This window comes from Streptomyces fuscichromogenes (assembly GCF_014645815.1).
Lineage (GTDB): Bacteria > Actinomycetota > Actinomycetes > Streptomycetales > Streptomycetaceae > Streptomyces > Streptomyces fuscichromogenes.
The window spans coordinates 366,118-594,094 of the sequence record NZ_BMML01000001.1; the positions used below are offsets into that span (position 1 = coordinate 366,118).

Consider the following 227,977-nt stretch of genomic DNA (forward strand, 5'->3'; position numbering starts at 1 on the left):
CGCAACGGCTGCGGCGAGACACCAAGGGGCGCGGGGAACTGCGCGACAAGCCCCCACCCACCCGCACCCGCAACTCAAGCCCGAACGGTTCCGGTACCGCGCAACTGCCCCACCAGCTTCCGCACCACTTCGGCCCCGTTCAGCGTGAGCACAGACTCGGGGTGGAACTGCACCCCGGCGAACCCGGGCCCCCGCAGCGCGTGCACCTCCCCGTTCCCCGCCCGGCTCACCTGCACCCCGTGCGCCGCCAGCTCCCGCGCCGCCTCCTCGTCGCAGCGGGCCACGAAGCTGTTGTAGAAGCCGACCGTCTCCGCGCGCCCGAACAGGTCCACGGTCGTCTGCGCCCCCTGGTAGGGAACCTCCTTGCGGACGATGTCCAGCCCCAGCTCCGCCGCGATCAGCTCGTGCCCGAGGCAGACGCCCAGCACCCCGTGCCGGTGCTCCCGGAGCACGGTCGCCGTCAGCTCCCGCAGGAACCGCATCTTCGGATCCTCCAGGTCGCAGGGGTCACCCGGACCCGGGCCGAGCACCACCGGCCCCTCGTGCGCGAGCACGGCCGCCCGCAGCCCCGGCTCGTCGTAGCGCCGCACGGTGACGTCGAGCCCGCCGGCCCGCAGCACATGCGCGAGCATCGCCGTGAACGTGTCCTCGCCGTCCACCACGAGCGCGTGCCCGGCCAGTTCGCCGGTCCGCTCCTGCATCCGCAGCCAGAACGGCGCCAGCGACGCCCGCCGCCCGTCCAGCGCGGTCCGCACCCGCGGGTCGTCGGCCAGCCGGACGCGCGCCGCCCCGGACCGCGGGCGGGACGGCCGTACCCCCAGCGCCGCCAGTACCCCCGCCGCCTTCGCGTGCGTCTCCGCGACCTCGCTCGCCGGGTCCGAACCGCGCACCAGCGTGGCGCCGACGGGGACCCGCAGCCGGCCGTCCGCGTCGATGTCGGCGGTACGGATCAGGATGGGGGAGTCGAGGGTCTGGGCACCGCCGGAATCCCGCCCCAGCAGCGCCAGCGCCCCCGCGTAGTAGCCCCGCCCGCCCACCTCGTGCCGTTCGATCACCCGGCAGGCGTTCTGCACCGGCGAGCCCGTGACGGTCGCCGCGAACATGGTCTCCCTCAGGACCTCCCGCACGTCCAGCGAGGACCGGCCGCGCAGCTCGTACTCGGTGTGCGCGAGGTGCGCCATCTCCTTCAGCCGCGGCCCGACGACCACCCCGCCCATGTCCCCGACCGTGCACATCATCTTGAGCTCCTCGTCGACGACCATCGACAGCTCCTCGATCTCCTTGCCGTCGGCGAGGAAACCGAGCAGGTGCTCGGGGGTGGGGCCCTCGGCGGGATAGCGGTAGGTGCCGCTGATCGGGTTCATGACCACCGTGCCGCCGGACATCCGGACGTGCACCTCGGGGCTCGCACCGACCAGCGTCCGGTCCCCGGTGTGCACGACGAACGTCCAGTACGCGCCGCGCTCGCCCTCCAGGAGCCGCCGGAACAGGGCCAGCGCGTCGGCCCGCCCGAAGCCCGGGATCTCGCCCTGGTAGGTCCGCCGGATCACGAAGTTCGCGCCCTCGCCGCGGCCGATCTCCTCGTCCAGCACCCGGCCGACGATCCGTGCGTACGCGTCGTCGTCGACGTCGAAGGCGCCGCTCTCGACGCGGACGTCATGGGAGGGAAGGGCGGCGAGGGCCTCGTCGAGTGGAATGTGACATACCACCGTCGGGTTCAGCATCAGCAGCGGTGTGCCGTCGTCCCGGACGTCGAACCCCCGCTCCCGGATCTGCCGGTACGGGACGAGGGCGAGCCCCTCCTCGGGCAGGTCGGCGAGCCGGTCGTGGGCGGTGACCGGTCCGACCAGGACCTCCACCGTGTTCTCGTCGTGGCCGGGGGCGCGGCGGCGGAGCAGGGCGAAGGGACGGTCGTCGTGGAGCAGCTGGGACAGGTCCATGGGTTCCTCTGCCTGATGAGGCTGGTGAGGGAGGAACGACCCCGGGAACGCCGAAGGCCGCCCCTCCGGGCGGCCTTCGCGAAGTCTTGCGTACGCGCAGTCAGTGGGCCGCCGGAGAAGCGGTCCACCACCAGTTCTGGGTCGAATGCGCGAACATGCGGAAAACCCTACCCCACTCCGCGCCCTGTCCACAGGACAATCGCTCTGTCTCACCAGTCGAGCGGGAGGAAAACATGGCGACACGACCCCGTAATGTTTACGAGGTGACCGTGAACGCTAAGACCAGCCTCGGTGCTGGCAACACCTGGCGAAACCTGCCCGCGGCGCAGCAGCCCGAGTACCCCGACCCCGAGGCTCTGCGCACTGTCGTTGCGGAGCTGGAGTCGTATCCGCCGCTCGTCTTCGCGGGCGAGTGCGACCAGCTGCGCGCCCGGATGGCGTCCGTCGCCAAGGGAGAGGCGTTCCTGCTCCAGGGCGGCGACTGCGCCGAGGCCTTCGACGCGGTGTCCGCCGACCACATCCGCAACAAGCTCAAGACCCTCCTCCAGATGGGTGCCGTGCTGACGTACGCCGCGTCGGTGCCCGTGGTGAAGGTGGGGCGGATCGCCGGCCAGTACAGCAAGCCGCGCTCCAAGGGCACCGAGACCCGCGACGGCGTGACCCTGCCGACGTACCGCGGCGACTCGGTCAACGGCTTCGACTTCGATGAGAAGGCCCGGATCCCGGACCCCGAGCGGCTGAAGCGGATGTACAACGCGTCCGCCTCGACGCTGAACCTGGTGCGTGCCTTCACCACCGGCGGCTACGCGGACCTGCGCCAGGTGCACGCCTGGAACCAGGACTTCGTGAAGTCCTCCCCGTCGGGCCAGCGCTACGAGCAGCTCGCCCGTGAGATCGACGACGCGCTGAACTTCATGCGGGCCTGCGGCGCGGAGCCGGAGGAGTTCAAGACGGTCGAGTTCTTCTCCTCCCACGAGGCGCTGCTGCTCGACTACGAGACCGCCCTGACCAGGGTCGACTCGCGCACCGGCAAGCTGTACGACGTCTCGGCGCACATGGTGTGGATCGGTGAGCGCACCCGGCAGCTGGACGGCGCGCACATCGAGTTCGCCTCGAAGATCCGCAACCCGATCGGTCTCAAGCTCGGCCCGACGACCACGGCCGAGGAGGCGCTCAGGTACATCGACCGCCTCGACCCCGACCGCGAGCCCGGCCGGCTGACCTTCGTCGTCCGGATGGGCGCGGACAAGGTCCGTGACAAGCTCCCCGAGCTGGTCGAGAAGGTCACCGCCTCGGGCGCCACCGTCGCCTGGGTGACCGACCCGATGCACGGCAACACCTTCGAGGCGGCCTCGGGCCACAAGACCCGCCGCTTCGACGACGTGCTCGACGAGGTCAAGGGCTTCTTCGAGGTCCACAAGACGCTGGGCACCCACCCGGGCGGCATCCACGTCGAGCTCACCGGTGACGACGTCACCGAGTGCGTGGGCGGCGGCGACGAGATCTTCGTCGACGACCTGCACCAGCGCTACGAGACGGCCTGCGACCCGCGGCTGAACCGCAGCCAGTCCCTGGACCTGGCGTTCCTCGTCGCGGAGATGTACCGGGACCAGTAGCCGGTCCCGGTGTGAAGTGGGGCGCGGATCACAAATGATCCGCGCCCCTTCCACTTTTGCGGCCCGCGGCTGATGGGTAAGGTTAGGTTTGCCTCACCGATCAATCGGGACGGCACCACTGATCGATCCCGGCGGGAGGTGAATCCGCGTGTACGTGTGCAGCTGCTTCGGGGTGACCGAGGCGCAGGTCAGGAAGCACGCGGAGGACGGTGCCTGCACCCCGCGCCAGATAGCGTCCGCGTGCAAGGCGGGCACGGACTGCGGTTCGTGCGTCCGTCGCATCCAGGCGATCCTCGGCCGGGACCGGCCCGCCCTGACAGCGCTGCCCGGTGAGCGCCTCGCAGGGGCGCGGGGGACTGCGCGACCGGCCGCGACGGGCCCGCAGACGATCGACGAGCTGCCCCGGCCCTTCCCGCGGAGCGCCTAGCTGCTCTCGGGCTGCTCGATGAGCTGCGCGAGGTAGAGCGCCTCGCCCAGCTTCTCCAGCAGCTCCAGCTGCGTGTCGAGGTAGTCGATGTGGTGCTCCTCGTCCTTCAGGATGTCCTCGAAGATGTTCGCGGACGTGATGTCGCCCTTCTCGCGCATCACCTTGACCCCGCGCTTGAGGCGGTCGATCGCCTCCACCTCGATCTGCCGGTCGGCCTCGAACATCTCCTTCACGGTCTGCCCCACGCGGACGTGGAACAGCCGCTGGTAGTTGGGCAGCCCCTCCAGGAACAGGATCCGGTCGGTGAGCACCTCGGCGTGCTTCATCTCGTCGAACGACTCGTGCCGGGTGTACTTCGCGAGCTTGTACCAGCCGAAGTTCTCCTGCATCTTCGCGTGCAGGAAGTACTGGTTGATCGCGGTGAGCTCGCCGGTGAGCTGCTCGTTGAGGAATTCGATGACCTCGGGGTCGCCCTGCATCGCAGAGGCTCCTTCCACGTACTGGGGTGTGTGCGGCGCATGATTGCACCGGCGCAGAAGATCGTCCAGTAAGTGCGCACTTAGTAAGTAAGTGCATGCTTGATGCCAGTTGACCGATTTGCTGATCTCTGAGGTGTTCGCCTGGTCCGGCGTACTGCTCGCGGTCTGTCAGGATGGAAGGCATGGGTCATCCGGTGCGGCGCGCGTCTCGGGAAACCGCGGGAGCGGAGCTCCCGCCGGGGCAGCGGCTGCAGCGCGGCTGGCCGGTCACGCACTACGGCCCGGTGCCCAGGTTCCGGCCCGAGCGCTGGGAGTTCAGGGTCTTCGGTGCCACCGCCGACGGGGGCGCCCGCATCTGGAACCACGAGCAGTTCACGGCTCTGCCGTACGCCACCGTGGTCGCCGATCTGCACTGCGTGACGAAGTTCAGCATGCTCGGCGCCGAGTGGGGCGGGGTTCCGGCGCGGACCGTCCTGGAGCTCGCGCCGCCCGCCCCCGACGTCACCCATGTGATGGTCTGGGCGGAGTACGGCTTCAGCTCCAACCTGCGCCTCGCGGACTTCGCCGCCGAGCACACCGTCTTCGCCACCCACAAGGACGGCGAACTCCTCACCGCCGAGCACGGTTTCCCGGTCCGCCTGGTCGTCCCGCAGCTGTATGCCTGGAAGGGCCCCAAGTGGGTCCGCGGCATCGAGTACATGACCGCCGACCGCCGCGGCTTCTGGGAGGAGCGCGGCTACCACAACATCGGCGACCCCTGGAAGGAGCAGCGCTTCTCCTATCAGGAGGGGCCGGGGGACGGCCCGGAGCTCTGAGGTCCGGCCGCTCAGTGGTGGTACCGGTGCACCACCGCGTGCCCCTTGCCCCGCCCGATCGTCCACCTGTTGACCGGCGTGGTCACCACGAACGCGAGCGCCAGCGAGACGGCCAGTGAGATCCAGAACAGCGCGTCGGCCAACTGGGCGTCCATCGCCGCCGGCCAGACCAGGATCGTGCCGTTGTCGATCAGCTCCATCACGGCGATCGAGACGGTGTCCGCGGCCAGCGCGACCCGCAGCGCGGTGCGCAGGCCGATGCCCGCCCTCAGGACCCCGCGCATGGTGAGCGCGTAGCCGAAGAAGAACGCCAGCACGATCGCCAGCAGCGTGGTCGGCAGGTTCCCCCAGCCGAACGCCGTGCCGACGACCATGCCGAGCACCTCGCCGATGGCGCAGCCGGTCAGGCAGTGCAGGGTGGCCTGGGCGGCCATGGCCCAGGAGACGCCGGTGCCGCCGTGTGCCTCGTGTGCCTCATGCGGTGTGTGCGTGTGGCCGGTGTGCTCGTGGAGGACGTGCTCGTGGTCCATGACTGACCCCCGGTGTCGGATGCCGATCCTTCTGTGACGCCAACATTTATACCCCCCGGGGGTATTCCGGAAGGCTTCGGGCTCGTTCCGGTAACGACGGGCACATCCCGTACCCGGGCCGCTACGCTGAGATTCCCGCCTGGTGGGAGTCGTGCCGGGCGGAGCCGGATCCGAGGGGCCGCCGGGGTTCCCCCTGCGGTCCGGTCCCGGGGCGAGCGGTCGGGGGACGACGGTGGGGCTGTTCGGCGAGCGGCATACCTTCCTGGGCGGTCTCGGCCCGGGGGACCGCGAGGCTCTGACAGGTCTCGGCACCCGGCACGCGTACCCGCCGTACGGCAGCGTCGTCGCGGAAGGCGACCGCAGCACGTTCGCGGTGGTCCTGCTCAGCGGCTGGTGCACGGTGTGGACGCCGACCGAGCGCGGCGGCCGGCTGATCCTGGCGCTGCGCCGGGCCGGCGAGGTGATCGGCGACATGGCGGCGCTCGACGGCCGCCCGCGCAGCGCCTCGGTGAGCACCCTCGGCCAGGTGACCGGACTGGTCGTCCCCGGGGAGCGGTTCCGGCGGTTCCTCGCCTCCCGGCCGCACGCCAACGCACTGATGATGAACCAGTTCGCCGAGCGGCTGCGCAGCGCGGACCACGAGCGCCGGGCGCTGGCCTCCATGACCGTGCTGCAACGGCTCGCCGAGCGCCTGGTCGAACTCGCCGACCGCACCGGCAGCCCGGAGAACGCGGCCGTGACCATCCGGCTGCCCCTCGCGCAGCACGAACTGGCCGCGTCCGTGGGCTCCACCCGCGAGGCCGTCGCCAAGGCCCTGCGACTCCTACGCGAACAGGGCCTGGTCCGCACCGGCCCCGGCACCCTGGCCGTGGCCGACCTGGACCCGCTCCGCCTGCTCGCCGCCGGACGACCACACCGCACGGAGACCTGACGGCCATCCGTCCCGCGCTGTGTAAACGGCTACAGCGGCGACCGTGCGGCTCCGCGACCATCGCAGCCGAGGGGCCGGACGGCCCGGCGGGACGGCAGGGAGGAGAGAACGATGGAGGGGGAAGCCGCGTACGGCTTCATCGTCAACGTGGACGCACAGGGCTCGGGCCTGCTGTCCGACACCGAGAAGCCCGGCATGCGGCGCAGACTCTACGACGTCACGGGCGCCGCCTTCGAACAGGTCGGCATCCACCCGCCGCGCCTCTACCAGGAGGACCGGGGCGACGGCATCCTCAGCGTGCTGGCGCCCGAGGTGCCGCCCGCCCGGGTCGTGGGGGAGTGGGTGGAGCAGCTCCACCAGAACCTCCGGGAGAGCAACCGGGAGGTCAGGAAGCCGCTCCGGCTGCGCGTGGGCCTGCACATCGGCCGGGTCACGCCCGACGCCCACGGCCGCTCCGGGCGCGCCGTCGACCTGGCCTGCCGGCTGTGCGACTGCGCCCCCGCGAAGGCGATCCTCGCCGCCGCGACCGGCGCGCCCCTGGTGGTGGCCGTCTCCGACCGGGTGCACGAGGACTTCGTCCTGCCCGGCGGGCGCTGGGTGGACCCCGGGCACTACCGCCGGCTCGACGTGGAGCTCAAGGAGGGCCGCATCACCGCCTGGTTCACGGTCCCCGGCCGCTCCGCGCCGCCCGAGCCTCCGGAGCCGTCCGAGCCGTCCGAGCCCGAAGTGCCCGAGGCGATCGCGCCGGCCGGTACCCGGGACACCAGGGCGAGCACCCCGCCGCGGTCGCCGGCCGCCACCGACACCGGGGGCCGCTTCGTCCAGAACATCCACCAGCACGCCGACGGAGAGGTCATCGCCGTCGAACGGATCGACACCCTCAACATCGACCGCCGCGGCGGTGGCCGGTGAGCGCCCAGAGCCCCCCGCCGCGACCGCCGCTGCGGCAGACGGCCGAACCGGAGAGGGACGACGTCGTCGGCGGCTCCGCCGCCGACCCGCTCGGCGAGGAGGCGCTGCCCGGAGCGGCGGCCGCCGCCTCCCGGGTCTACCGCTCGACCGTGAGCCAGCACGGCACCGGCACCCTCGTCAGTTCCGGATCCGTCGCCACCATGAACCTCTACGGCCGGCAGGCGGCCGAACGCGTCCTGGCCGGCCCGCTCCCGGAGGACCAACTGCGCAGACTGCGCCAGGTCTTCCGGGAACCGGCGGACTACGGCGAACACCGCGAGCAACTGCGCGCCGGACGCCTCCTGGTGCTCCACGGCCCGCCCGGCACCGGCCGCGCCTGCACCGCCCTGTCCCTGCTGGACGGCCTGACCGGGGGCCGGGTCTCCCGGCTCGACCCGCGCACCGACCTGGACGGGCTCGACGACGACCAGATCAGCGACGGCCACGGCTACACCCTGGAACCGAGCGCCACCGGGCTGCCGGACGAGACCGGCCTCGACCGGCTCCGCGAACTGCTCGGCCGCAAGGAGGCCTACGCGGTGCTGCTCGCCGCCCCCGAACCCGGTGACCTGCTCTCCCACGGCGGCCGCTACCACCGCGCCCACACCCCGGCCGCCCAGACCGCCGTCCTCGACGGCCATCTCCGCCTCGAACTGCGGGACTTCGGCCCCGAACTGTACGAGCGGGCCCGGACGACCGCCCTCGACCCCGACGTGCTGGAGGCACGCGGACTCGACGAACTGCGGCCCGCGGAGGCCGCCCAGTACGCGCGGCTCCTCGCCCGGCACACCCGGGACGAGCTCACGCACGACGAACTCCTCGCCGGATGCCGGAGGTTCGCCGAGAACCAGGCCGCCGAATGGTTCGCCGGCGGGGTCCGCTCCGAGACCCCGGAGCGGCTGCGGGACGCGGCCTACCGGATCGCCGTCGCCGTCCTCGACGGAGCCTCCCTCAGCGCCGTCGTCGAGGCCGCCGAGGTGCTCGCCTGGGAACTGACCGTCACCGTCGACCCCGAGGCCACCCCGGGCCGTCCGCTGTTCAGCGACGGCGTCGACGCCCGGCTGGTCTCCGCCCGCGCGGTCGCCGAACTCGGCACCGAGGAGGTCGGCACCGAGGAAGTCCCGGTACGCACCGTCCGGTTCGGCGGCGAGGCGCTCGCCCCGGCCGTCCTCGGCCACCTCTGGCAGCACCGGCACAACGCGCGCGGACCCGTGCTGCGCTGGCTGGCCGGACTCTGTGAGGACGACCGGCCCCAGGTCTGGGTGCGGGCCGCCGTCGCCGCCGGACAGCTGTGCCGACTGGACCTCTCGCACACCGTGCACGAACTGGTGCAGCCCATGGCCCAGGCCGAACAGGTGCGCCGCCGGGTGTTCGCCGCGACCGTCCTCGACGTGGCCGTCCGCTCCCCGGAGGCCGGCGGCGCGGTCCGGGCACTGGTGGCCTTCTGGTCCCGCCACCCCGACCGGCACCTGCGCTGGACGGCGGGGGCCGTGCTCGGCCGGGGCCGGGCGGCGGACACCGTCCGCGAGACGCTGGACCTGCTCGGCGGGATCGGCGTCCGCGAGGACGGCAGGCTGCGGGCCGACGCGGCCGTCCAGGTCGCCCACTTCGCCGGGGCCCGGCCCGAGTCCCGGACCCTGCGCCGGATCCGCGCCTGGCTGTCCGACGGACGCCGGCCCCAGCAGGACCTCGGTCTGCAGAGCACGGTCTTCCTCGCCGCCGTCCCGGTGAGCGAGCTCTGGAACCAGCACGAGGACCTGGAAGGCCACGGCGACTGGCCGCTGATGCTCGCCCTGGCCGCGGTCCGGCCCGCGCTCGCCCCGGAACTCGCCGGGCTGCTGTGGACCGCGCTGCGGACCCCACGGTCGTACGAGGCCGCGATCGAGACCCTGTCCGGCTGGCTGCGCGGCTCCGCCGGCCGGCCCTGGGCCGACCGGCTGGAGCGGTTCCTGCCGCTCCTCGTGCACAGCCACGACGACCGCGACCGGCTGCTGGCCGTCATCGGGGAACTCGCCGAGGACCCCGACCGACCACTGAACGAACAGCAGGTCCGCCGCCTGCGGGGGGCGGTCCGGGGAGCGGGCGCACCATGATGCGCCACCAGCGGCAGCCGTGGCCGCCCCAGGACGGCGAGTCCGTCCGGCCGCACCGGCTCAGCGGCCCCTTCGCCCCCGGCCGGTGCCGGGGCGCCCTCGACCGGCCGGCCGACCCGATGCCGCCCGCACCCCCGCCGCTCCCGGCGGACGGCTCCGGCCCCGGCCCCGGAGCACGCCGATGACCCCGGGCGGACCCGAAGCCACCGCGCACTACGTCGCCGAACGGCTGCTGCTGACCGTCCGCGAGGACCTGGGCAGAGCGGACGTGAAGGCGTCCGTCCTGCTCTCCGGAGCCGTCGCGGTACCGGCACTGGTGCTCGGCCGGGGGGCACCGGCCGGTGCGTCGGGCGTCGCCCTGGCCTTCCTCGCGGCGGGCGGGGCGCTCTGGACGGCCGGCACCCTGCTGCTGCTCGCGGTGATCGTGCCCCGCACCCGCACGGTCCGCTCCGCACCCGGCCCGACCTTCTACGCCGACGCCCTCCACGGCATCGACCCGGAGGCACTGCGCCGTGCCGCCGCCGACGCCGGGGCGGACCAGGTGGGCTGGCTGCTCACCCAGCTCCAGGACGTCAGCGTGATCCTGTCGGCGAAGTACCGCTGGCTGCGCCGGTCGATGGCGCTGCTCGGCGCGGGGCTGCTGCTGGCGGCGGTACCGCTGGCGGTGGGGTGAGCCGGGTCAGTCGCCGCGAAGCCGCTTGAGGCGCTCGACGTCGGCCGCGTGCCCCTCCTTGCCGCCGGGCGTCTCGATGACCAGCGGTACGCCCGCGGTCGCCGGGTGGGTCATCAGCGCCCGGAACGGGTCCTCGCCGATGTGCCCGGAGCCGATGTTCTCGTGCCGGTCCTTGTGCGCGCCCACCACGTCCTTGGAGTCGTTGGCGTGGATCAGCTTCAGCCGCCCCTCGCCGACCGTGTCCACCAGCAGGTCCAGCGTCCGGTGCATCCCGCTCGGCCCGGTCAGGTCGTGTCCGGCGGCGAAGACGTGACAGGTGTCCAGGCAGACGCCCAGCTTCGGATGGGCGTCCAGCGCCTCGAAGTACGGGCCGAAGTCCCAGGTCCGCGAGCAGAGCGAGGCGCCCTGTCCGGCGGTGGACTCAAGCAGCAGGAACGGGTCGTCGTCGTGGGTCAGCTCGTCGAGCAGCGGCAGCAGACGGGTCCGTACCTGCTTCAGCGCGACCTCCCGGGCCCGCCCGCCGGTCGCGCTCCCGGTGTGCACGACCACGCCCAGCGCCCCGATCTCCCGCCCGCGCCGCAGCGAGTGCCGCAGCGACTCCACCGACTTCTCGACGGTCGCCTCGGTGTGCGAGCCGAAGTTGATCAGGTAGGGGGCGTGCACGTACGCCGGGACCGACCCCTCCGCGCAGGCCGCGCGGAACGCCTCGTCCTGCGCGGGGTTGCCCGCCGGGGTGGCCCAGCCGCGCGGGTTGGCGACGAAGACCTGCACGGTCTCGGCCTTCAGTTCACGGGCGTACGACAGCCCCACGGAGTGCAGGCCGCCGGCCACCGGGACATGGCCGCCGACGGGGTTGCGGGCGGCACCTGACTGCTGACTCTTCACCCGTCCAGGGTGTCACGGCACGGCCCGCCGCCGGTCACCGGATGGTGATGGTGATCGTCGACCCCTTGGGGGCCTGTTCGCCGGCGTCCACCGACTGCTTCTTCACGGTGTCGCCGAACAGCCCGAGCAGCCCGCGGTTCTCCTTGACCTGGAAACCGGACTGCTCCAGCAGCTTGGTCGCGTCGTCCACGGTGGCCCCGACCACGTCCGGCACCTCCACCAGCTCGGGGCCCTTGGACAGCGTCAGCGTCACCGTGTCGCCCTCGGCGGCCTGCGCGTCGCCCGCCGGTGTCTGCTGCGCGACCTGCCCCTGGTCGTACTCGGAGTTGATCTCGGTGGCGGACACCGTCACCTTGAGCCCGGCCTCCTGCAGGTCCTGCCGGGCCTCGTCCAGGTCCTCGCCGGTGACGTCCGGGACGTCCACCGGGGCTCCCTTGCTGACGACGAGCGCGATCGCGGTGCCCGCGTGCCGTTGGGTGCCGGACCCCGGATCGGAGGAGATGACCGACCCCTTGGGCACGTCCTCGCTGAACTCCCGGGTCACCATGCCCGGTGCGAGCCCGTCGGCCGTCAGCAGCGCCTTGGCCCGGGCCAGCGTCCGCCCCTGCACGTCCGGCACGCTCACCGTCTCCGGCCCGTCCGAGACGGTGAGCGCCACCGAGTCGTTGCTCCGGATCCGCTTGCCGGCCGCCGGGTCGGTGCTGATCACCGTGCCCCGCTTCACCGTGTCGCTGTAGGCGTGCTCGACCGACCCGACGTCGAGCCCGGCCGCCTTCAGCCGGGCGGTGGCCTGGGCCTCGGTCTTCGAGAGCAGCGGCGGGACCTTGGTGAACTGCCCGGAGTTGATGTACCAGACGCCGGCGCCGCCGCCGAGGACGATCAGCACGGCGACGACGAGCGTCACCAGCCCGCGCCGGGACCGGCGGCCCCCGCGCCGCCGGTCCGGGACCGGCGGCGCCTCGAACCGGCTGGTCCGCAGCACCCCCTCGTCCTCCTCGTTGACGGGCAGGAGGCGGGGCACGGTCAGCGACCTCGGTATGACACTGGTCCGGTCCTCGGCGATGTCACGCGCCGCCGTCAGCGCCTGCGGCGGCACGGCGTCCAGCTGCGCGGCACCGAGGGCGCCGCGCGTCCGCCGCACCAGGGCGAGCAGCGCGACGGCGTCGTACGGCCGGACCCCGGGATCGCGGGCGGTGCCGAGGGCGACCAGCTCGTCCAGCTCGTGGGCGAGCCCCGGTACGACGGCGGACGGCGCCGGCACGTCCTCGTGCAGATGCTTGTACAGGATGACCGCGGGTGAGTCCCCGTCGTGCGGCTTCTGCCCGGTGAGCATCTCGTACAGCACGACCCCGCACGCGTACACGTCGACGCGTGGATCGGCGGCCCCGTTCTCGACCTGCTCGGGCGCGAGATAGGCCACGGTCCCGAGCACCGCCCCCGTCGTGCTGGTGACGCTGTCCACGGACCGCACCAGACCGAAGTCCGCGACCTTGACCCGTCCGTCGTCCCCTATCAGGACGTTCTCGGGCTTCATGTCCCGGTGCACGAACCCGGCGCGGTGCGCGGCGCCCAGCGCGGCCAGCACCGGCTCCAGGATGTCCAGCGCGGCCCGCGGCTGCAGCGCGCCGCGCTCGCGCAGCACGTCACGCAGGGTGCAGCCGGCGACGTACTCCATGGCGAGATACACGTACGACCGGTCGGCCCCCTGGTCGTAGACCTGCACGACGTTCGGGTGGGCCAGCCGGGCGACCGACTTGGCCTCCCGGATGAACCGCTCGACGAAGGAGCCGTCGGCGGCGAGCGCCGGGTGCATCACCTTCAGCGCGAGCACGCGGTCCAGCCGGATGTCCAGGGCCCGGTAGACCGTGGCCATCCCGCCGACGGCGATCCGCGCGTCGACGCGGTACCGGCCGTCGAGCACCTGCCCGACAAGGGGGTCCTGAAGGGTCGTATCCACCCGCCGAGTGTACGAGCACCGGCCGACACCCCCACGGATGAGACCGCTTTCCCCCGTCTACTGCAGCGCACCTGTGACGCTTCACACCCGACCGGAATATCCCCCCTGCCCCACCCCGCACCCGCCGCCGACCGGCCCCGGCGAGGTCTTCCCCACCCACCCCACCCGCGGCCGCCGGCGGTGGCTCGCCCCCGCGGGAGAGTCCGGCCTCTCGGCGGACGGTTTCGGGTGGTGCGTGGGTGGGAGAAGTGGGCGGGAGTGGAGCTGCGGTCAGAACGCGGGGCGCTCGGGGTCCAGCACGGCCAGGCCCTCCGCAGGAGAGGACGCCTCCGCGAGGTACCGGCGGGGAATCCGCCCCGCCAGCCGGGCCAGCCGCCCCGCCTCCACCCCGGCCCGCATGGCGTGAGCCATCCGCTCGGGATCCCGCGCCCGCGTCACCGCCGACGCCAGCATCACCCCCGCACATCCCAGCTCCATCGCCAGCGCCACGTCCGACGCCGTACCGGCTCCCGCGTCCAGAATCACCGGCACGCGCGCCCGCTCGACGATCAGCTGGAAGTTGTGCGGGTTGCGGATCCCGAGCCCGGACCCGATCGGCGAGCCGAGCGGCATCACCGCGGCGCACCCCACGTCCTCCAGCCTCCGGGCCAGCACGGGATCGTCGTTCGTGTACGGCAGCACCGTGAACCCGTCGTCCACCAGCGTCTCCGCCGCGTCGAGCAGTTCGACCGGATCCGGCAGCAGCGTCCGCTCGTCGGCGATGACCTCCAGCTTGACCAGCGAGGTCCCCAGCGCCTCCCGCGCCAGCCGGGCCGTCAGGACCGCCTCGCCCGCGGTGAAGCACCCGGCCGTGTTGGGCAGCACCCGGATCCCGAGCCGATCGAGGACCGACAGCACGGACCCCCGTACCCCCGGATCCACCCGCCGCATCGCGACCGTCGTCAGCTCGGTCCCGGACGCGACGAGCGCCCGCTCCAGCACCTCCAGGCTCGGCGCACCCCCGGTACCCATGATCAACCGGGAGGAGAAGGCCGTACCCCCGAGAACGAAAGGATCGTCGGCCACGGCGCTCAGCCTCCCTGCACGGCGGTCAGGACTTCCACCCGGTCGCCCTCGGTGAGCCCGGTCGTCGCCCACTGCCCGCGCGGTACGACGGTCTCGTTGACGGCCGCGGCCACTCCGGAGGGCGCGGCGGTGAGGGACTTCACGAGCGTGTCGAGAGCGGTGCCCGGCGCGATCTCCCGGCGCTCCCCGTTGACGGAGACGGTGACGGAGACGTTCATGCGGTCTGCTCCACGAGTACGGTGCCGAATCGCCTCGGCGTGAACGGACGGGCCTCCTCCGGCAGCTCGCCGCCGGTCAGCAGCTGCGCCATCACGTCCCCCGTGACCGGCGTGAGCAGCACCCCGTTGCGGTAGTGCCCGGTGGCCAGCAGCAGTCCGTCCAGACGGGTCGGCCCGAGCAGAGGCGCGTTGTCGGGGGAGCCGGGGCGCAGTCCGGCCCGGGTCTCGGTCAGGGGCAGCTCGGTGATCCCGGGCACCAGCTCGTGCGCGTCGCGCAGCAGCTCGTACACCCCGCCCGCGGTGACCGTCGTGTCCCAGCCGAGCTCCTCGCTCGTCGCGCCGACGACCAGTTCGCCGTTCTCCCGGGGCACCAGGTAGACGTTCCCGCCGCGCACCACGGCCCGTACCGTCCGGCTGAGGAACGGCGCGTACCGCGCGGGCACGGTCAGCCGCAGCACCTGCCCCTTCACCGGCCGCACCGGCGGCAGCACGTCGTCCGGCACACCTGCCAGCCGACCGCTGAGGCTCCCGCCCGCCAGCACCACCTGTCCGGCGCCCAGCGCCGCACCCGCGCGGGTGACGACACCGGCGGCCCGCCCCCGTACCACCTCCAGGCGCTCCGCCCAGTCGCGGTGGAACACCACCCCGGTCCGCTCGCACGCGGTCACCAGCGCGGCCGCCAGCCGGCGGGGGTCGATCTGGTGGTCGCCGTCGACCCGCAGCCCGCCGCGCACACCCGGCGCGAGCATCGGCTCCAGGCGCCGGCACTCCCGCCCCGACAGCCACTCGGACTCCAGGCCCGACTGCTGCTGGAGCGCGTGCAGCTCACGCAGATGGGCGCGGTCGTCGGCGTCCAGCGCGACCGCGAGCGTGCCGCAGCGCCGGTAGCCGAGGTCCTGGCCGGTGAGCCCGGTCAGCTCGGCGGCGAAGTCGGGGTAGCGGCGGGCGGAGGCCAGGTTGAGCCCCAGCAGGGTCTGCTCGCCGTAGTGCAGTTCGGTGACCGCGGCCAGCATCCCGGCCGCGACCCGCGCGGCCCCGCCGCCGGGCGCGGGGTCCACCACGGCGGTGGCCAGCCCGCGCTGCGCGGCGCGCCACGCCGTGACCAGGCCGATGATTCCGCCCCCGATGACGAGGACGTCGGACGTACGTGAGGACATGGGCGTCCAGCCCCTCCCTTCGCCGGCATGACCCGGATCAGGTTCGTACGGTCGGAGGCCGCCAGCCTCCCTCTCAGCCCGGTGCGTCCGGGCTCCCGCGTGTGCTTCCCCGCCACCCTAGCCCGCGGAGCTCCGCCCTCGTAAGACGGCCTCCGACGGCGTTGTGGAACAGGTCACCCGGCACGCCCCCTGACTGACTCTCCGTCAGTTGACTATCGTTCCTGTCCATGGTGATCAGGTGAGCGAGCAGACACAGGGACGGGGCACGTCCCAGACGCGGCGCGTGGTCGTCGTGGGTGCGGGCATGGCCGGGGTGCAGACCGCCGTCGCCCTGCGCGAGCGGGGGTTCACGGGCACCGTCACGCTGATCGGCGCCGAGCCGCACCAGCCGTACGACCGGCCGCCGCTCTCCAAGGCCGTGCTGCTCGGCAAGTCCGAGGGCTCCGCCTTCGAGGTCGACTTCGAGGCACTCGGCATCGAGCTGGCCCTCGGCCGCGACGCGCTGGGCGTGCGCCCCGCCGACCACGAGCTGGACACCGAGGCCGGACCGGTTCCGTACGACGTCCTGGTCCTCGCCACCGGCGCCGGACCGATCACGCTGCCCGGCACTGAGGGTGTGCCCGGGGTCCATCTGCTGCGCACCCTGGACGACGCCGAGCGGCTGCGGCCCGTGCTCGCCCGGCAGCACGACATCGTGGTCGTCGGCGCTGGCTGGATCGGCGCCGAGTTCGCCACCGCGGCCCGCGAGGCCGGCTGTGCGGTGACGGTGGTGGAGGCCGCCGACCGCCCGCTCGCGGGGGCGCTCCCGGCCGAGGTCACGGCCCCGATGACCGCCTGGTACGCGGACAGCGGCACCGAACTGCGCACGCACGCGCGCGTGGCGGGCGTCGAGCCCGGCGCGGTGCTGCTGGACGACGGCTCGCGGCTGCCCGCGGGCGCCGTCGTGGTCGGCATCGGCGCCCGTCCCGCCACCGCCTGGCTGGCCGGCTCCGGCATCGAGCTGGGCAGCCAGGGCGACGTGCTGGCCGACGACCGGCTGCGCACCGGCGTCCCGGACGTCTACGCGGTCGGCGACTGCGCCTCCTTCCCGTCCGGCCGCTACGGCGAACGCCTGCTGGTCCACCACTGGGACAACGCCCTCCAGGGCCCGCGCACGGTCGCCGCCAACATCCTCGGCGAGTCCGACGCGGTGTACGACCCGGTGCCGTACTTCTGGTCGGAGCAGTTCGGCCGCTTCGTCCAGTACGCCGGCCACCACGCCGCCGCCGACCGGCTGGTCTGGCGTGGCGACCCGGCGGGCCCGTCCTGGAGCGTCTGCTGGCTCCGCGAGGACCGCCTGGTAGCTCTGCTGGCGGTGGGCCGCCCCCGGGACCTGGCCCAGGGGCGACGACTGATCGAGGCGAATACCCGAATGGACGCCGAGGCCCTGTCCGACCCGGCCCGCCCTTTGAAGAACGCGACTGAAGCGCCCCTTTAGGGGCGCGGGGCTGCGACAAGTGCGGCTCCGCCGCGTGGGCGCGACAAGCCCCCGCGGCGCCGCACCCGAACGACGACACATCCCGCCCCCACCCATCGCGGCCCCCCTGGCGGAACGCCTACCCTTGTTCCGTGACCGAGATTGACGCAAACACCGATGCTCTCGTCCCCGCCTGGCTCACCCTCCCCGACATCGCAGAGATGATGGACGTCGAGGTGACGCGCGTGCGGCAGCTGGTCAAGGAGGGCCAGCTCATCGCCGTCCGCCGTGGTGAGAACAAGGCACTGCACGTCCCCGCCGCCTTCATCGACGGGGACAAGGTCGTCAAGGGCCTGACCGGCACCCTGACGCTCCTGCGGGACGACGGCTTCACCGACGAAGAGATGCTGGAGTGGCTCTTCACTCCCGACGAGACCCTGCCCGGCACCCCCGCGCAGGCGCTCAGCGAGAATCGCGGCACGGAGGTGAAGCGCCGCGCCCAGGCGCTCGCCGTCTGAGGCATCCAGGACCGGACCGACGGGGGAGACAGCACCGATGACCGACACCGCCCGCGCCCAGCTGGCCGACGCCCGGCTCTACCTGTGCACGGACGCCCGGAAGGAGCAGGGCGACCTCGCCGGGTTCCTGGACGCGGTCCTGGCGGGCGGTGTCGACATCGTGCAGCTGCGCGACAAGGGTCTGGAGGCCGCCGAGGAGCTGGAGCACCTCGCCGTGTTCGCCGACGCCTGCGCCCGGCACGGCAAGCTGCTCGCGGTCAACGACCGCGCGGACGTCGCCCACGCGGCCGGGGCGGACGTGCTGCACCTCGGCCAGGGCGACCTGCCGGTCCCGGCGGCTCGGGCGATCCTCGGCCCGGACGTCCTGATCGGCCGGTCCACGCACGCCGGGTCCGAGGCCGCGGCGGCCGCCGTGCAGGACGGCGTGGACTACTTCTGCACCGGACCCTGCTGGCCCACCCCGACCAAGCCCGGCCGCCCCGCCCCGGGCCTGGACCTGGTGCGGCACACCGCGGCCCTGGGCACCGACCGCCCCTGGTTCGCCATCGGCGGCATCGACCTGGGCAACCTCGACCAGGTACTGGACGCGGGTGCCCGCCGGGTGGTCGTCGTGCGCGCGCTCACCGCTGCCGGCGACCCGGGCGCGGCGGCGGCCGAGTTCGCGAAGCGCCTGCGGGCGGCGTGACCGCCTGCCCGCCCGCTCGCGTGCGCGTCCGGCTGTCCGGAAACTTGTCCAGTATCCGGACGGGATGTCGACAATTCGGGCAAATGCCCCGAGTGCGGTTGGGTGACCGGCCGCCCCTGACTAACCTGCGGGTATGGCCCTAGGAACTGCATCCACCAGGACTGATCGCGCACGCACCGTGCGTGACATGCTCGCCACCGGCAAGACCACGTACTCGTTCGAGTTCTCGGCGCCGAAGACCCCCAAGGGTGAGCGGAACCTGTGGAGCGCGCTCCGGCGGGTCGAGGCGGTCGCACCCGACTTCGTCTCCGTGACCTACGGCGCCGGCGGCTCCACCCGTGCGGGCACCGTCAAGGAGACCGAGCAGATCGTCGCCGACACCACGCTCACCCCGGTCGCCCACCTCACCGCGGTCGACCACTCGCTGGCCGAACTGCGCAACATCATCGGCCAGTACGCGGACGCCGGGATCCGCAACATGCTCGCGGTGCGCGGCGACCCGCCCGGCGACCCGATGGGCGACTGGACGGCGCACCCGGCGGGCCTGACCTACGCGGCCGAACTCGTCCGGCTCATCAAGGAGTCGGGAGACTTCTGCGTGGGCGTCGCCGCCTTCCCGGAGATGCACCCGCGCTCCGGCGACTGGGACACCGACATCCGGCACTTCGTGGACAAGTGCCGGGCGGGCGCCGACTACGCCATCACGCAGATGTTCTTCCGGCCCGAGTCCTATCTTCGCCTTCGTGACTCGGTCGGCGCGGCCGGCTGCGAGACGCCGGTCATCCCGGAAATCATGCCTGTCACCAGTGTGAAGATGCTGGAACGGCTGCCCAAACTCAGCAATGCCGTCGTCCCGGACGTCCTGAAAGAGCGGATCCTCACAGCGAAAGACGATCCGGCGGCGGTACGCTCCATTGGCATCGAGTACGCCACGGAGTTCTGCGCCCGGCTGTTGGCCGAGGGAGTGCCAGGACTGCACTTCATCACGCTCAACAACTCCACGGCGACGCTGGAAATCTACGAGAACCTGGGCCTGCACCATCCCCCGCGGGCCTAGACCAGCCGCACCGGAGTACGACACACTGCGTAGCGGTCACAGGAGGAGGGGCGTACATGGGCTGGACGGTCCTCTACGTAGCGTTCGGAATCGTCGCGCTGTGGTTGCTCGGCGAGGTGCTGCTGCAGTACAAGGCGCGGCTGCGCTGGCGGCTGCTCGCCTTCGTCGGCTTTGTCGGGGTCGTCTTCGGTGTCCTGATCCCGTCCGTGGTCGTCATCGGCCTGGGCGCGATCGCCTTCGCGGTCGGTCAGACCTACGTCACGCTCTCGTTCCGCCGCGGCTTCGAGGCCGGCTGGGCGGTCAAGCGCCCCGGTGCGGACGGTGACGGCGGCGGCCTGACCAAGCGCCGCCGCGGCGAGCCGGACGAGGACCCGGGCCTTGAGGGCACCGGCCCGGACGCGGCCGACGCCGCCTTCGCCGAGCAGCAGGGCGCCTACGCCACCGGCAGCATGCCGTCCTACGGCTCCGACGACTACGAGCGTGACGACGTCTTCACCCCGGCGGCCCGCACCATGGAGCCCGGCGCGGCCGAGTCCACCGCGGTGTACGAGCCGCAGCCGATGCCCGAGGACACCGGCTCCTACGGCGTCTACCGCGACTCCGGCTACGCCGCCGCCGGCGACCAGCAGGCCGCCTACGCGACCGCCGGCCAGGACCAGGCGTACGCCGCCCAGGGCACCGACCAGAACTACGCCTACGACTACTCGGGTTACGGCCAGCAGCAGTACGGCTACGACACGGGCGGCGCCCAGCAGCAGTACGCCAACTACTCCGACCCGTACGTCGGCAACCAGACCTACGGCGGCGCCGGATACGACCAGTCGTCGTACGGCACCCAGCAGTACGACCAGCAGGGGTACGCCCAGGGCCAGTACGACACCGGCGCCGGCGGTTACAACGAGACCCCGGCGGGCGGTGTCTGGGTCCCGCAGCAGCGCGCCGACGAGACCTACGGCGGCGAACTCCCGCAGGAGCAGCAGTACCCCTACCAGGGCGAGGGGCAGCAGCAGGGCCGGCAGGGCAACGGGTACGACGAGCAGCAGTACCGTTTCTGAAGCGCTCCCGAGGAGCCCGGCTCACTGCGAGCCGCGGAACTCCGGCCCCTCCACGATCAGCCCCGCCACCAGCGCCCCCGACATGCCCGCGTGCGGAAGTCCGCCGCCGGGGTGCGACCAGCTGCCCACCCGGTAAAGGCCGGGCAGCCGGGTGGTGTTGGCCGGGTGCAGGAAGCGGCCCCGGCCGGCGGCCAGGGCGGGAGCGGAGATCCCCCCGGACCCGGTGGTGTCCGTGCCCGGTTCCGGCAGCCGTGTCTCGTGCCAGAGCAGGCGCTCCCGCAGCCCCGGGACGGCGGCCTCGGCGGCTTCGAGGAGGAGGTCCGTAAAGGCCCCGGCGGTGCTCTCCCGCTCCCAGCCGGCCTCGGCCGACAGCGCCGCCGACAGCACCACCGACTCGTGGCCGTCGTCCGGTCTGAGGGCAGGGTCGTCGGGGCGCAGCACCGTCACGGTGGGGCGCACCGGCCGGTCGCCGCCGGGCGAGGCCAGCAGGTCCAGCTCGGTCTCCCCGTCCGGAGCGTGCACGACCGTGCGGTGCGCGGCGCCGGCCTCGGGCCCGCCCCGCAGCGCGAGCAGCACGGTGAAGCGGACCGGCCGCGCCGCCTTCCGGTCGGCCCGCACGTCACCGTCGGCGTCCAGCGGGCACCCCGCGCTCCGGGTCAGGGCGTCGAGCCGTACCGGATCCACCCCGGCCACCACGTGGTCCACGTCGATCACGTTGCCTCCCCCGGAGCCGAAAGCCCGGGAGGTGCCCCCGGCCAGCTCCACCCCCGCCGCGCGGCCGTCCTTGGCCAGCACCGCCGTGACCTCGGCGCCGAACACGAACTCGACCCTCCGGCGCACACACCGCTCGTACACCGCGCGCGCCAACTCCCTTGTGCCACCGCGCACATACCAGGTGCCGAAGGCATGCTCCAGGTACGGCAGCACAGCCGCGCCGGCCGGAGTGTCACGGGGGTTGAGGCCGTGGGCGAGCGCGTGGCTGTTCAGGAGGGCGGCGAGGCGCTCGTCGCGCAGCTCCCAGGCGCCGAGCTCGGTGAGCGTGGCCGCCCGGCGGGTGCGCAGCAGCTTCTTGTGCGGCACCGACGGGTACGGCTCGCGCTCGGCCAGCACCTGCCAGTTCGGCCACAGCGGCTCTTCCAGGAGCGGGCGCCGGGTGCGGTCCCAGGCCTCCCGGGCCCGTACCAGGAAGTCGCCCCAGCGCTGCCCGGCGCCGGTCCCGAGCGCCTCGTCCAGGGCGGCCACGACGCCCGCGCGGGACGCGTTCGGCAGGGACACCTGGGTGCCGTCGGCGAAGACATGCCGGGCCGACGGGTCCACCTGGACCAGTTCGACGCAGTCCTCCAGCGGCTCCTTGCCGGTCTTGACGAACAGATCGCGGTACACGGCGGGCAGCGACAGCAGCCCCGGGCCGGTGTCGAAGGCGAACCCGTCCCGCTCGAACCGGCCCACCTCGCCGCCGTACGTCTCCGTGCGCTCGTACACCGTCACCCGGTGGCCCGCGACGGCCAGCCGGGCGGCCGCCGCCATGGCGCCCATCCCGGCGCCGATCACCGCAATCCGTCCCATGCCCGCGACTTTATCGACCGCCACTGACAGTCCGGTCCGCCGGGCCGTCAGCCGGGTGGCCCGCCCACCTGCGCCGCGAGCCGCCGTTCCTCCCGGCGCTGGGCGCGGCGGCGCCAGAAGCGCCGGATCCGGGAGACCAGGAACACCAGCACGATCAGGCCGGTGGCCAGCAGCACCGCGGCGATGATCGCCGCCGGCAGCGGATGGAACACCGCGAAGGTCACGATCCCGGCGACCCCGAGATCCTCGGCCAGGCTCACCACGATGTTGCTGAACGGCTCCGGCGAGGTGTTGATCGCCATCCGGGTGCCGGCCTTCACGGTGTGGCTGGCCAGGGCCGTGGAGCCGCCGATCAGCCCGGCCGCCACGTCCGAGAGCGAGCCGCTGTGCCCGGCGAGCAGCGCCCCGACCCAGGCGCCCGCCACCGGCCGGATCACCGTGTGCACGGAGTCCCACACCGAGTCGACGTACGGGATCTTGTCGGCGACCGCCTCGCACAGGAACAGCACGCCCGCGACGATCAGCACCTCGGGGCGCTGGAGCGTCCCGGGGACGTCGTCGCTCAGGCCCGTCGCGCCGAAGAGGCCGAGCAGCAGCACCACCGCGTAGGCGTTGATGCCGCTGGCCCAGCCGCTGGTGAAGACCAAGGGGAGTACCGACACGGACGCGATCGTAACCAGTCGTCGGCCGCACGTCCTGGGCTCGCGTGCGCAGACCTGAGTACGCGTACCCAGGGAGCGACTTGAGTACCCGCGCGGATGGGCCGCGACCTGCGTGAACGAGAGAGTGGAGACACGGGAAGGGGCGCGAGGTCCGGTACCGCCGACACGGGGCGGCGGAACGGCACCGGCGCCCTCGACCGCTCCTTCCGCCGATTCGCGTCGGCGGAAGCGGGACACGGGGGAGCGGGGACCCGGGGGAACGACAGGAAACCGGGGGAACGACAGGAAACCGGGGGAGCACGGGGGAGTACGGAAGGCGCCGGTCCGACGGCGGCCCGCGGGGGACGCGGCCGCCCAGGGGCCGGCGCCTTCGTGCACCCGGTTCAGCCCTTGCCGCTCACCCGTCCCTGGAGCAGCCGCGACAGGGCCGCGTGGACGTCGTCCAGGGAGCGCTCCGGCTGGAAGGACTTCCAGTCCAGCGCGGCCACCAGCACCATCCCGACCAGCGCGGCCGCGGTCAGCTGGACGTCGATTTCGTCGCTGAACTCGCCTCCCGCCACGCCCTCGCGCAGCACGCCCTCGACGACCGCGACGGCCTGCTGCCGGACCACCATCAGCGTCGACTGCCAGGCCCGGTTGGTGCGCCACAGCTCCGCCACGTAGAGCTGCGTGAAGGCCGGGTAGCGGTCGATGAAGACGAGACCCGCGCGGACCATCGCGTCCAGGGCGTCGACCCGGCTGCCGCCCTCCCGCGCGGTCTGCTCGGCGGCGTCCCGCAGCGACGCGGTGAGCAGGCCCACGCCGTGCCGCAGCAGCTCCTCGAAGAGGACCGACTTGCTCGCGAAGTTGTAGTAGACGGTGCCCTTCGCGACGCCGGCCCGTTCGGCGATCTCGTCCACCGTGGTGGCCGAGAAGCCCTGCTCGGCGATGAGCGTGACGGCGGCCTCGTAGAGCTTCTGCCGGGTGGCCTCACGCCGAGTGCTGCCGCCCGTGGTGCTGCTGCTTTCCATGGTCCCGATTCTCACAGCAACGGAGGCTCCCGCGGGCCCGGAGGACGAGGTCATGGAGGTCCTCACAGACTCAGCTCGGGATGCAGGCGGTCCAGCGTCCACACCTGGCGGCGCCGGGCCGACACCGCGGTGAGCGCCAGGGCCCCCGCCGTGAACGCCACCAGCACCGCGCAGGCCTGCCACACCGGCCCCAGCCCGCCGCCGGTGATCAGCCGCCGCAGCGCCGCCACGACATGGCTCATCGGCAGGAACGGGTGGATCGCGCCGAAGAAGCCCGGACTGGTCTGCACGGGATACGTGCCGCCCGCCGACGTCAGCTGGAGCATCAGCAGGGCGAGGACCAGGATCCGGCCGGCCGCCCCGAAGCGCGCGTTCAGCCACTGCACGATCGCCGCGAAGCACGCCGTCACCAGGAACAGGAAGCCGACGGTCCCGGCCGCCCGGACCATCTGGAGCCCGATCGCCCAGTGCAGTACGGCCATCAGGGCGGCCGTCTGCAGCACCCCGACCGCGACCACCGGCAGCCAGCCCGCGAGCGCGATCCGCCAGGCCGCCGAACCGGCCGCCAGCGCACGCCGGTTGAGCGGCTGGATCAGCATGTAGGCCACCATCGCGCCGACCCACAGGGAGAGCGGGATGAAGTAAGGGGCGAACCCGGTGCCGTAGTTGGGCGCCTTGTGCAGGTCCTGCGAGGCGAGCCGGACCGGGTCGGACATGACCCCGGTGCGCCGGTCACGGTCCTGCCTGTCGTAGTCGGGGATCTTCGCCGCGCCGTCGTGCAGGCCGCCCGCGAGGGTGCTGGAGCCGTCGGCCAGCTTGTACATCCCGCCGTTGAGGTCGTAGGCGCCGGTCTTCAGCCTGCCGATGCCGCTGTCGAGGCCGGTGGCGCCGGTGGTGGCCGTGCCGAGTCCGGTGTGCAGCCTCGCGGCGCCCGCGGCGACCCGGGCCGCGCCGTCGTTCAGCCTGTCGATCTTCTTGACCGCGGCCGCGACGTCCTCGGAGAGGTGCGGGGCGCGGTCGGCGAGGGCCTGTGCCCGGCTCTGGAGCGTGCCGAGGTTCGCGTCGAGCGTCTTCAGGTCACCGTCCTGGTCGGCGATCAGCGTGTTCAGGTCGTCGGCGACGGCGGCCACGTCGTCGGCCGCGTCCCTGGCCTTCTTCAGGTCCGGGCAGACCGGGTCCACCGCCGAACCGGCCGGGCAGCGCGCCGCGTAGACCTCGTCCAGGGTGGCGGCGGCCGCGTGGGCGGTCTTCGCGGCCGCCGGAGCGGTCTTCACCAGGACGTCCAGGTTGCCGCGGACGGTCCGTGCCGAGTCGGCGACCAACTGCGCCGTGTCACCGATGGTCTTCTCGTTCCTCGCCAGGTAGGGGCCGACCCTGCCGTAGACCCCGTCGACCTGTTCCGCCAGCGCCTGGGTGCCGTCCGCGACCTGCCGCGAGCCGTCCGCCAGCGTCCCCGCGCCCGTGTTCAGCTTCCTGATCCCCTGGGCCAGCTTCCCGCTGCCGGTCTTGGCGTCCTTCAGGCCGTCCGCGAGGTCCTTCGACCCCTTCTCGGCCTTCCCGATGCCACCGGTCAGCGTGTCCGCGCCCTCGGCGGCCTTCACGGTCTGCCCGTGGATGTCGGCGAACGAGACGAAGATCCGGTCCAGGAAGGACCGGGACGCCTTGGCGGACGCGGCCGACCGCACCTCGTTGAAGACCGTGCGGGAGATCTGCCCGACGATGTAGTTGTTCGCGTCGTTCGTGCGCACCTGGAGCGCGCCGGTCTCGGGCGAGTCGCCCGCGCTGGAGGCGATCCGCGCGCTGAAGTCCGCGGGCATGGTCAGCGACAGGTAGTAGGTGCCGTTCTCCACGCCCCGGCGCGCCTCGGCGGCGCTCACCTCGTGCCAGTCGAAGGTCCTGCTGTCCTTCAGCCCGGCCACGATGTCGTCGCCCGCGGTGAGCCTCCGGCCGCTCGCCGTCGCTCCCTCGTCGTCGTTCACGAGCGCCACGGGGACGCGGTCGAGGCGGCCGTACGGATCCCAGAACGACCACAGGTACAGCGCGCCGTACAGCAGCGGCAGCACCAGCAGGGCCACCAGGGCCGCGCGCGGCAGCCTGCCCCGTCCAAAGCGCCTGAGCTCAAGCGCGGCCAGTCGCGGCGAACGCATCGCCGGCCCCCTTCTTCTCCGTAGCCGCCGTAGCCGCCGTAGCCGCCGTAGCCGCTGTGGTCGTCGTGGTCGTCGTCGCCCCGTCGGGCTCCGTGGCCTGTGTGGTCTCCGTGGTCCCGGTGCGCACGACGACGGCCCCCGCCATCGCCTGTCCGCACACCGCCACCACCGTCGTCCCGGCCTCGGCGATCGACGCCAACAGCGCCCGCACCTCGGCCCGTTCGGACTCCGACAGCTTCAGGTCGGCGTCGTCCACGGCCAGCAGCCGCGGCTTGCCGACCAGCGCCAGCGCCACGGACAGCCGCAGCGCCTCGATCCGCTCCAGATCCCGTACGGCGGTCCGGGCGCCCTTCGGCAGCGACTCCAGGTCGAGCCCGGCGGCGGCCAGGGCGTCCTCGACGCGCTCCTGCGCCCGTGCCGTCCGCTCCGCCCGGGGCCGCAGCAGCGCACGCAGGGAGTCGCCGAACCGGCGTTGCAGCAGGGCTCGTTCACGCAGGTGCTCGCCGACGGTCAGAGCGGGTTCGAGGTCGGTGACCCCGGCCACGTTGGCCACCGCGCTGATCCTCCGTACGGCCGCGAGCTGCCCCGGCAGCTTGGCCCCGCCGACGGTCGCGGTGCCCTCGGTGGTCCTCATCCGGCCGGTGAGCGCGAGCAGCAGGCAGGTGCGGCCGGAGCCGGACGGCCCCTCCACCGTGATCAGCGCGCCGGGCCCGGCGTCCAGGGAGATCCCCCGGAACGCCCAGCCGCGCGGGCCCTTGAGCCCGAGGCGCTCGGCCGTGACAGGTACGCCGTGCACAGGTTCCCCCCTGTGGCTCGTTTTTGAACTGACTGGTCAGTGCAAAAACTATCCCGAACTCTCGATCGAAGCAAAACCCCAGGTCAGAACGGATTGTCAGTGCCATACCCCACGATGGGCACATACGGCACCCCGTGTGAGGGCGCCGTCACTCAGACGACAGGAGGTTCGTCATGGCCAACTCGTCAGCGTCCGCCGCCCACCGGCGCCGCGCCACCGGCCCTGCCCCCTCACTGACCGGGCCGGCGGGCGACGTGCACCCCGTGCTCCGCCGGGCCACGGCCCCGCCCGCCGCCCTCGACCTGCTCACCCAGGCCCGTGCCGCCCTCGACGAGGCCGAACTGCTCGACACCCCCAACGAGCGCTATGCGACCGCCCACCTCGCCGCCCTGCGCACCGCGGCCGCCGTGCTCGCCGCCCGCGCCCGCCCCGAGACCTCGCCCCGGCGCCGGGCCCGGATCCGCAGCGCCTGGGAGGTGCTCCCCGAGGTCGCGCCCGAGCTCACCGAATGGAGCGCCCTGTTCGCCTCCGGCGCCCGTCGCCGGGCCCGCGCCGAGGCCGGAATCCAGGGCGCGGCGAGCCGCCGGGACGCCGACGACCTGATACGCGACGTGGCGGTGTTCCTCCGTATCGTCGAGCGGATGCTCGTCCTCCAGCCGGTGCTGCCACAGGCGCGCCGACAGGACGGGGAGCGGCCGCCCCGCGCTCCGGGGAGGGAGCTGCCCGACGCGGGATGACCGGGCCGGGAGCCGCCCGACGCGGGATGACCGGCCAAGGCGGCGGAGGCAATAGGGTGGAGAGCGCCTGAAGCCTTCCTTTCTCCCGCACCTCGGGCCGGGGAGGCACCGAGTTCGCGCCGCCGGGCAAGAGGCGGTGCCGCGCCGAGGAGTCAACTGCCGTGCCGGACCCCACTCGACCCCGCGCCTCTCTCCGCACCGCCGTGGTCTGGGAGGTTCTCCAGGACGCCCTCGACCGCCGGGTCAAGGCCACCGGCCGGGACGCGCTGGACGTCCTGGACACCGGAGGCGGCAGCGGCAACTTCGCCGTCCCCCTGGCCCGCCTCGGCCACCGCGTCACCGTCGTCGACCCCAGCCCGAACGCGCTGTTCGCGCTGGAGCGCCGGGTCGCCGAGGCCGGTGTGGCGGACCGGGTCAAGGGCGTCCAGGGCGATGTCCTCGGCCTGTTCGACGTCGTCGAGCGCGGCGGCCACGACGTGGTGCTGTGCCACGGCGTCCTGGAGCACGTCGACGACCCGGCCGAGGGTGTGCGCAACACGGTGGCCGCGCTGCGCTCCGAGGGCGTCCTCAGCCTGCTCGCCGCCGGGCTCGGCGGGGCCGTGGTCGCCCGCGCCCTCGCCGGCCACTTCAAGGAGGCCAAGCAGGCCCTGGAGAGCTCCGACGGCCGCTGGGGCAGCGGTGACCCGATGCCCCGCCGCTTCACCGCCGACCAGCTCGTCGGCCTGGTCGAGGACGCCGGCCTGGCCGTCGCCGCCGTGCACGGCGTGCGGGTCTTCGCCGACCTGGTCCCCGGCGTCCTGGTGGACACCGAGCCCGGTGCCCTGGACGCGTTGCTCAAGCTGGAGGCCGCCGCGGCCGAGCTCCCCGCCTTCCAGGCCCTCGCCACCCAGTTGCATGTGCTCGGCGAGACACCGGGTGCCACCGGGGTCTGAGGTGCTCCTGGGACGTGCCCGCTGATCAGGGGCTCGGCAGCGGATGGAGTACGCCACAGGCCCCCCGATCGAGGGGTTTGCGCCGTATGATCGAGGGAGATCGCCCGGCATGACGGGTCGGCTCCTGGGGAATGGAAGCCTCAGCGAGCCGGGACGGCCATGTCGGATTCCGGTTGGCCAATTGGCCTAGAGGGGCGGGTTTCACGGGGGCGATTCCCTGCCTATCCTGAAGGGACCCCCCGGGTCGCCCCGGCGACTGCACGATGAGGAGGACGCCGTGCCGCTCTCGGAGCACGAGCAGCGAATGCTTGAGCAGATGGAGCGAGCGCTGTACGCCGAAGACCCCAAGTTCGCGACAGCGCTTGAGGGAAACGGGCTGCGGACGTTCACCCGGCGACGGGTCTACCTGGCGGTCGTCGGCTTCCTCGTGGGTATCGCGCTCCTCATGGCCGGAATGGTCGCACAGCAGATCATCTGGGTCAGCGTGGTGGGCTTCCTGGTCATGCTGGGCTGCGCGGTCCTCGCCGTCACCGGCTGGCGCAAGGCCCCCAAGCCCGGCGAGCAGCCCGCGGGAGGCGCACAGGCCCGCCGTCAGGTCCGGCCGAAGCGCTCCATGATGGACCGCATCGAGGAGCGCTGGCAGCGCCGCCGCGACGAGCAGGGCCAGTGAGGCTTCGCCTGGCAGGCCCAAACAGAGCGTGACCGAGGGGTGACCGTCACTGGGCGGTCACCCCTCAGGCGTTGTTCAGTCGGCCGGAGCCAAGGACCTCGCTGCGGGCTGTGAGTCGCTGCGGGCCGGTGGGGGTTGCTCGCGCAGTTCCCCGCGCCCCTTACGGGGCGCTGTAGTCACGCCAGTTACATAGCTGCGGGCAGGCGTGCCGCAGGGCGGCACGGGTGGGCGCGGCGGCACCCGGCAAGCGCCGGTGAGCGACTCCGCCCCGCCCGCCCCCGTCAGCCCCGCTGCTCCGACGGCTTGCGCAGGCTCGGCCTGGCCGCGGCCACCCGCTCCCGCAGCCGCGTCCACCCCGCCGACGCCGCCCACACCACGCGCACCGCCGACCGCGGAGCGAACAGCGCCCGCAGCCGCGCGGGGAGCCCGACCGTGCCGTTGAACGCGGCCGTCACCCTGCGGACGTCGTCCGCGAGGCCCGCCGTCGGCCGCGGCCGTGGCGCGTACAGCACCTGTTCGACCGCGTCCGCCACCCGGTGCACCGAGGCCCCGGCGGCCGGATCGAGACTGCCGAGCACGACGATCCGGGCCGCCGCCTTGCGCGGGGTCTGCGACTCGTCCGGTGCGATCCCGAAGTCCCAGGCGGTGTCGGTCAGTTCCAGCCAGACCGCCAGCGTGTGCGCCGCCACGCCCGCGGGCGAACGGTCGTGGGCCCCGAGCCGGCTCGCCCGCGCCCGCTGCCGGTACAGCATCGGCGACAGCGGCGCCGCCACCACGGCGAGACCGCCGAGCGCCCACAGGGCCAGCTGCCACCACGGTGTCCCGCCGTCGCCGCTGCGCACCGCGGCCGCCGCGGACTCGCTGGCGCAGGCCTCCTGCCTGCGCAGCTGCGCCGGGCAGCTCTCGCTCTGCGAGGCCGACGCCGACGGCGCCGTCGAGGCGCCCTTGGAGGGCAGGGTCTCGTTCGGCACCGAGGAGCCGGGCGTGTCCGACACCGTGTACGACGGCGTCGTGCCCCGGGTCGGGGTCGGCTCGAAGCGGGTCCAGCCCACCCCCTCGAAGTACAGCTCCGGCCACGCGTGCGCGTCCTTCAGGCCCACCGACACCGTGCCGTCGGCCTGCGGGGTGCCCGGCGCGAAGCCCACCGAGACCCGGGCCGGGATGCCCAGCGTCCGGGCCATCGCGGCCATCGCGAAGGAGAAGTGCACGCAGAAACCGCGCTTCTGCTTCAGGAAGTTCGCGATCGCGCCCTCGCCCCGGCCGACCTGCACCTGCGTGTCGTACTGGAATCCGCCCGTCACCGCGAAGTAGTCCTGGAGCTTGACCGCCTCCTCGTAGTGGTTCGCCGAGCCCGCGGTGACCTCCTTCGCCGTCCGCGCCACCACCGACGGCAGCGAGGAGGGCACCTGGGTGTACTCCTTCTTCATGGCCGCCGACGCCTCCGGCGCCGCCGCGAGCTGCTCCGCCGTCGGCTGCACGTCCAGGCTGGTGACCTGGTAGGTCTCACCGCGCGTGTTCTGCCCGTGGTCGCCGACCAGGGTCATCCCGACGGGCTCGTAGCGCCAGGTGCCGGCCACCTTCACCCCGCTCGGCGGGTACGGCATCGGCAGCCAGTCCTGGGCGTACCAGCCGGCGGCGGAGATCGTCGACTTCACCGTCGTCCGCCGGACGTCGCCGCCCAGCCCGGCCGGGGTCGGGAACGTGCTCGGCACGCCGGTGATGTGCCGCTGGGCCGGCTTCCAGGTGGTGCCGTCGAAGTCGTCCAGGGAGACGATCCGCAGATACAGGTCGGAGACGTCGGCGTTGCCGCTGGTCCGCACGGAGAGCACCTGGCGGTCCTCGTCCACGTTGAGGCTGTCCCGCAGCGACACCAGCGGGTTGACCGCGGAGATCGTGCCGCCGTTCCCGTCACCCACGCCGACACCCGCCCCGGCGTCCTCCAGCAGGCCGCCCTGGATCGAGGGCATCGCGAACGGCACGAACAGGGCGACGCTCAGCACGGCGAAGCCGATCCGGCGCCCGGTGCGCACCGGGGCCACCGCACCGCCCTCCTGGCCGCCCGGGGTGCGCGCGGCCCCGCCGAACACCCGGCCCCACTGCGAGAGCCGGTCCCGGCCCTCGGCGAGCAGCAGCATCAGGTAACCGGCCGCCGCCACCACGAACCACAGCCAGTCGCTCGGCCCGTCGGACAGGCCCGCCGCCACCGAGTACAGCGCCAGCAGCGGCAGCCCGGCCGGGGCCGCGCTGCGGAAGGTCACCGCGAGGGTGTCCACCACCAGCCCGACCACCAGCACCCCGCCGATGACCATCAGCCGGATGCCCGGCGTCAGCGGCGCGGGTATCGCGTACCGGCTGACGTCGTCCGAACCCTGCTGGAGCAGGTCGCCGAAGTACCGGAAGGTGTCCGGGCCGGGGATCACGTCGGCGATCGCGTGGCTCCGGGCGAAGACCACGGTCAGCATCAGCAGCGTGACCAGGGCCTGTGCCGCCACGGTCAGCGGCCGGGCCAGCGGCACCCGCCGGGCGGCCGCGCCCACGCCGGTCTGGACCGCCACCAGGAAGGCCGCCTGGAACAGCCAGGTCATCGGGGAGACCAGCGGCAGCAGGGCGCAGGACGCCATCAGTGTCGCCGCCGCCGCGCTGAGGGCGAGCCGGGCCCGTCCGCTCATCACCGTGCCTCACCGCCCAGCGCGGCCAGCCCGGCACGCTCCCGGTCGGCCTGCCGCCACAGCCCGGCCAGGGCGGCGCCGCGCTCCACGCCGAGGACCGTCCAGCCCGCCTCGCGCAGCATCCGCAGCCGCTCCTCGTGTCCGTCACCGGGCGCGGGCACGTCGCTCGGCTCCCTGACCCAGGTGTCCGGGTCCAGCACGAAGGCGACGGCGCCGCCGCTGCGCTGGCGCATCTTCGCGACCACCGTCGCCTGCTCCTCGTCGAGGTCGCCCAGGAAGGCCACCAGCAGTCCCTCGTTCCCGCCGCGCAGCACGTCGTAGGCCCGGGACAGGCCCGTGCCGTCCGAGTGGTCGATCACGGCCAGGGTGTCCATCATCAGCCCCGCCGCCTCAGCCGACTCCTGGCCGGAGCCCGCGAAACCGTCGGCGCCCTCACCGGGCACCGAGCTGCCGCTGTCCGTCAACAGCCGGACCGAGAAGCCGCGTTCCAGCATGTGGACCAGGACGGAGGCGGCGCCGGACACCGCCCACTCGAACGCCGAGTCCGGGCCCGCTCCTTCGTAGGCGAGGCCCCGGGTGTCAAGGAGGACCGTGCAGCGGGCGCGCTGCGGCTGTTCCTCGCGGCGCACCATCAGCTCGCCGTAGCGGGCGGTGGAGCGCCAGTGCACGCGGCGCAGGTCGTCGCCGTAGCGGTAGCCGCGCGGGATCACGTCGTCGTCGCCGGCCAGGGCCAGGGAGCGCTGCCGCCCGTCGCCGTACCCCTTGGCCTCGCCGCTGAGCCGGATCGGCGGCAGCGGCTCCACCTTCGGGATGACGGTCAGGGTGTCGAACGTCGAGAAGGAGCGGGTCAGTTCGCACATGCCGAACGGGTCGGTCAGGCGCAGCTGGAGCGGGCCCAGCGGATAGCGGCCGCGCAGGTCCGAGCGGACCCGGTAGGACACCTCGCGGCGGCCGCCCGGCTCCACCCGGTCCAGGACGAAGCGGGGGCGCGGACCGAGGACGTAGGGCACCCGGTCCTGGAGCATCAGCAGGCCGGTGGGCAGCCGTGAGACGTTGTCCATCCGCAGATGGACCCGGGCCTCGCTGCCGGCCGGCACCCGCGCGGGCGAGAGCCGGCGGCTGCCGGCCACCCGGTAGCGGGTGCGGTAGAGCACGGCGGCGCAGATCAGCGGCAGCACGGCGAGCAGCAGCCCGACCCGGCGCAGGTCGGCCTGGCCGAGTATGTACGCGCAGATCACCGCCGCGATGCCGGCCGCCAGGAAGGAACGGCCGCGGGTGGTCAGCCCGGCCAGGGCCGTGCGGATCCCGCCCGTCTCCTCGCGGCCGGCCTCCGCCGGGGCGCTCATCACAGACTCCGCGGGGGCTGCTGGGGATAGGCCGGTACACCCCGGCCCAGTCCGCCGAAGCCGGACTGCTGCTGGGGGGCCGCGGGCACCGGGGTGGACTGGAGGATCTCCTGGACGACCTGCTCCGCGGTGCGCCGGGCGAGCTGGGCCTGGGCGGTGGGCAGCAGCCGGTGGGCCAGCACCGCGACGGCGAGCGCCTGCACGTCGTCCGGCAGCGCGTACTCCCGGCCGCTCAGGGCGGCGGAGGCCTTCGCCGCGCGCAGCAGATGCAGCGTGGCGCGCGGGGAGGCGCCGAGTCTGAGGTCGGGGTGGCTGCGGGTGGCGGCGACCAGGTCCACCGCGTACCGCCGGACCGGTTCGGCGACGTGGACGCTCCGCACGGCCTCGACCAGCTTCACGATGTCGTGCGCGTGCGCCACCGGCTGCAGGTCGTCCAGGGGGTTCGCCCCGCCGTGGATGTCGAGCATCTGCAACTCGGCCTCCACACTGGGGTAGCCGACCGAGACGCGGGCCATGAAGCGGTCGCGCTGGGCCTCCGGCAGCGGGTAGGTGCCCTCCATCTCGACCGGGTTCTGGGTGGCCACCACCATGAAAGGGCTGGGCAGTTCGTAGGTCTGCCCGTCGATGGTGACCTGCCGCTCCTCCATCGACTCCAGCAGCGCGGACTGGGTCTTCGGCGAGGCGCGGTTGATCTCGTCGCCGATCACGATCTGGGCGAAGATGGCGCCCGGTTTGAACTCGAAGTCCCGGCGCTGCTGGTCCCAGATGGACACGCCGGTGATGTCCGACGGCAGCAGGTCGGGCGTGAACTGGATACGTCGCACAGTGCAGTCGATGGACTTTGCCAGCGCCTTCGCCAGCATCGTCTTGCCCACGCCCGGGACGTCCTCGATCAGGAGATGTCCCTCGGCGAGCAGTACGGTCAGCGAAAGCCGTACGACCTCGGGCTTGCCCTCGATCACACCCTCCACCGAACTGCGGACCCGCTCCACAGTGGCGGTCAGATCAGTGAGGCTCGCTCGATCGTCATAGGTCGTCACCCGGCCCTCCTCGGCCCGTTTTTGCCCGGGCCGGCGCGTCGTCTCGCATAACCGGCCCACCCCGAATCACGGACACCACGCGTGAATGGTTCCGCGCGACGTCCCACACCGCATTCTTGCTGCCGTTACCGATTCGTGTCACTCGCCTGTGGACAACTGCCCGCACTATGTCGGCCTTACGGGCTTTCGACCGTCTATTCGACAGCGGGCCGACAGCTTACGGCGGGTGTGTTCCGGGGTGCGCGGCCCGCTCGGCGGGCCGGGGTGACCGGAGCGGCGGGGGTGACGTGGTCCGCCGACGGTATGGCGAGGCGGTCGGGGCGGCCGGGCCGGGAGATGACGGGCCCGGCTGCCGGCGCGGGTGTCGGGACCGGGGCGGGCAGCCGGGCGGCGGGGCCGATCAGGTCGGGTCGACCTCGCGCAGGAGGCCGGTGCGGACGTCGAAGACGAAGCCGCGTACGTCGTCGGTGTGCACCAGGAACGGCGAGGTGCGCACCCGCTGCATGGACTGCCGGACGTCCTGGTCGACGTCCCGGAAGGACTCCACCGCCCAGGCCGGGCGCTGGCCCACCTCCATCTCCAGCTCGGTGCGGAAGTCCTCGGTGAGGGCCTCCAGACCGCAGCCGGTGTGGTGGATGAGCACGATGCTGCGGGTGCCGAGCTTGCGCTGGCTGATGGTGAGCGAGCGGATCACGTCGTCGGTGACCACGCCGCCCGCGTTGCGGATGGTGTGGCAGTCGCCGAGCTGCAGACCGAGCGCCTTGTGCAGGTCGAGGCGGGCGTCCATGCAGGCCACCACGGCCACGTGCAGCACGGGCCGGGCGTCCATGCCGGGGTCGGTGAAGGCGCCCGCGTAGGTGCGGTTGGCGTCGACCAGGCGATCCGTCACGGTGCCGTCCGTGGTTATGGCGCCTTCGGATCCAGTGGGAGCTGCTGCGGAAGTCGTCATAGTCACGACGGTACTGGTCACGGGGGGTCACGGCCTGCTGTGAGAGGGGACAAAGAACGTCATCGTGGCTTGTTGTGAGCTAACCCACAGGGAGGGCAAACCAGGGCCGCACGGGTGATTCCCGGTGAATCCCGCCCCCGCCGGGACGCCGTACGCGCCGCGCAGGCCGGTTGATTGACCGCGCGACACGGTGGACTAAAGTGACGCGAAGCGGGAGGCGAGGCTCTCCCCGCTGGTGAAATCCCCTGGAGACCCCGGCACGGCGTCCGGGCCGTCTCCCCACGTGCGCGGCGCGCGTACCGAGCGGGCGGGGACCCGGCGGTGCGTCCCCCGTGCCGGACCTGAGAGGCCCCCGAAAATGAAAGGGCGCGAAGCGCTTCCGAATAAGGGTGGTGGCGGGCGACGGGAGGGCCAGAGTCGACACGTCCCGGTGATGCTCCAGCGGTGCCTGGACCTGCTGGCACCCGCCCTGGAGCGGCCCGGCAGCGTGGTCGTCGACTGCACCCTCGGCCTCGGCGGTCACAGCGAGGCGCTGCTGACCCGCTTCCCCGAGGCCCGGCTGGTCGCCCTGGACCGCGACAAGGAGGCCCTGCGGCTGTCCGGCGAACGCCTCGCCCCCTTCGGCGAGCGCGCCACCCTGGTGCACGCCGTCTACGACGAACTGCCCGACGTGCTCGAACGCCTCGGCATCGCGCGCGTGCAGGGCGTGCTGTTCGACCTCGGCGTCTCCTCCATGCAACTCGACGAGGCCGGCCGCGGCTTCGCCTACGCCCAGGACGCGCCCCTGGACATGCGCATGGACCAGACGACCGGCATCAGTGCCGCCGAGGTCCTCAACACCTACCCGGCCGGTGACCTCGTCCGCATCCTGTTCGCCTACGGCGAGGAGAAGCAGGCCAAGCGGATCGTGTCGGCGATCGTCCGGGAGCGCGAGAAGGAGCCGTTCAGCAACAGCGCCCGGCTCGTCGAGCTGATCCGTGACTCGCTGCCGCAGGCCGCCAAGCGCACCGGCGGCAACCCGGCCAAGCGCACCTTCCAGGCGCTGCGCATCGAGGTCAACGGCGAACTGGCCGTCCTGGAGAGGGCGGTCCCGGCCGCCGTGAAGACCCTCGCGGTCGGCGGCCGGATCGCCGTCCTGTCGTACCACTCGCTCGAAGACCGCCTGGTCAAGCAGGTGTTCGCGGCCGGCGCCGCCACCACCGCGCCGCCCGGACTGCCGGTCGTGCCCGAGCGGTACCAGCCCCGGCTCAAGCTGCTCACGCGCGGTGCCGAACTTCCCACCGAGGAAGAGGTCGCCGAGAACCGCCGGGCCGCACCGGCGCGTCTTCGGGGAGCCCAGCGCATCAGGGAGGAAGCCGAGTGAGCGAGCGGGGTTTCCGGACCCACCGGAGGACACGTGAGTAGGAAACCGGAACTGCGGGGGCGGGCGGCCCGGCTCGCCCGGCTCTTTCCGGCCGGCCGGGCCAACCAGGCCGCCCGCACCCCGTTCGTCCTGCTCGTCGTCCTGCTCCTCGGCGGCGGCCTGATCAGCCTGCTGGTGCTGAACTCGGCGCTCAGCGAGGGCTCGTTCAAACTCGACGACCTGCAGAAGCAGACCAAGAACCTCACCGACGAGGAACAGGCCCTGCAACGGGACATCGACGCCTACTCCGCCCCCGACGCCCTCCAGCGCCGGGCCCGCGAGCTCGGCATGGTCCCCGGCGGCGACCCGGCCTTCCTCGGCCCGGACGGCACCGTCAAGGGCATCCCCGGTCCCGCCGCCCTCCGGCAGACCACCGTGCCCCTCGCCCCCGAGGCCATCGGCACGCAGTCCGCCGCCGCGGTCCCGCCGGCCGGGTCCGCGCCGGTGACCCCGCCGGTGGCCGCACCGGCACCCACGCCGGTCACCACGCCGGCGCCGGGAGCCACCCCGACGACGAGCCCGGCGCCGGCGGCCACGCCGGTGACGACCCCGACCCCGACCCCCGGCAGGTGACGGAAGTGCCCGACACTTCTGGAGAGAGGCGACCGCCGCGCCGCCGCGTGCCCGGCCCCGCCAAGCCGCCCCGCCCCCGGGACCCCCGGGGCAGCGTCCGGCGGCAGCCCGGCCCCGGCGCCCGTCCGGTCCGCCGGCCGGGGGCCCCGCGCCCCGCGGCCGGGGCCGCGCCCGCGCTGCGGCTCGGCAGTCCCCGGCCCCGGCTGCGCATGGTCGGCCTCGCCCTGACCCTGGTGCTGACCGTCTTCGTCGTACGCCTGCTCCAGGTCCAGGCCGTCGACGCCGGCGCGTACGCGGCGAAGGCCGAGCAGAACCGGTATGTCGTGCACACCCTGGCCGCCGAGCGCGGCGGGATCACCGACCGCAACGGCGTGGCGCTGGCGATCAGCGAGGACGCGTACGACATCACCGCCGACCCCACGATGTTCACCAGCAAGCAGCTCAAGATCGGCGACGGACCCGAGCAGGCCGCCGCGCTGCTCGCCCCGATCCTCGGCAAGAGCCAGGCGGACCTTCTGAAACTGCTGCGGCCCGAGAACAAGGAGCTGCGCTACGTCCGGCTCGCCACCCGGCAGACCCCCCAGGTCTGGAAGCAGATCAAGGACCTGAAGGCCGCGCTCACCGCCAAGGCCGGGACCGACGGCAGGACCGTCAACGTGCTGGCCGGCGTCTTCGCCGACCCCAGCAGCCAGCGCGTGTACCCGAACGGCGACCTGGCCGCCGGGATACTGGGCTGGGTCAACGCCGACGGCAAGGGCGGCGGCGGTATCGAGTCGCAGCTCGACAAGGAGCTGACCGGCAAGGACGGCAAGATCCGCTACGCCCAGTCGGGCGGTCGCGAGGTGCCCACCGCGGGCTCCACCGAGACCCCGGCGGTGGCCGGCTCCGACGTCGAGCTCACCATCGACCGCGACATCCAGTGGGCCGCGCAGAACGCCATCACCGAGCAGGTCAAGAAGTCCAAGGCGGACCGCGGCTACGTGGTCGTCCAGGACACCAGGACCGGCCAGATCCTGGCGATGGCCAACTCGCCCGGCTTCGACCCGAACGACCTGTCGACGGCCGACGCCGCCGACCTGGGCAACGCGGCCCTCCAGGACGCCTACGAGCCCGGCTCCACCGCCAAGGTGATGTCGATGGCGGCCGTCCTGGAGGAGCACGCCGCCACCCCGCTCACCCATGTGGAGGTGCCCAACCGGCTGCACCGCGGCGACCGGCTCTTCAAGGACGACGCCGACCACGCCACCTGGTACCTCACGCTCAACGGCGTGCTCGCCAAGTCCAGCAACATCGGCACCATCCTCGCCACCGGCCAGCTCGGCAAGACCCAGGCACAGGCGAACCAGGTCCTCTACTCGTACCTGCGCAAGTTCGGCATCGGCAGCTACTCCGGGCTCGGCTTCCCCGGCGAGACCAAGGGCATCCTGGCCGCTCCGGACAAGTGGTCGACATCGCAGCAGTACACGATCCCTTTCGGCCAGGGCTTCTCCATCAACGCCATGCAGGCGGCCTCCGTCTACTCGACGATCGCCAACGGCGGGGTCCGCGTCGAACCCACCCTGGTGCGGGGCACCAAGGGCGCCGACGGTCGCTTCACCCCGGCAGCGCAGCCCAAGAAGAGCCGTGTGGTCAGTGAGAAGACGGCCAAGACCCTCGCGGAGATGCTGGAGTCCGTCGTGGACGACCAGCAGGGCACCGGTACCAAGGCGGCCATCCCCGGCTACAACGTGGCCGGCAAGACCGGCACCGCCAACCGCGTGGATCCGGCCACCGGCAGGTACAGCGGCTACACCTCGTCGTTCGCCGGCTTCGCGCCCGCGGACAAGCCCCGCATCACCGTCTACTGCGCCATCCAGAACTCCACGCAGGGCAGCTACTTCGGCGGCCAGATCTGCGGCCCGATCTACAAGCAGGTGATGGAGTTCGCCCTCAAGACCCTCCAGATCCCGCCGACCGGCGCCAAGGCGGCGGACCTGCCCGTCGACTACAAGCCCTGACAGCAGCCCTGACACCAGCCCTGATCGGCGCCGCAGCGCATCGCACAGACCACCAGGAACGAGCTCGTGACAACGATCACCCCCGATCCCGGGAACCACGGGGCCCGGCAGCCCTCACTTCGCTCCGGAGCGGGTGCGCCCGGTACGCTCACCGCCGTGCCACACGCTGATCAGTCCCAAACCACCCAGAAGGGCGTTTCCGTGACATATCCCGGGCCGCCCAGGCCGGTTCGGATCTCCGCCACACCCCTCGCGGAACTCGCCGGCCAACTGGGTGCCGCCGTACCGGACACCACACAGAACACACCGGACACAGTGGAGGTCACGGGCATCACCCATGACTCGCGCGCCGTCCGCCCCGGTGACCTGTACGCCGCCCTGCCGGGGGCCCGGCTGCACGGCGCCGACTTCGCCGTCCAGGCCGCCGGCCTCGGCGCGGTCGCCGTCCTGACCGACCCGGCGGGCGCCGGACGCGCCGCCGGGACCGGCTTGCCGGTCCTGGTCGTCGACGATCCGCGCGCGCGGATGGGCGAACTCGCGGCCACCATCTACGGCCGCCCCGGCGGCGACCTGCTCCAGATCGGCATCACCGGCACATCCGGGAAGACCACCACCGCGTACCTGGTCGAGGGCGGTCTGCGGACCACCCGCAACACCGGTCTCATCGGCACGGTCGAGACGCGCATCGGCGACGAGCGCATCAAGTCCGAGCGCACCACCCCCGAGGCCACCGACCTCCAGGCCCTGTTCGCGGTGATGCGCGAGCGCGGCGTCGAGGCGGTCGCCATGGAGGTCTCCAGCCATGCCCTGGTCCTCGGCCGGGTCGACGGCTGCGTCTTCGACATCGCGGTCTTCACCAACCTCAGCCCGGAACACATGGAGTTCCACTCCGACATGGAGGACTACTACCGGGCCAAGGCACAGCTGTTCACCCCGGAACGCAGCAGACGCGGCGTGGTCAACGTCGACGACGAGTACGGCCGCCGGCTCGCCCGGGAGGCCGGTGTCCCGGTCGTCACCTACTCCGCCGAGGACCACCCGGACGCCGACTGGCGGGCCACCGACGTCCACATCGGCCCGATGGACTCGACGTTCACCGCCGTCGGGCCCGAAGGCGTCCGGATCGCCGCCAAGTCGCCGCTGCCGGGCCCCTTCAACGTGGCGAACACCCTCGCCGCGATCGTCGCCCTCGCCGCCGCCGGCCTCGACCCGCAGGCCGCCGCCGACGGCATCGCCGCCGTGCCGGGCGTCCCGGGCCGTCTGGAGCGCGTGGACGCCGGGCAGCCCTACCTCGCGGTCGTCGACTACGCCCACAAGACGGACGCCGTCGAGTCGGTCCTCAGGGCCCTGCGCAAGGTCACCAAGGGCCGGCTGCACATCGTCCTCGGCTGTGGCGGCGACCGCGACCGCACCAAGCGCGCCCCGATGGGGGCCGCCGCCGCCCGGCTCGCCGACATCGCCGTGCTGACCTCCGACAACCCCCGCTCCGAAGACCCCCTCGCCATCCTCGCCACCATGCTCGAAGGCGCCGCCTCGGTGCCCGCCCACGAGCGCGGCGAGGTGCTCCTCTTCGAGGACCGGGCCGCGGCGATCGAAGCCGCCGTGGCCCGCGCGCACCCCGGTGACACCGTGCTGGTCGCCGGCAAGGGCCACGAGCAGGGCCAGGACATCGCCGGCGTGATCCGTCCCTTCGACGACCGTCAGGTCCTCCGCGAAGCCATCCAGAAAACCCAGGGATGAAAATCCAGAAGACCCAGGGGATGAACTTGTGATCGCCCTCTCTCTCGCCGAGATCGCAGCAGTCGTCGGCGGGCAGACGCACGACATACCGGATCCGTCCGTCCAGGTCACCGGCGAGGTCGTCCGGGACTCCCGCGAGGCGGGGCCGGGCAGTCTCTTCGCCGCCTTCGTGGGCGAGCGCGTGGACGGCCACGACTTCGCCGCCCAGGTCGTCGGACAGGGCGCGGTCGCCGTACTGGCGTCGCGCCCCGTCGGCGTGCCCGCGATCGTCGTGGACGACGTCCAGACCGCCCTCGGTGCCCTCGCCCGCCATGTCGTACGACAACTCGGCGCGACCCTCGTGGCGCTGACCGGCTCGGCCGGCAAGACCAGTACCAAGGACCTCATCGCCCAGGTGCTGCGCACCAAGGCGCCGACCGTGTTCACACCGGGCTCGCTCAACAACGAGATCGGGCTGCCGCTGACCGCCCTGTCCGCCACCGAGGAGACGAAGTTCCTGGTGCTGGAGATGGGCGCCCGCGGCATCGGCCACATCCGCTACCTGACCGATCTGACGCCCCCGAAGGTCGGCCTGGTCCTCAACGTCGGCACCGCCCACATCGGCGAGTTCGGCGGCCGGGAGCAGATCGCCCAGGCGAAGGGCGAGTTGGTGGAGGCCCTGCCGGCGGCCGAGGACGGCGGCGCCGCGATCCTCAACGCGGACGACCCGTTGGTCCGGGCCATGGCCTCCCGTACCAAGGCGAAGGTGATTCTTTTCGGAGAGTCGGCCGAAGCGGACGTACGGGCCGAGAACGTACGACTCACGGACACGGGACAGCCCGCGTTCAGCCTTCACACACCCTCCGGTGCAAGCGATGTGACCATGCGCCTGTACGGTGAGCACCACGTGTCGAACGCGCTCGCCGCGGCCGCCGTCGCCCATGAGCTGGGCATGTCCGCGGAAGAGATCGCCCTCGCGCTCTCCGAGGCGGGCTCCCTCTCCCGCTGGCGTATGGAGGTCACCGAGCGCCCGGACGGCGTGACCATCGTCAACGACGCCTACAACGCCAACCCCGAGTCCATGCGAGCCGCGCTGCGCGCGCTCGCGGCCATGGGCACAGCCGCACAGGCAAGGGGGGGACGCACGTGGGCGGTGCTCGGCAAGATGGCCGAGCTCGGGGACGAGGCGCTCGCCGAGCACGACGCGGTCGGACGGCTCGCCGTCCGGCTCAATGTCGGCAAGCTCGTCGCCGTCGGGGGAGTGGAAGCCTCCTGGCTGCAACTGGGCGCATATAACGAGGGTTCGTGGGGTGAGGAGTCGGTGCACGTGTCCGACGCACAGGCGGCGGTCGACCTGTTGCGCAGCGAGTTGCGCCCGGGGGACGTCGTACTCGTGAAGGCGTCACGCTCGGTGGGCCTGGAGAGCGTTGCCCAGGCGCTCCTGGAGTCCGGTGCAGAGGGTGTTGATGCCCGATGATGAAGCAGATCCTCTTCTCGGGTGTCATCGGTCTCTTCCTGACCCTGGTCGGCACCCCGCTGCTGATCAAGCTCCTCGCCCGCAAGGGCTACGGCCAGTACATCCGTGACGACGGCCCGCGCGAGCACGCCAGCAAGCGCGGTACGCCGACGATGGGCGGTATCGCCTTCATCCTGTCGACGGTCGCCGCCTACTTCCTGTCCAAGGTGATCACCGGCTACACCCCGACCTACTCGGGCCTGCTGGTGCTCGGCCTGATGTGCGGCATGGGCCTGGTCGGCTTCCTGGACGACTACATCAAGATCGTCAAGCGGCGTTCGCTGGGTCTGCGGGCCAAGGCGAAGATGGCCGGCCAGCTGATCGTCGGCATCTCCTTCGCGGTGCTGTCGCTGATGTTCGCCGACGCCCGCGGCAACACCCCGGCCTCCACCAAGCTGTCCTTCATCACGGACTTCGGCTGGACCATCGGCCCGGTGCTGTTCGTGATCTGGGCGCTGTTCATGATCCTCGCGATGTCGAACGGCGTGAACCTGACGGACGGTCTGGACGGCCTCGCCACCGGCGCCTCCGTGCTGGTCTTCGGCGCCTACACGTTCATCGGCGTCTGGCAGTTCCAGGAGTCCTGCGCCAACGCGACGACCCTGACCAACCCGGCCGCCTGCTACGAGGTGCGCGACCCGCTGGACCTCGCGGTCATCGCCTCCGCGCTGATGGGTTCCTGCCTGGGCTTCCTGTGGTGGAACACCTCGCCGGCCAAGATCTTCATGGGCGACACCGGTTCGCTCGCGCTCGGCGGTGTCCTCACGGGCCTGGCGATCCTCTCCCGCACCGAGCTCCTCGTCGCCATCATGGGCGGTCTGTTCGTCCTCATCACCATGTCGGTCGTCATCCAGGTCGGCTCCTTCCGGCTCACCGGCAGGCGCGTCTTCCGAATGGCACCGCTCCAGCACCACTTCGAACTCAAGGGCTGGTCCGAAGTCCTTGTGGTGGTCCGCTTCTGGATCATCCAGGGCATCTGTGTCATCGTCGGACTGGGCCTCTTCTACGCAGGATGGGCAGCGGACAAGTGACCGACTGGCAGGGCAAGCACGTCACCGTCGCCGGGCTCGGCGTCTCCGGTGTCCCGGCGGCCGAGGTGCTGCACGCGCGGGGCGCGATCGTCACGGTCGTCAACGACGGCGACGACGCACGCGCGCGTGAGCAGGCCGCCGGACTGGAGGCGCTGGGCGTCACGGTACGGCTCGGTGACGGCGCCACCCTGCCCGAGGGCACCGAACTGATCGTCACCGCGCCCGGCTGGAAGCCGGACAAGCCGCTGTTCCAGGCGGCCCGCGCGGCCGGCATCGAGATCTGGGGCGACGTCGAGCTGGCCTGGCGGCTGCGGGGCCCCGAATCGGCCCCCTGGCTGGCCGTCACCGGCACCAACGGCAAGACCACCACCGTCCAGATGCTGACGTCCATCCTGAAGGCCGCGGGCCTGCGCACGGCCGCCGTCGGCAACATCGGTGTCTCGCTGCTCGACGCGGTCCTCGGGGACGAGGAGTACGACGTCCTGGCCGTGGAGCTGTCGAGCTATCAGCTGCACTGGGCGCCCTCCCTGCGGGCCCACTCGGCCGCCGTGCTGAACCTCGCCCCCGACCACCTCGACTGGCACGGCTCCATGGAGGCGTACGCCAAGGACAAGGGCCGCATCTACGAGGGCAACCGGGTCGCCTGCGTCTACAACGTCGCCGACAAGCTCACCGAGGAGCTGGTGCGCGAGGCCGACGTCGAGGAGGGCTGCCGGGCCGTCGGCTTCACCCTCGGCACCCCGGGTCCCTCCCAACTCGGCGTCGTGGACGGCATCCTCGTCGACCGGGCCTTCGTCGAGAACCGGCACAAGAACGCCCAGGAGCTGGCCGAGGTCTCCGACGTCCACCCGCCGGCCCCGCACAACATCGCCAACGCCCTGGCCGCCGCGGCCCTCGCGCGTGCCTTCGGGGTGCCGCCCACGGCCGTACGGGACGGGCTGCGGAACTTCCGCCCGGACGCTCACCGCATCGCGCACGTGGCCGACGTGGACGGGGTCGCGTACATCGACGACTCCAAGGCCACCAACACGCACGCGGCGGAAGCCTCGTTGGCCTCGTACGAGTCGATCGTGTGGATCGCGGGCGGTCTGGCGAAGGGCGCGACCTTCGACGAACTGGTGGCCAAGTCGGCGGAGCGCCTGCGCGGTGTGGTGCTCATCGGCGCCGATCGCGCCCTCATCCGGGAGGCCCTCGCGCGACACGCGCCGGAAGTCCCGGTCGTCGACCTCGACCGGACCGACACTGGGGCGATGCTCGCGGCGGTCCAGGAGGCGCGGCGACTGGCGGTCGAGGGTGACACGGTGCTCCTCGCCCCCGCCTGTGCCTCCATGGACATGTTCGCCAACTACAACAAGCGCGGGGACGCGTTCGCCCAGGCTGTTCGCGGACTCGGCGCCTGACCCGGCCGCCTGCCGGGCGACCTTGGGAGGGACGCGTGCGACGGTCGACGTTGAACGGAGGCGTTGATGCCCGGTAGCCGCACCGGCCGGCCGCCCGTACAGCGAGCGGCCCGCCGGCCCGCCGCGCCCCGCGCGGCGCGCGAGAACCCGGTGCGGCGGCTCCGGCTGCGCGCCCAGCGGGCCTGGGACCGGCCGCTGACCGCGTACTACCTGATCCTCGGCGGCAGCCTGCTCATCATCGTGCTGGGCCTGGTGATGGTCTACTCGGCCTCCCAGATCACCGCGCTGCAGATGTCGCTGCCGGGCTCGTTCTTCTTCCGCAAACAGTTCCTGGCCGCCTCCATCGGCGGCGTACTGCTGCTCGTCGCGTCCCGCATGCCGGTGAAACTGCACCGGGCGCTCGCCTACCCGATCCTCGCCGGAGCCGTCTTCATGATGGTGCTCGTACAGGTGCCGGGGATAGGGATGTCCGTCAACGGCAACCAGAACTGGATCTCCCTCGGCGGCTCCTTCCAGATCCAGCCCAGCGAGTTCGGCAAGCTCGCCCTGGTGCTGTGGAGCGCCGACCTGCTCGCCCGCAAGCAGGAGAAACGGCTGCTGACCCAGTGGAAGCACATGCTGGTGCCGCTCGTTCCGGTGAGCTTCCTGCTGCTCGGGCTGATCATGCTCGGCGGCGACATGGGCACGGCGATCATCCTGACCGCGATCCTCTTCGGCCTGCTCTGGCTCGCGGGGGCGCCGACTCGGCTGTTCGCCGGGGTGCTGTCGATCGCGGGCGTGCTCGGGGTGATCCTCATCAAGACCAGCCCCAACCGGATGGCCCGGCTCGCCTGCATCGGCGCCACCGAGCCGAAGACCGGCGTCGCCGACTGCTGGCAGGCGGTGCACGGCATCTACGCCCTGGCCAGCGGCGGGCTCTTCGGCTCCGGACTCGGTGCGAGTGTGGAGAAATGGGGCCAACTGCCCGAAGCCCACACCGACTTCATCTTCGCCGTCACCGGTGAGGAACTGGGCCTGGCGGGGACGCTGTCGGTACTGGCCCTCTTCGCGGCCCTAGGCTATGCGGGTATCCGCGTGGCCGGACGCACGGAGGACCCCTTCGTGAGGTACGCCGCGGGAGGCGTGACCACCTGGATCACCGCCCAGGCGGTGATCAACATCGGTGCGGTGCTCGGCCTGCTGCCGATCGCCGGCGTCCCCCTCCCGCTGTTCTCCTACGGAGGCTCCGCCCTGCTGCCGACCATGTTCGCCATCGGTCTGCTGATCGCCTTCGCGCGCGACGAGCCCGGCGCGCGGGCGGCGCTTGCGCTGCGGCAACCTCGCTTTGGTAGAAAGCGGGGAACCCGGAGCCCTCAGGGGCCCCGGAGATGGAACACGATGCGACGGCGTGCCTCGGCGGCGCGCTCGTCCGGAGAGCGGTGAATTTCGGTGCATGTCGTACTCGCTGGTGGGGGGACCGCCGGCCACATCGAGCCCGCGCTCGCCCTCGCGGACGCCCTGCGCAGGCAGGACCCCACCGTGGGGATCACGGCCCTGGGCACGGAACGCGGTCTGGAGACCAGGCTGGTCCCGGAACGCGGCTATGAGCTCGCGCTGATCCCGGCGGTGCCGCTGCCCCGCAAGCCCACCCCCGAGCTGATCACCGTTCCGGGCCGGCTGCGCGGCACCATCAAGGCCGCCGAGCAGATCCTGGAGCGCACCAAGGCGGACTGCGTGGTCGGCTTCGGCGGCTATGTCGCCCTGCCCGGCTATCTCGCGGCCAAGCGCCTCGGGGTGCCGATCGTGATCCACGAGGCCAACGCCCGCCCCGGCCTGGCCAACAAGATCGGCTCCCGGTACGCGGCCGCCGTCGCCGTCTCCACCCCGGACAGCAAGCTGCGCGACGCCCGTTACATCGGCATCCCGCTGCGCCGCTCCATCTCCCTCCTGGACCGCGCCGCGGCCCGCCCCGAGGCCCGGCACCGCTTCGGCCTGGACCCCAACCTGCCCACGCTGCTGGTCTCCGGCGGCTCCCAGGGCGCCCGCCGGCTCAACGAGGTCGTCCAGCAGGTCGCGCCCTGGATGCAGCAGGCCGGAATCCAGATCCTGCACGCGGTCGGCCCGAAGAACGAACTGCCGCAGGTGCACCAGATGCCGGGGATGCCGCCCTACATCCCGGTAAGTTACCTGGACCGGATGGACCTCGCGTACGCCGCGGCCGACATGATGCTCTGCCGCGCGGGCGCGATGACCGTCGCCGAGCTCTCCGCCGTCGGGCTCCCGGCCGCCTACGTCCCGCTGCCCATCGGCAACGGCGAACAGCGGCTGAACGCCCAGCCGGTGGTCAAGGCCGGCGGCGGCCTGCTGGTCGACGACGCGGAACTCACCCCGGAGTGGGTGCAGCAGAACGTCCTGCCCGTGCTCGCCGACCCGCACCGGCTGTACGAGATGTCCCGCGCGGCAAGCGAGTTCGGCCGCCGGGATGCCGACGACCTGCTCGTCGGCATGGTGTACGAGGCGATCGCCTCACGTCGGTAGGACCGTATGACGAAAGGCAAGTGAGCAGCGTGGCCGGACCGACCACCGCCGAACGCGGTGAACGCCAGCAGGAGTCGTCCGGCCCGCCGCTCGTCCGTCGGCTGCGCAACCGCCGCTTTCGCCGGACCGTCCTGCTGACCCTGTCCGTGGTCCTCCTCGGCTCCGGCTCCGGCTGGCTGCTGTACGGCTCCCCGTGGCTGCGCGTACGCCATGTCTCCGTGTCCGGTACGGCCGTTCTGACGCCCGAGCAGGTCCTGGAGGCCGCCGACGTCCCGGTCGGGGCGCCGATGGTCTCCGTCGACACCGACGGGATCGAGGCCCGGCTGCGCCGGAAACTGCCCCGGATCGACGTGGTGGACGTCGTCCGGTCCTGGCCCCGCGGAATCGGGCTGAAAGTAACCGAGCGCACTCCGGTGCTGCTTATCGAAAAGGGCGGAAACTTCACCGAAGTGGACAAGGAAGGTGTCCGGTTCGCCACGGTTCCGCAGGCGCCGAAAGGCGTTCCGGCGCTGGAATTGAGCCTTTCCCGGTCGGGCTCGGCCACCGCGAGCCTGCGCCGCTTCGGCACCGACCGGCTGGTGCGGGAAGCGGTCGATGTCGCACGTGCCATTCCGGCCGCCGTCCGCCGGGACACCCGGACCCTCAAGGTCCGTTCCTACGACGACATCTCGCTGGAGCTGGGCGGCGGCCGCGTCGTCGAGTGGGGCAGCTCGGAGAACGGCGCGGCCAAGGCGCGTACGCTCACCGCGCTCATGAAAGCCGCCTCCGGAGCCCGGCACTTCGACGTGAGCGTCCCCACCGCCCCTGCGTCATCGGTGAGTTGACGCACATCTGCGCAGGCCAGCACCCTGGTTGGGCACTGCTATGCCTGATCACATAGGGTGAAAAGAAAAACGGGAGGTTCGGCGTGTTCGTTGAACGCGCGCCACTTGTCGACTTAGTGTCCTGTTCAGAAGACTCCAGGGAACAGACACACTGGTAACCCTAAACTTCAACGTTAGGGTTCGGGTCGGCGCTACGGACCGTCCCAATCGGCATCTGCCGTCCCGCGCGGGCACCGCGCGAGGACGGCGACGTAATTCGAGGCGAGAGGCCTTCGACGTGGCAGCACCGCAGAACTACCTCGCAGTCATCAAGGTCATCGGTGTCGGCGGCGGTGGTGTCAATGCCATCAACCGGATGATCGAGGTCGGTCTCAAGGGCGTCGAGTTCATCGCCATCAACACCGACGCACAGGCGCTGTTGATGAGCGACGCCGACGTCAAGCTCGACGTCGGTCGTGAACTCACCCGTGGACTCGGCGCCGGCGCCAACCCGGCCGTCGGCCGCAAGGCCGCCGAGGACCACCGTGAGGAGATCGAGGAGGTCCTCAAGGGGGCCGACATGGTCTTCGTGACGGCCGGCGAGGGCGGCGGCACCGGCACCGGCGGCGCGCCCGTCGTGGCCAACATCGCGCGCTCGCTGGGCGCCCTCACCATCGGCGTGGTCACCCGCCCCTTCACCTTCGAGGGCCGGCGCCGCGCCAACCAGGCCGAGGACGGCATCGCCGAACTCCGCGAAGAGGTCGACACCCTCATCGTCATCCCGAACGACCGGCTGCTGTCCATCTCGGACCGCCAGGTCTCGGTGCTCGACGCGTTCAAGTCGGCCGACCAGGTCCTGCTCTCGGGTGTCCAGGGCATCACCGACCTCATCACCACCCCGGGCCTGATCAACCTCGACTTCGCGGACGTCAAGTCGGTCATGTCCGAGGCCGGTTCGGCCCTCATGGGCATCGGCTCGGCCCGCGGCGACGACCGCGCGGTGGCCGCCGCCGAGATGGCGATCTCCTCGCCGCTCCTGGAGGCCTCCATCGACGGCGCCCGGGGCGTGCTGCTCTCCATCTCCGGCGGCTCCGACCTCGGCCTGTTCGAGATCAACGAGGCCGCCCAGCTGGTCAGCGAGGCCGCCCACCCCGAGGCCAACATCATCTTCGGCGCGGTCATCGACGACGCGCTCGGCGACGAGGTCCGCGTCACGGTCATCGCGGCCGGCTTCGACGGCGGCCAGCCCCCGGCCCGCCGGGACAACGTCCTCGGCTCGTCCTCGACCGCCGCCCGCCGCGAGGAGCCCGCTCCGGCCCGGCGGGAGCCCGAGCGCCCCTCCTTCGGCTCGCTCGGCAGCGTGACGCCGAAGGAGGAGCCGGAGCCGATGCCGGAGCCGGTGGCCGACCTCCCGGTCGCCCCGCCGGTCCCGCCGTCCCGTTCCTACACGGACAGCGCGGCCGAGGAACTGGACGTACCGGACTTCCTCAAGTGATCCTTACGACGTGACAGGACAGCGCGAGACCGTGAGCGGCGCGCACTTCGTCTTCACCGACAGGTGGGGCGGGGTGAGCGCCGCTCCGTACGAGGAGCTCAACCTGGGCGGGGCGGTCGGCGACGACCCCGGCACGGTACGGACCAACCGGGAGATCGCCGCCAAGTCGCTCGGCCTGGACCCCGGCCGGGTGGTCTGGATGAACCAGGTGCACGGCAACGAGGTCGCCGTCGTGGACGAGCCCTGGGGAGAGCGGCCGGTGCCGCAGGTCGACGCCGTGGTCACCGGGCGCCGGGGGCTCGCCCTCGCCGTCCTGACCGCGGACTGCACGCCGGTCCTGCTCGCCGACCCGGTCGCCGGGATCGTGGCCGCCGCCCACGCGGGCCGGCCCGGCATGATCGCCGGGGTCGTTCCGGCCGCCGTGCGCGCCATGACGGAACTCGGCGCCGACCCCGCCCGGATCGTCGCCCGCACCGGACCTGCCGTCTGCGGCCGGTGCTACGAGGTGCCGGAGGCGATGCGCGCCGAGGTGGCCGCCGTCGAACCGGCGGCGCACGCCGAGACCAGCTGGGGCACTCCGGCGGTCGACGTCAGCGCCGGAGTGCACGCACAGCTCGCGCGCGCCGGGGTGCACGACCGGGTGCAGTCGCCGGTGTGCACGCTGGAGTCGGGTGATCACTTCTCGTACCGCCGGGACCGCACCACCGGACGGCTCGCCGGCTATGTGTGGTTGGACTGATCGGGCATGACGGACCGTAAGTACGAACTCACCGCAAACCTCGCGAAAGTCGAGGAGCGCATCGCCGCCGCCTGTGCGGCGGCCGGGCGCAAGCGGGAGGAGGTGACCCTGATCGTGGTCACCAAGACCTATCCGGCGAGCGACGTGCGGATCCTGTCGGGGCTCGGGGTGCGGCATGTCGCCGAGAACCGGGACCAGGACGCGGCGCCGAAGGCCGCCGAATGTGCGGATCTGCCCCTCAACTGGCACTTTGTTGGTCAACTGCAGACCAACAAGGTGCGATCCGTGGTGGGTTATGCGGATGTCGTGCAGTCGGTCGACCGTTCCAGGCTCGTGGACGCGCTGTCCAGGGAGGCGGTGCGGGCCGGGCGCGAGGTCGGCTGTCTCCTCCAGGTCGCGCTCGACGCGGGTGCGAGCGGAAGAGGGGAGCGCGGCGGCGTGGCGCCGGGCGGAATCGAAGAGTTGGCCGCCCTTGTCGCCGGGGCGCCCGGACTCCGGCTCGACGGCCTCATGACCGTCGCTCCGCTGACCGGGGAGTACGCGGGGCGTCAACGTATGGCGTTCGAGCGGTTGATGGATTTGTCGACTGACCTGCGCCGGACTCATCCGGCTGCGAACATGGTCTCCGCAGGGATGAGTGCGGACCTTGAGGAAGCCGTGGCCGCCGGGGCGACACATGTACGCGTCGGCACTGCGGTACTCGGAGTCCGCCCCAGGCTCGGGTAACGTCGCCAGGAAGTCGGACCACAGCAGAAAATATGGTCAATGCCGCCCAGGGTGGGCACAACGACCGTGTGGATCGCGAGACTTGGCAGTCGTCACCGATCCACCACAGAGCGGAGGACTCAGAGCATGGCCGGCGCGATGCGCAAGATGGCGGTCTACCTCGGCCTCGTGGAGGACGATGGGTACGACGGCCGCGGATTCGACCCCGATGACGACTTCGAGCCCGAACTGGACCCGGAGCCCGAGCGTGATCATCGACGGCACGAGCCGCCACACCAGTCCCATGGTGCACACCAGTCCCAAAGGGACGATTCGGTACGAGTAGTACAACCGTCGCCCCCGCGCGAGCCGATGTCGCATTCCGCTTCGCTCCCCGCGGAATCGGGACGCCCCGCGCGCATCGCCCCCGTGGCGTCCATCACACAAGAACGCGCGAGCCTGGAGAAGAACGCACCGGTGATCATGCCCAAGGTCGTGTCGGAACGAGAGCCTTACCGGATCACCACGCTCCACCCCCGGACCTACAACGAGGCCCGTACCATCGGGGAACACTTCCGTGAGGGCACCCCGGTGATCATGAATCTGACTGAGATGGATGACACAGACGCGAAGCGACTTGTCGACTTTGCGGCTGGTTTGGTGTTTGGTCTTCACGGCAGCATCGAGCGGGTGACGCAGAAGGTGTTCCTGTTGTCGCCTGCTAACGTCGATGTCACGGCGGAGGACAAGGCCCGCATCGCAGAGGGCGGGTTCTTCAACCAGAGCTGAGACGCAAGACCGGAACAAGGCACGTAACAGGGGAGAGGGAAAGCACGGATCATGAGCGTGTTTCTGGATGTGATCTACATCGCGCTGATGTGCTTCCTCATCGTGCTGATCTTCCGGTTGGTCATGGACTACGTGTTCCAGTTCGCCCGCTCATGGCAACCCGGCAAGGCGATGGTGGTCGTACTTGAGGCCACTTACACTGTCACCGATCCACCGCTCAAGCTTCTGCGGCGGGTCATCCCGCCGCTGCGTCTCGGGGGCGTGGCGCTCGACCTGTCCTTCTTCGTACTGATGATCATCGTCTACATCCTGATCGCGATCGTTGGTCGGCTGTGATGAGGAGCGATGTGACCTACCGTCTTGCCGAACGCCGACGACTACGTTGAGGTGAAGAGATGCCGTTGACCCCCGAGGACGTGCGGAACAAGCAGTTCACGACCGTCCGCCTCCGAGAAGGCTATGACGAGGACGAGGTCGATGCCTTCCTCGACGAGGTCGAAGCCGAACTGACGCGCCTGCTCCGCGAGAACGAGGACCTGCGCGCCAAACTGGCCGCGGCCACGCGCGCTGCTGCCCAGAACCAGCAGAACATGCGCAAGCCGCCGGAGCCGCAGGACCAGCAGCAGGGCGGCATGCCTCAGGGTGGAATGCCTCAGCAGGGTATGCCCCCGCAGGGCATGCCGCAGCAGGGGATGCCCCAGCAGGGAATGCCTCAGCAGGGGATGCCTCAGGGCGGTATGCCCCAGCAGGGCATGCGAGGCCCCGGCGCTCCGGTGCCCGCCGGCATATCGGGCCCGCCGCAGCAGCAGATGGGTGGCCCCATGGGCGGTCCCCCGCAGCTGCCGAGCGGCGCCCCGCAGCTGCCGGCCGGTCCCAGTGGCCAGGGCGGTCCGCAGGGTCCCGGTCCGATGGGTCAGGGCCCGATGGGCCAGGGTCCGATGGGCCAGGGCATGGGCCAGGGTCCCGGTCCGATGGGCCAGGGCATGGGTCAGGGTCCCGGTCCGATGGGCCAGGGGATGGGTCAGGGTCCCGGTCCGATGGGCCAGGGCATGGGCCCGATGGGCGGCCAGCCCCCCATGCAGCAGATGGGTGGTCCGATGGGCGGCCCCATGGGCGGTCCGATGGGCGGCCCCGGTCAGGGCCCCGGTGGCGACAGCGCCGCGCGTGTCCTCTCGCTGGCCCAGCAGACCGCCGACCAGGCGATCGCCGAGGCCCGCTCCGAGGCCAACAAGATCGTCGGCGAGGCCCGCAGCCGCGCCGAGGGTCTGGAGCGTGACGCCCGTGCCAAGGCCGACGCGCTGGAGCGGGACGCGCAGGAGAAGCACCGCGTCGCCATGGGCTCCCTGGAGTCCGCGCGCGCCACGCTGGAGCGCAAGGTCGAGGACCTGCGCGGCTTCGAGCGCGAGTACCGCACGCGTCTGAAGTCGTACCTGGAGTCGCAGCTGCGTCAGCTGGAGACCCAGGCCGACGACTCCCTGGCGCCGCCGCGCACCCCGGCCACCGCCTCCCTCCCGCCGTCCCCGGCGCCCTCCATGGCCCCGGCCGGCGCGAGCGCCCCGTCCTACGGCGGCAACCCGCCCATGGGTGGTCCGTCCCCCGCTGCCCCGTCCTACGGCGGCCAGCAGCAGATGACGCCGGCGATGACCCAGCCGATGGCACCGGTACGCCCGCAGGGCCCGTCCCCGATGGGCCAGGCGCCGTCCCCGATGCGCGGCTTCCTGATCGACGAGGACGACAACTGACGGCCGCCGTGTAGTACGGCGTAGTCGTAGGCAGGCGTTCAAAGGGCGGGCCCCGGATTCCGATCCGGGGCCCGCCCTTTTGACGCGGGTCGCGTCCGCCCGCTTGTTCGGGGGCGCGGGGAACCGCGCACGGCGGCTGCTCCGACCTGCGCCTATGAGAAGGGCCCGGTCTCCACCCTGGAGACCGGGCCCTTCTCGAACAGGCCGGCGGCTACGCCTTGCGCAGGCGGAACGTCAGCGAGAGCCCTTCGTCGGTGAAGGGATCGCCGTAACCGCCATCCCCCTCGCCCTGGGAGAAGTCGGTCGCCAGCACCTCGTCGGCGATCAGCGCGGCGTGCTCCGCCAGCGCCGCGATCACCGCCGGGTCGGTCGACACCCACCTGAGCGCGATCCGGTCGGCCACGTCCAGCCCGCTGTTCTTGCGCGCCTCCTGGATCAGCCGGATCGCGTCCCGGGCCAGACCGGCCTGCCGCAGCTCCTCGGTGATCTCCAGGTCGAGCGCGACGGTCGCACCGGAGTCCGACGCCACCGACCAGCCCTCACGCGGCGTCTCCGTGATGATCACCTCGTCCGGAGCCAGCGTCACCCTCTCGCCCTCGACCTCCACCGACGCCGTGCCCTCGCGCAGCGCCAGCGACAGCGCGGCCGCGTCCGCCGCGGCGACCGCCCTGGCGACCTCCTGCACCCGCTTGCCGAACCGCTTGCCCAGCGCCCGGAAGTTGGCCTTGGCCGTGGTGTCCACCAGCGAGCCGCCCACGTCGGACAGCGAGGCCAGCGACGAGACGTTCAGCTCGTCGGTGATCTGCGCGTGCAACTCCTTGTCGAGCGCGTCGAAGCCGACCGCCGCGACCAGCGCCCGGGACAGCGGCTGCCGGGTCTTGACGCCCGACTCCGCGCGCGTGGCCCGGCCCAGCTCCACGAGCCGTCGTACCAGGACCATCTGCTTCGACAGCTCCGGGTCGATGGCGGTGAGGTCCGCCTCCGGCCAGGTCGTCAGGTGGACGGACTCGGGGGCGCCCGGGGTGACCGGCACGACCAGGTCCTGCCACACCCGCTCGGTGATGAACGGGGTCAGCGGGGCCATCAGCCTGGTGACGGTCTCCACGACCTCGTGCAGCGTGCGCAGCGCGGCCTTGTCGCCCTGCCAGAAGCGACGGCGCGAGCGGCGGACGTACCAGTTGGACAGGTCGTCGACGAACGCCGACAGCAGCTTGCCGGCGCGCTGGGTGTCGTACGCCTCCAGAGCCTGCGTCACCTGGTCGGTGAGCGCGTGCAGTTCGGAGAGCAGCCAGCGGTCCAGGACCGGCCGGTCGGCCGGGGCCGGGTCGGCCGCGGACGGCGCCCAGTTCGACGTACGGGCGTACAGCGCCTGGAAGGCGACCGTGTTCCAGTACGTCAGCAGCGTCTTGCGGACGACCTCCTGGATGGTGCCGTGGCCCACCCGGCGGGCCGCCCACGGTGAACCGCCGGCCGCCATGAACCAGCGCACCGCGTCCGCCCCGTGCCGGTCCATCAGCGGGATCGGCTCCAGGGTGTTGCCCAGGTGCTTGGACATCTTGCGGCCGTCCTCGGCGAGGATGTGGCCGAGGCAGACCACGTTCTCGTACGAGGAGCTGTCGAAGACCAGCGTGCCGACGGCCATGAGGGTGTAGAACCACCCGCGTGTCTGGTCGATCGCCTCACTGATGAACTGGGCCGGGTAGCGGCTCTCGAACAGATCCTTGTTCTTGTGCGGGTAGCCCCACTGCGCGAACGGCATCGAACCCGAGTCGTACCAGGCGTCGATGACCTCCGGCACGCGCGTGGCCGTCTTCGCGCACTGGGGGCACGCGAAGGTGACGGCGTCGATGAACGGGCGGTGCGGGTCGAGCTCCGACTGGTCGGTGCCGGTCAGCTCCGTCAGCTCCGCGCGGGAGCCGACGCAGGTGAGGTGGTCGTCCTCGCACCGCCAGATCGGCAGCGGGGTGCCCCAGTAGCGGTTGCGGGACAGCGCCCAGTCGATGTTGTTGTTCAGCCAGTCGCCGTACCGGCCGTGCTTGACCGTGTCGGGGAACCAGTTGGTGTTCTCGTTCTCCGCGAGCAGGCGGTCCTTGACGGCCGTCGTGCGGATGTACCAGGACGGCTGCGCGTAGTAGAGCAGCGCGGTGTGGCAGCGCCAGCAGTGCGGGTAGCTGTGTTCGTACGGAAGGTGCTTGAACAGGAGGCCGCGCTGCGCCAGGTCCTCGGTGAGCCGTTCGTCGGCCTTCTTGAAGAAGACGCCGCCGACCAGCGGGACGTCCTCCTCGAAGGTGCCGTCCGGGCGGACCGGGTTCACCACCGGCAGGCCGTAGGCGCGGCACACCTTGAGGTCGTCCTCGCCGAAGGCGGGGGACTGGTGGACCAGACCGGTGCCGTCCTCGGTCGTGACGTACTCGGCGTTGACGACGTAATGCGCCGGTTCCGGGAACTCCACGAGCTCGAACGGACGTTGATAGGTCCAGCGCTCCATTTCGGCGCCGGTGAAGGTCCGGCCCGTGGTCTCCCAGCCCTCGCCGAGCGCCTTGGCGAGCAGCGGCTCGGCGACGACGAGCTGCTCCTGGCCGTCGGTGGCGACGACGTAGGTGACCTCGGGGTGCGCGGCGACCGCCGTGTTGGACACCAGGGTCCAGGGGGTCGTCGTCCACACCAGGAGCGCGGCCTGGCCGGCGAGCGGACCGGAGGTGAGCGGGAAACGGACGTACACGGAGGGGTCGACGACCGTCTCGTAGCCCTGCGCCAGCTCGTGGTCGGACAGGCCGGTGCCGCAGCGCGGACACCAGGGCGCGACACGGTGGTCCTGGACCAGCAGATCCTTGTCGAAGATCGTCTTCAGCGACCACCAGACCGACTCGATGTACTCGGGGTCCATCGTGCGGTAGGCGTCGTCCAGGTCGGTCCAGTACCCCATGCGGGTCGTGAGCGCCTCGAAGGCGTCGGTGTGGCGGGTCACCGACTCCCGGCACTTGGCGTTGAACTCGGCGATGCCGTACTTCTCGATGTCCGGCTTGCCGCTGAAGCCCAGCTCCTTCTCGACCGCGAGCTCCACGGGCAGGCCGTGGCAGTCCCAGCCGGCCTTGCGGGCCACGTGGTAGCCGCGCATGGTGCGGAAGCGGGGGAAGACGTCCTTGAAGACGCGCGCCTCGATGTGGTGGGCGCCGGGCATGCCGTTGGCGGTGGGCGGGCCCTCGTAGAACACCCACTCGGGGCGGCCCTCGGACTGCTCCAGGGTCTTGGCGAAGATCTTCTGCTCGCGCCAGAAGTCGAGCACGGCGTGCTCAAGGGCGGGCAGGTCGACCTGTGCGGGCACCTGGCGGTACGTCGGCGCTGTCATCTGCGAGCTTCCTCCAACGGACTTGCTGCCTTCCGTCGGAGGGACGAGAGCTTTGCCTTCCGTACGCCGTGTGCGGCGCGCTCCCGCGGTACCACCCTCCTTGGCCCGCCGTGCGCCCTACGCGCCGGTGAGCCCCCTCATTGGGGTCGCGAAGCCGGTTCTACTGACCCCTGCGGGGCGTTCCTCCGGCGGCTCCGGGGTGATCTTCACGTCGCGCCGGCCCCCGGGCTTCCACCGTCCCCGGGTCGCTCTGGGCTGCGTACGCCGCTACTCGTCCCCATCCACGCTTCTCGCTCCGCCCAGTGTACGGCGCCGCACGGACAGCGGCCGACCGGTTTTACGGGTGTCCGGCCCGGCCCGGTCGGCGCCCGGTGGCGGTCCGGCCGAGATGACCCGAATGGCGCGGTACGCGTGTTCGCATCCTGGGATGTCCGGCTCGGCGGATTACCTCGCGGGGAGCTGGGCACAACGCATGCATACCTGCTGCGTGGGGGGTGCGGGGCAGGCGGATCGGGCGGCGTGCCCCGTTGCCGTGGGACTCGAGTCGATTTATCGTCCCAGCACGATTCGCGTGCAAGATCACAATATGTGAAGGGGCCGCGGCCATGGTGGCGAAGAAGACCGCTGGGGGCGGCGGAAGACAGGGCGCGCGTGCGACAGCGGCGGCTCCTTCCAGGAGAGCGCCGGCTGAGAAGGGTTCCGCCGAGGACTCCGCCGTGACGAAGACACCGGTGGGCAGGACGGCCGGGAAGAAGGCCGTCGCGAAGAAGGCCGACGGGGTGAAGGCGGCCGGGAAGGCGGCGGCGGTGGTGAAGGACACCGCGGAACAGCCGGAGAAGAGCGCGTCCAGGGCCGCGGCGACGAAGACCGCGGCGGAGCAGGGCACGGCCAAGAAGAGCACGGCCAAGAAAGCGGGCGCGGCGCGGGCCGCGAAGCAGACGGGAGCCACGACGGTGGTTGCGAAGAAGACTCCTGGCACGGCCAGGGCGGCGGAGAGCGCCGTCCCCAAGGCGCGGGTCGCCACGGTGGTGCCGGGCGAGCTCGCGGTGCGTCCCGGCGAGGACCCGTGGACCCCGGAGGAGGTCGAGGAGGCGCGCACCGAGCTGATGACCGAGGCACTGCGGCTGCGCACCGAGCTGGACGCCTCCGACAGCGCCCTGGCCGGCCTGATGCGGGACTCCGGCGACGGCGCCGGCGACGACCAGGCCGACACCGGCACCAAGAACATCACGCGCGAGCACGAGCTGGCACTGGCCGCCAACGCGCGCGAGATGCTGGAACAGACCGAGCGTGCCCTCGCGAAGCTGGACGCGGGCACCTACGGCCTCTGCGAGAACTGCGGGAACGCCATCGGCAAGGCCCGGATGCAGGCCTTCCCGAGGGCCACCCTGTGCGTGGAGTGCAAGCAGAAGCAGGAACGCCGCTACTGAGCACCGGGGTCGCCTGGGGTGTGCCGTAGTCTCGTCCCGAGGCAGGCACCTAGGTTGAGGGACTCACGTGGCAGAGGCGGAACGCATCATCGGTACGCCGGGCACCCCGGACGACGGCGACGAGCGGACGGCGGTACCCGACGCGTCCGGTGCGGATCAGCAGTCCACCGCGGGCCGGCGGCCCGGTCGCGGGCGCCGGATCGCCGTGCTGTTCGCGGTGGCCGCCTTCGCCTTCACCCTCGACCTGGTCAGCAAGATGATCGTGGTCGCGAAGCTGGAGCACCACGCGCCGATCGAGGTCGTCGGCGACTGGCTGGAGTTCCACGCGATCCGCAACCCGGGCGCGGCCTTCGGCTTCGGCGGTGCCTTCACGATCATCTTCACGGTGATCGCGGCGGCCGTGATCGTGGTGATCTTCCGGCTGGCGCGCAAGCTGTACAGCTTCCCCTGGGCGGTCGCGCTCGGCCTGCTGCTCGGCGGCGCGCTCGGCAACCTCACCGACCGGATCTTCCGCTCGCCGGGGATCTTCGAGGGTCAGGTCGTCGACTTCATCGCGCCCAAGGGGTTCGCGGTGTTCAACCTGGCCGACTCCGCGATCGTCTGCGGCGGCATCCTGATCGTGCTGCTCTCCTTCCGCGGCCTGGACCCGGACGGGACCGTCCACAAGGACTGATCCGGACCGCCGGGCCCACCGGCCCGGCGGGGCGCCCGCGGGGGCTTGCGTACGGGGCTGTCGGCGCGGTCCGGCATACTCGACGGGTGAGCACGATTCCCGAGATCCGAACCCTGCCCGTGCCCGACGGCCTGGAGGGCGAGCGCGTCGACGCCGCCATCTCCCGCATGTTCGGCTTCTCCCGCACCAAGGCGGCCGAGCTGGCCGCGGCGGGCAAGGTCCAGGTCGACGGCTCGGTGGTCGGCAAGTCCGAGCGGGTGCGCGGCGGAGCCTGGCTGGAGGTCGAGATGCCCGGGGCGCCCGCGCCCGTGCAGATCGTCGCGGAGCCCGTCGAGGGCATGGAGATCGTGCACGACGACGATGACGTGGTCGTGATCGTCAAGCCGGTCGGCGTGGCCGCGCACCCCTCCCCGGGCTGGACCGGCCCGACCGTCATCGGCGGTCTCGCGGCCGCCGGCTACCGCATCTCCACCTCCGGCGCCGCCGAGCGCCAGGGCATCGTGCACCGCCTGGACGTCGGCACCTCGGGCCTGATGGTGGTCGCCAAGTCGGAGCGTGCGTACACGTCGCTCAAGCGCCAGTTCAAGGAGCGCACGGTCGACAAGCGCTACCACACGCTCGTGCAGGGCCACCCCGACCCGACCAGCGGCACCATCGACGCCCCCATCGGCCGCCACCCCCAGCACGACTACAAGTGGGCGGTCACGGCCGACGGCAAGCCCTCGGTGACCCACTACGACCTCGTCGAGGCGTTCCGCGCGGCCTCCCTGCTCGACGTGAAGCTGGAGACCGGCCGCACCCACCAGATCCGCGTCCACATGGCCGCCCACCGCCACCCCTGCGTCGGTGACCTGACCTACGGCGCCGACCCGACGCTCGCCAAGCGGCTGCGCCTGACCCGGCAGTGGCTGCACGCCGTCCGGCTCGGCTTCGAGCACCCCGGGGACGGCGAGTGGGCCGAGTTCGAGAGCGGCTACCCGGCCGACCTCCAGGAGGCGCTCGACCAGGTCCGCGAGGAGACGTACGGGTGAGCACGCGCGCGTACGCGGTGCGGGTCGCCGAGGACCCCGCCGACCTGGAGGCGTGCTTCGCGGTGCGCAAGCAGGTCTTCGTGGCCGAGCAGGGCGTCCCGGAGGACCTGGAGTACGACGAGTACGACCCGGTCGCCCTGCATGTCCTGGCGGTCCGCGAGGACGGGGTGCCGCTCGGCACCGGCCGGCTGCTGTACGGCGAGGCGGCCGCGGCCAAGACCGGCGGTGACCTGTCCCTGGGCTCCCTGGGCCGGCTCGCGGTCACCCGGGAGGCCCGCGGCCTCGGTGTCGGCGTCGCCCTCGTCCGGGCCATCGAGGAGGCCGCACGCGCGCGTGGCCTGACCACCGTGGACCTGCACGCGCAGACCCGGGCACTGGGCTTCTACGAGCGGCTGGGCTACGAGCCGTACGGCCCGGAGTACGAGGAGGCGGGCATCGCGCACCGGGGGATGCGACGCGCGCTCTGACCGGGGCCGCATGGCAGGCTTGAGGCCTGCTGTGTGATCGTCGACTCCCGGAGCGCTGACCGTGGATCAGATGGCCCTGTTGTTCGTGCTGCTGCTCGGGGCCCTGGTGAGCGTTCCGGTGGGGGACCGGCTCGGACTGCCGGCGCCCGTGCTGATGACGCTGTTCGGGATCGTTCTCGCGGTGGCCGACTTCGTGCCGAACGTCGACATCCCGCCCGAGCTGATCCTGCCGGGCCTGCTGCCGCCGCTGCTCTACGCCGCCGTACGGCGGACCTCGTGGCGGCAGTTCGCGGCCAACATCCGCCCGATCTTCCTGTTGGCGGTGGCCCTGGTGTTCGTCACCACGGTGTGCGTCGCCGTCGTCGCCAACGCGATCGTGCCCGGCCTGCCGATCGCCGCCGCGGTCGCGCTCGGCGCACTGGTCGCCCCGCCCGACCCGGTCGCCGCGACGGCGGTCGCCGGACAGCTGGGGCTGCCCCGCCGGCTGGTGTCGATCCTGGAGGGCGAGGGCCTCTTCAACGACGTGACGGCCATCGTCCTCTACCACGTGGCGATCGCCGCCGTGGTCAGCGGCACCTTCTCGCCCTGGCGGGCCGGGCTGGACTTCCTGCTGTCCGCCGTGGTCGCGGTCGTGGTGGGCCTGGTGCTCGGCTGGGGCGCCAACAAGCTGATGGACATCCTCGGCGACGCCACCCTCCAGATCGGCCTGACCCTGCTGGTCCCGTACGTCTCGTACGTCGTCGCCGAGGAACTGCACGGCTCCGGTGTGCTCGCGGTGCTCACCACCGCGCTGTTCATCGCCGAGTACGCCACCGATGCCGACGACGTGATGACCCGGCTCGCCGGATACACCTTCTGGGACATCGTCGACACGCTCGTCACCGGAGTCGCGTTCGGGCTGATCGGCCTGGAGCTGCACAACGCGATCCGTACGGCGTCCGGCCGCTGGGGCGAGCTGCTCGGCTGGGCGGCCGCGATCGTCGGCGTGGTCGTCGTGGTGCGGCTGGTGTGGCTGCTGCCGGCGACCTGGCTGACCAAGCGGCTGCACGCGAAGCGGGACTACGACGAGGAGATCCCGACCAGCTGGCGGGAGACCGTCGTGATGTGGTGGTCCGGGATGCGGGGGGTGGCGTCGGTGGCGCTGGCCCTGGCCATCCCGTTGAGGACCGACGGCGGGGCGGCGTTCCCGGACCGGGACGAGATCGTCTTCATCGCCTTCGGCGTGATCATGGCGACGCTGGTGCTCCAGGGGCTGACCCTGCCGTGGCTGGTGAAGCGGCTGGGGGTGCGGGCCGACACCGACCGGGAGAAGGAGATCGAGCGGGAGCTGGCGGTACGGGCGGCGAAGGCGGCGCGGCGGCGCCTGAAGGAGATCGAGCAGGTCGAGGAGTTGCCGGAGGACGTGACGGAGCAGATGCTGCGGCGGGCCTTCGAGATCGGGTTCCGGATCAGTCCCGACGTGGTGGAGGACGAGCGGCGGGAGGGCCATGAGAAGCGGATGCGGCGGCTGAGGCGGTTGCGGCGGATCCAGCAGGAGATGCTCAGCGCGGCACGGCACGAGGTGCTGGCGGCGCGGAGCGAGCCGGGGGCGGATCCGGAGATCGTGGACCGGGTGCTGCGGCATCTGGACGTCCGCAGCCTGCGGTAGCGCTCCGCTGGGAGAGCCGCGATGGGTCGTCTGTCGTCTGCGGCACCGTCGTGGCTGGTCGCGCAGTTCCCCGCGCCCCTTCGGGGGCGCTGTACAGCGACGGTAATACAAGCGCATGGCGGCTGTGGACAGTCGCAGGCGCCGTCGGCTTTCCGCTCGTAGTCTCGGATCATGGCTCGGAACATTGTGATCAGTGGTGGAGGAACCGGGATCGGGCTCGCTGCGGCGCGGGTGTTCGCCGCGGACGGGGACCGTGTGCTGCTGCTCGGGCGGCGCAGAGAGGTGCTGGAGAAGGCCGGGGTGCCGGGGGCGGAGGTGTACGCGGCCGATCTGGCCGAGCCGGCGCAGGTGCGCGGAGTCGCACGGTTCGTCGCCGAGGAGTTCGGGGCCGTCGACGTGCTCGTCCACAGCGCCGGAGGGAACGCGGCACGCACGGCCGACGCCGACGCCGGCGATCCGCTCGACGCCGCCGCGCGCGTCTGGACCGGCGACTTCCGGCAGAACACGCTGACCTCCGTCCTGCTCACGGAGGCGCTGAAGGAACGGCTCGCCGATCCCGGCGGGCGGGTGCTGTTCATCAGCTCCGTCGCCGCGTTCCGGGGCTCGGGAAGCGGCTCCTACGCCGCCTCCAAGGCCGCCCTGCACCCGTACGCCCACGACCTGGCCAGGGAGCTCGGCCCGCGCGGGGTCACCGTGAACGTGGTCGCGCCCGGGTACGTCGAGGACACCGACTTCTTCGGCGGGCCGGTGGCGCAGGCGCGGCGGGAGCGGCTCGTCGCCGAGACGTCGACCGGGCGGGCCGGCACACCCGGTGACGTCGCGGCCACCCTGCACTGGCTGGCCTCCCCGGCCGCCGGGCACATCACCTCGCAGATCATCCAGGTCAACGGCGGCGCCGAACGCGGCCATTGAGGTGGGACTCAGTCACGGCCGGTGCGGGGCGGGTCGTGCAGACGGCGGCCCGCCGACCCGTCCTGGGAGGGAATGATCCCGCCCGGCGGCAGGACCGCGTCGGCCGTGTTGACCCGCGGCAGGGCATACGGGTGCTCCGCGCCCAGCCAGGTGATCATCTGCTCCCGGACGGTCACCCGGACCTTCCAGACGTCGTCCGCGTCCTTGGCGGTCACCAGCGCGCGTACCTGGATGGTGTTCGGGGTGCTGTCGGTGACCACCAGGCCGTAGTCCCGGCCGTCCCAGGCCGGGCACTCCCGCAGGATGTCCCGGAGCTTCTCGCGCATCGGCTCCAGCGGTGCCGAGTGGTCGAGGTGCCAGTAGACGATCCCGGTCATCTGCGGGGTGCCCCGCGACCAGTTCTCGAAGGGTTTGGAGGTGAAGTACGACACCGGCATGGTGATCCGGCGCTCGTCCCAGGTCCGTACCGTCAGAAAGGTCAGGGTGATCTCCTCGACCGTGCCCCACTCGCCGTCGACCACGACCGTGTCCCCGAGGCGCACCATGTCGCCGAAGGCGATCTGCAGACCGGCGAACATGTTCGCCAGCGTGGACTGGGCGGCCACACCGGCGACGATGCCGAGGACGCCCGCGGAGGCCAGCAGCGAGGCGCCGGCCGCGCGCATCGCCGGGAAGGTCAGCAGCATCGCCGCCACGGCCACCACGCCGACGATCGCCGTCACCACCCGCATGATCAGCGACACCTGGGTGCGCACCCGGCGGACCCGGGCCGCGTCGTGGTGGACGCGGGCGTAGCGGTCGTAGGTCGAGTCCACGACGGCCGCCGCGATCCGCACCACCAGCCAGGCGGCCGACCCGATCAGCACCAGGGTCAGGACCTGGCCGACCGCGATCCGGTGCTCCCGGATCAGTTCGGCCTGGTCGTAGGAGCCTCTGAGCAGGGCCGTGCACAGCACCAGCTGGTAGGGGACGCGGCCGCGGCGCAGCAGGCCCCACAGGGGCGTCTCGCTGTGCCGTGAGTCGGCCTTGCGCAGCAGCAGGTCGGTCACCCAGCCGATCAGCAGGGTGAGGACGACGGCGCCGCCGACCACGATCAGCGGGCGGAGTACGTTCTCCATCTCCATGGATGCGAACGTAACCGGATCTGCGGGGTCCTGAACATGCCGCCCGGTGAGAAGGACGTCACGGTCGGGTCCGCAGCGCGGGCGGCACACAGGGCCCGGCGGGCGTTGTCGGTGTCGGCTGGCACCATGGGCGCATGAACATCATGCTCTTTCACTCGACCTACGGCCCCAGGCCCGCGGTGCGCGAGGCCGCGGACCGGCTGCGTGCCGCCGGTCACGAGGTGTGGACGCCGGACCTGTTCGAGGGGCGCACGTTCGACACGGTCGAGGAGGGCATGGAGTTCAACGAGTCGATCGGCAAGGACGAGCTGCTGAAGCGAGCCGTGCTGGCTGCGGCGCCGTACTCCGAGCGCGGCCTGGTGTACGCGGGGTTCTCGCTGGGCGCCTCGGTCGCGCAGACGCTGGCACTGGGCGACGAGCGGGCGCGGGGGCTGCTGCTCCTGCACGGCACGTCGGACATCGCGCCCAGCGCCTCGGTGGCCGACCTGCCGGTGCAGCTGCACGTGGCCGAGCCGGACGCCTTCGAGACGGACGACTGGCTGAGCGCCTGGTACCTGCAGATGGGCCGGGCCGGCGCCGATGTGGAGATCTACCGGTACCCGGGGGCCGGCCACCTCTACACCGACCCCGGCCTGCCGGACTACGACGAGGAGGCCGCCGAGGCCACCTGGCGGGTGGCGCTCGGCTTCCTCGACACGCTGTAGGCGTCGGCCGCGGCGGTCACACCGGGTCGTAGGTGCGTTCGACCTTCTGGGTGCCGCTGCGGGTGCGGTACGACCGCTCCCAGGACGAGGTGGCGTCGGCCTTCGTCTTGTCGGAGAGGACGTAGTAGTCCATCTGCGCCCGCGCGGCCGTGATGTCCAGGATGCCGTAGCCGTGCCGGTCGGTGTCGACCCAGTGGACGTGCCGGTTGGCGAGCTGGATGAGCGGTGCGGCGAGGGTGGAGACGACACCCGGGGAGACCTTCAGGAGGTCGTCCAGGTTGTCGGAGGTCACCGAGGTGATCACGAACTCGGTGGCGGCGGAGGCGGACAGCGGGTAGGTCCCGGCGTCCACGGGCACGTCGTTGGCCCAGGACATGTGGATGTCGCCGGTGAGGAACACCGTGTTGCCGATCGCGTTGGAGCGCAGGTGGGCCAGCAGCTCGCGGCGGTCGTCGGTGTAGCCGTCCCACTGGTCGGTGTTGAGGGCGAGGCCGTCCTGGGGCAGGCCGAGCAGCTTGGCCAGCGGCTTGAGGAGGTCGGCGGAGAGCGAGCCGATGGCGAACGGCGAGATCATCACCGAGTTGCCGACCAGCCGCCAGGTGGTGTCGGAGGCCTTCAGTCCGGCCTTGAGCCAGTCGAGCTGGGCGCGGCCGGTGATGGTGCGGTCCGGGTCGTCGACCGAGCCGCTGCCCGTGGACACCTGCTGGGAGCGGAAGGAGCGCAGGTCGAGCAGGGAGAGGTCGGCGAGCTTGCCGAAGCGCAGCCGGCGGTAGGTGGTGCCGGCGATGGCCGGGCGGACCGGCATCCACTCGAAGTAGGCCTGCTTGGCGGCCGCCTGACGGGCCGTCCAGGTGCCCTCGGCGCCCTCGGTGTGGTTCTCGGCGCCGCCGGACCAGGAGTCGTTGGCGAACTCGTGGTCGTCCCAGATCGCGATGACCGGCGCCTTGGCGTGCAGGGCCTGGAGGTCGGTGTCCGTCTTGTACTTGCCGTGCCGGGTGCGGTAGTCGGCGAGCGTGATGATCTCGTGGGTGGGCGCGTGCTCGCGGACCACGGTGTCGCGGGTGCCGTACTCGCCGGTGCCGTACTCGTAGATGTAGTCGCCCAGGTGCAGCCACGCGTCGAGGTCGTTGCGGAGCGCCAGGTGACGGTAGGAGGCGAAGTAGCCGGCCTCCCAGTTGGCGCAGGTGACGACGCCGAAGCGGAGGCCGGTGACGGCGGCGTCGGTGGCCGGCGCGGTGCGGGTGCGCGCCACCGGGGAGTCGGTGCCGCCGGCCGAGAAGCGGAACCAGTAGTCGGTGGCGGGGGCCAGGCCGCGGATGTCGGCCTTGACGGTGTGGTCGGAGGCGGCGGTCGCGGTGGTGGTGCCCTTCGAGACCACGTTCGTCAGCGCCTTGTCGGTGGCGACGACCCAGCTGACCTCGGTGTCCGGGCCGACCCCGGAGCCCGGTGTCGCGTCGGCGGCCGGCGTCACCCGGGTCCACAGCAGGACGCCGTCGGGCAGCGGGTCGCCGGAGGCGACGCCGTGCAGGAAGGCGGGCGCGTCCGAGGCGGCCCGGGCCGGTATCGCGGCGGCCAGCGGGGCGGCCAGGACAGCGGTCGCCGCCGCGGCCTTGACGACCGTACGGCGGCGCGGAGCGAGGGAGTGCGCACTCCCGGAGGACTGAGTTGATCTGTTTCGACTGGTCACGACCGCTGAGGTTACTGACCAGTATGAACAAGAGCAGGCGAACCGGGGAAAGTTCGCCTGCTCTTCACGTGGAGCCGGATATTCCGCTCGGCGTCAGGCCTTGAGGGCCGCGTCCACCACGGTGTTGAAGGCGTCGATCGTCATCGGCGGGTTGCCGCTGGAGTCGGCCGTCAGCATCTTGCCGTTCATGACGAAGCTCGGGGTGCCCGTCACGCCGTCCTTGTTGGTGTCGAAGGTCTTCGACATGGCCAGCGCCCAGGCGTCGTACTTGCCGGACTTCACGTCGGCCTGGAAGGACTTGTTGTTCTTCAGGGCCGGGACGGTGTTGGCGACCTCGATGAGGTAGCTGTCGTTCTTGAACTTGTCGGTCGTCTCGTCCGGGTGCCACTTCTTCGAGTACAGCGCGGTCTTGTACTCGAGGAAGGCCTCGTCGCTGACGTTCAGCGCGGCGCCCATCGCGCTCAGCGCGCTCTTGGAGCCCTCGCCGCGCGAGCCGATCTGGCCCTTGCCGAGCGAGTCGCCGTCGAGGAACGTGCCGCCGATGTACTGGATCTTGAACTTGCCGTCGTCGATGTCCTTCTTCACCGTCGCGCCGACGGTCTGCTCGAACTGGGCGCAGATCGGGCAGCGCGGGTCCTCGTAGACCTTCAGGGTCTTCGTGGCGGTGGACTTGCCGATGACGACCGTGGTGCCGTTCGTGCCCGTCGTGTTGGCCGGGGCGACGACCTTGGCGTCCTTCTCGGCCTCCCAGTAGCCCGGCTTGTTGGCCTGGACGACGGCGTAGCCTATGCCGCCCGCCGCGGCCAGCACGGCCACCACCGAGGCGGCCACGATGACCTGCCGCTTGACCTTGGCGCGCTTGGCCTGCTTCTCGCGCTCGATGCGCAGCCGCTCCCGGGCCGCGTTCTTGGCAGCCGCGCTGTTCCGCTTGCTCATGTTGGTGATCTCCATAGGGGACGCGCACATGTCGTACGCGGGATACGTGTGGGGGACTCGTCGTGCTCGGACGAGCTCGCACGAGGGCCGTGCTTGGAGGAGGTGCTCGGACTCAGACGAGGGCGAGCGCGTGGGAGCACGGCGGTCCGCGCCGTCCCAGGGAGTGCACGAGGAGCAGGCCGCGGGCGGCGGCCGGGCGCGGCGCAGGGCGCGGCAGCCGTCGTACCGGGGCCGGCCGGACCGCGCCCGCGGCGACCGCGAGGAGCAGCGGGCGGAAGGTGGTGGCGGCGACGGCCCGCAGCAGCTGGGTCAGGGCGCGCTCGCCGCGGCGCAGCCAGGCGGCGGCGAGCAGACCCACGCCGACGTGCGCGGCGAGCAGCAGCCAGGCGGCGGCCGGATCGGCGTGCGCGAGGGCCGCGGCGGTGCGGGAGCCGCCGGTCATCTGGGCCAGCGGGGTGCCGACCGTGCCGCCGTGGCAGAGCACGTCGAGACCGACCGCGCGCAGCGGGCCGGCGATGGGGCCGCCCGCCCGGCCGTAACAGGCGTGCTGACCGGTGGTGAAGACCGTGTCGGCGGCCAGCTCCAGCGGGATCAGCAGGGCCGCGATCCGGCCGAAGCCGCGCTCGCGGCCCGCCAGCGCGTACGCCGTGCCGAACACCCCGGCGGCGACCGCGGCCACCGTCGTGAACGGCAGCGGGGCCCGGGACAGCAGCACGTGCGACGCGGTGCTGAGCGTCACGACGAAGGCCGTGAACAGCGCCGCGCGCACGGCTCTGAGCTGGGTCCCGGATATGTCCATAGCGGTGGAGAGTCTGTCACGTACTCATGTAGGGGACCCCTAAAAAGGCCCTGAGAATCGGCGAAGGTTACAGCCCTGGAATGCGGCCGTTGCGGAACAGGTCGACGAAGATCTGGTGGTCGCCGCGCGCACGTGAGCCGTAGCTGTGCGCGAAGTCGGTCAGCAGGCCCGCGAAGCCGTCCTCGTCGGCGGCGATCGCCGCGTCGATGGCCCGCTCGGTGGAGAACGGCACCAGGGACTCGCCGGAGGTGTCGTCGGCCGCCGAGTGCATGGACGCGGTGGCCCGGCCGAGGTCGGCGACGACCGCCGCGACCTCCTCCGGATCGTCGATGTCGCTCCAGTCCAGGTCCACCGCGTACGGCGACACCTCGGCGACCAGCTGCCCCGCGCCGTCCAGCTCGGTCCAGCCCAGCCACGGGTCGGCGTGCGCCTGGAGCGCGCGCTGCGAGATCACCGTGCGGTGGCCCTCGTGCTGGAAGTAGTCCCGGATCGCCGGGTCGGTGACGTGCCGGGAGACGGCCGGGGTCTGGGCCTGCTTGATGTAGATCACCACATCGTTCTCCAGGGCGTCCGTGGCGCCCTCCAGGAGGATGTTGTACGAGGGCAGGCCGGCCGAGCCGATGCCGATGCCGCGGCGGCCCACGACGTCCTTCACCCGGTAGGAGTCCGGGTGGGACAGGGAGGACTCGGGGAGCGTCTCCAGGTAGCCGTCGAAGGCCGCGAGCACCTTGTAGCGGGTCGCCGCGTCCAGTTCGATGGAGCCGCCGCCGGCGGCGAACCGGCGCTCGAAGTCGCGGATCTCCGTCATCGAGTCCAGCAGCTCGAAACGGGTCAGCGAGCGGGCCGTGCGCAGCGCGCCGAGCAGCGGACCCTCGGCGGTGTCCAGGGTGAAAGGCGGCACCTCGTCGCTCTTGGCGCCCGTCGCCAGCGCGTGGATGCGCTCGCGGTAGGCGCGCGCGTACTCCTCGACCAGGTCGGTGATCTGCTCGTCGCTGAACGCCTTCGCGTACCCGACCAGCGCGATGGAGGCGGCGAAGCGCTTCAGGTCCCAGGTGAAGGGGCCGACGTAGGCCTCGTCGAAGTCGTTGACGTTGAAGACCAGGCGGCCGTTGGAGTCCATGTACGTGCCGAAGTTCTCCGCGTGCAGGTCGCCGTGGATCCACACCCGCGAGGTGCGCTCGTCCAGGTACGGGCCGGTGTATATCCGCCCGGCGCCCAGACCGGCGTGCTCCGCGTCCAGGTCGTGGTAGAAGAGCGCGGCGGTGCCCCGGTAGAAGGCGAAGGCCGAGGCCGCCATCTTCCGGAACTTCACGCGGAACGCGGCCGGGTCGGCGGCCAGGAGCTCGCCGAAGGCGGTGTCGAAGACAGCGAGGATCTCCTCGCCGCGCTGCTCGCCGTTGAGCTGGGGGACCGGCATCGCTGGGTGCCTCCTGGTACGGGTGGTGCCTGACATGTGGCGCGGATCTCTCGCCCGGACCAACGTGCGAAGGTCCCCGGGAGTGCCCGCTCTCTTCGCACGAAGGTACGCGGGGGAGCGGGCCGGGTGTCAGTGCCGAGGCATAGGATTCCGGAGTCCCACCAGACCGTCCGCAGCCGGTCGGAAGATCGTCGACGCCTGATTTCCCTCGGAGGCCGAAACCGTGTCAAAGCCGCCCTTCACGCACCTGCACGTCCACACCCAGTACTCGCTGCTGGACGGTGCCGCGCGGCTCAAGGACATGTTCAACGCCTGCAACGAGATGGGCATGACGCACATCGCCATGTCCGACCACGGCAACCTGCACGGGGCGTACGACTTCTTCCACACGGCCAAGAAGTCCGGGGTCACCCCGATCATCGGCATCGAGGCCTACGTCGCCCCCGAGTCGCGGCGCAACAAGCGCAAGATCCAGTGGGGCCAGCCGCACCAGAAGCGGGACGACGTGTCCGGTTCGGGTGGTTACACCCACAAGACGATCTGGGCGGCGAACGCGACGGGCCTGCACAACCTCTTCCGCCTCTCCTCGGACGCCTACGCCGAGGGCTGGCTCCAGAAGTGGCCCCGGATGGACAAGGAGACCATCTCCCAGTGGTCCGAGGGGCTCATCGCCTCCACCGGCTGCCCCTCCGGCGAGCTCCAGACCCGGCTCCGCCTCGGCCAGTACGACGAGGCGCTGAAGGCGGCCGCCGACTACCAGGACATCTTCGGCAAGGACCGCTACTTCCTGGAGCTGATGGACCACGGCATCGACATCGAGCACCGGGTCCGCGACGGCCTCCTGGAGATCGGCAAGAAGCTCGGCATCCCCCCGCTGGTCACCAACGACTCGCACTACACGTACGCGCACGAGGCGACCGCCCACGACGCCCTGCTCTGCATCCAGACCGGCAAGAACCTCTCCGACCCGGACCGCTTCAAGTTCGACGGCACCGGCTACTACCTGAAGTCCACGGACGAGATGTACGCCATCGACTCCTCGGACGCCTGGCAGGAGGGCTGCGCCAACACCCTCCTGGTCGCCGAGCAGATCGACACCAGCGGCATGTTCGAGGCCAAGAACCTCATGCCGAAGTTCGACATCCCCGACGGCTTCACCGAGGTCACCTGGTTCAAGGAGGAGGTCCGCCGGGGCATGGAGCGCCGCTTCCCCGGCGGCATCCCGGACGACCGCCAGAAGCAGGTCGAGTACGAGCTGGACGTCATCATCCAGATGGGGTTCCCGGGCTACTTCCTCGTCGTCGCCGACTTCATCATGTGGGCCAAGAACAACGGCATCGCGGTCGGCCCCGGCCGAGGCTCCGCGGCCGGTTCGATCGTCGCCTACGCCATGGGCATCACCGACCTCGACCCGATCCCGCACGGCCTGATCTTCGAGCGGTTCCTCAACCCCGAGCGCGTCTCCATGCCCGACGTCGACATCGACTTCGACGAGCGTCGGCGCGTCGAGGTGATCAGGTACGTGACCGAGAAGTACGGCGCCGACAAGGTCGCCATGATCGGCACCTACGGCAAGATCAAGGCCAAGAACGCGATCAAGGACTCGGCGCGCGTCCTGGGCTACCCGTACGCGATGGGCGACCGGCTCACCAAGGCGATGCCCGCCGACGTCCTCGGCAAGGGCATCGACCTCGACGGCATCACCAACCCCTCGCACCCGCGCTACAACGAGGCCGGCGAGATCCGCGGGATGTACGAGAACGAGCCGGACGTGAAGAAGGTCATCGACACCGCCAAGGGCGTCGAGGGCCTGGTCCGGCAGATGGGCGTGCACGCCGCCGGCGTGATCATGTCCAGCGAGCCCATCGTCGACCACGCCCCGATCTGGGTGCGGCACACCGACGGCGTGACCATCACGCAGTGGGACTACCCGCAGTGCGAGTCGCTCGGCCTGCTGAAGATGGACTTCCTCGGCCTGCGCAACCTGACGATCATGGACGACGCCGTCAAGATGGTGAAGTCCAACAAGGGCATCGACCTCGACCTGCTGGCCCTGCCGCTCGACGATCCGAAGACCTTCGAACTGCTCCAGCGCGGTGACACCCTGGGCGTCTTCCAGTTCGACGGCGGGCCCATGCGCTCCCTGCTGCGCCTGATGAAGCCCGACAACTTCGAGGACATCTCCGCCGTCTCGGCGCTCTACCGTCCGGGCCCGATGGGCATGGACTCGCACACCAACTACGCGCTCCGCAAGAACAAGCTCCAGGAGATCACCCCGATCCACAAGGAGCTGGAGGAGCCCCTCGAAGAGGTCCTGGCCGTCACCTACGGTCTGATCGTCTACCAGGAGCAGGTGCAGAAGGCCGCCCAGATCATCGCGGGCTACTCGCTCGGCGAGGCCGACATCCTGCGCCGCGTGATGGGCAAGAAGAAGCCCGACGAACTGGCCAAGAACTTCACCATCTTCCAGGCCGGCGCCCAGAAGAACGGCTACAGCGACGAGGCCATCCAGGCCCTGTGGGACGTGCTGGTCCCGTTCGCCGGATACGCGTTCAACAAGGCGCACTCCGCCGCGTACGGCCTGGTCTCGTACTGGACCGCCTACCTCAAGGCGAACCACCCGGCCGAGTACATGGCCGGTCTGCTCACCTCGGTCAAGGACGACAAGGACAAGTCGGCCGTCTACCTCAACGAGTGCCGCCGCATGGGCATCAAGGTGCTCCCGCCGAACGTCAACGAGTCGGTGCACAACTTCGCCGCCCAGGGCGACGACGTGATCCTCTTCGGCCTCGAAGCCGTCCGCAACGTCGGCACCAACGTGGTGGATTCGATCATCAGGAGCCGCAAGGCCAAGGGCAAGTACGGCTCCTTCCCCGACTACCTCGACAAGGTCGAGGCGGTCGCGTGCAACAAGCGGACCACGGAGTCGCTGATCAAGGCGGGTGCCTTCGACGCCCTGGGGCACACCCGCAAGGGCCTCACCGCGCACTTCGACTCGATGATCGACAACGTGGTCGCGGTCAAGCGCAAGGAGGCCGAGGGCCAGTTCGACCTCTTCGGCGGGATGGGCGAGGAGGAGAGCGACGAGCCCGGCTTCGGACTGGACGTCGAGTTCACCACCGAGGAGTGGGACAAGACCTATCTGCTCGCCCAGGAGCGGGAGATGCTCGGCCTGTACGTCTCCGACCACCCGCTCTTCGGCCTGGAGCACGTGCTCTCCGACAAGGCCGACGCGGGCATCGCCCAGCTCACCGGCGGCGAGCACGCCGACGGGGCCGTGGTCACCATCGGCGGCATCATCTCCGGCCTCCAGCGCAAGATGACCAAGCAGGGCAACGCCTGGGCGATCGCCACCGTGGAGGACCTCGCCGGCTCCATCGAGTGCATGTTCTTCCCGGCGAGCTACCAGCTGATCTCGACCCAACTCGTCGAGGACGCGGTGGTGTTCGTCAAGGGCCGGCTCGACAAGCGCGAGGACGTGCCGCGCCTGGTGGGCATGGAGCTGGCGGTCCCGGACCTCTCCAACGCCGGCACCAACGCGCCCGTGATCCTCACCATCCCCGCCACCCGGGTCACCCCGCCGATGGTCAGCCGCCTCGGCGAGATCCTCGGTCACCACAAGGGCGACACCGAGGTCCGGATCAGGCTCCAGGGCCCGACCAAGACCACCGTGCTCCGTCTCGACCGGCACCGGGTGAAGCCGGACCCGGCGCTGTTCGGCGACCTCAAGGTGCTGCTCGGCCCGTCCTGCCTGGCCGGATAGGTCCGCAGCCGGCACCGGCCGTCGTACGCGCGCGGAAGGGGCGCACCCGTATCGGGTGCGCCCCTTCTGTGTGCCTGGGCTTCAACAGCCCGGTGGGACCTGGTCGGTCCGCTCAGTTGTGGCCGAAGCTCTTCTGCTTCTTGCGCGCGACATCGGCCGGGCTGCCCTGGATGTGCGACACCGGCGAGTCCTGGGACTCGCCCGACGTACGCTGCCCGTGCTCGTGGGTCTGCTCGGTCTGCTGCGAGGTGCGGTTCTGGGAGCCACCCTTGCGGTTCTTGTTCTTGGCCATGGTGATCTGCCTCCTGTGGGGGATCTAGGGGCCGAATTCAGATTCACATAGGCTGACAACGGACGCATTTCGGATAATTACCGTGTGTGACGCGGTTTGTCGGAGAGCGAGGTCCCGAAACGCCACGCCGAAGATCGAGTTCGGGCCGTTAACGCCCGCGTGGTCGGGCAGACTCGAAGGAAGCCCCGAAAGCAAACCTCCCGGGAAGAGGGTGAGTCGCGTGGACCGCTGCATCGTCCTGGTGGACGCCGGGTATCTGCTGGGTGCCGCCGCCAGTCTCCTCGCCGGTGAGCCCTCCCGATCCCGGATCACCGTCGACCACGCCGCGCTGATCCAGGCGCTGCGCGACCGCGCGGAGTCCGACACCGAGCGTCCACTGCTGCGCATCTACTGGTTCGACGGCGCCCCCGACCGTGTTCCCCAGCCGGAACACCGTCGGCTGCGTGTGATGCCCCGGGTGACCGTCCGGCTCGGCGCGCTGACCCGCAGCGACGGGCGGTGGGCGCAGAAGGGCGTGGACGCGGCCATGCACGCCGAGCTGACCGAACTGGCCCGCAACCGCGCCTGCTCCGACGTCGTCCTGGTGACCGGCGACGGGGATCTGCTGCCGGGCATGATGGCAGCCAAGGAGCACGGGGTCGCCGTACACCTGTGGGCGGTGCAGGCCGCCGACGGCGACTACAACCAGTCCGAGGACCTGGTCGCCGAGGCCGACGAGCGGCGGGTCCTGGACCGGGCGTGGATCACCCAGGCGGTACGGGCCAAGGAGCTGACCGCGGTCTGCGCGCCGCCGCCGGTGCCGCGGCCGGAGATCGCCGCGATCCTCTCGGCGCCGCTGCCCGAGTCGTCGCTGGCGCCCGCGCCGGAGGCGGGACCCGAGGGCGCCGACCGGGCGCCCGCGGTGAGCGTGGTGGAGAACGGGGCGCCGGAGCGGATGCCGGCGCCCAAAGGGGTGCCGACGCCCAAGGACCTCGCCGCGCTGCGGGCGCCGGGCGCGCAGTCGGTCCAGAATCCGGCGACGACGGCCACCCTGCGGTGGTCCTCCGACAAGGGGTGGGTGGACCGGCCGGGCGGCGCGGCGGAGTCGGCGGAGGCGGCCTCGATGCCGACGCTGGCGCAGCTGACCACCGCGGAGCAGCGGTGGGCCGACCGGGAGGAGGACATCACGACCGTCGGCGGGGATCCGTACGAGGTCGGGCAGGTGTTCGCCCGGCGGTGGATGTCGAGGCTCGGGGACCAGAGTCATCTCCACAAGCTGTCGGCGATGTATCCGCGCATTCCGCACCGGATCGACGGGGAGCTGTTGCGGTACGCGGCGCGGTTCGGGCTGCTGGCGCACAAGGACGACCAGATCGACGAGCATGACCGGTACGCCATTCGGGCGGGGTTCTGGAGAGAGTTCGATGTTCCGGCGGGGGCCGGGGAGCATGCGTCGGCGGAGTGAGTGAGGGGGCGTGGGCGACTGATTTCGGCCGCGGGCCGGTGGGGGTTGCTCGCGCAGTTCCCCGCGCCCCTCACGGGGCGCTGAACCTCGCGGGGTCACCGGCTGGGGCGCCCCAAAGGCGAGTAAACGGGGGTGACCCCGTAGTCTCGTTCCTTGTGAGTACGGGCGTGGGTCGGGCACTTCGGCAGCAGGGTGACGTCGTGTGTGCCGTGCGTGGGCTGACCAAGACCTACGCCGCCGTCAAAGGGCGGCGTGGCGCCCCCGGCGTGCCCGAGGTGCGGGCCACCGACGGGGTGGCGCTGGATGTCCGGCGCGGCGAGATCTTCGGCCTGCTCGGGCCGAACGGGGCCGGCAAGTCGACGCTCGTACGGCAGCTCACCGGGCTGCTGCGGCCGGACACGGGCAGCGTCGAGATCCTCGGCCACGACATCGTGCGGCACCCGGAGCGGGCCGCGCGGATCCTCGCCTACCTGGGGCAGGAGTCCAGCGCCCTGGACGAGCTGACCGTGTCCCTCGCGGCCGAGACCACCGGGCGGCTGCGCGGACTGGACCTGCGGCAGGCCCGGAGCGAGCGCGACGCCGTGCTGGAGGAGCTCGGCCTGACGCCGATCGCCGGGCGGGCGCTCAAGAAGCTCTCCGGGGGGCAGCGGAGGCTGGCCTGCTTCGCCGCGGCGCTCGTCGGTGAGCGGCCGCTGCTCGTGCTCGACGAGCCGACGACCGGCATGGACCCGGTGGCCCGGCGGGCCGTGTGGGCCGCCGTGGACCGGCGGCGGGCCGAGCGGGGGGCCACCGTGGTGCTGGTCACCCACAACGTCATCGAGGCCGAGACCGTCCTCGACCGGGTCGCCGTCCTCGACCAGGGGCGGGTCATCGCCTGTGACAGCCCGGCCGGGCTCAAGGAGCGGGTGGCCGGCGAGGTGCGGGTCGAGCTGGTGTGGCGGGAACGGGCGCCGCTGGACGTGCCCGAGGTGGCCGTCCTGCGGGAGCGTGCCGTCGAGGCCGGCCGGCGCTGGACGCTGCGGCTCGCCCCCGAGGAGGCGCGTGCCGTCGTCGCCACGGTGACCGGCGGGACCGCGTTCGCCGCCCTCGACGACTTCACCCTGGCCACGCCCAGCCTGGAGGACGTCTACCTGGCGCTGGGCGGCGCCGCACGGCAGGGGCTGGTGAAGACGTGAGGGTGAACACGGCGGCGGCCAGGCGCGTACGGAAAGGCGCGGCAGCGGTACGGGCCGCAGGTGCCGCACGGAAGGGGAGCAGCGCGACGTGAGTGTCGTACCCGCGGAGGTTCTGCCGGGCGGTGCCCTGGCCGTGGAGGAGACGGCGCCGGGCGGCGCCCCGATGGCCGAGCTGGGCCCGCGCGCGCGGCTGTGGCCGTCGCTGGCGGCCGTCTACCGGGCGCAGCTGTCCCGGGCCAGGGTGGCGCGGATCCCGCTGCTGTTCGTCGCGACCTTCCAGTCCGTCGGCATCATGATCATGATGCGCGGGGTGGTGGACTCGCGGGGCGAGGCCCAGTCCGTGGTGGCGGGCTCGTCGGTGGTCGTGGTGGCCTTCGTCGCGCTGAACCTGCTGGCGCAGTACTTCGGACAGCTGCGGGCGAGCGGCGGGCTGGACCACTACGCCACGCTGCCGGTGCCGCCGGCCTCGGTGGTGCTCGGGGCGGCCGCGGCCTATGCCTCCTTCACCGTGCCGGGGACGCTGGTGACGGCCGTCTTCGGCTGCGTGCTGTTCGGGCTGCCGCTGGGGAACCTGTGGATCCTCCTCGCCGTGATCCCGCTGGCCGGGGCCGCGCTGGCGGGGCTCGGGGCGGCCTGCGGGCTGCTCGCGCCCCGTCCCGAACTCGCCACGCTGCTCGGGCAGCTGGGCATGTCGGCGGCGCTGCTGTTCGGGGTGCTGCCGCCGGACCGGATGCCGGGGATCATCCGGTTCGCGCGTGACCTGCTGCCCTCCACGTACGGCGTCGAGGCCTACGCCCGGACCTTCGGCGCGCGGCCCGACTGGGCCGTCGTCCTCGCTGACCTGGGTGTGTGCGCGGGCGTGGGGGTGGTCTCGCTGGCCGTCGCCACCTGGGCGTACCGCCGGGCCGCCGTCCGGTGACGCGCCCCACAGGCCGACCTGGCACGATGGCATCGTGACCGCACCGTTGACGCCGCCTCCGCCGCCGCACGACCAGTCCTCGCACCAGGCCTGGCAGGTGCCGCCGCCTGCCGGGGAGGCCGCGGGGGAGCCGGGAGAGTACGGACAGTACGGACAGGACGGTCCCGGGATGAAGACCGAACTGCGGGAGGGCGCCGTGATCGCCCTCGTGGTGGCGGTGAGCGGGGTGCTGCTCGGACTGCTGTGGCTGTGGCTGGCGCCGCACGTGCCGCTGGTGGGGGACCAGTCCGGCAAGAGCTGGGCGGTCTACCTCAAGGACAGCGAGGGGGAGCAGGCGGCGGGCGTGGACGGAACGTTCACGCTGCTGGCGCTGGCCTTCGGGTTCGTGAGTGCGGTCGCGGTGTTCCTGTGGCGGCGGCGCGGGGGTGTGCCGCTGGTGGTGGCGCTGGGGGTCGGGGGACTGCTGGCGTCGGTGCTGGCCTGGCGGCTGGGGACGTGGCTGGGACCGGAGCAGGACGTGATCGCCCATGCGAAGGCCGTGGGGAAGGGGGTGACGTTCTCGGCGCCGCTGAAGCTCGGGGCGAAGGGGGCGTTGCTGGCCTGGTCGTTGTCGGCGTTGGTGGTGCATCTGGGGTTGACGGCGCTGTTCGGTCCGCGGGACCCGGAGCCGCCGTACGAGGACGTCCCGTACGCGGCTCCGCCGGAGTAGCTTCCGGTGTGCTCCCTAGGCCGGGCGGCGACCGTGGTTCGAGCGGGCCTTCTTCAGGCGCCACTTCCTTTTCCGTGTCCTCTTCGACATGTCTTCCGTACTTAACCGAGAACGGGGACTTGGTCGAGGGGTCACGCACGTCCGATCGGGGCCAGGGTCGCGTTCGTGAGGGTGGCCAGGGCGGTCGGGGCGAGTTCGACCTCAAGGCCGCGGCGGCCCGCCGAGACGCAGATCGTCGGGTGGGCCGACGCCGACGCGTCCAGCACCGTGGGGAGCTTCTTGCGCTGGCCGAGCGGGGAGATGCCGCCGCGGACATAGCCCGTGGTGCGCTCGGCCAGGGCCGGGTCCGCCATCGCCGCGCGCTTGCCGCCGACCGCTGTCGCCAGGGCCTTGAGGTCCAGGCTGCCGGCCACCGGGACGACAGCGACCGTGAGCGCGCCGTCCACGTCCGCGACCAGGGTCTTGAAGACACGGTCGGGGGACACGCCCATCGCCTGCGCCGCCTCCTCGCCGTAGGACGGATGCGCGGGGTCGTGGTCGTAGGAGTGGACCGTGAAGTCCACCCCCGCGGTGGTCAGGGCCACCGTCGCCGGGGTCCCGCCGCCCCCGGACTGCTGCTTCTTCGGCTTCTTCGGCATGTCAGGAAAACCCCGGCTCAGTTCAGACTCGTCGGCGACCGCGTCAGCTCCGCCGACGGCAGTGACGGCAGGTTACGGATGATCGCCGTCTCGGAGCGAAGGAGTTTCAGTTCGTCGCGGAGCCGGGAGGCGGTGTCGGGGGCCTGGAGCAGCCGCTGCTTGGTGGGGGTGTCGTGCATCATCGCGGCCGCGACCAGGTAGGAGACGACGGACGGCTCGTCGGGGAGGTCGACGCCCGTGGAGAGCGAGCGCTCCCGGGCGCCCGCCAGGCGCTTCTGGTACTGGCGGAAGGCCCGCAGGACGCCCTCGGCCAGCGCGCCGGCCTCGTCGCCCTGCTCCTCCGGCAGCTCCTCCAGCTCCGCGGTCAGGAACGGGCCCGACGCGTCGACGGAGAGCAGCCGTACCCGGGTCGTCCCCGTCGCCAGTACCTCGAACGTGCCGTTCGCCCGCTCCCGGATCGTCGCCGCGTCCGCCACACAGCCCACCCGGTGGAAGGACTTCAGCGGGTCGGGCCCGAAGCCGGCCGCCGGGCCCCGGTCGGGCTGGGCCGTCGGGTCCGGCATGCCGGGCGCGCTGGGGGCCACCTCGTGGCCGTCACGGATCGCCACGACGGCGAACCGGCGCGGTTCTTCCTCGGGCGTCTTCAGCAGGTCGCGCATCATGGCGCGATAGCGCTCCTCGAAGACGTTCAGCGGCAGCACCAGCCCCGGGAACAGCACCGAGTTCAGCGGGAAGAGGGGAAGACGGACGGTGGTCACGGCGCCACAGCCTAATGGTCATCGGCGGTGGCATGTCCGCCGTGCTCGGCCCGTGGGCGCACCGGGGCCCTCGGCGAGGGGACCGGACCGGCCTCCGGCGGCGGTTCCGTACCGGCCAGCAGGTGGTCGCGCAGGCCCAGGAAATGGCCCAGCGGGTCGTCGGAGAGCCGGTCCCAGGGGAAGGACGTGACGTACGGGCCGATCAGGTGCAGCTGGGCGCGGGCCGCCTCCCGGCGCTCCAGCCGGACCAGCAGGTACATCAGCTGGTTGCGGACCTCGGCCGGCCAGGGGTCGGCCGCCGGGAACCGCGCGGACAGGGCGATCGCCCGGTCGGCCGCCGCGTCCAGGCGGGCGCGCGGCACCTCGGGGCCGCAGCCGTCGGTGAGGTAGCCGAAGGCCGCGCGGGCCGGCAGGGCCTGCACGAGCGAGTCCGGCGGGGCGTCCTGTGCGGCCAGGTCGGCGAAGTCGAAGCACTCGCGGTGCGAGCCGTGCCAGTAGGTGGCCAGATAGCGCAGCGCCGCCACATGGCAGCCGGAGTGGTGCGGGGCACGCCGGACGGCCGCCTCCCACAGCTCCTCGAAGTACTTGTGGCCGGCGTTCGTCCCGCGGGCGTGGTCGAGCGCGATCCGCCACGGCACCGGGTCCCGGTCGTCGCCGCGGGCGGCCGCCGTGATCAGCGGGCTGAGCGGGCGCAGGAGTTCCGCGCGGGCGGGGGAGTCCCAGGCGTGGTCCACCGCGAGCTGGGACTGGACCAGCAGCAGGTCCGGGTCGTGCGGTGCGGCCACGGCCCACAGGTCGAGCCACTCGGCGCGGGAGCGGGCGAAGAGGGCGAGCCGGTGCACGTACCGGTCCCGTTCCTCCCACTCGGCCGCCTCCCGGGTGCCGGCCAGCAGCCCGGCGGCGGGTTCGTACTCGCCCCGGCCGGCCGCGACCAGCGCGGGCGCGAGCCGTTCGTCGGGCGCGTCGAGGAGCACCTCGTCGTCGGCCGGGAGCGGTCCGGCGGCGAGGGGCGAAGCGGTCGTTGCCCTCCGTGGGGAACGGAAGAGGGCGCGCAGCGAAGCCATGGTGTCGACCATTGAAAGTCCGCAGGTCGGGGCAGCGCCAGACGCTATGACCAACTCCACGAAAGTTGTACGGCCGAAGGTCAAGGGACGGTAAAAGGTGACTGTTGCTCATCTGTTCGGTACCTGTCAGAGGCGGCGGCAGCGGCCGTCACCCCCGCCTCAGCAGCCTCGTCGCCCCCGCCGCCACCGTCGTCGCCAGGATCCAGCCCAGCAGGATCATCACCGCCGCCGCCCACTGCCAGCCGCCGGTCAACCGCCACTGGCCGACCTGGCCCAGGTCGATCACCGGCAGCAGCAGGTCCAGGACGAACAGCGCCGGATTCCAGGCCGGGTGGCCGCCGGAGCTCATCGGTGGATGCGGCGCGTGCGTGAACGCGAGCGTGCCCGCCGCCCACAGCACCGCCATCCACACCGCGGCCCGGCCCGGCCGGTAGCCGTAGGCCACCGTCAGGTCCTGCGCGTACCCCCAGAGCTTGGCGGCCGGCGGCAGCGTCTCGCGGCGCCGGCGCTGCTTGGCGAGCAGCACCTCGCGCGCGTCCTCGTCCTCGCCGGCGGCCCGCAGCACGGTCGCGAGGCGCTCGTACGGCTCCGGGTTGTACTCGGCGGTCGCCGCCGCCACCCAGTCCAGCCGCCGGGTCAGCGGGAACGGGCCCTGCGGGACCAGGTTCTCGTAGACGAACCCGCCCATGTGCAGCCGCCCTGGGCCCGGCCAGCTGGTCGCCCGGTCGACCAGGTTGGTGGTCCGGGCGCCCGACAGCAGCACCCCGCCGCGCTGCGGCTCCTCGCCGAGGAAGCGCAGCTCCGGCGTCTGCACCCGGCGCAGCGACAGGTTCTGGTCGTCCGTGAAGCCCAGCCGCGCCCGCTCCAGGTCCACCGCGTCCCCGAACCGCCCGTCGTCCAGCCGGATCCCGCCCTCGCACTCGAACCGCTGGATCCGCGTCCCGCGCGCCGGGGTCGTCCCGCTCTGCCAGGGGCCGCCCACCCCCGCCGGGGTCAGGTACAGGGTCCGGCCCACGGTCAGCTGCGGCGCGTTCAGCGCGAACCGCCCGCCGGGGTTGCGCAGCCGCGCCCCGCGCAGGCTCAGCGAGACGCCCACCTTCGCGCTGCGCAGGCTCAGCTCCCCGTGCGACTCCAGGAGCTCCGCCTGGAGGTCCTGGCCGACGGTCATGCCGTCCGCCGCGATCGACCGCCCGCTGCGGTCCCGGTACACCACCGCCTGGTTCAGCAGCAGGTCGGTGCCGATGTGCGCGTCGGTCAGCCGGACCCCGCCGAGGAAACGGCAGCGCGGCAGATGCAGGTCGCCCTCCGTGCGCAACCGGGCCGCCTCCAGGCGCGGCGCCGCGCAGTCCACGAACCGCACGGTCGTGAAATGCGCCTCCGGCAGCAGGATCTCGTCGTCGAACCGGCAGCCGCGCAGCTCCACGTACGGCGTGACCGTGCCGCCCGCCAGGTCCAGCGCGCCGGTGACCCGCACGCCGGCCAGCTTCAGCGAGGACACCCGGCCGGCCAGCGCCGACGGCCCGTCCAGCAGCAGCCAGCAGACGATCCGCGCCCGCACGGTCCGCTCGGGTCCCCACGGATGGCCGCCGTGCGGGTCGTCCACGTGGATGTCGCCGCTGCTCAGGTCGTACACACTGCCGTTGCGGAACGCCTGCCACATACCGGCCTCGGCCGCGGTCAGATCGTCCGGCAGGTCGCCGTCCCGGACGTCGTCCCCCTCGGTCACGGCATTTCCCTCTTCCCCGGCTGCTCGTCGGTCATCGGTTCGCCCAGCGGTGATGCCCGGTCCGTCACGCCTCGAACACAGGAAGTGCTGCGCCCTCTGGGGGGACACCCCCCAGACCCCCGTGATCTTCCGGCTTCCGGCCAGGCTATGTACCGGCTGGCGCCCCGCGTTCTGTATCAGCCATTGATACGCGCGGACGGGCCCCGAGTGCCGTCTGAGAGAATTGATTCCGTGATCTCCCGAATCGATCTGCGCGGCGACGCCCTTCCCGAGGGACCCGCCCTGCGCGACCTGCTGCCCCGAGCCGACTTCGACGTCTCGGCCGCCCTGGAGAAGGTGCGTCCGATCTGCGAGGCCGTGCATCATCGGGGCGACGCGGCGCTGATCGACTTCGCGGAGAAGTTCGACGGGGTGCGGCTGGAGCAGGTGCGGGTGCCCGCCGAGGCGCTCGCCAAGGCCCTCGCGGAGCTCGACCCGGCGGTGCGCGCGGCCCTGGAGGAGTCCATCAGGCGCGCCCGTCTCGTGCACCGCGCGCAGCGCCGTACGAACCACACGACCCAGGTCGTGCCGGGCGGCTCGGTGACCGAGAAATGGGTGCCGGTGGAGCGCGTCGGGCTGTACGCGCCCGGCGGCCGGTCGGTCTACCCGTCCTCCGTGATCATGAACGTGGTGCCCGCGCAGGAGGCCGGCGTCGAGTCGATCGCGCTCGCCTCCCCGGCCCAGGCCGAGTTCGGGGGCCTGCCGCACCCGACGATCCTCGCCGCCTGCGCCCTGCTCGGCGTCGACGAGGTGTACGCGGCCGGCGGCGCCACCGCCGTCGCGATGTTCGCCTACGGCACCGAGTCCTGCCCGCCCGCCGTCATGGTCACCGGCCCCGGCAACATCTGGGTGGCCGCCGCCAAGCGCTACTTCACCGGCAGGATCGGCATCGACGCCGAGGCGGGCCCGACCGAGATCGCCGTCCTCGCGGACGCCACCGCCGACCCGGCGCACGTCGCCGCCGACCTGATCAGCCAGGCCGAGCACGACCCGCTGGCCGCCGCCGTCCTGGTCACCGACTCGGTGGAGCTCGCGGACGCCGTCGAGAAGGAGCTGGAGCCGCAGGTCGCGGCCACCAAGCACGTCGAGGACCGGATCGTCCCCGCCCTCAGCGGCCGGCAGTCCGCGATCGTCCTGGTCGACGGCGTCGAGGAGGGCCTGCGGGTCGTCGACGCGTACGGCGCCGAGCACCTGGAGATCCAGACCGCCGACGCCGCCGCGGTGGCCGACCGGGTCAGGAACGCGGGCGCGATCTTCATCGGGCCCTGGGCGCCGGTCTCCCTCGGCGACTACGCCGCCGGGTCCAACCACGTGCTGCCCACCGGCGGCTGCGCCTGCCACTCCTCGGGGCTCTCCGTCCAGTCCTTCCTGCGCGGCATCCACATCGTCGACTACACGCAGGACGCGCTGGCCGAGGTCGCACACCACGTGGTCACGCTGGCGGAGGCGGAGGACCTGCCCGCGCACGGCGCGGCGGTCAAGGCAAGGTTCGGGTGGAAGGTACCGGCGAGCAAGTGAACCTCGGAATCGACGATCTCCCCGTACGGGACGAGCTGCGCGGCAAGTCCCCCTACGGCGCGCCCCAACTGGACGTCCCGGTACGGCTGAACACCAACGAGAACCCCTACCCGCTGCCCGAACCGCTGGTCGAGCGGATCACGGAGCGGGTGCGCGAGGCCGCCCGCGACCTGAACCGCTACCCCGACCGGGACGCGGTGCAGCTCCGCACCGAGCTGGCCAAGTACCTGACGAAGACCGGCCACCACCCGGTCGGCATCGAGAACGTCTGGGCGGCCAACGGCTCCAACGAGGTCATCCAGCAGCTGCTGCAGACCTTCGGCGGCCCCGGCCGCACGGCGATCGGCTTCGAGCCGTCGTACTCGATGCACGCGCTCATCTCGCGCGGCACCGGCACCGGCTGGATCTCCGGCCCGCGCAACGCCGACTTCACCCTCGACGTCGAGGCGGCCTCGGCGGCCGTCGCCGAGCACAAGCCGGACGTCGTCTTCATCACCACCCCCAACAACCCCACCGGCACCGCGGTACCGGCCGAGACGGTCCTCGCGCTGTACGAGGCCGCCCAGGCCGCCAAGCCCTCGATGGTGGTGGTCGACGAGGCCTACATCGAGTTCAGCCACGGCGCCTCGCTGCTGCCGCTGCTCGAAGGTCGGCCGAATCTCGTCGTCTCCCGGACCATGTCGAAGGCCTTCGGCGCGGCCGGCCTGCGCCTCGGCTACCTCGCCGCGCACCCCGCGGTGGTGGACGCCGTACAGCTCGTACGACTGCCGTACCACCTGTCGGCGATCACCCAGGCGACCGCGCTGGCCGCCCTGGAGCACACCGACACGCTGCTGAAGTACGTCGAGCAGCTGAAGGCCGAACGGGACCGGCTGGTCGCCGAGCTGCGCGCGGCGGGCCTCGACGTCACCGAGTCGGACGCCAACTTCGTGCAGTTCGGGCGGTTCGAGGACCCGCACGCGGTGTGGCAGCGGATCCTCGACCGCGGAGTCCTCGTCCGGGACAACGGCGTGCCCGGGTTCCTGCGGGTGTCCGCCGGAACCCCCGAAGAGAACGACGCGTTCCTCGACGCGGTACGTGAAGTCAAGAAGGAGCTGGACGCATGACCCGCGTAGGGCGCGTGGAGCGCACCACCAAGGAGACCTCGGTCCTCGTCGAGATCGACCTCGACGGAACCGGCAAGACCGACATCGCCACCGGCGTCGGCTTCTACGACCACATGCTCGACCAGCTCGGCCGGCATGGTCTGTTCGACCTCACCGTGAAGACCGACGGCGACCTGCACATCGACTCGCACCACACCATCGAGGACACCGCCCTCGCCCTCGGCGCCGCCTTCAAGCAGGCCCTCGGCGACAAGGTCGGCATCTACCGCTTCGGCAACTGCACGGTCCCGCTGGACGAGTCGCTCGCCCAGGTCACCGTCGACCTCTCCGGCCGCCCCTACCTGGTGCACACCGAGCCGGAGAAGATGGCGCCGATGATCGGCGAGTACGACACCACCATGACCCGGCACATCCTGGAGTCCTTCGTCGCCCAGGCGCAGATCGCCCTGCACGTGCACGTGCCGTACGGGCGCAACGCGCACCACATCGTGGAGTGCCAGTTCAAGGCGCTCGCGAGGGCGCTGCGCTACGCCTCCGAGCGCGACCCGCGCGCGGCCGGCATCCTCCCCTCGACGAAGGGCGCGCTGTAAAGCCATGAACAGTCTGTCCTCCCTGCTGATCGTCGTCGGCCTCTTCCTGGTCGGCGGAATCGTCTCCTTCGTCAAGCAGAAGATGCCCACCAGCCTGATCGTGCTGCTGTCGATCGGCGCCGCGATGTGCCTGGTGGCGGGCGTCATGAGGCTGGAGGTGTGGAATTGAGCGCAGCTTCCGCGGCTTCCAAGAAGGTCGTCGTCTTCGACTACGGCTTCGGCAACGTCCGGTCCGCCGAGCGCGCCCTCGCCCGTACCGGGGCCGACGTCGAGATCACCCGTGACTTCGACAGGGCCATGAACGCGGACGGCCTGCTGGTGCCGGGTGTCGGCGCCTTCGCCGCCTGCATGGAGGGCCTGCGCGGGGCGCGCGGGGACTGGATCATCGACCGCCGGCTGTCCGGCGGACGGCCCGTGATGGGCATCTGCGTCGGCATGCAGATCCTGTTCGCACGCGGCATCGAGCACGGCGTGCAGACCGACGGCCTCGACGAGTGGCCCGGCTCGGTCGAGCCGCTCCAGGCCGAGATCGTCCCGCACATGGGCTGGAACACCGTGGACGCGCCGGCCGGCTCCCAGCTGTTCGCCGGCCTGGACGCCGACGCGCGCTTCTACTTCGTGCACTCCTACGCCGTCCACGACTGGTCGCTGGAGACGCACAACGCGGCGCTGCGGGCCCCGCTGGTGACCTGGTCGACGCACGGCAAGCCGTTCGTGGCCGCCGTGGAGAACGGCGCCCTGTGGGCCACCCAGTTCCACCCCGAGAAGTCCGGCGACGCCGGCGCCCAGCTCCTCACCAACTGGATCGGAACACTGTGAGCACGCTCGAACTCCTCCCCGCCGTCGACGTCCGCGACGGCCAGGCCGTCCGCCTCGTGCACGGCGAGTCCGGGACCGAGACCTCCTACGGCTCCCCGCTGGAGGCCGCCCTCGCCTGGCAGGCGTCGGGGGCCGAGTGGCTGCACCTGGTCGACCTGGACGCCGCGTTCGGCACCGGCGACAACCGCGCGCTGGTCGCCGAGGTCACCCGGGCGATGGACATCAAGGTCGAGCTCTCCGGCGGCATCCGCGACGACGCCACCCTCGCCGCGGCCCTCGCCACCGGCTGCACCCGGGTGAACCTCGGCACGGCCGCCCTGGAGACCCCGGAATGGGTCGCCAAGGTCATCGCCGAGCACGGCGACAAGATCGCGGTCGGCCTGGACGTGCGCGGCACGACCCTCAGGGGCCGCGGCTGGACCCGCGACGGCGGCGACCTCTACGAGACGCTCGCCCGCCTCGACCAGGAGGGCTGCGCGCGGTACGTCGTCACCGACATCGCCAAGGACGGCACCCTCCAGGGCCCGAACCTGGAGCTCCTGAAGAACGTGTGCGCCGCGACGGACCGGCCGGTCGTGGCCTCCGGCGGCGTGTCGTCGCTGGACGACCTCCGCGCGCTGTCCGGCCTGGTACCCCTCGGTGTCGAGGGCGCCATCGTCGGAAAGGCGCTGTACGCCAAGGCGTTCACCTTGGAAGAAGCACTGGAGGCAGTGTCACCATGACGTCCGATGCCGTACGGCGCGTGCAGAGCGGAAGTCCCTGGGAGGAGGCCTTCGGTTTCGCCCGCGCCGTCGCGGCGGGCGACCGCGTGGTGGTGGGCGGTACGACGTCCTTCAAGGGCTCCGTGCTGTACGGGGAGGGCGACCCGTACGAGCAGGCCAGGGTGGCCTTCGACACCGCCCTGGAGGCGATCGCCGAGTTCGGGCTGGGGGCGGAGTCCGTGATCCGCACCCGCCTGTTCCTCGCGCACGCGCGCGACGTGGACGCGGTGGGACGCGCCCACAAGGAGATCTTCGACCAGGTGCGCCCGGTGACCACGTTCGTGGTGGTGACCGGCTTCGTCGATCCGCGCATCCTGGTCGAGGCAGAGCTAGAGGCATACAGAGGAGCCGTGGATTCATGACCCTGGCGGTCCGAGTCATCCCCTGCCTGGACGTGGACAACGGCCGGGTCGTCAAGGGCGTCAACTTCCAGAACCTGCGCGACGCGGGCGACCCGGTCGAGATGGCCAAGGTGTACGACGCGGAGGGCGCCGACGAGCTGACCTTCCTGGACATCACCGCGTCCTCCGGCAACCGGGAGACCACCTACGACGTGGTGCGCCGCACCGCCGAGCAGGTCTTCATCCCGCTGACCGTCGGCGGCGGCGTCCGCACCGCCGAGGACGTCGACAGGCTGCTGCGCGCCGGCGCCGACAAGGTGGGCGTCAACACGGCGGCCATCACCCGCCCGGACCTGATCCGCGAGATCGCGGAACGCTTCGGCCGCCAGGTCCTGGTCCTGTCGGTCGACGCCCGCCGCACCGAATCGGGCTCCTTCGAGGTCACCACCCACGGCGGCCGCCGCGGCACCGGCATCGATGCCGTCGAGTGGGCGCACCGGGCCGCCGAGCTGGGCGCGGGCGAGATCCTGCTCAACTCGATGGACGCGGACGGGACGAAGGACGGCTACGACCTGGAGATGATCGCGGCGGTGCGCAAGCACGTGACCGTGCCCGTCATCGCCTCCGGCGGCGCCGGCGCGCTCGCCCACTTCCCCCCGGCCGTCAGCGCGGGCGCCGACGCGGTCCTCGCGGCCTCCGTCTTCCACTTCGGCGACCTGCGGATCGGCGAGGTGAAGCAGACCCTGCGCGAGGCGGGACACCCGGTGCGGTGACGCTGCGCTGAGCTCGGCCCCGGTGCCCTGATGGGTGGCCGGGGCCTTTTCATGGCCAGATGGGAAAGAAAAGTTGCGCAAAATTAATTGCGCAACTTTTCTTTCGTATCTAGGGTCGTGGGCATGGCAAGCGAGGAGAACCGCCGGATCACCGATGTGGGCACGCTGAAGGCCCTCGCTCACCCGCTGCGGGCAGACCTGTACCGACTGCTGTCCGTCGAGGGGGTCGCGACGGCGTCCCGGCTCGCCGACCATGTGGACGAGGCCGTGTCCCTGGTCAGCTACCACCTGCGCAAGCTGGCCGAACACGGCCTGATCGAGGAAGCGGAGCCGCAGTCCGGGGACGGGCGGGAGCGGTGGTGGCAGCGCGCGTCGGACGGCGTGAGCATCCGGGACGCCGACTTCCGCGGCGAACCGGAGAAGGCCGCCGCCCACCTCGCAGCCACCCGCCTCTTCCACGAGCAGCGCGCCGCCCGCTACCGGCGCTACCTGGACGAGCGCCCCACCTGGAGCCCCGACTGGAACACCGCGTCCGTCGACAGCGAGTCCTGGATGCGGCTGACCCCGGAGGAACTCGCCGCTCTGCAAAACGAGTTGGACGCTCTCCTTCACAAGTACGACGAGCAGGGCCGGTCCGCCGAGGCGAACGGCGACACCGAAGGGCGTGAGCACGTCGCGCTGTACATGTACGGCTTCCCGTTCCGCGTCTGAGAGGACCGCTGCCGTGACCGCCACCGTCGCAGCCCCGGCCACCGCCACCCCGCGCCCCGCCCACCGCGACCCCGACGTCCTGCGGTGGCTCGGCGCCTACACCTCCTCCATGGTCGGCGACAGCGTCTACTACATCGCCCTGTCCTGGGCCGCCGTCCAGGGCGGCTCAGCCGCGCAGGCCGGCGCCGTGATGTCGGTGAGCGCGCTGCCCAGGGCCGTGCTCATGCTGTTCGGCGGGGTGATGGCCGACCGTCTCGGCCCCCGCCGGGTCGTCATCGGCTCCGACGCCGTCCGCTGCGCGGCCGTCCTCGCCGCAGCCGCGCTGCTCTTCCTGACCAGCCCCGGCCTGTGGCCGCTCGCGGCGCTCGCCCTGGTCTTCGGCATCGTCGACGCCGTGTTCATGCCCGCCGTGGGCGCCCTCCCCGCGCGCGTGACCAGCCGCGACCAGCTCGCGCGGGTGCAGGGCATGCGCGGTCTCGCCCTCCGCTTCGCGAGCATCCTCGGCGCCCCGCTGGGCGGCCTCTGCGTGGCCGTCGGCGGTGCCGCGGCCGCCTTCGGCCTCGCCGGGCTGCTCATCGCCGTGTCGGTACCCCTGCTGATGTCCCTGCGGGTGCGGGAACTCCCGGCCGACGACCGCGCCGCCGCCCCCACCCCCTGGCAGGACCTGCGGGCCGGGCTCGCCCACATCCGCCGGCACCGCGTCCTGGCCCCGCTGATGCTGGCCGTCGCCCTCGGCGACCTGGGCTTCGTCAGCCCCCTCAACGTCGGGCTGACCCTGCTCGCCGACCGGCGCGGCTGGGGCGCGGCGGGCGTGGGCTGGGTGCTCGCGGGGTTCGGCGTCGGCGCCGGGGCCGTCTCGCTGCTGCTGACCGTGCGGGGGCGGCTGCCGCGCGCGGGTCTGGTCGCCGGGGTCTCGATCCTCGTCGGATCCGTCGCGATCGGTGCCCTCGCCTTCGTACCGGGTCTCGTCGGCGCGGTCGGCGTCGCCCTGCTGATCGGCCTGCTCGCCGGGCTCAGCGGCGCCATGTGCGGGGCGCTGCTGCAGACCCAGGCCGACCCCGCGTACCTGGGCCGGGTCACCGCCGTCTCCGGTCTGATCAGCCTGGGCCTCACCCCGCTCAGCATGCCGTTCACGGCCGCCGCGATCGGTGTCTTCGGACTCGGCCCGGTCTACGTGGCCAGCGCCGCCGTCTGCGCGCTGGGCGGGGTCGTCGCGCTGGCCGTACCGGGACTGCGCCGGGCCGAGCTGCCCCGCTGAGCCCGCTCAGGCCTTCGGCTGGGTCAGCTGGATCAGGTTGCCGACCGTGTCGTCCAGGACGGCGGCGATCGTCGGGCCCTGCTCCCGTGGTCCGTGCGGGAAGCGGACGCCCAGGGCGGACAGGCGGTCGTACTCCGAGCGGATGTCGTCCACGGAGAAGACGATGGCCGGCAGGCCCGCCTCGTACACGGCCCTGCGGTAGGGGTCCGCGACGGGGCCCTCGCCGGGCTCCAGCAGGAGCTGGAGGTCCGGCTGGGCGCCCTGCGGGGCGCCGACCGTGACGAACCAGGTGCCGTCGCCCAGGTCCAGCCGGGTGCGGGTCTCGAAGCCGAGGACGTCCGTATAGAACGCGTGCGCCCTCGGCACGTCGTCCACGTACACGCTCGTCATCGCGACCCGGATCACCGCGGGCTCCTCAGATACCCAGGGATCTGGACTCGTGCAGCTTGGCGATCGCGTTCTCGTCGCCGTCCACCTCGACCTTCGCCTTGCTCTGCCGGCCGAACGCGAACATCAGCAGTTCGGACGGCTCGCCCGTCACCGTCACCACCGGGGCGCCGCGATGGGCGACCGCCGTCTGGCCGTCCGGGCGGCGCAGCACCAGGCCCGTCGGCACCCCCCGGCCGAGCAGCCGGGCGGTGCGCTCCAGACGGGCCCACAGGGCGTCCTGGAAGACCGGGTCCAGCTCCCGCGCCGACCAGTCCGGCTGGGCCCGGCGGACATCCTCGGTGTGGACGTAGAACTCCACGGTGTTGGCGGCCTCGTCGACCTGCTTGAGCTGGAAGGGTGAGAAGCGCGGCGGGCCGGTGCGGATCAGCTGGATCAGCTCCTCGTACGGCTTCGCCGCGAACTCGGCCGTCACCTTCTCCAGGCGCGGCGCCAGCTGCTTGATCACCGTGCCCCCGGCCGCGTCCGGGCGGCGCTCGCGCACCACCACGTGCGCGGCCAGATCACGGGTCACCCAGCCTTCGCAGAGGGTCGGTGCCTCGGGACCGGCGGTCTCCAAGAGGTCGGCGAGCAGGAGCCGTTCACGCTTGGCGAAGGTCGACATACCGCCAGCCTACGACCACACCCACCGTCCGGACAGTGGACACGGACCGTGACTGTCGGTGCCGCGCGGCACAATGGCACCCATGACCAGTACGACCGGTACGACGGGTACACCCCCGTCCAGTGGCCTCGCCCCGGAGATCGCCGCCCGCCTCAAGCGCAGCGCCGACGGACTCATCCCCGCCATCGCCCAGCAGTACGACACCGGCGAGGTGCTGATGCTCGGCTGGATGGACGACGAGGCACTGCACCGGACCCTCACCACCGGACGCTGCACCTACTGGTCGCGCAGCCGCCGGGAGTACTGGGTCAAGGGCGACACCTCCGGCCACTTCCAGTGGGTGAAGTCGGTCGCCCTCGACTGCGACGCCGACACCCTGCTGGTCAGGGTCGACCAGGTGGGCGCCGCCTGCCACACCGGCGACCGCACCTGCTTCGACGCCGACGTGCTCCTGAAGGACACCGAGCACGGCCACGAGGGCGCCGATTCCGGCGTACCCGCCTCCGATCAGTAAGGTCTGCCGCCATGGACCTCGAGACCTTCCGCAAGCTCGCGACCGACCGGCGTGTCATCCCGGTCACCCGCAAGCTCCTCGCCGACGGCGACACCCCGGTCGCGCTCTACCGCAAGCTCGCCGCCGAGCGCCCCGGCACCTTCCTGCTGGAGTCCGCCGAGAACGGCCGCACGGCGTATCAATGGTCTCGGTACTCCTTCGTCGGCGTCCGCTCCGCCGCCACCCTCACCGCCCGCGACGGCCAGGCCCGCTGGCTCGGCACCCCGCCCGTCGGCGTGCCCGTCGACGGCGACCCGCTGGCCGCCCTGCGCGCCACCATCGAGGCCCTGCACACCCCGCACGACCAGGAGCTGCCCCCCTTCACCGGCGGCATGGTCGGCTACCTCGGCTACGACATCGTGCGCCGCCTGGAGAAGATCGGCCCCGGAGAGCACGACGACCTCCGGCTCCCCGAACTGACCATGCTCCTCACCAGCGACCTCGCCGTCATGGACCACTGGGAGGGCTCGGTCCTGCTGATCGCCAACGCGATCAACCACAACGACCTCGACACCGGCGTCGACGAGGCGCACGCGGACGCCGTGGCCCGCCTGGACGCGATGGAGGCGGACCTCTCCCGCCCGGTCGCCCAGCCGCCCGCCGTCCTGCCGCCCTCCGAACTCCCCGAGTACACCGCCCTGTGGGGCGGCCCCGACTTCCAGGCGGCCGTCGAGGACATCAAGGAGCGCATCCGCGCGGGCGAGGCCTTCCAGGTCGTCCCCTCGCAGCGCTTCGAGACCCCCTGCACGGCGAGCGCGCTGGACGTGTACCGGGTCCTGCGGGCCACCAACCCGTCCCCGTACATGTACCTCTTCCGGTTCCCCGACGGGGACGGAGGCGTCTTCGACGTCGTCGGCTCGTCCCCGGAGGCCCTGGTCAAGGTCGAGGACGGACGGGCCATGGTGCACCCCATCGCCGGCACCCGGCCGCGCGGAGCCACCCCGCAGGAGGACCAGGCCCTCGCCGACGAGCTGATGGCCGACCCCAAGGAGCGCGCCGAGCACCTGATGCTCGTCGACCTCGGCCGCAACGACCTGGGGCGGGTCTGCGAGCCCGGCTCCGTCGAGGTCGTCGACTTCATGTCCGTCGAGCGGTACTCGCACGTCATGCACATCGTCTCGACGGTCACCGGAAAGGTCGCCGAGGGCCGCACCGCCTTCGACGTCCTCACCGCCTGCTTCCCGGCCGGCACCCTCTCCGGCGCCCCCAAGCCCCGCGCGATGCAGATCATCGACGAACTGGAACCGTCGAGGCGGGGGCTGTACGGCGGCTGCGTCGGCTACCTCGACTTCGCCGGCGACGCCGACACGGCCATCGCCATCCGCACCGCCCTGCTCCGCGGCGGCACGGCGTACGTCCAGGCGGGCGCCGGCATCGTCGCCGACTCCGACTCGGCCGCCGAGGACCAGGAGTGCCGCAACAAGGCGGCGGCGGTCCTGCGGGCGGTGCACACGGCCAACAGACTGGGCGAGTAGGGCGCTTCTCACTCGACCCCGGGTGACCGTTCGCCCGCGGTCCAAGCGATAGTGGAGTACGTGACTGCTGTTCCTCACCCCCGTTCCGAAGCCGGCGAACCCACCCGGTCCGGCCGCCGCAGCCTCGCTGTCGCGCTGCTGTTCGGCGCGCTCGGCGCGGCCGTGGCCCTGCTGGCCAGCCGGCAGCGCTGGGCGGAGGGCACCGCGACGGTGGCCGGTGGCGCCTTCCCGCTGACCGCCCGGGGCAGCGACGTCACGGGCGTCCCCGCGGCCCTCGCCATAGTGGGTCTCGCCGCGCTCGTCGCCGTCTTCGCCGTCCGCCGGGCCGGCCGCTTCCTGGTCTCCGGGCTCCTCGCGCTCTCCGGCGCCGGCATCGCCGCTGCGGCCCTGCTGGGTGCCTCGGACGGCTCCGCGCTCGACGAGAAGGCCGCCGAGGCCAGCGGCGACACGTCCGCCACGGTCGACGCCCTCAGCCACACCGGCTGGCCCTACGTCGCCGCGGCCGGCGGTGTGCTCATCCTGGTCGCCGGGCTGCTGGCGCTGCGCTACGGGCGGCTGTGGCCCGCGATGTCCGGCCGCTACGAGCGCGGCACGGGGGCGGAGCGGCCGCGCCGCGCGCCGAAGCCGGTCGATCCCGACCGGCCCGAGGACATCTGGAAGGCGCTGGACCGGGGCGAGGATCCCACCGGCGCGTAGCGCTTCGCTGGGGGCGCCGAGAAAGAAATGGCGGCCCGGCCCGTCGGGTGTGTGCGGCGCCGTGGGGGCTGAGCGCGCAGTTCCCCGCGCCCCTTGCGGGACGCTGAACTTCGGGGCGATCAAGAGCGATGTGGCGTATCAGACGCGTGTGATGGGCCACCCCCGCTCCATGCGGCCCGGTGCGTGCGGGACAATCGGGAGTGAGCGTCCGGAAGGACACGTACGAGCAACGAGGAGCAAGTCATGGCGGGCAACAGCCACGGTCACACCCCGGCCGCCTGGACCGGCGTCACCATCGCCTTCATCGGTTTCTGCGTCGCCGGCGCCTTCATGGTGATGGCGCAGCCGGTGGGTTTCTGGGCCGGTATGGCGATCGTGGTCCTCGGTGGTGTGGCGGGCGGCGTCATGCGCGCCATGGGCCTCGGCATGCCGAAGCAGGCCCCCCTGGTGACGTCCCACAGCGCCCCGGTCGCCACCCCCGAGCCGGTCGGCGCCGAGAGCTGACCGCCCGTGCCCTGCGAGGGGCGCCCCGGACCGGGTCCGGGGCGCCCCTCGCGCGCGTCCGCCGACCGTACGGGGCACAATGCGAGGCGTGAACGCCGACAGCCACAGCGCAGCCGCCGCACCGGTGACGCCCTCCCTCCGGGGCCGGCTGGCCGTGCCCGTCTCCGTGCTGGGCGCCGTCGTCGGAGCCTTCGCCTACGTCGGCACCGTCGACCCCAACCAGCCCGGCCACTACCCGGTCTGCCCGCTCTACCGGCTCACCGGCCTGTACTGCCCCGGCTGCGGCGGCCTGCGCAGCGCGCACGCGTTCGTCCACGGCGACTTCCTGGCCGCGCTGCGGGACAACGCGGCGGGCGTGATCGCCTATCTGGCCTTCGCCGTGGTGTGGACCGTCTGGGTGGTGCGCGCGGCGCGTGGCCGGCCCGCCCGGATCGAGCTCAGGCCGGTGGGGATGTGGAGCATCGGCGCATTGCTGCTGGTCTTCACCGTTGTCCGGAACCTGCCCGTCGGTGGCTGGTTGCATCCTTGATCAACTGGTGGATGTCCAGGTACTGGGACCGGCGTCAACCGGATGTGAGGCCTACGCCGTCCTCCGGATACCATCGCAGTGACCACGGGTTTTCGGCCCACGGGATTTTGACCGCCTGCAAGAACCGTCCGGAAGGGGGCCGCTCGCGTGAGTGTGCTCGACGAGATCATCGACGGAGTCCGTGCCGACCTCGCGGAACGGCAGGCGCGCGTCAGCCTCGACGAGCTCAAGGAGCGCGCGGCGAGGGCACGGGCCGCCAAGGACGGCGTGGCCGCGCTGCGCGGTGAGGGCGTCAAGGTCATCTGTGAGGTCAAGCGCTCCAGCCCGTCCAAGGGCGCACTGGCCGCCATCGCCGACCCGGCCGGGCTCGCCGCGGACTACGAGGCGGGCGGCGCGGCCGTCATCTCGGTCCTGACCGAGCAGCGCCGCTTCGGCGGCTCGCTGGCCGACCTGGAGGCGGTCCGGGCCCGGGTGGACATCCCGGTGCTGCGCAAGGACTTCATCGTCACGTCGTACCAGCTGTGGGAGGCCCGCGCGTACGGCGCCGACCTCGCGCTCCTGATCGTCGCCGCCCTCGACCAGCCGGCCCTGGAGTCGCTGATCGAGCGTGCCGAGTCCATCGGTCTCACCCCGCTCGTCGAGGTCCACGACGAGGACGAGGTGGAGCGCGCGGTGGACGCGGGCGCCAAGGTGATCGGTGTCAACGCGCGCAACCTGAAGACCCTGGAGGTCGACCGCTCCACCTTCGAGCGGGTCGCCCCCGAGATCCCCGACCGCATCGTCAAGGTCGCCGAGTCCGGCGTCCGCGGCCCGCACGACCTGATCGCGTACGCCAACGCGGGCGCCGACGCGGTCCTGGTCGGCGAGTCGCTGGTCACGGGCCGCGACCCCAAGTCGGCGGTGGCCGACCTGGTGGCGGCGGGCGAGCACCCGGCTCTGCGGCACGGCCGCGGCTGATCACCCGGTAGGCTGGCGCCGATGACTCCCACCGTGACGACCATGGACCGGTACGCCCGCCTCGCGCGCGGCTGCCGCCCCCGGGGCTGCCGAGCCCCCGCGAGGCGTGTCCACGGTCGTCGGGTGCGGTACGTCATCGGTGACGAACCCGGGCAGGTGAACGGCCGTCGATGGCGCGCGCCCTTCAGGGGCGCGGGGAACTACACGCGCAACCACTGACGGCTCGCAGCCATCGGCCATGTCCCCGCCCCCACGGCGAACAGTGTCTTTTCACACGCACTCACCGTGAGGTTTCCGCATGCCCAGCGACTACTTCTTCCCTGACCCGGAGGGGCAGGTACCCAGCCCCGAGGGTTACTTCGGCGCGTTCGGCGGCAAGTTCATCCCGGAGGCCCTCGTCGCCGCCGTGGACGAGGTCGCCGTCGAGTACGACAAGGCCAGGCACGACCCCGAGTTCGCCCGGGAGCTCGACGACCTGCTCCTCAACTACACGGGTCGCCCGTCGGCGCTCACCGAGGTCCCCCGCTTCGCGGAACACGCCGGCGGCGCCCGCGTCTTCCTCAAGCGCGAGGACCTGAACCACACCGGCTCGCACAAGATCAACAACGTGCTCGGCCAGGCCCTGCTCACCAAGCGCATGGGCAAGACCCGGGTGATCGCGGAGACCGGCGCCGGCCAGCACGGCGTCGCGACGGCCACCGCCTGCGCCCTGTTCGGCCTCGACTGCACCATCTACATGGGTGAGATCGACACCCAGCGCCAGGCCCTCAACGTGGCCCGGATGCGCATCCTCGGCGCCGAGGTCATCGCCGTGAAGTCCGGCAGCCGCACCCTCAAGGACGCCATCAACGAGGCGTTCCGCGACTGGGTGGCCAACGTCGACCGAACCCACTACCTCTTCGGTACGGTCGCCGGACCGCACCCCTTCCCGGCCATGGTCCGCGACTTCCACCGGGTCATCGGAGTCGAGGCCCGCCGCCAGCTCCTGGAGCGCGCGGGACGGCTTCCCGACGCCGCGATCGCCTGCGTCGGCGGCGGCTCCAACGCCATCGGCCTCTTCCACGCCTTCATCCCCGACGAGGGCGTCCGCCTCATCGGCTGCGAGCCCGCGGGACACGGCATCGAGACCGGCGAGCACGCGGCCACCCTCACCGCCGGCGAGCCCGGCATCCTGCACGGCTCCCGGTCCTACGTCCTCCAGGACGACGAGGGCCAGATCACCGAGCCGTACTCGATCTCCGCCGGTCTGGACTACCCGGGCATCGGCCCGGAGCACTCCTACCTCAAGGACTCGGGCCGCGGCGAGTACCGCGCGGTCACCGACGACGCGGCCATGCAGGCGCTGCGCCTGCTCTCCCGCACCGAGGGCATCATCCCGGCCATCGAGAGCGCCCACGCCCTCGCCGGTGCCCTGGAGGTCGGCAGGGAACTCGGCAAGGACGCGCTGATCGTCGTCAACCTGTCCGGCCGCGGCGACAAGGACATGGACACCGCCGCACGCTACTTCGGGCTGTACGACACCGACGCCGAGGTCGCGGCCGACGCCGCCGACACCGCGGAGATCGAGGGGGACGCCAAGTGAGCGGCAACATCCAACTGCTGTCCGACACCCTCGCCGGTGCCAGGGCCGAGGGCCGGGCCGCGCTCATCGCCTACCTCCCGGCCGGGTTCCCGACCGTGGACGGCGGCATCGAGGCGATCAAGGCCGTGCTCGACGGTGGCGCGGACGTCGTCGAGGTCGGCCTGCCGCACAGCGACCCGGTCCTGGACGGCCCCGTCATCCAGACCGCCGACGACATCGCCCTGCGCGGCGGCGTACGGATCGCGGACGTGATGCGGACGGTCAAGGAGGCCTACGAGGCCACCGGCAGGCCGATCCTCGTCATGACGTACTGGAACCCCATCGACCGCTACGGCGTCGAGCGCTTCACCGCGGAGCTCGCCGAGGCGGGCGGCGCGGGCTGCATCCTGCCCGACCTGCCGGTGCAGGAGTCGGCCCTGTGGAGGGAGCACGCCGAGAAGCACGGCCTCGCGACGGTCTTCGTGGTGGCGCCGAGCAGCAAGGACGAGCGGCTCGCGAAGATCACCGCGGCGGGCAGCGGCTTCGTCTACGCGGCCTCGCTGATGGGCGTCACCGGTACCCGTGAGTCGGTCGGCGCGCAGGCCCAGGAACTGGTCGAGCGCACCCGTGGCACCGGCACCGGGCTGCCCGTCTGCGTCGGCCTCGGCGTCTCCGACGCGGCCCAGGCCGCCGAGGTGGCCGGCTTCGCGGACGGCGTGATCGTCGGCTCGGCCTTCGTGAAGCGGATGCTGGACGCGCCGGACGACGCGGCCGGCGTGGCGGCCGTCCGCGACCTCGCCGGCGAGCTGGCGAAGGGCGTGCGCCGACAGGTGTGACCTGCGGGGTACCGCCGGACACAGCAGGACCGTCACACACAACAGGACATTCGGTCACTCGAACGGGTGGACCTGGGACCGGGGAGGCGCGGTGCGCCTCCCCGGTTCGTTCTGGGGGTGTGAGCGAGAAGAATCGTGACGGAAAGCGGATGGCCCGGGAGCGGCTGGCGGCCGAGCGCGAGAAGCACCGGGCCGCGGAGAAGCGACGGCGCGCGCTGATCGTGGGTGCGAGCGTCGTCTGCGTCCTGGGCCTGGCGGCGGTGGTCGGCGTGGTCGCCGCGAACGCGGGCAAGGACAAGGGCAGCGCGAGCTCGGGTCCGGTCGTGGCCCCCTCGGGCGCCCAGGGCAAGGACAGCCTGGCGGTCCCCGTCGGCCAGGACGGCGCCAAGTCGACGCTCACCATCTGGGAGGACTTCCGCTGCCCGGCCTGCAAGGCCTTCGAGACGGCGTACCGCCCGACGCTCCACGAGCTGGTCGACGCCGGCAAGCTCAGGATCGAGTACCACCTGGTCACGCTGATCGACGGCAACCTCGGCGGCACCGGCTCCCGCAACGCGGCCAACGCGGCGGCCTGTGCCCAGGACGCCGGCAAGTTCCGCGACTTCCACGACGTGCTGTACGAGAACCAGCCGGAGGAGACCGACGACGCGTTCGCCGGCAACGACAAGCTGATCCAGCTCGCCGGCAAGGTCGAGGGGCTGAACACGCCGGCGTTCCAGAAGTGCGTCAGGAACGGCACGCACAACTCCTGGGTCGAGAAGTCCAACCAGGCCTTCCAGGCGGCCAAGTTCGGCGGCACCCCGACCGTCCTGCTCGACGGCAAGAACATCTACCAGGACCAGACCATGACCCCGGCCAAGCTGAAGCAGCTGGTCGAGGACGCGAACAACGGATAGGCGAGGGTAAGCGATTCTCACGTCCCCGTTATGGAGCCGTAGCCGGGCTGGTTGCCGTCGCCCCGGTCCGGCACGGTAGCGTCGACCCTGCCATGGAAACAATCGCCTACATTCCCAGCCCTTCGCGCGGAGTGATCCACCTCGGTCCCATCCCGCTGCGCGGCTACGCGTTCTGCATCATCATCGGTGTCTTCGTAGCCGTCTGGCTCGGCAACAAGCGCTGGATCGCCCGGGGCGGGCGGGCCGGCACCGTGGCCGACATCGCCGTCTGGGCCGTGCCGTTCGGCCTCGTCGGCGGGCGTCTCTACCACGTGATCACGGACTACGAGCTGTACTTCAGCGCGGGCCGTGACTGGGTCGACGCGTTCAAGGTCTGGCAGGGCGGCCTCGGTATCTGGGGCGCGATCGCGCTCGGTGCGGTGGGCGCGTGGATCGGCTGCCGGCGCCGGGGCATCCCGCTGCCGGCCTACGCCGACGCCATCGCCCCCGGTATCGCCCTCGCCCAGGCATGCGGTCGCTGGGGCAACTGGTTCAACCAGGAGCTGTACGGCCGGGAGACGCATCTGCCCTGGGCGCTGCACATCACCTCCTCCGAGGGCGGCCGGGTCCCGGGCTACTACCACCCGACGTTCCTCTACGAGTCGCTGTGGTGCATCGGCGTCGCCTTCCTCGTCATGTGGGCCGACCGCCGCTTCACGCTGGGACACGGGCGGGCGTTCGCGCTGTACGTCGCCGCGTACTGCGTGGGCCGCGGCTGGATCGAGTACATGCGCGTCGACGACGCCCACCACATCCTCGGCCTGCGGCTCAACGACTGGACCGCGATGATCGTGTTCCTGCTCGCGGTGCTGTACATGGTGCTCTCCGCGAAGAAGCGGCCGGGCCGGGAGACCGTGGTCGAACCGGGTGCCGCCGACGGTGAGGGTGTCTCCGACGGTGAGGCCGACGGTGCCGACGAGGCCGTCGAGGCGAAGGCCGCCGAGGCCGCCGACGACGATGCCGAAGCCAAGGACGACGCCGACGGCGAGGTGAAGGACGAGGTCAAGGACGAGGCCGGGTCGGGGACCAAGAAGAGCTGACCTGCTTGTCGTACGACGAAGAGGGCGCCCGGGATCGAACCGGGCGCCCTCTTCGTGTGCGGACCGACCGGGTTGCGCCGGGTCAGGCACCGCCGGACGACGCCGTCGTGGTTCTCGCTGTCGCGGTGGAAGAAGAAGACCGGCGATCGGGATTGCCGACGGAAGAGGTCACCCGAGGAAGGGAACGCCGGCGGTCGGGGTCGGTGGTCGGTGGGGGCCGCGGTGGGGGATGTCAGCGGCGGTTCACCAGGGACAGGGTTCTGCGGGCTGCCGCCACCACCGCCGCGTCGATGAAGCTGCCGTCGGGGAGGGCCTGGGCGCCCTGCTCGGTGGTGGCCGCCTTGATGACCGTCTCCGCCTGCTCCAGTTCGGCCTCGGTGGGGAGGTAGGCCCGTTCGATGATCGGGAGCTGGCGGGGGTGGATCGCGGCGCGGCCCAGGAAGCCCAGGGCGCGGCCATGGGCGCAGGAGGCGGCGAGGCCGTTGAGGTCGCGGGTGTCGGGGTGCACCGACTGGGGCGGTGGAGCGAGGCCCGCCGCCCGTGCCGCGACCACGATCCGGGAGCGCGACCAGTCGAGGCCGATGTCGTCCCGTACGCCCAGGTCGGCCCGTAGGTCCGCCTCGCCCAGGGAGATGCCCCGCAGGGCGGGGTGGGCACCGGCGATGGCGTAGGCGTGTTCGATGCCGAGAGCCGATTCGAGCAGGGCGTACAGGGGGAGGGCGGCGGTCCGGGCGGCGAGGTGACGGATGTCGTCGGGGCCGGTCACCTTGGGCAGGCGCAGTCCGTCGAGGCCGGGCAGCGAGAGCAGGGCCTTGACGTCGGTCTCGGCCCAGGGGGTGTCCAGGGCGTTGATCCGGACGTGGACCGGGACCGGCTGGCGGTGGGTGAGGAGATCGGCGGTGGCGGCGCGGGCGTAGTCCTTGCGGTCGGGGGCGACCGCGTCCTCCAGGTCGATCACCACCACGTCGGTTCCGGAGGCCAGCGCCTTGGTGACGACGTGCGGCCGGTCACCGGGGACGTACAGCCAGGTCAGCGGGAAGGGCACGGTGGTCATACGGCGCCCTCCGCGCGCAGGGCCCGCACCTGGGCCGGGGTCAGGCCCAGCTCGGTCAGGACCTCGTCCGTGTCGGCGCCGTGCGGGCGGCCGGTCCAGCGGATCGCGCCGGGGGTGGCCGAGAGCCGGAACAGGACGTTCTGCATGCGCAGCGGGCCCAGCTCGGGGTCCGGCACGGTCGTGATGGTGTTCAGCGCCTGGTACTGCGGGTCCGTCATGACGTCCCGTACGTCCTGGATCGGTGCCACCGCCGCCTCCGCCTTCTCGAACTCGGCCAGCACCTCGGCGCGGGAGCGGGTGGCGACCCAGCCGCCGACGGCCGCGTCGAGGACGTCGGCGTGCGCGGCCCGGCCGGCACCGGTGGCGAACCACGGCTCGTCGATCAGCTCCGGTCGCCCGACCAGCCGCAGCACGCGTTCCGCGATCGACTGGGCCGAGGTGGACACCGCCACCCAGCTCCCGTCCGCCGTGCGGTAGGTGTTGCGCGGGGCGTTGTTGGCGGACCGGTTGCCGGTGCGTTCCTGGACGTAGCCGAGCTGGTCGTACCAGGTGGCCTGGGGGCCGAGGACGGCCAGGATCGGCTCGATGATCGCCATGTCGACGACCTGGCCCTCGCCGGTGCGGTCCCGGGCCGCCAGCGCGGTCATGACGGCGTACGCGGTGGCCAGTGCCGCGACGGAGTCGGCGAGCCCGAACGGGGGCAGCGTCGGCGGGGCGTCCGGTTCGCCGGTGATCGCCGCGAAGCCGCTCATCGCCTCGGCGAGGGTGCCGAAACCGGGGCGGTGCGCGTACGGGCCGAACTGGCCGAAGGCGGTGACCCGGGTCAGGACCAGCCGCGGGTTGGCGGCGGACAGCTCCTCCCACCCCAGATCCCACTTCTCCAGGGTGCCGGGGCGGAAGTTCTCGACGATCACGTCGGCGGTGGCGGCGAGCCGCAGGAGCGTGGCGCGGCCGCCGGGCTTGGACAGGTCGAGGGTGAGGGTGCGCTTGTTGCGGCCGAGCAGCTTCCACCACAGGCCGATGCCCCCTTTCGCCGGGCCGTGGCCCCGGGAGGGGTCGGGCTTGGCGGGGTGCTCGACCTTGATGACCTCGGCGCCGAAGTCACCGAGCAGGGTGGCGGCGAGGGGGCCGGCGAAGAGGGTGGCGAGATCGAGGACGCGCAGCCCGGCGAGGGGCGGGGGCAGGGGCGTGGACCGGGGGTGCGCCGCCGTGCTCATGGAGGCGGTGGCGGTCGTGGCCGTCGTGGCCGTCGTGGGCTCGGGTGTCGTACTCATGCGGTGTACTGCGCCTCGATCTCCGGGCGGTACGGCATCGACTCCGTCGCCCCCTCCCGCTGTACGGAGACCGCCGCCGCGGCGGCCGCCCAGGACAGGGCCTCGCGGATGGGTTTCTCCTCGGCCAGGGCCACCGCCAGGGCACCGACGAAGGTGTCGCCCGCGCCCGTCGAGTCGACGGCGGCCACCCGGGGCGCGGCGATGACGAGGGGGGCGGCGTCGCGGGTGAGGTACAGGCAGCCGGCTGCGCCGAGCGTGACGACGACCTGCGGTACCCGGTCGAGGAGCGCGGCCGCCGCGTCACGCGGGTCGGCGCGGTCGGTGAGGGTGGCCGCCTCCCGCTCGTTGGGCACCAACAGGTCGATGTGGTCGAGGAGTTCGGACGGCAGCGGGCGCGCGGGGGACGGGGTGAGGACGGTCCGGACGCCGTGCCGGCGGGCGGCCTGCGCGCCGGCCACCACAGCGGCGAGGGGGATCTCCAGCTGGAGCAGGAGCATGTCGGCGCAGGCGATGACGCCCTCGTCGCCGGGCGCGAGATGGTCGACGGTGCCGTTCGCGCCGGGGATCACCACGATCGCGTTGCCGCCCTCGTCGTCCACGACGATGTGCGCGGTGCCGGACGGGCCCTCGATCGTGCGCAGCGAGTCGGTGTCCACGCCGGAGTGTTCGAGGGTCTCGCGCATCCGGGCGCCGTAGGCGTCGTGGCCGACCGCGCCGATCATCGAGACCATGGCGCCGGCGCGGGCGGCGGCGATCGCCTGGTTGGCGCCCTTGCCGCCGGGGATCGTACGGAACGCCCGTCCCGTCACGGTCTCGCCGAGCAGCGGGGCCTTCTCGGCGTACGCGACGAGGTCCATGTTCATGCTGCCGAGCACGGCGATCTGGGTCATGAGCGGGTCGCCTCCAGGTGGGTGAGGTGGGCGAGGGTGTCGAAGCCGGTGCCGTCGAAGCCGGCGACGGAGGTGGCGAGTCGGTTCTTGAGCGGGGTCGTCCAGCGGTCGGGGAGCGCGTCGGGGTCGCCCGCGAGCAGGCCGGCGACGGAGCCGGCGGTCGCGCCGTTCGAGTCGGTGTCCCAGCCGCCGCTCACGGCGCGGCAGACGGAGCCGGTGAAGTCGCCGTCGGCGTGGGTGAGGGCGGCGGCGATCAGGGCGGTGTTGGGGATGGCGTGCACCCAGTGGTGGGTGGGGGAGTGGGTGGCGTGCAGCGCGTCCACGACGGTGTCGAAGTCGTCGTGTTCTCCGGCGAGCCGGATCGCGTGGTCGACGGCGCGGGCCAGCCGGGAGTGGGGCGGGATCACCGTGCGGCCGGTGCGCAGACAGGCGTGCACGTCGTGGCCGCCGGTGGCGGCGGTGGCGATGACGGCCGCCGTGAACATCGCGGCGTAGACGCCGTTGGCGGTGTGGGTGAGGGTGGCGTCGCGGTGCGCCTGCTCGGCCGCGGCGGCCGGGTCGCCGGGGTTGGTCCAGCCGTGCGCGTCGGCGCGGATCAGGGCGCCGATCCACTCGCGGAAGGGGTTGCGGTGGCGGGCGGTGTGCGGGGGTTCGATGCCGGTGAGGAGGTTGCGGTAGGCGACGCGTTCGGCGGTGAAGGTACGGCCGGCGGGGAGTTCGTCGAGCCAGAGGGCGGCCACGTCGGAGGTGGTGAAGTCCCTGGTGCGGCGCCGGAGCAGGAGGAGGTTGAGGAGCGGGTAGTTGAGGTCGTCGTCCTCGGGCATGCCGTCGATGTTCTCGGCGAGGGAGGTGGGGGCCGAGCGGCGGTTCCAGGGGTGCGCGGAGAGCAGTCCGGCGGGGACGCCGCGGGCGGTGAAGTAGTGGTTCAGGGGCCAGTTGCCGGTGGCGCGGGCGAGTTCGCGGATGGCGTGCAGCGGCAGCTTCTCGACGGGTTTCCCGAGCAGACACCCGACGGCTCGGCCGAGCCAGGCGGCGTGGTAGGCGCGGGGGTGCGGGGCTGAGTGAGCCCCGTCAGGGGCGCGGGGAACTGCGCGGTCAGCCCCCGCGCACCCGCAGTCGCACGACGGTCCGCACCGCCCTCTCCGTTGCGTGGACGGCCACTCCGGGCACAGCGCCTTGATCGCTTCAAGGTCCGTCGGCTCGTTCAACCTGCTCGGCAGGTCCGCGAGTTCGTCGAGGAGGTCCTCCGCCAGCTGACGCAGATAGCGGGAGGCCCGTCCCTCCGACGCGCCTGCCCGGTCCGGCGCGTCCGCGCCTCCGGCCGACCGCCAGCGCGCGGCGATCGCCGCCGGCTCGCGCCCGTCCTGCCGTGCCTGGCGCAGCTCGTGGCCCAGCAGGTCCTCCGGCTGGACCCAGGTCAGGCGGAGCAACTCGGGCCTCCGAGGCGGGCGACGGACTCCTCATGGACGCGGCGGCGTTCGACGTCGCGGGCGAAGACCTCCCGGGTCACCCCGGCCAGCACCCGGGGCGGTTCCCAGAGGTCGAGCCGGCTGGCCTCGGCGACCTGCTTGGACCACTCCTCCGGTACGGCGGAGCCGAGCGCACCGGCGATCGCGCCCGCCATCGTCGCGATGGAGTCGCAGTCCCGGCCGTAGTTGACGGAACCGAGCACGGCGTGCCGGTAGTCGCCGTCGGCCACCAGCAACATGCCCAGGGCGACCGGGAGTTCCTCGATGGCGTGCAGACGGGAGGGCCGGCGGGCGCCGAGGGAGGGCGACCGGTAGTCGGGGCCCACCGTGTCGTAGGGGGCGACCGCCTCGCGGACGGGGGTGAGCGCGGACTCGAAGTCGCGGTGGTGGGCGGCCGTTTCACAGACGCGTTCGATCGCCTCGCGGGTGCCGTCCTTCGCCAGGGACAGACAGACGCCGACCACGGAGTCCGCCGTCGCGCCGGGCGCCGTCGCCGCCGCAACCGCCGCCGCGAAGACTCCCGCCGCCTCCCTGCCGTACGACGACTGGTGGGCGCCCGTGACGTCCAGCGCCTCGGCGTACGCGCCCTGCGGGTTCGCCGCGTTGACCAGGCCGACCGGTGCCATGTACATCGCGGCACCGCAGTTGACGATGTTGCCGACGCCGCCCTCGCGGGGGTCGGCATGGCCGTAGTGGAGGCGGGTCGCGAGCCACTTCTCGGCGAGGAAGACGCGGTGCAGGGGAAGGGCCTCCGCCTCCAGTTCCGGGATCCAGCGGGGGGTGTTCATCAGGTCCGGAACGAGGTGGTCGGCGATCGCGTACGCGTCGAGGTGGTCGCGGACCCGGTCGTACACCCGTACCAGCGCATGGGTCAGCAGGGTGTCGTCGGTGACGTGCCCGTCGCCCTTGTGGTACGGCGCGATGGGCCGGGCGGTGCGCCAGGCGTCGCCGTTCCACGGACCGACGATGCCGTGCACGCGGCCGCCGTGTCGTTCGAGGATCTGGTCGGGGGAGTAGCCCTCGACCGGACCGCCGAGGGCGTCGCCGACGGCGGCTCCGACCAGTGCTCCGGTGATCCGGTCGTCGAGCGAAGCTCCGGCGCTTTCTTCTCCTTTGGGCGTCATGCACCGAATCATCCACCTGGACGGGCCGGTTGTGTGGCTTCCAGGAGTCCGGCGAGTTCCACGAGGTCCGTGCCGGTGAGGCGGGGGAGGGCGCAGCCGGAGAGGGTGCGGCAGGCGTCCCGCCAGGACGGCGGGATCGCGTCGGCGCCGCCGAGCGCCCCGGTGAGCGCGCCGGCCAGGGCGGGAGCGGAGTCGGCGACCCGTGACAGGCAGGCGGCAGCGGGTACGGCCTCGGCGATCCGGCCGCGCGCGGCGGTGGCGAGGGCCAGGGCGACCGGGACGGTCTCGGCGGCGGCGATGCCGTAGCTGTAGACGTGGTCGACGATTTGGTGTTCGAGGAGGGGGATCAGCGCGAACGCGTTGTCCGTGGTGCCCGCGAGGGTGAGGGCGTGCCGGGCGTTGCGGCCGATCTCGGTGGATTCGGGGAGTTCGGCGAGGGCGGCGGCCACACAGGTCTCGGTCTCGGCGCCGACGAGGGCCAGGGCGAGGGCCGCGGCCATGGCACGGGCGCCGTGCACGCCGTCGCCGTCCTGGGTGTAGCGGGCGTCGAACTCGGCGAGGTCGGCGGCGCGTTGCGGGTCGCCGGGGTGGGCGACGGCGAGGGCGCAGGCGCGGACGCAGGCGGCGTCGTCGAAGTAGTGCGGGTTGTCGTGACCGGTGGCGGGCGGGCGCAGGCCGGCGGCGAGGTTGCCGAGGCCGGCGCGGACGGAGATGCGGGCGCGCAGCGGGAGCACGGCCGACTCGATCTCCGGGGCGCGGTCGGCCGCGGCGGCGACCTCGGAGGCGACGGCGGTCCAGGTGAGGTCGATGGCGGCGCGGGTACGGAGCTCACGGCTGAGGTCGCCGAGGACGGTGTCGTCGCCGGCGCGCAGGACGGCCTCCGCGGCGAAGGCGGCCCACTCGGCGTCGTCGGAGGGGCCGAGGCGGAGGGGCTCGGGGGGCTGGTTGAGGGCGATGGGGACGGGGAGGGTGGTGGTCGCGTTCTGCTCGGCGAAGGTGTCGAGTTCGCGGGTGAGACGGCGGGTCCATTCCGGCATGCGGGAGGCGCGGTGCCGTGCGGAGGGCCAGCCGGCGGCGTCGCCCGCGGCGAGGCCGAGGAGGAGCCCCTCGATGCGCCGCCGCTTCACCGGAGCCCCCCGTCACAGCCGGCCCCCAGGGGGCTCCGCCCCCTGGACCCCCAAGACCTCGCCCACCCACCACCCGACTCGGCAGACAGAAAGGCCGAGGTCGAGGGGGAGGGGTGCGGCTCGGCCGGCAGGAGGGCCGGGGGAGCGGGGTGCGGCCCGTTTTGGGGGAGGGTCGGCGTGGTGGGGTGCGGTTCGTGCGGTGGGAGGGCCGGGGGAGCGGGGTGCGGCCCGTTTTGGGGGAGGGTCGGCGTGGTGGGGTGCGGTTCGTGCGGTGGGAAGGTCGGCGTGGCCGGTTTCGGTTCGGCTGGTGGGAAGGTCGGCGTGGCGGGGTGCCGTTCCTCCGGTGGGAAGGTTCGTGTGGCCGGTTTCGGTTCGGCTGGTGGGAAGGTCGGCGTGGCGGGGTGCCGTTCCTCCGGTGGGAAGGTCCGTGTGGCCGGATTCGGCTCGGTCGGTGGAAGGGGCCGTGTGGGAGGCGGTGGCTCGGTCGGGGGTGGGGGTGGGGGTGGGGCTGTCAGTCGTTCCGCCACCTCCAGCACGTGGTGGCCCGCCATTGACGGGAGGCAGCTGCCTCGGGCGGGGCCGATCGCCGCCGCCCACTCCGGTGGGATCGACGCCTCGCCCCGGGTCGCTCCCGCCAGCGCGCCGGCCACCGCGGCCGTCGTGTCCGCGTCGCGTCCCATGTTCACGGCCGTCAGCACCGCGTCCCGGAAGTCGCCGTCGGCCGCGGCGTACGCGCCGAAGGCCAGGGCCACCGCCTCCGGTGCCAGGTCGGTCCACGGGTAGCCGCCGATGACCACCGCGGAGCGGACCGCCCGTTCGCCGCGGTGGGCCACCGACACCGCGCGGCGCAGGGAGCGGGCCGTCCAGGAGTCGTCCGGGATCACTGCCAGCGCGGCCGCGACCACCGCCGTCGGCGGGGCGCCCGCCATCGCCGCCGCCACGCCCGCCGCCACCGCCTGGCCGCCGTAGATGCCCTCGCCCTCGTGGCTCACCGAGCCGTCGACGGCGACCAGCCGGGCCGCCTCGGCGGGGCGGCCCGCCGCGAAGACCCCGAAGGGGGCCGCCCGCATGGCGAGGCCGTCGCTCCAGGCGTGCCGGTGCTGGGCGGAGATGGGGGCGGCGAGGCCCCGGCGGAGGTTCTCCAGGGTGCCGCGTTCGCTGAACCCGGCGCCCTTGAAGGGGCCCTCGGCGCGGTCGGCGATCCACTCGTGCCAGGCGGCCTCGGCGTGGGCCGGGGTGAGTGCCGAGCCGTGCCGGGCGAGCAGGAGACCGGAGAAGATCGCGTACTCGGTGTCGTCCGTACCGGCCGGGCGGTCGGTCACGTATCCCGTGATGCGGCCCCAGCGGGCGCGGATCTCGGAGGGCTTCATGTTCTCCGCCGGTGCCCCGAGCGCGTCGCCCACGGCCAGGCCCAGCAGCGCGCCCCGGGCCCGGTCGCGCGTTTCGGAGGCGGGCTCCCCGGGAGCGGGGACCGGCGGTGTGCAGACGATCGATGACATGGGCGGGCCTCTCCGGGGAGGGCTCCGCGCGCGAGGCGCGGAACCGTTTGCGGATGTGTCCCACCAACGGCGGTTGACCGCAGCCTGAAGGGGCTCCACATCACCCGGTCGACATCTGTGCAGGGCATCGCACGTGTGAGCGGCGAGAGGCAAAACCGCAGGTTAGCCCAGCCTTTCCTTGCTGGTGGCCGGGAATGCCCCGGCGTAATGTGAGCGTTGTCGAAAGATAGAACCTGTCCAAAGTTAGCTTTGCCTCAGCTTATTCGGGGCGTACCGCGAGACCTTTTTGGGGGACTCCTCATGGCCGTCATCGAGACCCAGGCGACTCTGCACGAAGCCCACCGTGACAACCACACCCACCGGGATGTGAACGGGGGCTGGCTGCGGCCCGCCGTCTTCGGGGCCATGGACGGGCTGGTCTCCAACCTCGCCCTGATGACCGGTGTGGCGGGCGGTGCCGTCGGTCATCAGACCATCGTCATCACCGGGCTCGCGGGGCTGGCCGCCGGCGCCTTCTCGATGGCCGCCGGCGAGTACACCTCCGTCGCCTCGCAGCGCGAGCTCGTCGAGGCCGAGCTGGACGTGGAGCGCGCGGAGCTGCGCCGGCACCCGCAGGACGAGGAGGCCGAGCTGGCCGCGCTGTACGAGGCGAGGGGCGTCGAGCCGGGGCTGGCCCGGGAGGTCGCCCGGCAGCTGTCCGCCGACCCGGAGCGGGCGCTGGAGATACACGCCCGTGAGGAGCTCGGGATCGACCCCGGCGACCTGCCCTCGCCGCTGGTCGCCGCCGTCTCGTCCTTCGGCTCGTTCGCGCTCGGCGCGCTGCTGCCCGTACTGCCGTTCCTGCTCGGCGCCGCCGCGCTCTGGCCCGCCCTGCTGCTCGCGCTCGCCGGGCTGTTCGGCTGCGGTGCCGTGGTGGCCAGGGTGACCGCGCGCAGCTGGTGGTTCAGCGGTCTGCGGCAGCTCGCGCTGGGCGGCGCCGCGGCCGGTGTGACGTACGCCCTGGGCACCCTGTTCGGGACGGCCGTAGGATAGGGCGACTGGTAGCTATGCGTTGGGCCGCATAAGTACCCGTTACTCGCTGGTTTCGAATGCTTAACCACTGGGCATGAGCCGTAAGCGCCGCAGGCAATGAGGCCTGCCATGCACCTGTGGGGTGGCGCGACGCTCACCCCGCCCCTGCGGACCGATGGACACGGATCTGTCCGGATCGGTCCCCCACCACCTTCACCGCTGTGAGCGGTACTCGCCGTAAACCCCTGCGGCGTCCGCATGTTGGAACGGTGTATCCAGTTCCCGAGAACCGCTTCATCATGTAACCTGCGTGAAATTTCGCAACAAAAAACGCAGAGGGCCAGCGTCGTCCCTCGGCACCTGCTATATGCCACTGACGACGACGGGAGAGCCGATGCGTACGCCGCGCCAGCCGTCCCAGCACTCCACGAACGGCCGAAACTGGTCCTTCATGGATGCTCGCCCTGCTGCGCAGGGTATGTACGACCCCCGCAACGAGCGCGACGCCTGTGGCGTCGGCTTCGTGGCCACCCTCACCGGCGAGGCGAGCCATGCGCTGGTCGAGCAGGCGCTCACGGTTCTGCGTAACCTGGAGCACCGCGGCGCGACCGGCTCCGAGCCCGACTCCGGCGACGGCGCCGGCCTGCTCTCCCAGGTGCCCGACGCCTTCTTCCGTGAGGTGGCCGGATTCGAGCTGCCGACGGCCGGTTCGTACGCCGTCGGTATCGCCTTCCTGCCGGAGGACGGCATCCAGGACGCCGTCTCGCAGATCGAGACGATCGCCGCCGCAGAGGGCCTCACCGTCCTCGGCTGGCGCGAGGTCCCGGTCGCCCCGCAGCTGCTCGGCGCCACCGCCCGCTCCACCATGCCGGCCTTCCGGCAGATCTTCGTGACCGACCACGCCAGCGAGGGCATCGCGCTGGACCGCAAGGCGTTCGTGCTGCGCAAGCGCGCCGAGCGCGAGGCGGGCGTCTACTTCCCGTCGCTGTCCGCGCGGACCATCGTCTACAAGGGCATGCTGACCACCGGCCAGCTGGAGCCCTTCTTCCCGGACCTGTCCGACCGCCGCTTCGCGTCCGCGATCGCGCTCGTGCACTCCCGGTTCTCGACCAACACCTTCCCGTCGTGGCCGCTCGCGCACCCCTACCGGTTCGTCGCCCACAACGGTGAGATCAACACCGTCAAGGGCAACCGGAACTGGATGGTCGCCCGCGAGTCCCAGCTGGTCTCCGACCTGTTCGGGCCGCAGGAGAAGCTGGACCGGGTCTTCCCGATCTGTACGCCCGACGCCTCCGACTCGGCGTCCTTCGACGAGGTGCTGGAGCTCCTGCACCTGGGCGGGCGTTCGCTGCCGCACTCCGTGCTGATGATGATCCCGGAGGCGTGGGAGAACCACGACTCCATGGACCCGGCCCGCCGCGCCTTCTACGGCTTCCACTCCACGATGATGGAGCCCTGGGACGGCCCCGCCTGCGTCACCTTCACCGACGGCTCCCAGGTCGGCGCCGTTCTCGACCGCAACGGTCTGCGTCCCGGCCGCTACTGGGTCACCGACGAGGGCCTGGTCGTCCTCGGCTCCGAGGTCGGCGTCCTCGACATCGACCCCGCCAGGGTGGTCCGCAAGGGCCGCCTCCAGCCCGGCAAGATGTTCCTCGTCGACACGGTCGAGCACCGCATCATCGAGGACGACGAGATCAAGGCCGGCCTCGCCGCCGAGCAGCCGTACGCGGAGTGGCTGGAGGCCGGCGAGATCGAGCTCTCCGACCTGCCCGAGCGCGAGCACATCGTCCACACCCACGCCTCGGTCACCCGCCGCCAGCAGACCTTCGGCTACACCGAGGAAGAGCTGCGCGTCATCCTCGCGCCGATGGCCAAGGCCGGCGCCGAGCCGATCGGCTCCATGGGCACCGACTCGCCCATCGCCGCGCTGAGCGAGCGTCCCCGGCTGCTCTTCGACTACTTCACCCAGCTGTTCGCGCAGGTCACCAACCCGCCGCTGGACGCCATCCGCGAGGAGCTCGTCACCTCGCTGCGCTCGTCCCTCGGCCCCGCGGGCAACCTGCTCGACCCGACCGCAGCGTCCTGCCGGTCCGTCGTGCTGCCCTTCCCGGTGATCGACAACGACGAGCTGGCCAAGCTCATCCACATCAACGCCGACGGTGACATGCCCGGCTTCAAGGCCGCGACCCTGTCCGGCCTGTACCGGGTCTCCGGCGGCGGCGACTCCCTCGCCGCGCGGATCGAGGAGATCTGCGCCGAGGCCGACGCGGCCATCGAGAACGGCGCCCGGCTGATCGTCCTGTCGGACCGGCACTCGGACGCCGAGCACGCGCCGATCCCGTCGCTGCTGCTCACCGCTGCCGTCCACCACCACCTCATCCGCACCAAGCAGCGCACCCACGTGGGCCTGCTCGTGGAGGCCGGTGACGTCCGCGAGGTCCACCACGTCGCCCTGCTGATCGGCTTCGGCGCCGCGGCCGTCAACCCCTACCTGGCCATGGAGTCCGTCGAGGACCTGACCCGCGCGGGCACCTTCCTGCCGGGCATGGAGTCCGAGCAGGCCATCCGCAACCTGATCTACGCCCTCGGCAAGGGCGTCCTCAAGGTCATGTCCAAGATGGGCATCTCGACGGTCGCCTCCTACCGGGGCGCCCAGGTCTTCGAGGCCGTCGGTCTCGAGGCGGGCTTCGTCGACAAGTACTTCAACGGCACCGCCTCCAAGATCGGCGGCGTCGGTATCGACGTCATCGCCAAGGAGGTCGCGGCCCGTCACGCCAAGGCCTACCCGGCCTCCGGCATCGCCCCGGCGCACCGCGCCCTCGACATAGGCGGCGAGTACCAGTGGCGCCGTGAGGGCGAGCCGCACCTGTTCGACCCGGAGACGGTCTTCCGCCTCCAGCACTCGACGCGTGCCAACCGCTACGACATCTTCAAGAAGTACACGGACCGCGTGAACGAGCAGTCCGAGCGGCTGATGACGCTCCGCGGCCTGTTCGGCTTCAAGTCGGACCGCCCGTCGATCTCCGTCGACGAGGTCGAGTCGGTGTCCGAGATCGTCAAGCGGTTCTCGACCGGCGCCATGTCGTACGGCTCCATCTCGCGCGAGGCCCACGAGACCCTCGCCATCGCCATGAACCAGCTGGGCGGCAAGTCCAACACCGGTGAGGGCGGCGAGGACCCGGACCGTCTCTACGACCCCGCGCGCCGGTCCGCCATCAAGCAGGTCGCCTCCGGCCGCTTCGGCGTGACCTCGGAGTACCTGGTCAACGCGGACGACATCCAGATCAAGATGGCCCAGGGCGCCAAGCCCGGCGAGGGCGGTCAGCTGCCCGGCCACAAGGTCTACCCGTGGGTCGCCAAGACCCGGCACTCCACCCCGGGTGTCGGCCTGATCTCGCCGCCGCCGCACCACGACATCTACTCCATCGAGGACCTCGCCCAGCTGATCCACGACCTCAAGAACGCGAACCCGCAGGCGCGGATCCACGTCAAGCTGGTCTCGGAGGTCGGCGTCGGCACGGTCGCCGCGGGTGTGTCCAAGGCCCACGCGGACGTCGTGCTCATCTCCGGCCACGACGGCGGTACGGGTGCCTCCCCGCTGACGTCGCTCAAGCACGCGGGCGGCCCCTGGGAGCTCGGCCTCGCCGAGACCCAGCAGACCCTGCTGCTCAACGGCCTGCGGGACCGGATCGTCGTGCAGACCGACGGCCAGCTCAAGACCGGCCGTGACGTGGTCATCGCCGCGCTGCTCGGCGCCGAGGAGTTCGGTTTCGCGACCGCGCCGCTCGTCGTCTCCGGCTGCATCATGATGCGCGTCTGCCACCTCGACACCTGCCCGGTCGGCGTCGCCACCCAGAACCCGGTGCTGCGCGACCGCTTCTCCGGCAAGGCCGAGTACGTGGTGAACTTCTTCAAGTTCATCGCCGAGGAGGTCCGCGAGATCCTCGCCGAGCTGGGCTTCCGCTCCATCGAGGAAGCCGTCGGCCACGCCGAGACGCTCGACGTCACCCGTGCCGTCAGCCACTGGAAGGCACAGGGCCTGGACCTGGCCCCGCTCTTCCACGTGCCCGAGCTTCCCGAGGGCGCGGCGCTGCACCAGACGATCGTGCAGGACCACGGCCTGGAGAAGGCCCTGGACAACGAGCTGATCAGGCTCGCCTCCGACGCCCTGGCCGCCTCCAGCGCCACCGACGCCCAGCCGGTGCGCGCCCAGGTCAAGGTCCGCAACATCAACCGCACGGTCGGCACCATGCTCGGCCACGAGGTGACGAAGAAGTTCGGCGGCGCGGGTCTGCCCGACGACACCATCGACATCACCTTCACCGGCTCGGCCGGCCAGTCCTTCGGCGCCTTCCTGCCGCGCGGTGTCACGCTCCGCCTGGAGGGCGACGCCAACGACTACGTCGGCAAGGGCCTGTCGGGTGGCCGCGTCATCGTCCGTCCGGACCGCGACGCCGACCACCTCGCCGAGTACTCGACGATCGCGGGCAACACCATCGCCTACGGCGCGACCGGCGGCGAGCTGTTCCTGCGCGGCCGTACCGGTGAGCGGTTCTGCGTCCGCAACTCCGGTGCGCTGGTGGTCTCGGAGGGCGTGGGCGACCACGGCTGCGAGTACATGACCGGCGGTCAGGCGGTCGTCCTCGGCGAGACGGGCCGCAACTTCGCGGCCGGCATGTCCGGTGGCGTCGCCTACGTGATCGACCTGAACGTCGACAACGTCAACGCGGGCAATGTCAGCGCCGTCGAGGCCCTCGACGACACCGACCGGCAGTGGCTGCACGACGTGGTGCGCCGGCACGCCGAGGACACCGGCTCCACGGTCGCCGAGAAGCTGCTCGCCGACTGGGACACGGCCGTCCAGCGGTTCAGCAAGATCATCCCCGGCACGTACAAGGCAGTGCTCGCCGCCAAGGAAGCCGCCGAGCGAGCGGGTCTCTCCGAGACCGAGACCCACGAGAAGATGATGGAGGCGGCGATCAATGGCTGACCCGAAGGGCTTCCTGAACCACGGCCGTGAGGTCGCCAAGACCCGCCCCGTCGCCGACCGTGTCCGGGACTGGAACGAGGTCTACGTCCCCGGCTCCCTGCTGCCGATCATCAGCAAGCAGGCCAGCCGGTGCATGGACTGCGGCATCCCGTTCTGCCACAACGGCTGTCCGCTCGGGAACCTGATCCCCGAGTGGAACGACTTCGCCTACCGCGAGGACTGGCCGGCCGCGTCCGAGCGGCTGCACGCCACGAACAACTTCCCGGAGTTCACGGGCCGGCTGTGCCCGGCCCCGTGCGAGTCGGCGTGCGTGCTCGGCATCAACCAGCCGGCCGTCACCATCAAGAACGTCGAGGTCTCCATCATCGACCAGGCGTGGGAGGCCGGGACCGTCGCCCCGCAGGCCCCCGAGCGCCTGTCCGGCAAGACCGTCGCCGTCATCGGCTCGGGCCCCGCGGGCCTGGCCGCCGCCCAGCAGCTGACCCGGGCCGGCCACACCGTCGCCGTCTACGAGCGCGCCGACCGCATCGGCGGCCTGCTCCGCTACGGCATCCCCGAGTTCAAGATGGAGAAGCGGCACATCAACCGCCGTATCGAGCAGATGCGCGCGGAGGGCACCCGCTTCCGTACCGGTATAGAGATCGGCGTCGACCTCAAGGCGACCGACCTGAAGAAGCGGTACGACGCGGTCGTCATCGCCGCGGGAGCCACCACCGCCCGTGACCTCCCGGTCCCCGGCCGTGAGCTCAAGGGCGTCTACCAGGCCATGGAGTACCTGCCCCTGGCCAACAAGGTCCAAGAGGGCGACTACGTGGTGTCGCCCATCTCGGCCGAGGGCAAGCACGTGGTCGTGATCGGCGGCGGCGACACCGGCGCGGACTGCGTGGGCACCGCCCACCGCCAGGGCGCGGCCTCGGTCACCCAGCTGGAGATCATGCCCCGGCCGGGCGAGGACCGCGCGCCGAACCAGCCGTGGCCGACCTTCCCGATGCTCTACAAGGTCACCTCGGCGCACGAGGAGGGCGGCGAGCGGGTCTACTCCGTCTCCACCACCCACTTCGAGGGCGACGAGGACGGCAACGTCCAGTGGCTGCACCTCACCGAGGTGGAGTTCATCGAGGGCAGGCTGACCCCGAAGCCGGGCACCGAGCGCAGGATCCCGGCCCAGCTGGTCACCCTGGCCATGGGCTTCACCGGCACCGACCGGGTGAACGGTGTCGTGGACCAGTTCGGTCTTGAGCTCGACGAGCGCGGCAACGTCGCCCGCGACGCCGACTTCCAGACCAACGTCCCCGGCGTCTTCGTCGCCGGCGACGCGGGCCGCGGCCAGTCCCTGATCGTCTGGGCGATCGCCGAGGGCCGCTCGGCCGCCAAGGGCGTCGACCGCTTCCTCACCGGCGCGAGCGACCTCCCGGCCCCGATCCGCCCCACGGACCGCTCCCTGATGGTCTGAGCCACCGGCTCACCGAACGTCCCGTACAACGGCGTACGGAACACAGACGGCGCCTGCCCCACAGTCCCCGACCGGACGACGGGCAGGCGCCGCCGCATTTCGCCGATCAAGTAACCTCGGCCTCCTGAACCATGGGGCGAGGGAGAGCAGAGCATGGCCGCGATCAGTCTCAGCAAGGTGGAGCGGACCGCACCCGCGCTGGTCGAGTCGTACCGGTCGGCCGGGATCTCCCTCACCAAGCACGGGCTGGACGGCCTGCGCGCCGCCGTCTACCTGGTCGTCGACCACTCCGGTTCGATGAAGCCGTACTACGCGGACGGCAGCGTCCAGGCCCTGGCCGACCGGGTGCTCGGGCTCTCCGCGCACCTGGACGACGACGGTCAGGTCCCGGTCGTCTTCTTCTCCACCGACATCGACGCGGTCACCGACATCAGGCTCGCCGAGCACCAGGGCCGTATCGAGCAGATCGCCGCCGGGCTCGGGCACATGGGCAAGACCAGCTACCACCTGGCGATGGACGCGGTCATCGACCACTACCTCGACAGCGGCGCCACCGATCCCGCCCTGGTCGTCTTCCAGACCGACGGCGGCCCCGTCAACAAGCCCGCCGCGGAACGCTATCTGTGCAAGGCGGCCAAGCTGCCGCTGTTCTGGCAGTTCGTCGGCTTCGGCGACCCGCACAGCAAACAGTTCGACTTCCTGCGCAAACTCGACGAGCTGGCGGTGCCGGGCAGGCGGGCGGTGGACAACGCGGGCTTCTTCCACGCCGGTTCGGACCCGATGAAGATGCCCGACGGCGAGCTGTACGACCGGCTCGTCGCCGAGTTCCCGCAGTGGCTGGCGGCGGCGCGGGCGGCGGGCATCGTCGGCGCGGGCTGAGTTTACGTCGCACCGTTGGCTGTAGCGCTCCGGCGTGCCACCCTGATGGGTGATCCGGCGGGGAGGCGACGCGACGTATGGACGACGCGGCACGAACGGTGAACGGCTCGGCACAGGTGGGGAGTTCGGCGCAGCGAGCGGAGCCGCCCGGCAAGGGCGAGAAGCTCGCGGACTGGGCCGACGGCCGGCTCGGGGTCTACTCCCTGGCCAAGGCGAACATGCGCAAGGTGTTCCCGGACCACTGGTCCTTCATGCTGGGCGAGATCTGCCTCTACAGCTTCCTCATCCTGATCCTCACCGGCGTCTACCTCACGCTCTTCTTCGAGCCCAGCGGCGCCGAGGTCGTCTACCACGGCACCTACCAGCCGCTGAACGGCATCATCATGACCAAGGCGTACGAGTCGACGCTGCACATCAGCTTCGACGTGCGCGGCGGCCTGCTGATCCGGCAGATCCACCACTGGGCGGCGCTGGTCTTCGTGGCCGGCATGCTCGTCCACATGATGCGGGTGTTCTTCACCGGCGCCTTCCGCAAGCCCCGCGAGGTCAACTGGCTGTTCGGCTGGCTCCTGCTGTTCCTCGCCATCCTCACCGGCCTGACCGGCTACTCGCTCCCCGACGACCTGCTCTCCGGCACCGGCGTCCGGTTCGCCGACGGCGCGATCCTGTCGATCCCGATCGTCGGCTCGTACGTCTCGATGTTCCTGTTCGGCGGGGAGTTCCCCGGCCACGACATCATCTCGCGGTTCTTCCCGATCCATGTGCTGTTGCTGCCCGGCATCATGCTCGGGCTGGTCGTCGCCCACCTGATCCTGGTCTTCTACCACAAGCACACCCAGTACCCGGGGCCGGGACGCGACCAGAAGAGCGTGATCGGCATGCCCTTCCTGCCGGTCTACATGGCCAAGGCCGGCGGCTTCTTCTTCCTCGTCTTCGGCATCCTCGCGGTCATCGGCGGCATCGCCACCATCAACCCGGTGTGGGCCTTCGGTCCCTACCGCCCCGACCTGGTGACCACCGGCGCCCAGCCCGACTGGTACCTCGGCTTCTCCGAGGGCCTGATCCGCGTCATGCCCGGCTGGGAGATCAACGCCTGGGGCCACACCCTGGAACTGGGCGTCTTCATCCCCTTCTCGCTCTTCCCGTTGTTCATGCTGGCCATCGGCGTCTACCCGTTCATCGAGACGTGGATCACCGGCGACAAACGCGAGCACCACATCCTCGACCGGCCGCGCAACGCGCCCGTCCGCACCGGCCTCGGCGTGGCCTGGCTCAGCGAGTACTTCGTGCTGCTGATCGGCGGTGGCAACGACGTCGTGGCCACCCATCTCCACCTCTCCATCAACTCGATCACCTGGTTCGTCCGGATCTCCGTCTTCGTGGTCCCCGTCCTCGCCTTCGTCGTCACCAAACGGATCTGCCTCGGCCTGCAGCGCCGGGACCGCGACAAGGTCCTGCACGGCAGGGAGACCGGCCTCATCAAGCTGCTTCCGCACGGCGAGTACGTCGAGGTCCACGAACCCCTCGGCCAGGGAAGCCTGTTCGTCCTGACCCAGCACGAACAGAACCCGCCCTACGAGATCGGGCCGCTGGAGGACGCGAACGGGGTGCGGCGCAAGGTCACGGTCGCGCAGCGGGTACGGGCGAGCCTGGCCAGGGGGATGTACGGCCCGGACACCCACATCCCGAAGCCGACGAAGGAGGAGTACCGGGAGCTTTCGAACAGGGACCACTGAAACGAGCCCCGTCAGGGGCGCGGGGAACTGCGCGACAAGCCCCCGCTCGCCCGCAGTCAGCGACGATCGAGAACCACCCCTCTGCACTCCTCCGGCGCCCCCCAGGCACCCCGCAGCGCACGCGCCTTGGTCAGCCACAACGACAGGTCGTACTCCGCCGTGTACCCGATCGCCCCGTGCAGCTGAAGCGCGGCCCGTGCCCCGGCGTACGCCGCCTCGCACGCGCCGAGCTTCGCCGCGGCCACATCCGACGGGGTCATCGTCACCGCCGCCCCGAAGACCAGCGGACGGGCGAACTCCAGCGCGATCTTCACGTCGGCCAGCCGGTGCCTGACCGCCTGGAACGATCCGACGGGCACGCCGAACTGGGTCCGCTGTTTCACATAGGCCACCGTTCTGTCGAGCAGGGCCAGCCCCACCCCCAGCGCCTGCGCGGCCGTGGCCAGCCGGGCCCAGAGCAGCGCCTCGGCCCACGGCGGCTCCGTGCTGATCAGCTCACCGACGGGGACGAGCGGGGTGAGCCGGCGGGCGGGGTCCAGGGACCGGCGTACCGCCCCGGCGCCGGGGGACAGCCGCAGGCCCTCCGGCGTGGCCGCGAGCCGCACCTCGGCCGCGTCCCCGTCCAGCGCGAACCCGTACCCGTGCCGCTCGAACGCCACCGTCGCCACCGTCTCGCCCGAAGCGATCCCCGGCAGGAACCGCTTGGCGAGGCCCTCGCCGTCATCGAGCAGGACGGCCGCCGCCACCGTCTCCGCCAGCGGTCCGGGCACCGCGTACCGGCCCAGCTCCAGGAACGCCACCGCGAGTTCGACAGGCCGGCGGCCCATCCCGCCGTACTCCTCCGGCACCGCCAGCCCGAACACCCCCGCCGCGCCGACTCGTCCCCACAACGCCAGGCCGGCCGCGTGCTCGCCGCGGCTCCAGTCCCGGGCCACCGCCGGGGTGTCCGCCGCCGTCAGCAGCGCCCGCAGGGCGTCGGCGAAGTCCCGCTGCTCGGTGTCGAGGAGGAAGCGCATGTCAGCGGCGTCCCTTCGGCAGGCCGAGCAGCCGCTCGGCGATGATGTCGCGCTGGATCTCGTTGGTGCCGGCGTAGACCGGGCCGGCGAGGGAGAAGACATACCCCTCCGACCACGGCGTGTCCGCCAGCTCGCCCTCGGCACCCAGCAGATCGAGCGCCGCCTCGTGCAGTGCCAGGTCCAGCTCCGACCAGTACACCTTGTTCAGGCTGGACTCCGGGCCGAGCGACTCGCCGTCCAGGAAGCGGGCGGCGGCCCCGTAGGTGAACAGCTGATAGGCGCGGGCCCCGACGACGGCGTCGGCCACCCGGGCCGCTGCGGACTCCGGTTCGCCCCGGGCCCGCCACAGGTCCCGCAACCGGTCCGCGGCGGCCAGGAACCGCCCCGGCGACCGCAGCGTCAGCCCCCGCTCGTTGCCCGCCGTGGACATCGCGATCCGCCAGCCCTGGCCCGGCTCGCCGAGCACGTCCGCGTCGGGCACGAACACCTCGTCCAGAAACAGCTCCGCGAACGCCGGCTTCCCGTCCAGGCGGCCGATCGGGCGCACGGTCACCCCCGGCGCGCGCAGGTCGAACATCAGGTAGGTGAGCCCCTGATGGGGCTTGGGAGCATGCGGCTCGCTGCGGAAGAGGCCGAACGCGCGGTCGGCGAAGGCCGCCCGTGACGACCAGGTCTTCTGGCCGGTCAGCAGCCAGCCGCCCGCGGTCCGCACCGCCCTGGAGGTGAGGGCGGCCAGATCGGAACCGGCCCCGGGCTCGGACCACGCCTGCGCCCAGACCACCTCCCCGGTGGCCATCGACGGCAGCACCCGGGCGCGCTGCTCCGGCGTCCCGTGCTCGAACAGGGTCGGCGCGAGCAGGCTGACGCCGTTCTGGCCGACCCGGCCCGGCGCGCCCGCCGCCCAGTACTCCTCCTCGAAGACCAGCCAGCGCAGCAGCCCCGCGGCCCGGCCGCCGTACTCCTCGGGCCAGGACACCACCGACCAGCGGTCCGCGGCCAGCTCGGCCTCCCAGGCGCGGTGCGCCGCGAAGCCCTCCGCCGTCTCCAGGGACGGGAGCGGGCGGCGCGGCACATGCGCCCGGAGCCAGGTTCGGGCCTCGGCGCGGAACTCCTCGTCCGCCGGGCTGTGGGTCAGGTCCACGGTCGCCGTCACCGTCCTTCCCTAACAAGTGTTTGGTAGGTTAGCGTGGGCCCATGACAGGCGTCGAGAGTCCGGAGTACGTGCCCGGACACGGGCTGCTCGCGGGGCGCACCGCGGTCATCACGGCAGCGGCCGGGGCGGGGATCGGCGGCGCGACCGCGCGCCGTTTCCTGGAGGAGGGCGCCCGCGTGCTGATCAGTGACGCGCACGCCCGGCGGCTGAAGGAGTACGAGGCCGAACTGGCCGGCCGGCATCCGGGGGCCGTGACCGCGTGCCCGTGCGACGTGACCGACGAGGCCCAGGTGCAGGGGCTCTTCGACACCGCCGTGCGGGCCCATGGACGGCTGGACATCGTCGTCAACAACGCCGGTCTCGGCGGGACCTCGGCACTCGTCGACATGGGCGACGAACAATGGGCGAGGGTCCTCGACGTCACTCTCAACGGCACCTTCCGGTGTGTGCGCGCCGCCCTGCGGCTCTTCCGCGAGGGCGGGTACGGCGGGGTGGTGGTCAACAACTCCTCCGTGGTCGGCTGGCGGGCCCAGGCCGGACAGGCCCACTACGCCGCCGCCAAGGCGGGCGTGATGGCGCTGACCCGGTGCGCGGCGATCGAGGCCGCCGAGTACGGGGTGCGGGTCAACGCGGTGGCACCGAGCCTCGCCATGCACCCGCACCTGGTGAAGGTGACGTCGGCGGAACTGCTGGCGGAACTCACCGCCCGCGAGGCCTTCGGACGGTACGCCGAGCCGTGGGAGGTGGCCAACGCCATCGTCTTCCTGGCGTCCGGCTACTCCTCCTACCTCACCGGAGAGGTCCTCTCCGTCAGCAGCCAGCATCCGTAGGACGAGAATGTGCCCGTGCCGACCAAGAAGAAGCCCCCGGTGACCGCGGCGAGCAGGCGCGCGGCTGCCGCCGCTCCAGCTCGACGCCGCGAACTCCTCGAAACCGCCGCCGAGGTCTTCGCCGAGCAGGGCTACAACGCCACCACCGTACGCAAGATCGCGGACCACGCGGGCATGCTCGCGGGCAGCCTCTATTACCACTTCGACTCCAAGGAATCGATGCTGGAGGAGATCCTGCGGACCTTCCTCGACGAGCTCTGGGACGGCTACGACACCGTCCTGGACGCCCGGCTCGGTCCCCGCGAGACCCTCGAAGCCCTGGTCACCGAGTCCTTCCGGGAGATCGACCGGCACCGCGCCGCCGTCGCCATCTACCAGAAGGAGAGCAAGCAGCTGGTCGCGCAGGACCGGTTCGGCTTCCTCGCCGAGTCGCAGCGCAGGTTCGAGAAGGCATGGCTGTCGACGCTGGAGCGCGGCGTCGCCGCCCGCGTCTTCCGCGCCGACCTCGACGTCCGCCTCACCTACCGGTTCGTGCGCGACACCGTGTGGGTCGCCGCCTCCTGGTACCGGCCCGGCGGGCAGCACAGCCCGGAGGAGATCGCCCGGCAGTACCTGTCCATGGTGCTGGACGGGATCGCCGTCGGTGAGTAGCCCACCCATTCGTTGAAAGCCCCTTTCTGCTGAGGGAGTCGCTGACATGGCCGAGGCCTACATCGTCGAAGCGGTGCGCACGCCGGTCGGGCGGCGCAAGGGCGGCCTGAGCGGGGTCCACCCGGCCGACCTGGGCGCCCATGTGCTGACCGCCCTGGTCGAGCGGTCGGGCGTGGACCCGGCCGCCGTCGAGGACGTCGTCTTCGGCTGCCTCGACGCGGTGGGACCGCAGGCCGGGGACATCGCCCGGACCTGCTGGCTGGCCGCCGGGCTGCCCGAGGAGGTGCCGGGCGTGACCGTCGACCGCCAGTGCGGCTCCTCGCAGCAGGCCGTGCACTTCGCCGCCCAGGCCGTCCTCTCCGGCACCCAGGACCTGGTGGTCGCCGGCGGCGTCCAGAACATGTCCCAGGTCCCCATCGCCTTCGCCTCCCGGCAGGCCGGCGAGCCCCTGGGCCTGACCGAGGGCCCGTTCCTGGGCAGCGAGGGCTGGCGGGCCCGGTACGGCAGGCAGCCCGTCAACCAGTTCGCCGGCGCCGAGATGATCGCCGCCAAATGGGGCATCAGCCGCCGGGACCAGGAGGAGTTCGCCCTGAACTCCCACCGGCGGGCGCTGCGCGCCATCGACGAGGGCCGCTTCGAACGGGAGACCGTGCCCTACGGCGCGGTCGCGGTGGACGAGGGCCCGCGCCGGGACACCTCGCTGGAGAAGATGGCCGCCCTCAAGCCGGTCGTCGACGGCGGCACCGTCACCGCCGCCTGCTCCTCCCAGGTCTCCGACGGCGCCGCCGCCATGCTCCTCGCCTCCGAACGCGCGGTCCGCGAACACGGACTGCGCCCCCGGGCCCGTGTCCACCACCTCTCCGTCCGCGGCGAGGACCCCATCCGGATGCTCTCCGCCCCGATCCCGGCCACCGCCCACGCCCTGAAGAAGACCGGCCTCACCATCGACGCCATCGACCTGGTCGAGATCAACGAGGCCTTCGCCCCGGTCGTCCTCGCCTGGCTCAAGGAGACCGGCGCCGACCCCGCCAAGGTCAACGTCAACGGCGGCGCGATCGCCCTCGGCCACCCGCTCGGCGCCACCGGCGTCAAACTGATGACCACCCTCCTGCACGAACTGGAACGCACCGGCGGACGCTACGGCCTGCAGACCATGTGCGAGGGCGGGGGGCAGGCGAACGTGACGGTCATCGAGCGGTTGTGAGGGCTCACTCAAGGCCCATGAGCCGTTCCCGGGTCTCCGCCGCCTCCTTCATGATCCGGTCCACCAGCTCGGCGCACGACGGCAGGTCGTCGATCACCCCGGCGACCTGCCCGGACGCCATCACCCCCAGGTCCGTACGGCCGTCCACCATCGCCGATCTGAGGAGCATCGGGGTGTTCGCGGCCAGCAGGACCTGACTCCAGGACAGCTCCTTCCCGTGCCGCAGGGCCAGACCGTCCCGGACCAGCTGCCGCCAGGTGAGCCCGGACAGCTTCCGGAACTCCGCCGCCCGCCGTATCGCGTGCAGCAGCCCCCGGGCCCGGCCCGAGCGCTCCAGCGAGGCCACCAGATCGGTCCGCAGCATCCGGTGCGGCAGCCCGTCCACCGCCCGGGTGACCGTGACGTCTCTGACCGTCGCCGCCAGATACCGCGCCTTCACCGCGTCCGGCACCGTCGAGTCCGAGGTGAGCAGGAACCGCGTGCCCATCGCGACCCCCGCCGCGCCGTACGCCAGCGCCGCCACCAGTCCCCGGCCGTCGAAGAACCCCCCGGCGGCCACCACCGGTATCCGCACCGCGTCCACCACCTGCGGCAGCAGTACGCTCGTCGCCACCTCGCCGGTGTGCCCGCCGCCCTCGCCGCCCTGCACGATCACCGCGTCCGCACCCCACGCCGCCACCTTCTCGGCGTGCCGCCGCGCCCCGACGGACGGGATCACCACCACGCCCGCCGCCTTCAGCTCGGCGATCAGCCCGGGGGAGGGGGCGAGCGCGAAGGACGCCACCCGCACACCCCCGTCGATGATCAACCGGACCCGGTCGCCGGCGTCGGCCGCGTCCGCCCGCAGGTTCACCCCGAACGGGGCGTCCGTACGGCACCGGACCTCGGCTATCGCGGCGCGCAGCTGATCGAGGCTCATCGTCGCGGAGGCCAGCACACCGAGGGCTCCGGCGTTGGCCGTGGCCGAGACCAGGCGCGGCCCCGCCACCCAGCCCATGCCCGTCTGCACGATCGGGTACCGGACCCCGACCAGCCGGGTCAGCGCGGTCTCCATCAGCCGGCGACCTCCTTCGTCCGCGCGCCGGCCGGATCGAGCACCTCGCGGATCAGCCGCAGCTCCGCCGCGCTCGGTTCACGGGTGTACGGCACCTCGTCCGGGACGGTGAGCTCGAAGTCCGTGGCCTCCCGCACCTGGCCGACGCTCACCCCCGGATGCAGCGCGGCCAGCCGCATCGAGCGGTCGGGGGTCTCGAAGTCGAGGACACCGAGGTCGGTGACGACCCGGGGGATGCGGTGGAAGCGTTCCGCGCCCGGGTGCCGGGCCACCCGGTCGTACCCCACCCCGCACACCATGTCGACCTTCGCCACGAACACCCGGCGGGAGTGCTTCGGGACCCAGTAACTCGTCGGGTTGTTCAGCGTGTTGAGGGGCGCCCCGCGTACCCCCAGCAGCTGCCGGCGGGGCCGGGTCCAGTCGCCGACGCAGGAGATGTTCTGGTTGCCGTACCGGTCGAGCTGGCTCGCGCCCATCATCACGTGCCGCCGCCCGCCCGCCACCAGCGCGAGGTGCTGCCGGTAGGGCAGCCAGCCCTCGGGCGTCCCGTCCGGGCGGACCAGCAGCGCCTCGCCGTCGGTCAGCAGCAGGTCCGGTGCGAAGGTCAGCCGGGCCAGGCGCGCGCCCAGGGAGGGGATCAGACCCATCGGGCTCGCCAGGATCTCCCCCGAGCCGCGCCAGGCCTCGGCGCAGGCGATCACGCAGTACTCGGAGCGCAGTACGTCCGTACGCGGTGTGTCCGTGCGCGGTGTGTCCGTCACCCCTGCCCCTCCTGCCAGTCGCGCACCGACGACCGGTACGTCTGCTCGTCACCGGCCAGGAACCGCCCGGAGAACTCCGCCCACGGCGTCGTCGCGTACAGCCGCTGGAACTCCTCGTCCCGTCCGTAGTCGGGAGCGCAGGAGGTGAAGTGGGCGCCGCCCGGCGCCTCCACGACCCCCGTCACGTTCAGCCGCTTGACCAGCAGTGACTGCGGTGCCGCCTCCTTCGTCAGCTCGGCGGTGTCCACGATCCGTTCGCAGGAGACGTAGGCCGCGTCCGCCGCCTCGCAGAACAGGTCGTCGAAGTAGGGGTCCGGGCCCAGGTACTGCCCGTTGCCCAGCCGGTCGGCGCGGTTGACGTGGACCAGCGCCGCGTCCAGGCGCAGGGCGGGCATCGCCACGAACGTCTCCCCGTCGGCGTACGGCGAGGCGACCGTCCGCAGACCGGGGTTGACCCGCATGACGTCCGAGCCGATCCCGGCGCGCACCGGCAGGAAGGGCAGCCGGTTCGCGGCCGCGTGCAGGCCCCACATGAACATGCCCTCGTCGACCTCCATCAGCTCCAGCGCCCCGCGTTCGCGTGCCGCGCGGTAGTGCGGTTCCAGCGGGACGGAGTCAAGGGTGACGAAGGCCGTCACCAGCTTGCGCACCCGGCCGGCCGCGACCAGCATCCCGACGTCCGGCCCGCCGTACGAGACCAGCGTGAGCTCGTCGATACCGCTCCGGAGCACCGCTCTGACCAGGGACATCGGCTTGCGTCGGGAACCCCAGCCGCCGATGCCGAGGGTCATGCCGCTCGCCAGCCGGGAGACGGCCTCGTCGGCGGTCATCGTCTTGTCAGTCACTGCCGGCACCCTCCTTCCCGAAGGTGTCGCGAACTTGGTCGGCCACCCCGCTGAGGGCGGCCTCGAAGGTGAAGCCCTGTTCGAAGCGGTAGCTCCGCCGCACGTCGACGGGGTCGATGCCGTTGATGGCGGCCTTGGCGAGGCGCAGCAGCCGGCCGTCCTTGGCGGCTATCTCCCGTGCCAGCTCCATTGCCGCCAGGAGCAGTTCCCCGCGCGCCACCACTCGCCATACCGAACCGTGCGCGTGCAGTTCGGCCGCGGTCGCCGTCCGCGAGGTGTAGTACAGCGTCCGCATCAGATGCGGCGGGACCAGCCGGGCCAGATGGGTGGCCGCGCCCAGGGCGCCCCGGTCCAGCTCCGGCAGCCCGAAGACGGCGTCCTCGCTCGCCACGATCGCGTCCGCGTTGCCCACCAGGCCTATCCCGCCGCCCAGACAGAAACCGTGCACCGCGGCCACCACCGGGGTCTCGCACTCGTACACCGCCGCGAAGGCCTCCGCGCAGCCCCGGTTGGCGCCGAGCAGCGCCTCGTGTCCGTCCGCCTGTATCTCCTTGATGTCCACGCCCGCGTTGAAGCCCCGGCCCTGTGCGGCGAGCACGACACACCGGGTCCCGGGGTCGCGGCCCGCCGCGCGCACCGCGTCCGCCAGCGCGAACCAGCCGTGCACCGGCAGTGCGTTCACCGGTGGGTGGTCGACCGTGACGAGCGCGATTCCCTTTTCCGGACACGAGGTGGAGACACCCATGGACGCATCAGCTACCTTCGCAGTCAGCTGCCTTTCCACCAAACATTTGTTAGGTGTGAGGCTTCGAAGCTAGCAGCCGGTGCGGACCAGCGGGAGAGCCTGTGGACAACTCGCCGAGCGGCAGGACCGTCGTCGTCACCGGCGGCACCCGGGGCGTGGGCGCGGGGATCGCGCAGGCCTTCGCCGCGACCGGCGCCCAGGTCCTGGCCTGCGCCCGCCGACCGCCCGAACAGCCCCTCGACGGCGTCGAGTTCATCCCCCTCGACCTGCGCGATCCGCCCGCCGTACGCGCCTTCTTCGACGCCCTGCCCCGGGTCGACGTGCTCGTCAACAACGCGGGCGGCACCCCCTACCGGCGGCTCGCCGACGCGGACGCGGAGCGGCACGCCCGGGTGATCGAGCTGAACCTCGTCACCGCGCTGACCGCCTCCCTCGCCGCGTACGAGCACCTGCGGCGGGCCCGGGGCGCGGTGGTGATGATCAGCAGCGTCAGCGGCGGCCGTCCCTCGCCGGGCTCCGCCGCCTACGGAGCGGCCAAGGCGGGGCTGGAGAACCTGGCCCGGTCCATGGCGGTGGAGTGGGCGCCGGAGGTCCGCGTCAACACGCTGGTCGTCGGCATGGTCCGCACCGAGCTGGCCCACCTCCACTACGGCGGCCCGGACGGCATCGACGCGGTCTCCCGCACCGTGCCGCTCGGCCGCCTCGCCGACCCGTCCGACATCGGTGCCGCCGCCGTCTTCCTCGCCTCCGACGCGGCCGCCTACATCAGCGGGGCGAGCCTGCTCGTGCACGGGGGCGGGGAGCGGCCGGCGTTCCTGGACGCGGCGACCGCCAACAAGCCGTTCGACAAGGAGGACTGAGATGAGCGGAATCTGCGCGGGCCGGGTCGTGATCGTCACCGGCGCCGGGCGCGGACTGGGCCGGGCCCACGCGCTGGCCTTCGCCGCCGAGGGCGCCCGGGTCGTCGTCAACGACCTCGGCGTCGGCCTCGACGGCGCACCGGGCACGGACACCCTCGCCGGTCCAGCCGGTCCCGCCGGTGCGGACAGCCCGGTCGGCTCGGGCAGTCCCGCGGAGGCTGTCGTGGCGGAGATCCGGGCGGCCGGTGGTGAGGCGGTGGCGCACGGTGGGGACATCGCGACGGACGCCGGTGCCGAGTCCCTGGTGGCGGCGGCCCTGGACGCGTTCGGCCGCCTCGACACCCTCGTCAACAACGCCGGCTTCCTGCGCGACCGCATGCTCGTCAACCTCGCCGAAGACGACTGGGACGCGGTCATGCGGGTGCATCTCAAGGGCCACTTCCTGCCGCTGCGGCACGCGGCCGCGCACTGGCGGGCCGAGGCCAGGGCGGGCCGCACCCCGGCCGCCCGCATCGTCAACACCAGCAGCGGCGCGGGCCTGCTGGGCTCGGTCGGGCAGGGCAACTACAGCGCCGCCAAGGCCGGCATCGTCGGTCTCACCCTGGTCGCGGCCGCCGAACTCGCCCGCTACGGCGTCCAGGTCAACGCCATCGCCCCGGCCGCCCGCACCCGGATGACCGAGCGGGCCTTCGCCGGGACCATGGCCGCCCCCGACACCGGCTTCGACGCCATGGCCCCCGGCAACGTCTCCCCGCTGGTGGTCTGGCTGGGCTCCGCCGCGAGCAGCGGTGTCACCGGTCGGGTGTTCGAGACGGAAGGGGGCCGGATCACCGTCATGGAGGGCTGGCGGCCCGGTCCGACCGTCGACAAGGGCGCCCGGTGGACCCCGGCGGAGGCGGGGGAGACGGCGCTGAAACTGCTCGCCGAGGCGGCGCCGCCCGGAGCGGTGTACGGGGCGTGACGCGGGCGATGCGGGCGACGCGGCCGACGCGGGCCTGGCCGGCGGCGGGGCCCCGGGTCGGGTCCCCTAGGTGTCGCACTCCAGGACCGTGCGGCACAGCGAGCAGCGGGCCCGGACCCGGCCCCGCACCGGCACCCTGATCCGCTGGTGGCAGGTGGGGCACGGGAACGAGACCCGCAGCCGGCCGCCGCTGTCGGGGGTGAAGGCGTAGGGGGCGCCGGGCTGCGCGGGCGGCGCCGCGGGGGCGTGGCGGCGGTCGCGGGCGTAGCGGCGGCGGCCCGCCCAGCCGGCGCCGGTGAGCGGCGGCTGTTCCTCGTCCTGGCGGGCCCGGACCATGCCCTTCTGGTACGCCGTGTAGGCCTGCGGACTGGTGAACCACACCGACGGATCCTCGTGGAAGACGAGGGAGCGCTTGGCCAGCACGTAGCCGAACTCCTCCGGGGTGAGATAACCGAGCTTCTGGGACGCCTCGCCGTGCTCCCGGTAGGCGTCCAGGAGCAGCCAGCCGGCCCCGAGGTAGGTGGTCGCCGTGTCCGTGAGGATCTCGTTCTCCCGGGTGCTCGCGAAGGACAGGTCCAGGCGGTGCAGGTACACGTGCATCACCTCGTGGGCGAGGGCCGCGCCGATGTCCCTGCGATGGGTGCGGAAGCGGTCGTTCAGCTCGATGAAGTACTCCGGGCCCGCGGTGAGTTCGACGTTCGCCGCGTGGGGGATGTCCTTGAAGCCGACGATCATGCGGGCGTCGGGCAGCCGGAAGTGCCGGACCAGCTCGCGGGCGACGCGCTGCGCGCCGAGGTGCAGGTCGTCGGTGTCGCAGAACGCGACGTCGGCGGGCGGCACGCTGGTGTCGAAGGTCTGCACGGTGTCGTACGACAGGCGGCGGTACAACGCCGTGACGGCGGCCCGCACGGTGTCCAGGTGCGGGTAGCCGTGTTCCACCGGGCCGCCGTTCGCCACGTCCTACCCCCAAAGACGCCCAGAACCTGTTTCCACTGTATGCGCGGGTCGGGGAAATGTCGGGGGTAGGACGGTTGTACGTCGGGTGCGGCCAGGTGAGGGGCGATCGCGCGGTTCCCCGCGCCCCTAGAGGGGCGCCAGCCGTACCGTTCCCTGATTCGACTCCTGGAGTTCCAGGACCCAGACCTCGTTCTCGCCCTCCTTCAGGACCGGGCCCGGCACGTACAGCGACTCCTGCGGGCCCGCCGACCAGTAGCGGCCCAGGTTGAAGCCGTTGATCCAGACGAAGCCCCGCGTCCAGCCGGGGAGTTCCAGGCGGGCGTCCCCGGCGCCGCGCACCGTGACGGTCCCCCGGTACAGGCCGGGCGTGCCGTCCTCCGGAAGAGGAGCGAAGGGCACCGCATCCACCCCCGCCTCGAACGCGTCCAGATCGAGCGCCCGCGCGCGTACCCCGTGCAGGAACTGGCGTTCGTGCAGGACGCCCCCGGTGATGCCCTTCGGCTCGCCGGAGCGGGGGCCGTAGTTGACGCGGCCCAGGGACTCCACCCAGAGCTCCACGCGCGCGGGGCCGGCGACCGGCTTCTTGAGCTGGGGTTCCTCCTCGGTGAGGACCCCGGCCCGCTCGCCGTCGACGTACACGACCGCGAGGTCGCGCAGGCCCCGCGCGGTGAGCGGGTACGGCGGGCGCGGGCCCGGTACGTCCACCTCGTAGCGGACCAGGCCCCGGGCGATGTCCAGCTCCTCGAAGGTGGGCGGCACCGGGTGGACGCGTTCCGGGGTGCCGAGGGTCTCCAGAACGGCGGGCAGTGATGCCCAGGCGATGCGCTCCACGTCCGCCGGCGCGGCCAACGGGGCCGGCGCCGAGGGCGGTTCGGGCAGCGGGTCGGCGTGGTAGGCGGCGAGCACCTCGCGGAAGCGCCAGAACTTCTCGGTGGGGCGGCCGTACTCGTCGATGGGCGCGTCGTAGTCGTACGACGTCACGTCCGCCTCCAGCGGGCCCTCGTGCAGCTCGCCGCCGGGGCGGTTGGCGCCCGCCCAGCCGGCGAAGTTGGTGCCGCCGTGCGCCATGTACACGTTGACCGAGGACCCGCACTCCAGGATCTCCCGCAGCGCCGCCGCCGCGTCCTCGGCGTCCCGTACGACGTGCTCGCCGCCCCAGTGGTCGAACCAGCCGCACCAGAACTCCATGCACATCAGCGGGCCGCCGGGCTGGTGGCGGCGGAGCGTCTCGAAGGCCACGCGCGCGTGCGAGCCGAAGTTCACCGTCGCGAGCAGGCCGGGGACCGAGCCGCCGGTGAGCATGTGGTCCTCGGGGCCGTCCGAGGTGACCAGCGGCACCGTGACGCCCTCGGCCCGCAGCAGGTCGGTGAGGTGGGCCAGGTAGACGGCGTCGGAGCCGTAGCTGCCGTACTCGTTCTCGACCTGCACCATGATCACCGGGCCGCCCCGGTCCAGCTGCCGGGACGTGACCTCGGGCAGCAGCCGGCGGAACCAGCGGTCCACGTACCGGAGGAAACGCTCGTCACGCGTGCGTGCCCGCGCGCCCAGCTCGCCGGTCACCCAGTGCGGCAGGCCGCCGTTCTCCCACTCCGCACAGATGTACGGTCCCGGCCGCACGATCGCCCACAGGCCCGCCTCCCGGGCCGCGTCCAGGAAGCGGCCGAGCGCCTCGACGTCCCGGAAGTCGCCGGGGTGCGGCTCGTGCAGGTTCCACGGGACGTACGTCTCCACGCAGTTCAGCCCCATGGCGCGCAGCAGCGCCAGCCGGTGACCCCACTGCTCCTCGTGCACCCGGAAGTAGTGCAGCGCTCCGGACAGCAGCCGTACCGGCCGGCCGTCCAGCAGGAAATCCGTTTCGCCCACCGTGAAGTCGCTCATAGGCTCACCTTGGTCCCCTGACGGGCGCCGGCACCATGGACAAAGATCGGCAGTACTTGGACGGAAGAGACGCACACAGGGGGCGCGCAGTGTCAGGCGGAGCGCCGGTCTTCCACGCCTGGATGCGGTTCTTCACCCCGGGCGCCGTCCACCACCGCCTGGGCCTGGTCTGTCTCGGTGTCGGCCTCCAGTACGGCGCGGTGCCCGCCGTCGGCCCGCGCGTGCTGGACGGGCACGTCGCCGTGGTGATCAGTTCGGGCCGGGGCTGGTACCGCACGCCCGACGGGCGCCGCACCGCCGTCACCGCCCCCGCCCTGGTGTGGCTCACACCCGGCGTCCCGCACCACTACGGGCCCGACCCGGACACCGGCTGGGACGAGGGCTTCGTGACCTTCACCGGGCCTGACACCGCCACCTACACGGAACTCGGCTACATCGAGCCCGAGCGGCCCGTGGTGCCCCTCTCGGACGCCACCGGACCCCGCGACGTCATCGCCCGCATCGCGCGGGCCGCCCGTCGTGGCAACCCCCTCCTGGAGGTCGAGACCGGCGCCGCCGTGCACGAGCTCCTGGTCGCCCTGCGGCGCGCGCGTGCCGACCTCGCCCCCGACGGCGACCCGGTGCTGCACGCGCTCGCCCGGGACGCCTGCACCGGGATGACCGTCGCCGACCACGCGGCCCGGCACGGCATGACCCCGGCCGAGCTGCGCAGCGCCGTCCGCCGGGTCGCCGGATGCAGCCCCAAGGACTACCTGATCGGCATCCGGCTCGGCCGCGCCCAGGAACTCCTCGCCACCACCGAACTGTCCGTCGCCGCCGTCGCCCGCCGCGTCGGCTACGACGATCCGGCCTATTTCTCCCGGCTGTTCACCCGCCGGGTCGGCACCGCCCCCGTGCGTTTCCGCACCATGCAGAGCCGGGCCGTGCCCGACGACTGGAACGCCGGCTTCCCGGAGGACGGCCTTGGGGAGGACGGCCCGGCCACACCCGTGGACGGCCCTTAGGGATCGACAGGCCGCCCCCGTAGGGTTGACGCCCATGACCACCAGCAACACCGGTACCGGTGACGTCGACCCCGCCGTCCGCGCGGAGCTCGGCCGGCTGCGCGAGAGCATCGACAACATCGACGCGGCCGTCGTCCACATGCTCGCCGAACGCTTCAAGGCCACCCAGCAGGTCGGCCGCCTCAAGGCGGTCCACCGGCTGCCCCCTGCCGACCCGGCCCGCGAGGCCCGGCAGATCGCCCGGCTGCGCGCCCTCGCCGAGAACGCCAAGCTCGATCCCGCCTTCGCCGAGAAGTTCCTGAACTTCATCATCGCCGAGGTGATCAGGCACCACGAGTCCATCGCCGAGGACGCCGTCAACGGGCGGCCGTCGGACGCGCACTGACCCGGCACCGACCGAAGGACACGTACGACGCCTCGGAGAGCGCTCCGGCCCCGCCGGGCACCGGCGGTGACGCGGCGCTCGAACAGGCGTACAGGGCGTGGGCCGGTCGACTCGCACGGCGCCCACCAGCGCCGTCGCACGACCGCGGGGCGGACATAAGCCGCGTACCGCTCCTGCCCCTGTGCGATGTCGGTGTCATCGGGCAGCATGGCCCGCATGTCCGTACTGACTCGCGACGAAGCGCAGAGCCGCGCCGAGCTCCTCGACGTCCACCGCTACACGATCGGCCTCGACCTGACCACCGGGGACGAGACCTTCGACTCCCGTACCGTGATCCGGTTCACGGCCCGGTCCGACGGCGACACCTTCGTCGAGTTGAAGCCCGTCGAGCTGCGCGCCGTCACCCTCGACGGACAGCCCCTCGACCCCGGGACGCTGGACCAGAACCGGCTGCCGCTGAAGGACCTCGCCGCGGGCGAGCACGAGCTGCGCGTCGACGCCACCATGCGCTACTCGCGCACCGGCGAGGGCATGCACCGCTTCACCGACCCCGCGGACGACGCGACCTACGTCTACACCCAGCTCTTCCTGGACGACGTGCAGCGCGTCTTCGCCGCCTTCGACCAGCCCGACCTGAAGGCCGTCTTCGAGCTGTCCGTGACCGCTCCCGAAGGCTGGACCGTCCTTGCCAACGGCGTCGCCGAGCACCTCGGCGAGGGCCGCTGGCGGGCCGCCGCCACCCCGCTGATCTCCACCTACCTGGTCGCCGTGGCCGCGGGCCCCTGGCACTCGGTGCGCACCGAGCACCGCGGACTGCCCTTCGGCATCCACTGCCGCCGCTCGCTCGCGCCCCACCTGGACGCCGACGCCGAGGAGATCCTCGACATCACGCGCGCGTGCTACGACCGCTACCACGAGAAGTTCGAGGAGCCCTACCCCTTCGACTCCTACGACCAGGCGTTCGTCCCGGAGTTCAACGCCGGCGCCATGGAGAACCCGGGCCTGGTCACCTTCCGCGACGAGTTCGTCTACCGCTCCGCCGTCACCGACACCGAGCGGCAGACCCGCGCGATGGTGATCGCCCACGAGATGGCCCACATGTGGTTCGGCGACCTGGTCACCCTCAGGTGGTGGGACGACATCTGGCTGAACGAGTCCTTCGCCGAGTACATGGGCTACCAGACCCTCACCGAGGCCACCCGCTTCACGGACACCTGGGTCGACTTCGGGGTGTCCCGCAAGGCCTGGGGCTACGACGCCGACCAGCGTCCCTCCACCCACCCGGTCGCCCCCGAGGCCGTCGAGGACACCGCCGCCGCCCTGCTCAACTTCGACGGCATCTCCTACGCCAAGGGCGCCTCCGCGCTGCGCCAGCTGGTCGCCTGGACGGGCGAGAAGGACTTCCTGGCCGGCATCAACATCCACTTCCAGCGGCACCGGTTCGGCAACGCCACCCTCGCCGACTTCATCGACTCCCTCGCCGCCGCCACCGAACGCGACGTGCACGCCTGGGCCGACACCTGGCTGCGCACCACCGGCGTCGACACCCTCACCCCGGTCCAGGCCACCGCCGCCGACGGCACCCGCACCCTCACCGTCGAGCGCACCGGCAGCCGCCCGCACCGCGTCTGCGTCGGCGTCTACGACCAGGACCTCGCCGACGAGGGCGGACTCACCCTGCGCGAGCGCATCGACCTCGACATCCCGCAGACCGCGCCCCAGGTCCTCGGCAAGCGCCCCGCCCTGCTCGTGCTCAACGACGGCGACCTCACCTACGCCAAGGTCCGCTTCGACGCCGGCTCCGCCGACACCGTCCGCGCCCACCTGTCGGGCCTGCCCGACCCGCTGACCCGCGCGGTGGTCTGGAACGCCCTGCGCGACGCCGTCCGTGACGGGGAGCTGCCGCCCGCCGCCTACCTGGAGGCGGCCCGCGGCCACCTCCCGCACGAGACCGACCTCGCCCTCGTCCAGGGTGTGCTGGCCTTCACCGCGGTCCACGTCGTCGACCGGTACCTCAGGCCCGAGGAGCGCCCGGCCGCCCTCGCCACCGTCTCGGCCCTGTGCCGCGACTTCATCCGGCGCACCGAGGACGGCGACAACCCCGGGCTGCGCCTGATCGCCGTACGGCACTTCATCCGCGCCGCGGCCCACCCCGACACCATCGCCGCCTGGCTCGCCGAGGGCACCGTGCCCGGCGGACCCGAACTCGACCCCGAGCTGCGCTGGCGGATCCTGGGCCGGCTCGCCGTCCTCGGCGCCGTCGACGAGGACCGGATCGCCGCCGAGCTGGCCCGCGACCCCAGCGCCAGCGGCCAGGAGGGCGCCGCCCGCTGCCGGGCCGCGCTGCCCGACCCGAAGGCCAAGCGCACCGCCTGGGAGGCCATGTTCGGCGGCGACGAACTGTCCAACTACCTGTTCACGGCCACCGCCGAGGGCTTCTGGCACCCCGAACAGGCCGACCTGGTCCGCGACTACGTGCCGCGCTACTACCAGGACGCGGTCGCCGTCGCCGCCCGGCGCGGCCCCCGCATCGCCACGGTCACCGGCCGGCAGGCCTTCCCCGCCCACGCCGTCGACGCCGAGAACCTCGCCCTCGGCCGGGCCTGCCTGGCGGACGCCGAGCCGGTCACGGCCCTGCGCCGCCAACTGATCGACGAACTGGACGACCTGGCAAGGGCGTTGCGGGTCCGCGAGGCGTAGGGCGGCGGACGTAGGACCATCCGGGCGCGACTGGTCCCCGACGACGATGCGGGGGCCGGCCGCCGCTCCTAGGCTCGGTGCGGAGAAGCACCACAGACCCAGGGAGAGACCCGTGATCGTAGTCACCGGCGCCACCGGCAACGTCGGCCGTGCCCTCGTCGCACGCCTCGTCGCCGACGGACGGGCCGTGCGGGCCCTCACCCGCGCCCCGGAGACGGCAGGCCTGCCCGACAAGGCCGAGGTGGTGAGGTTCCGGCCGGACGACCCGGCCCCGCTGCTCGCGGGGGCCACCAAGCTCTTCCTGTACGTCCAGGGGGCCGGCGGTCGGCTGCCCGAACTGCTCGCCGCGGCCCGTACGGCCGGGGTGCGCCATGTCGTGCTGCTCTCCTCCGGGATCGTCCGGGAGGGCGCCGACGAGACCCACCCGATCCACGTCATGCACGCCACCGCCGAACGGCAGATCCGCGACAGCGGCCTCGCCTGGACGTTCCTGCGCCCCAACGCGTTCGCCACCAACGCCCTCCAGTGGGCGCCCCAGATCCGCACCGGCGACACCGTGCGGGGCGTCTTCGCCGGCATGCTCACCGCGCCCATCCACGAGGACGACATCGCCGCGGTCGCCGAACGCGCCCTCCTCGACGACGGCCACGAGGGCGCCGCCCACCGCCTCACCGGCCCCGCCGCCACCACCAACACCGACCAGATCGCGGCGATCGGCCGGGCCGTCGGCCGCGGGCTGACCTTCGTCGAGGTGCCGCCGGAGGAGGCGGGCCCGCTGTTCCCGGGGACCCCGCCGGAGTTCCTCCAGGGCCTGCTGAAGAACTTCGCGGCCACCGTCGGCGTCGCACCGGAGATCACCACCACGGTCGAGGAGATCACCGGCCGCCCGGCCCGCACCTTCGCGCGGTGGGCCGCCGACCACGCGGCCGACTTCCGCCCCTGACCGCCCGGCCCCTCCCCGCTCGGGCGCCGGCCGGTCAGCCCGTGGTCAGCCGCAGCTCCGCCCGGCGCACCCCGCCCTCCCGGGGACCCGCGCGCCGGTTGCCCACCTCGGCCGTCCTCGGCACCGCCGCGCCCAGCGTGAAGCCCAGGTGCTCCAGGAAGCACTCCCCGGAGCGCCAGCCCGGCGGCACCGACGCCGTCACCAGGGACACCCCCTCGGCATGCGCGAGCAGCGACTCGGCCAGCGCCCGCCCGAGGCCCCGGCCGCGCGCCCAGGGCGCCAGCAGGAACAGCCCCACCGAGACCGCGCCGGGCGCCGGATGGTCCCGTACGGCGTCCACCAGGCCCGAGACGACCCCGTCCCGCTCCAGCACCAGCAGCACCTTGTCGTCGGGGTCGGCGCCCTCCGGCAGCCCGTAGAACAGGGACTGCACGTCGCCCGGCCCCGACGGCAGCCCGGTCGCCGCCACGAACCAGTCCTCGCAGGCCTCGAAGAGGTCCAGCAGCGGCACCTCGTCCGCGGGCCGCGGCTCCCGCACCAGCACCCGCTCACCGGGCACGTCGATCATCCACGCGTCCACCACGCGACCGACGTTAACCGCGGTCAGTCCCGGTCTCAACGCCCTTTCACCGCTTCCTCCGGCGCGCCCGGCGCGCACCGCCCCGACAGGTTTTCCCCGCACGGCAGTACCCACTTTCGGGTTCCGATCGTTGGGCTTTGCGGGCACGCAGACCCAATCCCGTACAAGCTGGAACTCACCCTGCGGACAACCCCTTTCGGCCAGCCCCCGAGGAGAGCCCATGAGCACGCCGCCGCTCGCATCCGGACCACAGGGCCCCGACGCCCTGCGGCCCCTGCTGGACACCGTGCTCGACGCGCTGCGCGAGGGCGGCCGGGCACGCGGCGGACCGCTGCCCGCGGGCGGTCCGGCCGCGGTGGCCGAGCGGGTCGCGGACGCCGTGGGGGACGTCCTCCCGGACGACGGCGACCCCGACGCCCTGCGCACCCTGGTGACCGCCCTCGCCGAGGGCGCCGCCGACCCCGCCGACCCGCTCTGCGCGGCGCATCTGCACTGCCCGCCGCTCGCCGTCGCCACCGCCGCCGACCTCGCCGCGAGCGCCCTCAACCCCTCCCTGGACTCCTGGGACCAGGCCCCGTCAGCCGCCGCCCTGGAAGCCCTGGTCACCCGCACCCTCGCCCGCACCATCGGCCTCTCCGACGCGCTGGTCACCACCGGCGGCACCGAGTCCAACCAACTGGCCCTGCTGCTGGCCCGCGAGGCCTCCGGCGGCGGCGTCCGGCTGGTCTGCGGGGCCAACGCCCACCACTCGCTGCCCCGCGCCGCCTGGCTGCTCGGTCTGCCCGACCCGGTCGTGGTCCCCGCCCCGAACGGCACCCTCGACCCGGCCGCCCTGCACGACGCCCTCACCCACCTGCCCCGGCCCCTGCTGGTCGCCGCCACCGCCGGCACCACCGACGCCGGGCTCATCGACCCGCTCCCCGAGATCGCCGGACTCTGCGCCGCCCACGGCGCCCGGCTGCACATCGACGCCGCCTACGGGGGCGGCCTCGCCTTCAGCGACCGGCACCGGGAGAAGCTCGCCGGCCTGGAGCGCGCCCACAGCGTCACCCTCGACCTGCACAAACTCGGCTGGCAGCCGGCCGCCGCCGGCCTCCTCGCGGTCGCCCGCCCGGCCGAGTTCGGCGCGCTCCACCAGCACGCCGACTACCTCAACGCCGACGACGACACCGAGGCCGGCTACCCCGACCTGCTCGGCCGCTCCCTGCGCACCACCCGGCGCCCCGACATCCTCAAGATCGCGGTCACCCTCAAGACCCTGGGCCGCTCCGGACTCGGCGCACTGGTCGACCAGGTGTGCGCCCGAGCGCGGGAGTTCGCCGCCCTGGTCCGCGAGCACCCCGGCTTCGAGCTCTGGGACCGGCCGGACATCAGCACGGTGCTGTTCCGCCCCACCGGAGCCACCGACGACGACGTGGCCGGCGTACGGCGCGGGCTGCTGCACGAGGGCCGGGCGGTACTCGGCCGGGCCCGGCTCGACGGCCGGCTCTGGCTCAAGGTCACCCTCCTCAACCCCCACACCCGGCCGGACGAACTGGCCGTCCTCCTGAAACTCGTGGAAGGAACCACCCCCAGATGACCAACCCCCCACACCACGAGCCCGAAGCACCCCGGGACCTGGTCGGCGTCGGCATCGGACCGTTCAACCTGTCCCTCGCCGCACTTGCCCACCCGCTCGCCGAACTCGACGCGGTCTTCTACGAGCAGCGCCCGGGTTTCGACTGGCACCCCGGGCTGCTGATCGACGGCGCCACCATCCAGGTCCCGTTCCTCGCGGACCTGGTGACCCTCGCCGACCCGGCGAGCCCCTGGTCCTTCCTCAACTACCTCAAGTCCCGCGACCGGCTCTTCCCCTTCTACTTCGCCGAGCGCTTCCACATCCGGCGCGCCGAGTACGACTCCTACTGCCGCTGGGTCGCCGGGAGCCTGCCCGGACTGTGCTTCTCCCACCAGGTCGACGCCGTCCGCTGGAACTCCGAACGGGACCTGTTCGAGGTCGACTTCACCCGGCTCGACGCCGAGGGCGAGGCCGAGTCGCTCGGCCGGACGTACACGAGGAACGTCGTGCTCGGGGTCGGGACCGTCCCGTATGTGCCCGAGCCGCTCAAGCCCCTCGTGGAGTCCCCGATCGTCCCGGTCATCCACGCGGCCGACTACCTCGAACACCGCGCGGCCTTCCTCGCCGCCGAGCACGTCACCGTCGTGGGCTCCGGGCAGTCCGGCGCCGAGGTCTTCCTCGACCTGCTGCGCAACCGGCCGGCCGGCCGGGAGAAGCTGCACTGGATCGGGCGCAGCGAGGCGTTCGCGCCCATGGAGTACTCCAAGCTCGGCCTGGAGCACTTCACCCCCGACTACACCCGCTACTTCCACGCCCTCGCGGAACCCGTCCGGGACCGGGTCGTCTCCGCCCAGTGGCAGCTGCACCGGGGCATCGACGCGGACACCGTCGCCGCCATCCACGACGAGCTGTACCGCCGGACGCTGCACGGCGGCTGGCCCGAAGCCGTCCTGACCCCGGGGGTCCAGGTCCGCACCGCCGGACGCGTCGCCACCACCAAGGTCGAACTGCACCTCGAACACGTCCAGCAGGGCAGCCGCTCCCGGCTCACCACCGACGCCGTCGTCCTGGCCACCGGCTACCGCGAACGCCCCCTCGGCCGCCTGCTCGCCGGACTCGACCCCTACCTGCGCCGGGACAGCGGCGAACGCCCGCGCGTGGACGAGCGGTTCCGGCTCGTCCTCGACCCGTCGGTGACCGGAACGGCGTACGTCCAGAACGCCGAACTCCACACCCACGGTGTCGGCGCCCCCGACCTGGGCCTGGCCGCCTGGCGCAGCGCCACCATCCTCAACTCCCTGACCGGCAAGGACCCCTACCCGCTGCCCGCGCGCACGGCCTTCACCAGCTTCGGCCTGGAACGGCCGGAGGAAAGGGTCCCGGCGCAGCAGCAGGCGAGGCAGCTCACCCCGCTCGTCGACTGAGCGAAGGGCGCCGGTCCCCGGACCGGCGCCCCGCGCCCCTCAGAACACCGGCGTGCCGTCGCGGGTCAGCTTCCAGTCCACCGACGCGAAGTCCTTCGGGTCCAGGACGCCCTTGGCGGTCACCCACTCCGCGATCCGGGTGCGGATCTCCGTCGACTCCGACCACAGCTCCTTGGCCGAGGCGACGTAAGGGAACGCGCCGCCGCCGTTGGCGCGGTAGTTGTTGACCGCGAGCACGAACTGCTGGGCGTCGTCCAGGGCGACGCCGCCGTAGGTCAGGTTCCTGATCCGGGACCCGGCCGCCTGGGCGACGTCGATCTCGTACCGCAGGCCCGAGACGTAGTCGTAGTTGTAGTCCGGACGGTTGTTCGCGTTGGTCAGCTTCTCCACGTCGACGGCGGCGTCGGCGGCGGTCTGTACGAAGTACTCCGCCGAGTACTCCAGGTACGCGCGGACCTGCGCACCCGTCATCACCTTGGCGACCAGCGTGTTGTCGTAGACGTAGAGGCCCGACAGGTCCCGGACGGTCACGTTGCCGGCCGGGATCTCCGACGTCCGGGAGAACGGCGAGGCCTGCGCGATCACCGGCAGCGAGGCGTACTCGGTACCCGCCAGGGCCGCCTTGACCACGTCCTCCTGGACCTTGGTGATCAGGTCGATGATCGGGGCGTCCCGGTAACGGGCGTCGACCGTGGTGAGGGTCTCGGTCGCGGTACCGACGACCTGGTTGACGTAGGCGACGACCTTGGCGTGCTCGTCCTTCAGAAGGCGGGTGATCTTCGGGTCGTCGGCGACCGTGTTGGAGTTCAGCAGCGAGGCCGCGACCGACTCGACCTCCCAGCTGCCCTTGTCGAACACCAGCTCGATGTCGAAGAGGGTGAGGCGCTCGGCGTAGCAGAGCGGTTCGGAGAGCACGACGGTCCGGCCGGTGGCCTCGTTGACCACCTTCAACTCCGGTATCTCCACGTGCGCGTGGCCCACCAGGATCGCGTCGATACCGGGCACCTGCCGGGCCACGTTGGCGGCCGCGTTCTCGACGTGGGGCACCTGGTCGCCGTAGGAGGAGGTGCCGGAGGAGCCGGAGTGCGCCGAGACCACGACCACGTCCGCGCCCAGCGCCTTCAGCTTCGGCACCCACTTCGCGGCCTGCTCCTCAAGACCGGGGAAGGCCAGCTTGCCCTGGACGTAGGCCTTGTCCCAGATCGCGATGCCCGGGTTGGTCAGGCCGAGGACGGCGACCTTGACCGGCGGGGCGCCCGGCACGTGGAACTTCTTGATGAAGTAGGGCGGGAAGGCCGGCTTCAGGGTCTTCGCGTCGACCGCGTTGGCGCCGAGCAGCGGGAACCGCAGCTGGTCCTCGAACTTCCGCAGGGTCTCGATGCCGTAGTTGAACTCGTGGTTGCCGAGCGCCGCCGCGTCGTACCCGATCGCGTTCATGGCCTGCGCCATCGGGTGCACCGGGCCGCCCTTGGCGGTGATCGGGTCGACCTTGGCGTAGTAGTACGTCAGAGGGGTGCCCTGGATGGTGTCACCGGCGTCCAGCAGCAGCGTGTTGCAGCGGCCCCGCTCCTCGCGCACCTGGTTCACCAGGGTGGAGATGCGCGCCAGGCCCATCGCGTTGCCGGCCTTGTCGGAGTACTCCGTGTCCTTGAAGTAGTCCCAGTTGAAGACGTGCCCGTGCAGGTCGGTGGTGCCCATGACGGTCAGGGAGTACCGCGCGGGGCGCCGTGCGGGCCTGGCCGACGCCTGTGCCGGGGCCGCCGCCGCGCCGGCGATCGCCACTCCCGCTCCGGTCGCGGCGGACTTCTCCAGGAACTTCCGACGGTTCAAGGGCATGTTTTGATCTCCTCGCGATTCGGTCAACGACGCGCGTAGATTGTGTCCTGCTCATGACCGACGGCAACAGGCCCGGGAGGTTTCGATCCGGTGACTTGATCACGCCGTGTTCGACAAGTGCGAGATGCTCATAGGAGCGGGGCGCCGCACAATTCAACCTTTGTCAATAGGCCTTCACGCAAAGGTTGTTGGGTCGTCATGTACGGCCAATTCTCTACCCGCCGGTAAGGCCTAGGCTCGAAACATGCGCCGAGCAAAGATCGTTTGTACTCTGGGGCCCGCCACCGACTCGTACGACCAGATCAAGGCCCTGGTCGAGGCCGGCATGGACGTCGCCCGATTCAACCTCAGCCACGGCGGCTACGCCGAGCACGAGGAGCGCTACCAGCGCGTCCGCAAGGCCTCCGACGAGTCCGGTCGCAGCGTCGGGGCCCTCGCCGACCTTCAAGGCCCGAAGATCCGGCTCGGCCGCTTCACCGAGGGTCCGGTACTCCTCGAACGCGGTGACACCTTCGTCATCACGGTGGAGGAGGGCGCCGAGGGCGACCGGCACCAGTGCGGGACGACGTACCCGGGCCTGGCCGCCGACGTCACCCCCGGTGAGCGCGTCCTCGTGGACGACGGCAAGGTCTGCCTGGAGGTCACCCGCGTCGACGGCCCCCGCGTGCACACCACGGTGGTCGAGGGCGGCATGGTCTCCGACCACAAGGGCCTCAACCTCCCCGGCGTCGCGGTCTCCGTCCCCGCCCTCTCCGAGAAGGACGAGGCCGATCTGCGGTGGGCGCTGCGCACCGGCTTCGACGTGATCGCCCTGTCCTTCGTGCGCAGCGGCCGGGACATCGAGGACGTCCACCGCATCATGGACGAGGAGGGCCGCCGCCTCCCGGTGATCGCCAAGGTCGAGAAGCCGCAGGCCGTCGAGAGCATCGACTCCATCGTGGCCGCCTTCGACGGGATCATGGTCGCCCGCGGCGACCTGGGCGTGGAGATGCCGCTGGAGCAGGTGCCGATCGTCCAGAAGCGCGCGATCAAGCTCGCCAAGCGCAATGCCAAGCCGGTCATCGTCGCCACCCAGATGCTCGACTCGATGATCGAGAACTCCCGCCCCACCCGTGCCGAGGCCTCCGACGTCGCCAACGCCGTCATCGACGGCACGGACGCGGTGATGCTCTCCGGCGAGACCAGCGTCGGCAAGTACCCGATCGAGACCGTCCGCACCATGGCGAAGATCGTCGAGGCGGCCGAGGAGGACATCCTCGCCAAGGGCCTGCCGCCGCTGACCGAGAGCAACAAGCCCCGCACCCAGGGCGGTGCGGTCGCCCGTGCCGCCGCCGAGATGGGCGACTTCCTGAACGCGAAGTTCCTGGTCGCGTTCACCGAGTCGGGAGACACCGTCCGACGGCTGTCCCGCTACCGCTCGCCGATCCCGCTGCTCGCCTTCACCCCGGAACCGGCCACCCGCTCCCAGCTCAACCTCACCTGGGGCGTCGAGACCTTCCTGGGCCCGCACGTCGACTCGACGGACAAGATGGTCGACCAGGTCGACGAGTTGCTGCTGAAGTACGGCCGCTGCGAGCAGGGCGACGTCGTGGTCATCACGGCGGGCTCCCCGCCCGGCGTCTCCGGCTCCACCAACATGGTCCGGGTTCACCACATCGGTGAGGACGACAGCCCCAGGTAACGCGCGAAGGGTCCCTCCGCCCCGCGGAGGGACCCTTCGGCCACGCAATAACGCGACCTTGGAATCCAAGGAAAAGTGCCCCGGGTCGGACTCGAACCGACACTGTACGGGTTTTGAATCCGTTGCCTGCTGCCAATTGGGCTACCGGGGCTCGAAGAATCAAAGGTGATCCCCGACCCTCCGCGCGTCCACCTTACCGTAGCTAGGTAGGCTCTTGTCAGCAGTACCCCTGCCCTGAACGAGGAGCCCCCGTGACCGCCGCCGAGTCGCCCCAGCCAGTCGACGCACCCGACGACAAGTCGCACGTGCCTCCGCTGACGACCCGTGTCGTCATCGCCGAGGACGAGGCCCTGATCCGGCTCGACCTGAAGGAGATGCTGGAGGAGGAGGGGTACACGGTCGTCGGTGAGGCCGGTGACGGCGAGCAGGCCGTCGAACTGGCCCGCGAGCACCGCCCCGACCTGGTCATCCTGGACGTCAAGATGCCCAAGCTGGACGGCATCTCGGCGGCCGAGAAGATCGCCGAGGAATCCATCGCCCCGGTCCTGATGCTCACCGCCTTCTCGCAGCGCGACCTCGTCGAGCGGGCCCGGGACGCGGGCGCGATGGCGTACCTGGTCAAGCCGTTCAGCAAGAGCGACGTCGTGCCGGCGATCGAGATGGCCGTCTCCCGCTTCACCGAGCTGAAGCAGCTGGAGCAGGAGGTCGCCGACCTCACCCTGCGCCTGGAGACCCGCAAGCTGGTCGACCGCGCGAAGTCCGTCCTCCAGACCGAGTACGGCCTGACCGAACCGGCCGCGTTCCGCTGGATCCAGAAGACGTCGATGGACCGCCGCATGTCGATGCAGCAGGTCGCGGAGGCCGTCATCGCGGACAGCGAGGAGAAGAAGTCCCACAAGGGCTGACCGAAACGCGCAGGAACGACAGGGCCCGTACTCCGGTGAAGGGAGCACGGGCCCTTGTGACGCCGCTCGGGGGAGGCGCCCCGTGAGGGGCGCGGGGAACTGCGCGACCAGCCCCCACCGGCCTGCAGGCGAAGGACTACCTAGTCCTCACCCAGATAGGCCTTCCGCACCGACTCGTCGTGCAGCAGATCCTGCCCGCTGCCCGACAGCACGATGTTGCCGACCTCCATCACATGCCCCTGGTCGGCCAGCGACAGCGCGGCCTGCGCGTTCTGCTCGACCAGCAGGATCGTCGTCCCCTCGGACTTGAGCTCGACGATCGTCGACATGATCTTCTGCATCATGATCGGCGACAGCCCCATCGACGGCTCGTCCAGCATCAGCAGCTTCGGCTGGGACATCAGCGCGCGCCCCATCGCCAGCATCTGCTGCTCGCCGCCCGAGAGGGTGCCCGCGGCCTGCTTGCGCCGCTCGCCCAGGATCGGGAAGAGGTCGTAGGCCCGCTGGATGTCCCTCTCGATGCCCGCCTTGTCCTTGCGGAGGAAGGCACCGAGCTGGAGGTTCTCCGTGATGGTCAGGCGCGGGAAGATGTGCCGGCCCTCGGGGGAGTGGGCGAGCCCGAGCGCGACGATCTTGTGCGCCGGAACCCCGCTGAGCGGCTTGCCGTCGAACAGGATCTTCCCCGAGGCCGGCTTGAGCAGCCCCGACAGGGTGCGCAGGGTCGTCGTCTTGCCGGCGCCGTTGGTGCCGATGAGGGTCACGACCTGACCGGCCTCGACGCTGAACGAGATGCCCTTGACGGCCTCGATCTTGCCGTAGGCGACCCTGAGGTCCTCGACCTCCAGCAGTGCGGTCACTGGGCCTCTCCCTTGGTGGTGCTGTCCGCCTCGGTGCTCTCCACGGTGTCCGTGGTCGCCGCACTGTCGGCGGGTTCGGCGGTCTCCGCGCTGTCGGCCGGCTCCGCGCTCTCGGCGCCCTCCGCCTCGGCGGTGGCTTCCGCGGCCTCGACCTCGGCGGCCTCCGCGGCACCGGGATCGCCCTCGAAGGGCTCACCCAGATACGCGGCGACCACACGCTCGTCCGCCTGTACGACGTCGGAGGTGCCCTCGACGAGCTTCTCGCCCTGGACGAGGACGGCGACCCGGTCGCACAGGTTGAAGATGAAGCGCATGTCGTGCTCGATGACGAGGACGGCGATGCCCTTGTCCCGGATGGCGAAGACCAGATCCTCGGTGGCCCGGGTCTCCTGCGGGTTCATGCCGGCCGTCGGCTCGTCGAGCAGCAGCAGACCCGGCTCGCTGGCCAGCGCCCGCGCGATCTCCAGCTTGCGCTGCTCGCCGTAGGGCAGGTTGCGGGCGAGGTGGTCGCGCTTGGCGGCGAGGCCGATGAACTCCAGGAGCTCCATGGCCTTCGCCTCGGACTCCTTCTCGGCCTTGCGGAAGCCGGGACCGCGCAGCAGCGCGGACCACAGGCCCTCCTTGGTCCGCGTGTGGCGGCCCACCAGGACGTTCTCCAGAACGGTCATGTTGGCGAAGAGCCGGATGTTCTGGAACGTGCGGGCGATGCCTGCCTGCGTCACCAGGTGCGGCTTGGGCGGCAGCACCTTGCCCTGGTAGGAGACCGTGCCCTCGGTGGGCACGTACAGACCGGTGAGGCAGTTGAAGAAGGTGGTCTTGCCGGCGCCGTTCGGGCCGATCAGGCCGACGATCTCGCCACTGTTGACCGTGAAGTCCACCGACCGTACGGCGGTCAGACCGCCGAACCGCATCGTGACGTCACGGGCTTCGAGTACAGGTGTCGTCATGGTTCCTACGCCCCTGCCTTGGTGACGGCCGGATCGTCGCTCAGCGTCGTCTGCGTGGGTACGTCGAGCTGGCCGGTCTCGTGGAACTCCAGCTGGCGGCGGCGGTTGGCGATGATGCCCTCCGGCCGGAACCGCATCAGCACGATCAGCGCGACGCCGAACGCGAACAGCTCGTAGTTCTGCAGGAACTGGAGCTTCTCCGGGACCAGGTAGAGCACGCTCGCGCCGAGCAGCGGGCCGCTGACGGTGCCCATGCCGCCGAGTACGACGGCGGCCAGCAGGAAGGCCGAGTTGGGCGGGGCGGCGCCGGCGAACTGGTACGGCTGCGGGTTCACGCTGTAGTTGACGTGCGCCATCACGGAGCCGGCGAGGCCCGCGAGGGAGGCGCCCAGGGCGAAGGCGATCAGCTTGACGCGGAAGCCGTTGATGCCCATGGCGGTGGCGGCGGTCTCGTCCTCGCGGATGGCGATCCAGGAGCGGCCGATACGGGAGTCGGCGGCGCGGGTGAAGACGAGCACGACGATCGCCGTGACGATGAGCATCAGGAACAGGTAGTTGGCGAACCGGCCCAGGCTGAACCCGAGGATGTTGTGCGACTCGCCCAGGTTGAACCCGAAGATGTTCAGGTCCGGGATCTGGGTGATGCCGTTGGGGCCGCGGGTGATGTTCGGTCCGGAGGTGCCGTCCAGGTTGTTGACGGTGATCCGGAAGATCTCACCGAAGCCGAGCGTGACGATGGCCAGGTAGTCGCCGCGCAGCCGCAGGGTCGGCGCGCCGATCAGCACACCGAAGACCAGCGAGGCGGCCATGCCGGTGAGCGCGGCGGCCCAGAACGGGAAGTGCACACCGGAGAACCGGGAGTACTCCGAGCCGGAGACCAGGGCCGCGGCGTAGGCGCCGACACCGAGGAAGGCGACGTAGCCGAGGTCGAGCAGACCGGTGAGGCCGACCACGATGTTCAGGCCCAGGGCGACGGTGGCGAAGATCAGGATGTTCACGCCGACGTTGGCGTTGTGGTCGTCGCTCTGGGTGAAGGGGAAGATCACGGCGGCGGCGAAGGCCAGCGCCGAGGCGAACCCCTTGTGGTGCGCCGCGGTGGTCGCGAAGCGGTCGACGAGGCCGGTGTGCATGAGGCCCCAGGCGGCGAAGACGAGCAGCAGCAGGTAGCCGATGAAGGTCTCGCTGGCGTCGTTGTCGATGCCGATGCCGTAGGTGAAGGTCACCAGGGCGAGCGCGACGCCGACCGTGATGACGATGCGCTCGGTGAGCGGCGACGCCTTGCCGGGAGCCGGCAGCTGAGGCTTGGCCAGGTAGCCGCGGATGCCGGTGCCCGGGGCCGGGTGGGGCAGGGCGAGGGCGCCGACGACGGGCAGCGCGGAGGCTGCCATCGCCACGAAGGCGCCGGGGTCGAGGTTGACCAGGCCGCCGAGGTCGACGGTGATGGCGATGCCGGTGAACCAGCAGACGGCGAACGCCGACAGGGCCGTCAGGAGGACCGGGGAGGTGCTGTTCGCCGGGTTCAGCCAGCGCAGCCACTTGACGTCCCACAGGGTGAGCCCGAACAGCAGGGTCAGGACGCCGCCCACGAGGGCGAGGATCTGCAGGCCGGCCGGGTAGCCGTAGACGGTCAGGTCGCCGGGGAAGTCGGACGTCCAGGTCCAGCTGAGGAAGGCGCTGGCGATGGTGCCGACGGCGCCGACGGCGACGAGCAGCCGGGCGACGGACGGCGGCAGCGGGACGGGCCCGTGCTCCGCCGCGGCCGGGGCGTTGGTGGTGGTGTCGGTCATGCCGCTCACGCCCTGTCCGCGACGCGTTCGCCGAGCAGACCCTGTGGTCTGAAGAGGAGGACGAGGATCAGCAGGACGAAGGCCCACACCGACGCCCAGCCGCCGCCGCCGAGCTGCTGCATGCCGGGCACGTTGGCGATGTAGGCGGTCGCCATGGCCTCGGCGATACCGAGGACGAGGCCGCCGAGCATGGCGCCGTAGATGTTGCCGATGCCGCCGAGGACGGCCGCGGTGAACGCCTTCAGACCGGCGATGAAGCCCATGTCGTAGGAGACGGAGCCGTACTTGAGGCCGTACGAGACACCGGCCACCGCCGCGAAGAAGCCGCCGATCGCGAAGGCGATGACGATGATGCGGTTGGTGTCGATGCCCATCAGCTGGGCGGTGTCCGGGTCCTGGGCGGTGGCCTGCATGGCGCGGCCGGTGCGGGAGAGCCGGACGAACAGGGCGAGGATCGCCATGCACAGCGGCGCGGCGATGATCAGGAAGATGTCACCGCTCTGCACGGTCACGGAGCCGATGTGCAGCGGCCCGAACGGCAGTTGCGGGAAGACCCGGGCGGTCTTGGCGTCGCCGTCGACGTGGTACCAGTTGAAGACCGCCTGCTGGAGCGCGAGCGACAGGCCGATCGCGGTGATCAACGGGGCGAGGCGTGGTGCGCCGCGCAGCGGACGGTAGGCGAAGCGTTCGGCGCCGACGGCGATGAGGACGGAGGCCAGGGCGCCGCCGATGAGCATCGCCGGCAGCGCTACCCACATGGATATGCCGTCCGGCAGGAGAAGGTAGACCGTGAGGGCGCCGAAGCCTCCGGTCATGAAGATCTCGCCGTGGGCGAAGTTGATGAGCTGGACGATGCCGTACACCATCGTGTAGCCGATGGCGATCAGACCGTACATCGAGCCGAGGAACAGCCCGTTGGCCAGCTGCTGCGGCAGGGTGTTCACCGCATGGCCTCCATGTGGTGGGGAGAGTCAGGGGGGCGGTAGAGGGCGGGCCGCGCGGTGACGGTTGGTCTACGCCGCGCGGCCCTGGTGGTGCGATGTTCTACGACTGGCTTACTTCGGGGTGGCCACGCCACTCTGGACGGACTTCCACGCACCGCTGACGACCTTGTAGACGGTCAGCTGCTTGTTCGTGGTGTCGCCGTACTGGTCGAACGCGATCTTGCCGGAGATGCCGTCGAAGGAGGTGCTCTGGACGGCGCTGACGATCTGGGAGCGGGCGTCGGTGGGGATCTTGCCGTCCTTCACGACGGTGCCGACGGCCTTGATGATCGCGGTGGTGGCGTCGTAGGAGTACGAGCCGTAGGTGCCGTAGTCACCGGGGTACTTCTTGGCCTTGTAGGTGGCCACGAAGTCCTTGGCGGCGGGCAGGGTGTCGACCGGGACACCGATCGACGTCACCAGGTCGCCCTCGGACGCCGTGCCGGCCGTCTTGATGTAGGTCGGGGTGAACATGCCGTCGCCGCCGAACAGCGGGATCTTGGCGCCGGCGTCCTTGAGCTGCTTGGTCAGCACCTCGGACTCGTCGTACTGGCCGCCGTAGTACAGGATGTCGGCGCCCGAGGCCTTGATCTTCGTGACCAGGGTCGAGAAGTCGCGGTCACCGGTGTTGACGTGGTCGCTGCCGATGACCTTGCCGCCCTGCTTGACGAACTGCTCCGAGAAGATCTTCGACAGACCCGCGCCGTAGGTCTGCTTGTCGTCGACGACGAAGGCCTTCTTCTTCTTGGCGACGTTGTAGGCGTAGTCCGCCGCGTAGGCGCCCTGGAGGGCGTCGGTGGTCGCGGTGCGGAAGTACGTCTTGAACGGGCGGGACGGGCTGGTCTGCCAGTTCTTGCCCATCGTCAGCTCGGGGTTGGTGTTGGACGGGGAGATCTCCACCAGGTTGGCGGTGGCGAAGACCTGCTGCATCTGCGTGGCCACACCGGAGTTGAGCGGGCCGACGACGCCGAGCACGGTCTTGTCCGAGACGAGCTGGGTGGCGTTCTGCTGGCCGGTGGCCGGAACCGCCTTGTCGTCCAGCGCCTTGATCTTGAAGGTGACGCCGGGGACCGTCTTGTTCTTGTTGGCGTCGTCCACGGCGATCTGGGCACCGTACTGGATGCCGAGACCCGTGGCGGAGTTGGCGCCGGTCAGCGGGGCGTCGACGCCGATCGTGACCGTCACGTTGCCGCTGTCGCTGCTCTTGCTGCCGTTGTCGCGGGAGCCGCAGGCGGTCAGGGTCAGGGCTCCGGTGGTCAGAACGGAGGTAAGAATCACCAGAGAACGCTGTCGCACAATCGATCCTTTCCGTGGGCAGTGCGCCCCCTTGCAGGGAACGACGAGTGCCGCGCCGGTACCGAACTCCCCATGGAGCGGTGACTGGCCGTGACTCTAAGCGCGTGCGAGGAACGTGGAGGAGTGCTTGACCAAGGCTGTGACGCTCTTGTTATGACACGAGGTAATGCAGAGCGGTACAGCGTGGGTGGAAAGCAGGAATTGAGCCCGATTCGCACCGTCCGCATTCTGAGAACCCGCAGGACCCGGCGTGATCGGTTCAGGCGTCTCGACGGTTTTGGGCATGACGTGTCACCGTTGCTGTGGGCGACTTCCGGGGCGGGCGGGCGGCATGGCGTGCCCCGGGAACTGGGGTGAAACAGCGAATGAGGATTACACGCGTATTACGTAGAGTTACACCGAGGGAAGAAAGTCAAGCCTTCGGAAGTTCTTCGCATTTCCTGACGGTGCGTACGGGGGTGCGGCGGCGCGCGCGGAGGTGCCGTGGGGCGCGCAGGAGCACTGTCCGCCCGCCCTTCTCTTACCGGGCGCTGACCTCGGCTCGCGGCGCCGAGGCCGTTCGCCCCGCCGGACCGGGGCGCCGCTCAGGCGCCGGCGTCCCCGAGGTGGACCTCGTCGCCGGGGCGCGCGTCACGCAGCAGACAGGTCAGCCGGGCGCTGCACACCCGCCGGCCCTCCTCGTCGCTGATCACGATCTCGTAGGTCGCCGTGGAGCGCCCCCGGTGGACGGGCGTCGCCACACCGGTGACCAGGCCGGAGCGGGCCCCGCGGTGATGCGTGCAGTTCAGGTCGACGCCCACCGCGATCTTCGAACTGCCGCCGTGCAGCATCGAACCGACCGAGCCCAGGGTCTCCGCCAGCACCGCGCTGGCACCGCCGTGCAGCAGCCCGTACGGCTGGGTGTTGCCCTCCACCGGCATGGTGCCGACGACCCGCTCCGCCGAGGCCTCCGTGATCTGCACGCCCATGCGGTTGCCGAGATGGCCCGCCGAGAACAGGGCCTGCAGGTCGACGCCGAGCGAGGCGTACTCGTCGATGACCTCCTGCGGGAACGTCACGTGCTGCTGCTCGCCCATGGGCCGGCTCCGTTCGTCGTACGGCTGCTCGACTGAGCAAACGCTCAGTCGGCAGCCGATTCTTCCAGACGCACTGAGCGGGCGCTCAGACGGCGGCCCTCGGGTGCGGCACACCGGCCTCCAGCCGGATCACCACGGACTTGCTGGCCGGGGTGTTGCTGGTGTCCGCGGTGGCGTCGAGCGGCACCAGCACATTGGTCTCCGGGTAGTAAGCGGCCGCGCAGCCCGGGGCGGTCGGGTAGTGCACCACCCGGAAGCCCGGTGCCCGGCGTTCCACACCGTCCTTCCACTCGCCGACCAGGTCCACGTACGACCCGTCGGCGACGCCCAGCCGCCGTGCGTCCTCGGGGTTCACCAGGACCACCCGGCGCCCGTTCTTGATGCCCCGGTAGCGGTCGTCCAGGCCGTAGATCGTGGTGTTGTACTGGTCGTGCGAGCGCAGCGTCTGCAACAGCAGCCGGCCCTCGGGCAGTTCGGGGTACTCGACCGGGGCCGCGGTGAAGTTCGCCTTGCCGGTGGCCGTCGGGAACCGGCGCTCGTCGCGCGGGGCGTGCGGGAGCGCGAAGCCGCCCGGGTGCGCCACGCGCGCGTTGAAGTCGTCGAAGCCGGGGATCACCCGCGCTATCCGGTCCCGGACCGTCGCGTAGTCCTTCTCGAACTCCTCCCACGGCGTACGGCTGTCCGCACCGAGCACCCGGCGGGCCAGCCGGCACACGATCGCCGGCTCGGACAGCAGGTGCGCGCTCGCGGGCTCCAGGCGGCCGCGCGAGGCGTGCACCATGCCCATGGAGTCCTCGACGGTCACGAACTGCTCGCCGCTGCTCTGGAGATCGCGCTCGGTGCGGCCGAGCGTCGGCAGGATCAGGGCACGGGCACCCGTGACCACGTGCGAGCGGTTGAGCTTGGTCGACACGTGCACGGTCAGCCGCGCGCGGCGCACGGCGGCCTCGGTGACGTTCGTGTCGGGGGTGGCCCCGACGAAGTTGCCGCCCATCGCGAAGAAGACCTTCGCCTCACCGTCGCGCAGCGCCTCGATGGCCCGGACCACGTCGAAGCCGTGCTCACGCGGGGGCGCGAAACCGAACTCCGCCTCCAGGGCGTCCAGGAAGGCCGGCGCGGGCCGCTCGAAGATGCCCATCGTGCGGTCGCCCTGCACGTTCGAGTGGCCGCGCACCGGGCAGACACCGGCGCCGGTGCGGCCGATGTTGCCGCGCAGCAGCAGGAAGTTGACGACCTCGCGGATGGTCGGCACCGAGTGCTTGTGCTGGGTGAGCCCCATGGCCCAGCAGACGATGGTGCGCTCCGAGGCGAGCACCATGCCCAGCGCCTGTTCGATCTCCGCGCGGGTGAGGCCGGTGGCGGCGAGCGTCTCGTCCCAGTCGGCGGCGCGGGCGGCCTTCGCGAACTCCTCGTACCCGTGGGTGTGCTCGCGCACGAACTCCTCGTCGACCGCGCCTTCGGTCTCGAGGACGAGCTTGTTGAGGAGCCGGAACAGGGCCTGGTCGCCGCCGATGCGGATCTGCAGGAACAGATCGGTCAGCGCGGCGCCCCTGAGCATGCCCTGGGGCGTCTGCGGGTTCTTGAACCGCTCCAGGCCGGCTTCCGGGAGCGGGTTGACGCTGATGATCCTCGCGCCGTTGGCCTTCGCCTTCTCCAGGGCGGAGAGCATCCGGGGATGGTTGGTCCCCGGGTTCTGCCCGGCGACGATGATCAGGTCCGCCTTGTACAGGTCCTCAAGGTGGACGCTGCCCTTGCCGATGCCGATCGTCTCGGTCAGCGCCGAGCCGGAGGACTCGTGGCACATGTTGGAGCAGTCCGGCAGGTTGTTGGTGCCCAGCTCGCGCGCGAACAGCTGGTACAGGAACGCGGCCTCGTTGCTGGTCCGCCCCGAGGTGTAGAAGACCGCCTCGTCGGGGGAGGAGAGGGCCTCGATCTCCTCGCCGATGATGTCGAAGGCGCGCTCCCAGCTCACCGGCTCGTAGTGCTCGGCGCCCTCGGCGAGATACATGGGGTGGGTGAGCCGCCCCTGCTGGCCCAGCCAGTAACCGCTGCGGTGGTGCAGGTCGGCCACGGAGTGCGCCGCGAAGAACTCCGGCGTCACGCGGCGGAGGGTGGCCTCCTCGGCGACCGCCTTGGCGCCGTTCTCGCAGAACTCGGCCGCGTGCCGGTGGTCGGGCTCCGGCCAGGCGCAGCCGGGGCAGTCGAAGCCGTCCTTCTGGTTGACGCGGAGCAGCGTCAGCGCGGTGCGCTTCAGGCCCATCTGCTGCTGGGCGATGCGCAGCGTGTGCCCGATGGCGGGCAGCCCCGCGGCCGCGTGCTTCGGCTCCGCGACCTGCGGCGCGTCCTGGACCGGATCCCCCTTGGGCGGCTTCGTCGCCATCGCATGCTCTCCCTCTGCACCGGCACCTCTGCGCTGGACACCAGATCCTCGCACGCGGGACCGACACCGATCGAGCACGGTGCGCCGAGCGAGACGCAGCCCACGTCCGACGGCGCCGGGCGGGACGGAACCCGTGCGTGACGGCGCCGGGCGGAACGGAACCGGTACCCGACGGCTCCGAGCTCACCGCGACCCGGGCTGTCGGCCCTCGCTGTCAGTGCGGCGTGGCAGGATCGGGGTCGTGGCAGAGACAGCATCGAAGCAGACCGACAAGACCCCCGGCGGTACCCGTCCCCGGCTGATGCTCATGGACGGGCACTCGCTGGCCTACCGCGCGTTCTTCGCGCTGCCCGCGGAGAACTTCACCACCGCGACGGGCCAGCCGACGAACGCGATCTACGGCTTCGCGTCGATGCTGGCCAACATCCTGCGCGACGAGGCGCCCACGCACTTCGCGGTGGCGTTCGACGTCTCCCGCAAGACCTGGCGCTCGGCGGAGTTCGCCGAGTACAAGGCGAACCGCTCCAAGACCCCGGACGAGTTCAAGGGCCAGGTCGAGCTGATCGGCGAGCTGCTCGACGCCATGCACGCGCAGCGCTTCGCCGTCGACGGCTTCGAGGCCGACGACATCATCGCCACCCTCGCCACCCAGGCCGAGGCCGCGGGCTTCGACGTCCTGATCGTCACCGGCGACCGCGACTCCTTCCAGCTGGTCACCGAGCACACCACGGTCATCTACCCGACGAAGGGCATCTCCGAGGTGACCAGGTTCACCCCGGAGAAGGTCTTCGAGAAGTACGGCCTGACGCCCGCCCAGTACCCCGACTTCGCGGCCCTGCGCGGTGACCCGTCCGACAACCTCCCCGGCATCCCCGGCGTCGGCGAGAAGACCGCCGCGAAGTGGATCAACCAGTTCGGCTCCTTCGCCGAGCTGGTGGAGCGCGTCGACGAGGTCAAGGGCAAGGCCGGCCAGAACCTCCGCGACCACCTGGAGGCGGTCAAGCTCAACCGCCGGCTCACCGAGCTGGAGCGGGCCGTGGAGCTGCCGAGGACGGTCGCCGACCTGGAGCGCGCGCCGTACGACCGCAAGACCGTCGCGATGATCCTGGACACCCTGGAGATCCGTAACCCGTCGCTGCGCGAGCGGCTCTACGCCGTCGACCCCGGCGCCGAGGAGGCCGAGTCCACGCCGGTCACCGAGGCGGGCGTGGAGGTCGACGCCACGGTCCTGGGCACCGGCGAGCTGGCCGGCTGGCTCGCCGGGCACGGCACGGAGCAGCCGCTGGGCGTCGCCACCGTCGACACCTGGGCGCTCGGCACCGGTTCGGTCGCCGAGGTGGCCCTCGCCACGGCCGACGGCCCGGCCGCCTGGTTCGACCCGGCCGAGCTGGACGAGGCCGACGAGAACGCGTGGGCGGCCTGGCTCGCCGACGCCGCCCGGCCCAAGGTGTTCCACAACGTCAAGGGCGCCCTGCGGGTCTTCGCCGAGCACGGCTGGACCATCGAGGGTGTGACCATGGACACCGCGCTCGCCGCGTACCTGGTCAAGCCCGGCCGCCGCTCCTTCGACCTGGACGCGCTGTCCATGGAGTACCTGCACCGCGAGCTGGCCCCCGCCGCCGCGGCCGACGGCCAGCTGGCGTTCGGCGCGGACGACGGCGCCGAGGCCGAGGCGCTGATGGTCCAGGCCCGCGCGATCCTCGACCTCGGCGAGGCCTTCGAGGAGCGGCTCCAGGAGGTCGGCGCCGCGGACCTGCTCCGTGACATGGAGCTGCCCACCTCCGTCCTGCTCGCCCGGATGGAGCGGCACGGCATCGCGGCCGACCGCGCCCACCTGGAGGCGATGGAGCAGATGTTCGCGGGCGCGGTGCAGCAGGCCGTGAAGGAGGCGCACGCGGCGGCCGGCCACGAGTTCAACCTGGGCTCGCCCAAGCAGCTCCAGGAGGTCCTCTTCGGCGAGCTGGCGCTGCCGAAGACGAAGAAGACCAAGACCGGCTACACCACCGACGCCGACGCGCTCGCCTGGCTGGCCGGCCAGACCGAGAACGAACTGCCGGTGATCATGCTCCGGCACCGCGAGCAGGCCAAGCTGAGGGTCACGGTCGAGGGCCTGATCAAGACCGTCGCCGCCGACGGCCGTATCCACACCACCTTCAACCAGACCGTCGCCGCGACCGGCCGGCTCTCTTCCACCGACCCGAACCTCCAGAACATCCCGGTCCGCACCGACGAGGGCCGGGCGATCCGGCGGGGCTTCGTCGTCGGCGAGGGCTTCGAGTCGCTCATGACCGCGGACTACAGCCAGATCGAACTGCGCGTGATGGCCCACCTCTCCGAGGACGAGGGGCTCATCGAGGCGTTCACCTCCGGGGAGGACCTGCACAACACGGTCGCCTCCCAGGTGTTCGACGTGGACCGCTCGGCCGTCGACGCGGAGATGCGCCGCAAGATCAAGGCGATGTCGTACGGCCTGGCGTACGGGCTGTCGGCGTTCGGCCTCTCCCAGCAGCTGAACATCGACGCGGGCGAGGCCCGGGCCCTGATGGACACGTACTTCGAGCGTTTCGGCGGGGTCCGCGACTACCTGCGCCGGGTGGTCGAAGAGGCGCGTGCCACGGGCTACACGGCGACGCTCTTCGGCCGCCGCCGCTACCTCCCCGACCTCAACAGCGACAACCGCCAGCGCCGGGAGGCGGCCGAGCGGATGGCGCTGAACGCGCCCATCCAGGGCACGGCGGCGGACATCGTCAAGATCGCCATGCTGCGGGTGGACGGCGCGCTCCGGGAGGCGGAGCTGAAGTCCCGCATGCTCCTCCAGGTCCACGACGAAATCGTCCTGGAGATCGCTCCCGGCGAGCGGGACCGGGTCGAATCCGTCCTCCGCGACCAGATGTCCGACGCGGTCCACCTCAGGGCGCCCCTGGACGTCTCGGTGGGCGTGGGCCCGGACTGGGAATCAGCAGCACACTGACGCCTCCGGCGAGAGCCGACAGGGGGCGCGCTTCCGACGAGGTCTACAGGGGGGCGCTGCCGACGAGGCCGGCAAGGGGGCGCCGCTCCGCAACTCCGGCGGGGCGGCGCCTTCCCGCTTTCCGGTGCTCTCTCCTCCTTTGTCCTCTCCTCCTTCGTCCTCCCGTCCTTCGTCCTCCCGTTCTCCTTTCTTCGCCGCCCCCCTTTTTCTCCGCCGCAACGGTGCTCGGCCACGACGATGGTTTCCGGCGGTGCCGAACTCACGGGACGCACCTGTTTCGGCACCGCCGGGAAGCGGCGTTGCGGCGGAGAAGAAGAAGGGCGGCGGAGCGAAGGGGCCGCGGAGCGCAGGGGGTGCGGCGGTGCAAGCAGGGGGGCTGGTCCGTCACTCGCGTGGACCCCGCCAGAACGCCGCGGCCTCCGCCACCGGCAAGGATGCGGCCATGGGTATACGTATGGTTCACCGCCGGACGCCCCAGAGCAGGCCTCCGGCCAAGGCCCGTTCCGCCTCCGCCTCCGCTCAGGTCACGGCGTCCCCGTCGGCCCCGGCCCTGGCGGCCGGCGCCAGCTCCGCCCGCATCCCCGCCGACCTCGCCGTCACCGTGCGCCGGGCCGCCGCCCGGCTCCGGCGCAGGCTCCGCGCCCGCCCCGACCCGCGCCAGTGGTTCGACCTCGCCCGCGGCTACCTCGCCCTGCTCCTCACCGCGCTTCCCGGCCCCCGCCGCCCCCGGACCATGACCGTGTTCGTGGCGAGCCTCACCGAACGGCGGACGGACTCCGCCGCACGCCGTCGGTCACCGGAGCCGGACGCCACACCCTGACCGCCACGGCGTACCCCACCACCCCGAGCAGCAGCCCCGCGCCCGCTCCGAAGAGCACCGTGGGCAGTAGTTGCCAGGGCTTCGCCGCAGCGCCCCAGTACTCCCACCACCGCACCGCCCGCTGCACCGCCGCGAGCAGGGCGCAGCCGGTGATGCCGGCGCCGGCCCGCCACCGATCCCGTACCGAGAGCCGCGGCACCCCCACCGGCTCCCCGGCCGGCGCCCGCCGTACCGCGCGGGCCGCGAACACGGCGAGCACCGTCGCGCCCACCACCGAACTGCCGTACTGGAGCAGGGTGTAGAGCGGCATGCCCGCGATGTCCCGGCCGATCGCCGGGATCAGCCGTGTCCCCCAGCGGTCGTGGTGGGTGAACGCGTCCCAGACGACGTGCGTGAGCGCGCCGAGCACGGCGGAGACGTACCACCACCCGGCCACGGGGAGCCCGCCACGCGCGCGTGGCGCCCCACAGCGCAGCAGCGCGGACAGCCGTCCCTGCCGGGCCCGTGGCACGAGGGCCACGAGCGGTTCACGTACCAGCACCCACAGCGCCACCAGCGCCCAGGAGAAGAGCACGTCGACCGTGAACACACCGGCGAAGGAGTGCGTGAACCCGCCGAACTCCATCGCGCCCGGCACCGCGCCGGCCGCGTAGTAGGTGAGGTCGGGGGAGAAGGACCCCGCGACGAGCACCGCCGGGACCAGCCGCCCCCGCCCGGTCCCGTCACCGCGCACGGCGGGCAGCACGGCGGCGGCGTGGCTGAGAGTGAACGGCACTCTGACCCCCCTGGAACAGCCGGCGGCCGGGGCGCCGGACAAGTGATCGCGTACGCCAAGTATCGGGGACACCACCATCACCCAACGGGGAATGGCCAACTGGTGAAAACCGGGCACCACCGGGTGTCCGTGGAAAGGAAGTTGTCGTAGGGTCGCCTGGGTCGCCGCCCCGGTGTGCACGGCCGGATGCACCACCTCAGAACGTGAAACAAGCCGAACGGGGTAACGGGGGGCAACCACAGCACCAGGTCGACCGTCACACCAGAGGCGAGCAGACAGACGGAGACGGGCGCTCGGAAGGCGCCCACGGGAGGGGTTCACCTTATGGCGGCGCAATTCGGCAGGCGGCTGCGCAAGGGGGCGGCGACGACCGCCGTGGCCGCGGTGGCGGTGGCGGCTCTGTCCGCTTCCCAGGCACCGGGCGTCACGACCGGGGACACGGGCAGACAGGCCAACGCGGGCGCCAGCACCGCCCTTCCCGACGAGGCCGGCGCCACCGGAGACTCGCCGTACTACACGGACCTGCCGCCGCTCGACAGCCCGAACCCCGACACCGGTCCCAGCCCCTCCTCCTCGCCGAGCGTCGGCACCGCCGTCTCCCGGGGGGCGGCCGAGGCCGGCATACCCGCCACCGTCCTCGACGCCTACCAGAAGGCCGAGGCGGAACTGCGCAGCTCCAAGCCCGGCTGCAACCTGCCCTGGCAACTGCTCGCCGCCATCGGCAAGGTCGAGTCCGGCCAGGCCCGCGGCGGTGACGTCGACGCCGAGGGCAACACCCTGCACCGCATCCTCGGCCCCGAGCTCGACGGCAACGGTTTCGCGCTCATCAAGGACACCGACGGCGGCAAGTACGACGGCAACAGCCAGTACGACCAGGCCGTCGGCCCCATGCAGTTCATCCCGTCGACCTGGGCGTGGGCGGGCCGCGACGGCAACGGCGACGGCGTCAAGGACCCCAACAACGTCTACGACGCCGCGCTCGCCGCCGGCCACTACCTGTGCCGCAACGGCTGGGACCTCTCCGTCCAGGCCGACATGAACAGCGCGATCCTCAGCTACAACAACTCGCAGGACTACCTCAACCTGGTGATGTCCTGGTACGAGTACTACCGCAAGGGCACCCACTCGGTCCCGGACGGCACCGGCACGCTGCCCCGGCACCGCAGCGACAACTCGACCGGCTCCGGCTCCGGTTCCGGCGGCTCCACGACGAAGCCCGCCAAGACCACGCCGAAGCCCGGCGAGCCCTCGCCGAGCGTCCCGGGCACACCGAGCCTGCCGCCCACGGCCACCGACACCGTGGACCACCTGGAGGACGCGGGCACCGCCACGCTCACCGCGATGGCCGGCGAGGCCTTCGGCAAGCAGATCAGCACCCGCGCGGAGACCAAGGCCGGCCGGATCGTCGCCAAGGTCCGGGTCCGCTTCACCATCGTCGGCGACACGGACGCGACCTTCGCCGGCGGCGAGAGCACCGCCACGGTCGTCACCGACAGCAAGGGCGTCGCCGTCGCCCCGGCGCTCCAGGCCGGCGAGAAGACCGGCGACTTCACGGTGCACGCCGGTGTGGTCGGCCGCACCGCCAAGGGCGTCGACTACGACGCGACCGTCACCGCGCGCGCCGCCGACACCCTCGCCCTCGTCAACACCACCGCGCCGACCTGCACCCCGGGCGGCGAGTTCACCGACCAGGTGCAGGCGAAGGCCACCTACCAGGGCGCCGTCGCCGACAAGGTCGCGGCCACCGCCACCCTCGTCAAGTCGGCGGACGACCCGAGCACGAACGACAAGGGCCCGTACTTCAAGGACGCCAACGGCGACCCCGTCCGCACCCTCACGGACCTCACGACGGACGCCGACGGCCTGCTCACGCTGCCCAAGCTGTACGCGGACGACACCACCGGCACGTTCCTGCTCCGCATCACCACCACCGGCGGCGCCACGCTCACCGTCGAGCTGACCGTCGCCGCGGCCGACCCCTCGTCGAGCCCGTCGCCCAGCGCCTCGCCGAGCGCGTCGGCATCCGCGTCGGCCTCCGCCTCCGCCTCCCCGAGCGCTTCCGCCACCTCCTGATCCACCGCCGTACGACGACCAGGGCGCCCTCCCGCCGACGCGGGACGGCGCCCTCGTCGTCGTACGACCTGTTCTCATCTCACCCTCCCGTTGCTACGGTGCCCGGACCTGACGATCCATCAGGAAGTCGTCGGCCGTAGGGAGGCCCCGCATGCGTGCCCTGATCGCCGCCGCGACCGGTCTCGTCCTCGCGGTCGTCCTGGTCGTGACGGTCAGCGCCCTGGGGTCGCCGGACGGAAAGACGTCCCCCGAGCCGCTGCTCACCACGGTGCCGTCCCACCCGTAACCGCCGCCCCGGGAGGCCGAGATGCGCCGCAAGGCCAGTCTGGTCCTGCTCGCCTTCGCCGTGTTCTTCGCGACGCTGTCCCCGATGCTGCGCTGGTACGCCTTCCCGAGGCTCGCCAAGATCCCGGCGAACCAGTACCAGGACATGGTCCTGGTGGCGAAGAACGCCACGCTCCTCGACTACGGCACGATGAAGGCGAAGAAGGTCCCCCAGGTCACCATCGTGCAGACCCTCAAGGGCGACGTGGCGGCCGCGAAGAAGATCGAGAAGACGGCGGGCCGGGACGTCGTCGTCTGGGACGGCCTGTCCTACGTCCAGGGACCCGACGGCAAGATGGTCTCCGAGATCCCCGAGCGCTACATCTTCGACGCCCACAGCCAGGAGCCCGTGCACGCCACCGGCGAGATGGTCGACGGCGACCCGGTGACCCGGGACGGCATCGAGTTCAAGTTCCCGTTCCTGACCGAGAAGCGGGACTACGAGTACTTCGACGCGCAGACCCGCACCACCAACCCCATCCACTACAAGGGGACGCAGACCTTCCGGGGCGTCAAGGTCTACTACTTCGAGCAGACCATCCCCTGGACCAAGGTCCCCATGCCCAAGAAGATGCCGGTGCAGGGCATCACCCCGGAGAGCATCGCCAAGACCGGCACCACCCGCTGGTACACCACCGTCCGCAGGTTCTGGGTCGAGCCGGCCACCGGGGCACCCGTCTACGGCGAGGAGATCCACAAGGAGGAACTGCGCGGCGGCACCCTGCTGGGCGGCCGCGCCAAGGTGACCGCCTTCGCCGGCGACGTGAAGATGCGCGAGGACTTCACCGAGCACACGGTCGCCCTGGTCAAGCACAACCGCACCCTCGTCCTGATGCTGACCTCCTACCTCCCCTGGGGTTTCCTCTCCCTCGGCATCGCGCTGCTCGCCCTCTCCCTCTACCTGGAGGCCCGCAGCCGCCGTCCCGCCGACCCGGAACCGGCCGACACCGCCGTCCTGGAACCGGTCAGCGCCTGAGCCGCGCGTTGGTGTGCCGGGTGGGCTCGGCGCCGACGGGGTCCTCGGGCCAGGGATGCTTCGGATACCGCCCGCGCAGCTCGGCCCGGACGCCCTTGTAGCCGTCCCTCCAGAACGAGGCGAGGTCGGCGGTGACGGCCGCGGGCCGCCCGGCCGGCGACAGCAGATGCAGCAGCACCGGCACCCCGGCCACCGTGGGCGACTCCTGCGCCCCGAACATCTCCTGCACCTTCACGGCGAGCACCGGCTGCTCGGGATTCCCGTAGTCGACCCGGATCCGCGACCCGCTCGGTACGGCGATCCGCTCCGGCGCCAGCTCGTCCAGCCGCCCCGCCTCCCCGCCCGCCCACGGCAGCAGCCGCCGCAACGCCTCCCCGGCGTCGATCCGCCCGAGATCGGCCCGCCGCCGGGCCCGGCCGAGCTCCGGCTCCAGCCACTCGTCCACGCGCGCGTGCAGCGCGTCGCCGGACACGTCCGGCCAGGGCCCACCCAGGTGCGACCGGAGAAACGCGAGCCGCTGCCGCAGCACGGCGGCGTCCGGCGTCCACCGCAGCAGACCGAGGCCCTCGCGCCGCAGCCCGTCGAGCAGCGCGGCGCGCACCGCGGCCGGGTCCGCGTCCCGCAGCGGCCGCACCGCGAGCTCGATCGCCCCGAGCCGCTCGACCCGCCGCGCGACCACGTCCCCGCCGGCCCAGCGGACCTCCTCGTCCTCCGCGTACAGTGACGCGGCCGCCGACCTGGCCGTGTCCTCGTCCACCACCGCGGCGAGCCGCACGCGCGCGTGCCCGCTGCCCACCGGACGGTCCGCCATGGCCACGGCGATCCACGGCGCACCGCGCAGCGGACTGCCGTCACCGAGCTCGGCCCGGGTGCCGGAGGCCATCAGGTACGACCCTCCGTCTGCCCGGGCGACCCGCTCGGGGAAGGCGAGCGCGGCGACGCGTCCCACCGTGCGGTCGTCCACACCGGACGCCGACGCGCCGGTGCCGTCCGCCTTCAGCCGCCGTACCTCCGCGAGCCAGCGCCCGGCATAGGCGTCACCGCCCCGCCGGGCGGCGCGCAGCGCGGCCGCCAGGTCGTCCCCGTACTCCCGCGGCGCCTCCTCGCTCAGCAGCGCGACCACCTCGGCACCCCCGCCCGGGGTGTCCAGCAGCGCCCGTCCCAGCCGCGGATGCACCCCCAGCCCGGCCAGCCGCGCCCCCCGCTCCGTCGCCCGGCCGGCGGAGTCGACCGCACCGATCGCCGTCAGCACCTCCCGCGCCGCCGCCATCGCCCCGGCCGGCGGCGGGTCCAGCAGCGCCAGTCCCGCGGCCCCCGGATCGCCCCAGCAGGCCACCTGAAGGGCGAACGCGGTCAGGTCGGCCACCCTGATCTCCGGGGCCGGAAAGGCCGTCAGGCGGACGTCCTCGGCCTCGGACCAGCAGCGGTACACGGCCCCCGGCGCCTCCCGCCCGGCCCGCCCCGCCCGCTGCCGCCCGGCCGCGCGGGACGCCCGTACCGTCGCCAGCGCGCTCAGCCCGCGCGCGTGGTCCACCCGCGGCTCCCGAGCGAGCCCCGCGTCGACGACCACCCGCACCCCGGGGACGGTGAGCGAGGACTCCGCGACCGCCGTGGCCAGCACCACCCGGCGCCGGGTCCCGGGCGCCAGCACCGCGTCCTGGACGGCGGCCGGTGCCCTGCCGTGCACCTGGAGCACGTCGACGCCCCCGTGGCCGTCCCCGAGGTCTCCCAGCCGGCCCGCCACGCGCGCGATCTCGCCCACGCCCGGCAGGAAACACAGCACGTCCCCGTCCCGCTCGGCCAGGGCCCGCCGCACCACCGACACCACATGCGCCAGCAGCGCCGGGTCCACGCGCATCCCGTGCGGCGGCCGTACCGGCCGTGGCGGCGGCGCCCACACCACCTCCACCGGGTACGCCACCCCGGCCGCCTCGACCACCGGCGCCCCGCCCAGCAGCCGCGCCCACCCCTGCGCGTCCGTCGTCGCCGACGCGGCCACCAGCCGCAGCTCCGGCCGCAGGGTCTCCCGGACGTCCCAGAGGAAGGCCGCCACCGTGTCGGCGTCCAGGTGGCGCTCGTGGCACTCGTCGAGGACCACCACGTCCACGCCGGACAGCTCCTGGTCGCGTTGCAGGCGCTGCAACAGCACACCGGTCGTGACCACTTCCACGCGCGCGTGCCGTCCCACGACCCGCTCGCCGCGCACGGTGTAGCCGACGCTCCGCCCGACCTGCTCGCCGAGCAGCCAGGCCATCCGGCGGGCCGCCGCCCGGGCGGCGATCCGGCGCGGCTCGGCGACCAGCACCCGCCGCGCGGGCCCCTCGCCCAGCAGCCCGGCCAGAGCCAGCGGCACCAGCGTCGTCTTGCCGGTGCCGGGCGGTGCCACCAGGACGGCGGTGCCGTGCCCCGCCAGGGCGTCTCGCAGACCGGGCAGGGCCTGCCGTACGGGCAGCGCGTCCAGGGCGTCGTAACGGATCACGCCCCTAGTGTCGTACGGACCCGGAAACGCCCGTCACGCGCGCGTACGCCTCATTCGGGCGTACGCGCGCGTGGGTGTTCCGCATTCGGGCGTACGCGCGTGGGTGTTCCGGAGCGGTCAGCCCCTCCCTCAGCCTTCGGCCGGGGGGACCCCCATCTCGCTGCGCTCGCAGACGAAGATCGCCGTCCCGGGGATGAGACCGCCCCGCAGCGGGGACCAGCCGCCCCATTCGGCCGTGTTCCAGGCAGGCCACTCGGGCTCCACCAGGTCGACGAGCCGGAAGCCCGCGGAGGCGATGTCCCGGACCCGGTCGCCGAGCGTCCGGTGGTGCTCGACGTACACCGCACGGCCGTCCTCGCCCTGCTCGACGTAGGGCGTCCGGTCGAAGTAGGAGGCGGAGACCGAGAGCCCCTCGGGGCCCGGCTCGTCGGGGAACGCCCAGCGGATCGGATGCGTCACCGAGAAGACGAATCGCCCGCCCGGCCGCAGCACCCGGCGCACCTCGCGCAGCACCAGGCGCGGATCGGCGACGAAGGGCAGCGCCCCGTACGCCGAGCACGCCAGGTCGAAGGAGGCGTCCGCGAAGGGCAGCGCGCCGGCGTCCGCACAGACAAGGGGAAACGATCCGCCGATGCGCAGCGCGTGCTGGAGCTGGCGGTGCGAGAGGTCCAGGGCGACCGGACGGGCGCCCTGGGCGGCCAGCCACCGCGAGCACTGCGCCGCGCCGGCGCCGATCTCCAGGACGTCCTTGCCCTTCAGCTCCTCCGGCGGGCCGAGCAGCTCCGCCTCCACCTCGTCGAGGCCCTCGGGACCCCATACGAAACGGTCGTCGCCGAGGAACGTGCCGTGCTCGACCTGGTACTCGTCGGCGTTGCGGTCCCACCAGCCCCGGTTGGCCCGGCTGCTCTCCGCGACCCCGGCGGCACGCCGGGTGGCTTCCGGTCCGGCCTCGTCGCCGGCCGTGGCACCGGCCGCTCCGGGGGCGAACGATTCGGGCTCTTGGATGATCGGCTCCCTCGTCGTACTCTTCCGTGCAACCCGTCATGGGGTGTGTCACGGAGGGGGTCCCTCAGGCGTGCGTGGCCTGGTGGGACGTTTCTTGTGCCGGGTATGCGGCGATCCGCCCCGGGTGTGCGCCTTCGCGCATTGACCCTGCCCGGCTGCCCCCGTATGCTACAAGTTGCGCTGCGGGCCTGCGCACCTCAGACGTAGCAGGCTGCGCTCGCATCTGTTGTATGTCCCCTCGGTTGTCGAGGCGTCACCAGTGTTTCGGGTGGCGCTTCCTAGGCTGTCCGGCTTCTGCAGAGCGAAACAGGCTCCCGGCGTAAGCAGTACCTACGACTTCAATGTCCGTACCGGAGCCCTTTCTCACATGACGAGCAGCACCGAGACCACCGCCACCACCCCGCAGGTTGCGGTCAACGACATCGGTAACGAGGAAGCCTTCCTCGCCGCGATCGACGAGACGATCAAGTACTTCAACGACGGCGACATCGTCGACGGCGTCATCGTGAAGGTCGACCGGGACGAGGTCCTGCTCGACATCGGTTACAAGACCGAAGGTGTCATCCCGAGCCGCGAGCTCTCGATCAAGCACGACGTCGACCCCAACGAGGTCGTCGCCGTCGGTGACGAGATCGAAGCCCTTGTTCTCCAGAAGGAGGACAAGGAAGGCCGCCTGATCCTCTCGAAGAAGCGCGCGCAGTACGAGCGTGCCTGGGGCACCATCGAGAAGATCAAGGAAGAGGACGGCATCGTCACCGGTACCGTCATCGAGGTCGTCAAGGGTGGTCTCATCCTCGACATCGGCCTCCGCGGCTTCCTCCCGGCCTCCCTGGTCGAGATGCGCCGCGTCCGCGACCTCCAGCCCTACGTGGGCAAGGAGCTCGAGGCGAAGATCATCGAGCTGGACAAGAACCGCAACAACGTGGTCCTGTCCCGCCGTGCCTGGCTGGAGCAGACCCAGTCCGAGGTCCGCCAGACGTTCCTCACGACCCTCCAGAAGGGTCAGGTCCGCTCCGGCGTGGTCTCCTCGATCGTCAACTTCGGTGCCTTCGTGGACCTGGGTGGCGTCGACGGTCTGGTCCACGTCTCCGAGCTGTCCTGGAAGCACATCGACCACCCGTCCGAGGTTGTCGAGGTCGGCCAGGAGGTCACCGTCGAGGTCCTCGACGTCGACATGGACCGCGAGCGTGTCTCCCTGTCGCTGAAGGCGACCCAGGAAGACCCGTGGCAGCAGTTCGCCCGGACCCACCAGATCGGTCAGGTCGTCCCGGGTAAGGTCACCAAGCTGGTTCCGTTCGGTGCGTTCGTCCGCGTGGACGAGGGCATCGAGGGTCTGGTCCACATCTCCGAGCTGGCCGAGCGCCACGTGGAGATCCCGGAGCAGGTCGTCCAGGTCAACGACGAGATCTTCGTCAAGGTCATCGACATCGACCTCGAGCGCCGCCGCATCAGCCTCTCGCTGAAGCAGGCCAACGAGGCCTTCGGTGCCGACCCGGCCACGGTCGAGTTCGACCCGACCCTGTACGGCATGGCCGCGTCCTACGACGACCAGGGCAACTACATCTACCCCGAGGGCTTCGACCCCGAGACCAACGACTGGCTCGAGGGCTACGAGACCCAGCGCGAGGCGTGGGAGCACCAGTACGCCGAGGCGCAGACCCGCTTCGAGCAGCACCAGCAGCAGGTCATCAAGAGCCGCGAGGCCGACGCTGCCGCTGCCGAGGAGGGTGGCGACGCCGCGGGTGCCGCTCCGGCCGCCGGTGGCGGTTCGTACTCCTCCGAGGGTGCCGACACCTCCGGTGCGCTGGCCTCGGACGAGGCGCTGGCCGCGCTTCGCGAGAAGCTCGCGGGCGGCCAGAGCTGAACGCCTGCCACTGGGCTTAGCCGATGACTGAGGGGCCGTACCTTTCGAGGTACGGCCCCTTGGCGTTCCCCGCGTTCCCCGCGTCCCCAAGGGCCAAGGGAGTCGGCGTGGGGCCGTAACGCCCTCGGCCACTGCCGTGAACCCGGCGTCCCCAGCCAGGTGTTCACCAACGTCGACGCCGACGTGTACGGCCATGTCCCGGAGCTGCCGGCCGAAGCGACGTACCAGGGCGGCGTGCGCCCGCTCCCGGTATGAGAAGGCGGTGAGAGGCGCCTGTTCGGGGTCTCGGTGGGAATGCCTGTGGTCAGTGTCGCGTTGAGCCGTACGAACACGAGGAGGAGCGGTCACAGTGCTTGATCCGCAGGGTTTGTACGCATGGGAGCCGAAGGGGCTGGCAGTCGTCGACATGGCGCTGGCCCAGGAGTCGGCCGGTCTTGTCATGCTCTACCACTTCGACGGATACATCGACGCGGGTGAGACCGGCGACCAGATCGTCGACCGGCTCCTGGACTCGCTGCCCCACCAGGTCGTGGCCCGCTTCGACCACGACCGGCTCGTGGACTACCGGGCGCGCCGCCCGCTGCTGACCTTCAAGCGGGACCGCTGGACCGAGTACGAGGAGCCCAGCATCGAGGTGCTGCTCGTCCAGGACGCCACCGGCGCGCCGTTCCTGCTGCTGTCCGGCCCCGAGCCCGACGTGGAGTGGGAGCGCTTCGCCGCGGCCGTGCAGCAGGTCGTGGAGCGGCTCGGCGTCCGCCTGTCCGTGAACTTCCACGGCATCCCCATGGGCGTCCCGCACACCCGTCCCGTCGGCCTCACCCCGCACGGCAACCGCATCGACCTGGTCCCCGGACACCGCAGCCCCTTCGACGAGGCCCAGGTGCCCGGCAGCGCCGAGTCCCTGCTCGAGTTCCGCCTCATGGAGGCCGGGCACGACGTCCTGGGGGTCGCCGCGCACGTGCCGCACTACATCGCCCGCTCGCCCTACCCGGACGCCGCGCTGACCGTCCTGGAGGCCGTCACGGCCGCCACCGGCCTGGTCCTCCCGGGCATCGCGCACGCCCTGCGCACGGACGCGCACCGCACGCAGACCGAGATCGACCAGCAGATCCAGGAGGGCGACGAGGAGCTCACCGCCCTGGTGCAGGGCCTTGAGCACCAGTACGACGCCGCCGCGGGCGCCGAGACCCGGGGCAACATGCTCGCCGAGCCAGTGGAGATCCCCTCGGCGGACGAGATCGGCCTCGAGTTCGAGCGCTTCCTCGCCGAGCGGGAGGGCGAGGGCTGAGCCCCGCCGCACGTACGCGGGCAGGTGCCCGGCATCGGCCGGGCGGGGGGCCTCGGCGGAGGTGGCGGCCGGGCCCCGTCACGGCCGCTGTCGGTGGCAGGGCCTAGGCTTCGGAGCATGTTGAAAGTTGGCCTCACCGGCGGGATCGGCGCCGGCAAGAGCGAGGTGTCCCGGCTGCTCGTCGGGCACGGCGCGGTGCTGATCGACGCGGACCGCATCGCGCGTGAGGTCGTCGCGCCCGGGACCCCCGGTCTGACGGCCGTGGCCGAGGCCTTCGGCCCGCAGGTGCTGGCCGCCGACGGCAGCCTGGACCGGCCGAAGCTCGGCTCGATCGTCTTCGCCGACCCCGAGAGACTCGCCGTACTGAACTCGATCGTGCACCCCCTCGTCGGGGCCCGCTCCCGTGAGTTGGAGGGCGCGGCCGCCGCCGACGCCGTGGTGGTCCACGACGTCCCGCTCCTCGCCGAGAACGGCCTCGCGCGGCTCTACGACCTCGTGGTGGTCGTGGACGTGGCCCCCGAGACCCAGCTGGACCGGCTGACCCGGCTGCGGGGGATGACGGAGCAGGACGCCCGCGCGCGCATGGCCGCGCAGGCGACGCGCGAGAAGCGCCTGGGGATCGCGGACATCGTGATCGACAACGACGTCCCCCTGGAAGCGCTCCAGCGGCGCGTCGGGGAGGTGTGGGCCGACCTAGTGCGCCGTGCGCAGGCGTCCGGTTCGAACGAGCGGAACGCGTCTTCGAAATAGCGGGCACCCGTCCGGGCGTTGAACCGCTTCAGCGAGGGAAGGACTTTGCCGTGCCCGAGACCAGCGGTTCGACCGGACGTACTCCGGAGACGCATGTCATCGACTTCCGCGCCGCGGAGCAGCTGCTCAACGCGCGGGACCCGCGGGGCGCGGTGAAGCTGCTCGACGGAGTGATCGCCGCCCACCCCGAGAACACCGCCGCCCGGCTGCTGCGTGCGCGTGCCTTCTTCGCCACCGCGCAACTGCGCCCCGCGGAGCTGGAGTTCACCATCGTCCTGGAGCGCGAACCGGACAACGCGTTCGCCCACTTCGCGCTCGCCCGCACCTATGAGCGCCAGGGCCGCGCCGACCTCGCGATACGCCACTTCCGGCTGGCGGCCGCCCTGGACCCGAACCCGGAGTATCTGAAGGCGGCCCGCTTCGACAGCGGCGCGTGAGCCGAGGGTGCTTGGGCCGGCGGCGCGTGAGCCGGACTTGTGCGGGCCGGCGGTGCGTGAGCTGGCCGTGTGTGGGCCGACGGCGCGTGAGTCGGACGTGCGTGGGCCGGCTGTGCCGACGTGGACCGTGTGTGAGCCGACGCGGCCTCACGGGTGACCGTGCTGCGGCGGGCGCCGGGACCGCGGCGGGCCGGTGTCCGCGGGCCGGTACGGCGGCACGTCCCGGCCCGGCTGGTAGTGCGGACCCTGCCGGATGTGCCTGAGGATCATGACCAGGTCGACCGTGGCCACCAGCCACAGGACTCCGCAGGCGGCCGCCCAGCCGGGGCGTCCGACCAGGGCGAAAACGGCCGTGCCGAAGATCGCCCAGGACACTCCCCACACGCTCAGCCACAACCGCGCCCGCAGCGCACTGCGGGCGGTCGCCGGTTCACTGCCTGTACGCATCCCGGATCACCGCTCCTGTCTGCAACGTACTCTTCGACCGGACGTTTCACCAAGGGGGACCCTGCCGTGCTGCCGGACGCCGACGACCTTCCCGACCTGCTCCTCGACCTCGCCGTGCCGCACGAGGACATCAACGAGGTGGTGGCACTGCGGCGGGCCGTGACCGCAGACCCCGGGCTCCGGCGGCTGCTCGAAGAGGGCGCCGAGGACGTGACCGGCGGGGTGCGGGAGGTGGACGACCCGGCCGGGCTCGCGGAACGGGCCGCCCAGGCTCCGGCCGCGCTGGGCGAGTACTTCCTGGTGTACGTCTTCCTCACGGCGGTGCCGCACGCCCGCGCGGTGCACCGGGCGCGCGGCATTCCCGACGACGTCTCCCGCCACACCCTCGCCGACCTCGGCCGTGGCATGGCACTGCACCGCAGACGGTTCGGCGGCGGAGGGCTGGGAGCGCGCCAGGGCCACTGGCTCACCCGCCACTTCGGCGGCCGCCTCTACCAACTGGGACGCCTGCAGTACGAGCGGACGTCGCTCGGTGAGCGCACGGCGGAGGCGATCCGGGCGGCCGGAGTCGACGTGACCGACGGCGAACCCTCCCTGGACCTGCACATCCCGGACTTCCTCGGGCCGCTCACCCCGGTCGCCTTCGACCGCTCCCTGGACCGCGCCCGGGAGTTCTTCGCCCGGCACTTCCCCGAGGAGCCCCACGCCGTCGCCACCTGCCACTCCTGGCTGCTCGATCCGCAGCTGCGCCGACACCTCCCGGCAGGCTCCAACATCGTCCGCTTCCAGGAGCGGTTCAGGCCCGGCCGGGAAGATCCGGAGCCGGCCGACACCACACCGGTCGGCTTCGTCTTCGGCGACCCGGACCTGCCGGTGGCGGACCTGCCCCGGCGGACGTCGCTGGAGCGGGTGGTCGGCGATCATCTGCGAGCGGGCGGCCACTGGTACATCGGGCACGGATGGATCCCGTGGGACCAGTGACGGGCGTCAACCGCGCCCTGCCGCGGGAAAGTTCCCGTCGGGCCTTCGAACTGCTCGAACGAGTGAACCATCGAGGTGCGGGAACGGCGGTGCGGCGACGGGCCGTTGTTCGGGCATGACGGTTGAAATGCGTGAGGGGTACGAGGGAACGGGTCCTGGTGCGATCACCCCGGACGGCTGCGCGGTCGAGCTCTACGCGCGTCTGACCGCAGGGGACGAGCCGGACATCATCGAGGCGGCGGTCCCGGCCGGCGCCCGCATCCTGGAGCTGGGCTGCGGTGTGGGGCGTATGACGCACCCCCTCCTGGAGCGGGGGTTCACGGTCACGGCGGTGGACGAGTCGGCGGAGATGCTGGAGCGCGTGCGCGGGGCGCGCACGCTACGCGGCGCCATCGAGGGGCTCGACCTGGGCGAGAAGTTCGACGTGGTGCTGCTCGCGTCGTTCCTGGTGCACACCGGGGACGCGGAGGTACGCCGGGGCATGCTGCGCACCTGCGTGACGCACGTGGCGGAGGGCGGCTGCGTGCTCATCCAGCGGGAGGGCGCGGACTACCACGCGAAGGTGCCCAGGGAGAGGGCCGACCCCGGTGGCTACACGGTGCGGATCGTGTCGGCCGAGCCGGTCGGGGACGGGGTGAACTCGGTGCGAGCGGAGTACGAGTTCCCGGACGCGACCTGGACCCAGACCTTCCTGGCCCGTCCGCTCACCGAGGAACAGTTCGAGGAGGCGCTCGCGGAAGCCGGACTGGAGGTCGCCGAGTATCTGACCGAGGACGGCACCTGGGCGAGAGCGGTGCCCACGGCTTAGCGAGGGCCGGCCACCCGGGAGAACCCGGACGGCGGACGAAGGGTGCGCACGGCGGGTGGACCGGTTGAGCGGCGGGCGCCCGGGCCGCCCGCCCGGGCCGGCCCGGCAGGGACTCGTCCGGCAGGGACTCGTCCGGCAGGGACTCGTCCGGCAGGGACTCGTCCCGCAGGGACCCGCCCGGTGGGTCACCGACCGCCGGGACGCCCGCCGCTGCGCCGGCCTGTCGAGCCCGTCCCGCCGCTCGTCCCGCCTCCGGCCATGCCGCCCGTCCCGCCCGTGCCGCCGGGGCCGCGCAGCCGTTCCAGCTCGCGGCGGTCGCGCTTGGTGGGGCGGCCGGTGCCGCGGTCGCGGATCCCGATGGGGGCGGTCGCCTCGCGGGGCGGTGGCGGCGGGGAGTTGTCGATGTAGCACACGGCGGCCACCGGGGCACCGACCCGCTTGCGGATCAGCCGCTTCACGATGACGACCCGCTCCCGGCCCTCGTGGCGCAGCCGCACCTCGTCGCCGACGCGCACGGAGTGGGCGGGCTTGACCCGCTCACCGTTCACCTGGACATGCCCGCCCCGGCAGGCGGTGGCCCCCATGGAGCGGGTCTTGATCAGGCGGACGGCCCAGATCCAGCTGTCGATCCGCACGTTCTCCCCGGGAGCCGGCCGCGCGGCCTCGGCGGCGGCGACGGCCGCGGCGATCGCGGCGGGGTCGGCAGCCTGTGCGGCGGCAGCCGGGCTGGCGGGTGCCTCGGTTTCCTGGCCGGGCCCGGCCAGGGCGGGTGCCCCGGTCCCTCCGGCCGCGAGCTCCCTGCCGTCGTCCGCATCCTCAGAAGCCATGACCAGACCCTAGCCCCCCGAGCCGACACCGACGGAACCCTTTTGCCCACGCCCACACCCGCGCCGCGCCCCGAGGGGCGCGGGGAACTGCGCGATCAGCCACCGACCACCCGCGGTCGCCCCCGCGCACAGGCCCACACAGGCCCACACAGGCCCACACAGGCCCACACAGCGCTTCCGTGAAGGGCGCTCCCGTCAGACCCGCACCGCCGGACCGAGCCGCCCCGGCCGACCACGCCCTCGTCTCCTTGGCCCCCTCACCGCCTCCACCCGATGGATCGCCCCTACCGTTGAAAGGTGACCCGCACCCCCCACACCCGGCTCGACCATCTCGACCACCTCGACCAGCGCGTCAGTGCCTGCCGTGCGTGTCCCCGCCTGGTCGCCTGGCGGGAGGACGTGGCGCGTGCCAAGCGTGCCGCGTTCGCCGACTGGACGTACTGGGGCCGGCCCGTCCCCGGCTTCGGGCCTGCCGACGCCCCGCTGTTGATCGTCGGCCTCGCCCCGGCCGCGCACGGCGGCAACCGCACCGGCCGGATGTTCACCGGCGACCGCTCCGGTGACGTGCTGTACCAGGCGCTGTACGACGTCGGGCTGGCCTCGCAGCCGACGTCGGTGAGCGCCGACGACGGTCTGGAGCTGTACGGCGTACGCATCACCGCGCCCGTCCACTGCGCCCCGCCCGCCAACAAGCCGACCCCCGAGGAGCGCGACACCTGCCGTCCCTGGCTGGTCGAGGAGCTGACGCTGCTGCGGCCGACGCTGCGCGCCGCCGTGGTACTCGGCGCCTTCGGCTGGCAGGCCGCGCTGCCCGCGTTCGCGGAGGCGGGCTGGTCCGTGCCCCGGCCTCGCCCGGCGTTCGCCCACGGCACCCGGGTCGGCCTCGGCGGCCTGGAGCTCTTCGGCTGCTTCCATGTCAGCCAGCGCAACACCTTCACCGGCCGCCTCACCCCCGAGATGCTCCGCGAGGTGCTGCGGACGGCGGCGGAGGCGGCCGGACTGCGGTGAGCAGCGGCGCTCAGACGATCCGGGCCGCCTCTTCCGCCCCCGCCCCCGCCTCCTCCGCCCCCGCCTCGTCCCTCTCCGCCCCCGCCTCCTCCGCAGCGGCGCCGTTGTCCTCGCCGAAGAGGTGTCGCACCGTCGACCGGTAGTTGGCCTGGACGTGGCCGAGTGCGCGGGCGCGGGCGCGGTCCGGGTCGCCGGAGGCGATCGCGTCGTACAGCTCGCGGTGCTCGGTGAGGAGCTGGGGCCACTCCTCGTTCCGCCGGGTGAGCCAGCGCAGCCGGCCGTCGACCGGTTCCATGACCGAGATGAGCAGGCTGTTGCCGGCCAGGGCCAGGATCCGGTCGTGGAAACGGGTGTTGATGTCGGTGATGGTCTCGGCGTCGTCCGCCTCGGTGGCCGTGGCCGCCCCGTCGAGCAGCTCCCGCAGCTCGGTCAGCGCCTCCGGGGTCGCCCGCGCCGCCGCCAGTCCGGCCGCGTACACCTCCAACGCCTCGCGCAGCTCGAAGAGTTCCTTGACGTCGGTCGGGGTGAGCCGGCGGACGACCGTACGGCGGGCCGACTCGAAGAGGACGAAGCCCTCGGCGACCAGCGCCCGGATCGCCTCCCGGACCGGCACCCGGGACACCCCGAACCGCTCGGCGAGCTCCCGTTCCACCAGCCGGTCGCCCGGGCCGAGCCGCCCGGCGATGATGTCCTGCCGCAGGGTGGCCAGGACGCGTTCGCGCACCGCGCCCAGGGGTTCGATCTTCGTGGTGGGGGAGCCCATGAGGCCATTTTCGCCGACCCGGGGGGCTTTTACGGAGCCGTAACGGGACGGACATCGGTCGGAACGCTTGACGGGAGCACCATGACCGCAGTTTGGTATACCAAAAGTTGGCGTACCTGACGCTCGCAGCACCCGGCAGCCGTCCTCCTCCTCCCTTCCAGCCCCGTAGTCCCTGGAGGCCCCGTGTCCCTCGCCGACCGCGCCGAAGCCACCGGCGCACCCGCGTTCGTCCCCGACCCCCGGCTCACCAACGAAGACCTCGCCCCCGCCGAGAAGCGGAACTGGAAGGTCTTCGACCTCTTCGCCATGTGGATGTCCGACGTCCACAACCTCGGCAACTACACCTTCGCCGCCGGCCTGCTGGTCCTCGGCATGAACGTCTGGCAGGTCTTCACCTCCCTCCTCGTCGGCTTCGTGCTCATCTACGTCGGCATGAACTGGATGGGGAAGATCGGCCAGCGCCACGGCGTGCCGTTCCCGGTGGTCAGCCGGATCAGCTTCGGCGTCTGGGGCGCCAACATCCCGGCACTCATCCGGGCCGTGATCGCCATCATGTGGTACGGCATCCAGACCTATCTGGCGTCCGTCGCCGTCAACGTGATGCTGCTGGCGGCCTGGCCGGGTCTGAAGTCCCTGACGGAGAGCTCCTTCCTGGGCCTGGACACGCTCGGCTGGATCTCCTTCGTCTCGCTCTGGCTGATCCAGGCGGCGATCATCAGCCGGGGCATGGAGACGATCCGCAGGTTCCAGGACTTCTGCGGACCGGCGATCTGGCTGGTCATGATCGCTCTGGCGGTCTGGATCCTGGCCAAGGCGCACTGGACCATCTCGCTCACCTCCACCCCGCACCCGGTCTCCACCGGCGAGCAGTGGCGGCAGTGGTTCGGCGCGATCGGCCTGATCCTCGCCACCTACGGCACCCTGATGCTCAACTTCTGCGACTTCTCCCGCTTCGCACCCGACTACCGCACGGTCCGCCGCGGCAACTTCTGGGGCCTGCCGATCAACTCCACGGCCTTCGTGGTCGTCTCCGTGATCGTCACGGCCGGCTCCCTGGAGGTCTTCGGCGAGGCCATCACCGACCCGGCCGAACTGGTCGCCAAGGTCGGCAACACCTGGGTCCTGGTCGTGGCGGCGCTGACCTTCGCGGTCGCCACCATGGGCGTCAACATCGTCGCCAACTTCGTCTCACCGGCGTACGACCTGGCCAACGTCTGGCCGCAGAAGATCAGCTTCAGGGTCGGCGGCATGATCAGCACCGTGGCCGCGCTGGTCGTCACCCCCTGGAACCTCTTCTCCAACCCCACCGTCGTCAACTACTTCCTCGGCGGCCTCGGCGCCTTCCTGGGCCCGCTGTTCGGCGTGATCATGGTCGACTACTACGTGATCAAGCGCGGCCGGGTGGACGTCCAGCAGCTCTTCGACGCGGCCCCCGGCTCCCCGTACCACTACCGCAAGGGCGTCAACCCCAAGGCGCTGTGGGCGTTCCTGCCCTCGGCGGCGGTCGCGGCCGTGCTCGCGCTGGTGAAGACGTTCAGCGACGTGGCGCCGTACTCCTGGTTCATCGGGACGGCGCTGGCCGCGGGTCTCTACCTGACGCTGTGCCGGCGCGACCGCGCCCCCGTCCTCGCCCCTGCCCCTGTCCCCGCGGCCGAGGAGGTCTGAAGGACGTGCGGATCGTCGTCACCAACTGCAACACCACGCAGGAGATGACCGAGGAGATCGTACGAGGTGCCCGGGCCGCCGCAGGCCCGGGCACCGCCGTGACCGGACTGACCCCGAGCTGGGGGCCCGAGTCGGCGGAGGGCTGGCTCGACAGCTACCTGTCGGCGGCGGCGGTCCTGGACGCGCTGCGGACGTACCACGGTCCGCCGTACGACGCGGTGGTCATGGCCGGTTTCGGCGAGCACGGGCGCGAGGGCGTACGGGAGCTGGTGGACGTACCCGTCGTCGACATCACCGAGGCCGCGGCCCACCTGGCCTGTCTGCTGGGCCGCCGCTACGGCGTCGTCACCACCCTGGACCGGTCGCGCGGGCAGATCGAGGACAGCCTGGAGACCGCCGGGGTGGCCCGCAACTGCGTCGCCGTCGCCGGAACCGGACTCGGCGTTCTCGACCTCGCCGCCGATCCCGGGCGCACGGAGGCCGCGTTCCTGGCGGCGGCCGAGCGGGTCCGGGACGCCGGCGCCGAGGTCCTGGTCCTCGGCTGCGCCGGGATGACGGGGCTGCAACGGGTGGTGGGGGAGAAGCTCGGCGTTCCGGTGGTCGACGGGGTCGGCGCGGCGGTGAAACTGGCCGAGTCGCTGGTGGCGCTGGGCCTCACGACCAGCCGGGCGGGGAGCTACCGCAAGCCGCTGGCGAAGCGCCGGGCGTGGGGACCGGCACCGGGGCGGCCGTAGCGGAAGGGCCAGGGTCAGGGCCGCCACACGTACCGCACATCCGGTTCCCGCTCCTCGTTCCCGCTCCCGTCCGTGTGCTCGACGGCGACGAAGCCGTGCCGTTCGTAGAAACGGTGGGCGGGCTTGTTGACCTGGAAGGTCCAGAGCGTGAGCCCCCGCGGGGAGCGCTCCTTGGCCAGCGCGACGAACCGGTCGCCGATGCCGCGGCCACGCCACTCGGGAGCCAGATACAGCTGCGACAGCAGGTCCTGCGCCAACACCATCATGCCGACGACCCGACCGCCGGCCTCCGCGACCCATGTCTCCCGCGCCGGCACCACGACGTCCCGGATGTACGCGCGCACCTCGTCGTCCGGACGCGCCCGGACGACGGTGGGCAGGGCGGCGGCGTACGAGCGCAGCCAGACGTCGGCGACCCCGGCGGCGTCCGGCCCGGTGGCGCGGCGCAGTACGACCTCGGCGCTCATCCCCGTGCCTCCTCCGGTACGACGGCCGTGGCCGTGATCTCCACCAACTGCCCGGTGTAGCCCAGGCAGGCGACCCCCACCAGCGTCGACGAGTGCGGCCCGGCGCCGAGCCCGGAGGCCTCGACGACTTCCCAGACGCTGGACAGCACCGCGGGCTCACTGCTCACCACGTACACGTCGGTCGCCAGCACATGCTCCAAGTCACTGCCGACCGAGCGGAGCTGCTCCCGCAGATTGGCGATCACCCGCTCGGCCTGGCGCGGCGGATCCCCCTCCCCGACGAGCCTCCCCTCGTCGTCCAGCGGAACGGCACCGGCGAGGAACGCGAGCTTCGCGCCCGCCTCGACGACGGACACGTGCGAGTACCCGGGCGGCGGAAAGAGAGCCGGGGTGGTGACGCGCTGGATCACGGGGGCTCCTGGAGTGGACGACGGGCAACCTGCCGATCATCCGCGCCCGCGCGGGGCGCCCGCACCTGAATTTCCCCTGCCTTCGACGACGCGTATGTGCGCTGCTCGGAAAAACGCTTGGGAATACGCCAGTTGTCGCTGCTACGGTCCTTCGCGTGGCGAAACTCAATCAGATCATCGCGGTCGAGAAGGGCATCAAGTCCAAGGCTCATCAGGACCTGACAGCGGCTCATCACGGGCTGCAGAAGCCCGCGTTGCTGGCCGGAATCTCGCGGACGTATCAGCCGAAGGACGAGGAGGGTGAGCAACTGCCGCCCGAGTCCACGCGGGTTCAGGTCAAGGCCGAGGACGTGCTGCGGGATACCTCGGCCACGCTGACGCGGCTCTTCGACGTGACCGCCACCAAGGACTGGGCGAACTGCGAGGCCAGGGCCGATGTGAAGGTGGACGGGCGGGTGCTGGTCGCCGATGTGCCCGTCGCCCATCTGCTGTTCCTGGAGAAGCAGCTCGTCGATCTCAACACCTTTGTGCGGAAGCTGCCGGTGCTCGACGCCTCCGAGTCGTGGGTGCAGGATCCCTCCACCGACGCCTGGAAGACCGAGCCGGTGCGGACTCTGCGGACCAGGAAGGTGCCTCGCAACCATGTGAAGGCCGAGGCCACCGAGAAGCATCCGGCCCAGGTCGAGGTGTACTACGAGGACGTGCCGGTGGGGTACTGGACCACCGTGAAGTTCTCGGGCGCCCTGCCCGCGCGGCGCGTCAACGAACTCCTCGACCGGGTCGAGAAGCTGCAGCAGGCCGTCAAGTTCGCCCGCGAGGAGGCGAACGGCGCCGACGTCGCCGACCAGCGGATCGGGGACGCCGTCTTCGGCTACCTCTTCGGGTAGCCGTCCCGGACTCCCCGGCCTCAGCGGCCGGGGTGCGCGAGGAGCGCAAAGCTGAAGCTGAGCCTTGTCGTGAAGAGCGGTCGTACCCACAGGTGCGCACGACGAACACCGTGCACACCGGGCGGACCGCGTTGAATCTCAGACTCTCGCTCCAGACTCAGCATTCGCCGCCGATCGCCGGATCGACCGGGCCCGGGCCCCAGTACGTCGAAATGCAGGTTCAAGTCCTGCCCGCGCAGCTCGATGCGTGGTGGTCCAAAGGAAGGACGCGACGACCTTACGACTGACCCGGGTTCTCAAGTGTGCCGGCGTGTGAAGATGGGCGGCATTCCAGGGCCCGGGGGCAGGCTACGCCCCCGGGCCCGTTCCCGTTTCCGTTCCGGTTCTCAGGCGCGGTCGGCGGTTCGCCGTCCCGGGGCGCGTGAAATTGCGTTCATAAAGAACACGGCCTTCCGGGCAGCTTGTCACGCCTCGGAAATACAAACGCGCCTTTCCGTACCGGAACACGATCTACCGTGGGACGTACCAGCCCACAGCCCGGCCACCGTCGCCCGAAGGCACACCCCGCCCTCGTCCGGACAGGAGCCCCGTGTCCCGTCGTATCGCCCTGCCGCCCTGGCTCGCCCACGCCCTGCGCGCCCAGCGCGGGCCCGTGTCCTGGAGCGCGGTGACACGAGGGGCGCTGGCCGCCGGCCCGCTGCTGCTCACCGCCGTCCTGCTCCACCGCACCTCCCTCGGCGTCGTCGCCGCCATCGCGGCCATGCTCGCCGGGATCAACGACCGGCCGGGCAGCCGGCGGTCCGCCGTACGGCGCCTCGGGGTGCCCGCGGCCGCCGGTGCGCTCGGGCTGCTCGTCGGCACGTACGGCGCCCAGCACCTCACCGCCGTCCCCCTGACCCTGCTGCTCACCGGGCTCGGGCTGGTCGCCGGCGGAACGAGTGCCGTCGGGCCCGTCGCCTCCGGGGCCGGGACACAGCTGCTGGTCGCCGCCGCCATCGGGGCCGGGATGCCGGTCGCCGAGGCAGGCTGGCAGCGGGCCCTCGCCTTTCTCGCCGGGGCCGGGTGGCTGCTGGTGCTGCGGCTCGCCCTGCCCACCCCCGGCGCGATCGCCGGCGACTTCCGCTTCGACGGCGAGCGGGACGCCGTCGCCGCCGTGTACGACGCCGTGGCCGACCTCCTCGACGCGGTGGGCGGCGAGACGGCGGGCCACAGGCGTGCCGCCCTGACCGCCGCGCTCGACCACGCCCAGGACGCGCTCACCGGGCCCCGGCTGCGTCGGTACGCCAGTTCGGCCGCCGAACGCCGGCTGCACGCGCAGTACGCCGCGGCCCTGCCGCTCGCCGAGGCGGCCACCGCCCTCGCCTGGGCCGGCGAGCCCGTGTCCGCGCGGGCGGCCGAAGGGCCCCGACGGCTCGCCGCGGCCGTCCGGGCGGGCGGCGGCACCGGGCCGCTGCCCGCACCCTCGCGGTCCGCGCCCGCACTGCGTGCCCTCGACGACGCCCTGCTGCGCGCCGCGCAGGCCTTCGACCGGGCCGAGGACGCCGAGCAGCGGCCTCCGGCCCGCCGCCGCCCCGCCCTCGACCTCGTGCGGGCCGCCCTCGGCAGCGGCGGGCGGGAGTACGGGCTGCGGGTCGCCCTCTGCTTCGGGGCCAGCGCCGCCATCGCGCAGGCCCTGCACCACGCCCGCTGGTACGGCGCGCACCAGCACTGGTACTGGCTGCCTGCGACCGCCGTCTTCCTCGTCAAGCCCGACCTCGGGCCGCTCGCCTCGCGGGTGCTGTGCCGGGCCGCGGGAACCGTGCTCGGCGCCCTCGTCTTCGCGGGCCTCGCCGCCGTCCTGCCCCGGCCCGAGGGACTCGTCGTGCTGGTGGCCGTCTGCGGGGCGGTCATCCCGGTGTCCACCCGGCACTTCGGCGCCCAGACCGCCGTCGTCACCGTCCTCGTGCTCGCCCTGGTCATGGTCGGCGGCGAACCGCAGGCCTCCGTCAGCCGCATCGGCGAGACGCTGCTGGCCTGCGCGATCGTGCTGATCGTCGGCCATCTGCCGCTGGCGGGGCGGCGGGGCGGCGGGGTACGGGCCAGGCTCGCGGCGGCCGGGCGCGCCGCGCACGCCTATCTCGACCACGTCCTGAGCGAGTCCGGCGACCGCGGCGAGCGCTGGGCGCTGCGCCGTGAGGCCTATCGCACCCTCGCCGAGGCCCGCACCGCCATCGCCCTCGCCGCCGCCGAACTGCCCGCAGTCGCTCGGCACACCGCGGGCACGGACGCGGTGGCCGCCGTACTCGAACGGCTCGTGGACACGACCACCGCGTGCGCCGTGCACCTCGACGAGACCGGACGGCTCACCGCCCGGCACACCCGGCAACTCGAGGACCTGGCCGCCGAACTGGAGCGGGACGGGCAGCGGCTCGGACTCGAGGTGCCGCGGATGCCGGTCGCCGCGTGAAGCCGGCGTGCGTGCGGGGCGTCCGAGACGGTTGTGTGTTCGGGCCGTTCGGGGTCGGCGTGTGTGCCGGTGGTGTCGGCAGTGTCCGGACTCAGTCCGTGAACCGGGCCCAGACCGGTGCGTGGTCCGACCCCGCGGCCCCGCGCCGGTCCGCCGGGTCCTGGCCCACCGACGGCAGGTCCGGCGGCGCCGTGGTGCCCGGCAGACCGGTGCCCGCTTCCGACAGCCGGTGCACCAGCCGGTGGCTGAGGAGGATGTGGTCGATCAGTTCGTGCCGGCCGGAGTCGACACGGGAGTAGCGCTGCTCCGCCGGTATGCGCGGGGCGGTGTCCCACAGCCGTACGGCGTCGCCCTGGTCGGCGCGGTCGTAGCCGGCGGTGCCGAGCTCCGAGCCGGGCGGACCGAGGAGGAGCTGGGTGGTGGCCGCCTGCACCTCGTCGTTGAGGTCGCCGAGGACCGCGAGGTCGCGGGACCTGCCCTGGCCTGCGAGCAGTTCGTCCGCCAGGGCCCGCAGGGCCGTCGCCTCGGCGGCGCGCCGGTAGAGGGCGTACGCCCCGTAGCGCGCCCGTTCGCCCTCGTCGTGCGGGTAGAAACGGTCCCCGGGGTAGGTCAGCAGCTTGGACTTGAGGTGGGCCACCGCCACCGTGAGCGGTCCGGCCGGGGCCTGGAGCGTGACCGCCAGGAAGCCGCGTCCGGCCCCGGTGGCGGTCCCGCCGGAGTCGTCCGTCTGCACCGGGCGCAGTCCGGCCGGGAACGCGGCCGTGTCGGCGGCCACCGTCAGCTCGGTACGGGACAGGAAGCCGACCCGGATGCCCCGGCCGTCGGGATGCGAGGAGAGGGTGAACCGCCAGCTCGGACCCAGCAGTTCGGCCAGATCTGCCAGAGCGTCGGGGTCCCCGACCTCCTGGACGCCGAGCAGGGCCGGGTCGAGCGCGTCGACCACGGAGGCGAGGGCGGCGAGTTTCGCCTCGTAGGCGGACTTGTCCCGGGGGCCGTAGGGGCTGCCCGGCCGGTAGAGGTTTTCGAGGTTCCAGGTGCCCAGAAGCATGCCGGGCTCCTTCCAGGAGGTGGTGCGGCCAGCGTGCTCGCCCCGGCCGTGCCGCGACAGAGCCGGGACCGGATGCGCGGTTCGGCTCACGCGGGCCGAGGACCGCGCCGTACGTCGGGGCGATGAGCCCGGCTCGCCGGAAAGAAATCTCCGGCCGCACCGATGAGTTCTCCGCCCTGCCGCGGTCACCACCCGGAACCGACCGTTGTACAGGAGGTCCCATGTCGCTTCCGGAGATCGTCTCGCGTGAGCGGTGGCGTGCCGCGCGTGCGGAGTTACTGCTCAAGGAGGAGGCGCTCGCACGGGCGCGGGACGCGCTGAGCGCCGAGCGGCGCCGGCTGCCCATGGTCGAGGTGGATCCGGAGTACGTCTTCGAGGGGGGCGACGGCAAGGCGACCCTGCTGGACCTCTTCGACGGGCGGTCCCAACTCGTCGTCCACCACTACATGTTCGCCCCGGAGTGGCAGTCCGGCTGCCCCTGCTGCGCCGCCTTCCTGGACCAGGTCGGCCACCTCGCCCATCTACGGGCGCGCGGCACCTCGTTCGCGGTGGTCTCCCGGGCGCCGTTCACCAGGATCCTGCCGTTCAAGGCGCGGATGGGCTGGACGCTGCCCTGGTACTCCTCCGGCGACGGCGACTTCGTCCGCGACTTCAACCGTGACTTCAACCGTGACTTCGAGGCGACCATCGTCGTGGACGACGAACCGGTCGAACGGCCCGGCCTCAGCTGCTTCCTGCGGGAGCACGACCGGGTCTTCCACACCTACTCGGTGTACGACCGGGGCCTCGACGGACTCGGCCCGGCCACGTCCCTGCTCGACCTGACCGCCCTCGGCCGGGTACCGGAGGGCAGTGACCGCGTCCGCTGTCACGACGAGTACGAAGACTGACACATCCGGTCACGAACGTGGCCGAAAGTCAACGGATCCTCACCGTCCGCGCCGACGGCGTGTCGGGTATGTCTCAGTAGCGTCACCGGGCGAGCCGTTCACGTTCTCCAGAGCGTTAACTCCTACAGGTAGGACGCTTTTCTGGAGGTGCAGGATGGTGAACGGGCGAACCGTGCTCGAACGCTTTCCCGCAGGCGGACCGCGAGGATCATGGCCTGCGGAGGAGTTCGCGCAGGCCCGGCGGCGGGAAGGGCTGCCCGCCGAGGTCGTGATGGATCTGGCCACGGACACGTTCCTGGTCATCGTGCGCGGCACCGGCGGTGCCGAGGGCTGACCCGCAGGCTGCCCCGAGGGCTAACCGGCCCTGCGGACCGGTGGCCTCGCCGTGAACTGGTCCGCCTGGAGCGCGTACAACTCCGCGTAGACGCCGCCGCTCGCCAGGAGTTCGTCGGGGGTGCCCGACTCCACCACCCGGCCCTGGTCGAGGACGTGCACCAGATCCGCGTGGCGGACCGACGCCAGCCGGTGCGTGATCAGTACGACGGTCTGCCCGTTGCCCGCCAGCGCGCGGATCTTCTCGAAGACCTCCAGCTCGGCCCGTGCGTCCAGGGCGGCCGTCGGCTCGTCCACGATCAGGATGCGACCGCGCCGGTAGGCGGCCCGCGCGATGCCCAGCCGCTGCCACTGGCCGCCGGACAGCTCGTGCCCGCCGCTGAAGTTGCGGGCCAGCAGGGTGTCCAGACCGCGCGGCAGGTCCCCGACCACCTCCTCGGCGCCCGCCTCCGTGACCGACGTCGCCAGCCGCTCGTCGGTGAGCGGTGCCGACGAACGGCCGACGGCGACGTTGACCTTGGCGGTGAACGGCCAGCGCTTGAAGTCCTGCGCGACCATGGCGACGCGTTCGGCGAGCCGGTGCCGGTCGGCCCGCGCCGCGTCGACGCCGTCCCACAGGATGCGGCCGCGATCCGGCTGGTACAGCCCGGCCAGCAGCTTGACCAGGGTGGTCTTGCCGGAGCCGTTCTCGCCGACCAGGGCGACGATGCGGCCCAGGGGGAGGCTGAGCGTGACGTCGTCCAGGGCGGGGCGGGTGGCATCGTCCGGATGATCGCTCGGATAGGCGAAGGTGACGTTCTCGAAGCGGATCTCCCGCGGGTCGTCGGGGAGCGGGTCACCGCCGACCGGGATCGCGCGCTCGGCCGCCTCGACGTACAGCCGCTCCAGGTCGCCGACGAACAGGGCCTCCTCGTGCAGGGTGTTGATCTCCAGCACGAGGGTGTTCAGGCTCGCCGAGCCGGAGCGGATCGCGATCACCGCCGTACCGGCCACCGACAGGGCCATCGCCCCGCTCAGCAGCAGCCCGCCCAGCGTCGCGTACGTGGCGACGGTCGCGAGTCCGGTCCAGGCCGCCGCGATCAGACCGGTACGGGCCGCGAGCCGGGCCAGCCGGGCCTGCTCCGCCTCCGCCGTCTCCGACATCGCCCGGTAGTGCCGAAGCAGGAACGGGCCGACCCCGTGCACCCGGATCTCCGGCGCCGCCTCCGGCTCGGTGAGCAGAGCGCTGATCAGGTGGCCGGCGCGGGCGTGCTGCACCCAGGTGTGGAACGACTCGTAGCGGCGCCGGGCGTTGGTCAGGGCTCCCCAGGCACTCGGGATCGTCATCGTGATCAGCAGCGGGAGCAGGGCCGGGTGCAGCACGGTCAGCACCCCGGCCGCGGTGATCAGCGAGATCATCGCGTTCACCACGCGCGTGCCGTAGCTGATCATGCGGCGGGCCGAGGAGGCGCCGTACTGCGCGGTGTCCAGCAGTTTGTGGAAGGCGTGGTCCTCGATCGCGGCGAGTTCGACGGCCGCGGCCCGCTCCAGGTACATCTCGGTCGCCACCCGCTCGACCTTGGGTTCCAGGCGGCCGGTGGCGTAGGTGGACGCGGCGCGCAGCACGGCGGCCAGGAACAGGACGGCGGCCATGGCCACCAGGGCGGGGGCGGCGCTGCGCAGCCGTTCCTCGATGGTGCCGGTGCCGATCAGCCGGCCCAGCACGCTGTTCACGGCGAGCAGGCTGACCGCCTGGGCCACCCCGACGCCCACCTGCGAGGCCAGCACGATCCGCGTGGCCCGGGCGTCCGCCTGCCGGGCCAGCCGCAGACTGGAGGCGAGCATGCCGGGCAGCCGGGTCATCATGGCGCGGAAGTCCAGCTCCAGGAAGGCGTCCCCGTGCTGGTTCCAGCCCATGTCGTAGCGGAGCGGCCCCCCGAACAGCAACTGCTCCGACTCCGACACCTCGGGCGCCGCCGTGTCCTGCCTCTTCGTCACCGCGATCCTCCCCGGGGCCGTGACCGTGGACGAACGGCCACTATCGCGGGCGAAGCCGCCACCGGGCAGGGCGCACACCGAGGCTCGCGGGGCGCGGGGGAGTGCACGGGGAGTGAGGTCGGGACAACGCGGATACCGCTCATGGCCGGAGACGGTCCCGACGCGGCTCACGGCCCGACGCGACGCCGAGTCGGCTCATGATCCGAAGCGACGCCGTCGGCCCGGCTCGCGGCCGAGAGTAACTCCGTCAGGGTTTCCGGCGGCCGGCCTCGCGCCGCCGTCACCTCTCGGTCGGCCCGGCGCCTCGCGCCTGCGCCGGTCGGTCCCACTTGCCGGTCGGTCTCACTTGCCCGTCGGCCTTACCGGCCCGGTCGGCCTTACCGGCCCGGTCGGCCCTACCGGCCCGGTCGGCCCTACCGGCCCGGTCGGGCTTACCGGCCCGGCGGGTCTCACCAGCCCGGTCGGGCTCAACAGCCCGGTCGGCCTCACCCATCCGTTCCGTCGGCCGAGGCCGCGCGGCGTCACGCGGGCAGGGGGCGGGACCACTCCGGCGTCGTCCCCGTCACCCGGCACAGGGCGAGGTACAGCGGTATCGGCGGGGTGTACGGCACCGTGCCCCCGGGGCGGTGGATCAGGCGGGCGGCCGTGGGGAGCGGGGCGCCCGGGCTGTAGTGGGCCGGGGCGGGCCAGGTGAGGGCGTCGTCGGAGTCCGACGGGACGATCCACCACCAGTGCGTGCCATCGGCGTACACGCATCCCACCCGCGGCAGCCGCGGGACGACCAGCGGCCCCAGTCGCGCCGGTACGGCCACAGCGTCGCAGCCCAGCGGTGCCGTCATCCCCTCGGGCACCGGGAACGGCCCGCCTGTGCCGTCCACGGGCGACGACCGCCGGTCACGCTTCAGGCGGACCAGGGTGTCGAGGCCCAGCGGCCGGCCGGCGCCGCGTACGCCGGTCATGGCTGCCTCCGCCGCGGCACCGACCCCAGCGCCCCGGACCGCCCCTCCGCGCCGGAGCCCGACGACGGCGGGTGCACCGGAGGGTGCGCGGGGCCGTGGGACGGGCCGTGCGACGGACCCGGTACGGGGCGGGAGCCCCAGCCCAGGTCGTTGCGCGGCTCGGCGGTCTCCCGGGCGGCATCGGTCCGGCGCGGCAGCTCCGCCCAGACCAGCAGGCCGGGCCCGTGCTCCTGAGCTCCCCAGGCCTGACAGAGCGCGTCGACGAGCAGCAACCCCCTCCCGTGCTCCTCCTCGGGGCGCTGCGGGGACGGGTGGGGCTCGTCGGGCGCACAGCCCTCGTCGTGCACGGCGATGCGCACCGTGTCGTCGTGGTCGTGCAGCTCGCACACGACGCGACTGCTCGCGGTGTGCACGATCGCGTTGGTGACCAGCTCGGTGATGACCAGGGCGGCGGTGTCGCAGGTGTCCGCGCAGACCGACCAGCCGGTCAGCCGGGCACGCACCAGGCGTCTCGCCTGGGCGGGAGAGGCCGGATGAGCGGCCAGCTCGAACCGGAACCGGCGCTTGACAGTGCCCTCACCAGGCTCGGCTGCCTCCCCCACGCTCGAAGGAGTTCGCACGGGAGGACCCCCATCAGCACCGAGACCGAGACGGTCTGCGGCGGCGTCTGTTCCTAAGGGCGCGGACGGAATCACGCTTGCCACTATCTCCCCGCCATGAACACTTGGCAAGTGTCACTCTGAAAAATGCAGAGTGCTGTGTGACGCGGTGAAGGGCCGTGGCACACTGCTCGCAACAGCATGTCGAGCGGCGCCAGTTGGGATCAGTGAGGATCCGGCGGACCGATCCGGCCAATGCGACCGATGTCACCGAACTGGACTGTTCCGGCTGTTCGGACCGAATCGGTCTTACCTGGTCTTTCCGGTCGCACTGTCTGATCTTTGAACGAGTCTTCGAATGGCGCCGCCGGGCTGTCGGCATGCCGGTGACACCTGTATGTGCAGGGCGGCCATGACGCCGGCGCGCGCCCCATGGGCGAGGCCGGCCAGGGAACTTCGTGGAGGTGGAGCGTGAGCGAGCCGCGGTCCGCGCCGACCGTGGGCCAGGTGGTCCTCGGCCGGCGCCTCCTCGACCTGCGGGAACGCGCGGGGCTCAAGCGCGAGGAGGCTGCCCGCGTGCTCCGCGTGGCGCCCGCCACCGTCCGCCGTATGGAGATGGCCGAGGTCGCCCTCAAGATCCCGTACCTCCAACTGCTCCTGAAGGCCTACGGGGTGTCCGACGAGGAGGCCGACCTCTTCGTCCGGCTCGCCGAGGAGGCCAACCGGCCCGGCTGGTGGCAGCGGTTCCACGACATCCTGCCGACCTGGTTCTCCATGTACGTCAGCCTGGAGGGCGCGGCGAGCCTGATCCGCTCCTACGAACCGCACTTCGTGCCCGGCCTGATGCAGACCGAGGACTACGCGCGCGGGGTGCTGAAGTCGGGCGCCATCGGCCAGACGGAGCCGGAGGAGATCGAGCGCCATGTCGCCCTGCGCATGGAACGCCAGCAACTGCTCACCCGTACCGACGCGCCCCGCGTCTGGGCGGTGATGGACGAGACCGCCCTGCGCCGCCCGGTCGGCGGTCCGGAGGTGATGCGCGCGCAGATCGACCGACTGATCGAGGTCACGAAGCTGCCCAATGTGACGCTCCAGGTCGCCCCGTTCTCCAACGGGCCGCACCCGGGGACGTACGGGCCCTTCGTGCTGTTCCGATTCGCCATGCCCGAACTGCCGGACATGGTCTACAGCGAGTACCTGACCGGCGCCGTCTACCTGGACGCGCGCACCGAGGTGGCGACCCACCTCGAGGTCATGGACCGCATGGCGGCGCAGGCCGCTACGGCACAACGCACGAAGGAGATCCTCCGGGATCTCCGCAAGGAGCTGTGAATGGATCGAATAAAGCCCCAGTCCGGGCCGCGGAACCGCACCGAGCGGATCTACAACGGCATGCCTGCCCGGGAACTGGGCAGCGAGGGCTGGCACAAGCCGTGGAGTGGCGGCAACGGGGGCAACTGCCTGGAGGCGATGAAGCTGGCCGACGGCCGGATCGCCGTCCGCCAGTCGACCGACCCGGACGGACCGGCACTGATCTACACCACGGACGAGATGACGGCATTCATCGAGGGCGCCAAGGCGGGGGAGGCCGACTTCCTGCTCTCCTGACCTCTCCTGCCTCTGGCCTCCCTGACCTTCCTGTGTCGTTCTGTTGTTCAAGTAATCAGCTGTTCGATCTCTTGTCCTGCTACTGAATTGATGACCGGGCCAGGCCCGTAGCAGATCCGCTCGATCGACGGCGGTCCGACCGCGAGACCGCGCCGGACCGCCGTCCCCGATCTTCCCGGCTTTCCCGGTTTTCCCTGCTTTCCCGGAGGCGACTACACCGTCATCGGCCGGTCGTGCGGCGATATCGGCGACGGCAGTCGTGAACTTCCCGTCAGATAGAGGTCGACGGCCGCCGCCACCGCCCGCCCCTCCGCGATCGCCCACACGATCAGCGACTGCCCGCGCGCCGCGTCCCCGGCCGCGAACACACCGGGCACGTTCGTGGCGAACCCCGCGTCCCGGGCGACGGTCCCGCGCGGCTCCGTCACCACCCCCAGCTGGTCGAGAAGCCCGTCCTCCCGGTCGGGCCCGGAGAATCCGAGCGCGAGCAGCACCAGGTCGGCGGGGAGCGTCCGCCCGGTCCCGGGCACCGGCAGCCGCGCCTCGTCCACCTCCACCAGGTGCAGCGAACGCACATGGCCTCTCTCGTCACCCGTGAAGCGCAGCGTCGACGCCGCGAACAACCGCGCGTCCGCGTCCGCGGCGGGCGCCGTCTCCAGGTCCCGCGCCTCCTCGTGCGCCGCCGACAGCCGGTAGATCTTCGGATACGTCGGCCACGGCTCCAGGTCCTCGTCCCGCTCGGCACCCGGCTGCGCGTAGATGTCCAGCTGGGTCACCGACGCGGCCCGCTCCCGCAGCGCCGTCCCCAGGCAGTCCGCCCCCGTGTCACCCCCGCCCACGATCACCACATGCTTCCCGGCCGCCGACATGGGCGACTCGGCCAGATCCCCCTCGCACACCCGGTTGGCCAGCGGCAGATACTCCATCGCCTGGTGTATTCCGTCCAACTCCCGGCCCGGCACCGAAAGTTCCCGCCACGCCGTCGCTCCGGTCGCGATCACCACCGCGTCGTACCGGGCCCGCAGCTCCGCCGCCCGCACATCCCGCCCGACCGCCACCGACGTACGGAACTTCGTCCCCTCGGCCCGCATCTGGCCCAGCCGCCGTTCCAGGTGCTGCTTCTCCATCTTGAAGGCGGGGATGCCGTACCGCATCAGCCCGCCCAGCCGGTCGTCCTTCTCGTACACGGCGACCGTGTGACCGGCCCGGGTCAGCTGCTGCGCCGCCGCGAGCCCGGTCGGCCCCGACCCGATCACCGCCACGGTCCGCCCGGACAGCCGCTCCGGCGGCCGCGGCGAGGCGAACCCCTGCGCCCAGGCATGATCCGCGATGGCGCACTCGACGTTCTTGATGGTGACGGCGGGCTGGTTGATCGCGAGCACACAGCCCGCCTCGCACGGTGCCGGGCACAACCGTCCGGTGAACTCGGGGAAGTTGTTCGTCGCGTGCAGCCGGTCGCTCGCCGCCCGCCAGTCCTCCCGTGACACCAGGTCGTTCCACTCGGGGATCAGGTTCCCCAGCGGACACGCGTCGTGGCAGAACGGCACCCCGCAGTCCATGCAGCGGTCCGCCTGCTTGCTGATGATCGGCAGCAGCGCGCCGGGGACGTACACCTCGTCCCAGTCCCGGACCCGCTCCTCGACGGGCCGCCGCGCCCACTCCTCGCGCGGTGTGGTCATGAACCCCTTGGGATCGGCCATGGTCGTCTTCCTCATGTGCGGTTGCCCCAGGCCGTGCATCATCGGGCGGCACTCTTTCGGCCACGATACGTCCCCCCGGGCACGACCGCAGAGTGGCTGACAGCGCTTTCTGGCGGGCCTTCCTCAGGGGGAGGCCAGCTGAGGGCCAGCCCGTGTCCAGTCGGGGTCCAGTCCCCTCCCACGGCTCCCTCAGGACAGTGCCAGTACATAGGCGACGGCCGCCGCGGCCGACGCGACGGTGCGCACGTGGTTCCAGAGCGTCCACTCGCGCACGTACACCGGCCAGTAGGAGACGGCCTCCGGGGTACCCGGCTCCAGCCTGGCCAGCGCCTCGTTCCGCGGCACGTTCGCCATCGCGGTCAGCCCGAACGAACCGAACAGGTACAGACCGCTGCCCAGCAGCAGCTCCGCCTTGCCCGCGTCCGGCCACACCACGAACGTCACCACCGCGATCATCGCGCACACCACCGCCGACCCCGCGAACACCAGCATGAACGCCGGGGTCAGGGCCGCCCGGTTGATCGCGTTCATCGCGGCGACCCCCTGCGCCGGCGGCAACGAGGCCAGCCCGCGCATCACGAAGGTCGAGAACCCGCAGAACACCCCCGCCACCAGTCCGGCCCCCAGCACCCCCAGCAGGACCAGCACGCCATACGGTCCGTCGATCACGACCACCACTCCCGCTCTCGTCCCTGGACGCCTCCGCCACTCAGGTCAATGCCCATGAGCGCCCCCCTCCCATGACTGTGAGGCCCGCCCGCCTGCACATCCGACCGGAATCACCCCCACACCCCTGTCCTTGTCCGCCGTCACCCGGTCAAGCGGATCTCCACCCCGGCCTCCCACTCACGCAGCACCGCCTCGACCGTCCGCGCTGTCCGCCGCCGTGCCTCGTACCGCGGCACCCCGCTCATCAGCAGCTGGTCGTACGGCGTGTCCACGTGCCGTACGCCTGCCACCACCGCCGAGCCCACCGCCCTTTCCGACAGCGCCCGCCCGGCCGCGGTCCGCCCGACCCGCCCGCTGCCCCGCGCCGACGCGTGCGCCGCGATCGCCCGGGCCCGCTCCTGCGGGCAGCCCGGGAACAGGCGCAGGATCTCCGCCGCGAACGCCTCCGTGAACAGCGCGTCCTCGGCCGCCCGCCGCTTCGCGTCCCGCGCCCGGCGCCGCCGCCGCGCCTCGGCGTCGGCCAGGCACCGCACCTCGGCCCGGGCCAGCGCGGCCTCCTCGACCAGCACACCCTGCCGCTCGTACCGGCTCTTGCGCCGGTTGAACCGCACCACCACCGCCGACAGCGTGCTCTCCTCCCGGGACCGCCGGGTCAGCGCCGTGTCCCCACGCGGCAGGAACACCAGATGCCCGAGATCGGCGCAGTCGAGACACCGCGGCACCCCGTCCTCCACCACCAGCAGCGACAGCGGCCCCCGGCTGCACGCCGCACACCGCCTGCGCCGCAGTGGCTGCACGACCAGAAGTCCATCGTGGTGAGGGGGAGTTGCGAGGCGTGTCATATGCGGTACTTTCCCCTTCCCAGGGGCTGATCTCACGTCGCTCGCGCCTCCGCCGCGAACCGGACGACATCACCTCCCCGCCCTGTGTCCTGCGCTGCTCCCCGCCTCCTCTCCGCCGTGCTCCGGCCCGCCGCGGCGCCCGGCCCCGGGACCACCCCGGCTTGCCCGAACGGCCGAACCGGCATCATGATCCTGTGCGACTCGAAGCGATCACCTGGGACCGGCTCGCCGACCGTCTCGCCGAGCGGCTGGCCGGACTGAAGCCCGCCGACGGGAGCGCCTGGCCACGCGTCGCCTTCGACGGCGCCCCGGCAGCCCGGCCCGGCGACCTGGCGGAGCGCGTCGGCGAGGCGCTGCGCGTACGGGGCCGGCCGTCACTGGCCGTCGCCACCGAGGGCTTCCTGCGCCCCGCCTCGCTGCGCCTGGAGCACGGGCACCGCGACGCGGAGTCGTACTACGGAGGCTGGTTCGACACCAACGCCCTGTGGCGCGAGGTCTTCGGCCCCCTCGACCCCGGCGGTACCGGCCGCGTCCTGCCCGACCTGTGGGACCCGACCACCGACCGCGCCACCCGCAGCCCCTATGTCCAACTCCCGCCCGGTGGCCTCCTGCTGCTGCACGGACCACTGCTGCTACGGCACTGGTTCCCGTTCGACCTGACCGTCCACCTCCTCCTGACCCCCGGAGCCCTGCGCCGCCGCACCCCCGAGACCGACCACTGGACCCTCCCCGCCTTCGAGCGCTACGCGACCGAGACCGACCCCGCCGGCACGGCCGACGTCCTCGTCCGCGCCGACGACCCACGGCATCCGGCGTGGAGCGGCTGAGCGGCCTCGCGACGAGACGGCTCAGAGCCAGCCGTTGCGCCTGAAGCCCCGGTACAGCACCAGACACGCCACGGATATGACGCCGATGACGAGCGGATACCCGAACCGCCAGTGCAGCTCCGGCATGTGATCGAAGTTCATGCCGTACACACCGCACACCATCGTCGGCACGGCGATCACCGCGGCCCAGGCCGTGATCTTCCGCATGTCCTCGTTCTGCGCGACCGTCACCTGCGCCAGATGCGCCTGGAGAATGGAGTTGAGCAACTCGTCGAACGCCGCGATCTGCTCCTTGGCCCGCATCAGATGGTCGAGGACATCCCTGAAGTAGGTCTGTATCTCCGGGGCGATCACCCGTATCGGCCGGGTGGTCAGCTCCTCCATCGGCCTGGCGAGCGGCACCACCGCCCGCTTCAGCTCCAGGAGTTCACGCTTCATCTGGTAGATCCGGCCGGGATCTGCCCGCGCGCCGTTCTCCGCGAACACGTCCGCCTCGACCTGGTCGATGTCGGCCTGCACCGAGTCCGTGACGCTCAGATAGTCGTCGACCACATGGTCCGCGATCGCGTGCAGCACCGCCGCCGGCCCCTTGGCGAGCTGTCGCGGCGTGGCTTCCAGCTCCTCGCGCAGCGGCCCCAGCGAGCCGTGCCGGCCGTGCCGTACCGTGATCACGAAGTCCTCGCCGACGAACACCATGATCTCGCCGGTGTCGACCACCTCGCTGGTCGCCGTCAGCTTCTCGTGCTCGACGTAGCAGACCGTCTTGAACACCGCGAACAGCGTCTCGCCGTACCGCTCCACCTTCGGGCGCTGATGGGCCTCGACCGCGTCCTCCACGGCCAGCGGGTGCAGGTGGAACAGCTCGGCGATGCCGGCGAACTCGCTGTCCGTCGGTTCGTGCAGCCCCAGCCAGACGAACCCCTCGCCCTTCTTGCGTACCCGTTCCACCGCGGAGAACAGATCGGCGCACTCCGGGACCCGCACCCCGTCCTCGTACGTCACGCAGTTGACCACCGAGGAGCCCAGCGGGGACCGCGCGTGATGGTTCAGGTCGACGCGGGGCAGCCGCCGGGCCAGCCGCGCCACCCTGCGCAGCCCGCCGGCCCTGCCCAGCCCCGTGACCTTCCGCAGATTCCCTGCCATCGTCATCCGGATCTCCTTGCGTGGCCCCACTCGCGCCGTGCTTCCCGCCTTGCCCGGCAAGTCTGCCAGCCCGGCGTGAGACCCGGGTAAGCCTGTGGGAACGGCGAGTTCCGGTTGGTTCCCGCCTGTGGACAACCGGATACCCGGCGCGGTTCCCGCCAGTCGGCGTCGAGTCGGCGTCGAGTCGGCGGAGCTACGCGAATCCCTCCCACGCCCGTCGGCGGCGCGCTCGGCTCGGCGCGGCGGAGCGCCGGCCGTCCCGGACAAGCCGGGCAACTGGGATCATCACTTCATGACACAGGCCGACGGATATCTCCTCGACAACCAGCAGAGCGAGGCCGGGCAGCGCTTCGACGCCTTCGCGAACCTCTTCGACCCGACCACCTTCCGCCACTTCGAGGCATTCGGTCTCGGAGCGGGCTGGCGCTGCTGGGAGGTCGGGGCCGGCGGCACCTCCGTGGTGTCCTGGCTGGCCGGGAAGGTCGGGCCGACCGGCCAGGTCGTCGCCACCGACATCGACACCTCGCTGCTCGCCGCGGCCGCCCACGCACCCGTCGAGGTCCGCACCCATGACGTCGGCGCCGAGGAGCCGCCGGGGGAGGGCTTCGACCTGGTGCACGCCCGGCTCGTGCTGGTCCATGTGCCGGACCGGGAAAGGGCGTTGCGCTCCATGATCAAGGCGCTGCGCCCCGGTGGCCGACTGCTGATCGAGGACGCCGACCCCGCCCTCCAGCCCCTCACCTGCCCCTACGAGTACGGCCCCGAGCAACAGCTCGCCAACCGCCTGCGCCAGGGTTTCCGCAAGCTCCTCGCGGAACGCGGCGCCGACCTGTCGTACGGCCGCAGGCTTCCCCGGCTGCTCCGCGAGGCCGGACTGCACCAGGTGGAGGCCGAGGCCTACTTCCCCGTCGCCTCGCCCGCCTGCACCGCCCTGGAGACGGCCACCGTCCGGCAGATCCGCGACCGGCTCGTCACGGCGGGCCTGGCCACCGACGAGGACATCGACCGGCACCTGGCCAACGTGGCGACGGGCAGCATGGACCTCGCCACGGCCCCGATGATCTCGGCGTGGGGCCGCAAGGCGTAGGCCCGCGGCTTCGGGCACGACGCCGCGACCACGCACACCGCTGCCGGGCACGGTGCCGTGCCGAGCCGCTCCGTTTCCGGTCGTGGGGCCGTGACGAGCCGTGCTGTTCCGGGCGCGAGGCTGTGATGAGCCGCTCCGTTTCCGGGCGTGAGGCCGTGACAGGCCGTGCCGTTTCCAGCCGCGAGGCTCTGAGCTGCGCCACCTCCTTACGGGTGCCGTGATCAGTCGGGGGCGGGTGGTCTCGCCCCCACGCGTTCCACCGCCCGTGAGCCCGCCTGGCAGCCCCGTACCGCCGCCTCCCGAGCATCCGCGCCGGCGACCAGCGCGGCGAGGAACGCCCCGGTGAAGGCGTCACCGGCCCCCGTGGTGTCCCGGGGCGTCGCCGGTGCGGCCGGGACACGTGCGAGGACGTCGCCCGCCCGGGCCACCAGCGCACCGTCGGCTCCCGCCTTGGCCACCACCAGCGGCACCTGGCGACTCAGCTTGGCCGCGGCGTCCGCCGGATCGGGCAGCCCCGTCAGCAGACAGGCCTCGTCCCGGCTCGGCAGCAGGACGTCCACCCCCTCGGCGAGCGCCAGGAAGCGGTCCACCCCGAGCTCCACGAGGAACCCTGCCGACGCCGGGTCCAGGCTCACCGGCACGTCACGCGCGCGTGCCGCCGCCAGGGCCACCGCCACCAGCGCCCGGCTCGGTTCGGAGAACAGCAGATAGCCGGAGAGATGCAGCCGGGCCACCCCGTCCAGCAGCGTGTCCGACCAGTCGGAGGGCTCCAGTCGCAGGGACGCCCCACTGTCCGTGAGGAAGGTGCGCTCGGCCGCGGCGCCGTCGTCGACCAGACAGATCACCGTCCCCGTCGCCGCCTCCGGGTCCACCACGAGCCGGGGCCGCACTCCGGCTGTGACCAGCTCCCGCTCGTGCCACTGCGCCGCGTCCGCGCCCACTCGTCCCAGCAGCCGGACATCCGCACAGCCCGTGTGGGCGGCCCAGCAGGCCACATTGGCGCCCGCCCCGCCGGGCAGGGTCCGGATCACGGCGGCCGTGTCGGTGCCGGCCGCGAGCGGCCCCCGGTACCGCGCGACGACATCGGTGACGACGTCCCCGACAACCAAGAGCGCCCCATGCGCCCCCCGCTCGGTCGTCACCCCCGGGCCCACGCCGAGGCGATCCGCGCTGCCAGCCGGACGTTGCCGCGCACGGCCGCCAGATTGGCCTCCAGCGAGGCCCCGTCGGTGTGCCGGACCAGATAGTCGAGCAGGAACGGTGTGACCCCCTGGCCGGAGATCCCCTCCGCGTCGCACGCGTGCAGCGCGTCGGCGAGCACCCGTGCGTGCAGCGCGGGGTCGAGCTGCTCCGCCTCCGGAACGGGATTGGCGACGATCAGCGCCGTGTCCGCCGCGTCGAGCGCGTCCTGGGCCCGCATGACGTCCGCGACCTGCTCCGGGCTCCGCAGCGTCCAGTCCACCGGATGCCCGGAGTCGGACAGGTAGAAGCCGGGGAAGCGGTCCGTGCCGTACCCGGCGACGGCCACACCCAGGGTCTCCAGGCGCTGGAGGGTGGCCGGCACGTCCAGGATCGACTTCACCCCCGCGCACACCACCGTGATCCGGGTGCGCGCCAGCAGGCCCAGGTCGGCGGACTCGTCCTGGGTCGCCGTCCACTCACGGTGCACCCCGCCGAGACCGCCCGTCGCGAACACCCGAAGGCCGGCCAGCGCCGCCAGCTGGGCCGTCGCCGACACGGTGGTCGCCCCGCTCGCCCCCGCCGCCACGGCGAGCGGCAGGTCGCGGTGGCCCAGCTTGCGGATCCCGTCCTCGTTGGCGACCCGCTCCAACTGGTCCTTGGCCAGGCCGACACGGGGTCGCCCGTCCAGTACGGCGATGGTCGCGGGCACCGCGCCCGCCCGCCGTACCGTGTCCTCCAGCTCCAGTGCCACCTGGAGGTTGCGCGGGCGCGGCAGCCCGTGCGCGATGATCGTGGACTCCAGGGCGACCACCGCGCGACCCGCGTCGAGCGCCTCCCTGACCTCTTCCGACACCACCAGCACCACGCCTGTCTCCTGTCTGTCGGTCTTCCCTCATCTCTGTCGGGGGCCGCATCCGGCTAAACGCTTGCGGCCTGTGGGGGACGCCACCAGCCTGGGCGGCATGACGAATCCCCCGGTACGTCTGGACCACGTCGTCCTCTGGGTCGCCGACCCGGCCGCCGCGGCCGGCTTCTACGAGCGGATGCTCGGCCTGGAGCCGCTGCGGGTCGCCGAGTTCACCGCGGGCGAGGCGCCCTTCCCCTCGGTGCGTGTCAACGAGGAGACCATCCTCGACCTCGCGCCGCTCACCCTCGGCGCGCGCATGCCCGCACTCCCCGGCGCCGCCGGCAGCGCGGGCCACCCCGTGAACCACGTCTGTCTGTCCCTGCCGCCCGACGCCTTCGACGCCCTGCGCGCCCGCCTCGCCGAGCACGCCGTGCCCATGACCGACATCGGACACGACTCCTTCGGCGCCCGCGGCAGGGCCCCGCGCAACTTCTACTTCCGGGACCCCGACGGCAACGTCGTCGAGGCACGGCACTACGGCTGACCTGCCCGGCGGGGCACCGCACGACCGGGACTCGGGGGCCGTGCCTCAGAACAGCGGCTCGGGCAGCACACCCTCCAGGGCGAGCAGCTTCCGCTTGGTCTCCAGGCCGCCCCCGAACCCGCCGATCCCGCCGTCGCTCTCCACCACCCGGTGACAGGGCACGACGACCGGCAGCGGATTGGCGCCCATCGCGGCGCCCACCGCCTGCGCCGCGCCGGGCTGACCGACCCATCCCGCCAGATCGCCGTACCCGACCACCGTGCCGTACGGGACACCGGCGGCCAGTTCGCGCAGCACCTGCCGGTTGAAGCCGGAGATCAGCGACCAGTCCAGCGGCAGGTCGAAGTCCTGCCGCCGGCCCGCGAAGTACGCCTGCAGCTGGGATATCGCCTCGGCCAGCACGGGCTCCGCGGGATCCTCGACGGGCTCGGTGCCCAGCCTGGCCGAGAGCCGCTCCACCGTCCGCTCCCGTACCGCGTCGGTGGCGTGGAACACCACGTTGACCAGGCCGCTGCCGGTCGCCGCGACCAGCAGCGGACCGATGTCGGTGCTTACGACGGCCCACACCACCCGCTGCCCGTACTGCCCTTCGCTGTCCATGTGCCCCACCGTACGACCCGCCACTGACAACGCCCGTCGTCCGGGCGGGCTCAGCTCGCCCGCAGCGCGGCCCGCACCACGTCGGGTCTGTTGGTGATGAGGCCGTCGACGCCGTAGCCGACGGCCTTCCAGGTGGTGACCGCGTCGTTCACCGTCCAGGTGAAGACACGCAGCGGCCGGCCGTGCGGCCCGACGACCGCGTGCACGGTGTGCACATAGCCCGCCGAGATCGACTCCACCGACGGGTTGATCAGGTCGGCGAAGCCCGCGTACCGGCGCAGGGACGCCACCGACGGGGTGCCGAGGTAGCCGGTCGTCACGGCGGGCCGCAGATCGTGCACGGTGCGCAGGCTGTCCGCGCTGAAGCTCTGCACGACGAGCCGGTCCAGGTGCCCGCGGTCCAGCCAGCCCTCGTTGCCCAGCAGCTTGAGGATCTGCTGCTCGATGCCCGGGTACAGCTCCGGGTTCTTGATCTCCAGAAGCAGCTTCTCGTGGTTGTGCTCGACCCGGCGCATGTACTGCGCCAGCGTCGGCACCCGAGTGCCCCGGTACGAACGGGAGAACCAACTGCCCGCGTCGAGCCTGGCGATCTCGGCCGCGGTGAAGTCCTTCACCTTCCAGGGCGCCCGGCCGGGGAAGACCCGGGCGACGTCGGTGGTGCGCCGCAGGCTGTCGTCGTGGATGACGACCAGTCGGCCGTCCTTGGTGCGCTGGACGTCGTTCTCGACCCAGGTGAAGCCCAGTGCGGCCGCCTTGTCGATGGCGGCCAGGGTGTTCTCCGGGGCGTAGGCGGAGGCGCCGCGGTGCGCGATCACCGTGGGCTCGGGGGCGTCGCCGGCCCGGGCGGCGGGGACAGGGCTCAGCAGGGCGGCCGTTCCCAGCAGCGCGGTGGCCGTGGCGGCTACTGCGCGCGCGTGCATGTGTACTCCTCGTGTCGAACGAACACGGACAGCACAAGAGTGACAGCAGTGAGTCAACAGCGGTGGGGTACGGGATGGCCACAGATTGAATGGAGTTGCCCAAGCCCGCTCACTGTTGCCGCACAACTGCGGCAAGGGCGTGTTTCTTTGCCGGAAAATCGTTCGACCATTCCGGTGCGGGTCATACTCTCTGCGTCAACCCTGACCGCTCGGGCGGTCCTGGGACGGGGGCGCATTGCACATATTCCGGGTCGCAAAGGGTGAAGGGCAGCCACGCATGCAGGGCACGGTCGACGGATTCAGCTACGGGGTCGTCACCCCGCTGGTGGCCTATCTGATGGCCTGCCTCGGTGGCGCCCTCGGGCTGCGCTGCACGACCCGGGCGATGCTGGTGGCCCACTCCTGGCGGCCGGCCTGGCTCGCCCTGGGCTCGGCGGCGATCGGATCCGGCATTTGGACCATGCACTTCGTCGCCATGATGGGGTTCAGCGTCAAGGAGACGCCGATCCACTACGACAAACCGATCACCTACGCGAGCCTCGGTCTCGCCATCGTCATGGTGAGTGTCGGGATCTTCATAGTCGGCTACCGGGGGGCCACCGGAACGGCGCTCTTCACGGGCGGCACCATCACCGGTCTGGGCATCGCCTCCATGCACTACCTCGGCATGGCCGGCCTGCGTCTCAACGGGACCCTGCAGTACAACACGCTCACGGTGGCCTCGTCGGTCGTGATAGGCGTCGTGGCCGCCACCTCGGCCCTGTGGGCGGCCGGGCAGGTCCGCGGCTTCCTGTGGAGCGTCGGCGCGAGCCTCGTCATGGGACTCGCCGTCAGCGGCATGCACTACACCGGCATGGCCGCCCTCACCGTTCACCTGCACAGCGCCGGTGTGACGTCCCCGGGCGACTCGCCCGCCTCCCTGCTCGCCCCCATGCTGATCGGCCCGCTGGCCTTCCTCTGCCTCGCGGCTGTCGTGGTGATCTTCGATCCGCTGATGGTCACCGGCAGACCCGACCGGCTCCGCGCGGAGCACAAGCCGGGCGTCCCGGCCGACGAGGTCACCCCCCACCCGAGCCGCCGCCCGCAGCCCCGCGTCGGCCGCCAGCAGAGCCATCACAGCTCGCGCACCCCGCAGAACCGCTGATCAGAACCGGTTGTCAGTGCGGGGCCGTACGGTTGAACCCATGCGGCCCGTTTCCCACATCGAACGCACGGTGGCGCCCTTCGAGGTCGTCAGCCCGTACCAGCCCAGCGGCGACCAGCCGGCGGCCATCGCTGAGCTGGCCAAGCGCATCGAGGCCGGCGAGAAGGACGTCGTCCTCCTCGGCGCGACCGGCACCGGCAAGTCAGCCACCACCGCGTGGATGATCGAGAAGCTCCAGCGCCCCACCCTGGTGATGGCGCCGAACAAGACGCTGGCCGCCCAGCTGGCCAACGAGTTCCGTGAGCTTCTCCCGAACAATGCGGTCGAATACTTCGTCTCGTACTACGACTACTACCAGCCCGAGGCATACGTCCCGCAGTCGGACACCTACATCGAGAAGGACTCCTCGATCAACGAGGAGGTCGAGCGGCTGCGCCACTCCGCCACCAACTCGCTGCTGACCCGCCGCGACGTGATCGTGGTCGCCTCGGTCTCCTGCATCTACGGCCTCGGTACCCCGCAGGAGTACGTCGACCGGATGGTCCCGCTGCGGATCGGCGACGAGATCGACCGCGACGACCTGCTGCGCCGCTTCGTGGACATCCAGTACACGCGCAACGACGTGGCGTTCACCCGCGGCACCTTCCGCGTCCGCGGCGACACCATCGAGATCTTCCCGGTCTACGAGGAGCTCGCCGTCCGCATCGAGATGTTCGGCGACGAGATCGAGGCGCTCTCCACCCTGCATCCGCTCACCGGCGAGATCATCAGCGACGACCAGCAGCTGTACGTCTTCCCGGCCTCGCACTACGTCGCCGGCCCCGAGCGCATGGAGCGGGCCGTCAACGACATCGAGAAGGAACTGGGGGAGCGCCTGGCGGAGCTGGAGAAGCAGGGCAAGCTCCTGGAGGCCCAGCGGCTGCGCATGCGCACCACGTACGACATCGAGATGCTCCGCCAGATCGGCTCCTGCTCCGGCGTGGAGAACTACTCGATGCACTTCGACGGCCGCCTGCCCGGCTCGCCGCCGAACACCCTGCTCGACTACTTCCCGGACGACTTCCTGCTCGTCATCGACGAGTCGCATGTCACCGTGCCGCAGATCGGCGCCATGTACGAGGGCGACGCCTCCCGCAAGCGCACCCTCGTGGACCACGGCTTCCGGCTGCCCTCCGCCCTCGACAACCGCCCCCTGAAGTGGGAGGAGTTCCAGGAGCGGATCGGGCAGGCCGTGTACCTGTCGGCGACCCCCGGCGCATACGAGCTCTCCCGTGGCGACGGCGTCGTCGAGCAGATCATCCGGCCCACCGGCCTCGTCGACCCGGAGGTCGTCGTCAAGCCCACTGAGGGCCAGATCGACGACCTGGTGCACGAGATCCGCAAGCGCACCGAGAAGGACGAGCGGGTCCTGGTCACCACGCTCACCAAGAAGATGGCCGAGGACCTCACCGACTACTTCCTGGAGCTCGGCATCCAGGTGCGCTATCTGCACAGCGACGTCGACACCCTGCGCCGCGTCGAACTGCTGCGCGAGCTGCGCTCCGGCGAGTTCGACGTCCTGGTCGGCATCAACCTGCTCCGTGAGGGCCTCGACCTGCCCGAGGTGTCCCTGGTGGCGATCCTCGACGCCGACAAGGAGGGCTTCCTGCGCTCCGGCACCTCACTGATCCAGACCATCGGCCGTGCGGCGCGCAACGTCTCCGGCGAGGTCCACATGTACGCCGACAAGATCACTCCGGCGATGGAGAAGGCCATCGACGAGACCAACCGGCGCCGGGAGAAGCAGGTCGCCTACAACAAGGCCAACGGCATCGACCCGCAGCCGCTCCGGAAGAAGATCAACGACATCGTCGCGCAGATCGCCCGCGAGGAGGTCGACACCGAACAGCTGCTCGGCTCGGGCTACCGCAAGCTGAAGGACGGCAAGGGTGCCAAGGCTCCCGTTCCGTCCCTGGGTGACAAGGCGGCCAAGGGCGCGAAGGCGGGCAAGGCCGCCAAGGGCAAGGCCGGGGAAGCCGTGCCCACCGACCGTCCGGCGGCCGAACTCGCCGAGCAGATCGAGGAGATGACGGAGCGTATGCGTGCTGCCGCCGCCGATCTGCAGTTCGAGATCGCGGCCCGGCTGCGCGACGAGGTCTCCGAGATGAAGAAGGAGCTGCGCCAGATGAGGGAGGCGGGCCTGGCCTGACCCCTGATCCACTGCCGTACCCCGGCAAGTACGCGAAGTGTTGCAAGACCGACACAAAGCGCGGGCCGGGGTTCGGCACTGTCAGCGGCGCTGCATAGGGTTTTGGTCAACCGCGTACTCCGCGGCAGCAGGGGACATCCGACGAGGGGAAACAGCCGTGACCGTCAACATGACCAAGGGTCAGGCCATCAGCCTGGAGAAGAAGGACGGCGGCTCGTTGAGCGCGGTCCGCATGGGTCTTGGTTGGAAGGCGGCACCCCGGCGCGGACTGTTCGGTTCGCGCACCCGTGAGATCGACCTGGACGCCTCGGCGGTGCTGTTCGCCGACAAGCAGCCCGTCGACGTCGTGTTCTTCCGTCATCTGGTGAGCGACGACGGCTCGGTCCGCCACACGGGCGACAACCTCGTCGGCGGCGCGGGCCAGGGCGGTGACGACGAGGCCATCCTCGTCGACCTCGCACGCGTCCCGGTCCATGTCGACCAGATCATCTTCACCGTCAACTCCTTCACCGGGCAGACCTTCCAGGAAGTGCAGAACGCCTTCTGCCGACTGGTCGACGAGACCACCGGCCAGGAGCTCGCCCGCTACACACTGGACGGCGGCGGCGAGTACACCGCGCAGATCATGGCGAAGGTGCACCGGTCGGGATCCGGCTGGACGCTGACGGCCCTGGGTGTCCCGGCCAAGGGCCGCACCTTCCAGGACCTGGTGCCGTCGATCCTGCCGATCCTGTAGCAGCGGCCCGGCGGCGCACGAGGACACGACACACAGGGGGACGTGGGCCATGGCGGCCGAGCTGGTGCGCGGGCAGAACCATCCGCTCTCGCGGAACCGGATCGAGATCCGGATCTCGGCCGATGCGCCGATCGTGGCCGGAGCCACCCTCGCCGACGAGAGCGGCCGGGTGCGTGACGCCGACGGGGTGGCCCACCCGGGCGCGCCCACACTGCCCGGGATCGAGGTCTCCCGGCAGGCGGCCGCCGAGCACCGGCTCGCCGTCGACCTCGACGCCATGCCCGAGACCGTGCACCGGGTCAGTGTCCTGATCGCCCTGCCCGCCGCGCCCGGCCGCCCGCTCCGCTTCGGCGCCCTGGCCGCGCCGCGCGCCGCGGTCACCGGCCTCGACGGCACCGAGGTCGCCGCCTACACCCTCACCGGCCTGGACGCCGAGTCCGCGGTCGTCGCTCTGGAGCTCTACCGCCGCCAGGCCGCCTGGAAGATCCGCGCGGTGGGCCAGGGCTATGCGGAGGGCCTCACCGCGCTCCTCGCCGACCAGGGCCTGCCCCAGGCCGCCGAACTCGCCCGCGGGATCGAGGAAGCGGTGGCGCACGGCCTGGCCCGCTCGGTCCCGGCGCGCACCACGGACACCGACCGCTCTCGTCGCACCTCCGCCTCCGCCTCCGTCACCGGCCCCGACCTGCCGGGCACCGCCTCCGCCGCCGGGTCTCCGTACGACGTCCGGACACCCGGCGACAGCACCGGCCGGCCAGCTGCCCCCGCCGAGGGACCCGGCGGGACGGAGCCGATGCCCGACGACGGTCGTCCCCCGGCCTCCGACGGGTCGGGCGGGTTCCCGGCCTCCGACGGGCCGGACCGGTTCCAGATCTCCGACGGACCGAGCCGGCCCCAGGCCTCCGGTGGACCGGCCCGGCCTCAAGACTCCGGTGGACCGGATGACCCGGCGGCCGTCACACCCACCGGCGCCCCCATCGACTACACGCATCCGAAGCGCCGTCAGGCGCCCCAGGCCCAGGCCCAGGCCCCAGCCGAGGCCCAGGCACAGGCCCAGGCCCAGGCACAGGCCCAGGCCCAGGCACAGGCCCAGGCCCAGGCACAGGCCCAGGCCTCAGATGCTCCCGAGGCTCCCGCCCCGGCGGACGGGCCCGCGCCGCCCGTGGCGGGTGACGCGGTCGGCTGGTCCATGGACGAGCGGCTCTACAACCAGGTCTGGGGCATGTTCGAGGACCTGGCCCGTTCCACCGCCGCCTTCCGCAGCGCTGTCGACTTCGCCGAGTCCCGCCTGGAGAAGGAACTCGACCAGGCCCTCTCCGACCCGCGCAGCCGACTGGGCTCGGCGGGCGACGTCGCACGCGAGGCGGCCCAGGACCGGCAGGCCCAGTTGGTCGACCGGGCCCGAGCGGCTCTCGACCGGGACCTCGCCCAGCTCACCGCCGAGTCCGAGGTCGTCGAGCCCGCACTGCCACCGGCCTACGCCCGCTGGGACAACCCGGTCTGGCACGGTTACCGGGTGCCGACGGAGCCGCCGATGGCCGTGCGGCTGGGTGATCTCCACCTGCCGGAGAGCACCCCGCTGCGCATCCCGATGCTGGTCCGGCTGCCCCTGGAGCGGGGTCTGTGGATCGACAGCGGCGTGCCTGACGCGTCCTCGTACGAGGACGGCGGCGAGCTGCGGGACCTCGCCCTGCGTGCGGCGGTGGCGCTCGCGGCCCGGCTGCTCGCCGTCCATCCGGCGGGGGAGTTCGGTGTGCAGGTCATCGATCCGGCGGGCGCCGGCGCGTCCGCGCTCGCCCCGCTGACGGGAGCCGGTGCGCTGGACGCGCCGCCCGCGACGGGCGCCGCCGGTGTGACGGACGTGCTGGGGCGGCTCACCGAGCGCGTCGACCTGGTGCAGATAGCGGTCCGCGGCGGGGCGTCCGACGCGCTGCCGCCCGGTCTGGACACCTCGCGGCAGCTGCTGATCGTGAACGACTTCCCGCACGGCTTCGACGACCGGGCCGTGACCCGGCTGCGCTATCTCGCGGACGAAGGACCGGACGTGGGCGTCCATCTGCTGCTGGTCGCCGATCGTGAGGACGCCGCCGCCTACGGCCCGTTGCTCGATCCGCTCTGGCGTTCACTCATGCGACTCACTCCGGTACCGGACGACCACCTGGCCGACCCGTGGGTGGGGCATGCCTGGACCTACGAGCCCTGCCTCGTGCCGCCCGGCAGTCACGTGCTCCAGCAGGTGCTCACCCAGGTGACGGAAGCCCGCACCAAGCGCATGTAAAGTCACCTGAACAGCCAATTTGGTCTTTCTTTTACCAAGAGCTTTACCTTTCCTTGGTGATTGGGGTACTGTTCTCCGTACGGAGGGGAGTACTCCCTGTCTGCTGCGGCGTACCCGTCAATACGGATCCGGTCGGATCCCGGGGCGTCGGCCCGTCCCGGGTGGAAGAGACCTCCGGTAGCGCAACGCCGAATCTTTGCCGTTCACTAACCGGAGGCAACAGTGGATGTATCCGTGACCCTGTGGGTCCTCACCATCCTGGGTCTGGCCGCCCTGATCGCGGTCGACTTCTTCATCGGCCGCAAGCCGCATGACGTATCCATCAAGGAAGCCGGAATCTGGACCGTCGTCTGGATCGCCCTGGCCGGGTTCTTCGGCCTCGGCCTGCTCGTCTTCGGCGGCGGCCAGCCCGCCGGCGAGTTCTTCGCGGGCTTCATCACCGAGAAGTCGCTGAGCGTCGACAACCTCTTCGTCTTCGTCCTGATCATGGCGAAGTTCGCCGTGCCCTCGCAGTACCAGCAGCGGGTGCTGCTCGTGGGTGTCCTCATAGCCCTGGTCCTGCGGGCCGTCTTCATCGCCGCGGGCGCCGCGATCCTCGCCAGCTTCTCGTGGGTCTTCTACCTCTTCGGTGCCTTCCTGATCTGGACCGCCTGGAAGCTGATCCAGGAGGCCCGGGCCGGCGAGGAGGAAGAGGAGTTCGAGGAGAACAAGCTGCTCAAGGCCGTGGAACGCCGGTTCGGCGTGGCCGACCGCTACCACGGCACCAAGCTGTGGATTCAGGAGAACGGCAAGCGGGTCATGACCCCGATGCTGGTCGTGATGCTCGCGATAGGTACGACCGACGTACTGTTCGCGCTGGACTCCATTCCCGCGATCTTCGGCCTGACGCAGGACCCGTACATCGTCTTCACGGCCAACGCCTTCGCGCTGATGGGTCTGCGGCAGCTGTACTTCCTCATCGGCGGACTGCTGAGGAAGCTGGTCCACCTGTCCTACGGCCTGTCGATCATCCTCGGCTTCATCGGCGTCAAGCTGGTACTGCACGCGCTGCACGAATCCGGCGTCCATGTGCCCGAGATCAGCATCCCGGTCTCGCTCGGCGTGATCTGCGGGGTCCTGATCGTCACCACGATCACCAGCCTGAGGGCCTCCAGGAAGCAGGCGGCGGCCGAGGCGGCGCAGGCACGGAGCGAAGGCGCTCCGAAAGACAGCATCGACGTCTGACCACGTCGGACGTAGGAACAACCACCCGCGCAGCGGTGTGAAGCGCATTGCCGGCCCACCGCTGCGGATGCTTCGTTGGGTGGCGGAACGTCCCCGGTCCGGGGGCGCCGCCACCCGGTGGAGGCAAGCGTGACATTCGTCCAGATCATCGACTTCGAGACCGACCGCATCGACGAGATGAAGGCCCTCGCCGACGAGATGGACAGCCGGTTCGCCGGCCGTGAGAACAGCCCCACACGCCGCCTGATCCTGCGGGACCGGAGCCGGCCCGGCCACTACCTCGGTGTGATCGAGTTCAACTCCTACGAGGAGGCCATGCGGAACAGCAGCGACCCCGAGACCAGCAAGTTCGCCGAGCAGATGGCCGCCCTGTGCACCCGGCCGCCGTCCTTCACCGACAGTGACGTCGTGGACCTGACCGACTTCACGTAGACACCCGACCGACCGCACCCGACCACCGCACCCGAACGAACCGGGGGCCGTGCCGCGTCGGCGGCGGGCCCCCGAGCTCGAAAGGACCGGAATGCGAAGCCCGTACGCCTCTGCCACCATCGCTGCATGATCACTCGGCTCAGGTCGCTCACCACCCAGTGGACGTTCCTCGTGCCGGTGCTCGCGGTAGTCCTGCTCCTGTTCACCTGGGGCCGTGGTCTCCCCGGCTGGGCCGTCGCGCTGGTGTCCGTGGTCCTCGCCGGATCGGTCCTCGCCGCGGTCCACCACGCCGAGGTCGTGGCCCACCGGGTCGGCGAACCCTTCGGCTCCCTGGTCCTCGCCATCGCCGTCACGATCATCGAGGTCGCCCTGATCGTCACCCTCATGGTCGACGGCGGTGACAAGAGCTCCACCCTGGCCCGGGACACCGTCTTCGCCGCCGTGATGATCACCTGCAACGGCATCGTCGGCCTCTGTCTCCTCGTCGCCTCGCTGCGCCACGGCACCGCGGTCTTCAACCCCGAGGGCACCGGCGCCGCCCTGGCGACCGTGGCCACCCTGGCCACGCTCAGCCTGGTGCTGCCGACCTTCACCACCAGCAGACCGGGCCCGGAGTTCTCCGGCGTACAGCTGACCTTCGCGGCCCTGTCGTCGCTCATCCTGTACGGCCTGTTCGTGGCGACCCAGACCGTGCGGCACCGCGACTACTTCCTGCCGATCACCCGGCAGGGCGAGGTGATCACCGCCGAAGACCACGCCGCGGCCCCGTCCGCGCGAGCCGCCTGGATCAGCCTCGGCCTGCTCGGCCTCGCCCTTGTCGGGGTCGTCGGACTGGCCAAGGGCGTGTCGCCGGCGATCGAGTCCGGCGTCGCGGCGGCCGGCCTGCACCAGGCAGTCGTCGGCGTGGTCATCGCCCTGCTCGTGCTGCTCCCCGAGACCATCGCCGCCCTGCGCTCGGCCCGTCGGGACCGCGTGCAGACCAGCCTCAACCTGGCACTCGGCTCGGCCATGGCCAGCATCGGCCTGACCATCCCCGCGGTGGCCCTGGCCTCGGTCTGGCTCTCCGGCCCTCTGGTGCTCGGCCTGAGCGCCACCCATATGCTGCTGCTCGCGCTGACCGTGGTGGTCAGCTCCCTCACCGTGGTGCCGGGCCGGGCCACACCGTTGCAGGGCGGCGTCCACCTGGTGCTGTTCGCCGCCTACCTGGAACTGGCGATCAACCCGTGACCGCTTCCGGAGACCGCTCCCGGAGCCCTCACCCGGCAACCGGCTCGACCACCGCCACCGGCACCGGACGCGTCTCCGGCAGCAGCGCGAAGCACCCCAGGCTCAGCAGCGCGATCGCCGTCAGATACGCCCCCACGGCCCACGGCACCCGCCCTCCGTGCTCCGCCAGCGCCGTCGCCACGATCGGCGTCAGCGCGCCCCCGAGGACCCCGCCGAGGTTGTAGCCGACGGCGGCGCCGGTGCAGCGCACCCGGGGCTCGTAGAGCTCCGGCAGATAGGCGGCGATCACCGCGAACATGGTGATGAAGGCGATCAGAGCGCCGGTGAACCCGAGGAACATCAGCAGCGGCTGACCGGTGGCGAGCAGCGCGACCATCGGGAACATCCACAGCGCCGAGGCCGTGCATCCCGCCAGGCACAGCGGCTTCCGTCCGTAGCGGTCGCCCAGCAGGGCCATCACCGGCGTGAGTGATCCCTTCACCACGACGGCGGCCATGACGCAGGTCAGCATGACGGTACGGCTCACCCCGAGGCGTTCCGTCCCGTACGCCAGCGACCAGGTCGTCACCGCGTAGAACACCGCGTACCCGATGGCGAGCGCCCCCGCCGTCAGCAGCACCAGCCGCCAGTGATGCCGGACGACCTCGGCGAACGGCATGCGTGCGGGATCGTCGATCTCCAGGAACCGCGGGCTCTCGGCGAGCGACGAACGCAGCCACAGCCCGCCCAGGGCCAGTGCTCCGGCCGCCCAGAACGGCACCCGCCACCCCCACTGCGCGAACTGGGCGTCCGTCAGGGACGCCGACAGGGCCAGCATCACGCCGTTGGCGAGGAGAAAGCCGACGGCCGGACCGATCTGCGGAAAGCTCGACCACAGGCCACGCCGCCCGGCGGGCGCGTGCTCCGCGGTCAGCAGCACCGCCCCGCCCCACTCCCCGCCGACGCCCAGCCCTTGCAGAAAGCGCAGCACCAGCAGCAGTACGGGGGCGGCCATACCGATGGTGCCGTACGTCGGCACGCATCCGACCGCGACCGTCGAGGCGCCGGTCAGCAGCAGGGACGCGACCAGGACCGGACGTCGGCCGCGCCGGTCCCCGAGGTGCCCGAACAGCACCGAGCCCAGCGGCCGGGCCACGAACCCCACACCGAACGTCCCGAACGCCGCCAGCGTCCCCGCGAGCGGCGAGAACGTCGGGAAGAACAGCGGCCCCAGGACGAGCGCCGCGGCCGTCCCGTAGGCGAAGAAGTCGTAGAACTCGATCGCGGTCCCGGCGAGCGAGGCGGCCGCAAGCCGCAGCATCGAGGGGGCCCTTACGGTGCGTGCATCGTGCATGCTCCGTCAACTACCCAGGGTGATCATGGGTTACGGGGGCGCACGGTGGTGAGACGCCCCGGACCGGAGCCGCCGCGCACCGTGATAGACCGGACCGAGCAGCGGTCCCTTCACGGCCGTTCGCCTTTCCCACGGACCGGAGGAATCGTGCCCCGCACCCTGGCCAACGCCCCGATCATGATCCTCAACGGGCCCAACCTGAACCTGCTCGGCCAGCGTCAGCCCGAGATCTACGGCTCCGACACGCTCGCCGACATCGAGGCCATGTGCGCCAAGGCGGCGGCCGCGCACGGCGGCACCGTGGACTTCCGGCAGTCCAACCACGAGGGTGAGCTGGTCGACTGGATCCACGAGGCACGCCTCGGCCACTGCGGGATCGTCATCAACCCGGGCGCCTACTCGCACACCTCGGTCGCGATCCTGGATGCCCTCAACACCTGCGACGGGCTGCCGGTGCTGGAGGTCCACATCTCCAACATCCACAAGCGCGAGTCGTTCCGGCACCACTCCTACGTCTCCCTGCGCGCCGACGGAGTGATCGCCGGGTGCGGCGTGCAGGGCTATGTGTTCGGCGTGGAGCGGGTGGCGGCGCTGGTCGGCGCCGCGACCGCGGACGCGTAGCGCCTCAGAGCCGTCCGGCCTCCACGATCCGCCGCAGGAAGCGCCGGGTGCGCTCCTGCTGCGGGTCGCCGAACACCTGCTCGGCTGTGCCGCGTTCGAGGACGACACCGCCGTCGAGGAAGCAGATCTGGTCGGCGACGTCCCGGGCGAAGCCCATCTCGTGCGTCGCCAGCACCATGGTCATCCCCTCGCCCTTCAGATCGCGGACCACGGTGAGCACCTCGCCCACCAGCTCCGGGTCGAGGGCGGCGGTGATCTCGTCGAGCAGCAGCAGCCGGGGCCGCACCGCCAGGGCGCGCACGATCGCCACCCGCTGCTGCTGACCGCCGCTCAGCCGGTCGGGGTAGGCACCGGCCCTGTCGCCCAGTCCAAGGCGTTCGAGCAGCTCCCTGGCCCGCTCCTCGGCCTCCGCGCGGGAGACGCCGTGCACCCGGCGCGGCGCCAGGGTGATGTTGTCCAGCACGGTCATGTGCGGGAAGAGGTTGTACGCCTGGAAGACCACGCCGATACGGCGGCGCACCGCGTCCTGGTCGGTACGCGGGTCGGTGATCTCCTCGCCGTCCAGCCAGATCGCACCGTCGTCGATCTCCTCCAGGAGGTTGGCACAGCGCAGCAAGGTCGACTTGCCGGACCCGGAGGCGCCGATCAGTGCCGTCACCGTGTGCGGGGCGACCTCCAGGTCCACGTCCCGCAGCACGACCGCGTCCCCGAACGCCTTGCGGACGGACTCCATGCGCAGCACGGGCGCGTCGCTCATATGGATCCTCCCTGGGCGCGCTGCCGGTCCATGCGGGCCGTCACCCAGTCCGTGAAGCGGGTCATCGGGATGGTCAGTGCCACGAAGACCAGCCCGGCGACGATGTAGGGCGTGTAGTTGAGGCTGCGGCCCACGATGATGTCCGCCGCCCGTACGGCGTCGATCGCGCCGCCGATCGACACCAGACCGGTGTCCTTCTGGAGCGACACCAGGTCGTTCAGCAGCGGCGGCACCTGACGCCGTACCGCCTGGGGGAGGACGACGTGGCGGAGCGCCTGCCGGTTGGTGAGGCCGAGCGAGCGGGCCGCCGCGCGCTGCGAGGGGTGGACGGACTCGATGCCGGCGCGGAACACCTCGGCGACGTACGCGGAGTACGTCAGCGTCAGCGCCGTACCGCCCAGCAGCACCGGATCGACCGTGACGCCCTGGAGCCGCAGTGCCGGGACGCCCAGGACCACGATCATCAGGTTGATGATCAGCGGCAGCCCGCGGAAGAAGTCGGTGTACGCCGCGGCCAGTGCCCGCAGCGGGAAGAACACCGGTCCGCGCAGCGTGCGCGCGATGGCGATCAGCATGCCGAGGACCAGGACGGCGGCACCGCAGACGACCAGGAGCCGGACGTTCAGCCACAGCCCTTCGAGGACCTTCGGCAACGCCTCGCGCGCGTACTGTCCGTTGAAGAACGTCTCCTTGGTGCGCGGCCAGCCGGGCGCGCCGACCACGACCAGGTAGAGCACGGCTGCCGTGACCAGCGTCGAGAGCGCGGCGATCGCGGTGGCACGGCGGGCGCGGGCACGCCGGTAGCGCTCCCGTTCCAGCCGTCGTGCGGACGGGGTGTAGCCGTCGTCGGGGGCGCCCTGCGGGGCGCCGGCCGACATGTCACCCTTGTCGTCCGCGTCCTCCTGACCGGACTCGTCCTTCGCGACGGTCACTTGAGCACCGGGGCGTCGACGGCGTCGGAGAGCCACTGCTTCTCCAGCTTCGCCAGCGTGCCGTCCTTGCGCAGCGCGTCGACCGCACCGCTCACGCACGAGGTGAGCGCACTGCCCTTGTCGAGGACCAGGCCGAACTGCTCGGGGGTGCCGCCCTGGTTCTCGAACTGACCCACGATCCTCGCGTCCGTCACCTCGGCCGCCGTGATGTAGAAGGCGGTCGGCAGGTCGGTGACGATCGCGTCGACCTGACCGTTCTTCAGCGCCGACTTGGCCTGGTCGTTCTTGGCATACACGGCGGGCTCCTGCGACGGCTTCACCACGTCGGTGATGTAGTCGAGGCTGGTCGTGCCGACCTGGGCGCCCAGCTTGAGGCCCTTGAGATCCGCGATGCCCGTCGCCTTCGCGGCCTTGCTGCCCTTGAGCGCGATGACCGCCTGGCGTACGTCGTAGTAGCCGGACGAGAAGTCGACGGCCTTCTTGCGCTCGGTGCTGATGGAGACCTGGTTGATGTCGAAGTCGAAGGTCTTCACACCCGGCGCGAACGCCTTGTTGAACGGCACGCTCTGCCAGACGACCGCGCTCCGGTCGTACCCCAGCTGCTTGGCCACGGCGTACGCGACCGCCGACTCGAAGCCCTTGCCGTTGGCCGGCTTGTCGTCCTTGAACCACGGCTCGTACGCCGGTTCGTCCGTCGCGATCGTCAGCTTGCCGGAGGTCTGGGTGGCCAGTCCGCCCTTGGCACAGGTGGTTCCGGCCGACGAGGAGGACGCGCCGGACGCCTTCTCCTCCGGCTGCGGAGCACAGCCGACGGCGGTGGCGAGCAGGGCTATGGTGGCAGCGGCGGCAGCGCGACGCAGTGCGCTCGGGGCAGGGTGCATGGCGGGAGATTGACAGCGAACGCTGTGTTTGTCCAGGTCAAGTGGGTATCTGTCCGCATGCTGGGAACGGGTGTTGCGGTCTTGTGAACGCCGTGGGCGGGGGAGCGGACAGGCCGGGGCCGCCGGTCGAGGGCGGGGAATGAAGACCGGCGGCCCGTACCGCGCAGGAGCCGTCATCCTGTGCGGGGCTGCCACCAGTTGACTGCGCGACGGCGCGCGCGGGGAGCGTGCGCTGGAGGCCGGCGCGTGCGAACTGTTCACACGGGGCGCGCGCGAAGGAACGCGCGCCCGCGTTCACCACCCGCGCGCGTGCCACTCCGGCAGGTGCGGGCGCTCCGTGCCCAGCGTGGTGTCGTTGCCGTGCCCCGGATACACCCAGGTCTCGTCCGGCAGGGCGTTGAAGATCTTCGTCTCGACGTCGTGGATCAGGCTGGCGAAGGCCTTCGGGTCCTTGCGCGTGTTGCCGACGCCGCCGGGGAACACCAAAGCTCACCGGGTAACACAGCAAATGTGACCGCCAACCTTGCCCCCGCCCGCACCGTGGCGTTTCTGTACGCCCGTATCAGCGAGGACCCCGCGACCTGAAGCGCGGTGTCGACCGACAGATGGACGACCCCCGAGCCTTCGTTGCGGACAACGCCTGGGAGATCGGCGCGGAGTACATCGAGAACGACATCACCGCCCACTCAGGTACCGAGCGCCCGAAGTGCGACGCGCTTAGGGAGGCCGCCATCGCCGCGGCCCAGCAACCCTGCCCTTGCCGATAGCGTCATCCGCGCTGTTCGGAGTCAGTGCGCGACGGTTCGCGGGATGTCGGCCGCTTCGCCGGCGTCGACCACGCTGGTACGCCTGGCGATCACCCAGGCATGATGACCGGCCATGCTGCTGCGACTGGCATACCTGGGCATGGCGAGCGTCTTCGCGATGCTGCGGCTGCTGCCGATGAGCGATCGGGACATGAACGTGGAGGTCCTGGCTCTGCGCCATCAGATCGCGGTGCTGGAGCGGCAGCTGAACGGGCGGCGGGTGCGGTTCGACGCGGGCGACCGGGCGTTCCCGGCGGCGCCGCTCCAGGGTCTGCCGCCCGAGGTGCTGCGTCGGATGTGGCTGCTGGCGCGGCCTGACACCGTGCTGGCTTGGCACCGCGGCCTGGTCACCCGCCGCCATGCCGCCCGGTCCCGGCCGAAACGTGGGGGCGACCGCGCACCGCGCGATCCATCCGCGCCCTGGTCCTGCGGCTCGCGCGGGAGAATCCCGGCTGGGGCTGCCGGCGCCTGCACGGTGAACTGCTCGTCCTCGGCGTGAAAGTGGTGGCGTCCACGGTCTGGGAGATCCTCAAGGACGCCGGGATCTCGCCGGCGCCCGAGCGGACGTCCAGCACCTGGGCGGACTTCCTGCGCTCCCAGGCGGACGCGCTCCACGCGTGCGGTTCCTTCGAAACCGTCACCCTGTCCGGGGCGCGGCTGTACGTGTTCGCGCTCATCGAGCACACCGGTCGGCGCATCCGGGTCCTGGGTGTGACCGCGTACCCGACCACGTCCTGGGTCGTGCAGGCGGCGAGGAATCCCGTCATGGACCTCCAGGACGCCGGCTGCCAGGCCCGCTACCTTGTCCGGGACCGGGACGGGAAGTTCCCCGAACTGTTCGACACGATCCTCGCCGACGCGGCGATCGAGGTCGTGCTCAGCGGCATCCGGATCCCCTGTATGAACTCCATCATGGAGAGACAGGTGCAGACCGGCCGCCGTGAACTGCCCAGCGCGGCCGGGCTCGGCGGGCGGCAAACGCCCCTCCTTCTTTTTGGGAACGCGCGGGGCGTCGTCACAGGTCAGTGCAGCTACTCTGAGCGCCTGATGCCAAGGCGTCGCTGAGGCAATCGAAGCCCATGGAGCTGTTGACGATCGTGCGGACATCGGCCCAGCCAGCCCCGGTTGCGTTCGCTGTCGGTGGTCTTGATGGAGCTGCAGCCGTCGAAGGTCGCGCAGGCCCTTCGTGCTCGGCGCGGGGAGGAGGCCACCGAGTCCGGCCGTCATTTTGTCCCACACCAGCCGGTATCCGACCTCCGGGAACATGCATATCGCCAGGAGGAAGTACACCCCGACCCGCGAAGGCGGATCCCGCAGCCGCTGCTGGACTGCACGGGTCTCCTCCCGTGCGGCGTCCACCAGTTCGAATGGTAGGCGGGGTGTCAGTCCGCCCAGGTGCCCGGCGGCGAAACGCCCTGCGGCCAGGGTGATTTCCCGCGAGAGGGTCGCCAGGGCGGGCGGGGAGGCGGAATGGACAGGCAACGCGGCTCCACGGGCAGGACGTCTTGGTCGACACCTGCTTCGGCGGAGCCGCGTTGATCACGTTCCGCACGCCGCGACGAGCCCGCCCCGCCTGGCGCCCCGGCCGGAAACCCTAACCACCCGGCCTTGGGGTGGGTGGAGTGAGTGTGGACGGCGTGCTGGTAGGTAGGCGGGCGGGTGCGGGCGGGCGGTAGGTGGTGGGGCCGTGTTGTTCGCGGTAGTCCTCAGCGGAGGCAGAGGCAGAGGCAGAGGCAGAGGCAGAGGCTGGGATCGGGAGCGGCGAAGGGGTACGGCGCCGCCGCGTTGTCCGTCCTCGCGCTGTCCGCTCTCGTGTTGTGCGTCGTCGCGTTGCCCGCTGCCGAGTTGTTCCTGGTGGTGTTCTCTCCGGCCTTTCGGGCGTTTCATGGAGTTGGGGTGTGGGACATGTTCAGTGGGCCGACCACTCGGCTTGCCAGACGGCGGTGGTGATGTGGTGGTTGAGGTCGTCGCTGTCGGGTTCTATCACTTCGTGTGCCGTTTTGGGGACCGTGGACGGTGCTGGTGAGTCGCCGCTTTCGTAGTGGAAGTCGTCCCTGACGGCTTTGAGGAACTCGTAGCCGTCGAGGAAGTCGAGGCTGGTGGCGTACCGGTGGATGTCGCCGGGGAACGGTGTGCCGATCGAGGAGAAGTACCAGCGGAGGACTTCCTTGTCGGCCACGGGGCCGGGGCCGGACGGGTCCGCGAGTCCGTGTGCCTCGAGGAAGTGCTTCTTCTCCCGGGTGCGGTGCACGATCCGCCTGTAGTCGGCATCCGAGCGCAGCGCGCGGAGCAACGGCAGGTTCAGGGCGCCGCCGTAGGGGCGGTGGCTGCGTGCGAGGACCTCGTCCTCGATGAGGGAGGTGAAGCCGTCTTGCGTGTACGCGTGCTCGGCCAGCCAGCTCTGCCACTGCGCACCCGCTGTCAGGTGGTGGGTCGTGCGGAACCGGGCCAGCGCGGCCGATGTCCTGGCCTCCGCGTCGGCCGGCGGTGTGCCCAGGCGGGGCACGATGGCGCCGAGCGCGCTGCGGCGCAGGCGGAGATAGCGGGCGGGGCGCAGCCTGACCTCGTTGAGGATCGCGTTGATCCGCAGGAAGTCACCGTCCCCGTCGTGGACCAGGCCGTTGCTGTGCGACCGCTCGACGAACGCGTTGCGCTGGAGGGGGAAGTCGGCTTCGGCCTTGGGCAGCGTGCCGTGCTCGCTGCGCATGACGTCGAGCATGGCAAGGGCGTCGCACTTCTTCTGGTCGACCGAGTGGTCCGCGACGAAGGCCGAGAGAGCGTCGATCTCGTGCTCCGGCAGCCCGGCTGCGCGGCCTTCCGCGAGGGTCAGGCGCAGACTGCGCTGGGGGTAGTACGTCGTCTTGGCGAGGTCCAGGAGGCGTTGATGGGTGGCGTCGCCGATGAGGTTCCGGGCGCGCGCCTCGTGGAGCGTGGCGCGTATGTTCACCATCGCGTCGGAGAGTTGTATGTGGCCGTCGTCCCGTCCGGCGTGCGCGACGGTGACCTCGTCGTCGTCCTCGAGGACGCCGCCCAGGTACTGCTCGAAGACCCTGCCGATCCCGCGCATGCCGAACGGGGCGAGTTCGGCGGCGCGCAGCGCTCCCATGCTGGCGCTTCCGTAGACGGGTATGCCGGCATGCAGCGCCCCGAGGATCTCCTTGTGCCAGACCGCCGGCACGTCGTGGAACCTGCCGTCGATGATGCCGATCGCCGTCGGTTTGTCCTGCACCAGCGCGTGGATGTGGCCCTGCTCGACCGGCGGCAGATACACCACGTCCCAGTCCCGCGGGCGGTCCTCTTCGGCCAGGGTCGGGCCCACGAAGACGAACGCTGTCATTGTCTGGCTCCTTGGTCGGTCACAGTGCTTGCGGCGGGCTCACTCCATCGGGGCCAGCAGGCCCGGGACGAGCACCTTCATCACCGGGATTTCGATGTGCGGCTTGGTCAGGTCGACCACGACGATCTGTGACTGCCCCCTCTCGCGCAGCGCGTCCACGATCTTGAGCACGTCCTGTTCGAACGTGTCGTGCGGGTGACTCGGCGTCTCGTGGAAGGCGCGCGTGCCGCTGCTTTTACGCATCTCGTTCCACTTGGCCGTGAGCCGCAGCTTGTCGCGCTGCGAGTCGTACACGTTGCGGGGCAGGTCGTCGCGGGCGCCGGAGATGAAGGTGAGCCGGGTCTGGGCGGCCTCCGTGAGGGCCCGCAGGAGCGCTATCTCGCGGCGTAGATGCGTTCCCCAGCCGGTGTTGACAGGCAGCGGACTGTGCGAGGTCCTCGGGTCCTCCCCGATGCTGCACTCGAACGTGGGGATGCCCAGATCGGGCGTCAGGTCCCGGACCGCAACCTCCAGGCCGGCGGACAGGAAGACGTCGAGGACCTGCCGGCAGGCGGGGTCGTCCACCGTGGCGAGGTCCATGGTGTTCCGTGGGGCAACGGGCTGCATCGAGTCCCTGATGAACGTGTCGCGTTCGACCAGTTCGCACAGGGCGTGGGCCAAGGCCTCCATGGGGTGGTTGCCGGAGGCCAGCCCGTTGGAATTGCCCCACGGCGGGACGGTGCCATGGCCGAGCAGGTCGAAGCCGTCACAGCGGAAGTCCATGGTGACGAGGTTGTAGGGGACCCAGACGCGGGCGCCGCCGGTCAGTTCGCGTCCCTCCACCCACAGCAGCCTGCGGTCGCGGAAGTCGTGGCTCTGGAAGAGTTCGTGCCGGTCCAGGTCCAGCACCTGCCCCTGCTGCGCCATCTCCCGAGGCGTTCCCAGGCGCAGGGGCAGGGTCATGTTCTCCGCGTGCCACCGCTCCAAGCTCTCCATCACGCAGGATGCCCTCGCCGCGTCGAGGGTGAGGCCCTTGCCCTGGTGGACGGCGAGGGAACGCGAGTTGGGGCGGACCGACAGCACGACGGGTATGCCCAGCACGTCCAGCCCTGTCACGTTGGCGACCCGGGTCAGACCGATCTCGGCGAAATGGGGGCGGACCCTTTCGAAGGTCTCTCGCGGCGGCACCAGGCGGTCCGTCCCGTGCCGGTGCCCCTTCGCCGTGGCCGCTGACCTGATCGTGTCCAGCGAAAGTTCCATCACGCTGATTCCTTCGTCAAGGGTGGGTTCGACGATGCGGGCGAATGGAGCCGGGCGGCGTTGCGGCCTTCGGCTCGCGGGCCAAGCGGAGCCCTTGCGTAAGGGGCGCCCGCAGTGCGGCGGCTCGGTCTTCGATCGGGCGGCTGGGCTGGTGGTGCAGGACGACACTGCCACTCCTGTGACGAGTATTTTTCCAGAGCCCGGCGTGAGCCATAAGTACCGAATACTCGTGACGGCAGCCCTTGCCGCCCGGAGCAGTGAAACGGCGAAACCGATGTCAGGATGAGAGCGACGCGTTTCTGTGCGCTGCGTATGGCCGGCCGGAACGGTCACCGTTTACGGGGCTGGGATGAAGGTGACCTGATGGTGTGCCCCGGTATTCAGAAAGCCGCCACTTTTCAAGGTCTTCGGTCGGCCGCTGCGGCCATCGGAAGGGAATGAAGTTATGGAAACCAGCTATGCCGAGCTCCACCTCGATCCCGAACTGAACCACAGCTCAGGCTATTTCACGAGCGACACCATGTCGTTGGAGCAGGCCCAGCGCGCCAAGACCGACGCGATCTTGTCCCACTGCCGGATCGAGCCGTCCATGAAGGTCCTCGACGTCGGCTGCGGCTGGGGCGCGACCGCCAGGGCCGCGACCCAGCGGTACGGGGCGCACTGCATCGGCATCACGCTGGATGAGGGACAACTGGCGTACGCGCGCCAGAGGGATGCGGAAACCGGCGGCCCGCGCATCGATTTCCGCCTCAGCAGCTGGGAGGAGTTCTTTGAGCCCGTCGACCGCATCGTCTGCGTCAACGCCTTCGAGAACTTCGAGGACAAGCAGGGCTTCCTTCCGCACTGCCGCACCCTGCTCCCGGTGGGGGGCGTCATGGTCATGCTGACGGTGACGGCCGAACGCCGGATGTTCCGCGTGACGTCGAAGGACGAGATCGTCCAAAACGCCCAAAAAGCCGGATTCGATGTGCACACGTCCGGCTCCCTGGCCGACGACTACGCACGCACGCTCGAGCTGTTCGTCCGGAACCTGAACGACAACCGGACCACATTGCTTTCCCTGGTCAGTGAACGGCGGCTGGACTGGCACCTGAACTACTACTCGAAATCCGCCGAATACCTCAGGTCGGGACTGAACGACATGTTCGAGTTCACGTTCACCGCCCTCTGACACGGAACACCGCCGACGTCACCCGCCATCGAGACCACTGTGCCGCCCAGGCGTGTCAGGAGAACTCGTGATGGTGGCCCTGAAGCCGTCCTGTTTAGCATGGCCGCATGACTGTTCCCAGCCGAGAACTGACCCCCGACGACCTCGAACTCATCGAGTTCGCCCGAGAGATCGTCGACGCAAACTCCGACGGCGACGTCAGCGCGCACACCATGGCCGCCGCCGTCAGGGGCGCCGACGGGAAGATATACGGCGGAATCAACGTCTACCACTTCACCGGTGGCCCCTGCGCGGAACTCGTCGCGCTCGGCCACGCCCGGGCGTCCGGCGCCAGAGAGCTGTCCACGATCGTCGCGGTGGGTGATGCGGGCCGGGGACCCGTCGGCCCTTGCGGCAGGGACCGCCAGGTGCTTTTCGACTACCATCCCGGCATCCGGGTCCTCCTCCCCACCCCCGACGGCGTCAGGAGTGTCCGGATCGAGGACCTTCTGCCGCTGGCCGAACACGCCAGCCGCGCACAAGTCCTGGGCCGGCTCCGCAAGAATCGCCAGGCACGGACCGAGCCGCCCTCCCCCACAGCCCGCGCCTGCCGGTGACCGCCCCCGCGAGAGAGCGGGTCACATGCGTGCGGAACCACGCGTCAGCCCCAAAGGCCGCCCACGCTCTCGCCCAGCCACTCCGCGGTGGCCTCCTCCCCGACACCCAGTTCCTCGGTGAGCGAGGTCCCGAAGACCCGGTCGGTGTGCCCACAGACCCAGGCCACCGGGCGGGCGAGGCCGTATGCGGCGACCGCTTCGAGGACCGACGCGCGTTCACCGGCGTCGAGCCGGCGCCACTCCCGCAGCACCTCGGCCACCTGGGACAGATTGGCGCCCTTGAGCCGGGCGAACCGGTCGACCCACCCCTCACGGAACAGGTGCAGGCACACGAACAGGAAAGAGTGCGCGCCGGACAGCGCGGGCAACGACAGCTCGCCCACCGTCAGACTCCGGCGCCCGGCCAGCACCTCATCCATCGGCACCTGCCACTTCGCGCCGTGCCAGGTGAGACTGTTGGCGACATCCAGGACGAACACCGGTACGACCGGGTCCGGGCCGATCCGGTGGAAGTGCGGCAAGTGGTCCGGTGACAACTGGTAGATACGCAACTCGGCACGGGACCGGGGCAGCAGGCGGCCCGAGACCGAGTCCCAGACCTGCTCCGCGGCATACCCGGCATCGAGCAGCGCGGCGCTCAGCCGGCCCCGGTCCTCGGGCCGGATCATCAGGTCGATGTCGTTGAACTGACGCACCGCGCGTCCGTCATAGAGCCGCTCCTGCGCGACCACTCCCTTGGTCCAGGCGGCAGCGATCCCGGCTGCGGCGATGGCCTGCGACACGCGCGCGGCCTCCGCCGTCAACACAGCCGCCCGGTGACGGGCATTCTGCAGGAAGGACAACAGCGGAACCCGCAGCTGGACGGGGAACGAGCGGCGCAGTCCGTGCCGGTGCACATAGTCGGACAGCGCTGCGCCGAGCTTGTGCCGCAGAGCGTGCTCGATCAGCCGCCCGTGGTCGAAATCCGGCCGGCGCAGCAGGTCCGCGACATCGTCCGGCGCATGGTCGAGTCCCTGATGCTCGGCCACCGCCAGCAGCACGGCCCGCACATCGCCGTCCAGCGCGAAGTGCCGCGGTGTCCTGCCGGCCGCGGGGGCCGGCGCGTGTGTCGATGAGGTGGTCACTCGTTCCTCCACGAGGACGTGGTGCCCGGCGGACGTTCCGTGGGCCGCTGGTGGACGCTCTGACGAAAGCCGCCGGCACAGCCGCCGGCGGCGAAGGCGACGGCGGACGGCAGCGCGGGAACACCGGACGAACAACCGCCGCCCGGGCGTGTGGTCTGCAGGACCGCGCCGAGCAGCGAAGCCGTCGCGCCGTCACAGTGCCGCGCAGGGCTCCAGCTCAACTGCCGCACGGGCACGTCGGCGACGAGCCGGCCCAGTGCCCGGCGCGCGGCGGCCGCATCCTCCCGGAAGGGCCGGGCGGCGAGCCAGTGCGTCCGGTACGCGGGGTCGGGCACGAGCAGATGGGCCTCGACCGCGCCGAGCGGGTCGGCACAATGGGTCGCCTCCGGCCGGGCGATGTCCTGCGCCCGCAGTACGACGATCTGGTCGAGCGGGGCGGCGCTCAGGAAGCCGCCGCCCACCAGGGTGCGCACGTCCCTGTTGCTGAGCGACAGCTTGCCGGCGCTCCGGGAGGCCTCGCTCAGCGCGCCGGAGCGAGCCGGCGACGTCAGCCAGTCGGGCCTGGACCGCCCCAAGGCGGCTTCGCCCACGAGCCGGGGAGCCAGCCCGAGCGCCGCCACCGCCCCGGCACCGAGCCGGGTGGTGGACGGCAGGCCGACCATCCACCAGCCGCCCGAACTGCCCGCGCTACCCGGCGGCAACAGGAGCAGACGGTCGGTGGCGACGACATAGCCGCCCGCCTCGGCCACCCGAACGGCCGACGAGGTCTTGCCCGCTCCGGCGTCGCCGGGCAGCATCACGGCCCGGCCGTCGGGCAGAACGGCGGCCCCGGCATGGAACATCAGCGCTCCCCGCCGTACCAGGTCCTCACGGATCAGCTCGCGCAGCAGGCGGCCCACGGCGACAGCGGCTCCGTCCACCGTCGCGCCGACCACCGTCCAGGAAAGGAAGTCCTCGGTGAGCAGGACGTGGTCCCACTCCTGGCCCTCGCCGGAGGCCAGCACCCGCCCTGCGCCCTCGCCCGGCCAGGTCTCGTACCACCATCCGGCGAACGACTCCACCGAAGCGGACGGCCGTTTGGTGCCGCCCGAGCGGACGCGCTCAACAAGGCCGGGGTCGATGACCAGCGTCACCCGGCGGTCCGTGCAGGACCCACAGGCGGCGTCCAGGACCTCGTGCTGCGCCGCGATCTCGGTGCGGACACCGTCGAGGTCGGTGACCACCTCCAGCCGCAGGTCGAACCACGACAAGGTGAGAGGCCGTGCGGCGCCCCCAGCAGGGGCGGGTATCCAAGGGAAGCGGTCCGGTACCGCGCGTGGCCCGTTCACAACAGCCCCACCTTCCGGTCGAGCAGCGCGAGGGAACCGTTGGCCGTCAGCAGACGATCGTTGGCGTAGTTGAGGGCGGCCGACCGCAGGTCGCGGAGGGCACGCTCCAGGCGCAGCGGGCTCTCGGCGCTGTAGCCCGCCCAGAGCCCGGCCAGCTGGACCATGCGGTCCACCGCGCTGAACGACAGCTCGGAAGCGGCGAGTTTGAGGGTGTTGAGCTGAATCTGCAGGGCCGGGGAGTCGAGGCTGTCGCCGGCGGCGCGTACCTCGTCGACCCGTTCACGCATCCGCTCCAGATAGGCGCTGACCAGCTCCAGTTCGAGCCGTACGCGGGCGATGCGCTCCCGGACCAGCGGGGACGACGTGTCGTGCGCGGAACTTTCGCGCAGCCACCCCAGCAGGCCGCGCAGCGCACCGCGTGCCGCGCCGAGCCAGCACGCGCTCCAGCCGAGATGGGCGAGCGGAATCATGCTGTCGGTCGCCACCCGGCGAAACCCGCCCGGAGTACCGATGACCTGGTCGGCCGGGACAGTGCCGCGCAGCCGCAGCGGCCCGCTGTCGGTACCGCGCATTCCCAGGGTGTTCCATCTGCCGGTGGACTCGACGGTCAGGGCCGACCGGTCGGCGTAGACGAGGGAGACGGAGTGCCGGCCCGCGTCCTGCGCCGCGCGCATGGTGACGAGGAAGCCCTCGGCCTGGCCGCCCCCGGTGACGACGGGGGCGGTCCGCTCCAGCCACAGATCGCCATCCGCCTCCGAGACGTCGCCCGTCACGTGTCGCAGTGGCTCGGCGGCGGTCAGCAGATGCCCGCCCGTCACCGGCCCGGTGGTGACGGAGGCCAGATACAGCTCCCCGCGGGCGATACGCGGCAGGAGCCGGTCCAGCAGGTGAGCGCCGGCGTGCCGCACCAGGACGTCGACCTGCTGGCAGTGCATCACCCAGATCATGGCGGTCGACAGGCAGCCCCCTGCGAGGGCCTGGGCGGTCTCCACCAGCCCCGCCAGGTCGCGGCCCATCCCCCCGTGTTCGGTGGGGACCAGAAAGCCGAGATAGCCCGCGCGCCGCAACGCGTCCACGCTTTCCTCAGGGAACGCCGCCGCCTGGTCGGCCGCATCGGCGTGCTCGGCGAGGACCTCGACGAGCCGTGCGAGCGTGTCGGGCTCCTCGCAGCACGACGGCTGTCCCCGCTCGGCGAACGCAGCCTTGTCCGTCTCCGTCGCGGATGGTGTCGAGGCGAGGGTCTGGGCAGGTGGCGTGCTCCGCTCGGACGGTTGCGGGCGGCGCCCACGAGGTGCCGAAGGACGCTGCGCTCCGCGCAGGCCGGTATCAGTCATTGGCCTCAACTTCCGTTGTCTGAAGCTTCAGTTGCCGGGCCGCCACCAAGGTCGGCCCGTCCACCGTGATCTCGACGGGGGCCGGACGGCTGAGGAAACCGACCAGGCTCGCGGTCAGTCCGTAGGCCCCGGTGTTGGGCACGGCCAGCAACTGCCCGGGCCGCGGATCGGCCAGCTCGACGGCCGGGTTGAGCATGTCCAGGGGGGTGCACAGCGGTCCGACGAGGCTCGCCCGCACCGTGCTCGCCCCACCCGGCCCGGATGCGGCGAGCACGGCCGGCCCGGCCCCTTCAGCGGGCAGGACGGGCACCGGCATCGTCCGGGGAGCCATGAGACGGCCCAGTCCGGACATTCCGCCCAGGACGTTGACGCCCGAGTCCAGGACCACGAAGGTCCGATCCCCGGACCGTTTGACGTCGACGACCGTGGTGAGCAGCGTGCCGGCGGCCGCGGTCAGATGACGGCCCGTCTCGAAGGCCACGCGCGGTCCGCCATCCTGGCCACGGCCGGGGAAGTGCGCGTCGAGAGCAGCCGCGAGCGTCCCCGCCAAGGCGGGAAACCGCCGAAGTGGGCCCGGCTGTGCCATCGGTGCGGGAAAGCCCCCGCCGAGGTCGAGGAGCTCCGGCACGAAGCCGGCGCTCCGGGCCACCTCGGCCGAGGTGGCCAGCGACTGCCGGAGCTCGACGGCCAGCGCCTGCGGGTCCTCGACGTTGGTGGCCGAGAAGGTGTGGGTGCCGATCGGCCGGGCGGGCCCGGCCGAGGCAAACAGCGCGGCCAGGTCGTCCCGCGCCCGCCAGTCGGTGCCGAAGGCCGTCGGCCGGCCGGTCATCCGCAGCGACCCGCCGCGGCTGCCGCGCGGCCCGTTGAGCCGCACCAGATACTCCGCCTGCGTTCCGGTGTCCCGGCAGGCCCGGGCCAGCCGGTCGCGGTCGGCGAGCGACTCGACGGAGAACTGCCGGACACCCGCACCGAGCGCGCTGCGCAGCTCACCGGGCGTCTTGCCCGGCCCCGTGTACAGGGCGTCCTCGAGCCGGGCGCCGGCGCTGCGCACCGCCGCCAGCTCGCCCAGCGAGCTGATCTCGGTGCGCAGGCCACACGCGGCGAGTTCACGGATGACCAGCGGATGCGGATTGGCCTTCACCGAGTAGAGCAGCTCGGCCCCGGCGGGCAGGTCGGCGCGCAGAGCGGTGGCGGCCTCCCGCAGGGCGGCCAGGTCGTAGACGTATGAGGGGGTGCCGAAACGCTCCGCGAGGGCGCGCAGCCCGGCGTGGTCCAAGGGCCGCGGAACGCCGTCGGCCAGGACGGCCGTGTCGCGGCTCATCGCGCGGCCTCTTCCGGCCTGGGCAGTGCGGCCCGGTCGACCTTGCCGTGCGCGGTGCGCGGCAGGTCGGCGACGACGACGCACCGGTCGGGGGTGCGGGCGGCGCCGAGGCGCTCGAAGAGACCGCGCAGCACCCGCTCCGGCGCAAGGTCGGTGACCGCCCACACGGTCAGGGTGCCGTCCGGGGCGGGCGGGACCGCTGCCGCGGCCCGCACGCCGGGTATGTCGAGCATCGCGAGCTCCAGTTCCTGAGTGCCCATACGCCAGCCGCGCCGCTTGAACAGGTCGTCCGCGCGACCGGCGAAGTACAGCCGCCCCTCGGCGTCGAGGCAGCCGTGATCGCCCGTGAAGACGGCCGGCCCGTCGCCGTCCGGTGCCGGGCGAAAACGCCGGGCGCTCTGCTCCTCGGCCCTCCAGTAGCCGGCCATCACGTGGGGGCCCGCCACCACGATCTCCCCGCTCTCGCCCGGTGGCAGGGGTGTCCCGGAAGGGTCCACCACCCACAGGCGGGTGCCGGGCAGGGCCCGGCCCACGGTCGCCGGGTGGGCGAGGTCCTCGTCGGGGTCGGCGATGGTGATCCGCTTGCACTCGCTCATGCCGTACATGCAGACCACCGCCGCACCGGGAAAGGCGCCGCGCAACCGTTTGACGTCCTGACCCACCAGCGCGGCACCGGTGTTGGTGAACAGACGGACCGGCAGCGGGCGCCGGTCGCGGGCCGCGAGCCGCGCCAGCATGGCGGCGTACGTGGGGACGACCGGTACGACGGTGGCCCCGGCCGCGCGCAGCGCCACCAGCTCACGGGACGAGGCGGCGCCTTGCGGCAGCACCAGTTCGGCCCCCGCCAGGGCGCAGAGGAAGATCTGGTAGAGCCCGTAGTCGAAGGAGAGCGGGAGCCGGGTGAACACCACGTCGTCCGGGCGGTAGGCCAGCCGCCGAAAGATCGCCCCGGTGGCGAAGGCGACTGCCCGGTGCGGGCAGACAATGCCCTTCGGGCGGCCGGTGGAGCCGGAGGTGTACAGCAGCAGGGCCGTGCCGTCGGCAAGGACGGCCACCGGCTCGGCCACCGGCCCGTCCAGCAGCGCCACCGGGGTGATGGCCCTTGCTCCCACACGCTCGGCGAGGGCGGTGAGTTCGGCGCGGTCCGACACGAGCACACGGGGCTGGGCATCGGTCAGTACCCAGCTCAGTTCGAACGGCGAGGCGGAGCTGCCTGCCGGTACGACGGCGGCGCCGACCCGCATCGCGCCGAAGAGCACCGCCGCGAACTGACGGCCGGGCGGCAGCACCACCAGCACCCGGTCGCCCGGAGCGACCCCCAGGGCCAGCAGAGCACCGGCGACGCGACGGCTCGCAGCCTGTAGCCGGCGCCAGGTCCAGCTGCCCGCGTGGTCGGTGACACCAGGACGCTCCCCGAAGCGTCCGGCCGCTCCATCGAGCAGCGCCACCACGTCCGGTACGGGCCCGCCGGCGATCGCCCCGGCGGCTTCGCCCGCACACGCGAGATGACCGTCGGCCTTCGGGGCCTTGGACGTCCCGGCCGCGGCGCTCACGAGGCCAGCTCCCGGTACGGGCCGTCGGCGGCCATCAGATCGCGGTGCCGGCCGTGCTGCACGACGCGGCCCTTCTCCAGCACCACCACCTGGTCGGCATCCTCCACCGCGGTCAGCCGGTGGGCGATCACCACCAGGGTGCAGTCCAGCGCGGTCAGGCGCTGGAACACCTCCCGCTCGACCACCGGATCGAGCGCGCTGGTTGCCTCGTCGAGGATGAGCAGCCGCGGTCTGCGTACCAGCGCACGAGCCAGCACCACCCGCTGCCGCTGGCCGCCCGAGAGCCCGCCGCCACCCGAGGCGAGGAGGGTCTGGTAGCCCATGGGCATGGCCGCCACGTCCTCGTGGATGCCCGCCACCCGGGCTGCCTCCTCCACGTCCGCATCCGAGACGTCGGTGCCGCCCCAGGCGATGTTGTCCCGGATGCTGGCGCCGAACAGCCTTGCGTCTTGGGTGACGAAGGCGATGGCGCGGCGGTATTCGGCAGTGTCGACCGAGGCGAGGTCCTGACCGCCGGCCAGCACCCGCCCCGCGGTGGGGGCGTACAGACCGGCCAGCAGCAGCCCGCAGGTCGACTTGCCCGAGCCCGACGCCCCGATGAGCGTGGTGAAGCTGCCGCGCGGCACGTCGAACGAGACGTCGGCGAGTACCGCAGGACCGCCCTGGTAGGCGAAGGAGACGTTCTCCACCGCGAGATCGCCCGCCACGCGCGGCCCCATCGTGCCGGGCACGCGCTCCACCGGGGACTCCAGGATGTCGCTCAGCCGGGAGAGGGATGCGCCCAGCGCCGACGTCTGCAGGCAGACCTGGGCCAGGTTGGCGAGCGGCACCAACAGGCCCATGGCCAGCACGCTGAAGCCCAGCACCCTGCCTTCGGAGATCCCGCCCTGCGAGATGCGGACCGAACCAGCGACCAGGATGAGCAGCGGAGCACCGACCTGCAAAGCGATGCTCAGGCTCGACGCCAGGGCCGCCAAACGCCGACTGCGCAGCCGGGTGTTCAGCTCCTCGGCGAGGGTCTGGCTCCACCGCCGGCCGGCCACGGCTTCCAGACCGGCCGACTTCAGGGTTCCCATGCCCTCCAGAAGTTCGGTCAGTTCCCCGTCTGCCCGCGCCTGCGCCTCCAAAGCGTCGGCACCCGCGTACCCCTGGCGCCGCCAGAAAAGGGCCACGAGCGCGACCTGGAGGAGCGCCAACACGATGACGAAGGCGGCGAGCAGCGGATCGGCGATCAGCAACAGGGCCATGTAGACGAGGATCAGCAACCCGTCGAAGACACTGGCGAAGGCGGTGGCGGAGAGCGTCTGCCGCACGGTCGAGCTGGTCCGTACCCGCTGCTGCAGATCGCCCGGACTGCGGCTGGTGAAAAACCCGTATGGCAGCGCGAACAGCCGGTGCACGATGCCCAGGGTCACCGTCTCGTCGACCAGTGTCTGGATGGCGAGGAACGCCGCGGAGCGGACGAACTGCAGGACGAAGTCGAGGCCGACGAGGCAG

Annotated in this window: 203 protein-coding genes, 1 tRNA gene, 4 pseudogenes and 1 riboswitch (1 of these 209 cut by a window edge); of the genes and pseudogenes, 117 read left to right on the top strand and 91 right to left on the bottom strand. The window is 71.8% G+C overall.

Going from position 1 to position 227,977, the window contains the following annotated elements; translation table 11 throughout:
- Positions 1 to 74 precede the first annotated feature (74 nt).
- Both IEZ11_RS01630 and IEZ11_RS52350 read right to left on the bottom strand, forming a co-directional pair.
- The gene (locus IEZ11_RS01630; RefSeq protein ID WP_189260690.1) at positions 75 to 1,940 is read right to left on the bottom strand and encodes an anthranilate synthase family protein; all 1,866 of its coding nucleotides are present in this window, start codon (positions 1,938 to 1,940) and stop codon (positions 75 to 77) included.
- Between the two features lie 100 nt (positions 1,941 to 2,040).
- Positions 2,041 to 2,175: a trp operon leader peptide gene (locus IEZ11_RS52350; RefSeq protein WP_189260691.1), complete on the bottom strand. Its 135-nt coding sequence runs from the start codon at positions 2,173 to 2,175 to the stop codon at positions 2,041 to 2,043.
- Positions 2,176 to 2,203: 28 nt separating this feature from the next.
- Here IEZ11_RS52350 and IEZ11_RS01640 point away from each other — a divergent pair, with 28 nt between their 5' ends.
- Both IEZ11_RS01640 and IEZ11_RS50525 read left to right on the top strand, forming a co-directional pair.
- The gene (locus IEZ11_RS01640; protein ID WP_189260692.1) at positions 2,204 to 3,556 is read left to right on the top strand and encodes a class II 3-deoxy-7-phosphoheptulonate synthase; all 1,353 of its coding nucleotides are present in this window, start codon (positions 2,204 to 2,206) and stop codon (positions 3,554 to 3,556) included.
- Positions 3,557 to 3,704: 148 nt separating this feature from the next.
- Positions 3,705 to 3,983, top strand: a complete 279-nt coding sequence (locus tag IEZ11_RS50525) for a (2Fe-2S)-binding protein (protein ID WP_229712772.1) — start codon at positions 3,705 to 3,707, stop codon at positions 3,981 to 3,983.
- On the opposite strand, the gene bfr is transcribed toward IEZ11_RS50525, so the two are convergent.
- Entirely contained in the window at positions 3,980 to 4,462 is a 483-nt protein-coding gene (bfr, locus tag IEZ11_RS01650) for a bacterioferritin (RefSeq protein WP_189260693.1), read from the bottom strand. The two genes, IEZ11_RS50525 and bfr, sit on opposite strands and share 4 nt — an antisense overlap.
- A 182-nt stretch (positions 4,463 to 4,644) precedes the next feature.
- On the opposite strand from bfr, the gene IEZ11_RS01655 reads away from it, so the two are divergent.
- The gene (locus IEZ11_RS01655; protein WP_189260694.1) at positions 4,645 to 5,277 is read left to right on the top strand and encodes a sulfite oxidase-like oxidoreductase; all 633 of its coding nucleotides are present in this window, start codon (positions 4,645 to 4,647) and stop codon (positions 5,275 to 5,277) included.
- Positions 5,278 to 5,288: 11 nt separating this feature from the next.
- Here IEZ11_RS01655 and IEZ11_RS01660 read toward each other — a convergent pair whose 3' ends face one another.
- Entirely contained in the window at positions 5,289 to 5,807 is a 519-nt protein-coding gene (locus IEZ11_RS01660) for a DUF4396 domain-containing protein (RefSeq protein WP_189260695.1), read from the bottom strand.
- A gap of 232 nt (positions 5,808 to 6,039) precedes the next feature.
- Between IEZ11_RS01660 and IEZ11_RS01665 the strand changes: the two genes are divergently transcribed.
- The 5 genes from IEZ11_RS01665 to IEZ11_RS01685 all read left to right on the top strand — a co-directional run bounded on the left by IEZ11_RS01665 (position 6,040) and on the right by IEZ11_RS01685 (position 10,455).
- Entirely contained in the window at positions 6,040 to 6,738 is a 699-nt protein-coding gene (locus IEZ11_RS01665; protein ID WP_189260696.1) for a Crp/Fnr family transcriptional regulator, read from the top strand.
- Between the two features lie 111 nt (positions 6,739 to 6,849).
- On the top strand, positions 6,850 to 7,650 hold the full coding sequence (locus tag IEZ11_RS01670) for a nucleotidyl cyclase domain-containing protein (RefSeq protein ID WP_189260697.1): 801 nt from the start codon (positions 6,850 to 6,852) through the stop codon (positions 7,648 to 7,650).
- Positions 7,647 to 9,782: a hypothetical protein gene (locus IEZ11_RS01675; RefSeq protein WP_189260698.1), complete on the top strand. Its 2,136-nt coding sequence runs from the start codon at positions 7,647 to 7,649 to the stop codon at positions 9,780 to 9,782. Before IEZ11_RS01670 ends, IEZ11_RS01675 begins: the two co-directional genes overlap by 4 nt.
- Positions 9,779 to 9,967 (top strand): hypothetical protein, encoded by a 189-nt coding sequence (locus IEZ11_RS01680; RefSeq protein ID WP_189260699.1) that lies wholly within the window; start codon positions 9,779 to 9,781, stop codon positions 9,965 to 9,967. Before IEZ11_RS01675 ends, IEZ11_RS01680 begins: the two co-directional genes overlap by 4 nt.
- The gene (locus tag IEZ11_RS01685; RefSeq protein WP_189260700.1) at positions 9,964 to 10,455 is read left to right on the top strand and encodes a Pycsar system effector family protein; all 492 of its coding nucleotides are present in this window, start codon (positions 9,964 to 9,966) and stop codon (positions 10,453 to 10,455) included. The genes IEZ11_RS01680 and IEZ11_RS01685 overlap by 4 nt, the downstream gene beginning before the upstream one ends.
- A gap of 6 nt (positions 10,456 to 10,461) precedes the next feature.
- On the opposite strand, the gene IEZ11_RS01690 is transcribed toward IEZ11_RS01685, so the two are convergent.
- The 5 genes from IEZ11_RS01690 to thiO form a co-directional block, all read right to left on the bottom strand.
- Positions 10,462 to 11,340: a deoxyribonuclease IV gene (locus IEZ11_RS01690; protein WP_189260701.1), complete on the bottom strand. Its 879-nt coding sequence runs from the start codon at positions 11,338 to 11,340 to the stop codon at positions 10,462 to 10,464.
- 34 nt (positions 11,341 to 11,374) lie between these two features.
- The gene (gene pknB, locus IEZ11_RS01695) at positions 11,375 to 13,297 is read right to left on the bottom strand and encodes a Stk1 family PASTA domain-containing Ser/Thr kinase (protein ID WP_189260702.1); all 1,923 of its coding nucleotides are present in this window, start codon (positions 13,295 to 13,297) and stop codon (positions 11,375 to 11,377) included.
- Positions 13,298 to 13,567: 270 nt separating this feature from the next.
- Positions 13,568 to 14,362 carry a thiazole synthase gene (locus tag IEZ11_RS01700; protein ID WP_189260703.1) on the bottom strand — a complete coding sequence of 265 codons (795 nt, stop codon included), beginning with the start codon at positions 14,360 to 14,362 and terminating at the stop codon, positions 13,568 to 13,570.
- A 5-nt stretch (positions 14,363 to 14,367) separates the two neighbouring features.
- Positions 14,368 to 14,580, bottom strand: coding sequence for a sulfur carrier protein ThiS (gene thiS, locus IEZ11_RS01705; protein ID WP_189260704.1), 213 nt, complete (start codon positions 14,578 to 14,580; stop codon positions 14,368 to 14,370).
- The gene (gene thiO / locus IEZ11_RS01710) at positions 14,577 to 15,737 is read right to left on the bottom strand and encodes a glycine oxidase ThiO (RefSeq protein WP_189260705.1); all 1,161 of its coding nucleotides are present in this window, start codon (positions 15,735 to 15,737) and stop codon (positions 14,577 to 14,579) included. The genes thiS and thiO overlap by 4 nt, the downstream gene beginning before the upstream one ends.
- Positions 15,735 to 15,846: riboswitch (TPP riboswitch) on the bottom strand. It overlaps the preceding gene by 3 nt.
- A 129-nt stretch (positions 15,847 to 15,975) precedes the next feature.
- Here thiO and IEZ11_RS01715 point away from each other — a divergent pair.
- From IEZ11_RS01715 to IEZ11_RS01735, 5 genes are all read left to right on the top strand, one after another.
- Positions 15,976 to 17,214, top strand: a complete 1,239-nt coding sequence (locus tag IEZ11_RS01715; RefSeq protein WP_189260706.1) for an NAD(P)/FAD-dependent oxidoreductase — start codon at positions 15,976 to 15,978, stop codon at positions 17,212 to 17,214.
- Positions 17,215 to 17,345: 131 nt separating this feature from the next.
- Entirely contained in the window at positions 17,346 to 17,711 is a 366-nt protein-coding gene (locus tag IEZ11_RS01720) for an Rv2175c family DNA-binding protein (RefSeq protein ID WP_189260707.1), read from the top strand.
- A 37-nt stretch (positions 17,712 to 17,748) separates the two neighbouring features.
- Positions 17,749 to 18,396, top strand: coding sequence for a thiamine phosphate synthase (gene thiE, locus IEZ11_RS01725; RefSeq protein ID WP_189260708.1), 648 nt, complete (start codon positions 17,749 to 17,751; stop codon positions 18,394 to 18,396).
- 133 nt (positions 18,397 to 18,529) lie between these two features.
- Positions 18,530 to 19,453, top strand: a complete 924-nt coding sequence (gene metF / locus IEZ11_RS01730) for a methylenetetrahydrofolate reductase [NAD(P)H] (protein WP_189260709.1) — start codon at positions 18,530 to 18,532, stop codon at positions 19,451 to 19,453.
- Between the two features lie 56 nt (positions 19,454 to 19,509).
- Positions 19,510 to 20,508 (top strand): SCO2102 family sporulation regulator, encoded by a 999-nt coding sequence (locus tag IEZ11_RS01735; RefSeq protein ID WP_189260710.1) that lies wholly within the window; start codon positions 19,510 to 19,512, stop codon positions 20,506 to 20,508.
- Positions 20,509 to 20,529: 21 nt separating this feature from the next.
- Here IEZ11_RS01735 and IEZ11_RS01740 read toward each other — a convergent pair whose 3' ends face one another.
- From IEZ11_RS01740 to IEZ11_RS01760, 5 genes are all read right to left on the bottom strand, one after another.
- Positions 20,530 to 22,074, bottom strand: a complete 1,545-nt coding sequence (locus tag IEZ11_RS01740; RefSeq protein ID WP_189260711.1) for a phytoene desaturase family protein — start codon at positions 22,072 to 22,074, stop codon at positions 20,530 to 20,532.
- A 47-nt stretch (positions 22,075 to 22,121) separates the two neighbouring features.
- Positions 22,122 to 22,736, bottom strand: coding sequence for a DUF4126 domain-containing protein (locus IEZ11_RS01745; RefSeq protein ID WP_189260712.1), 615 nt, complete (start codon positions 22,734 to 22,736; stop codon positions 22,122 to 22,124).
- Between the two features lie 383 nt (positions 22,737 to 23,119).
- Positions 23,120 to 23,746, bottom strand: coding sequence for a TetR/AcrR family transcriptional regulator (locus IEZ11_RS01750; RefSeq protein ID WP_189260713.1), 627 nt, complete (start codon positions 23,744 to 23,746; stop codon positions 23,120 to 23,122).
- Between the two features lie 62 nt (positions 23,747 to 23,808).
- Entirely contained in the window at positions 23,809 to 25,893 is a 2,085-nt protein-coding gene (locus tag IEZ11_RS01755; RefSeq protein ID WP_189260714.1) for a YhgE/Pip domain-containing protein, read from the bottom strand.
- Positions 25,865 to 26,689: an ATP-binding cassette domain-containing protein gene (locus tag IEZ11_RS01760; RefSeq protein ID WP_189260715.1), complete on the bottom strand. Its 825-nt coding sequence runs from the start codon at positions 26,687 to 26,689 to the stop codon at positions 25,865 to 25,867. Before IEZ11_RS01760 ends, IEZ11_RS01755 begins: the two co-directional genes overlap by 29 nt.
- A gap of 173 nt (positions 26,690 to 26,862) precedes the next feature.
- Here IEZ11_RS01760 and IEZ11_RS01765 point away from each other — a divergent pair, with 173 nt between their 5' ends.
- The 3 genes from IEZ11_RS01765 (at position 26,863) to IEZ11_RS01775 (ending at position 29,028) form a co-directional block, all read left to right on the top strand.
- On the top strand, positions 26,863 to 27,426 hold the full coding sequence (locus tag IEZ11_RS01765; protein ID WP_189260716.1) for an SAV_6107 family HEPN domain-containing protein: 564 nt from the start codon (positions 26,863 to 26,865) through the stop codon (positions 27,424 to 27,426).
- A 161-nt stretch (positions 27,427 to 27,587) separates the two neighbouring features.
- Complete coding sequence (locus IEZ11_RS01770; RefSeq protein ID WP_189260717.1) at positions 27,588 to 28,358, top strand: methyltransferase; 771 nt, start codon at positions 27,588 to 27,590, stop codon at positions 28,356 to 28,358.
- A 277-nt stretch (positions 28,359 to 28,635) separates the two neighbouring features.
- Complete coding sequence (locus IEZ11_RS01775) at positions 28,636 to 29,028, top strand: SCO2097 family morphological protein (protein ID WP_189260718.1); 393 nt, start codon at positions 28,636 to 28,638, stop codon at positions 29,026 to 29,028.
- Positions 29,029 to 29,309: 281 nt separating this feature from the next.
- Here the strand turns inward: IEZ11_RS01775 and IEZ11_RS01780 are convergent, their stop codons facing one another.
- The 4 genes from IEZ11_RS01780 to IEZ11_RS01795 form a co-directional block, all read right to left on the bottom strand.
- Positions 29,310 to 31,697: a transglutaminase TgpA family protein gene (locus tag IEZ11_RS01780; RefSeq protein ID WP_189260719.1), complete on the bottom strand. Its 2,388-nt coding sequence runs from the start codon at positions 31,695 to 31,697 to the stop codon at positions 29,310 to 29,312.
- A complete protein-coding gene (locus IEZ11_RS01785) occupies positions 31,697 to 33,043 on the bottom strand; it encodes a DUF58 domain-containing protein (RefSeq protein ID WP_189260720.1) in 1,347 nt (448 codons plus the stop codon). Before IEZ11_RS01785 ends, IEZ11_RS01780 begins: the two co-directional genes overlap by 1 nt.
- Positions 33,043 to 34,083 (bottom strand): AAA family ATPase, encoded by a 1,041-nt coding sequence (locus IEZ11_RS01790; RefSeq protein WP_189260721.1) that lies wholly within the window; start codon positions 34,081 to 34,083, stop codon positions 33,043 to 33,045. Before IEZ11_RS01790 ends, IEZ11_RS01785 begins: the two co-directional genes overlap by 1 nt.
- Positions 34,084 to 34,483: 400 nt before the next feature.
- Positions 34,484 to 35,032 carry a beta-class carbonic anhydrase gene (locus IEZ11_RS01795; protein ID WP_189260722.1) on the bottom strand — a complete coding sequence of 183 codons (549 nt, stop codon included), beginning with the start codon at positions 35,030 to 35,032 and terminating at the stop codon, positions 34,484 to 34,486.
- Between the two features lie 358 nt (positions 35,033 to 35,390).
- Between IEZ11_RS01795 and rsmH the strand changes: the two genes are divergently transcribed.
- From rsmH to IEZ11_RS01875, 16 genes are all read left to right on the top strand, one after another.
- Complete coding sequence (gene rsmH, locus IEZ11_RS01800) at positions 35,391 to 36,395, top strand: 16S rRNA (cytosine(1402)-N(4))-methyltransferase RsmH (RefSeq protein WP_189260723.1); 1,005 nt, start codon at positions 35,391 to 35,393, stop codon at positions 36,393 to 36,395.
- A gap of 33 nt (positions 36,396 to 36,428) precedes the next feature.
- A complete protein-coding gene (ftsL, locus tag IEZ11_RS01805) occupies positions 36,429 to 37,007 on the top strand; it encodes a cell division protein FtsL (protein WP_189260724.1) in 579 nt (192 codons plus the stop codon).
- Complete coding sequence (locus IEZ11_RS01810) at positions 37,004 to 39,004, top strand: peptidoglycan D,D-transpeptidase FtsI family protein (RefSeq protein WP_189260725.1); 2,001 nt, start codon at positions 37,004 to 37,006, stop codon at positions 39,002 to 39,004. Before ftsL ends, IEZ11_RS01810 begins: the two co-directional genes overlap by 4 nt.
- A gap of 66 nt (positions 39,005 to 39,070) precedes the next feature.
- Complete coding sequence (locus IEZ11_RS01815; RefSeq protein WP_189260726.1) at positions 39,071 to 40,744, top strand: UDP-N-acetylmuramoyl-L-alanyl-D-glutamate--2,6-diaminopimelate ligase; 1,674 nt, start codon at positions 39,071 to 39,073, stop codon at positions 40,742 to 40,744.
- A 28-nt stretch (positions 40,745 to 40,772) separates the two neighbouring features.
- On the top strand, positions 40,773 to 42,200 hold the full coding sequence (locus tag IEZ11_RS01820; protein ID WP_189260727.1) for a UDP-N-acetylmuramoyl-tripeptide--D-alanyl-D-alanine ligase: 1,428 nt from the start codon (positions 40,773 to 40,775) through the stop codon (positions 42,198 to 42,200).
- The gene (gene mraY / locus IEZ11_RS01825) at positions 42,200 to 43,270 is read left to right on the top strand and encodes a phospho-N-acetylmuramoyl-pentapeptide-transferase (RefSeq protein WP_189261098.1); all 1,071 of its coding nucleotides are present in this window, start codon (positions 42,200 to 42,202) and stop codon (positions 43,268 to 43,270) included. Before IEZ11_RS01820 ends, mraY begins: the two co-directional genes overlap by 1 nt.
- Positions 43,252 to 44,670: a UDP-N-acetylmuramoyl-L-alanine--D-glutamate ligase gene (gene murD, locus IEZ11_RS01830; protein WP_189260728.1), complete on the top strand. Its 1,419-nt coding sequence runs from the start codon at positions 43,252 to 43,254 to the stop codon at positions 44,668 to 44,670. Before mraY ends, murD begins: the two co-directional genes overlap by 19 nt.
- 66 nt (positions 44,671 to 44,736) lie before the next feature.
- Positions 44,737 to 46,092 (top strand): putative lipid II flippase FtsW, encoded by a 1,356-nt coding sequence (gene ftsW, locus IEZ11_RS01835; RefSeq protein WP_189260729.1) that lies wholly within the window; start codon positions 44,737 to 44,739, stop codon positions 46,090 to 46,092.
- Between the two features lie 6 nt (positions 46,093 to 46,098).
- Entirely contained in the window at positions 46,099 to 47,187 is a 1,089-nt protein-coding gene (gene murG, locus IEZ11_RS01840; RefSeq protein ID WP_189260730.1) for an undecaprenyldiphospho-muramoylpentapeptide beta-N-acetylglucosaminyltransferase, read from the top strand.
- Between the two features lie 29 nt (positions 47,188 to 47,216).
- Positions 47,217 to 48,011, top strand: a complete 795-nt coding sequence (locus IEZ11_RS01845) for a cell division protein FtsQ/DivIB (protein ID WP_189261099.1) — start codon at positions 47,217 to 47,219, stop codon at positions 48,009 to 48,011.
- Positions 48,012 to 48,288: 277 nt separating this feature from the next.
- Positions 48,289 to 49,485 carry a cell division protein FtsZ gene (ftsZ, locus tag IEZ11_RS01850; RefSeq protein WP_189260731.1) on the top strand — a complete coding sequence of 399 codons (1,197 nt, stop codon included), beginning with the start codon at positions 48,289 to 48,291 and terminating at the stop codon, positions 49,483 to 49,485.
- A 10-nt stretch (positions 49,486 to 49,495) separates the two neighbouring features.
- The gene (gene pgeF, locus IEZ11_RS01855) at positions 49,496 to 50,224 is read left to right on the top strand and encodes a peptidoglycan editing factor PgeF (protein WP_189260732.1); all 729 of its coding nucleotides are present in this window, start codon (positions 49,496 to 49,498) and stop codon (positions 50,222 to 50,224) included.
- Positions 50,225 to 50,230: 6 nt separating this feature from the next.
- Complete coding sequence (locus IEZ11_RS01860) at positions 50,231 to 50,950, top strand: YggS family pyridoxal phosphate-dependent enzyme (protein WP_189260733.1); 720 nt, start codon at positions 50,231 to 50,233, stop codon at positions 50,948 to 50,950.
- Positions 50,951 to 51,076: 126 nt separating this feature from the next.
- Complete coding sequence (locus tag IEZ11_RS01865; RefSeq protein WP_189260734.1) at positions 51,077 to 51,718, top strand: cell division protein SepF; 642 nt, start codon at positions 51,077 to 51,079, stop codon at positions 51,716 to 51,718.
- A 51-nt stretch (positions 51,719 to 51,769) separates the two neighbouring features.
- Complete coding sequence (locus IEZ11_RS01870) at positions 51,770 to 52,054, top strand: YggT family protein (protein WP_189260735.1); 285 nt, start codon at positions 51,770 to 51,772, stop codon at positions 52,052 to 52,054.
- Positions 52,055 to 52,113: 59 nt separating this feature from the next.
- Entirely contained in the window at positions 52,114 to 53,460 is a 1,347-nt protein-coding gene (locus IEZ11_RS01875) for a DivIVA domain-containing protein (protein WP_189260736.1), read from the top strand.
- A 211-nt stretch (positions 53,461 to 53,671) separates the two neighbouring features.
- Here the strand turns inward: IEZ11_RS01875 and ileS are convergent, their stop codons facing one another.
- Positions 53,672 to 56,809 carry an isoleucine--tRNA ligase gene (gene ileS / locus IEZ11_RS01880; RefSeq protein WP_189260737.1) on the bottom strand — a complete coding sequence of 1,046 codons (3,138 nt, stop codon included), beginning with the start codon at positions 56,807 to 56,809 and terminating at the stop codon, positions 53,672 to 53,674.
- A gap of 605 nt (positions 56,810 to 57,414) precedes the next feature.
- On the opposite strand from ileS, the gene IEZ11_RS01885 reads away from it, so the two are divergent.
- The 6 genes from IEZ11_RS01885 (at position 57,415) to IEZ11_RS01910 (ending at position 62,970) form a co-directional block, all read left to right on the top strand.
- Positions 57,415 to 58,239, top strand: coding sequence for a TraR/DksA family transcriptional regulator (locus IEZ11_RS01885; RefSeq protein WP_189260738.1), 825 nt, complete (start codon positions 57,415 to 57,417; stop codon positions 58,237 to 58,239).
- Between the two features lie 67 nt (positions 58,240 to 58,306).
- The gene (gene lspA, locus IEZ11_RS01890) at positions 58,307 to 58,912 is read left to right on the top strand and encodes a signal peptidase II (RefSeq protein WP_189260739.1); all 606 of its coding nucleotides are present in this window, start codon (positions 58,307 to 58,309) and stop codon (positions 58,910 to 58,912) included.
- A gap of 86 nt (positions 58,913 to 58,998) precedes the next feature.
- Positions 58,999 to 59,943: an RluA family pseudouridine synthase gene (locus IEZ11_RS01895; protein ID WP_189260740.1), complete on the top strand. Its 945-nt coding sequence runs from the start codon at positions 58,999 to 59,001 to the stop codon at positions 59,941 to 59,943.
- The gene (locus IEZ11_RS01900; protein WP_189260741.1) at positions 59,940 to 60,410 is read left to right on the top strand and encodes a GNAT family N-acetyltransferase; all 471 of its coding nucleotides are present in this window, start codon (positions 59,940 to 59,942) and stop codon (positions 60,408 to 60,410) included. The genes IEZ11_RS01895 and IEZ11_RS01900 overlap by 4 nt, the downstream gene beginning before the upstream one ends.
- Positions 60,411 to 60,471: 61 nt before the next feature.
- Positions 60,472 to 62,058: a Na+/H+ antiporter gene (locus tag IEZ11_RS01905; protein WP_189260742.1), complete on the top strand. Its 1,587-nt coding sequence runs from the start codon at positions 60,472 to 60,474 to the stop codon at positions 62,056 to 62,058.
- 171 nt (positions 62,059 to 62,229) lie between these two features.
- A complete protein-coding gene (locus IEZ11_RS01910; RefSeq protein ID WP_189260743.1) occupies positions 62,230 to 62,970 on the top strand; it encodes an SDR family NAD(P)-dependent oxidoreductase in 741 nt (246 codons plus the stop codon).
- A gap of 8 nt (positions 62,971 to 62,978) precedes the next feature.
- Here IEZ11_RS01910 and IEZ11_RS01915 read toward each other — a convergent pair whose 3' ends face one another.
- The gene (locus IEZ11_RS01915) at positions 62,979 to 64,088 is read right to left on the bottom strand and encodes a mechanosensitive ion channel family protein (RefSeq protein WP_189261100.1); all 1,110 of its coding nucleotides are present in this window, start codon (positions 64,086 to 64,088) and stop codon (positions 62,979 to 62,981) included.
- Between the two features lie 140 nt (positions 64,089 to 64,228).
- On the opposite strand from IEZ11_RS01915, the gene IEZ11_RS01920 reads away from it, so the two are divergent.
- Positions 64,229 to 64,798: a dienelactone hydrolase family protein gene (locus tag IEZ11_RS01920; protein WP_189260744.1), complete on the top strand. Its 570-nt coding sequence runs from the start codon at positions 64,229 to 64,231 to the stop codon at positions 64,796 to 64,798.
- Between the two features lie 16 nt (positions 64,799 to 64,814).
- On the opposite strand, the gene IEZ11_RS01925 is transcribed toward IEZ11_RS01920, so the two are convergent.
- The 4 genes from IEZ11_RS01925 to IEZ11_RS01940 form a co-directional block, all read right to left on the bottom strand.
- Positions 64,815 to 66,485, bottom strand: a complete 1,671-nt coding sequence (locus IEZ11_RS01925; RefSeq protein WP_189260745.1) for an alkaline phosphatase D family protein — start codon at positions 66,483 to 66,485, stop codon at positions 64,815 to 64,817.
- A 93-nt stretch (positions 66,486 to 66,578) separates the two neighbouring features.
- Positions 66,579 to 67,421 (bottom strand): thioredoxin domain-containing protein, encoded by an 843-nt coding sequence (locus tag IEZ11_RS01930; protein WP_189260746.1) that lies wholly within the window; start codon positions 67,419 to 67,421, stop codon positions 66,579 to 66,581.
- A 112-nt stretch (positions 67,422 to 67,533) separates the two neighbouring features.
- Complete coding sequence (locus IEZ11_RS01935) at positions 67,534 to 68,220, bottom strand: hypothetical protein (RefSeq protein WP_189260747.1); 687 nt, start codon at positions 68,218 to 68,220, stop codon at positions 67,534 to 67,536.
- 67 nt (positions 68,221 to 68,287) lie between these two features.
- On the bottom strand, positions 68,288 to 69,637 hold the full coding sequence (locus IEZ11_RS01940) for a DUF2252 domain-containing protein (RefSeq protein ID WP_189260748.1): 1,350 nt from the start codon (positions 69,635 to 69,637) through the stop codon (positions 68,288 to 68,290).
- Positions 69,638 to 69,860: 223 nt separating this feature from the next.
- Between IEZ11_RS01940 and dnaE the strand changes: the two genes are divergently transcribed.
- Positions 69,861 to 73,400 carry a DNA polymerase III subunit alpha gene (gene dnaE / locus IEZ11_RS01945; protein ID WP_189260749.1) on the top strand — a complete coding sequence of 1,180 codons (3,540 nt, stop codon included), beginning with the start codon at positions 69,861 to 69,863 and terminating at the stop codon, positions 73,398 to 73,400.
- Between the two features lie 112 nt (positions 73,401 to 73,512).
- Here dnaE and IEZ11_RS01950 read toward each other — a convergent pair whose 3' ends face one another.
- On the bottom strand, positions 73,513 to 73,692 hold the full coding sequence (locus IEZ11_RS01950) for a hypothetical protein (RefSeq protein ID WP_189260750.1): 180 nt from the start codon (positions 73,690 to 73,692) through the stop codon (positions 73,513 to 73,515).
- A gap of 220 nt (positions 73,693 to 73,912) precedes the next feature.
- On the opposite strand from IEZ11_RS01950, the gene IEZ11_RS01955 reads away from it, so the two are divergent.
- From IEZ11_RS01955 to IEZ11_RS01970, 4 genes are all read left to right on the top strand, one after another.
- Positions 73,913 to 75,136, top strand: a complete 1,224-nt coding sequence (locus tag IEZ11_RS01955) for an NYN domain-containing protein (RefSeq protein WP_189260751.1) — start codon at positions 73,913 to 73,915, stop codon at positions 75,134 to 75,136.
- A gap of 200 nt (positions 75,137 to 75,336) precedes the next feature.
- The gene (locus IEZ11_RS01960; RefSeq protein WP_189260752.1) at positions 75,337 to 76,311 is read left to right on the top strand and encodes an ABC transporter ATP-binding protein; all 975 of its coding nucleotides are present in this window, start codon (positions 75,337 to 75,339) and stop codon (positions 76,309 to 76,311) included.
- An 88-nt stretch (positions 76,312 to 76,399) separates the two neighbouring features.
- Entirely contained in the window at positions 76,400 to 77,230 is an 831-nt protein-coding gene (locus IEZ11_RS01965) for an ABC transporter permease (protein WP_189260753.1), read from the top strand.
- Between the two features lie 34 nt (positions 77,231 to 77,264).
- Positions 77,265 to 77,939 (top strand): AAA family ATPase, encoded by a 675-nt coding sequence (locus IEZ11_RS01970; RefSeq protein ID WP_189260754.1) that lies wholly within the window; start codon positions 77,265 to 77,267, stop codon positions 77,937 to 77,939.
- A gap of 15 nt (positions 77,940 to 77,954) precedes the next feature.
- Here IEZ11_RS01970 and IEZ11_RS52820 read toward each other — a convergent pair whose 3' ends face one another.
- The 5 genes from IEZ11_RS52820 to IEZ11_RS01990 all read right to left on the bottom strand — a co-directional run bounded on the left by IEZ11_RS52820 (position 77,955) and on the right by IEZ11_RS01990 (position 82,125).
- A complete protein-coding gene (locus tag IEZ11_RS52820; RefSeq protein ID WP_505995353.1) occupies positions 77,955 to 78,029 on the bottom strand; it encodes a hypothetical protein in 75 nt (24 codons plus the stop codon).
- 41 nt (positions 78,030 to 78,070) lie between these two features.
- Entirely contained in the window at positions 78,071 to 78,577 is a 507-nt protein-coding gene (gene ybaK, locus IEZ11_RS01975) for a Cys-tRNA(Pro) deacylase (RefSeq protein ID WP_189260755.1), read from the bottom strand.
- Between the two features lie 17 nt (positions 78,578 to 78,594).
- On the bottom strand, positions 78,595 to 79,335 hold the full coding sequence (locus IEZ11_RS01980; RefSeq protein ID WP_189260756.1) for an LON peptidase substrate-binding domain-containing protein: 741 nt from the start codon (positions 79,333 to 79,335) through the stop codon (positions 78,595 to 78,597).
- A gap of 11 nt (positions 79,336 to 79,346) precedes the next feature.
- Positions 79,347 to 80,411 (bottom strand): hypothetical protein, encoded by a 1,065-nt coding sequence (locus IEZ11_RS01985; RefSeq protein ID WP_189260757.1) that lies wholly within the window; start codon positions 80,409 to 80,411, stop codon positions 79,347 to 79,349.
- Between the two features lie 136 nt (positions 80,412 to 80,547).
- Positions 80,548 to 82,125 carry an oxidoreductase gene (locus tag IEZ11_RS01990; protein WP_189260758.1) on the bottom strand — a complete coding sequence of 526 codons (1,578 nt, stop codon included), beginning with the start codon at positions 82,123 to 82,125 and terminating at the stop codon, positions 80,548 to 80,550.
- 231 nt (positions 82,126 to 82,356) lie between these two features.
- On the opposite strand from IEZ11_RS01990, the gene hisD reads away from it, so the two are divergent.
- The 10 genes from hisD (at position 82,357) to IEZ11_RS02040 (ending at position 90,041) form a co-directional block, all read left to right on the top strand.
- Complete coding sequence (gene hisD / locus IEZ11_RS01995; protein ID WP_189260759.1) at positions 82,357 to 83,682, top strand: histidinol dehydrogenase; 1,326 nt, start codon at positions 82,357 to 82,359, stop codon at positions 83,680 to 83,682.
- On the top strand, positions 83,679 to 84,788 hold the full coding sequence (locus IEZ11_RS02000) for a histidinol-phosphate transaminase (protein ID WP_189260760.1): 1,110 nt from the start codon (positions 83,679 to 83,681) through the stop codon (positions 84,786 to 84,788). Before hisD ends, IEZ11_RS02000 begins: the two co-directional genes overlap by 4 nt.
- Entirely contained in the window at positions 84,785 to 85,378 is a 594-nt protein-coding gene (hisB, locus tag IEZ11_RS02005) for an imidazoleglycerol-phosphate dehydratase HisB (RefSeq protein WP_123977923.1), read from the top strand. Before IEZ11_RS02000 ends, hisB begins: the two co-directional genes overlap by 4 nt.
- A 4-nt stretch (positions 85,379 to 85,382) precedes the next feature.
- Positions 85,383 to 85,547 (top strand): CG2302 family histidine operon protein, encoded by a 165-nt coding sequence (locus IEZ11_RS02010; protein ID WP_167449919.1) that lies wholly within the window; start codon positions 85,383 to 85,385, stop codon positions 85,545 to 85,547.
- Positions 85,538 to 86,197 (top strand): imidazole glycerol phosphate synthase subunit HisH, encoded by a 660-nt coding sequence (gene hisH, locus IEZ11_RS02015; protein WP_373294802.1) that lies wholly within the window; start codon positions 85,538 to 85,540, stop codon positions 86,195 to 86,197. The genes IEZ11_RS02010 and hisH overlap by 10 nt, the downstream gene beginning before the upstream one ends.
- Entirely contained in the window at positions 86,194 to 86,919 is a 726-nt protein-coding gene (priA, locus tag IEZ11_RS02020) for a bifunctional 1-(5-phosphoribosyl)-5-((5-phosphoribosylamino)methylideneamino)imidazole-4-carboxamide isomerase/phosphoribosylanthranilate isomerase PriA (RefSeq protein WP_189260762.1), read from the top strand. The genes hisH and priA overlap by 4 nt, the downstream gene beginning before the upstream one ends.
- A complete protein-coding gene (locus IEZ11_RS02025) occupies positions 86,916 to 87,320 on the top strand; it encodes a RidA family protein (RefSeq protein WP_189260763.1) in 405 nt (134 codons plus the stop codon). Before priA ends, IEZ11_RS02025 begins: the two co-directional genes overlap by 4 nt.
- Positions 87,317 to 88,072, top strand: a complete 756-nt coding sequence (gene hisF / locus IEZ11_RS02030; RefSeq protein WP_189260764.1) for an imidazole glycerol phosphate synthase subunit HisF — start codon at positions 87,317 to 87,319, stop codon at positions 88,070 to 88,072. The genes IEZ11_RS02025 and hisF overlap by 4 nt, the downstream gene beginning before the upstream one ends.
- Before the next feature lie 123 nt (positions 88,073 to 88,195).
- Positions 88,196 to 88,783, top strand: a complete 588-nt coding sequence (locus IEZ11_RS02035; protein ID WP_189260765.1) for an ArsR/SmtB family transcription factor — start codon at positions 88,196 to 88,198, stop codon at positions 88,781 to 88,783.
- A 13-nt stretch (positions 88,784 to 88,796) separates the two neighbouring features.
- The gene (locus IEZ11_RS02040; protein ID WP_189260766.1) at positions 88,797 to 90,041 is read left to right on the top strand and encodes an MFS transporter; all 1,245 of its coding nucleotides are present in this window, start codon (positions 88,797 to 88,799) and stop codon (positions 90,039 to 90,041) included.
- Positions 90,042 to 90,047: 6 nt separating this feature from the next.
- On the opposite strand, the gene IEZ11_RS02045 is transcribed toward IEZ11_RS02040, so the two are convergent.
- Both IEZ11_RS02045 and IEZ11_RS02050 read right to left on the bottom strand, forming a co-directional pair.
- On the bottom strand, positions 90,048 to 90,446 hold the full coding sequence (locus IEZ11_RS02045; protein ID WP_189260767.1) for a VOC family protein: 399 nt from the start codon (positions 90,444 to 90,446) through the stop codon (positions 90,048 to 90,050).
- 10 nt (positions 90,447 to 90,456) lie between these two features.
- Positions 90,457 to 91,092 carry a TIGR03085 family metal-binding protein gene (locus IEZ11_RS02050; protein ID WP_189260768.1) on the bottom strand — a complete coding sequence of 212 codons (636 nt, stop codon included), beginning with the start codon at positions 91,090 to 91,092 and terminating at the stop codon, positions 90,457 to 90,459.
- A 73-nt stretch (positions 91,093 to 91,165) separates the two neighbouring features.
- On the opposite strand from IEZ11_RS02050, the gene hisI reads away from it, so the two are divergent.
- From hisI to lgt, 11 genes are all read left to right on the top strand, one after another.
- On the top strand, positions 91,166 to 91,606 hold the full coding sequence (hisI, locus tag IEZ11_RS02055; RefSeq protein WP_189261101.1) for a phosphoribosyl-AMP cyclohydrolase: 441 nt from the start codon (positions 91,166 to 91,168) through the stop codon (positions 91,604 to 91,606).
- Between the two features lie 11 nt (positions 91,607 to 91,617).
- Complete coding sequence (locus IEZ11_RS02060) at positions 91,618 to 93,120, top strand: anthranilate synthase component I (protein WP_189260769.1); 1,503 nt, start codon at positions 91,618 to 91,620, stop codon at positions 93,118 to 93,120.
- A gap of 51 nt (positions 93,121 to 93,171) precedes the next feature.
- Entirely contained in the window at positions 93,172 to 93,816 is a 645-nt protein-coding gene (locus IEZ11_RS02065; protein ID WP_189260770.1) for a TIGR02234 family membrane protein, read from the top strand.
- Positions 93,817 to 94,059: 243 nt separating this feature from the next.
- Positions 94,060 to 94,320 (top strand): HGxxPAAW family protein, encoded by a 261-nt coding sequence (locus tag IEZ11_RS02070; RefSeq protein WP_189260771.1) that lies wholly within the window; start codon positions 94,060 to 94,062, stop codon positions 94,318 to 94,320.
- Between the two features lie 79 nt (positions 94,321 to 94,399).
- On the top strand, positions 94,400 to 94,849 hold the full coding sequence (locus tag IEZ11_RS02075) for a DUF2752 domain-containing protein (protein WP_189260772.1): 450 nt from the start codon (positions 94,400 to 94,402) through the stop codon (positions 94,847 to 94,849).
- Between the two features lie 147 nt (positions 94,850 to 94,996).
- Positions 94,997 to 95,806 carry an indole-3-glycerol phosphate synthase TrpC gene (trpC, locus tag IEZ11_RS02080; RefSeq protein WP_189260773.1) on the top strand — a complete coding sequence of 270 codons (810 nt, stop codon included), beginning with the start codon at positions 94,997 to 94,999 and terminating at the stop codon, positions 95,804 to 95,806.
- A 42-nt stretch (positions 95,807 to 95,848) separates the two neighbouring features.
- The gene (gene trpM, locus IEZ11_RS52355) at positions 95,849 to 96,025 is read left to right on the top strand and encodes a tryptophan biosynthesis modulator TrpM (RefSeq protein ID WP_373294814.1); all 177 of its coding nucleotides are present in this window, start codon (positions 95,849 to 95,851) and stop codon (positions 96,023 to 96,025) included.
- A gap of 79 nt (positions 96,026 to 96,104) precedes the next feature.
- Positions 96,105 to 97,388: a tryptophan synthase subunit beta gene (gene trpB, locus IEZ11_RS02085; protein ID WP_189260774.1), complete on the top strand. Its 1,284-nt coding sequence runs from the start codon at positions 96,105 to 96,107 to the stop codon at positions 97,386 to 97,388.
- The gene (trpA, locus tag IEZ11_RS02090) at positions 97,385 to 98,203 is read left to right on the top strand and encodes a tryptophan synthase subunit alpha (RefSeq protein ID WP_189260775.1); all 819 of its coding nucleotides are present in this window, start codon (positions 97,385 to 97,387) and stop codon (positions 98,201 to 98,203) included. Before trpB ends, trpA begins: the two co-directional genes overlap by 4 nt.
- 119 nt (positions 98,204 to 98,322) lie before the next feature.
- Positions 98,323 to 99,099: a DsbA family protein gene (locus tag IEZ11_RS02095; protein ID WP_189260776.1), complete on the top strand. Its 777-nt coding sequence runs from the start codon at positions 98,323 to 98,325 to the stop codon at positions 99,097 to 99,099.
- Positions 99,100 to 99,191: 92 nt separating this feature from the next.
- Positions 99,192 to 100,178: a prolipoprotein diacylglyceryl transferase gene (gene lgt, locus IEZ11_RS02100; RefSeq protein ID WP_189260777.1), complete on the top strand. Its 987-nt coding sequence runs from the start codon at positions 99,192 to 99,194 to the stop codon at positions 100,176 to 100,178.
- Positions 100,179 to 100,410: 232 nt separating this feature from the next.
- On the opposite strand, the gene IEZ11_RS02105 is transcribed toward lgt, so the two are convergent.
- The 7 genes and pseudogenes from IEZ11_RS02105 to IEZ11_RS02135 form a co-directional block, all read right to left on the bottom strand.
- Positions 100,411 to 101,232: an HpcH/HpaI aldolase/citrate lyase family protein gene (locus tag IEZ11_RS02105; protein ID WP_189260778.1), complete on the bottom strand. Its 822-nt coding sequence runs from the start codon at positions 101,230 to 101,232 to the stop codon at positions 100,411 to 100,413.
- Positions 101,229 to 102,449, bottom strand: a complete 1,221-nt coding sequence (locus IEZ11_RS02110; RefSeq protein ID WP_189261102.1) for a CaiB/BaiF CoA transferase family protein — start codon at positions 102,447 to 102,449, stop codon at positions 101,229 to 101,231. Before IEZ11_RS02110 ends, IEZ11_RS02105 begins: the two co-directional genes overlap by 4 nt.
- Positions 102,450 to 102,502: 53 nt before the next feature.
- A complete protein-coding gene (gene rbsK, locus IEZ11_RS02115) occupies positions 102,503 to 103,396 on the bottom strand; it encodes a ribokinase (RefSeq protein WP_189260779.1) in 894 nt (297 codons plus the stop codon).
- The gene (locus tag IEZ11_RS02120; RefSeq protein WP_189260780.1) at positions 103,393 to 104,826 is read right to left on the bottom strand and encodes an ADP-ribosylglycohydrolase family protein; all 1,434 of its coding nucleotides are present in this window, start codon (positions 104,824 to 104,826) and stop codon (positions 103,393 to 103,395) included. Before IEZ11_RS02120 ends, rbsK begins: the two co-directional genes overlap by 4 nt.
- Entirely contained in the window at positions 104,814 to 105,989 is a 1,176-nt protein-coding gene (locus IEZ11_RS02125; RefSeq protein WP_189260781.1) for an ADP-ribosylglycohydrolase family protein, read from the bottom strand. Before IEZ11_RS02125 ends, IEZ11_RS02120 begins: the two co-directional genes overlap by 13 nt.
- Before the next feature lie 8 nt (positions 105,990 to 105,997).
- A complete protein-coding gene (locus IEZ11_RS02130) occupies positions 105,998 to 107,116 on the bottom strand; it encodes an ADP-ribosylglycohydrolase family protein (RefSeq protein ID WP_189260782.1) in 1,119 nt (372 codons plus the stop codon).
- Between the two features lie 512 nt (positions 107,117 to 107,628).
- Positions 107,629 to 108,615: pseudogene (locus tag IEZ11_RS02135) on the bottom strand (ADP-ribosylglycohydrolase family protein); the annotation flags it as partial.
- Positions 108,616 to 108,915: 300 nt separating this feature from the next.
- On the opposite strand from IEZ11_RS02135, the gene IEZ11_RS02140 reads away from it, so the two are divergent.
- The 5 genes from IEZ11_RS02140 to qcrB all read left to right on the top strand — a co-directional run bounded on the left by IEZ11_RS02140 (position 108,916) and on the right by qcrB (position 118,684).
- Positions 108,916 to 109,647, top strand: a complete 732-nt coding sequence (locus tag IEZ11_RS02140; protein WP_189260783.1) for a VIT1/CCC1 transporter family protein — start codon at positions 108,916 to 108,918, stop codon at positions 109,645 to 109,647.
- Between the two features lie 373 nt (positions 109,648 to 110,020).
- The gene (gltB, locus tag IEZ11_RS02145) at positions 110,021 to 114,616 is read left to right on the top strand and encodes a glutamate synthase large subunit (RefSeq protein ID WP_189260784.1); all 4,596 of its coding nucleotides are present in this window, start codon (positions 110,021 to 110,023) and stop codon (positions 114,614 to 114,616) included.
- Positions 114,609 to 116,069 carry a glutamate synthase subunit beta gene (locus IEZ11_RS02150; protein WP_189260785.1) on the top strand — a complete coding sequence of 487 codons (1,461 nt, stop codon included), beginning with the start codon at positions 114,609 to 114,611 and terminating at the stop codon, positions 116,067 to 116,069. Before gltB ends, IEZ11_RS02150 begins: the two co-directional genes overlap by 8 nt.
- Positions 116,070 to 116,222: 153 nt before the next feature.
- Entirely contained in the window at positions 116,223 to 116,948 is a 726-nt protein-coding gene (locus IEZ11_RS02155; protein ID WP_189260786.1) for a vWA domain-containing protein, read from the top strand.
- Positions 116,949 to 117,025: 77 nt separating this feature from the next.
- Positions 117,026 to 118,684 carry a cytochrome bc1 complex cytochrome b subunit gene (gene qcrB / locus IEZ11_RS02160; protein WP_189260787.1) on the top strand — a complete coding sequence of 553 codons (1,659 nt, stop codon included), beginning with the start codon at positions 117,026 to 117,028 and terminating at the stop codon, positions 118,682 to 118,684.
- 56 nt (positions 118,685 to 118,740) lie between these two features.
- On the opposite strand, the gene IEZ11_RS02165 is transcribed toward qcrB, so the two are convergent.
- Together IEZ11_RS02165 and IEZ11_RS02170 are read right to left on the bottom strand one after the other, a co-directional pair.
- Positions 118,741 to 119,700, bottom strand: coding sequence for an acyl-CoA dehydrogenase family protein (locus IEZ11_RS02165; protein WP_189260788.1), 960 nt, complete (start codon positions 119,698 to 119,700; stop codon positions 118,741 to 118,743).
- Position 119,701: 1 nt separating this feature from the next.
- Complete coding sequence (locus IEZ11_RS02170) at positions 119,702 to 120,841, bottom strand: acyl-CoA dehydrogenase family protein (RefSeq protein ID WP_189261103.1); 1,140 nt, start codon at positions 120,839 to 120,841, stop codon at positions 119,702 to 119,704.
- A gap of 53 nt (positions 120,842 to 120,894) precedes the next feature.
- Between IEZ11_RS02170 and IEZ11_RS02175 the strand changes: the two genes are divergently transcribed.
- Genes IEZ11_RS02175 through IEZ11_RS02185 form a run of 3 tightly spaced genes read left to right on the top strand, consistent with a single transcriptional unit; the run spans position 120,895 to position 123,538 of the window.
- On the top strand, positions 120,895 to 121,683 hold the full coding sequence (locus tag IEZ11_RS02175; protein WP_189260789.1) for an SDR family oxidoreductase: 789 nt from the start codon (positions 120,895 to 120,897) through the stop codon (positions 121,681 to 121,683).
- Between the two features lie 15 nt (positions 121,684 to 121,698).
- Positions 121,699 to 122,334: a TetR/AcrR family transcriptional regulator gene (locus tag IEZ11_RS02180; RefSeq protein WP_189260790.1), complete on the top strand. Its 636-nt coding sequence runs from the start codon at positions 121,699 to 121,701 to the stop codon at positions 122,332 to 122,334.
- 46 nt (positions 122,335 to 122,380) lie between these two features.
- Complete coding sequence (locus IEZ11_RS02185; RefSeq protein ID WP_189260791.1) at positions 122,381 to 123,538, top strand: acetyl-CoA C-acetyltransferase; 1,158 nt, start codon at positions 122,381 to 122,383, stop codon at positions 123,536 to 123,538.
- A gap of 4 nt (positions 123,539 to 123,542) precedes the next feature.
- Here IEZ11_RS02185 and IEZ11_RS02190 read toward each other — a convergent pair whose 3' ends face one another.
- From IEZ11_RS02190 to IEZ11_RS02205, 4 genes are read right to left on the bottom strand one after another with little or no spacing between them, the layout of a single operon-like run.
- Positions 123,543 to 124,592, bottom strand: coding sequence for an NAD(P)H-dependent flavin oxidoreductase (locus IEZ11_RS02190; protein WP_189260792.1), 1,050 nt, complete (start codon positions 124,590 to 124,592; stop codon positions 123,543 to 123,545).
- Positions 124,592 to 125,353 carry a CoA-transferase subunit beta gene (locus IEZ11_RS02195; protein ID WP_189260793.1) on the bottom strand — a complete coding sequence of 254 codons (762 nt, stop codon included), beginning with the start codon at positions 125,351 to 125,353 and terminating at the stop codon, positions 124,592 to 124,594. The genes IEZ11_RS02190 and IEZ11_RS02195 overlap by 1 nt, the downstream gene beginning before the upstream one ends.
- A complete protein-coding gene (locus IEZ11_RS02200) occupies positions 125,350 to 126,198 on the bottom strand; it encodes a CoA transferase subunit A (RefSeq protein WP_189260794.1) in 849 nt (282 codons plus the stop codon). Before IEZ11_RS02200 ends, IEZ11_RS02195 begins: the two co-directional genes overlap by 4 nt.
- A complete protein-coding gene (locus IEZ11_RS02205; protein ID WP_189260795.1) occupies positions 126,191 to 126,943 on the bottom strand; it encodes an enoyl-CoA hydratase family protein in 753 nt (250 codons plus the stop codon). The genes IEZ11_RS02200 and IEZ11_RS02205 overlap by 8 nt, the downstream gene beginning before the upstream one ends.
- A gap of 101 nt (positions 126,944 to 127,044) precedes the next feature.
- Here IEZ11_RS02205 and IEZ11_RS02210 point away from each other — a divergent pair, with 101 nt between their 5' ends.
- Positions 127,045 to 127,803, top strand: coding sequence for an SDR family oxidoreductase (locus tag IEZ11_RS02210; RefSeq protein WP_189260796.1), 759 nt, complete (start codon positions 127,045 to 127,047; stop codon positions 127,801 to 127,803).
- A gap of 1 nt (position 127,804) precedes the next feature.
- Positions 127,805 to 128,764, top strand: coding sequence for an SDR family oxidoreductase (locus IEZ11_RS02215; RefSeq protein WP_189260797.1), 960 nt, complete (start codon positions 127,805 to 127,807; stop codon positions 128,762 to 128,764).
- Positions 128,765 to 128,830: 66 nt separating this feature from the next.
- On the opposite strand, the gene IEZ11_RS02220 is transcribed toward IEZ11_RS02215, so the two are convergent.
- Positions 128,831 to 129,721: a hypothetical protein gene (locus IEZ11_RS02220; RefSeq protein WP_189260798.1), complete on the bottom strand. Its 891-nt coding sequence runs from the start codon at positions 129,719 to 129,721 to the stop codon at positions 128,831 to 128,833.
- 126 nt (positions 129,722 to 129,847) lie between these two features.
- Positions 129,848 to 131,599: a glycoside hydrolase family 35 protein gene (locus tag IEZ11_RS02225; RefSeq protein ID WP_189260799.1), complete on the bottom strand. Its 1,752-nt coding sequence runs from the start codon at positions 131,597 to 131,599 to the stop codon at positions 129,848 to 129,850.
- A gap of 122 nt (positions 131,600 to 131,721) precedes the next feature.
- On the opposite strand from IEZ11_RS02225, the gene IEZ11_RS02230 reads away from it, so the two are divergent.
- The 4 genes from IEZ11_RS02230 (at position 131,722) to IEZ11_RS02245 (ending at position 136,631) form a co-directional block, all read left to right on the top strand.
- Entirely contained in the window at positions 131,722 to 132,603 is an 882-nt protein-coding gene (locus tag IEZ11_RS02230; RefSeq protein ID WP_229712788.1) for a helix-turn-helix domain-containing protein, read from the top strand.
- 34 nt (positions 132,604 to 132,637) lie between these two features.
- Entirely contained in the window at positions 132,638 to 132,988 is a 351-nt protein-coding gene (locus IEZ11_RS02235; RefSeq protein ID WP_189260801.1) for a chorismate mutase, read from the top strand.
- Between the two features lie 216 nt (positions 132,989 to 133,204).
- On the top strand, positions 133,205 to 135,688 hold the full coding sequence (gene pepN / locus IEZ11_RS02240) for an aminopeptidase N (protein ID WP_189260802.1): 2,484 nt from the start codon (positions 133,205 to 133,207) through the stop codon (positions 135,686 to 135,688).
- 112 nt (positions 135,689 to 135,800) lie between these two features.
- Entirely contained in the window at positions 135,801 to 136,631 is an 831-nt protein-coding gene (locus tag IEZ11_RS02245) for an NAD(P)H-binding protein (RefSeq protein WP_189260803.1), read from the top strand.
- Between the two features lie 34 nt (positions 136,632 to 136,665).
- Here the strand turns inward: IEZ11_RS02245 and IEZ11_RS02250 are convergent, their stop codons facing one another.
- Entirely contained in the window at positions 136,666 to 137,214 is a 549-nt protein-coding gene (locus IEZ11_RS02250) for a GNAT family N-acetyltransferase (RefSeq protein ID WP_229712774.1), read from the bottom strand.
- A 217-nt stretch (positions 137,215 to 137,431) separates the two neighbouring features.
- Between IEZ11_RS02250 and IEZ11_RS02255 the strand changes: the two genes are divergently transcribed.
- Both IEZ11_RS02255 and IEZ11_RS02260 read left to right on the top strand, forming a co-directional pair.
- Positions 137,432 to 138,790, top strand: coding sequence for a pyridoxal phosphate-dependent decarboxylase family protein (locus IEZ11_RS02255; protein ID WP_189260804.1), 1,359 nt, complete (start codon positions 137,432 to 137,434; stop codon positions 138,788 to 138,790).
- The gene (locus IEZ11_RS02260; RefSeq protein ID WP_189260805.1) at positions 138,787 to 140,193 is read left to right on the top strand and encodes a lysine N(6)-hydroxylase/L-ornithine N(5)-oxygenase family protein; all 1,407 of its coding nucleotides are present in this window, start codon (positions 138,787 to 138,789) and stop codon (positions 140,191 to 140,193) included. The genes IEZ11_RS02255 and IEZ11_RS02260 overlap by 4 nt, the downstream gene beginning before the upstream one ends.
- A gap of 39 nt (positions 140,194 to 140,232) precedes the next feature.
- Here the strand turns inward: IEZ11_RS02260 and IEZ11_RS02265 are convergent, their stop codons facing one another.
- Entirely contained in the window at positions 140,233 to 142,029 is a 1,797-nt protein-coding gene (locus IEZ11_RS02265) for a bifunctional metallophosphatase/5'-nucleotidase (protein WP_189260806.1), read from the bottom strand.
- A 244-nt stretch (positions 142,030 to 142,273) separates the two neighbouring features.
- Between IEZ11_RS02265 and pyk the strand changes: the two genes are divergently transcribed.
- Complete coding sequence (gene pyk / locus IEZ11_RS02270) at positions 142,274 to 143,710, top strand: pyruvate kinase (RefSeq protein WP_189260807.1); 1,437 nt, start codon at positions 142,274 to 142,276, stop codon at positions 143,708 to 143,710.
- 76 nt (positions 143,711 to 143,786) lie between these two features.
- Here pyk and IEZ11_RS02275 read toward each other — a convergent pair.
- Positions 143,787 to 143,861: transfer RNA gene (locus IEZ11_RS02275), tRNA-Leu, on the bottom strand.
- Positions 143,862 to 143,961: 100 nt separating this feature from the next.
- Here IEZ11_RS02275 and IEZ11_RS02280 point away from each other — a divergent pair.
- Complete coding sequence (locus tag IEZ11_RS02280) at positions 143,962 to 144,615, top strand: ANTAR domain-containing response regulator (protein WP_189260808.1); 654 nt, start codon at positions 143,962 to 143,964, stop codon at positions 144,613 to 144,615.
- Between the two features lie 140 nt (positions 144,616 to 144,755).
- On the opposite strand, the gene IEZ11_RS02285 is transcribed toward IEZ11_RS02280, so the two are convergent.
- The 7 genes from IEZ11_RS02285 to IEZ11_RS02315 form a co-directional block, all read right to left on the bottom strand.
- Positions 144,756 to 145,472: an ABC transporter ATP-binding protein gene (locus tag IEZ11_RS02285; RefSeq protein ID WP_189260809.1), complete on the bottom strand. Its 717-nt coding sequence runs from the start codon at positions 145,470 to 145,472 to the stop codon at positions 144,756 to 144,758.
- The gene (locus IEZ11_RS02290; protein ID WP_189260810.1) at positions 145,469 to 146,419 is read right to left on the bottom strand and encodes an ABC transporter ATP-binding protein; all 951 of its coding nucleotides are present in this window, start codon (positions 146,417 to 146,419) and stop codon (positions 145,469 to 145,471) included. Before IEZ11_RS02290 ends, IEZ11_RS02285 begins: the two co-directional genes overlap by 4 nt.
- A gap of 5 nt (positions 146,420 to 146,424) precedes the next feature.
- Entirely contained in the window at positions 146,425 to 148,206 is a 1,782-nt protein-coding gene (locus IEZ11_RS02295) for a branched-chain amino acid ABC transporter permease (protein WP_189260811.1), read from the bottom strand.
- Between the two features lie 5 nt (positions 148,207 to 148,211).
- Positions 148,212 to 149,150 carry a branched-chain amino acid ABC transporter permease gene (locus IEZ11_RS02300; RefSeq protein ID WP_189260812.1) on the bottom strand — a complete coding sequence of 313 codons (939 nt, stop codon included), beginning with the start codon at positions 149,148 to 149,150 and terminating at the stop codon, positions 148,212 to 148,214.
- A 111-nt stretch (positions 149,151 to 149,261) separates the two neighbouring features.
- The gene (locus tag IEZ11_RS02305; protein ID WP_189261105.1) at positions 149,262 to 150,470 is read right to left on the bottom strand and encodes a branched-chain amino acid ABC transporter substrate-binding protein; all 1,209 of its coding nucleotides are present in this window, start codon (positions 150,468 to 150,470) and stop codon (positions 149,262 to 149,264) included.
- A 599-nt stretch (positions 150,471 to 151,069) separates the two neighbouring features.
- Positions 151,070 to 151,561, bottom strand: a complete 492-nt coding sequence (locus tag IEZ11_RS02310; protein ID WP_189260813.1) for a PaaI family thioesterase — start codon at positions 151,559 to 151,561, stop codon at positions 151,070 to 151,072.
- A gap of 85 nt (positions 151,562 to 151,646) precedes the next feature.
- A complete protein-coding gene (locus IEZ11_RS02315) occupies positions 151,647 to 153,941 on the bottom strand; it encodes an FdhF/YdeP family oxidoreductase (protein ID WP_189260814.1) in 2,295 nt (764 codons plus the stop codon).
- A 241-nt stretch (positions 153,942 to 154,182) separates the two neighbouring features.
- Between IEZ11_RS02315 and polA the strand changes: the two genes are divergently transcribed.
- Both polA and IEZ11_RS02325 read left to right on the top strand, forming a co-directional pair.
- Positions 154,183 to 156,912, top strand: coding sequence for a DNA polymerase I (polA, locus tag IEZ11_RS02320; RefSeq protein WP_189260815.1), 2,730 nt, complete (start codon positions 154,183 to 154,185; stop codon positions 156,910 to 156,912).
- Between the two features lie 442 nt (positions 156,913 to 157,354).
- The gene (locus IEZ11_RS02325; protein ID WP_189260816.1) at positions 157,355 to 157,732 is read left to right on the top strand and encodes a hypothetical protein; all 378 of its coding nucleotides are present in this window, start codon (positions 157,355 to 157,357) and stop codon (positions 157,730 to 157,732) included.
- Here the strand turns inward: IEZ11_RS02325 and IEZ11_RS02330 are convergent.
- Complete coding sequence (locus IEZ11_RS02330; protein ID WP_189260817.1) at positions 157,668 to 158,507, bottom strand: DUF4184 family protein; 840 nt, start codon at positions 158,505 to 158,507, stop codon at positions 157,668 to 157,670. The genes IEZ11_RS02325 and IEZ11_RS02330 overlap by 65 nt on opposite strands.
- 324 nt (positions 158,508 to 158,831) lie before the next feature.
- On the opposite strand from IEZ11_RS02330, the gene IEZ11_RS02335 reads away from it, so the two are divergent.
- From IEZ11_RS02335 to pgfA, 3 genes are all read left to right on the top strand, one after another.
- Positions 158,832 to 160,580, top strand: coding sequence for a lytic transglycosylase domain-containing protein (locus tag IEZ11_RS02335; protein WP_189260818.1), 1,749 nt, complete (start codon positions 158,832 to 158,834; stop codon positions 160,578 to 160,580).
- A gap of 151 nt (positions 160,581 to 160,731) precedes the next feature.
- Positions 160,732 to 160,866, top strand: coding sequence for an SPW_0924 family protein (locus tag IEZ11_RS02340; protein WP_189260819.1), 135 nt, complete (start codon positions 160,732 to 160,734; stop codon positions 160,864 to 160,866).
- Positions 160,867 to 160,887: 21 nt separating this feature from the next.
- Positions 160,888 to 161,880, top strand: coding sequence for a cell envelope lipid trafficking protein PgfA (pgfA, locus tag IEZ11_RS02345; protein ID WP_189260820.1), 993 nt, complete (start codon positions 160,888 to 160,890; stop codon positions 161,878 to 161,880).
- On the opposite strand, the gene hrpB is transcribed toward pgfA, so the two are convergent.
- Both hrpB and IEZ11_RS02355 read right to left on the bottom strand, forming a co-directional pair.
- Positions 161,870 to 164,359: an ATP-dependent helicase HrpB gene (hrpB, locus tag IEZ11_RS02350; RefSeq protein ID WP_189260821.1), complete on the bottom strand. Its 2,490-nt coding sequence runs from the start codon at positions 164,357 to 164,359 to the stop codon at positions 161,870 to 161,872. The two genes, pgfA and hrpB, sit on opposite strands and share 11 nt — an antisense overlap.
- A gap of 129 nt (positions 164,360 to 164,488) precedes the next feature.
- A complete protein-coding gene (locus IEZ11_RS02355; RefSeq protein WP_189261106.1) occupies positions 164,489 to 165,367 on the bottom strand; it encodes a class I SAM-dependent methyltransferase in 879 nt (292 codons plus the stop codon).
- Between the two features lie 364 nt (positions 165,368 to 165,731).
- Here IEZ11_RS02355 and rpsA point away from each other — a divergent pair, with 364 nt between their 5' ends.
- The 4 genes from rpsA (at position 165,732) to IEZ11_RS02375 (ending at position 169,703) form a co-directional block, all read left to right on the top strand.
- Entirely contained in the window at positions 165,732 to 167,228 is a 1,497-nt protein-coding gene (gene rpsA / locus IEZ11_RS02360; protein WP_189260822.1) for a 30S ribosomal protein S1, read from the top strand.
- A 349-nt stretch (positions 167,229 to 167,577) separates the two neighbouring features.
- Positions 167,578 to 168,516, top strand: coding sequence for a PAC2 family protein (locus IEZ11_RS02365; protein WP_189260823.1), 939 nt, complete (start codon positions 167,578 to 167,580; stop codon positions 168,514 to 168,516).
- Between the two features lie 117 nt (positions 168,517 to 168,633).
- Positions 168,634 to 169,266, top strand: a complete 633-nt coding sequence (gene coaE, locus IEZ11_RS02370) for a dephospho-CoA kinase (protein WP_189260824.1) — start codon at positions 168,634 to 168,636, stop codon at positions 169,264 to 169,266.
- A 50-nt stretch (positions 169,267 to 169,316) separates the two neighbouring features.
- On the top strand, positions 169,317 to 169,703 hold the full coding sequence (locus tag IEZ11_RS02375; RefSeq protein WP_189260825.1) for a tetratricopeptide repeat protein: 387 nt from the start codon (positions 169,317 to 169,319) through the stop codon (positions 169,701 to 169,703).
- 147 nt (positions 169,704 to 169,850) lie between these two features.
- On the opposite strand, the gene IEZ11_RS02380 is transcribed toward IEZ11_RS02375, so the two are convergent.
- Positions 169,851 to 170,150 carry a DUF6343 family protein gene (locus tag IEZ11_RS02380; protein ID WP_189260826.1) on the bottom strand — a complete coding sequence of 100 codons (300 nt, stop codon included), beginning with the start codon at positions 170,148 to 170,150 and terminating at the stop codon, positions 169,851 to 169,853.
- Between the two features lie 66 nt (positions 170,151 to 170,216).
- On the opposite strand from IEZ11_RS02380, the gene IEZ11_RS02385 reads away from it, so the two are divergent.
- Positions 170,217 to 171,131: an acyltransferase domain-containing protein gene (locus tag IEZ11_RS02385; protein ID WP_189260827.1), complete on the top strand. Its 915-nt coding sequence runs from the start codon at positions 170,217 to 170,219 to the stop codon at positions 171,129 to 171,131.
- A gap of 115 nt (positions 171,132 to 171,246) precedes the next feature.
- Positions 171,247 to 171,939 carry a class I SAM-dependent methyltransferase gene (locus IEZ11_RS02390; RefSeq protein WP_229712775.1) on the top strand — a complete coding sequence of 231 codons (693 nt, stop codon included), beginning with the start codon at positions 171,247 to 171,249 and terminating at the stop codon, positions 171,937 to 171,939.
- A gap of 185 nt (positions 171,940 to 172,124) precedes the next feature.
- On the opposite strand, the gene IEZ11_RS02395 is transcribed toward IEZ11_RS02390, so the two are convergent.
- Complete coding sequence (locus tag IEZ11_RS02395; protein WP_189260828.1) at positions 172,125 to 172,766, bottom strand: RNA-binding S4 domain-containing protein; 642 nt, start codon at positions 172,764 to 172,766, stop codon at positions 172,125 to 172,127.
- Positions 172,767 to 173,063: 297 nt separating this feature from the next.
- Between IEZ11_RS02395 and IEZ11_RS02400 the strand changes: the two genes are divergently transcribed.
- Positions 173,064 to 173,774 carry a uracil-DNA glycosylase gene (locus IEZ11_RS02400; protein ID WP_189260829.1) on the top strand — a complete coding sequence of 237 codons (711 nt, stop codon included), beginning with the start codon at positions 173,064 to 173,066 and terminating at the stop codon, positions 173,772 to 173,774.
- A gap of 10 nt (positions 173,775 to 173,784) precedes the next feature.
- Here IEZ11_RS02400 and IEZ11_RS02405 read toward each other — a convergent pair whose 3' ends face one another.
- A complete protein-coding gene (locus IEZ11_RS02405; RefSeq protein WP_229712776.1) occupies positions 173,785 to 174,537 on the bottom strand; it encodes a GntR family transcriptional regulator in 753 nt (250 codons plus the stop codon).
- Between the two features lie 183 nt (positions 174,538 to 174,720).
- Here IEZ11_RS02405 and IEZ11_RS02410 point away from each other — a divergent pair, with 183 nt between their 5' ends.
- Both IEZ11_RS02410 and IEZ11_RS02415 read left to right on the top strand, forming a co-directional pair.
- Entirely contained in the window at positions 174,721 to 176,202 is a 1,482-nt protein-coding gene (locus IEZ11_RS02410; protein WP_189260830.1) for an NCS1 family nucleobase:cation symporter-1, read from the top strand.
- Positions 176,203 to 176,207: 5 nt separating this feature from the next.
- The gene (locus tag IEZ11_RS02415) at positions 176,208 to 176,936 is read left to right on the top strand and encodes an aspartate/glutamate racemase family protein (RefSeq protein ID WP_189260831.1); all 729 of its coding nucleotides are present in this window, start codon (positions 176,208 to 176,210) and stop codon (positions 176,934 to 176,936) included.
- 14 nt (positions 176,937 to 176,950) lie between these two features.
- On the opposite strand, the gene IEZ11_RS02420 is transcribed toward IEZ11_RS02415, so the two are convergent.
- Positions 176,951 to 177,403: a GNAT family N-acetyltransferase gene (locus IEZ11_RS02420; protein WP_189260832.1), complete on the bottom strand. Its 453-nt coding sequence runs from the start codon at positions 177,401 to 177,403 to the stop codon at positions 176,951 to 176,953.
- Positions 177,400 to 177,813: a RidA family protein gene (locus tag IEZ11_RS02425; protein WP_189260833.1), complete on the bottom strand. Its 414-nt coding sequence runs from the start codon at positions 177,811 to 177,813 to the stop codon at positions 177,400 to 177,402. The genes IEZ11_RS02420 and IEZ11_RS02425 overlap by 4 nt, the downstream gene beginning before the upstream one ends.
- A gap of 155 nt (positions 177,814 to 177,968) precedes the next feature.
- Between IEZ11_RS02425 and IEZ11_RS02430 the strand changes: the two genes are divergently transcribed.
- Both IEZ11_RS02430 and IEZ11_RS02435 read left to right on the top strand, forming a co-directional pair.
- Entirely contained in the window at positions 177,969 to 178,700 is a 732-nt protein-coding gene (locus IEZ11_RS02430; protein WP_189260834.1) for a DUF7873 family protein, read from the top strand.
- Between the two features lie 589 nt (positions 178,701 to 179,289).
- Positions 179,290 to 181,146, top strand: a complete 1,857-nt coding sequence (locus IEZ11_RS02435; RefSeq protein ID WP_189260835.1) for an FUSC family protein — start codon at positions 179,290 to 179,292, stop codon at positions 181,144 to 181,146.
- A gap of 91 nt (positions 181,147 to 181,237) precedes the next feature.
- On the opposite strand, the gene IEZ11_RS02440 is transcribed toward IEZ11_RS02435, so the two are convergent.
- The gene (locus IEZ11_RS02440) at positions 181,238 to 182,194 is read right to left on the bottom strand and encodes an endonuclease/exonuclease/phosphatase family protein (protein WP_189260836.1); all 957 of its coding nucleotides are present in this window, start codon (positions 182,192 to 182,194) and stop codon (positions 181,238 to 181,240) included.
- A 221-nt stretch (positions 182,195 to 182,415) separates the two neighbouring features.
- Between IEZ11_RS02440 and IEZ11_RS02445 the strand changes: the two genes are divergently transcribed.
- Together IEZ11_RS02445 and IEZ11_RS02450 are read left to right on the top strand one after the other, a co-directional pair.
- Entirely contained in the window at positions 182,416 to 183,084 is a 669-nt protein-coding gene (locus tag IEZ11_RS02445; protein ID WP_189260837.1) for a DUF899 domain-containing protein, read from the top strand.
- Positions 183,085 to 183,238: 154 nt separating this feature from the next.
- Positions 183,239 to 183,418 carry a DUF8839 family protein gene (locus tag IEZ11_RS02450; RefSeq protein ID WP_189260838.1) on the top strand — a complete coding sequence of 60 codons (180 nt, stop codon included), beginning with the start codon at positions 183,239 to 183,241 and terminating at the stop codon, positions 183,416 to 183,418.
- A 20-nt stretch (positions 183,419 to 183,438) separates the two neighbouring features.
- On the opposite strand, the gene IEZ11_RS02455 is transcribed toward IEZ11_RS02450, so the two are convergent.
- The 3 genes from IEZ11_RS02455 to IEZ11_RS02470 all read right to left on the bottom strand — a co-directional run bounded on the left by IEZ11_RS02455 (position 183,439) and on the right by IEZ11_RS02470 (position 187,057).
- Positions 183,439 to 185,313: an ABC transporter ATP-binding protein gene (locus IEZ11_RS02455; protein WP_189261108.1), complete on the bottom strand. Its 1,875-nt coding sequence runs from the start codon at positions 185,311 to 185,313 to the stop codon at positions 183,439 to 183,441.
- 602 nt (positions 185,314 to 185,915) lie between these two features.
- The gene (locus tag IEZ11_RS02465; protein ID WP_189260839.1) at positions 185,916 to 186,353 is read right to left on the bottom strand and encodes a hypothetical protein; all 438 of its coding nucleotides are present in this window, start codon (positions 186,351 to 186,353) and stop codon (positions 185,916 to 185,918) included.
- Complete coding sequence (locus IEZ11_RS02470) at positions 186,350 to 187,057, bottom strand: ATP-binding protein (RefSeq protein WP_189260840.1); 708 nt, start codon at positions 187,055 to 187,057, stop codon at positions 186,350 to 186,352. Before IEZ11_RS02470 ends, IEZ11_RS02465 begins: the two co-directional genes overlap by 4 nt.
- A 366-nt stretch (positions 187,058 to 187,423) precedes the next feature.
- Here IEZ11_RS02470 and IEZ11_RS02475 point away from each other — a divergent pair, with 366 nt between their 5' ends.
- Positions 187,424 to 188,284, top strand: coding sequence for a Sco1979 family transcriptional regulator (locus IEZ11_RS02475; RefSeq protein WP_189260841.1), 861 nt, complete (start codon positions 187,424 to 187,426; stop codon positions 188,282 to 188,284).
- Positions 188,285 to 188,560 (top strand): DUF397 domain-containing protein, encoded by a 276-nt coding sequence (locus IEZ11_RS02480; protein WP_089100964.1) that lies wholly within the window; start codon positions 188,285 to 188,287, stop codon positions 188,558 to 188,560.
- Between the two features lie 212 nt (positions 188,561 to 188,772).
- On the opposite strand, the gene IEZ11_RS02485 is transcribed toward IEZ11_RS02480, so the two are convergent.
- The 3 genes from IEZ11_RS02485 to IEZ11_RS02495 all read right to left on the bottom strand — a co-directional run bounded on the left by IEZ11_RS02485 (position 188,773) and on the right by IEZ11_RS02495 (position 191,771).
- On the bottom strand, positions 188,773 to 190,260 hold the full coding sequence (locus IEZ11_RS02485) for a glutamate synthase subunit beta (RefSeq protein WP_189260842.1): 1,488 nt from the start codon (positions 190,258 to 190,260) through the stop codon (positions 188,773 to 188,775).
- 189 nt (positions 190,261 to 190,449) lie between these two features.
- Entirely contained in the window at positions 190,450 to 190,929 is a 480-nt protein-coding gene (locus IEZ11_RS02490; protein WP_189260843.1) for an anthrone oxygenase family protein, read from the bottom strand.
- Between the two features lie 140 nt (positions 190,930 to 191,069).
- Positions 191,070 to 191,771 carry a DUF2293 domain-containing protein gene (locus tag IEZ11_RS02495; RefSeq protein ID WP_189260844.1) on the bottom strand — a complete coding sequence of 234 codons (702 nt, stop codon included), beginning with the start codon at positions 191,769 to 191,771 and terminating at the stop codon, positions 191,070 to 191,072.
- A gap of 194 nt (positions 191,772 to 191,965) precedes the next feature.
- On the opposite strand from IEZ11_RS02495, the gene IEZ11_RS02500 reads away from it, so the two are divergent.
- Complete coding sequence (locus IEZ11_RS02500; RefSeq protein WP_189260845.1) at positions 191,966 to 192,598, top strand: nucleoside/nucleotide kinase family protein; 633 nt, start codon at positions 191,966 to 191,968, stop codon at positions 192,596 to 192,598.
- Positions 192,599 to 192,619: 21 nt separating this feature from the next.
- Here IEZ11_RS02500 and corA read toward each other — a convergent pair whose 3' ends face one another.
- Positions 192,620 to 193,747, bottom strand: a complete 1,128-nt coding sequence (gene corA / locus IEZ11_RS02505; protein ID WP_189260846.1) for a magnesium/cobalt transporter CorA — start codon at positions 193,745 to 193,747, stop codon at positions 192,620 to 192,622.
- Between the two features lie 286 nt (positions 193,748 to 194,033).
- On the opposite strand from corA, the gene IEZ11_RS02510 reads away from it, so the two are divergent.
- A complete protein-coding gene (locus IEZ11_RS02510; protein ID WP_189260847.1) occupies positions 194,034 to 194,828 on the top strand; it encodes a methyltransferase domain-containing protein in 795 nt (264 codons plus the stop codon).
- 221 nt (positions 194,829 to 195,049) lie between these two features.
- Here IEZ11_RS02510 and IEZ11_RS02515 read toward each other — a convergent pair whose 3' ends face one another.
- Positions 195,050 to 195,982: a carbohydrate kinase family protein gene (locus IEZ11_RS02515; RefSeq protein ID WP_189260848.1), complete on the bottom strand. Its 933-nt coding sequence runs from the start codon at positions 195,980 to 195,982 to the stop codon at positions 195,050 to 195,052.
- Positions 195,967 to 196,875, bottom strand: a complete 909-nt coding sequence (locus IEZ11_RS02520) for a pseudouridine-5'-phosphate glycosidase (protein WP_189260849.1) — start codon at positions 196,873 to 196,875, stop codon at positions 195,967 to 195,969. The genes IEZ11_RS02515 and IEZ11_RS02520 overlap by 16 nt, the downstream gene beginning before the upstream one ends.
- Before the next feature lie 97 nt (positions 196,876 to 196,972).
- Between IEZ11_RS02520 and IEZ11_RS02525 the strand changes: the two genes are divergently transcribed.
- Positions 196,973 to 197,401, top strand: a complete 429-nt coding sequence (locus IEZ11_RS02525; protein ID WP_189260850.1) for a VOC family protein — start codon at positions 196,973 to 196,975, stop codon at positions 197,399 to 197,401.
- Positions 197,402 to 197,446: 45 nt separating this feature from the next.
- Here the strand turns inward: IEZ11_RS02525 and IEZ11_RS02530 are convergent, their stop codons facing one another.
- Complete coding sequence (locus tag IEZ11_RS02530; RefSeq protein ID WP_189260851.1) at positions 197,447 to 198,001, bottom strand: methylated-DNA--[protein]-cysteine S-methyltransferase; 555 nt, start codon at positions 197,999 to 198,001, stop codon at positions 197,447 to 197,449.
- 50 nt (positions 198,002 to 198,051) lie between these two features.
- On the bottom strand, positions 198,052 to 198,921 hold the full coding sequence (locus IEZ11_RS02535; protein ID WP_189260852.1) for a glycerophosphodiester phosphodiesterase: 870 nt from the start codon (positions 198,919 to 198,921) through the stop codon (positions 198,052 to 198,054).
- Positions 198,922 to 199,198: 277 nt separating this feature from the next.
- Here IEZ11_RS02535 and IEZ11_RS02540 point away from each other — a divergent pair, with 277 nt between their 5' ends.
- The 7 genes from IEZ11_RS02540 to IEZ11_RS02570 all read left to right on the top strand — a co-directional run bounded on the left by IEZ11_RS02540 (position 199,199) and on the right by IEZ11_RS02570 (position 208,147).
- Positions 199,199 to 200,065, top strand: a complete 867-nt coding sequence (locus tag IEZ11_RS02540) for an MHYT domain-containing protein (RefSeq protein WP_189260853.1) — start codon at positions 199,199 to 199,201, stop codon at positions 200,063 to 200,065.
- 40 nt (positions 200,066 to 200,105) lie between these two features.
- Positions 200,106 to 202,253: an excinuclease ABC subunit UvrB gene (uvrB, locus tag IEZ11_RS02545; RefSeq protein WP_189260854.1), complete on the top strand. Its 2,148-nt coding sequence runs from the start codon at positions 200,106 to 200,108 to the stop codon at positions 202,251 to 202,253.
- A 157-nt stretch (positions 202,254 to 202,410) separates the two neighbouring features.
- Positions 202,411 to 202,989 (top strand): TerD family protein, encoded by a 579-nt coding sequence (locus IEZ11_RS02550; protein WP_089100950.1) that lies wholly within the window; start codon positions 202,411 to 202,413, stop codon positions 202,987 to 202,989.
- 49 nt (positions 202,990 to 203,038) lie between these two features.
- A complete protein-coding gene (locus IEZ11_RS02555) occupies positions 203,039 to 205,264 on the top strand; it encodes a TerD family protein (RefSeq protein ID WP_189260855.1) in 2,226 nt (741 codons plus the stop codon).
- 222 nt (positions 205,265 to 205,486) lie between these two features.
- A complete protein-coding gene (locus IEZ11_RS02560; RefSeq protein ID WP_189260856.1) occupies positions 205,487 to 206,488 on the top strand; it encodes a TerC family protein in 1,002 nt (333 codons plus the stop codon).
- Positions 206,489 to 206,617: 129 nt separating this feature from the next.
- The gene (locus tag IEZ11_RS02565; protein WP_229712777.1) at positions 206,618 to 206,920 is read left to right on the top strand and encodes a hypothetical protein; all 303 of its coding nucleotides are present in this window, start codon (positions 206,618 to 206,620) and stop codon (positions 206,918 to 206,920) included.
- Positions 206,921 to 207,046: 126 nt separating this feature from the next.
- Entirely contained in the window at positions 207,047 to 208,147 is a 1,101-nt protein-coding gene (locus tag IEZ11_RS02570) for a calcium:cation antiporter (RefSeq protein ID WP_189260857.1), read from the top strand.
- Between the two features lie 28 nt (positions 208,148 to 208,175).
- On the opposite strand, the gene IEZ11_RS02575 is transcribed toward IEZ11_RS02570, so the two are convergent.
- Positions 208,176 to 209,447 (bottom strand): MFS transporter, encoded by a 1,272-nt coding sequence (locus tag IEZ11_RS02575; protein ID WP_189260858.1) that lies wholly within the window; start codon positions 209,445 to 209,447, stop codon positions 208,176 to 208,178.
- Positions 209,448 to 209,627: 180 nt separating this feature from the next.
- Here IEZ11_RS02575 and aroQ point away from each other — a divergent pair, with 180 nt between their 5' ends.
- Entirely contained in the window at positions 209,628 to 210,101 is a 474-nt protein-coding gene (gene aroQ, locus IEZ11_RS02580; RefSeq protein ID WP_189260859.1) for a type II 3-dehydroquinate dehydratase, read from the top strand.
- 4 nt (positions 210,102 to 210,105) lie between these two features.
- Here the strand turns inward: aroQ and IEZ11_RS02585 are convergent, their stop codons facing one another.
- The 4 genes and pseudogenes from IEZ11_RS02585 to IEZ11_RS02600 all read right to left on the bottom strand — a co-directional run.
- Positions 210,106 to 210,858, bottom strand: a complete 753-nt coding sequence (locus tag IEZ11_RS02585; protein WP_189260860.1) for an amino acid ABC transporter ATP-binding protein — start codon at positions 210,856 to 210,858, stop codon at positions 210,106 to 210,108.
- Positions 210,855 to 211,790, bottom strand: coding sequence for an amino acid ABC transporter permease (locus IEZ11_RS02590; RefSeq protein ID WP_189260861.1), 936 nt, complete (start codon positions 211,788 to 211,790; stop codon positions 210,855 to 210,857). The genes IEZ11_RS02585 and IEZ11_RS02590 overlap by 4 nt, the downstream gene beginning before the upstream one ends.
- Positions 211,787 to 212,671: an ABC transporter substrate-binding protein gene (locus tag IEZ11_RS02595; protein WP_189260862.1), complete on the bottom strand. Its 885-nt coding sequence runs from the start codon at positions 212,669 to 212,671 to the stop codon at positions 211,787 to 211,789. The genes IEZ11_RS02590 and IEZ11_RS02595 overlap by 4 nt, the downstream gene beginning before the upstream one ends.
- A gap of 294 nt (positions 212,672 to 212,965) precedes the next feature.
- Positions 212,966 to 213,154: pseudogene (locus tag IEZ11_RS02600) on the bottom strand (MBL fold metallo-hydrolase); the annotation flags it as partial.
- 396 nt (positions 213,155 to 213,550) lie between these two features.
- On the opposite strand from IEZ11_RS02600, the pseudogene IEZ11_RS02605 reads away from it, so the two are divergent.
- Positions 213,551 to 214,425, top strand: a pseudogene (locus IEZ11_RS02605) (helix-turn-helix domain-containing protein); the annotation flags it as partial.
- 273 nt (positions 214,426 to 214,698) lie between these two features.
- Here the strand turns inward: IEZ11_RS02605 and IEZ11_RS50530 are convergent.
- The 3 genes and pseudogenes from IEZ11_RS50530 to IEZ11_RS02620 all read right to left on the bottom strand — a co-directional run.
- Positions 214,699 to 214,836, bottom strand: a pseudogene (locus IEZ11_RS50530) (transposase domain-containing protein); the annotation flags it as partial.
- 550 nt (positions 214,837 to 215,386) lie between these two features.
- On the bottom strand, positions 215,387 to 216,814 hold the full coding sequence (locus IEZ11_RS02615; RefSeq protein WP_189260863.1) for a TfuA-like protein: 1,428 nt from the start codon (positions 216,812 to 216,814) through the stop codon (positions 215,387 to 215,389).
- Between the two features lie 39 nt (positions 216,815 to 216,853).
- Positions 216,854 to 218,053 (bottom strand): YcaO-like family protein, encoded by a 1,200-nt coding sequence (locus IEZ11_RS02620; RefSeq protein ID WP_189260864.1) that lies wholly within the window; start codon positions 218,051 to 218,053, stop codon positions 216,854 to 216,856.
- A gap of 445 nt (positions 218,054 to 218,498) precedes the next feature.
- Here IEZ11_RS02620 and IEZ11_RS02625 point away from each other — a divergent pair, with 445 nt between their 5' ends.
- Both IEZ11_RS02625 and IEZ11_RS02630 read left to right on the top strand, forming a co-directional pair.
- Positions 218,499 to 219,224, top strand: coding sequence for a class I SAM-dependent methyltransferase (locus IEZ11_RS02625; protein WP_189260865.1), 726 nt, complete (start codon positions 218,499 to 218,501; stop codon positions 219,222 to 219,224).
- Positions 219,225 to 219,331: 107 nt separating this feature from the next.
- Positions 219,332 to 219,820 carry a cytidine deaminase family protein gene (locus tag IEZ11_RS02630; protein ID WP_189260866.1) on the top strand — a complete coding sequence of 163 codons (489 nt, stop codon included), beginning with the start codon at positions 219,332 to 219,334 and terminating at the stop codon, positions 219,818 to 219,820.
- Between the two features lie 44 nt (positions 219,821 to 219,864).
- On the opposite strand, the gene IEZ11_RS02635 is transcribed toward IEZ11_RS02630, so the two are convergent.
- The 6 genes from IEZ11_RS02635 to IEZ11_RS02660 all read right to left on the bottom strand — a co-directional run.
- Positions 219,865 to 220,860 carry a nucleotidyltransferase family protein gene (locus IEZ11_RS02635; protein WP_189260867.1) on the bottom strand — a complete coding sequence of 332 codons (996 nt, stop codon included), beginning with the start codon at positions 220,858 to 220,860 and terminating at the stop codon, positions 219,865 to 219,867.
- Between the two features lie 80 nt (positions 220,861 to 220,940).
- Positions 220,941 to 222,194 (bottom strand): hypothetical protein, encoded by a 1,254-nt coding sequence (locus IEZ11_RS02640; protein ID WP_189260868.1) that lies wholly within the window; start codon positions 222,192 to 222,194, stop codon positions 220,941 to 220,943.
- 74 nt (positions 222,195 to 222,268) lie between these two features.
- Positions 222,269 to 223,606, bottom strand: a complete 1,338-nt coding sequence (locus IEZ11_RS02645) for an acyl-CoA dehydrogenase family protein (protein ID WP_189260869.1) — start codon at positions 223,604 to 223,606, stop codon at positions 222,269 to 222,271.
- The gene (locus IEZ11_RS02650) at positions 223,599 to 224,927 is read right to left on the bottom strand and encodes a type III PLP-dependent enzyme domain-containing protein (RefSeq protein ID WP_189260870.1); all 1,329 of its coding nucleotides are present in this window, start codon (positions 224,925 to 224,927) and stop codon (positions 223,599 to 223,601) included. Before IEZ11_RS02650 ends, IEZ11_RS02645 begins: the two co-directional genes overlap by 8 nt.
- Entirely contained in the window at positions 224,924 to 226,480 is a 1,557-nt protein-coding gene (locus IEZ11_RS02655) for a class I adenylate-forming enzyme family protein (RefSeq protein ID WP_189260871.1), read from the bottom strand. The genes IEZ11_RS02650 and IEZ11_RS02655 overlap by 4 nt, the downstream gene beginning before the upstream one ends.
- On the bottom strand, positions 226,477 to 227,977 hold the 3' portion of the coding sequence (locus IEZ11_RS02660; RefSeq protein ID WP_229712789.1) for a peptidase domain-containing ABC transporter. It continues 863 nt past the right edge of the window; 1,501 of the gene's 2,364 nt are visible here — the last part of the coding sequence; its start codon lies off the right edge, out of view; its stop codon occupies positions 226,477 to 226,479. Before IEZ11_RS02660 ends, IEZ11_RS02655 begins: the two co-directional genes overlap by 4 nt.

Excerpts from the sequence above, each read along its gene's own strand:
- IEZ11_RS01630 (WP_189260690.1), bottom strand. The coding sequence starts at position 1,940 with ATGGACCTGTCCCAGCTGCTCCACGACGACCGTCCCTTCGCCCTGCTC.
- IEZ11_RS52350 (WP_189260691.1), bottom strand. The coding sequence starts at position 2,175 with ATGTTTTCCTCCCGCTCGACTGGTGAGACAGAGCGATTGTCCTGTGGA.
- bfr (WP_189260693.1), bottom strand. The coding sequence starts at position 4,462 with ATGCAGGGCGACCCCGAGGTCATCGAATTCCTCAACGAGCAGCTCACC.
- IEZ11_RS01655 (WP_189260694.1), top strand. The coding sequence starts at position 4,645 with ATGGGTCATCCGGTGCGGCGCGCGTCTCGGGAAACCGCGGGAGCGGAG.
- IEZ11_RS01660 (WP_189260695.1), bottom strand. The coding sequence starts at position 5,807 with ATGGACCACGAGCACGTCCTCCACGAGCACACCGGCCACACGCACACA.
- IEZ11_RS01670 (WP_189260697.1), top strand. The coding sequence starts at position 6,850 with ATGGAGGGGGAAGCCGCGTACGGCTTCATCGTCAACGTGGACGCACAG.
- IEZ11_RS01680 (WP_189260699.1), top strand. The coding sequence starts at position 9,779 with ATGATGCGCCACCAGCGGCAGCCGTGGCCGCCCCAGGACGGCGAGTCC.
- IEZ11_RS01685 (WP_189260700.1), top strand. The coding sequence starts at position 9,964 with ATGACCCCGGGCGGACCCGAAGCCACCGCGCACTACGTCGCCGAACGG.
- thiS (WP_189260704.1), bottom strand. The coding sequence starts at position 14,580 with ATGAACGTCTCCGTCACCGTCTCCGTCAACGGGGAGCGCCGGGAGATC.
- thiO (WP_189260705.1), bottom strand. The coding sequence starts at position 15,737 with ATGTCCTCACGTACGTCCGACGTCCTCGTCATCGGGGGCGGAATCATC.
- thiE (WP_189260708.1), top strand. The coding sequence starts at position 17,749 with ATGACCGACACCGCCCGCGCCCAGCTGGCCGACGCCCGGCTCTACCTG.
- metF (WP_189260709.1), top strand. The coding sequence starts at position 18,530 with ATGGCCCTAGGAACTGCATCCACCAGGACTGATCGCGCACGCACCGTG.
- IEZ11_RS01735 (WP_189260710.1), top strand. The coding sequence starts at position 19,510 with ATGGGCTGGACGGTCCTCTACGTAGCGTTCGGAATCGTCGCGCTGTGG.
- IEZ11_RS01740 (WP_189260711.1), bottom strand. The coding sequence starts at position 22,074 with ATGGGACGGATTGCGGTGATCGGCGCCGGGATGGGCGCCATGGCGGCG.
- IEZ11_RS01750 (WP_189260713.1), bottom strand. The coding sequence starts at position 23,746 with ATGGAAAGCAGCAGCACCACGGGCGGCAGCACTCGGCGTGAGGCCACC.
- IEZ11_RS01755 (WP_189260714.1), bottom strand. The coding sequence starts at position 25,893 with ATGCGTTCGCCGCGACTGGCCGCGCTTGAGCTCAGGCGCTTTGGACGG.
- IEZ11_RS01765 (WP_189260716.1), top strand. The coding sequence starts at position 26,863 with ATGGCCAACTCGTCAGCGTCCGCCGCCCACCGGCGCCGCGCCACCGGC.
- IEZ11_RS01780 (WP_189260719.1), bottom strand. The coding sequence starts at position 31,697 with ATGAGCGGACGGGCCCGGCTCGCCCTCAGCGCGGCGGCGGCGACACTG.
- IEZ11_RS01785 (WP_189260720.1), bottom strand. The coding sequence starts at position 33,043 with ATGAGCGCCCCGGCGGAGGCCGGCCGCGAGGAGACGGGCGGGATCCGC.
- IEZ11_RS01795 (WP_189260722.1), bottom strand. The coding sequence starts at position 35,032 with ATGACGACTTCCGCAGCAGCTCCCACTGGATCCGAAGGCGCCATAACC.
- rsmH (WP_189260723.1), top strand. The coding sequence starts at position 35,391 with ATGAAAGGGCGCGAAGCGCTTCCGAATAAGGGTGGTGGCGGGCGACGG.
- mraY (WP_189261098.1), top strand. The coding sequence starts at position 42,200 with ATGAAGCAGATCCTCTTCTCGGGTGTCATCGGTCTCTTCCTGACCCTG.
- murD (WP_189260728.1), top strand. The coding sequence starts at position 43,252 with ATGGGCAGCGGACAAGTGACCGACTGGCAGGGCAAGCACGTCACCGTC.
- ftsW (WP_189260729.1), top strand. The coding sequence starts at position 44,737 with ATGCCCGGTAGCCGCACCGGCCGGCCGCCCGTACAGCGAGCGGCCCGC.
- IEZ11_RS01860 (WP_189260733.1), top strand. The coding sequence starts at position 50,231 with ATGACGGACCGTAAGTACGAACTCACCGCAAACCTCGCGAAAGTCGAG.
- IEZ11_RS01865 (WP_189260734.1), top strand. The coding sequence starts at position 51,077 with ATGGCCGGCGCGATGCGCAAGATGGCGGTCTACCTCGGCCTCGTGGAG.
- IEZ11_RS01870 (WP_189260735.1), top strand. The coding sequence starts at position 51,770 with ATGAGCGTGTTTCTGGATGTGATCTACATCGCGCTGATGTGCTTCCTC.
- IEZ11_RS01875 (WP_189260736.1), top strand. The coding sequence starts at position 52,114 with ATGCCGTTGACCCCCGAGGACGTGCGGAACAAGCAGTTCACGACCGTC.
- ileS (WP_189260737.1), bottom strand. The coding sequence starts at position 56,809 with ATGACAGCGCCGACGTACCGCCAGGTGCCCGCACAGGTCGACCTGCCC.
- IEZ11_RS01885 (WP_189260738.1), top strand. The coding sequence starts at position 57,415 with ATGGTGGCGAAGAAGACCGCTGGGGGCGGCGGAAGACAGGGCGCGCGT.
- IEZ11_RS01910 (WP_189260743.1), top strand. The coding sequence starts at position 62,230 with ATGGCTCGGAACATTGTGATCAGTGGTGGAGGAACCGGGATCGGGCTC.
- IEZ11_RS01915 (WP_189261100.1), bottom strand. The coding sequence starts at position 64,088 with ATGGAGAACGTACTCCGCCCGCTGATCGTGGTCGGCGGCGCCGTCGTC.
- IEZ11_RS01920 (WP_189260744.1), top strand. The coding sequence starts at position 64,229 with ATGAACATCATGCTCTTTCACTCGACCTACGGCCCCAGGCCCGCGGTG.
- IEZ11_RS01930 (WP_189260746.1), bottom strand. The coding sequence starts at position 67,421 with ATGAGCAAGCGGAACAGCGCGGCTGCCAAGAACGCGGCCCGGGAGCGG.
- IEZ11_RS01935 (WP_189260747.1), bottom strand. The coding sequence starts at position 68,220 with ATGGACATATCCGGGACCCAGCTCAGAGCCGTGCGCGCGGCGCTGTTC.
- IEZ11_RS01940 (WP_189260748.1), bottom strand. The coding sequence starts at position 69,637 with ATGCCGGTCCCCCAGCTCAACGGCGAGCAGCGCGGCGAGGAGATCCTC.
- IEZ11_RS01950 (WP_189260750.1), bottom strand. The coding sequence starts at position 73,692 with ATGGCCAAGAACAAGAACCGCAAGGGTGGCTCCCAGAACCGCACCTCG.
- ybaK (WP_189260755.1), bottom strand. The coding sequence starts at position 78,577 with ATGCCGAAGAAGCCGAAGAAGCAGCAGTCCGGGGGCGGCGGGACCCCG.
- IEZ11_RS01985 (WP_189260757.1), bottom strand. The coding sequence starts at position 80,411 with ATGGTCGACACCATGGCTTCGCTGCGCGCCCTCTTCCGTTCCCCACGG.
- hisB (WP_123977923.1), top strand. The coding sequence starts at position 84,785 with ATGACCCGCGTAGGGCGCGTGGAGCGCACCACCAAGGAGACCTCGGTC.
- IEZ11_RS02010 (WP_167449919.1), top strand. The coding sequence starts at position 85,383 with ATGAACAGTCTGTCCTCCCTGCTGATCGTCGTCGGCCTCTTCCTGGTC.
- IEZ11_RS02025 (WP_189260763.1), top strand. The coding sequence starts at position 86,916 with ATGACGTCCGATGCCGTACGGCGCGTGCAGAGCGGAAGTCCCTGGGAG.
- hisF (WP_189260764.1), top strand. The coding sequence starts at position 87,317 with ATGACCCTGGCGGTCCGAGTCATCCCCTGCCTGGACGTGGACAACGGC.
- IEZ11_RS02035 (WP_189260765.1), top strand. The coding sequence starts at position 88,196 with ATGGCAAGCGAGGAGAACCGCCGGATCACCGATGTGGGCACGCTGAAG.
- IEZ11_RS02050 (WP_189260768.1), bottom strand. The coding sequence starts at position 91,092 with ATGTCGACCTTCGCCAAGCGTGAACGGCTCCTGCTCGCCGACCTCTTG.
- hisI (WP_189261101.1), top strand. The coding sequence starts at position 91,166 with ATGGCACCCATGACCAGTACGACCGGTACGACGGGTACACCCCCGTCC.
- IEZ11_RS02060 (WP_189260769.1), top strand. The coding sequence starts at position 91,618 with ATGGACCTCGAGACCTTCCGCAAGCTCGCGACCGACCGGCGTGTCATC.
- IEZ11_RS02070 (WP_189260771.1), top strand. The coding sequence starts at position 94,060 with ATGGCGGGCAACAGCCACGGTCACACCCCGGCCGCCTGGACCGGCGTC.
- IEZ11_RS02075 (WP_189260772.1), top strand. The coding sequence starts at position 94,400 with ATGCGAGGCGTGAACGCCGACAGCCACAGCGCAGCCGCCGCACCGGTG.
- trpM (WP_373294814.1), top strand. The coding sequence starts at position 95,849 with ATGGACCGGTACGCCCGCCTCGCGCGCGGCTGCCGCCCCCGGGGCTGC.
- trpB (WP_189260774.1), top strand. The coding sequence starts at position 96,105 with ATGCCCAGCGACTACTTCTTCCCTGACCCGGAGGGGCAGGTACCCAGC.
- lgt (WP_189260777.1), top strand. The coding sequence starts at position 99,192 with ATGGAAACAATCGCCTACATTCCCAGCCCTTCGCGCGGAGTGATCCAC.
- IEZ11_RS02105 (WP_189260778.1), bottom strand. The coding sequence starts at position 101,232 with ATGACCACCGTGCCCTTCCCGCTGACCTGGCTGTACGTCCCCGGTGAC.
- IEZ11_RS02110 (WP_189261102.1), bottom strand. The coding sequence starts at position 102,449 with ATGAGCACGGCGGCGCACCCCCGGTCCACGCCCCTGCCCCCGCCCCTC.
- rbsK (WP_189260779.1), bottom strand. The coding sequence starts at position 103,396 with ATGACCCAGATCGCCGTGCTCGGCAGCATGAACATGGACCTCGTCGCG.
- IEZ11_RS02125 (WP_189260781.1), bottom strand. The coding sequence starts at position 105,989 with ATGACGCCCAAAGGAGAAGAAAGCGCCGGAGCTTCGCTCGACGACCGG.
- IEZ11_RS02140 (WP_189260783.1), top strand. The coding sequence starts at position 108,916 with ATGGCCGTCATCGAGACCCAGGCGACTCTGCACGAAGCCCACCGTGAC.
- gltB (WP_189260784.1), top strand. The coding sequence starts at position 110,021 with ATGCGTACGCCGCGCCAGCCGTCCCAGCACTCCACGAACGGCCGAAAC.
- IEZ11_RS02150 (WP_189260785.1), top strand. The coding sequence starts at position 114,609 with ATGGCTGACCCGAAGGGCTTCCTGAACCACGGCCGTGAGGTCGCCAAG.
- IEZ11_RS02155 (WP_189260786.1), top strand. The coding sequence starts at position 116,223 with ATGGCCGCGATCAGTCTCAGCAAGGTGGAGCGGACCGCACCCGCGCTG.
- qcrB (WP_189260787.1), top strand. The coding sequence starts at position 117,026 with ATGGACGACGCGGCACGAACGGTGAACGGCTCGGCACAGGTGGGGAGT.
- IEZ11_RS02165 (WP_189260788.1), bottom strand. The coding sequence starts at position 119,700 with ATGCGCTTCCTCCTCGACACCGAGCAGCGGGACTTCGCCGACGCCCTG.
- IEZ11_RS02175 (WP_189260789.1), top strand. The coding sequence starts at position 120,895 with ATGACAGGCGTCGAGAGTCCGGAGTACGTGCCCGGACACGGGCTGCTC.
- IEZ11_RS02185 (WP_189260791.1), top strand. The coding sequence starts at position 122,381 with ATGGCCGAGGCCTACATCGTCGAAGCGGTGCGCACGCCGGTCGGGCGG.
- IEZ11_RS02190 (WP_189260792.1), bottom strand. The coding sequence starts at position 124,592 with ATGGAGACCGCGCTGACCCGGCTGGTCGGGGTCCGGTACCCGATCGTG.
- IEZ11_RS02205 (WP_189260795.1), bottom strand. The coding sequence starts at position 126,943 with ATGGGTGTCTCCACCTCGTGTCCGGAAAAGGGAATCGCGCTCGTCACG.
- IEZ11_RS02215 (WP_189260797.1), top strand. The coding sequence starts at position 127,805 with ATGAGCGGAATCTGCGCGGGCCGGGTCGTGATCGTCACCGGCGCCGGG.
- IEZ11_RS02225 (WP_189260799.1), bottom strand. The coding sequence starts at position 131,599 with ATGAGCGACTTCACGGTGGGCGAAACGGATTTCCTGCTGGACGGCCGG.
- IEZ11_RS02230 (WP_229712788.1), top strand. The coding sequence starts at position 131,722 with ATGCGGTTCTTCACCCCGGGCGCCGTCCACCACCGCCTGGGCCTGGTC.
- IEZ11_RS02235 (WP_189260801.1), top strand. The coding sequence starts at position 132,638 with ATGACCACCAGCAACACCGGTACCGGTGACGTCGACCCCGCCGTCCGC.
- pepN (WP_189260802.1), top strand. The coding sequence starts at position 133,205 with ATGTCCGTACTGACTCGCGACGAAGCGCAGAGCCGCGCCGAGCTCCTC.
- IEZ11_RS02255 (WP_189260804.1), top strand. The coding sequence starts at position 137,432 with ATGAGCACGCCGCCGCTCGCATCCGGACCACAGGGCCCCGACGCCCTG.
- IEZ11_RS02260 (WP_189260805.1), top strand. The coding sequence starts at position 138,787 with ATGACCAACCCCCCACACCACGAGCCCGAAGCACCCCGGGACCTGGTC.
- IEZ11_RS02265 (WP_189260806.1), bottom strand. The coding sequence starts at position 142,029 with ATGCCCTTGAACCGTCGGAAGTTCCTGGAGAAGTCCGCCGCGACCGGA.
- pyk (WP_189260807.1), top strand. The coding sequence starts at position 142,274 with ATGCGCCGAGCAAAGATCGTTTGTACTCTGGGGCCCGCCACCGACTCG.
- IEZ11_RS02290 (WP_189260810.1), bottom strand. The coding sequence starts at position 146,419 with ATGACGACACCTGTACTCGAAGCCCGTGACGTCACGATGCGGTTCGGC.
- IEZ11_RS02295 (WP_189260811.1), bottom strand. The coding sequence starts at position 148,206 with ATGACCGACACCACCACCAACGCCCCGGCCGCGGCGGAGCACGGGCCC.
- IEZ11_RS02310 (WP_189260813.1), bottom strand. The coding sequence starts at position 151,561 with ATGGGCGAGCAGCAGCACGTGACGTTCCCGCAGGAGGTCATCGACGAG.
- IEZ11_RS02315 (WP_189260814.1), bottom strand. The coding sequence starts at position 153,941 with ATGGCGACGAAGCCGCCCAAGGGGGATCCGGTCCAGGACGCGCCGCAG.
- IEZ11_RS02325 (WP_189260816.1), top strand. The coding sequence starts at position 157,355 with ATGGGTATACGTATGGTTCACCGCCGGACGCCCCAGAGCAGGCCTCCG.
- IEZ11_RS02335 (WP_189260818.1), top strand. The coding sequence starts at position 158,832 with ATGGCGGCGCAATTCGGCAGGCGGCTGCGCAAGGGGGCGGCGACGACC.
- IEZ11_RS02340 (WP_189260819.1), top strand. The coding sequence starts at position 160,732 with ATGCGTGCCCTGATCGCCGCCGCGACCGGTCTCGTCCTCGCGGTCGTC.
- pgfA (WP_189260820.1), top strand. The coding sequence starts at position 160,888 with ATGCGCCGCAAGGCCAGTCTGGTCCTGCTCGCCTTCGCCGTGTTCTTC.
- rpsA (WP_189260822.1), top strand. The coding sequence starts at position 165,732 with ATGACGAGCAGCACCGAGACCACCGCCACCACCCCGCAGGTTGCGGTC.
- coaE (WP_189260824.1), top strand. The coding sequence starts at position 168,634 with ATGTTGAAAGTTGGCCTCACCGGCGGGATCGGCGCCGGCAAGAGCGAG.
- IEZ11_RS02380 (WP_189260826.1), bottom strand. The coding sequence starts at position 170,150 with ATGCGTACAGGCAGTGAACCGGCGACCGCCCGCAGTGCGCTGCGGGCG.
- IEZ11_RS02390 (WP_229712775.1), top strand. The coding sequence starts at position 171,247 with ATGACGGTTGAAATGCGTGAGGGGTACGAGGGAACGGGTCCTGGTGCG.
- IEZ11_RS02395 (WP_189260828.1), bottom strand. The coding sequence starts at position 172,766 with ATGGCTTCTGAGGATGCGGACGACGGCAGGGAGCTCGCGGCCGGAGGG.
- IEZ11_RS02405 (WP_229712776.1), bottom strand. The coding sequence starts at position 174,537 with ATGGGCTCCCCCACCACGAAGATCGAACCCCTGGGCGCGGTGCGCGAA.
- IEZ11_RS02420 (WP_189260832.1), bottom strand. The coding sequence starts at position 177,403 with ATGAGCGCCGAGGTCGTACTGCGCCGCGCCACCGGGCCGGACGCCGCC.
- IEZ11_RS02440 (WP_189260836.1), bottom strand. The coding sequence starts at position 182,194 with ATGCTTCTGGGCACCTGGAACCTCGAAAACCTCTACCGGCCGGGCAGC.
- IEZ11_RS02445 (WP_189260837.1), top strand. The coding sequence starts at position 182,416 with ATGTCGCTTCCGGAGATCGTCTCGCGTGAGCGGTGGCGTGCCGCGCGT.
- IEZ11_RS02450 (WP_189260838.1), top strand. The coding sequence starts at position 183,239 with ATGGTGAACGGGCGAACCGTGCTCGAACGCTTTCCCGCAGGCGGACCG.
- IEZ11_RS02455 (WP_189261108.1), bottom strand. The coding sequence starts at position 185,313 with ATGGGCTGGAACCAGCACGGGGACGCCTTCCTGGAGCTGGACTTCCGC.
- IEZ11_RS02465 (WP_189260839.1), bottom strand. The coding sequence starts at position 186,353 with ATGACCGGCGTACGCGGCGCCGGCCGGCCGCTGGGCCTCGACACCCTG.
- IEZ11_RS02480 (WP_089100964.1), top strand. The coding sequence starts at position 188,285 with ATGGATCGAATAAAGCCCCAGTCCGGGCCGCGGAACCGCACCGAGCGG.
- IEZ11_RS02485 (WP_189260842.1), bottom strand. The coding sequence starts at position 190,260 with ATGGCCGATCCCAAGGGGTTCATGACCACACCGCGCGAGGAGTGGGCG.
- IEZ11_RS02495 (WP_189260844.1), bottom strand. The coding sequence starts at position 191,771 with ATGACACGCCTCGCAACTCCCCCTCACCACGATGGACTTCTGGTCGTG.
- corA (WP_189260846.1), bottom strand. The coding sequence starts at position 193,747 with ATGACGATGGCAGGGAATCTGCGGAAGGTCACGGGGCTGGGCAGGGCC.
- IEZ11_RS02510 (WP_189260847.1), top strand. The coding sequence starts at position 194,034 with ATGACACAGGCCGACGGATATCTCCTCGACAACCAGCAGAGCGAGGCC.
- IEZ11_RS02525 (WP_189260850.1), top strand. The coding sequence starts at position 196,973 with ATGACGAATCCCCCGGTACGTCTGGACCACGTCGTCCTCTGGGTCGCC.
- IEZ11_RS02530 (WP_189260851.1), bottom strand. The coding sequence starts at position 198,001 with ATGGACAGCGAAGGGCAGTACGGGCAGCGGGTGGTGTGGGCCGTCGTA.
- IEZ11_RS02535 (WP_189260852.1), bottom strand. The coding sequence starts at position 198,921 with ATGCACGCGCGCGCAGTAGCCGCCACGGCCACCGCGCTGCTGGGAACG.
- IEZ11_RS02540 (WP_189260853.1), top strand. The coding sequence starts at position 199,199 with ATGCAGGGCACGGTCGACGGATTCAGCTACGGGGTCGTCACCCCGCTG.
- uvrB (WP_189260854.1), top strand. The coding sequence starts at position 200,106 with ATGCGGCCCGTTTCCCACATCGAACGCACGGTGGCGCCCTTCGAGGTC.
- IEZ11_RS02555 (WP_189260855.1), top strand. The coding sequence starts at position 203,039 with ATGGCGGCCGAGCTGGTGCGCGGGCAGAACCATCCGCTCTCGCGGAAC.
- IEZ11_RS02570 (WP_189260857.1), top strand. The coding sequence starts at position 207,047 with ATGATCACTCGGCTCAGGTCGCTCACCACCCAGTGGACGTTCCTCGTG.
- IEZ11_RS02575 (WP_189260858.1), bottom strand. The coding sequence starts at position 209,447 with ATGCTGCGGCTTGCGGCCGCCTCGCTCGCCGGGACCGCGATCGAGTTC.
- IEZ11_RS02585 (WP_189260860.1), bottom strand. The coding sequence starts at position 210,858 with ATGAGCGACGCGCCCGTGCTGCGCATGGAGTCCGTCCGCAAGGCGTTC.
- IEZ11_RS02595 (WP_189260862.1), bottom strand. The coding sequence starts at position 212,671 with ATGCACCCTGCCCCGAGCGCACTGCGTCGCGCTGCCGCCGCTGCCACC.
- IEZ11_RS02615 (WP_189260863.1), bottom strand. The coding sequence starts at position 216,814 with ATGACAGCGTTCGTCTTCGTGGGCCCGACCCTGGCCGAAGAGGACCGC.
- IEZ11_RS02620 (WP_189260864.1), bottom strand. The coding sequence starts at position 218,053 with ATGGAACTTTCGCTGGACACGATCAGGTCAGCGGCCACGGCGAAGGGG.
- IEZ11_RS02625 (WP_189260865.1), top strand. The coding sequence starts at position 218,499 with ATGGAAACCAGCTATGCCGAGCTCCACCTCGATCCCGAACTGAACCAC.
- IEZ11_RS02630 (WP_189260866.1), top strand. The coding sequence starts at position 219,332 with ATGACTGTTCCCAGCCGAGAACTGACCCCCGACGACCTCGAACTCATC.
- IEZ11_RS02645 (WP_189260869.1), bottom strand. The coding sequence starts at position 223,606 with ATGACTGATACCGGCCTGCGCGGAGCGCAGCGTCCTTCGGCACCTCGT.
- IEZ11_RS02650 (WP_189260870.1), bottom strand. The coding sequence starts at position 224,927 with ATGAGCCGCGACACGGCCGTCCTGGCCGACGGCGTTCCGCGGCCCTTG.